Source organism: Conexibacter sp. S30A1 (assembly GCF_023330665.1).
GTDB lineage: Bacteria > Actinomycetota > Thermoleophilia > Solirubrobacterales > Solirubrobacteraceae > Palsa-465.
In genome coordinates this window covers 3,003,796-3,231,982 of the sequence record NZ_CP097127.1, presented here as the reverse complement: position 1 = coordinate 3,231,982, position 228,187 = coordinate 3,003,796, and the positions used below count along the sequence as shown (strand labels likewise).

Here is a 228,187-nt window from a genome sequence, read left to right as displayed (position 1 = left end):
GCGACGCTGCCCCAGAACGTGAGCGTCACCGCGCTGCTCGCCCACGCCGTGCCGGACGGCCACACGGCCGCTGGCTGGATGGACGAGGTGGAGGGGATGCTCGCAAGCGTCCGGTCGGACACCGCCGCCAGCGCGCTTGACATCTTCGTGGAGTCGGTCGCGTTCTCAAACGCCGACCTCTCGCGGATGGGTCAGCTGGCCCGCGAGCACGGCATGACGCTGCGCGCGCACGTCGAGCAGCTCTCCTCGCAGGGCTCTGTGCCGGTCGCCCTGGCGGCCGGGGCGCGCTCGGTGGATCACCTCTCGCACATGCCGGCCCGGGACATCCCGGTACTGGTGGGCGCCGACTGCGCCGCCGTGCTTTTGCCCGGCGCCGAATTCCTTGGCAACGAGCACACCGCCCCGGGGCGTGAGCTGGCGGACGCAGGCGCTGTCTGCGTACTGGCCACCGACCTGAACCCTGGCACCTCACCGGTCGTCTCGCTGCCGCTCGTCGCGGGGCTGGCGGTGCGCCGCTACGGCTGGTCGATCCGCGAGGCGCTGCTGGCGATGACGCTCAACGCCGCCTGGGTGCTCGGACGCTCGCACGAGCTCGGCGCGCTCAGCGTCGGGCGCCGCGCCGACATCCTGCTGCTCGACGTACCAGCCGAGCACATCGCCTACCGCCTGGGGCACAACCCGGTGGCGGCGGTGATCATCGCCGGTGTGCCGGTTTGGGTGCGCGAGGATCATCGCTGGCGCTTTGCGCAGGTGAGCCGGTGAGCGATTCAGCTCACCTGTCGGGTCCGCTGATCCCGGCGATGGCAAACGTCCACTCGCACGCCTTCCAGCGCGACATGCGCGGCGCCGCCGAGCGGATCAGCGCCCGCAGCGCGAGCGATGACTTCTGGAGCTGGCGCCAGGCGATGTTTGCGGCGGTGGCGGCGCTTGACCCCGAACAGATGCACACGGTCGCGCTGGCCACCTACACCGAGATGGCGGCCGCCGGCTACGGCACCGTCGGCGAGTTTCACTACGTCCACCACCAGCCCGACGGGCGCCCGTATGAGGACCCCAACGCGATGGCCAAGGCACTCGCGCAGGCGGCACTGGAGGCAGGGCTCCAGATCGTGCTGCTGCCCGCCGCCTACCACCGCGGCGGCTTCAGCGACGGCGCCGACCTGGCGCCCGGCCCGGGACAGCTGCGCTTCTGCGACCCCGACGTGGAGGTGTTCCTTGAGCGTGTGGATCAGCTGCGCGCCTGGGCCGACTCGCAGGCGGGGGTGCAAGTCGGGATCGCCGCCCACTCGGTCAGGGCCGTGCCGGCCAGCTGGCTTGCGCCGATCGCTCAGTACGCGCAAGCCCACAGCCTGGTGGCGCACGTCCACGCGCAGGAGCAGCCACGCGAGCTTGCGGAGTGCCGCGCCGAGCACGGCTGCACGCCGATCGAGCTGCTGGAGCGCAGCGGCTTCCTGGGACCGCGCACCACGGTCGTGCACGCGATTCACGTCAGCGACGCTGACGTGAATCGCCTCGCCCGCTCCCGTACGATCGTTGCCGCCTGCCCCACCACCGAGGCCAACCTCGGCGACGGCTTCTTCCCCGCGATCCGCTACCGCGACGCCGGCGTGCGGATCGCGATCGGCTCGGACTCAAACGTCCGCATCGACCCGTTCGAGGAAACCCGCGAGCTCGAGACCCTCGCACGGCGCCTGAGCGTCTCACGCAACGGGCTGCTGGCAGCCAGCGGCGATCTGTGGGGCGAGCTTGCGGCAAACGGCGCCGCCAGCCTCGGGTTGGGCGCGGCACCAGGCCGGGAGCTGCGCATCGACATGAGCCACCCGTCGATCAGGGGGATCGCCGAGGCGGACCTGCCCTACGCGCTTGCCACCTGCGCGCAGCCCGGCATCATCGCCACGCCCAGCCCCGCCGGCGGGCCGCACCGTCACGAGCACTGAGACCCCGCATCGGGACGCCACCCGCAACCGGCACGCCGCGTCCGGCGGCGGACCGCTGAGGTTTCAGCGGATCCTCTGTGCGAGCTGCCAGACGATCTCGTCGGGCCCTGCGAGGCGGCTTACGTCAACCACCTCTGGCCCCCAAATCAGCGTCCAAACCTGAGCTTTGTGCATTTCGCGCACTCCAGTCGCCCCAGATGCACAAAGCTCCCCGAACCGAGGAGATTTGGGGGCGAAAGGCTGTTCATCGGGGGCGCGGTTGGCCTGAGGCGGTCAGGCTGGCGACTCATCCTGCGCCAGGCGCGTGACCCGCGCGAACCGCCCCGCCGTCGCCCGGCGCTCGGCGCAGGTGGCGACCAGGCCGACGCGCTCGAGCCTGTGGCGCGCCTCCTCGATCCGCGCCGCCGGCACGTTGCGGCCAAAGAGCGCCGCCTGCTCGGTCAGCGTAAGCCCCGCCGGGCCTGCCGCCCGCAGACCCGCCAACAGCCGCCGGCTGACCCCGTCACCGGGTTGGTCGCCGAAGATCCGCACCGCGCAGGCGCGCGTGTAGCGCCACAGCGCAAGCGCCGACTCGATGTGCCTGGGCCCCACCTGGGCGGCGCCGTCGGCGAGCGCATAGATCAGCGACATGCGCAGCACGTGCCGGGCACTGCGGGCCAGGGCGATGCCGAGCAGCCCGTCGGGGTCATCCTCGGCCAGCTCCTCGTAGGCGGCGCGCCACAGGCGCTCGGCGGTCGGCGTGCGCTGCAGCTGCCCGCTCGCGCGGGCGGCGACGGCCGCCCGCGCGAGCACTCGGCCGTATCGCAGATGCAGCTCGGGCGGAACGTTGCCCTCATCCGGGACGCTGCGCTGCCGGTGCACGACCGCGTAGACGAAGCGGTTGACGAAGCTCGCCGAGGCGTCGGTCATCGTCAGCTGCGGGCGCAGCTGATCCATCGTGGCGTGGCCGATCAGGCCGACGTGGTGGCGCTCTACCACCAGCCGCCGCGCCTGCCCCGGCAACTCGATCGCCGAGCCGTCCCAGGCGTTGCGCAGCAGCCAGGTGAGCGGGGAGCTCGGGCGCGAAGCGAGCGCGAGCGCGCGCGCCACACCCGGCTCGAACACCAGCAGGCGCTCATCCGCAAACGCTCCGCGACGCGGCGTCAGCGCCTCGAGCAGCGGGCGGCCCGTGCCGAGCCCCATCAGCACCCGCGCATGCACAAGGTGTGGGTCGATCACCTCCAGCAAATCGCGTGTCAGCGTCCACGACAGGCCGCGGTTTGACTTGGGGCTCTCGGCGACGAGCATCACGAACAGGCGCGCATTCTGGGGCCGGCTGCCGGCCATCATGTAACGCGCAGACCCGGCCGCGACACCAAAGCCGACGAGCGCGCTCAGCATCAGCGCCGCGGGATCGGCCTCGGTGTGGGCACCGACCTCCTGTACCCACGCACCCAGTGGCCCGCTGAGCGCGGCGCCCAGCTCGCTGTCCGGGTCGCTCAGAACCGCCCACCGCCGAGGCCGATGACCATCGCTGTGCCGGCGATCAGCAGCACCCCGCAGACCAGGGCGATCCCGTCGGCCAGGCCGAGCGCGACCGTTCGGTAGGTGGTGCGCTGCCTGGTCACGCCGAGCGCGCGCGAGTCGGCCACCAGCGCCATCTGACGACAGCCGCGCAGCGAGCCGACGAGGATCGGCACGGTCAAAAGCGGCAGCGCCTGCAGCATGCGCCTCGCGTAGTTGACGGCCGCGCGCGGGCGCCACCAGCGCTCCGGGCGCGAGAAGTCGTAGCCGCGCACCTCGGCGGCGCGCATCACCATGTTCAGGCGCTCAAAGAGGTTGGGGAGGAAGCGCACGCCGACCGAGAGCGCCAGCCCGAGCCGCTGCGCGACGAGCAGCCGGGTGGTGGCCCACACCACATCGGAGGGTTGCGTGGTGAACACGAAGATCAGCGCGGCGGAGGCGGTGACCAGCACCCTCGCAGCCTCATGTGCGCCGTAGACGAGCCCAGCGGTGGAGAGCCCGGCCGTCCCCGCCCACGCCATCGTGATCGGGTAGGCGAAGATCAGGTGGTCCTTGGGCGTCGTGTAGTAGAGGCCCTGGGACCAGATCGAGAGCAGGGCCGGCGCGACGACGATCACGGCGAGGATGCGCACGCGCACCAGCGACGGACGCAGGAGTGCCCAGGGGATCAGCGTCAGGCCGAAGAGCACATACACCCAGCGCCAGGAGAGCAGCACCGAGAGCACCCCGATCAGTGCCGGGTAGAGCAGCTTCAGGCGCGGGTCCAGGCGGTGGATGACCGAGTGCGATGGCTCGTAGGTCAGCACGTTGCGCAGGCCCCTGATGCCGACGAAGCGGATGAAAAGGGCCGGGCCGATCAACGGCACCAGGAAGCTGATCGCCCAGGCGATAGCCGTGCGGCCGACCAGCGTGTGCAGCATCAGGTGGTCAACGAAGTGCGGCATGCATGGTCCTTTCGCGGGTCGTTGCGAGCAGATTCGAGAGCTCGTGGGCACCCACGGCGACCTCCTCGGCTTCGGGGTCAAGGCGACCGTGCAGCGCGGCGATCGCCGGCGGTCGCACGCCACAGCTCTCAAGCAGCGCGGCCTGCGCGAACGCCCGCCGCGGCGTGGTGTCGAGCACGATCTCGCCGGCGCGCAGGGCGACCACACGGTCGGCGAAGCGCGCCACGAGCCGCATGTCGTGCGTGATCAGCACGCAGGTGAGCGAGCCGAGCGCGGTGCGCACACGCGCGAGCAGGTCAAAGAGCGCCTCCGCGTGCAGCTCGTCAAGGCCCGTGGTCGGCTCGTCGAGGATCAGCGCGCGCGGCGCGCGGGTCAGCAGCGCGCCCAGCGCGAGCCGCTGGCGCTCGCCGCCGCTCAGGTTGTAGGGGTGGGCGGCACCCCGGTCGGCGAGCCCGATCAGCGCCGCGACCTCCGCCGCGCTGGGCGCATCATGGCCCGCCGGCACACCGTGCCTGGCGGTGAACTCGAGCTCCGCCGCCACACTCGCGCCGAACAGCATGTCGTCGACGTTCTGGAACAGGTAGCCGACACGGTCGGCCTGCTTGGCGATCCGCCCGAACCTGACCGGCTCGCCGAAGCAACTGGCCCTGCCCGCGTCCGGCGTGAGAAAGCCCATCAGGGTGGCGCCGAGCGTGGTCTTGCCCGAGCCGTTGGCGCCGATCAGCGCAAGCCACTCACCCTGCGCCACGCGCAGGCTGAGGTCGGCGAGCGCCACCTTGCCCTTGTAGGAGACGCGCAGACCGTGGGCCTCAAAGGCGGGCGGGCCGGACGGCGTCGCGCGCGCAGCCGGCGCGGGTGACACCGTCTCGACCTGAGCGCCAAGCGCATCGGTGAGAACGAGGCGCGCGTCGGCCAGCGCCGCGGCGGCCGCCTCTACGCTCAGCGGCGCCCCAGCCGTGAACGGCCCGGGCACGAGCTCGGCGAGCGTGACCAGCTCGGGCGGCCGTACCCCCGCCGCGTGCCAGCGGGCGGTCGGCAGAAAGGCGCGGCGCGGATGCTCGTCGATGAGCACACGGCCGCCGTCGACCAGGATCACCCGGTCGGCGTAGCGGACGACCTCGTCGAGCTTGTGCTCGACGAGCACCACCCCATGCCCCCGCGTGTGGCTCAGCTCGTGCAGGATCTCCATCACCTGCTGGGTGCCGACCGGATCGAGGTCCGAGGTCGGCTCATCCAGGACGAGCAGCGGTGGGGCCATCGCCAGCGCCGCCGCGATCGCGACCCGCTGCTTCTGCCCGCCGGACAGGCTGCTGATCGCCTCCTGCGCCAGGTCATCCGCGCGCACCGCCGCAAGCGCGCCATGGACGCGCGCGACCACCTCCTCGTGCGGTAGCCCGAGGTTCTCCGGCCCGAAGGCGACCTCCGCCGCCACCTGGTACTGGATCAGCTGGTACTCAGGGTTTTGGAATGTGATGCCAACGTGCTGTGCGGCCTCGTGCAGCGGCAGGCTCGTCAAATCGAGCGCGACGCCGGTGCCGCTGTGAAGCGTCACCTGGCCATCCAGGCAGCCACCCACCCTGCCGGGCACCAGACCGGCGAGCGCGAGCGCCAGCGTGGACTTGCCGCTGCCCGATGGCCCGGCGATCACGACCATCTCACCCGGGCCGAAGCTGAGCTCGACACCCGTCAGTACGGCAGGGCCCTGCTCGTGATAGCGGAACGAGCTGATCGCCGCACGCAGCTCAAACCGTCCGGATTTGCGCCCGTGCAGCGCCGGCGCGCCCGGGCCAGCGCCCGGGCGCGCCACGTCGCTCTGCCGTCGCCGGCTCATGCCTGTCCGCGGCCGGAGTCGCCCTGGGTGCGACGCGCTCGGCGGCCCATCACGACCCACGCCGCCACGACCACCAGCTCAAACAGCACGCCGATGATGATCAGCGACGTCCCGGAGTTGCGCGTCTTTGCAAACGAGCCGCCGAGCACCGGGAACACCGGCGTGGCATCGGAGCTGAGACCGCCTGTGGCAGCCAGGATGATGCCGTCGGCCAGCACCGCCGTGGCGAGCACCGCGGCGAAGATCAGGAACCGCCGCAGCGGCCGCGTGTTCGTCATCGCCGCTCACCTCCGTGATCAGGCTCGCTGCCTGAGGACGGGCCGGCCGACCCGCCGGACCCGCGCGGACCACCCCGTCCCGAGCTGCCGTCACTGGCTGAGCTGCTGCTCGAGCGCAGGGCGGTGCCGAACCCGCCGGCGACCGCCGGGCCCGCCGCGACGGCGCCGAAGCCCGCGACCGCCGGGATGCCGGAGTCCGGCACAAGCTGACCCGGTCTGGCGCCACCGATCGTCGTGCCGGCGGCCATGCCAACCGCCCGCGCCACCGACACCGCCAGCGGCGCCGTGACGGCGGCCTCGATGCCGTTGCCGATCGCGTTGCCGAAGAAGCCGCCCGAGCCGGCGATGTTGGTGCCGATGAAGCTCGCCCAGGTGTGGATCTGGCCGTTCAGGAACGGGTCGAGCACGGCGTCGCCGACCAGCACGTTGGGACCGCCGCGCAGCACACCGATCATGAAGCCGTCGATCAGCATCGCCCGCGGACTCGAGAACAGGCCGGCGCCCCGGCTCATGATGAAGAGGTCGGTGAGGATCCCCTCGTCCAGCGCGTCGGGCCAGTTGGGGATGTTGAGGCCGTGGGTTGAGAACATGATCTCGCCGAGCACACGCTTTACGAAGATCAGCGAGGTGACGGTGCCCGGTTTGCGGATCGTCGCGACCGCGACCATCACGATGAACATGTAGGGCAGGTCCGGCAGCTGGATCCAGTTGAGGAAGTTGCCGGCCACCGGGATGCTCGAGACCAGCGGACCGAACAGCTGGTCGTTGAGAAACGTGTCCCAGGCCAGCAGCAGCACCGCCAGGATGGCGAGCACGAACACGTCCTCGGTGCTCCAGCGGTTGGCGCGGTTGCGCCGGGGCGCGATCACGAACAGGAAGATGACCCCAGCCAGCATCGCCAGCCAGGTGGCGACGTAGAGCAGCGCCTTGATCGCGTTGGGGGGGTCGAAGGTGCCGTACAGCCATCCATGCAGGGTGGCGGCGGCGGTTAGCAGCATCTGTTGCTCCTTTGTGGTTGGCGGCGTGGGCTCAGAGCACGCCGACGGCCGACGGTTGTTCGATGCCGACCAGGCGCAGCACCGCGTCGAGACCGCGGCGCTGGCCGGGACGGGCCTTGGGCAGCACGAGGCTGGTGCAGCCGGCGGCGACCGCGCCGCTGTCGGCGTAGCCGTTGTTGCCGACCATCACCGTCTGGGCGGGGTCCACCGCCAGCTGCGCACAGGCGATCGCAAAGATCTCCGCCTCCGGCTTGGCGATCCCGTGCTCGAAGGAGAGCACCCATGTGTCGATGTAGGTGTCAAGACCCGCCCGCTCGTAGCCCTCGCGGATGTTCCAGCCGGTGTTTGAGACGATGCCCACGCTGATGCCGGCCTCGCGCAGGGCGGCCAGCGTCGGCGCTGTGTCCGGGTAGGGGATCATCGACACAGGGCTCGTCTTGAACTGCTCGTAGAAGCTCTCCGCCAGCCCGGGGACGAGCTCGTCAAGCGGGGCATAGCACTCGCTGTAGTAGCGGCGGTGACCGTCGCTCGAGCGGTTGCGCCCGAAGATGAGCGGCTCGTCGCTGATCGCGTGCTTGTGCGCCTTGACCTCGAGCCAGGCTTCCCGTGCGCGCTCGAGGTCGAGCTGGCAGCCGAGCTGGGACGCCAGCTCGACGGTGGCAGGCGCGCGGTCTGCCTTGTGAAACAGCGTGTCGCCGTTGTCGAAGAGGACCGCTTGAAACCAAGTCACATGAACTCCTCTGGTTTGTTGGCCAGTGCCGCTGACAGCCGCGGCCACGGTGTTGGACAGTCAGCCCGTCCACAGGAGCAAGCTCAGCACCGGCCCGGGCGGTGGATGTCAACGACTTGAGAACCTGGGGCTACAGCCACAAGAAATCCACGCCATATGGGCCACCGCGCACGAAAGAAACGAAAGAAACGCGCGCGCCGCCGCCTCGCTCCGAGGCCACGACCAAAGCCCCGCTGCACAAGGTCCGTACAAGTTTCGTATAGACTTCTGTCACCGTGCAAGCCCTCAGGATCGGAGAGTTCGCCCGCCGCGTAGGCGTACCCGCCAGCTCGCTGCGTGCCTGGGAGCAGCGCTACGGGCTACTTGACCCAGCCCGCTCCGCCGGCGGCTTCCGCCTCTACGGCGAAAGCGACGCCCAGCGCGTGGCGGTGATGCTGCGCGGGCTGAAGCAGGGCCTGTCGGCCGCCGAAGCGGCCGCCGCAGCCCTGAAGACAGCCCCCGTCGGCACCGTCCGGACACAGACAGGCGACCTGCCGCGCGCACGCCAACAGCTGATCGAGGCGTTCAACACCTACGACGAGGGGACCGTCCACGCGGTCATCGACGCGGTGCTGGCGGCCTACGGGCTTGAGACCTGCCTGACGGAGCTCGTGCTGCCCGCGCTCACGGCTGTCGGCAGCGGCTGGGAACGCGGGGAGCCGTCGATCGGCCAGGAGCACTTTGCAAGCAACCTGATCCGCGCCCGCCTGCTCGCCCTGGCCCGCCTGTGGGGTCGCGGCGGCGGGCCGCTGGCGCTGCTGGCCTGCGTTCCGCGCGAGCAGCACGACATCAGCCTGATCGCCTTCGGGCTGGTGCTGCGCACCTACGGCTGGCGCATCGTCTTTCTCGGCACCGACACGCCTATCAGCACCGTGGCGCAGGCGGTCGCCGTCACCGGACCGACCGTTTGCGTGCTGTCGGCCTTCGCGCCCGCGCTGTTTGAGCAACAGGGCCCGGCGCTGCGCCGGCTCGCGCGCGAGGCCCCCGTGCTGCTCAGCGGCCCGGGTGCAGACGCAGAGATCGCGCAGCGCCTGCACCTGCCGCGGCTCGGCGGTGACCTGGTCACGGCTGCGCGCGAGCTCGACGAATCCTTCGGTCCGCGTCCGCGAGCCGCCTGACGCACACCGGCGCAGCGCCATCCGCTACCAGCCGGCCGTACCGGGACCGCCCTTGAACGGCCCCACCAGATCGCTCGAGATCCAGCCGCCATAGAAGTCTCCCGGCTGGGCCAGGACCAGCTCGTCGTCTAACCAGGCCGCCTCCAGGCGTCCGGGATAGAGGGCGATCGCGCCGGCCAGCGCGCCGTAGCCGGGGGCCGGGTCGTCGTAGCGCCAGCCGATCGCCGCAAAGCGCCGGCCGTCGATCACCGCGTCCAGGTAGCTGGCGCGCCCCTTGAACTCACACCAGCTCGACGCCTGCGCGCTCGGCTCGAGCAGGTCGGTGCGCACGTCGGCCGGTGGGATGTAGATCGTCGGGGGGTGGCTCGTCTCGAGCACGCGCAGCGCCCGCGTGCTGTCGGCCAGCAGCACCCCGGCGAGCACCGCCCGCACGCGCCGCGGCTGGGGCTCGACCGCCGGTGGGCGCGGGTAATCCCAGACGCTCTCGGGCATCGCCTCTAGCCGCGCGCGCGGCCAGCGGGCCGCGCGCGCGAGAGCTCAGGGTCGGCGGCGACGGCGCGGCGCAGCGCCTCGTCAAAACCGATCGTCGCGATCCCGAACTCGCGCATCGGCTCCGCGTCGGTGACGACGGTGGGCGAGGCGAGTCCCTCGATCAACGGGCGCGCCACCCCGGCGTCAACGGGCGTGACCAGTCCGATCCACAGCGACGAGAGCCAGGGGGTGATCAGCGGCACCGGCAGACGCGGACGCCGCGGGATCCCGAGGATCACGGCCATACGGTCGAGCATCTCGCCGTAGGAGAGCACATCAGGGCCGCCGATCTGGATCTCCCGACCGGTCGAGGACTCAAGCGCAAGGCTGGCCACCAGGAACGCGAGCGTGTCGTCGACGTGGATCGGCTGGGTCTTGTTGCGCAACCAGGCGGGCGCGATCATCGCGGGCAGCCGCTGCACCAGGTAGCGCAGCGTGCGGTAGGACTCGCTCTCGGGACCCACGACCATGCCCGCCCGGAAGTAGGTGAGCGCCGGGCCGTGCTCGCGCAGCACAAGCGCGGTCTCGTGGCGCGAGCGCAGGTGGCGCGAGTGGCCCTCGCCGAGTCCGCCGAGATAGATCACGCGCTCAATCCCCTCGGCCCGGGCCATCTGCGCAAAGGCGATCGCGCCCGCCCGCTCGCGCGCAGCGAACTCGCCTGGGTTGCCCCGCCCCATCGAGTGGATCAGGTAATAGGCCGCATCGATCCCCGTGCCGGCACCGCGCAGACTGCCCGGGTCAAGCACATCGCCCTGGTGCAGGCTGAAGCCCTCGCGCTCGAGTGCCCGCGCGCCGTCACCTGAGCGGCTGCGCACCAGGCAGCGCACCTCGGCGCCCTCCGCGGCCAGCTCGCGCGCCAGCCTGCCGCCGACGAACCCGGTCGCGCCGGTGACCAGGACGCGCTGACTCACGGCTCGGCCGACGACCCCGGCTCGACCAACGACCCCGGCTCAAGGAGCGGCCCGTCCGCCTGCGCGAGCTTGCGCCGCAGCCCCGCCAGCGCGTTGTCACCAACCGGCTTGAAGGCCCGGGCCAGCAGCGGGTCGCCGATGCGCAGAATGCCCTTCATGCTCAGCTGCGCATCGTAGGTGACGCGCGCTCCCGCCGCAGCGCCGAGCCCCTCCACCTCGATCGTGTCCAGCGACACCACCGTGGCGTTCTCACCGCGCAGCGTGATCAGCCGCGGCGGCTCGTAGCGGACCACGGTGTAGACGATCTCCGCCCGCCGCCCACGGAAGCTCGCGACCAGCCGGAAGCGAGAGCCGAGCTTGACCTCCGGGTCAAGCCGCTGTGCTTCGAGCACGCCCGGGTCCCACTCGGCGGTGGTGGAAAAGTCGCTCAGGTAGGCGAAGACCTCCTCGGCGTCTCTCGTGGTCTCAACTGTGGCTCGGTAACGTGCCATCGCTCGTCTCCCATGGTCGCTTCAGTGGTCTGTCGCTCAGGCCGGCCAGCTCCACGCAGGCCGACCAGAGCCGCTCGCGGTCCGCTTCGCCCTCGCGGGCGTAGCCGGCCACGTGTGTCGGGCGGATCCGGCGGTCGTGCCAGAAGCGGCCGCTGCTAGCGGCCGGCTCCGCGGCGGCGCCGAGCCAGACGATCGTGTCGGCGCCCTGCTCGGCGGTGCGCAGCAGGGGCCCCACCAGCCGGTGAAAGCCCGGTAGCGAGGCCCTCAGACCGGGGGTGTCCGCCCACCCTGGGTGCATCGCGTGCACGGCCACCGAGGCGGGGTCGAGCCGCTGCGCAAACAGCTCGGTGAGCACGACCTCGGCGCGCTTGGTGCGCGCGTAGGCGGCGGCACCGTCGAAGTGGCCGCGCTCGCTCTGCAGATCGTCCACCCGCAACCTCTGCAGGTACATGCCGCCGGAGGCGACGTTGATGATTCGCGCGGGCGCGCTGGAGATCATGCGCGGCAGCAGCAGGTTGGTGAGCAGAAACGGCGCCACCACGTTGACCGCGAAGGTCAGCTCAATCCCGTTCTTGGAGAGCTCTCGCGTCCGGGTCAGGACACCCGCGTTGTTCACCAACACATCAAGGCGCGCCCCACTCGCCTGAAACCCGGCCGCGAAGCGCCTGACCGAACCCAGGTCGCTGAGGTCACAGACCCCGACCTGCAGGCCCGTTCCCAGGCCGCGCCCGCGCAGAGCGCCGAGCGCCTCCTCGCCACGCGCCTGTGAGCGGACCACCAGCCAGACGCTGGCGCCCAGCTTTGCGAAACCGGCCGCGGCTGCAAGCCCGAGCCCCGATGCGGCGCCCGTGATCATCACGACCTTGCCCGCCATCGGCTGAAGCGCCGCCGCCGGCCAGGACCGCTGTCTGAGCCTGTAGCCGAGGCTCGTGTAACCGCCGAGCACGGTGCGGTCGAGCAGGTCGTCGATGATGGTGTCGAGCACGGTTGCGGGTTGCCCCAAAAGATTCTACAGAAACTGTACAGAGTCTACACAACTACAGCGACGCCGCCGGCGGCTCACGCCAGCGGAAGGCGTATGGTCCCTGAGGTCACAAGCAGCTGGCGGCAACAAGGACAACGAGGAGGAGAGCGGATGCCTGATCTGGCGACGAGCGAAGGGTGGCGGCGATGAGCTCGACGGCTTTGGAAGACGACTCGGTGCCCGGCCAAGCAGCGGCGCGGCCGGGCGGAAGGACGGCCGGAGAGGCGCGCTTTGACGACGTGCCGCTCGGCGAGGAGTGGCACTCGCCGCTGTACGCCATGGCATGCCGCCAGTTCGCGCGGGCCGCGGACGTGCTCGCGCTGGAGGACGAGCTGCGCACCCGGCTGCTCGAGCCGCGGCGCTCGCTGGTCTGCAACTTCCCGGCGCGGATGGACAACGGCGAGGTGATCAACTACACCGGCTACCGCGTGCAGCACACACTGGCGATGGGGCCGACCAAGGGCGGCCTGCGCTTCGCGCCCGACCTCGGCTTCGGCGAGTGCGCGGCACTGGCGATGTGGATGACCTGGAAGTGCTCGCTGGCGGGGCTGCCGTTCGGTGGCGCCAAGGGCGGCGTGCGCTGCGACCCCCACGCGCTATCGGCCGGCGAGATGGAGCGGATCACGCGGCGCTACACCGCCGAGCTGTTGCCGATCGTGGGACCGGACATGGACATCCCCGCACCGGACATGGGCACCAGCGAGCGCGAGATGGCCTGGTTCTACGACACCTACTCGCAGTCGGTCGGCTACTCCGTGCCGGCGGTTGTGACCGGCAAGCCGGTGGCGCTCGGCGGCACCATCGGGCGCCACGACGCGACCGGCCTGGGGGTCGTCTTCTCGATCGAGAGCGCCTTTGAGGAGCTCGGCTGGTCGCTGCCTGAGTCGAGCTTCGTCGTTCAGGGCTTCGGCAACGTCGGCTCCGTGGCGGCGCGCGAGCTGCACGCCCGCGGGGGCAAGGTGGTCGCGGTCTCAGACATCCGCGGCGCGATCGCCAACCCGCACGGGCTTGACATACCGGCGGTGCTGCGCTGGGTGGATGAGCACTACTACCTCGAGGGCTTCCCGGACGCCGAGCCGGTCAGCGGCGAGGCGATGCTCGAGCTCGACTGCGACGTGCTGGTGCCCGCTGCGCGCGAGGAGCAGATCACCGAGCGCAACGCCGACCGGCTGAAGTGCAAGCTGGTGGTGGAGGGCGCAAACGGCCCGACCACGCCGGCCGCCGACCGCATCCTGAGCGACCGGGGGATCAGCGTCGTGCCGGACATCCTGGCCAACTCGGGCGGTGTGATAGTCAGCTACTTCGAGTGGGTGCAGAGCCACCAGAAGTACAGCTGGCAGGCGCTCGAGGTGCAGGAGCGGCTGCGCACGCAGATGCGCTCCGCCTACGACCGTGTGCGGGGCGCCGCCGTCGAGCTGGGGGTCGACAACCGCACCGCCGCACTGGCGAGCGCGATCACGCATGTCTCGGAGGCCGCGAAGCTGCGGGCGATCTACCCATGAGCGCGTCCATCAGTGGGGCGGGCTCACCCCCGCGCTGCCGCGGCTGGCAGCAGGAGGCGGCGCTGGCGATGCTCGAGAACAACCTGCACCCCGACGTCGCGGAGAACCCGGCGGAGCTGATCGTCTACGGCGGCATCGGCAAGGCGGCGCGCAACCAGGAGTGCCTTGAGGCGATCAAGCGCGAGCTGACGGTGCTCGCCGACGACCAGACGCTGCTTGTGCAATCCGGCAAGCCGGTGGCTGTGTTTGAGACCCACGAGCGCGCGCCGCGCGTGCTGATCGCCAACTCAAACCTGGTTGGTGAGTGGGCCAACTGGGAGACCTTCCGCGAGCTCGACGCCGCCGGGCTGATGATGTACGGGCAGATGACCGCGGGCTCGTGGATCTACATCGGCTCCCAGGGGATCCTGCAGGGCACGTATGAGACCTTCGCGGCGGCGGCGCGCAAGCGCTTCGGCGGAGACCTGACAGGACGCCTGGTGGTGACGGCCGGGCTGGGCGGCATGGGCGGCGCCCAGCCGCTTGCGATCACGATGTGCGGCGGCACGGCGCTCTGCATCGAGACCGACCTGCAGCGCATCGAGCGGCGCATCCAGACCGGCTACCTGGACGAGCGCGCCGCCGACCTGGACGACGCGCTTGACCGGCTGGCGGCGGCGGCGCGTGAGCGCCGTGCGCTATCGATCGGGCTGCTGGGCAACGCCGCCGAGGTGCTGCCCGAGCTGGTGCGCCGGGCGGTTCCGGTTGACGTGGTGACCGACCAGACCTCCGCGCACGACCCCCTGAACGGCTACATCCCGGCGGGGCTGACGATGGAGCAGGCCGAGGTGCTGCGTGGGTCAGACCCGGACGAGTACCTGAAGCGCGTGGGTGAGTCGGTGCTCGCGCACGTCGGCGCGATCCGCGCGCTGCAGGCCGCCGGGGCGGAGGCCTTCGATTACGGCAACGCGCTGCGCGGGCTCGCCTTCGAGCACGGTGACCGCGACGCGTTCTCCTACCCCGGGTTTGTGCCCGCCTACATCCGGCCGCTGTTCTGCGAGGGCAAGGGGCCGTTTCGCTGGGTGGCGCTCTCCGGCGACCCGGCCGACATCCACGCCACCGACGAGGCGATCCTCGAGCTCTTCGGCGAGCAGGAGCACATCGCCCGCTGGATCCGCCTGGCGCGCGAGAAGGTGCATTTTCAGGGCCTGCCGGCGCGGATCTGCTGGCTTGGCTACGGCGAGCGCCACCTGGCGGGCCTGCGCTTCAACGAGATGGTCGCCTCCGGTGAGCTGCACGGCCCGATCGTGATCGGGCGCGACCACCTGGACACCGGTTCGGTCGCCTCCCCGCAGCGCGAGACCGAGTCGATGCTCGACGGCTCAGACGCCGTCGCGGACTGGCCGATCCTCAACGCGCTGCTCAACACCGCCTGCGGCGCCAGCTGGGTGTCGGTGCACCAGGGTGGCGGGGTGGGCATGGGCAAGTCGATCCACGCCGGACAGGTTGTGGTTGCCGACGGCAGCCCGCTGGCTGCCGATCGGCTCCGGCGCGTACTGCTCGCCGACCCCGGTCTGGGGGTGGTCCGCCACGCCGACGCGGGCTATGAGCGCGCCGCCGAGGTGGCCCGGGCGGGCGCGATCAGGATGCCGATGCTGGGCGGCGAGCCGGCGTAGGCGGCGCGCGACCTCAGTCGAGTGAGACAACCTGACGTGCGGCGGCGCTGCGCCGCGCGGCCTCGATCACGATCAACGCCGCGACCGCGTCATGCGGGTCGACCGGAACCGGCCCCTGGCCGTCCAGCGCCAGCGCGAGTTGCTCGTAGAAGCGCTGCCAGGCACCCCGCTCGGGCGTCAGCGGCACGCTGCGCTCGCCTGCTATCAGCCGCGGGTGCGCGTGCGCGGGCTCGACGCCCCAGTCGGCTGCGGTGTCCGGTCGCTGTCCCGCGCGCAGACGGTCCTCCTGCGAGTCGAGCTCGCGCACGATCAGTGCCGCGTCGCTACCGAGCACCCGCAGGCGCGGCCCGGGCGCGGCCGTCACAGCGGAGGCACGCAGGTGGCTGATCGTTCCTGAGCGATGCGTCAGGGCGAGGAAAAGATCGTCGTCGGCGGGTGTGCCACGCACGTTTGCGATCTCCGCATACACCTCTGAAACCGGACCAAAGTGCTGTAGCGCCTGGTCCACCAGGTGGCTGCCGAGATCCAACAGCAGCCCGCCGCCCTGAGCAGGCGCGCTGCGCTCGCGCCAGGCTTCGAGACGGGCCTGCGGCCGCCAGCGTTCAAAGCGAGACTCGTAGCGCAGAACCCGGCCGAGCGCACCGTCGGCCAGCAGCCGCGCCAGGGTCAGCTGGTCTGAGTCCCAGCGGCGGTTCTGAAAGACGGTGAGCAGAACCCCGCGCGCCTGCGCGTGCGCCACCAGCGCTCGCGCCTCGCCGGCGCTGGGCGCAAGCGGCTTGTCCACGACCGTGGCCAGCCCAAGGTCGATCGCGCGCATCGCCAGCTCCACGTGCGAGTCATTGGCGCTGGCGATGACCACGCCGTCAAGCTCCTCAGCTATCCCCCATAGCGCGTCGCTGCTCGCAAGCAGCCGCGCCTCGGGATGGTCGCGACGGGCCTGAGCCTGGCGCTGCGCGTTGGAGGTCACGATCGCCGCGACGCCGAGCCCCGGGGTAGCCGTGATCAGCGGTGCGTGGAAGACGCTGCCCGCCAGTCCGTAGCCGATGATCGCAACCCGCCGCTCAGGCACAGCCCGAGCTTACCTGGCGTGAAAGTCGGCTTCAGCGGCTCTGGGTCGCCAGCGCGTAGGCGTAGGGATGGTGAAAGACCTCAAGCGGCGACTGGTCGCGCCTGACGGGAACCGAGAACGCCTCGCCAGTGCGCCTGTCTTCCACGCGCACGAAGACCAGGTCGTCGGCCTCGCACCACAAAAGCGCCACGTCCAGTCCGTCCACCGAGCGGGTGTGCAGCTCCCGCACCGGGCGCTCGCTTGGTGGCCGTGGCCTGCGGGTCTCTGGTGCTGTGGTGTTCATCGCTCGGGCTCGTCGCTTGCGGGTGGCTTGGGGCTATATCTGTATGGATCGGCAGCGAGGCCGGGGGTGATGAGTCCTCCGAGGACCGGCCGACGCACAAACGGCGAGGGCCGTATGTGGCCCCTGTAGGCTGGCGTGCGATGTCGCGCCTGAACGATCCGGCCGCGGTCACCCGCGAGTACGCAACCGAAGTGGGGCTCGCGACCCGGCGATCGCTCTACGAGGGCCTCGAGGGCGAGGACATGAAGGAGCTGCTGGCGCAGGCGGTTCTCGCTCTGAGGCCCAGCTCGGTGCTCGAGATCGGGCCCGGCCGTGGCGAGCTCGGGCAGCGTCTCGTCGAGGCAGGCGTCTCAGACTACCGGGCGGTCGATATCTCACCCCGGATGGTGCAGCTCGTCCGCGCCCGCGGCCTGAGCGCGCAGGTTGCCGACGTGCAGGCGCTGCCATACGGCGACGGGGTGATCGCCTGCGTTGTGGCGGCCTGGATGCTCTACCACGTTCCTGATCTCGACCGCGCCCTGGCGGAGATCGCACGGGTCCTCGAGCCTGGCGGGTCACTGGTCGCGGTCACCAACAGCGAGCAGCACCTGCGCGAGCTCTGGTCGCTTGTCGGTGCAGATCGCTTCGAGCTTCCTTTCTCTGCCGAGAACGGAGAGGCCACGTTGCTCCGACACTTCGCCGCGGTCAGCGCCAGGCCCGTGGAGGCGTGGCTGACGCTGCCCGACACAGACGCCGCGCGCCGCTACATCAGCGCCTCGCCGTCACGCGCGCACCTGACCACAGCGCTCCCAGACCTGCCCGGCCCGCTGCGGGTCGGCTCACGCACCTGCCTGTTTATCGCGACCCGGCCTCAGCGCGCCGAGAGCGCCGGCTCGCTCGGGCATATCGGTTAGGCGAGTGCTCAGGACGGCAGCTTGAGGATCGACTCCATATCCGAAAGCTGGCGGCGAATACCGCCGCAAACCTGGTCACAGAGGTCGAACACGCTGTCATCGGTGATCGCATACACGACGCTCGTGCCACGCTTGGAGCGCGTCACCATCCCCGCGCCATGCAGAATCCCGAGGTGCTTTGAGACGTTCTGCTGAGAGGCGCCGAGCGACTGCTGGAGCTCGCCGACAGTGGCCTCCCCCTCGCGCAGCAGATCGAGCAGCCGGATGCGCATCGGCTCGCCGAGCACACGAAAGCGCTGGGCGACGAGGTCGACCAGCGGCTCGGACAGCGGGGTGGGCGGAAGCGTTCGGGCTGCAGTCACGCCTCACACGCTAGCACAAGCACTCGGTTGTGAATGTGAGCCAGCTGTCCGATGGCAGCGACCACTGGCCTCGCCAGCCGCCCACGCCGGCTACCACTACAACGTTGTATAGTTCACGGCGGTCGGCCCTGCGGCCGCCCGCATCCCACGACAAGGAGCAACAGATGTGTCGAGCAGTTACCTGCAAGCAGTGCGGCAAGACAACCTGGGCTGGCTGCGGCCAACACGTCGAGCAGGTCAGGCGTTCAGTGCCGGCATCACAGTGGTGCCCGGGTCACCCCAAGCAGCCCTCCTCCCGCAGCGGCCTCTTCGGTCGTATGTTCGGAGCCGCCGGCAAGGCTTCAAACTGACACAGCGGTGCTGTGCCAGTCCCACAGGCTCGCGCCCAAACGAGCGCGGTGGGACTGGCACAGACGAGCGGTGAGCAAGTCGCGCCGCTCACGCGAGCGGCGCCAGCCGGGGATTATCCGAGCGCTCCGACGCGTCGAGGACCGGTCGTTGGACGGCTAGTCGTGATGCCCCATTGCGCGATGCCCGCGCCTGATGATGTCGATCATCTTCAGGTTGATGACCGCAAAGCGCCAGATCTGCAAGGGCAGAAACGTGCGTTGAAAGACGGTGAAGCGTGTGGGCTTGGGCGCGTAACGAGCCTGATCATCCATCTCTTTACTCCGGTATACGGTGCCAGCCGGGCAGGAGCCTGGCCTTGTAGAGGAACATGTGGTGCAGCAGTATCTTGATCCAGTGTCCCGCCAGACCGATCTCACCGAAGGTGAGATCCATGTCGCGCCCATACTCCGGGTAGCGCTCGTGGTCAGGAACGATCGGGTAGACGATCATCGACGCGGCGGTCCCGGTGAAGGGATTGGCGCCGGCCGATGCGACACAGGCGGCCCCCATCTCGGCGATGGACGCCTCGTTGGTGGGCGCCGGGGCACCGCCGATCATGTCCACGATCGAGCGAGCCACGACCTTGCCGATTGTCGCCGACGGCTGACCGGTGCGCGGCGGGGCCGGCGTGATGACGGTGCCGTTCGGGCTGGTGCGTGGCACGGAGATCTGGTGCGGCGGCGCAAACGCGATACCGGCAGCGAAGATGTTGGGGTAGGCGGGAGACTGATAGGTCCGCGGCCAGTCAGCGGCCTTCCACTCCGTGTAAGGCTTCTGGCTGTAGTCCGCGTCGACACGCATGAACTCGCTGGGCAGGAATAGGCGGTCAGTTATGTCTGCGCCGTCCCGCCCGTAGGCCTTGAGCCCGACCCCGCTGAAGGGCGGTAGCAGCATCGCGAAATCAAACTCGCGCTCGGCGCTGACACCGTCGAGGGTCTCGTAATGGAGGCGGTCCTCCTCCACCTTCTGGACGTGGGCACGCGTGATCCAGTCGATCCCCCGCTCCGCGAAGAGCGAGCCGTTGAAGGTGCTGGACGGGATCACATAGCCCTTGTGGCGGATGTGCATGCCGCCCATCCCAAAGTCGCCGAGCTCGTATTCGTTGGTCAGCCAGGTGATGTCGGCACGATCACGCACACCGTGACGGCGCAGCTCGAACTCGAGGTTGACTATGTATTCAAAGGCCGCGCCTTCGCAGGTGCAGGTTCCATGGCCGGCGCCAACGATGAACTTCCGCCGCTCGCCGCGGCGCATGCGCTCGATCTCCTCGTTGAAGCTCTGGGCGGCAAGGCTGGCGTGATCGGGCGTGCAGACCGACATGCTGTGGCCGTCCTCCGGCCCCAGACCCTCCGTCTTGTCAAACCGCAGGGCCGGACCGGTGGCGTTTATCAGAAACTCGTAGGGCACCTTGTGAACCTTGCCGTCCGCGGCGACCGCGGTCACATACGGCGTCTGCGACTGCGCGTCGCCCTCCGGGTGGATCGACTGCGCGGCGGCCAGCACGAACTCAATGCCGGCGCGCTCATAGATGGGTGCAAGCGGAACCACCACCTTGGACGGCTTCATCAAGCCGACACCAACCCAGATGTTTGACGGGACCCAGTTGTAGTCGGGTCGCGGCGAGATCACCGTGACGGTGTCCCCCTTGCCGAGCCAGCGTCGCGCGAAGGCGGCTGCGGTATGGCCGGACACGCCGGCGCCGAGCACCACGACGCGACTCACGACATCCGCCCGATCGGTTCAGTTGCGGCTCCTGTGTTCATCTTGCCTCGCACTCCCGGTTGATCCTGCTCACTCATCCAGTACGTCGTTGGCCGGGTCGCGGCCTGCTGGCCACGCCGATCGCTGAACGTAGCGTATCGCACAATATCACCTCTTGTTAGTTGTGTGCTTGTAAGTGGGCCCTCTTCGTGGCTTGCAAATGGCCGGACTTGCACGCCGATACCCCATGGGGTATGCTCACCACCATGACCCATGCACAAGCACACAGTAGTAAAAGCGTTGATGCAGCCGAGGCGCCCCTTGGCCCCAACCGGATCGTCGTCGTGGGCGGCACCGCGGCCGGCATGAGTGCCGCTGCACGGGCACGTCGCCACAGCGAAAAAGCTGAAATCATCGTCCTCGAGCGCCAGCGCCACGTGTCGTCAGCAAGCTGCGCGCTTCCCTACTACGTGGGGGGCGAGATCGAGGACCCAGACGAGCTGACCGTGCACACGCCAGAGACGCTGCGCGCGTCACTGAACCTCGACATCCGCACGGAGCACGAGGTCACGGCCCTTGACGCCGAGCGGCGTGTCGTTGAGGTGATCACACCCAATGGCGCCGAGGAGATCGGCTACGACGAGTTGATCGTCGCGGTCGGCACCGAGACCGCTCGGCCACCCATCCCGGGCCTCGAGCACCCCCGCGTACAGACTCTGCGTACCGTTGACGACGCGCTGAGGGTCTACGAAACGCTGGCTGACGGCCACACCTCCGAGGGCCTTCCCAGGCACTGGCGCCCGCTGGTGCTGGGCGCGGGCTTCATCGGCGTTGAGATCGCCGAGGCCTTTGCGCTGCGCGACCTGCCGGTCACCCTGGTCGAGGCCGCGTCGCACGTGCTGCCGCCGCTCGACGAGGAGACGGCCGCCGTCGCCGCCGACGCGCTGCGCGGGCTCGGCGTCGACCTGCGGGTCGGGCTCACCGCCGAACGCATCGAGCACGGCGAAGACGACAGCGTGATCGAGTTCTCCGACGGGTCCGCGCTCAGCACCGATCTGATCATCCTCGCCACCGGCGTGCGGCCGGCCACCTCGCTGTTTGTCGCGGCCGGCATCGCCGACCAGCGTGGATCGCTGATCACCGACGAGCGCGGTCGCACAAATCTGCCCCACGTCTGGGCGGTCGGCGACGCCGTGCTGGCATCCGACGCGACCAGCGGGGAGCGTCGGATGGTCGCGCTCGCGGGGCCCGCAAACCGCGCCGGCCGGATGGTCGCCGACAACATCTTCGGCTTCCAGACGCGGCCACTGCCGCCGGCGGTCGGAACTGCGATCGCGCGCATCGGCGAGCTCACCGTGGCCAGCACCGGCGCCAACCGCCGGACCCTGCAGGCCGCCGAGATCCCCTATGTGACAGCGCACCTGCACCCCAGACATCACGCCTCCTACTTCCCGGGCGCGGAGGTCATGCACATGCTGCTGCACTTCCACCGCGAGAGCGGGCAGCTGCTCGGCGCCCAGGTGGTGGGCAGGGCCGGCGTCGACAAGCGCACCGATGTGCTCGCCACCGCAATCCGGGCCGGGATGACCGCGATTGACCTGGTGGAGCTCGACCTGGCCTACTCACCGCCGTACGGGTCGGCGAAGGATCCCGTGAACCTCGCGGGCATGGTCGGAGCCAACCTGCTCGACGGGACCCTGGCCCCGACCTACGCTCAGGACCTCCGCGAGGGCGACGATGGTCGCTTCCTGCTCGATGTGCGCTCGCGTGGGGAGTTCGCCTCCGGCCACCTGCCGGGCGCGGTGAACATCCCCCACACCGAGCTGCGCGAGCACATCAACGAGGTGCGCGAAATGGCGGGCGACAGGGCCGTCGTCGTCATCTGCGCGTCCGGCCTGCGCTCCTACTTCGCCCACCGCGTTCTGCGCATCGCCGGCCTTGACGCCACCAGCCTGTCCGGTGGCCTGACGACATACCGGCATGTGCACGGCTCGTTGAGCGCGCACGAAGCAAGCCCGCGGAGGCTCGCGGCATGACACCCTTGCCGGTCTCGGACAGCACGCCACAGAGCCAGACCCTCGCGCGCCACCATCAGATCGTCAACCGCCTGCGCCGCGCCCAAGGTCAGCTTGACGCCGTCATCCGCGCCGTCGAGGCCAACGAGCCCTGCGACGAGGTGGTCACGCAGCTGTCGGCCGTGCTGCACGCTATCGAACGGGCCGGCTTCAAGGTGGTCGCCGAAGCCATGCACGAGTGTGTGCGCAGCGGCTCCGGCGACGGCCCCGATCTTGACGAGCTGGAACGCCTGTTCCTCCGGCTCGCGTAGACAAACCCACAACCAAACCACACGACAGAAACGAGAGAACCATGTGTCAGGCAGTCAGGTGCAACGTTTGCGGCAAGATCACCTGGGCCGGCTGCGGCCAGCACGTCGACGAGGTGATGCGCAACGTCCCCGCGTCGCAGCGCTGCCAAGGCCACAGCGCCAGGGAACACGCCGCCGCGTCCGCCGCTCGTCGCTGAACGGGGGACCAAGTGCTGGGCCGGTGAGGCCAGAGTGGGCCTGCACCGGCTCAGCGCCCGGGGGGTCGAGGCACCGCGGAGTGAGCAGCTGAAGGCGTTGCCGACATCGAAGGCGTCACCCGGCCCGGTGGCGCGCCATGACCACCACGGTGTCAATGAGCCGCACACCGCCCAGAAGTTGGTCACCATGAGCACCCGGTCCTCGGAACCGCCACAAACACCTGTTACACCACTTCTACCGCCTCGACGGCAGCAACTCCGCCACGGCCACGCCAGCCGGCTGGCCCTGCGGCCGCGCCTGTCTGCGGCGGCGCATTGCGTGGCGACGCCTGCTCGGGCCACGGCCATGGCGAATACTCAAAGCACTCGCCTGCAAAGCAACCCTGTTGGAACACAGGCCAGCCGCAGTGCTGAAGGCCGCGACCGCGCGGCAGGATAGCCCAACCGTGGCGAACCGCTCGCGACACATACCTCTGGCGTGGGGAGTGCTTTTCGATCGTTGCGATATTGCCCGGGACGGCTGGGCGACGGATACGCTTAGCGCGGGATGTCAGACACGGTCATCGTCCGGGCCTGCGCCAAGCGGTGCCGGACGAACCTATCGGCGGGGATAGAGAAGCTGAGTCGGCCGCCGTCGTCCCAGGAGACGAAGTGAGTCGCGGCACTCGCGTCTGCGTGCGAGACATCACTACGCCGACGCCCGACGAGATCGAAGCTCTTGCAGAAATCTTCGATCGGTACCGCTTTCACTACGGCGAAGCTTCTGATGTCTCACGGTCACGGGACTGGCTGGAGCAGAACATCAACGCGCGACGCTTACGCGCATTCGTGGCAGAGGACGGGAGGAGCTTCGTCGGATTTGCGATGACCATGGAAGTTCCCGCGTCGTTGCGGCTTGCGCACTTCTGGCAAATCAGAGACCTGTTCGTCCTCTCGCGGCACCGGCGCCTCGGAGTTGGCCGTGCCCTCCTCGCTGCCGTCCGAGCGGCCGCGACGGCGTCGGGCGCTCTGCGGCTTGTATTGCAGACCGAGGAAGACAACGAGGCTGCTCTGCGGCTCTACGCTGACAGCGGCTACACGCTGAATAAAGGCTATGCCTCGCTGATGTTGACGCTCGGCGAGGCAGGCGAGTTGTAGCCGGACTGCCGAGCCCGGCAACCTCACGGAGGCGCACGACGGCTCTCAGGCCGGAACGGCGACTGTTCGAAGGGGTCAAAAGCACTCGTGCGCCGGCCCGACGATTCAGTTAGCGCATTGCCACGATTCCGCAACCGGCGCGGAAGACAGCACCGGCGCTTGCCGGTCAGCCGCCGCGCTGCGCTTGTCTGCTGATCCGCTTGAGCTTCCTGTCGAGTGTGAGAAGGTCCGCGTCGCTGACGAGCGCAGTGGCGAGTGACATCGCGTCGGGCAGGCGCAGCGACGCGTGCTCGGCACGGAGTTCCGCGGCTCGGCGAGCGACCGCCCGGTCCGCGATGACGAGCCGAACACCAGCCGCGTCAAGGAAACCATCCACCGTCGCGGCGCTTCCTTGCTGCAGAGGTCGAACAATCACCTCGGCGTAGACCGTCGCGCCGATCAGTAACTCGGCGCCGGCGGTCAGTCGCGGGCGGAGCTCTTCCACGGCGCGCGCGTGCTGTGCGTCCCCGGACTCCAGAAACGCGATCAGCAGATCAGCATCGAGCGCTACGCGCGCCACTGGTCCCGAAGCTGGTCCAGGTAGCCGGGCGGGTAGGTCCCGGCCGGCAGGCTCCCGGCGTACCGCTCGATTACGTCTTCGGCGCGCTCGACCTCGATGCGACCACGGCCGACGACGCGGATCACGACCTCATCACCGGCCTCAAGGCCCGCATCTTCGAGCACCCGGACAGGCAGCGTCACCTGATGCTTGCTGGACACCTTGCTCATCCTTTACCAGTCTACCAATCAGTAAAGCGGCGGCGCGGGTCCTGCTCTGCCACTCCCGCACGCATCGTGAACACGCGCTGCTGAGTTGCGCTCTGCGCGGCAAGCAGGCCACTCGCTGACTATCGCTCTTGTGATCGCGCGCCCGCAACAGCGACTTGTGCCTTGGCGACCAGGCACGCGTCCGGTTTTGGCGAATACGGGGGCTCTCGTGAGACGGCGGACGAGACGTGCTTTCGTGTTGGCACCGGCAGCGCTCGGCACAGCGTCCCGGCCGGATCAGGGAAGCGAGGTGGCCTTTGGGTTAGAGCGGTCCGACGGCCGACAGCGGAAGACCGGCACCGACGGCTCAAGCTGGTGGGTGGCTGCGCGACGCGACGCGACCCAATTAGGCAGCGGTCAGCGCGTGGGCTCGTGCTGCCTCATAGAGCGGCTCCGGCGCCCAGTCCAACTCGTCCGCCGGCCAGTACAGGGCTCCGTCGAGCACGGTGACGGCTGCGAACCGGGCGGGATCCTTCAGCGGCGCGAACACGCCGTCCCAGGGATCGTCTTGGAACGACACGTCGCCGACGGTGCCGTCCTCGAACAGCAACCGCAGCTTGTGATCGCCGATCACGGCGACGCCCTTGATCAACCAGGCTGGACATGTGTTGGGCATGCTTTGAATGCTAGGTCAAGGGGTCGATCTGATCCAATGGCTGGCGGGCACGCGCCAGCTCCCAGTTGCGTTCGAGTTCGGCTTGGTGAAGCAGCGTCCACTCGAGAACGAACCGCGCTGATCGGGCCGGCAGAGCACCTTCGATGAGTGTGCCGTCAAACGCGACCGACGCCTCAGCGTCACCGTACCGGGCGTGGAAGTGCGGAACCTGGTGAGCACCTTCGTTCCAATACATAGAGATCACGATCCCGAAGAACGAGCAGATGCGTAGCATCCACCAATACTCACGGCGCTGTCGGTCGGATTCGGGAAGGCCTCCTGACCAGCGCGAGCCGTGTTGAGGCGGACCGCAACACCAAACACGGTCGTCGAGCCAGCGGCGTCTGCGATCGCGCCGCGCAGCTGGTAGGTGCCGCACGGTTCGTCGCGCGGGTTGCGCGTTCGTGGCAAAGCACCATTCTCGATTCGGTTCGCTCTCTGCTTCTGCGTCGGCTTGTAGAGTCGACGGCATGAGACGTTCCGGTGGAGTAATCCGCGCGGGAGGATGGCTTGCGGCAACGGCGGCCGCCGCGTTGACATCCGGGTTAGCAGGAGCGCACACGAAGGGCACGGCTGGCTGGTGTCGGGCGAAACAGCTGTCCCTTCTCGGTGCCACCGGTCCGCGAAGCGTGCAGGTCCAAGCCGGTGGGGCGGTGCTCTGGTTCCTGCAGACGGCACCACGGCGCGCCCTCGTGCATGGTTGAGAGCCGGTTGACCTTGCTCAGCGACCGTGCCGCAAGCGGGGCGTCAGTAAAGCTGCATAGCTACCACAGCGCCGTCTTCGAAGGTGGAACGCAGCCCCTCGTGTTGCGTGAATCTCAGCGCGCCTTTGTGGAACTCTGGTACGCATCGCCTGCGACTCTGAACGGTGGCCGAGGTTGCCACGACAACGTCGTGCTCACGTTCGGTCTATCGGATGGACGGGGGACGCTCTCCGTTCGGCCACCCGACAGCATCGCCCAGTGTCCAGGCTCGCTGGGGATCTCCCGGACCATCAGCTCAGCAAGGTTCGTTCAGTTCATTCAGAAGTAGAACCCGCGGGAAGCCGCAGGCGCAATCGCATGGCGATGATCGTCGGCTTAGAGTGCTGCCTTGCCACGCAAAGGCAACTCGAGCCGTACCCGCTCTTCTGTCTCGACGGGCATCTCGCCGCGCGCGGCGGCCGACCTGCAACGCGCGGCCAGCAGGGAGCATGCGCGGTCGCTCAGGAGTCGGCTGGGAGGATCGTGAAGGCGCCGCCGTCAAGTGGGGTGACGGCGCGGAAGTGGCGTTCGTCGAAGGTTAGGATCCGGCGTGTTCGGTGACGGGCGGCGAGGATCACCGCTGAGCTGTCCACCAGTCCGAGCCCCAGATCGGCGTATCTGCGGTCAAGATCAAGCGCGATCGTGTAGTCGCCAAGTTCGAGACAGGCGACCGTGAAGCGCCCTGACGCCAGGTCTGTGAGAAATGCCTCACGGGCGCCGTGCCCGAAACGTGAGCTGAGCAGGTAGTCGATCTCGGCGGTCGCCGGTGCTGGAAGGATCAGCGGGCCCTCCTCGTCACGCAACGCAGCCAGCACCGCATCGCGTTGTGGTTCGCCTGGGTCCGCCAGCGAGACCAGTGGCGTGGTGTCGAGGATCAGGGTCACTCGCCGAAACCGGCGAGCAGCTCGCTGTCAGGGATCTGCGAAATTGGCCGGGGATCGCGGTCGACGCGCGAGAACCCTGCGGCGAGTGCGAAGTCTCGGTCGTTAGCGATCAGCGGGGCGTACGCGTCAACCGCTGCCCGTAGAACGTCTGCTTGCGAGCGACCCTCTATCTCGGCGATGCGAGCGAGCCTTGCCGCCCTGACTTCATCAAGATAGACGCTGGTCTTGCGCATGCCACTAGTGTAGGGCAGATATAGGGCACGTCAATCCCTGGCCTTACACCCGCATCCGTGTCGAGACCACTGCCACCCAACAGATGGCGATCGACGTGCTTTGCGCGGCAAGCGCGCGCGAGGGTGCGGGACGCGAACGACACCGAAGCGATGGTGCATCCGCTAACGGGCACACTTATGACGTGACCAGTCGACATCGCCGCATCCAGGTTCCGTGCGATCCAGAGCTCGACCGCGCGATCGCCCGCGCGCGCCGCGTGTTCAAGCCGGACGCCGCTTCGTCGGAGATCGTGCACGCCCTGGCTGTCCGCGGAGCCCAGGCGTTGGAGCAGGACCGCGAAGCCGAAGAGCACGCTCGCGCGTTCCTGATCAGCGTCGCTGAAGGTGCGTCGGGGCTCGACCTCGAGCGCCTTCGCGACGTTCGTGATCGTGCGTGGTGATGTGGGGCGGCGGGCCGTGGCTTGCGGACACCTCCGCCTGGGCGCGGGTGGCGCATCCGGCGGTTGCCGAGAACTGGAAGGCCGCGGCGAGGACGGGCGAGCTGATCGGCTGTCCGATCGTGACCCTTGAGCTGTTCTACGACGCTCCAGACCGCGAGCGCGTCGAGATCGTTGCAAGTGCGCTCGCCGGTCTGCGCCAAGCGCAGATTACAAGGACCGTGACCGACGCGGCGATCTCTGCAGTCCGCGAACTGGCCGCGGCTGGCGCGGGTGGCGCGCACCGGGTACGCGTCCCGGACGCGCTGATCGCCGCCGCCGCTGCGGAGCGTGGCTTGTCGGTTCTGCATTACGACCACCACTTCGACCAACTCGCGACGGTGCTCGGCTTCAGAAGCCAATGGGTCGCGGCGCCGGGCAGCATTCCATAGCTCGGCTCGGGCGCGGCGGCAGCAGCTACTCCACGTGACCTGCATTCTTGCCGCGACGCGGACCGCGACCGCGACCGCGACCGCGACCGCGACCGCGCCGACAGAGTCCCGCAACGCGCGGTATCCCAGTGAAGACGTTCATGAGGACAGCACGATCTCAAGCTCTGCGCGATCCGTTGGCGTGCCGTGCGCGGGGAGCACAACCTGGACCGGCAGATCAAGTAGCGGGCGGAGCCTTTCGACGACATCGTCACGCGTGACGTGCTTGCGGCCACCAAGCTGAATGTCGAGCCCCTCCCCGAAGTCCGAGAGTGAGTCGCCGGTGACGATCGCGTTGATCCACGGCAGCCACAAGACGAGATCGTTGTCTTCACGGCCCACATACGCACTGATGCCGAACGGCCACGACCCGGGGCCATGGAAATGCCCCTCACCTTCACCGGCTCGCAACCATCCCAGGTCGTCGCTCTCCATACCGCGCACACGGTCAGGATCGACGCCAAACTTCTCAACCCAATCCAACCAGGTATCTGCAGGCGGCGTGTAAACCGGGAGACCAAGCTGACGAGCATCCCGCTCGTGATACGGAGCGGTCAGAACGACCGCGGTCGCGCGCTCGCGCAACTCATCCGGCACGCAGAGCGGGTCGAACAACAGGAAGTCGTCGCCGATCTCGATCGCGTAAGACGAAACGAGCTCGGGCCACCACTGCTCCTCATCCCAATCGGGATGAGGAGCTCGCCAGTGCCACACACCGGGACGCAGCTCACGCACAGCGCGATCCTAAACGAGATGACCTTGACCTCAGGCGGAACGAGTCCTGCCATCACGCCGGCACACGCATCTCGCCCCGTCGAAGGAAAGACGCGGTTTGCGCGGAACGCGTGTACGCCGTCGGGCTGCGCTACCTCTGTGCGAAGAGAGCAGCCACTGACGCCAGGAGGAGCACGGCCGCGCTCGTGGCTGGAATCGTTCAGACGCGGCCACCTCGGTGAGTGCCGCCGCGGCCGACCGCTTCCATCATCCCGGCATCGCCGAGCACCGATCGCGATCGGAGCCGACCACGCCGACGATACGACCGAGATGATCGCTGTCCAGGAAACGGCTCTTGGCTGACGGACTCTCTGGAAATCGCCGTCACCCGGATCACAAGCCGCCTCGACAAAACGGTGACAACCATGACCAGATTGCCGATAGACGGCAATCATTAACTTCGCGACTGGCAGGGACTTTGAACGGGAGCGACGGGACTCGAACCCGCGACCTCCGGCGTGACAGGTCACACCGGGATCGGTGATGGAGGACGACTCACGGCGCGTATCGCCTTGAATCGCGGCACTTTGCAGGCGGTGGACGCGGCTATCGACAAGGTCCGTGAGAGTCAGTCCCTGCGGCGTTTCGGCCAAGATTGGGCCACGGCGCCGTTGGTGGTCGCACGGTTTTTAGCCCTGGCTCCGGGGCCGCTGCGCGGTCAGTGGACGGTGACGCGCATGCCTTTTGGCCCCCTGGCGAGGGCCTGGATGCTGGTGGCGCTGTGGGCGCTCGCAGTCACGATGCGGTGCCTGTCGCCGGTGGCGACGTGGCGGTCGCGGATGCTCCAGCGCCGCGTCGTGGGCGGGGTTGACGGAGGTGGTTGGTGCGGAGAACGTCTCAGAGCACCTAGATCGTTCTGTGGCCTGGCCCTCGTCAGGGGATCTGCTGCTGCACTATCTGTACCGGTGTATGCGATCCGTCGAGGGCGACCTCTTGACGGGCCCGCGGACGCTTTGGGGCATCGGCCCTGGACGGCTCCGGTTCGGCTGCGGCGGCGATCGCTTGCAGCGCAGCCAGGTGCCCGTGCAAGGCCGCGCGCCCCGGCTTGGTGAGCGCGACCTGCCGCCGGGAACGTGAATTCGCTCGCACGCGGGACACCTCCACGTACCCGGCTGCGGCGAGCGCTGAGAGGTGCTTGCTCAGAACCGAATCTGAGATCTCCAGGCTGTCGCGTAGGTCGGAGAACGGCAACGACCGTACCGGTGAGAGCATCGCGCATATTTGTAGACGCAGGGGCGCGTGAATCAACTCGTCGAACGCTGCTTCGCTCACCGCTGCCACGCCCGAGAGGCACGACGCCGATAGGAAGCCTGTGCGGCGAACAGGCAGGCTGCGACGATCACGCTCACGGCGCCACCGAGCACCCAGCTCGCAAGCGCCGTATTGCTGTGGGTGGCGAGCATATGGGGACCGACCACGCCGCCAACCAGCACCGCAACACAGATGAGCGTCACCTCGGTGATGTCCCACTTGGGCTTCGGGATCGAACCAAGCGGACGCCACCCATTACGAGCCGACATTCTCAGAAGCTCAGCGAGGAACCACACGACCGCGACGATCGACACCACATCTCCCGGCCCTTTGAACTTGGGCGTGATCGTTTGCGCTCCGCAGAAGACGCTCAACGCGAGGATGAACCCCGCTGGGAGCATCGCACGACGAGCCGATGCGTCGTGTGCCTGGCGAGCGGCCCGTAGCTGCGCTCGGGCCGAGGCGGGCGGGGCCGGACCCGACGACTGATTTTCCATACCGGAAAGCTAGCATATGACTTGCCGCTACGGAAAGTCAGGCGGGCTGGCGCTCCGCTCTGGCATGTGGGGGACGGATCGCGCTGGAAGGGGGCGATGTCCAGTGAACGTCGCAACCGTTCAAGGGTCCACCACTGGTCTGGGTCGAGACCCGTGCTTTGGCTCCGATGGCATGAACGGACTCGGTTGCCGAACTGCGGTACGATCCCGATTGCACCGGGTGTTCCGGTGCGGCGTTGAGCGCAGCGAAGTCCGGTTTGAGTCCGGCGCTGTCCCGCAACGGTGAAGCCTCCGGTATCCGGAGGACAAGCCCGGTCGCCTACCTCAGCGTCTCGATACCGGTCCTCGGCAGAAGGGCGGTTCGAGCGCGCATGGCGCAAGACCTCCTTGGCTCTCCGGCGAAGGAGGGCACGCACCACAACTCAAACGCAACGCCACCACCGCATGACTCGCGGTCGCAGAGCCTGCGCACGAGCCTGCCACTGCTGTTGTTGATCTGCACTGCGTTCCTGGCAGTGGCGATCACCGCCGGCGTCTGGCTGGGGTCAGTCGGACTCTCGCCCGGGAGCGTGTGGGCGGTCATCTGGCAGCACCTCACCGGTCGCGTGCACAACACCGTTACCAACGCGCTCGTCTGGGACCTCAGACTCCCGCGGGTACTGCTGGCGGCGGTGGTCGGCGCAGCACTGACAACCGCCGGGGGCGTCATACAGGTCCTTGTCCGCAATGCGCTCGCGGACCCCTTCCTGCTCGGCGTCTCGTCGGGAGCGAGCGTCGGCGCGACCGCTGTGCTGCTGTTCGGAGCGCTGACAGCACTCGGCCTGTGGGCCCTTGAGACCGGCGCGATCCTCGGTGCACTGGGGGCGATGATCATCGTCTTCGTCTTGGCGCGCCAGGGCGGCCAGCTCGCGCCCCTGCAGCTGACGCTCTCCGGCGTCGTGATGGCCGGACTGTTTGGGGCGATCACCAGCTTCATGATTTTCAAGGCCAACCCGCAGGCGACCCAGTCGGTGTTGTTCTGGCTCCTCGGCTCGTTCGGCAACGCCGCTTGGGCGCAGCTGCCCGAGCCGACGATCGCGCTGCTAGTCGCGATCGTCTATCTGATGGCTCAGGCACGGTCGCTGAACGCGCTGGCGATGGGGGCCGAGGTCGCGACCTCGCTGGGGGTCGACGTCAGCACGCTGCGACGCGACCTGTTTCTTGTGACCTCGCTGATCGCAGGCCTCTCGGTAGCTGTCAGCGGTGTGATCGGCTTCGTCGGGCTGGTCGTGCCACACATAGTGCGCCTGGTGGTTGGCTCCGACCATCGCCGCACGCTGCCGGTCGGCGTGCTGGTCGGAGCGTCCTTCATGGTCCTTTCGGACTTGCTGGCACGAACAATCGTGTCACCAGCGGAGATGCCAATCGGCGTGATCACAGCGATCATCGGAGCACCCGTCCTGCTCGTACTGATTCGCAGGCGCACCTACATGTACGGGGGCGCAGCGTCGTGACCCGAGGCGATCGATGAGCCTCGAACTACAGGACCTCAGCGTTGAGCTCGATGGGCGCCTCATCGTATCCGGGGTCAGCTTGACCGTCGCAGACGGCGAGTTCGCCGGGCTGCTCGGGCCGAACGGCAGTGGCAAGTCGACGATCCTCAAGGCGATCTACCGGGTCAACAAGCTGACCGCGGGACGGGTGCTGCTAGACGGCCATGATCTTCTCGCACAACCGCTGCGCAACGCGGCTCGTCGTGTCGCCGTAGTAGCCCAGGAGAGCGCGGTGGAGTTCGCGCTGACGGCGTGGGAGATGGTCATGCTCGGCCGCGTCCCCCACAGGCGCAGCTTCGATCGCGACCGCGGCGAGGACCGTGAGATCGTGGCCGACGCAATGCAGCGTGTTGGTGCCGCCGGACTGGCCAACCGGAGTTTCCACAGCCTCTCTGGCGGCGAGAAACAGCGTGTGCTGATCGCGAGGGCGATCGCACAACAGGCGGACCACCTGCTGCTTGACGAGCCGACCAACCACCTTGACGTGCGCTACCAGGTCGAGGTGCTCGAGTTGGTCCGCAGCCTTGGCGTAACAGTGCTCGCCGCCCTGCACGACCTGAACCTCGCCTCTCTCTTTTGCGATTCCGTTCATCTGCTGGCCAGCGGGCATCTCGACCAGCACGGCGCGCCCAACGACGTACTCACTGCCGCATCTGTGGAGCGCGTTTACGGCGCGGCGGTGGTCATCGTGACTCATCCCGACACCGGTGCTGTGCAGCCACTGCCACGCCGTCGGCAGACAGTAACACCAGAAAGGCCCATATAGATGTCCAAGCGTTGGCTCTCACCCCTGCCTGCCCTCGCTGCATGCACCACCGCGGCCCTGTCGGTCGCCGTCTTCGCCACCACAGGCGCGTCCGCCGCGGCCACCCATTACCCTCTGACAATCAGCAACTGCGGGACCAAGGTGACCTTCGCTGCGGCACCAACTCGGGCCGTTTCCAACGACATCAATTCGACCGAGGACATGCTCGCGCTCGGATTGCAGCACGCGATGGTGGGCGACTTCGGCGTTGACGGTGACGGGCCTGTCGGACACCCAGTACCGGCCCAGTACCTCCACGCGTTCCATCAGGTCCGCGACGTGTCGGCGCACTATTTCACGCTCGAGCAGCTAATCGCACTCAGGCCAGACTTCCTCTTTGCCGGCTGGAACTATGGTCTGCAGGCCGGAACCAGGCTGACCCCGGCGGGGCTTGCCCAGTTCGGCATCAAGACGCTCGCACTGAGCGAGTCGTGCGCGCACGTGCAGAGCGGCAGGCGTCCGCTGCTGTCACTCGTTGACACCTACAAGGACATCACCAACCTGGGCAAGATCTTCAATGTTCAAGCTCGTGCCACCAAGCTCGTTGACACGATGAGGGCAGAGGTTTCCTATGTGCAAAGGCACGTGTCCGGCAGGCGGCTCGTGCGCGTGTTCGACTACGACAGCGGCACCGCCGCACCCTTCAGTGGTGAAGGACTGGCAACCGTCAACGCGATCATCCATCTGGCAGGCGGCAGAAACATCTTCGGCCGGCAACTGACCTCCTGGGAGGACGTGTCATGGGAACAGGTCGTCAAGGCGCAACCGCAGTGCATCATAATCAACAACTACGGGACGCCGACCGCCACGCAGAAGCTGCACTTTCTGGAGACCAACCCGGCGACCGAGCGACTGCCGGCCATCAAGCACCACTGCGTGATCACGCTCGCCTATGACGAGGTTACGCCCGGGCCACGGAATGCCGAGGCAGTACTCGCGCTCGCCAAGACACTGCATCCAACCGCGTTTCGCAGGTAGCCCCGGGTATTCTGAGCGGATCCGTGAGAGTTGTCCGTAAGCGAGTGTCGCGGGATATGACAATGTCGTCTGCCAAACAGGATCACTGTCCCGGTGTGCTCCGACTGCACGATGCGGCCGACGGGCTGCTGGCACGGGTGCGCCTCCCCGGTGGCCGCCTGAGCGCGTCCGCGCTTGCCGCGGTCGCGGCAGCGGCCGAGCTGGGAAACGGCATCATCGAACTGACCTCGCGCGCCAGCCTGCAGCTGCGCGGCCTCAGAGACCCCGCACTCGCGACCGAGATCCTCGCAGATGCCGGTCTGCTGCCGACGCGCAGCCATGAGCGAGCGCGAAACATTCTCGCCAGCCCGCTCGCGGGTCGGCATCCGCTGTCGCAGCTTAACCCGGACACGGTCGTCGACGCGCTCGACCAGGCCCTGTGCAGCGATGATTCTCTGGTGGATCTATCCGGTCGGTTCCTGTTTGGCGTCGATGACGGCTCAGGCATGCTCGCCCATCCGGTTGACGTGCTGATCGGCCCGGGAGGGTCTGTCGAGGCAGCCCTGAAGGCGGCACGGCGCGGAGCGACCGGATTCATAACTGGAGCGCTGCCGACTCCCGGCCCGGCGCTGCCACTCGGACCGCTCGTGCAGTCCGACCGTCTGGTCGCGTTGACGTTCATGCCACCTCTGGCACGCCTGGACCCTACCGGCGCGCGAGCACTGGCCGGGCTGGCCTCCGGCTTCAGGCTCTCGGTCAGACGGACCCTGACGGTGCTGGACATCGACCCATCCCAGGTCCCGAGCCTCACCAGGCAGTTGAACGCGCTTGGCTTGGTCACGGACCCACGGTCTGGGTGGGTCGGCCTGACGGCCTGCGCCGGGCTCGGCGCGTGCCGGCGCGCGCAGTTCGACGTGCGGATCGCCGCAGCCCGGCGAGCCGAGCAGCGAGATGCCGCTGCCGGCGCGGAACATTGGGCCGCCTGTGAGCGCAACTGTGGCCTGATTCCCGGCGCCAGGCTGATGGGCACCAGATGAGCTACATACGCGACGGCGCGGAGATTTACAGGCGATCGTTCGCGCTGATCCGCGCAGAAGCCGATCTGGCTCGCTTCAGTCCCCGAATGGAGCTGGTCGCAGTGCGGATGATCCACTCCTGCGGAATGGTGGACCTCGCGGCCGACATCGACGCATCGGACGACCTGGCCGAGCGGGCGGAACTGGCCCTGCGGTCGGGCGCCCCGATCTTCTGCGACACGCAGATGGTCGCCTCTGGCGTGACTCGCTCACGCCTGCCGGCCGATAACCGGGTGATCTGCACTCTGTCGGACCCTCGGGTTGCCGGGCTGGCCGCGGACATGGACAACACCCGCACCGCGGCCGCCCTGGAGCTGTGGCGTGAGGACCTGGAGGGATCGGTGGTTGTGATCGGCAACGCGCCGACAGCGCTGTTCCACCTGCTGGACATGCTCGACGGCGGAGCACCGCGGCCGGCGGCGGTGATCGGCGTGCCGGTGGGTTTCATCGGTGCGGCGGAGTCGAAGCGAGCGCTCGCCGAGCGCGCGCCGGCACTCAGGGTCGAGCATCTCGTGGTTTGCGGTCGCCGCGGCGGGTCAGCCATGGCTGCGGCAGCCATAAACGCGCTCGCAAGCGAGGTCGAATGACCGCCAGCACCACGAAACAGACCTTCGGCCGACTCTACGGAGTTGGGGTCGGCCCCGGCGACCCGGAGCTGCTCACCTTCAAGGCGGCGCGCGTCATCGCCGCGGCTGCCGTGGTGGCGTATCCGGGTGCGGAGCACGGCCGCAGCGTCGCCCGTAAGATCGCCGCTGCCCACATTCGCAGCGACCAGACCGAAATCCAGCTGCGATACCCGCTGACCACAGGCACGACTGACCACCCCGGCGGTTACGAGGGCGCGATCAGCGACTTCTACGACGAGTGTGCCGAACAGCTGGCCGAACACCTTGACGGTGGACGTGACGTCGCGGTGCTGTGTGAGGGCGACCCGTTCCTCTACGGCTCCTACATGTACCTGCATGATCGGCTCTCCGGCCGCTACGTCACCGAGGTGATTCCCGGGATCGCGTCGTTCAGCGCGGCGGCAGCCGCCGCTGGAACACCGCTGGTGCGGCGCGACGACGTGCTCACAATCCTGCCGGGCACGCTTTCGACCGACGTCCTAGCCGCTCGCTTGGCCAGCAGCGACGCGGCCGTGGTGATGAAGCTCGGACGGACGTTCCCGTCCGTGCGCGCCGCCGTGCAGCGAGCCGAACTTGTCGAGCGAGGGATCTATGTGGAGCGCGCGAGCTCCGAGCACGAACGGGTGGCGCCGCTGGGCGAGGTCGACGGCAAGGTCCCGTACATGTCGCTGCTGCTGATACCGGCGCGCAACACGGACGCACACGACCCATCGGCCGCTGGGCGCGGACGAGTGGCCGTGGTTGGCCTGGGACCAGGCGGACCGCAGTGGCTCACCCCGGAGGCCGACGCCGAGCTCGCGGCTGCCGAGGTGCTGATCGGCTACGAGACGTACCTGGCACGGGTCCCTGCGCGGCGCGGCCAGACCCGGCATGCAACGGATAACCGGGTCGAGTCCGAGCGGGCCGCACACGCGCTCACACTCGCCGCCCAGGGCCGGCGCGTAGCAGTCGTCTCCTCCGGTGATCCGGGCATTTTCGCGATGGCGACGGCGGTACTCGAGGTGGCCGACGGCGACGAGCGCTTCGCCGACGTGGAGCTGCGTGTGGTTCCAGGACTGTCGGCGATGCAGGCCGCTGCCGCGCGGGTCGGTGCGCCGCTCGGTCACGACTTCTGTGTCATCTCGCTCTCTGACCAGCTCAAGCCATGGGGAGTGATCGAGCGGCGTCTGGAGGCGGCCGCCGCAGCCGACCTGGTGCTCGCGCTCTACAACCCGGCGTCCACAGCACGGCGCGAGGGGCTGAAACGCACGGTCGAGCTCCTGCGCGAGCACCGATCGCCGCAAACGCCTGTGGTGGTGGCGCGCGCGATCGGCTCGAACGATGAGGCCGTGCACGTGACGAGCCTGGCCGATCTCGACCAGGACTCGGTCGACATGCGCACGCTGCTGATCATCGGCTCCTCGATGACACGCATCAGCGGCGGCGTGAACCCTCGCGTATACACACCGCGTCGCTACCCGGCATGAAAGCGCGCCCAGTCAAGCGCCGCCGCAACCGTGGCAACGCGTTGGGCTTCGGGACGCGCCGGTCTACGCACGATCACCACCGGCAGCCCGCGCTGCCGCGCCGCGTCGAGCTTGGCGACGGTGTGCTCGCCGCCACTGTCCTTGGTGACCACCAGGTCGATCCTGTGAGCGTCGATCAGCCCGAGCTCTCCCGCGAGCGTGTACGGCCCGCGGTCGAGCAGCAGCTCATGCCGTGGCGGCAGCGGTGGCTCAGGCCGGTCGACGCAGCGAATCAAAAACCAGGTCTGGTCCAGGCCGGCAAATGCCGCAAGCCCCTGCCGGCCGGTGGTGAGCAGCACGCGACTGCCGAGGGCGGGGATCGCCTCAGCCGCGGCGGCCGGCTCACCGACCCAAAACCAGCGATCACCAGGACGCTCACTCCAGCCCGGTCGTATGAGCGCGAGCAGCGGCGTCCCGGTCCGTGCGCAGGCAGCCGCCGCGTGCTCAGAGATCCGCGCCGCAAATGGGTGTGTCGCGTCAACGACACATTTGACATCGTGGACGCGCATCCACTCCACGAGGCCCGTGGCGCCGCCGAAGCCACCGATCCGCACCTCCCCTCGCGGCAGCCTCGGGTTTGTGACGCGCCCTGCAAGCGAGCTTGTGACAGCGATGCCGTTGGCAACCAGAGCGTCGGCGAGTTGACGTGCCTCCGCCGTGCCACCCAGGACCAGGATCACCGAGGCCGGCCCATATGAGACGCATCCTCGCGGTGGGTGTCGGCACAGGTGATCCCGAGCAGATCACCATCGCGGCGATCCGGGCGCTCAACGAGGTCGACGTGATCTTCGAGCTGGAGCGGGCGACGACCGAGCTCAATAGGGCGCGCGTTGCGCTGCTTGAGCGCTTTGTGGAGCGTCAGCCGGGACCGCGACGTGTACGCGTGGATGAGCCGGCACGCGACAGAGGCGCAACCGCCTACGCGCAGGCGGTCCGGGACTGGCGCACGGGCCGGGCGGACGCATGGAGGCGGGCGATCACCACCGATCTGGCGGACGGTGAGTCCGGTGCGTTTTTGGTCTGGGGCGATCCGTCGCTGTATGACTCCACGATCGCGGTCCTGGATGAGCTCCTCGCACAGGGCGACTTGAGCTTTGAGTACGCGGTCATCCCTGGCATCAGCAGTGTGCAGGCGCTGACCGCCGCACACCGGATTCCGCTCAACCGTGTGGCCGGTGCGGTTCAGATCACCACGGGCCGGCTGCTGAGTGCCACCGGCTGGCCGGCGGGAGCGACGGACGTCGTGGTGATGCTCGACGGCAAAGGTGCGTACCGTGCCGTACTCGACGACCCTCTCGATGTCTACTGGGGCGCGTATCTCGGCACCCCAGATGAGCTGTTGGTCGCCGGTCGGCTGATCGACGTGGCCGACGAGATTGACCGGCTGCGTGAGGCTGCGCGTGAACGCAAGGGCTGGATCATGGACACCTATCTGCTGCGCTCGCGTGCGGCCGAATAGAGGTGACTGTCTCGAAAGCCCGAAGCCGTGAGCGCCGGCCCGACGATGATGATGGCACTCCGTTTGATTCCGGTGGCGTGCGTTTGGGCGGCGATTGTGTCGAGCGTGCCGCGGATAAGCTGCTCGTCTGAGTGACTCACCCGCACCGCGACAGCGGCGGGGCAGGCGGAGCCGTAGTGCTCTGCAAGTGTGCTGGCGATCTGGTCAATAGCCTGCGCTCCCAGATGGATCACGAGCGTCGTGCCATGGCTCGCCAGCAGGTCAAGTTCCTCGCCCGGTGGAAGCGCCGAGGCGCGCGCGCCATGGCGCGTGAGAATCACGGTCTGAGCGACCTCCGGCACGGTCAGCTCACGCGCAAGCGCCGCCGCGGCGGCGGCAAAGGCGGGCACGCCCGGGGTCATATCCCAGGGGATGCCGCGCTCGTCGAGCCTGCGGGTCTGCTCAGCAACCGCACTGTAGATCGATAGGTCTCCGGAGTGGAGCCTCGCGACATCTTCACCGCGGGCGTGCGCAAACTCGAACTCGGAAAGAATCTGGTCGAGGTTGAGACCTTGGCTGTCGATGAGTCTCGCGCCCGCCGGACAGTGACCGAGCACCTCGGGCGAGACGAGCGCTCCGGCGTAGACGCAGACTGGCGAGGAGGCGATCAGGCGTTGGGCGCGGAGCGTGATCAGATCGCCTGCCCCCGGTCCAGCTCCGATGAAGTGGATCGTCATGCGGGCTTCCGGGTTGACCACTGAACGATCGGCAGCGCCGGCCGCCAGGCACTGAAACGGCCGAGCGGCTCGAGCTGAGAGACCGATAACTTGACAAGCTCGCCTCGGTGGCGGCCGGCGGCTCCCAGCAGCAGCTGCTCCCCCTCGGCGGTGACGGCGTTGGCGACGAGACGGCCACCGGCGCGAAGAGCATCCCAGGCCGTGTCGATCACCTCATCGGTGAGACCGCCACCGACGAAGACCGCGTCTGGCGCCGCGAGGTCAGTGAGCGCCTGCGGAGCCTCGCCAGTGACCAGGCGGAGCTGGGGCACTCCCAGCGCGGCTGCGTTACGGGCGATCCGCTCGGAGCGATCGGCGCGAGACTCAATCGCGCAGGCGTGGGCGGTTGGCTCGCAGCGCAGCCATTCGATACCGATCGAGCCGCTTCCGGCACCGACATCCCAGAGCAGCGCTCCGGGCGTTGGCGCCAGCGCGGCGAGCGTGGCGGCGCGGACATGGCGTTTGGTGAGCGCGCCGTCGTGCTCATAGGCGGCATCCGGTAGGCCCGGTATCACCGGCAGCAGTGGCGTGTCCGCCGCGGCCACGCAGCGGATCGCCACGGCCACGAGCGGACCGCTCTCGCGGGTTCCCCAGGCGGCGGCGGTGCTCCGGTACACCAGTTCGTCGGGTCCACCAAGCTGTTCCAGGACGATGAAGTCGCTGGGGCCAAAGCCGCTGTCTGTGACCGTTCGTGCCAGCTCCGCGGCACCGTCCTGGCCGTGCACGTAGACGATGAGCCGTCGACCTGGCTGGAGCGCACGGTTGACCGCGCTGAGCGGTGTCGTGACCGTCGAGACGACGGTCACGTCTGCCTCTGGCCAGCCGAGCCGTGCACATGCCAGCGCCAGGGCCGAGGGGTGGCTGAGCACAGCAAGGCGACCTGCGTCGAAGGCGTCCTCACCCAGCCGGCGCGCGATGCTTGCGCCGATGCCGTGAAGCATCGGATCGCCGCTGGCCAGGATGCACAGCCTACGTTCGTCCGCAGCGTTGAGCCCGTCAAGAAACGGCCCGAGTGGCGATGGGAGGACACGCTGTGTCGGTCCTTCGGACGGCAGCATCGCGAGCTGGCGCGCTGATCCGATCACCTCGTCGGCTTGGAGGATCGCCGCGCGCGCGGTGTCGCTGAGTCCGACCCAACCGTCGGCTCCGATCCCAACCACGGTGATGCTCATAGGGCGTCTCCGAGCGCCAGCACAAGCTCCCGGTTGGTCTCAGCGTCGCGTGCGGTCAGCCTGATGTGGTTGGGCGTGAAGCCCGGGAAGGTGCCGGCGGATCTGACGGCGATCCTCCGTGCCCGCAGCGCATCGACCAGCCTGGGCCCGTTGGGAACTTCGATCAGCACGAAATTTGTAGCCGATGGCCAGACGCGAACGGGAAGCGCCTCGAGGCGGGCTTGGAGATCCTCCCGCTCAGCGGCCGCGCGACGGGCGAGCTCAGCCATCTCGGCTGGGTGCGAGGCGGCCGCCTGGAGCGCTGCGAGGGCGAGCGCGTTGACCGACCAGGGCGGCCGCACCGCACGTATGGCGTTAGCAAGCGGCACCGGCGCCAGCGCGTATCCGGCTCGCAGGCCAGGCACGGATAGCAGCTTGGTGAGGCTGCGGACCACGATCACTCCCTTGAGGCGCTCTCTGACCAGTGACCCGGGTTCGCCGGGGACCATGGACATGAACGCCTCGTCGACAACGAGGATCGTGTCGTGTCCCTGCAGCGCGAGGACCTCAGCCATTGTGCGCAGTCGGCCGTCGGGCGAGGTGGGGTTGGTGACCACCACCAGGTCAGCGGTCACCGTGCGGCCATCTGGTTCGAATATGCGCTCGAGCTGGATTCCGTGCATGCGCAGAGCTGCCTCGGTCTCGGTGAATCCTGGCTGGATCAGCGCCACATGACGCGGCCTCAGTGCGGGGCCGAGCAGCCAGAGCGCCTCGGCCGCGCCGTTTGTGATCACGACCTCGGCAGGCTCACGATCGTGCATGGCTGCGATGGCGGCGGTCGCCGCCTCCTCGTCGGGATAGCGGCTCGAGGCAGAGTTCAGCGCATCGAGCAACACCGCCCGCAGCCAGTCGGGCGGACCACCGGCCAGGACGTTTACGGCGTGATCCGTGTCGCCGGGCCGGACATCGCGGTCACCGTGATGACGCAGGTCGGGCTGGTCAGCCACGGTCGTTGGCGACGGGGCGTGTCGGCTGGGTGGCGGTAGCGTCAGTGGGCGGCCGGCGACGACGTAGACGACGCGATCAGCGGCGGCTGATAGGAGCTGAACCGCCTCGCCGAGCGCGTCCAGCCAGGCACGGGCGAGATGATCAGTCGGCAGTAACCCCTCCCCCGCCTGCTCCGCAACCACGATCACCTCGGCCACCGCGCTCGCCGCGATCAACTTTGCGATCGCCGGCGGGGCCGACTCGAACCGGCCACCCGCAAGCCAGGTGCCAAGGCCGTCGATCAGCGTCACACCGTCGCTGATCACGGTTGCAGCGAGGTCATCCTGCGCGAGTACCGTCTCCCACTCTGGCGGACGTCGGCTGACATGGGCCGCGATCCGGCTCGCCATGGTGACATCGGCCGGATCGGCGGTGGCGACATACCGCACCGGCCGGCTCGTATCGGTCGCGAGCGCCTCGGCGTGCGCACTCTTGCCGGAGCGGGTTCCGCCGAGCACGAGCGTCAGGCTCACGCTGAGACCGTCCGTGAAGCGCGTGCCGCCGCCACCACGAAGGCGGCGGGAATCTGAGGGTATGCGGCCCAGTGGACGTGCAGGTAGCCGGCCTGCACGCCGCCGGCGACAGCACCGTCAAGACGGGTCTTGCCACGAGCGCTGACCCTCCAGGCATGAGTCGGGGCCTGACCGGTTGCCGGTTCGACCTTTGTGTAGTGGAACTCATGCCCTCTGAGCGTCGTGTTCGCAGCCAGCCATGGTGTCGCTGTCGCAGCGGTGGCCTCGCGGTAGCCGAGGGTCAGCCGCTCCGTCATCCGCGCTGTGAGCGGCAGCACGCCGCACATCGGGTTCTCGTCGAGCTCGCGCACCAGGTAGAGCAGGCCGCCACATTCGGCGAGGATCGGAGCGCCGGCGGCGGCGAGCTCCGCCACCTCGGCGCGCAGCGAGCTGTTCGCAGCAAGCTCCGCCCCGTAGACCTCCGGGAAGCCGCCGGCCAGAATCAGGCCGCCGGTGCCTTCAGGCAGAGTCTCGTCGACCGTCGGGTCAAACGGAATGAGCTCGGCTCCGGCCGCCGTGAGCAGCTCGAGGTTCTCCTCATAGTGAAAGGAGAAGGCTGGGCCGTGCGCGATCGCGATGCGTGCCGCCACCTGCGTTTCCTGTTCGGGAGACCAGCGCTCGCCAGGGAGTTCGGGTGCGGAACGCGCCAGCGCCAGGACAGCGTCGAGGTCAACCTGAGCGGCGACCGCGGCGCTCAGCGACGCAAGGGACTCGCGAGCACGGGGCACACGCTCAACGACCGGTGTCAGGCCCAGATGGCGTTCGGGTGCTGAGAGCCGGGGGTCGCGACGCAGCACGCCGAGCACCTGCAGTGCCTCCCCGGGGACTGCGGCTGCAGCCTCGCGCAGCAGCTGCTCGTGGGTGTCAGACCCGACGCGGTTGAAGATCACCCCGGCTACGTTCAGCCGCGGGTCGAAGCTGCGGAACCCGTGGATCAATGCGGCCGCAGACCGGGCCATCGCGGAGCCGTCGACGACCAGCACGACCGGAGCCTCGAGCAGTTTGGCGACGTGCGCCGTGGAGGCCAGCTCGCCTCTGCCGGAGGCGCCGTCGAAAAGGCCCATGACGCCCTCGATCACCGCGAGCTCTGCCCCCTGTGAGCCGTGGCGGAAGAGCGGTGCGATCAGGTCGGGGCCACTGAGGAAGGCATCCAGGTTGCGTCCCGGACGGCTTGAGGCGAGCGCATGGTAGCTCGGGTCGATGTAGTCGGGGCCGACCTTGAAGCCCTGCACCACGCTGCCCCGTGCGCGCAGCGCCCCGATCAGTCCGGAGGCCACAGTCGTCTTGCCGGCACCCGATGTGGCGGCGGCGATAACCAGTCGAGGGATCATCGGGGCACCATCGTCGCGCTCCAGGTCACGGTCGGCACCGGCCCGGCAACGTGCATCCCGGTGGCGGGGTCACAGCCGTGGTCGGGGCACACCTTGAGGCTGCCACCGGCAGCGGCCACCGCTTCGTACAGCGGTCCGATCAGCTCGCGGTCAGCCGCTTCGATCGTCGCGATCTTGGCTGCGCGGTCGCGGTCGTGGGAAGCCTCATCCGGCCCTCCGACGTGGACGACGACGTGGCTCACGCCGTCTGCGATCGCCGCCTCGGCCGCGACTCGCTTGGCGCTCAGGTCGCTATCCGGGCGACCGGTCGCCCCTGGCGGTATCACGACCTTGGCCCCCATCAGTCCCCCGAGTCCGGTTGCGGCGCCGACCGCGCCGATTACCACGGTGGACTCGTCCAGGATCTTCGGCGGAATCGCCCCCTGCGGCCAGATGTGAACCGGCACCTCTCCGCCAATCCGGGGCTCCTCGTTGGCGACGATCACGAGCTTGTGACGATGCGGCCTGCTCCCCACGTCGACACGCCAGGCATGTTCGCCGGGCGCCAGAAGCATTCCACGGGCTGCGGCCTCAACCGCGCCGCGGTCAACCGGACCGTCCGGGATCCAGCCGAGCAAAGCCGCGATCGCGGTCTCTGAGCCGACCGGCACTTCAGGCGGGAGCAGCGCAATCCAGTCGTAGCTACCGCTGGCCCTCAGGGCGTCCAGTGCGGGTGTGCGAGCCTCCTCGAGCGTCGGCTTCGGCGCGTCGCAGGCCTCGGACGCACCGTCAAGGATCACAAGAACATCTACCACTCGATGCCCTGCTGCGCACGGATCCCGGCGTCCATCGGATGCTTGACCTTGGTCACCTCGCTGACGAGGTCGGCGAGCTCAACGATCTGCGCAGCAGCGTCGCGCCCCGTGATCACGACGTGCTGAAAGCCGGGCCGGTCGCGAAGCGTGGCGACCACATCATCGGGGTCGATCCAGCCCCACTTGATGGGATAGGTGATCTCGTCGAGCAGCAGAAACTCGTAGCGTTCCTCGGCGATCGCCTGCTTGACGTAGGCCCAGCCCTCACGTGCGAGGTCCGCTGACTCCTCGAGGTCCTTGGAGAGCCACGACCAGCCGTCGCCCATCTTCTCCCAGTCGATTCCGCCCAGAGCTTCGGCGGCCTTGGCCTCGCCGACCTTCCACTTGCCCGACTTGACGAACTGGAAGACCCCGCAGCGATAGCCGCGCGCCCAAGAGCGCATGAGCATCCCAAAGGCCGAGGTGGACTTTCCCTTGCCGTGCCCGGTCAGCACGATGACGAGCGCGCGATCCCGGGGCTTGCGGCGCCTTGTCTCGGCGCTGCCCGCATCCTCGCTCTCGGGGGCGATATCTCGGCCAGCCGGGTCGGCGGCACCTGCCGGCACAGGTTCGCCTGATCGATCGCTCATGCGGCTCTCCATCGGTTCGGTGTCGTTTCGGTAAGGCGGTGGACGCCCCCACCGGCGGCCAGCGCGATCCGTGCGGCCAACCCGAGCCGCACGCTCCCTTCCTCGGTGTCGACCACCGACACCCGGTCAGCGGCCTTGCCAAGCGCCTTCGCGGCTCGGGCGATGGCACCGTGTGGATCTGCGGCGCGTCCGTCGGTCAGCAGCACCGCCACGACGCGCCGGTCCGGCTCGCGCATGCGCTCTCCTCGGATCAGCGCCACAGCCGTGGACAGCCCCTCCGCGAGCGGCGTACGACCACCGGTCGGCATGGCTCGGATCGCGGCCGCAGCTCGTTCGAGCGGCGCACCCGCGGGCAGCACCACCTCGGCTGCGGCGTCCCGAAACGCAACGATCGCAACGCGATCCCGTCGCGCGTAGGCATCACGCAGAAGCTCAAGCATCGCGCCCTTCACGCGTGCGACCCGTCTGCGTGCTCCCATCGAGCCGCTGATGTCAACGATCAGGCAGAGCGTGGTGGACTCGCGACCGGCACGGACGTGCTCGCGCAGCGAGCCTTCGGGAGCTCCCAGCAGACGCGCACGCAGACTCGCGACCACCGCCAGATCCTCTGAGTCCGGGGGCGCTTCGCGACTGTCGATCGCCCCGCTCTGTGGACCCGCGCTCAGTGCTGTGCGACCGAGTGGTCCGCGGCCGCGGCTGTCAAGCGTGATCGCCTGGCGCGGCATCCGCGAGGGCAGCGGCGCCGAGACCCGCTCGGACGCCATCCCACCGCCCGAGGGTCCGTTGTGCGCCTGCGCCGGACCACCGTCCGGCGGGCCGCCGTCGGGGCCAGATGGTTGTGACCCGCCGCCGTCGGGCGGCCCATCGTCATCAGGCTGATCCCCGTGCTCGCGCAGCGCGCGCTCGAGCTCTCCGGGATCCGGGGCGTGACTCTCGAGCGGGTCCCGGCGGCGGCGATGCGTGAGCGCCAGAGCCGCTGCGCGCAGAACGTGATCCTCGTTGACCTCATCGAGACCCTCGAGCGCGGCCAGTGCTCGCGCGGCGCTGGCGGTGACGATGTCGCCACGAATGCCATCGACACCGAGCTGGGCGCAGGCACCGGTGATCCGCATCAGCTCGCGCTCCGGCAGCACCACCCGCGCGACCCGCATGCGTGCCTCTTCGATGCGGGCCGAGAGTGCAAGCTCATCCTCGGCGTAGCGCTCCACAAACCTCTCGGGATCCCGCTCAAAGGCAAGCCGACGCCGGACGATCTCCGCCCTCACCGCGGGGTCGGTCGGCGTCACGACCTCGACGCCCAGCCCGAAGCGGTCAAGCAGCTGCGGCCGCAGCTCGCCCTCCTCGGGGTTCATCGTTCCAACGAGCAGAAACCGAGCCGAGCTCACCTGTGAGATCGCCTCGCGCTCGACGCGGACCACACCGGTCGCCGCAGCGTCAAGCAGCGCGTCGACCAGGTGGTCAGCGAGCAGGTTGACCTCGTCTACGTAGAGGATCCCGCCGTCGGCCTTGGCGAGCAGGCCCGTCTCGGCGACCTGTTCTCCAGCCAGGGCTCTCCCAAGGTCCAGTGAGCCGACGAGCCTGTCGAGGGTGGCGCCGAGCGGCAGCTCCACCAGTGGTGCGGGGGCAAGCAGCGAAGCCAGTCCGCGCACTGCTGTTGTCTTGGCGGTGCCGCGATCACCTCGAACCAGGACGCCTCCCGCCTCGGGAGACACAGTGTTAATCAGCAGCGCCTCTAGCAGCTGCTCCTGGCCGACGATCGCCGAGAGCGGGAACGGCGGTGTCGTGCTCACGCGCCAGCCTCCTCGAGCTCGCCTTCGAGCGCCAGGAAGCGGTCGCGGATCGCGCCGAGGGTGGTTTCGCTCGGTTCCGACCAGAGGCCACGGTCCGCCGCCTCCAGCAAGCGCTCGGCGATCGACCGGGCAGCCCACGGGTTTGACCGTGACATGAACTCAGCCACGGAACCGTCGAGCAGGTAGCGCTCCGCCACCTGCTCATACATCCAGTCGTCCGCGACCCCGGCCATGGCGTCGTAGCCAAACAGGTAGTCGACGGTGGCGGCGAGCTCGCTGGCGCCCTTGTAGCCGTGCCGGATCATCGACGCGATCCAACGTGGATTGGCGACACGTGCCCTAAACACGCGACGCGTCTCCTCGCTCAGCGTGCGTGTGCGAACACGCTCGGGGTCGGAGCTGTCACCCAGATAGGCGGCCGGTTCCTGTCCGGTCAGCGCGCGCACCGTGGCGACCATGCCGCCGTGGTACTGGTAGTAGTCATCTGAATCCAGGATGTCGTGCTCACGGCTGTCGACGTTCTTGACCGCAAGCTCGATGCGCGCGTAGGCATCCCGCATCGCGTCACCGGCTGGCGCGCCTTGCAGGCCGCGGCCATAGGCGTAGCCGCCCCACGCCTCGTACACGGCGGCGAGGTCCTGGTCATCACGCCAGTCGCGCGTATCGAGCAGCTGAAGCAGCCCGGCTCCGTAGGTGCCGGGCTTTGAGCCAAAGACCCTCGTGCTCGCGCGCCGCTGCGCCGCGTCGAGGCCGAGCGATTGCACCAGTTGCCGAGCGTCGGCACGGACGTGCGCGGCCACATAGTTCTGCTCGTCGCTCTCATCCAGCCCGGCGACCGTGACAACCGCGTCGTCGATCAGGTTGACGAGCTGCGGGAAGGCGTCGCGGAAAAAGCCGCTGATGCGCACGGTCACGTCGATCCTCGGACGTCCAAGCTCTTCCAGTGAAATCACCTCAATGCCGGTCACCCGCTTTGACTGCCGGTTCCAGACGGGGCGCACCCCCAGAAGCGCGAGAATCTCGGCTATGTCGTCACCGCCCGTTCGCATCGCAGCGGTTCCCCAGGCCACCAGTCCGACCATCCTCGGCAGCTCGCCGGTCTCCTTCATGTGGCGCTCGAGGAGCGCGTCCGCGAGCCTTAGCCCAACCTCCCAGGAGAGCTCAGAGGGCAGCGCGCGAGGATCGACGGAGTAGAAGTTGCGGCCGGTTGGCAACACGTCGTGACGTCCACGGGTCGGCGCTCCCGACGGGCCGGCGAGGACGTACCGCCCGTTCAGCGCAGCCACGATCGCACTCAGCTCATTCGGAGTGCTACGGATGTTGGGCACCAGCTCGTTGGCGGCCAAGTGCAGCTTGGCCGCCAGCTTGGGATCCGCGCTCGTGGCGTGGGCCGGGTCCCAGTCATGGGCTGCCAGTTGGGCCAACGCCGCGTCCTCGTCTCGCTCGAGCCCGAGGATGGCGCCGACCAGCCCGGTGAGTTGCTCGCCAGCGGGCGAGCAACCAAGGATGTGCAGTCCGTCCTTGATCTGGATGTCCTTGACCTCACACAGGTAGCCGTCGATGTGCTCGACCAGCTTGCCGAGATCCTCGGGCCGCTCGTGCACGTCGAGGTCGGCCTGGAGGTTGGCGGCCTCGATCGCGGACCAGATGCGCGCCGCCAGCGCCGGCAGCTTGCTGGGGTCGAGGACTTCGAGGCGGGCGTACTCGTCGAGCAGTGACTCGAGCTCGGCCAGCTCGTCGTAGCTCTCGGCGCGCATCATCGGTGGCACGAGATGATCGACGATCAGCGCGTGAGCGCGGCGTTTGGCCTGCACTCCCTCCCCGGGGTCATTGACCACGAACGGGTAGATCAGCGGGATGTCGCCGAGTGCGGCGTCCGGAGCACAGGCGGGCGAAAGGGCGAGCATCTTGCCTGGCAGCCACTCCAGCGTGCCGTGCTTGCCGAGGTGAACGATCGCGTCGGCGCCCCACGCCTGGTCGATGAAGCGGTAGCAGGCCAGGTAATGGTGAGTCGGCGGGAGTTCGGGGTCGTGGTAGATCGCGACCGGGTCCGCACCGTAGCCGCGCGGTGGCTGAATCGCGACGAGCACGTTGCCAAGCTCCAGTCCGGCGATCACGAAGTCCTCACCGTCTACATACTGGTCCCCAGGCGGCGGTCCCCACCTGCGCTCGATCGATTCACGCAGCTGCTCGGGGAGCTCTGCATACCAGCGCAAGTAGTCGGCAACCGGCAAACGCAGCGGCGCGGCGGCGAGCTGGGCGTCCGTGAGAAATTCGGGGTCGTGACCACCGGCGGCGATCAGGGCGTGCATCAGCTGATCCCCGTGCGTGAAACCGTGATCTACAAGCATGCCGTCGGTGCGGAGCGCGTCGAACAGCTTCAGCGCGCTGGCGGGTGTGTCGAGCCCGACGGCCATCCCGATCCGCGCGTGCTTGGTCGGGAATGCGGTCAGCAGCACGGCGACCCTTCGTTGGGCTGCCGGGATGTGCCGGAGTCTGGCGTGTCGCACCGCCAGGTTCGCCACCCGGGCGCAGCGCTCGCGGTCGGCGACATAGCGAGGCACCGGGACCCCTACGGGCGAGTCGTGCGCGTCGCGTTCCTTGAAGGAGATCAAGCCCGCCAGCAAGCGCCCGTCGAACTCTGGGATCGCGACCTGGGTGGCGGCGTCGAGCGGCTGCAACCCGGAGTGTGATTCGAGCCAGGCCGACCGGGGCTGGGTGGAGGTGACAGCCTGAAGAACTGGTACGTCCAGCGCCGCGAGCGCGGACGCGTCCCATTGCTCCGCCTCAGCCGCGCCCGAGCCGCCGGTGGCGAGCATCGAGACGACCAGCGCGTCGACTTCGCCGGCGAGCAGATCGAGGACCGCGACACGGCCCTCCGGGTCGGCGCGCAGCGAGTAGCTCCAGACGGCGAAGACGCCTGCTCCGGCATCGTTGACGGCGTCACAGAAGGCGTCGACGAACTGCGTGTTGCCGGTCAGGAAGTGCGACCGGTAGAAGCAGAAGCCAACGGTGGGCCGACCCGGGACTTTTGCATCGCGGCGGTAAACGCCCAGGTCGTCCACCTCTGCTGGCGGCTCGAAGCCATAGCCCTCGAGCAGGAACGTGTCGGCCATAAAGCGCAGCAGTTGCTCGATGTTGTCGACGTCACCGTGGCGCAGGTATTCGCCCGCCTGCGCCACCGCGCCCGCTGGCGCGGTGGCGAGCGCGGTCATCTCCGCGTCGGGCTCGGCTTCTCCGCCCAGGGCCAGCAGCGTGATGTTGCGTTCGCGGCAGCGCTCGACGAGCAGGTCGATACCGTCCTGCCAGCCTCTGCGGCCGCCGAGAACTCTGCAGAGGACGACGCGAGCGCCGTCCAGCAGGTCGTCGATGAGCTCGGCGCTGCGTTCGGCGCCGAGGCCCGACGGGTTCGCGCAGCGGACCTCCGGAAACCCGTCTGGCAGGCGGCGCACCGCTGCGGCGGTGGCCAGGATCTCTGTGTCAGCCGTGGTCAGGAAGCGCAGCAAGTTGCCTCTTCTCGGTGGTGATGGTCGGGAGTTGTGTGCCGAGGCCCTGGTCGATCAGCCTGCTGAGAGCAGCGGTGTCCAGGTGCTGCTCGATCAGCTCGCCGAGGACATCCAGGCGCTTGGCGCGCACGTCGGCGAATGGTTGGGTCCCGGGGATGAAGCGCCGCCCGCTGCGCGCAGCGACCCAAGCCAGAAGTGCGCGACGGAAAGCGTCGTGCTCCAGCACGCCGTGCCATGAGGTGCCGAGCACGGCATCGCTGACGGCACCATCTGGTTCGCCGTCGTCGGCGATCAGCAGAGCCGGCAGGTTGGTGCCGCCGTTGAGCCGTGGTTGGCCGTGGCGGATCTCATAGCCACCCGCTGTGCAGTTCAGCCAGGGTGAGCTGCCGGAACGCAGGCGACGCAGCTTCTGCGCCGCGAAGTTGGTGGTAACGGGCAGCAGCCCGAGTCCAGGTACGCTGCCGCGGCGGGATTCGACCTCGTCGTGGATGTGCTCGCCGAGGATCTGGTAGCCGCCGCAGATCCCGAGGATTGGCTTGCCGAGCGCGGCCCTGGCGACCAGGGCCGTGTCCAGCCCGGCGTTGCGCAGCAGCTCCAGATCCTCAACGGTTGCCTTGGTACCAGGGAGAATGACAAGGTCGGCGCGTTCGATGTCGGCCGCCGATCTGGTAAAGCGGACGCGTACACCGGGCTCGCCGCGCAGGGCGTCGGCGTCGGTGAAGTTCGAGATGTGCCGTAGGCGCACGACGGCGACATCAAGGGTGTCGCCGCCAGGCTGCGGCGCGGACTCGGGTGCGGCGCCGCCCGCATCCAGTGCGAGTGAGTCCTCGACGTCGAGCCAGAGGTCCTGGACAAACGGGAGCACACCTAGCGTTGGGCGGCCACTCAGCTGCTGCAGCTGGTCGAGACCCGGAGCGAGGATCCTCTGGTCGCCCCTAAATTTGTTGATCACAAATCCGGCGACGTGGGCCTGGTCGTCGGGTTCTAGCAGCGCGAGCGTGCCGAACAGCGATGCGAAGACACCGCCGCGATCGATGTCGGCGACGATCAGCGTCGGCAGCTGGGCCTCGCGCGCGAGCCACATGTTGGTGAGGTCGCTCGCGCGCAGGTTGATCTCGGCGGGGCTGCCGGCACCCTCGCAGACGACGACGTCGTAGCGCGATCTGAGGTCTGCGAGTGCGCTAGCGACGATCGGCCGCAGCTCATCCTTGAGCGTCCTGTAGCTTCGGGCGTCCGCGTCGGTGTAAGGCTCGCCCATCACGATCACCTGGCTGTGACGCTCGCCGGAGGGCTTGATCAGTATCGGGTTCATCGCCGCCTCAAGCTCGGCTCCGGCGGCGGCGGCCTGCATCGCCTGTGCGCGTCCCACCTCCGCACCGCCCGCTGTCACAACCGAATTGAGCGCCATGTTCTGTGCCTTAAACGGAGCGACTCGCACTCCCTGGCGGTGCAGCCAGCGGCAGATGCCCGCGGTCACGACCGACTTGCCGGCATCCGAGTGCGTCCCTGCGACAAGTAGCGCGCCCTTCATGTGCGCGCCTGTGCAAGCGCCGCGCTGAGCAGCGCGGCGAGCGTGGCGACGGCGAACGAGAGCCGTGCCGCGCGCTCGATGTCCTGGGGCGTTGCCGGTTGGCCGCAGCCAAGGACCGGTCGCGCATCGGCTTCACCGCCATAGGCCAGCGGCCCGCCCAACTGGACATGGAGCGCACCAGCGAACGCCGACTCGGCGACGCCGGCGTTCGGGCTCGGGTGGGCCCGACCGTCGCGCAGGACGGTCCGCAGCGTCGCGTTGGGGGAACCGTCTACGAGCGGCGCGGCCAGGCACGTGAGCAGCGCGGAGGTCCGTGCAACGGGCCAGTTCATGAGGTCATCGAGCCGCGCGGCGGCCCAGCCGAACTGGCGGTAGCGGTCGTTCCTGTGTCCGAACATCGCGTCCAGCGTGTTGGCTGCCCGGTACGCGGCCACTCCAGCCGGACCGCCAGCGGCCGCCCAGAGCAGCGCGCCGACAACCGCATCGCTCGTGTTCTCCGCCAGCGACTCGACGACCGCGCGTGCGAGCCCCTGGGTATCGAGTTCGGCGGCGTCACGACCACAGAGGGACCGCAGGCGCTCGCGGGCGCCGGTCAGGTCCTCCCGCGCGATGTACGCATCAACGGCTCGCGCTTCAGCACGGAGCGAGCGCCCGCCGATAGATGCCCAGCCGACTAACGCCAGCGCGACACCGCGCGAGGTGCCACGCGCCAGCAACTGCGCCGCTCCGGCGGCACCGAGCACCAGCACCCCGGTGACGAGGGCACCGCGCAGGCGGCTGGGGGCGTAAGCCACGCGCTCGAGCTGGCCCGCCACCGATCCAAACCCGGCAACCGGATGCAGGCGTCGTGGATCTCCGAAGATCAGATCACCTCCGTAGGCACCGAGGAGCGCCAGGCCGCTCATCGTGCGCCCCGGTTCAGCGCCACCAGCTCCCAGTCGCCGTGGGTTGCCTGAAGCTCGGTGACGCCCAGCGGTTCAACCCTGATGCGCCACACAGCGGCGGCGTCGGCGCGCAGCGCGTGCGCGACCGCCGCCCTGATTACGCCGCCATGTGTGAACGCGATGACGCTGCGGTCAAGTGTGAGCTCCTCGTCAAGCCAGGCACCGACCCTGGCCATGAAGCTCCGCAGACTCTCGCCGCCGTGCGGTGAGCAGCCCGGGTCGGTCATCCACTGCTCGGTTGCCTGCGGTGACTCGCGATGGAGGTCTTCCAGCCGGCGGCCTGTCCAAGTACCGAAGTCGCACTCGGCAAGCCGTGGGTCGGTTGTTGCCTCGCGTCCGGCCGCGAGCGCGGTCTGGACTGCACGTCGCGCCGGACTGCTCAGCGTCAGGCAGTCGCGTGGAAGCTGGGTGGTCAGCTCGGCAGCCTGTGCGCGGGCCTCGTCGTCCAATGGCTCGTCCGCCGGGAACTCAGCGTCACGCGTGGCGCCGGTCGGTGCGTGCCTGACGAGCAACAACCGCTTCATACTGGCGCTGAACCTCCTGGGGATCGTGCGTCCCGTGGTCGGAAGGGGCGTGGCGGCGGAAGTTCTGGCTCCCGGAGCTGTCGCCCCGGTCACAGTGGCGCGACCGTCCCGGACTCGCACCGGGTTCCTCGCGCCGCCACGTAGGATGGAGCGGATCCTACAGCAGCTTTCCTGCGGAAGCGAACTGGGGCGACGTGGCACAGTGTTGTGTCCATGACTGGATTCGTTCGTCCCAGCACTCCGACTGGTTTTGATTCGTCGCGCGCGGCCGAGCGTGCCGCCGATCCGCAGGGATGGCGCTACGACCAGGAGCGGCTTCATGCGGTCTACGACGTGATCGCCGAGCGTCGGGACGTGCGGCGCTTCCGACCCGACCCGCTCGATGATGAACTGCTGCGCCGGATCCTGTCGGCAGCCCACCAGGCGCCGTCGGTCGGGTTGATGCAGCCGTGGCGCTTCATCGTCGTGCGCTCGGCGGATACACGGGTCGCGATCCGCGGCCTGGCACAGCGCGAGCGGCTGCGCCAGGCCGACCGCTTCGATGGGCGTGCGAGCCACTTCCTGGACCAGAAGCTCGAGGGCGTCGTCGAAGCGCCGGTCGGGGTGTGCGTCTGTTGCGACCATGGCGACCCCGAGGCTGAGATCCTTGGACGCGGAACGATTCCGGAGACCGACATCTACAGCACGGCGTGTGCAATCCAGAATCTCTGGCTCGCCGCGCGCGCCGAAGGCGTCGGGGTCGGTTGGGTCAGCTTCTATAAGCCCGCAGAACTCGCAGAGCTACTTGGGCTTCCCGATCGGGTCGAACCGGTGGCCTACCTGTGCCTCGGCTGGCCTGACGAGCGCCCCGTGCGACCGACACTCGAGACCGTCGGGTGGTCCAAACGGCTGCCGCTCGAAACCGTGGTGATGCAGGAGCGCTGGGACGCGCACCTGAATCCGAACCACAGCGACAGCGCCGGGGTTGATCGAGCCGCAGCGACCGCCGCACGGGACCGGCTCGACCAGTTGGTCAAGCCCGCGGGTAGCCTTGGGACGCTCGAGCTGCTGATCGAGCGTTGGGCTCAAATCACGGGCGCCGCCCCGCCGGAAGCCATCAGAGCCGGAGTCCTGATCTGCGCGGCCGACCACGGCCACGTCAATCACAACACGAGCCTGTTTGACAGTGCAGTCTCCAGCCAGGTCGCCGCCGCTGCCGCTCGCCGAGAAACGGCCGTCGGCGTGCTTTCCAGCCGCGGGGAGCACCAACTCGTGGTTGTCGACGTCGGCCTGGCCGGCCCCACACCAGCAGGAGTCCGCGACATGAAGGTCGCCAGCGGCTCCGCTGACATGACCCGCGGGCGCGCGCTCACCGATGCGCAAATCGATTCTGCGCTCGCCACTGGAGCCCGTCTGGCCAACGAGCTGGCGGACGCCCGCATCGACTGTCTCGTGCTGGGTGAAATCGGAATCGGGAACACAACCACAGCGGCGGCACTCGCGTGCACCATGCTCGGCGCCTCACCAGAGACGACGGTCGGTCGCGGAACCGGACTGGATGCGGCAGGCCTTGAACGCAAGCGCTCCGTCATCGCTGCGGCGCTGGAGCTCCACGGCAGTCGCTTGCACGCGCATGAGGCGCTGGCAGCCGTCGGCGGTCTCGAGTTCGCCGCCCTGGCAGGCGCGATCTGCGCGGCACGCCGACGCCGGCTGCCGGTCATCCTCGACGGTTACGCGGTCGGCGTGGCCGCTGTGCTGGCAAAACACCTTGATGCCCTGTCGGCGGAGGTGCTGATCGCCAGCCACCGCTCGGTCGAGCCGGGACACCACCTGGTGCTTCAGGAACTCGGGCTGGAACCGTTGTTGGATCTCCGGCTCCGGCTGGGAGAGGCGTCGGGAGCGATGCTCGTCCTTCCCCTGATCGAGGCGGCCGGGGCCCTGTACGCGCACATGGGCACCTTTGAGGAGGCCGGAGTTGGCCGCCCACACTGAGACGGCCTCTCGCAGGGACCGTCCCTGGCGGTCAGTCGCCGGTGGGTTCATTGACGCCTTCAGCTTTCTCACCATCTTGCCGCTGCCGCACGGTGCCGCGCAGCGCGATGACTTCAACCTGCGCGCTGCGGTGCCGTGGTTCCCGGTTGTGGGAGCACTGATCGGCGGTCTGGCCGGCGGTCTTCGCGTCGCGTTCGATCCCTTGGTTGGTCGTGGCCCGAGCACGGCAATCGCCATCCTGGGTCTCGTCGCTGTCACAGGCGGGCTGCACCAGGATGCTCTCGCCGATCTGGCCGACGGCCTCGGCGTCCGTGGCGACGCCGAACGCCGGTTGGAGGCGATACGCGATCCACGTATTGGCGCCTTCGGCGCGCTGGCGCTGATCCTCTGGGCGCTGCTGCTGTACACCTCGCTCGACCAACTCGACGCGGGGCGCGCACTCCTGACCTTGGTCGCCGCCGCAACAGCCGGGCGGGTAGCTGCACCACTTCAACGTTTGGTGGCGCCATCCAGCGGTAGCGGGGGCCTCGGCAGCAAGCTGAGTGCCAACGGGAGCACGACAGGCGCGGCGCTGCTTCTAGCGGCAGTGATCGCGCTCGCAACGCTCGGGCCTGCCCGCGGCGCAGTCAGCCTCGCCGCCTGCGTGACGATCGCGCTGTTGATGGGGCTCTTGGCACGTCGAGCGCTCGATGGCTCGACCGGCGACACGTTGGGAGCCGCCATCGCTGTCACAGAGGTGGGTGGTTGTCTGCTCATGGGAGGCATGTGGCGTCTTTAGACACCGCAGCCAAAACTTGCGCCCGGTGCTCAGGCCAGCCGAGGCCAGTGGGCGGTGGCGCGCGGTGCGCACACGTCACGCCTCCCGCGACGGGGGAGGCGCTGCTACACGCCGCATGAGCAGCAGTAAACAGCGCGACGGGTAGCTGAGCGGCTGGCGGAAGGAGAAGGGGCTGCCCGTGGATCCTCGACGATGCGCGAGCACTTGCGCAAGGGCCAGCGTGAGCTCGGATTGGCGACCGTGATGGATGAGGACCATGAGCGCTTGGCTCAGGCAATTCGCTTGCACGCGTCGCGCTCAATGCCAGCGGCGAGCCCGGGCGTTGCCGATCGGGCCATCGCGGACGGGGACCGTGTCCGCCCCGCAGCTAAGCCCGAAGTTCACCGCGGCACTCCGATCGGTAGCAATCTCGTTTCTCGCGCACTCCGCCGTTCATGTTCCTGGGCACCCGTCACATGCAGCCACTCAACGACTCCGGCCACGACTCCACCGTCGCCGACTCCATTGCCGCAGCCCAGTTGGCCCGTGCCCGCCATAACAGGCTCGCGACCGGGCTCCACTACACCGCAAGTGAGACCGGCGGTCCGAGTTGGCCCCACCGTCCGTCCGATGAGACAGGCCGGGCTGCGTTTGGTACCCACAGCTGGTACCCACGCCCTCAAGTGACCCTACGGAACGTCCAAGTACAACAAAAAGAACCGCCTGTGCAGGCGGTTCTTGAACGGGAGCGACGGGACTCGAACCCGCGACCTCCGGCGTGACAGTTAGGAAGCCAGTTTCTAACCTCAGCAAATGAGTTGCACCTGCATCCGATGAGCGCTGCTCATAGTGGCTTTATGCGGTAGCTTGGTTGCCTGTGGTGGCTGCCCGTAGTCGTAGTTGCCCGGGTTTCCTGGTTGCCCGCTCGACCGGTCCGTGCGGTAGTCTATGCCCCCATGCGAGAGACCATCGACGACCATAAAGTGCGATCTACGGCAAGACCGTTTGTGCGTCAGCGCGCCACCGGACTTTTCTGGTATGGCAAGTGGTATCGGTCAGGCAAGCCGGTGATCCGCGCGCTCGGGCGCGCCTGGGTTACTCTCGACGGGCACGGCAGCTTCAAGCCACGGCGCGGGCGACCAGTCGACGGTGCGCTGAGCGAAGCTCAGGCAGGCGAGAGGATGCTCGCCCTGATGCGCCAGCATGACGCGCAACAAACACGCCTTGAGCTGGATGCCGACACCCGCCGGCGAGAAGGGATCACTTTTCGGGAACTGGCCGCGGAATACCTGGCGTGGTTGGCGGAAGTCAAGGACGCGAAACCCTCCACGCTCGCGGGGCATCGCTACCTGCTCGCCGAGCCGGGGACACCTCATCGCCGCGGCGGCGGCAAAGCGGAGGGAGCGATCATGGCCGCGCTCGGCGACATGCCGGTACGAACGATCAGCACACGTGACATCGAAAGCCTGCTGCGCACGGTCGCCGGACCACGCAAGCGCTTGGTCACCGACGAGACTGGCAGGAAAGTTGCGGTCACTGTGCAGGTCGCGCCGCGGACCGTGAACGTGCATCGCCAGCTGATCTGCGCGATCTTCAACTATGGCATGCGACCAAGCACATACGGTCTGTCCTCCAATCCGGCAAGGTTTGCCGACCGCCGCCGCGAACCCGAGTACGGGCCGGTCGCCTTCTACAGCCCTGAACAGGTCGAGGCGCTCGCGCGGGCACTGGCCGCCGGCGCGCACCGCGACCCAAACTCGCCCAAGGTCGACGAGCCCGAGCGCACCGCCCGAGCGCGCGATGACGCCCGCGACGCGGAGCTGATCCGTGTGGCCGCCTACACCGGCCTGCGCCGCGGTGAACTGATCGCGCTGCGCTGGCGCGATGTCGACTTCAGCGCCCACAAGCTGACTGTCAGACGCACACTCTCCGGTGCCGTTGAGTCAAGCTCAACGAAGAGCCGCCGCGTGCGCGAAGTACCGCTTCCAGACCAGGCGGCGGCCGCGCTGGAGCGACTCCGCCAACGCCCCGAGTTCACCGCCCCGGACCAGTACGTGTTCCCCAACCGACTCGGCCGTCGCCTGGACCCAACCGCGCTTCGGCGGCGATACGAACGCGCCCGCGACGCAGCCGGCCTCCAACCACTGCGTTTCCACGACCTACGCCACACCTACGGATCACTGCTAGTCGCTGGCGGCATCGACCTGCAGAGCGTCAAAGCCGCGATGGGCCACTCACGAATTACCACCACCGAACGCTACCTACACGCACGGCCAGCGACCGAACAGGCCGCACGCTTTACCGTCGCCCTCGCACAACAACTACCCGCTGGCGGGGAACACGAGCAGGCCTCCTGAGCGTTCCGCCAACTGTCGCTCACGGCATCCGACTCGCCAGGATCCGCGGTGCGGCTCGCCCGCAACAGCCCACAGGGCATCCGCGCAGGCCAGTCGAAACCGATCCAACGAGTCTTGCCGCGCTTCCCCGTGTTCTAGCACAACCCGCGGAACACAGCCGCGGGAAACCTAAAGCGAACGTTCTTCGCGTGCCCGCTGATGAGCCAACTTGCCACTTGCCGCCTTTGGTGCAAGGCACCGCGCAACGTTGAAGCCCGGCCAGAGCCACACGGACGTGGGGCTTATGGCTATCATGGTGTGCCGTTCTCCTTACGGATAAGTCTAGTGGCCGCGCCGCCGTCTTGTTTTGCGTCTGACTTCGTGATAGAGGTCGGGTCGTTTTTCAACCTTAAGCTGGGTAGCTTTGGGGGCCTTGATCCAGGAGGTCCAGATGATGGAGAACGGCAAGCGCAAAGCTCGCCGGCAACTGTCGCCGGAGGAGAAGTGGGAGATCTTTTTGGAGGTCACCTCCCAGGAGATCTCGCAGGCGGACGCGGCCCGGAAGTATGGGGTGGATGTGTCGGTGATCATCCGGTTGCGAGCGCTTGCGAAGGATGCGGCGTTGGCGGCGTTTGCGTCGGCGAAGCCGGGTCGGGCAGCTTCACCGGAGCAGGTGGAGGTGGAGTTGTTGCGGGCGGAGAACGATCGTCTCTCGGAGGCGTTGAAAGAGTTGGCGGTGGAGCTCACACTCCACCGGGGAAGGCAGCGCTCGAGCTTTTCGGCCCGGTCCCCGCGCGGGTGAGCGCGGGGGTCAAGCTCGAGCTTCTGGGCCTGATCGATGATGCTGTCGGGCAGGGGTGGTCGCACGCCCGGGCGTGCCGGGTGCTGGATCTCGCCGATGTCAGGGCGCATCGCTGGCGTCAGCGACTCAGGGCGACCGGGAGCCTTGAGGATGGTGATCCGGGTGGTGGCGCGGTCCACAGCATCCTTGAGTGGGAGGAGCAGGCGATCCTTGATCTGATCGAGACCTGGGGGCCGGTTGACCGCTCGCACCGCAAGATCGCACACCGTGGCAGCTATACCGGGACGGTGTTCGTGAGCCCGTCCACGGTGTTGCGTGTGGCGCTCAAACACCAGGTCAGGTTGCCGGGTGAGCCGTTCCGGCCGAGGCCCGTTGCGATGCCGTTTCCCCAGATTCCATGGGAGAAAAACCGGATTTGGATCTGGGACGCGACCCACTTCACGCGTGCCAAGCGGGTTGCTTACGCGATCGTTGATGTCGTGACCCGCTACTGGATCGGCTACCTCTTGACCAGTGAGCAGACCTCAACCCAGGCGCAGTTGCTGTTCGCCCAGGCGCTCGAGGATCAGGACCTGTTGGACGCCGACGGGCTTGCCCCCAGCGTCGAGGATGGCGGGCTGCCGATCCTGATCGCTTGGTCAGATAACGGGACCGAGATGACCGCGATCGACACCCGCCAGTTCATGGCGATCATGGCAATCACCCAGCATCACGGCCGGCCCGGCACACCCACAGACCAGGCGCACATCGAGAGCTTCTTCAGCCACCTCAAGGGCGAACGGCCGCTGCTTGAAGCGATCAGCGACCCCGCTGTGCTTGACAGCGAGCTTGCCCGAGCCCGTGAGGAGTACAACAAGATCAGGTTGCACGCCTCGATCGGGTATGTCACCCCCGATGACGAGCACTCAGGCCGCGGGCCCGGCATCCGCCGCGCCCGCGCCGCAGGCCTCAGACGTGCACGTGAAGAACGGATCAAGCAGAATCGCAAGAACAGGCCACAGCGATGAGCGAGCACACCTCCAAAGCCAGCCCGGACGTACACAGGCCCGTGGGCACCAGCCAGCTCAACCACGCCCGCCAACGCCACGCCAACAGCCCCGGCACACACCCTCTTCCCAGCAAAAACCGGTCCCGCATTTCCACTCAGCGTTGGGTTGAAAAACGCGGCCGCTCTATCACAAAGTCAGATACACCGCAGTCTGACGCCGCGAGTAGGCCGACTGTGTCACGGTTGACCTGGGCGACGATGATCGCCCCGACCTCGTGGGAGACGGTCGTGTAGATGCCGAGCGCCTTCATCCGTTCGCACTGGGCGGCGTTGTCGTCGGTGGGTGCGACGTAGTGCACCGAGCCGGCGTTGTAGCGGCGCAGCAGGTAGAGGTGGGTGAGGGTCTGCAGGCGCTTGCGGCGCAGCGTCTGGTCGAATGTGTTCTGGTCCCGGACCGAGAGGATGGTCTCGCCTCTGCGGTCGCGGATCGGGGCGAAGACCACGTTTGCGAGCTTGATGTGCTCGCCGTCGAGCACCTCGAGCTCGAGCACGTCGGTCCCTTCGCGGCTGGGACGCAGGCGCACCTGCGGCGCCGTGCCAAGGTCGTTGGCCTGCGCCCAGGCCGCGAGCCAGTCCTCGAGCACCTTCTTCGGCAGCTCGGTGGCCTTGAGGTGCTGCACCTGGGTTGAGCCCTTGCCCATCGCCTTGGTGGTCGCCGTGCGCGCCGTGCAGGCTGCCAGCGCGGCGTCAAGCCGTGGCCCGCCGACATGGGTTTGCGGGGTGCGGTACGGGGATTCCAACAGACGCAGGCGTCGCTGCACCTGGGCGAGCGCGAGCATGCCGTCGTGCTGCAGCGCGGTTGCGAACTCCTCCGCGGCGACACCGTCGATCTGGTGCCCGCCGTAGGTGATGAAGTTGAACACGAACCCGGACTCGCCAAGCAGCCTCGGGAACTCGCGCATCTCCTCCTCCGACATGCCGGTCGAGTCCCAGTTGAACGACGGTGAGAGGTTGTAGGCGAGCATCTGCTGCGGAAACTGCGCGTGGATCGCCTGCGCGAACTCGCGCGCCTCGCCGATGTCGGCGCTGGCGGTCTCCATCCAGACCAGATCGGCGTAGGGTGCCACCGCCAGCGACCGCCTGATCGCAAGCTCGAGCCCGCCACGGACCTGGTAGAAGCCCTCCGGGGTGCGCGCCAGCTCCGCGTCCCAGTAGAAGCCGATGCCGAGCTCACGGGCCTTCTGACGCACGGCCCAGAACGATGCGGACTTTGCAAAAGTTCGCCAGTTTCCAGGGCTGATTGGCAGATCGGCGCCGTCCTCCTCCAGCATCTGCAGAGTCGCCAGCGCAGCCTCACCGATCGTCATCAGGCCCGCGTCCGCCTCCCAGCGCTCGACCATCGCCCCGAGGATGCGGTCGTAAGCCTCTTCCACACGCGGCTCCGGCTCACCGCTGACGGCGGCCGCGGCCTCCTCGGCGGCGCGGCGCAGGCCGGTGGAGCGCAGCCACGCCTGCGCCGCGGCGTACTCCTGCTCGCTGATCGCATAGAGCCTGAAGCCGTCAAAGGTCTCGTGTCCGGAGTCGTAGAAGACACGCATCAGCGCGAGCGTCGCGAGCTTGTAGGAGGGCACCCCGCGGGCGGTGGCGCCGAGGATGAACGGGTGGTCGCGCTCGTCGGCGCTTGAGTCCAGCAGGTTTGCGGCCTCCGCATCGGTGCGCGCGACGATGATCCCGGGCACACCCATGACGTCGAGCTGGAAGCGGGCGGCGCTCAGGCGCTTGATCTGCTCGTCGACACCAACCAGCACCTTGCCGCCCTGGTGGCCGCACTTCTTGGTTCCGGGACGCTGATCCTCAATGTGATAGCCGGTCACGCCGGCCTCCGCAAAGCGCCTGATCAGGTTGCGCACATGCGCGTCGCCGCCGTGACCGGTGTCGGCGTCGGCGATGATGAACGGCCGGTAGTCGATCGGCGCGGGCGCTGCCGCGAGCTGGGCGGCGGTCATGCGCGAGCGCATGTAGGTCTGGTTGCGGTCGGCGGTGAGCAGCGCACGCACGATCGCCGCCGCCTCCTCTGGCACCTGCGAGAGCGGGTAGCTTGCAAGGTCCGCGCCCGGATCCTCGCTGGTTGAGCCCTTGGCTGATGTCGCCCAGCCACCGAGGTAGATCCCCTCGATCCCCATCCGCTTGATCGTCACCGCCTGGCTCGGCGAGTAAGGGCCGAAGGTGGTGATCGCCAGACGCTGGGCAAAGAGCTCGCGCAGACGCTCATAGAAGGCTTGCGCGTTCTCGCGCGCAACCGTGTGGTCTGAGGCGATCGTGCCGCGCTGCTCGGCCACCTGCCGTGGCGAGTAAAGCCGGGTGGTGGCGGTGAAACGCTCGGAGTCCATGAACTGCTTGGCTGCGGCGAGGTTCTGGTCAAAGGTGGTCATCTGTGTGCCTATCTCGCGGTTCTCTCAAAGGTTGGTGTCAAGGTCGGGGTTATGGGTGATGCGCGTGCCATCACGCGCGAAGCTGTCGAGGTAGTCACGGATCCGCGTCTGGGCGGTCGCGAGGTCCGGTACGTCCAGGGTGAGGTTGAGCAGGTCGATGTACCAGGGCGCCTTGACCGGCTCGAGCACGTAGGCAGCGACGATTGCACGGGCGATCGGCAGCGTCGTCTGCTTTGAGTCCTCGTGCACATCCTGGCCACTGGCCAAAAGCAGCTTCTGGTACTCCTCCTCAAGCAGCGCCACAAACAGCTCACGCGTGAACACCTCGCCGGCGCGCACACCGCTTGACGGGTCATCGGCGCTCATCGCAGCCGACTTGTGCAGCCACTCCCACAGCACCGACAGGCGGATCTCGCCGGTCGCGGCGTCCTCCATCAGATAAAGCACGTCATCGTCACCGAAGAAGTCGGCGGGCTTGAGCGCCGCCGCCTGATAGCCGCGACCAAACGCGTTGCCGTACTGCAGACCGACGCTGATCAGGTCCCTCGCGCCACGCACCGTGCGCGGCCCATCCTCCAAAAGCCTGAGCGCCTGCGCATCCTCAGCGCTGTAGGTGAGCGGCACAAACTCGCGCCCCAACTGGTTATCGCGCCCCGCCTGCTCCCACACCGGCCGCACGATGTGAACCATCTTCCAGTGCGCAACCCACTTGCCTGAGGCGCCCTCACGCTCCTCGCGCCTGGCACCCTCAAGCGCCTTCTCCATCGCCGCCTTCACACCGGCCGCGCTGCCGACCGGGATGTTCGGCTCCATACCACCCTGCCACAGCGCAAAGTTGCCGTTGCGGTCGGGCGTGTTCACCGCCCGGCGCACCCGGTCCTCGTAGGCGCGCATGTAGCCGTAGGTCATGGTGACCTGGTCGATGTTCGGGTTCACAAACCCCTCATCCCACGCGTAGGCGTCAGAGAGCGAGTTGATGTAGTCCCAGCGCCCGGTGTTGAAGCCGACGAAGTGACGCCCCAGCGCGGCGCGGATCTCCATCAGCTGAAAGCACGCCTCGACCTGCTCGACAAGCACATAACACAGGATCGAGCCGGCCGCCAAACCCAGATGCTCCTCGAGTGAGTCCAGCAAAAGCCCCCAGTAGGCGGCCTCCGCGGCGGTCTGGATCTTCGGCAGATACAACACCAGCGAACGCCCCTGCGCGCGCAGCGCCGCCTGGTTGCCGACCACATACAAAACCAGGTCGGCGAGCGACGCTGAGAACCCACGCCCGTCCGCGTGCGCGAGGTGACGGTCATCCAGATGCAGCCCACGCACCCGGAAGATCCGGGTGGTGAACGACAGCTGCTTTTGCCAATCGTCGATGATCTCCCGGCCCAGAAAGCCCTTCGCCCAGGCGTTCATCTCCCCTGCGACCTGCTCGGCCACCGACAGAAACAGTCGATCGCCGCCGGTCATCAGCTTCAGGTTGCGCTGCGCGTCAAGCGCCATCGTCTGCACCTGGCCAAGCGCGTCCTCGCCATCGAACATCCAGCCATCAGCACCCGACAAAAGCGCGTAGGCCACGTTGCGCAAACCCTGCGCGGTCTGCGCCCGTGGCCTGGTCGCAGGACCCGTGCCCTGGATCCACTGCCGGCGCAGATCATCCGGGATCCGCGCGCCCACAAAATCCCCGGCCCGTGCCTGCGCCACCGTGATCCCGGTCCCCTCGATCACCCCGTCCTCAGGCAGAAACCCGATCGCCCGCCGCTCACGCGCACGCCCGGCCCGACGCGCCATCCGCGCGGCCATCAACTCGCCACGACGCGCGTCAAGACCGCTCAACGCCTCAAGCGCCTCCAGCACCTCGGGCGTGTAGAGGTCCGGGTAACGCTCACGCGCCTGCCGCGAAACCGCGATCGCCCGGCCCTTGACCGTAGCCCCTCGCGCGCACAGGTCAGCCACGGCCACGCACTCCCGCCCGGTCGAGCGTGACTACCGACACTTTGCCCTCGTCGCGGATATCGATGCTCCCGCAGCACATGCCGTTCGCTGGCCTCAGTCTCGTTCCAGGAGCATGGCGATTCCCTGCCCACCACCGATGCAAAGGGTGACCAACCCGAGCGAGAGATCGCGGTCTTCCATGTCGTAGAGGATCTTGGTTGTGATCGCTGCTCCGGTCGCTGCGATTGGATGACCGAGCGCGATCGCACCGCCGTTAGGATTGACCTTCGCAGGATCCAGCCCTAGGTCATCGATCACGGCAAGCGCCTGGGCCGCGAATGCTTCGTTCAGCTCGACCACGTCTACCTCATCCAGCGACCGTCCGGCGCGCTCGAGCACGCGTCGCACGGCCGGTACCGGGCCAATACCCATGATCGCCGGGTCAACACCGCAGGACGCGTAGCCGAGAATCCGCGCCCGCGGCTTCACGCCGAGTTCGCGCGCGCGCTCTTCGCTCATCAGCAGGACCGCGGCTCCGGCGTCATTCATGCCTGAGGCGTTTCCCGCGGTCACGGTACCGGCTTCCTTGAACACGGGCTTGAGCCGTGCCAGCGACTCGATCGACGCATCTTCACGAATGTGCTCGTCACGTGAGAACTCTGTGACACCGCGCTTCGCCAGAATGCGAACCGGCACGATTTGGCGATCAAAGCGGCCTTCGGCTCTGGCAATCGTCGCTCGGCGATGTGACTCGACCGCAAACTCATCCTGGCGCTCGCGCGAGATCGCTCCACGCTCCGCCAGGTTCTCGGCGGTGACGCCCATCAGCACGGCGCTGAATGGATCGGTCAGCGCACCGATCACGGGATCGACCATGTTGACCTCCCCCATACGAGCGCCCCATCGTGCTGAGGGCATCCAGTAGGGGCCACGGCTCATCGACTCGGCACCACCGGCGAGCACGACTGTCGCTTCACCCGTCTGGATGGCTTGGGCACCCGAAACGATTGCTTGGACGCCGGTCCCGCACAGCCGGTTGACCGTGTACGCGGGCGTCTCCTTCGGCACTCCAGCCTTCATCCCGACGACGCGCGCCATGTACACGTCGCCTGGCTCAGTGGCGATTACGTTGCCGAACACAACGTGATCAACGTCTCCAGGGCTCACGCCGGCACGTTCGATCGCCGCGCCCGAAGCCACCGCGCCGAGGTCTGAGGGCGGTACGCCGACCAACGCCTTGCCGTATGACCCAATAGCTGTACGAGCTGCAGAGGCAACGACTACGTTGGTCATCTGGGTCCCTTGGTTGGTCGGTGCGGGAGTGTCATCGGGCCAAGTGCTTCGCGATCACCACGCGCTGGATCTCGTTCGTACCCTCATAAATCTGCGTGATCTTTGCGTCACGCATCATCCGCTCGACCGGGTAGTCACGGACGTAGCCGTAACCGCCAAGCACCTGTACAGCTTGAATCGTTACCCTCATGGCGTTGTCCGAAGCAAAGACCTTGGCCATCGATGTCCACATGCCTAGGTCTTTCGGTGCTGGGTCTTGGTCAGCGAGGGTGCAGGCGCGATAAAGCAGCTCTCTGGCCGCCGCGGTCCCGGTCTGCATATCGGCCAGCTTGAACTGGATTCCCTGCATTTCGATGATCGGCCTCCCGAATGCGATGCGCTCCTGCGCGTATGCCACGGCGAAGTCGGTCGCACCCTGAGCGATGCCGACGGCCTGCGCGGCAGCACCGAGTCGTGTTCGCTCAAGCGTGCCGAGCGCTACCCGCATTCCGTGTCCGACGTCCCCGACGACATTCTCGGCGGGCACACGTACGTTGTCCAAGACTGGTGAACCTGTCGGTGAGCCCTTGATACCAAGCTTGTGCTCGTAGCCACCGATTGAGAACCCCGGACGATCAGCTTCAACCACGAACGCGGTCACTCGACCGGCGTCCCGGTCGGTGACGGCGAACACGATGTAGAAGTCGGCGACGCCGGCATTGCTGATCCACGTCTTCTCACCGTTGATCACCCACTCGTCACCGTCCTGAACTGCGCTGGTTCGCATCGCCGCGACATTTGAGCCTGCCTCGGCCTCCGACAGGGCGAACGCGGCGGTCCACTCACCCGTCGCGCACCTGGGCAGGAACCGCGCCTTGAGCTCATCCGAGCCAAATCGTGCGATCGGTAGTGTCCCTAGCTCCTGCAGCATGAGGATCAGTGCACAGGAGGCGTCCGCCTTCGCTATCTCCTCGACCGCGATCTGCAGCATGAGCGTGCCCGTACCGGTGCCGCCGTACTCCGCGGCAAATGGCAGCCCGAGAATGTCGCTATGGGCCAGCAGTTCCCTGATGTCCCGTGGATATTCGGCCTTCTCATCGATCTCGCGGGCACGCGGCGCGATCCTCTCCTGAGCGATCTGACGCACCATCGCGCGAAGGTCCTCGAACTCCTGGGGGATGTGGTAGCCCTGCGCAGGCGGCCGAGCACTCATAGCGAAGCCCCGACCGCCGCTAGCTCTTGGGCGTACTCATAAAAGCCACCGCCGCTCTTGCGGCCAAGGCGACCGGACGCCACCATGCGCTTCAGCAGCGGCGGCGCGGCGTACTCAGGAGAGTTGAACTCCCCTACGAGTGACTCGCAGACGGCCTGCAGGACGTCCAGGCCGATGAAGTCACAGAGTGTGAGCGGTCCCATCGGATGCCCGCAACCGAGCTGCATGCCCACATCGATGTCCTCGCGCGACGCGAAGCCCTGCTCATACATGCGCACCGCGGCCATCAAATACGGGACCAAGAGCATGTTTACGACGAAGCCGGCCCGGTCCTTCGTGCGGATGGCCGTTTTCCCGAGCGCATGGGCGAAGGCCTCCGCAGCTGAGACCGCGTCGCGGCTCGTGTCCAAGCCAACAACGACTTCTACCAACCGCATCACAGGTACGGGAGAGAAGAAGTGCAGTCCAAGCACTCGGTCGGGGCGCTTGGTATGGGCGGCTAGCTCCGCGATTGGCACAGAAGACGTATTTGAGGCGATGACAGCTGCGTGAGGCAGCAACTCATCCAACTCGCGGAAAATACCTTGCTTGATTCGTAGGTCCTCCGGCGCTGCTTCGATTGCGATCTCGACGTCGTGCAGATCCTCGACGTTGCTCGTGTACCGAACCGCTCCGAGCAAAGCATCGATGTCATCAGCGTTTGCCCGGCCGCGTCTAACCGCCTGTTCGCCAGACTCCTCGAGCCGCCGGCGCGATCGCTCGAGGGCTCTGCCATCCGGCTCGTACACGCGCACTGACAACCCAGCGGCAGCAGCAGCCTGTGCGATGCCGGACCCCATGAACCCAGCTCCCACGATGCCCACGGTCGATAAGGCAGCCGAGACGGCTTGAGAGGCATTGTCTTCACCCATGCTTGTCAGAGCTCCTGAGTAAGTGTCCCGTCGTGGCTAGTCGCATATCCGAACATGATTTCGTAATCGCGATCGAGCATACCACGTGCGAGCCTTACGTGCACGCTGCCGTTAGCGGCCGCCAGGCCGGTAACGGCAGTCTGGATGCGCCGGATGAAACCAAGATTCTCTGGGACAGCGAGCGTGCAGGCAGCAGCACACGGCCAAGCGCACGCCCCCGCGTCAGACGGTTCGCGCAAGCTCCAGGTGGCAACGCGACGGCGCGACCGTCACTCGCTGGTGCCAGCCGTCGAGCACAAATGCAAGCGCGTTAGAAAAGACGCCGCCCGGGTTGGAGAGTCGGAAGGCCTCCGCGCGTCAGCGTGCCCACAAACCATCAGCTAGCCGGAAGTTTTCGTAGGTTCTGAGCCGGATCGCCTGTTGTTGCGGGGCGATCCGGTTTCTTTGATCTGGTTGATGTAGCCAAAGAATTGTTGACTTTGCCTGGATGAAGCGGTAGGCTGTGCTTATGCCGCGACGGTCTGAGGGAGCTATTCATGTAGCCAGGATCAAGTCCAGGTACAAGGATCGGGAGTACGAGTCGCACATTCTGCGCCGCTCCTACCGTGAGGGCGGGAAGGTCAAGCACGAGAATCTGGGGAACGTCTCGCATCTGCCACCTGCCGCGCTTGAGGCGTTGCGGCGTGCGCTGGCCGGCGAGACGCTCGTCTCTGCGCAGGATCGCTTCCGGGTTGAGCGCTCACTGCCGCACGGGCATGTGCGGGCGGTGCTTGGCGTGTTGCGCTCACTGGATCTGGAGCGGCTTTTGTCACGCGAGCGCTGTCGGGAGCGGGATTTGTGTGTGGCGATGATCTGTCAGCGGCTGATCGCGGCGGGGTCGAAGCTGTCGCTCACCCGGCTGGTTTCCCAGACGACGCTCGCCACAGAGCTTGATCTCGGGACGGTGTCAGAGGCGGAGCTGCTCTCGGCGATGGACTGGCTGTCAGAGCGCCAAGACCGGGTTGAGCGCACGCTCGCGCGCCGGCACTTGGCGGCGGACGGGTTTGTGCTCTATGACCTGTCCTCAAGCTATCTGGAGGGCCGTCACTGCGAGCTTGAGGCGATCGGCTACTCCCGTGACGGTGTGCGTGGCAAACACCAGATCGTCTATGGGCTGTGCTGCTCACCCGAGGGTCGGCCGGTGTCGGTGCGGGTGTTTGAGGGCAACACCGCCGATCCCGCCACGCTCAAGGACGCCGTCTTGCGTGTCAAGCACCAGTTCGGGGTCGAGCATGTCGTGTTTATCGGCGATCGCGGGATGATCACCCACGCCCGGACAGTCGAGCTAAAGAAGCTCGGGGTTGGGTTTGTGACCGCGTTGCGCGCAACCCAGATCCAGAAGCTGACCGTCGCAGCGGGCTATCAGCTCTCGCTGCTTGACGAGATGGGGCTGTGTGAGATCGAGTCACCGGAGTTCCCGGGAGAGCGATTGGTCGTGTGCCGCAACCCGGCTGTCGCGGCTGAGCGTGCCCGCAAACGCCAGGCGCTGCTTGAGGGCACCGAGACCGAGCTTGCGAAAGTCAAGAACATGGTTCAGAGCCCGACCGGCCGGCTGCACGGTGCGGACGCGGGGAAGATCGGCCAGCGTGCCGGACGGGTTATCAACCAGAAGAAGATGGCCAAGCACTTCACCCTCAAGATCGCAGACGGCCAGTTCAGCTACGCCCGCGACCAGGAACAGATCGACCAGGAGGCCGCCCTGGACGGCATCTACATACTGCGTACCGACCAGCCCGCCAAGCGGCTCAGCGCCCCCGCTGTCGTGCGCGCCTACAAGCAGCTCAAAGTCAACGAGCGGTCGTTTGAGCAGATGAAGTCAACGCTCGAGATCCGCCCGGTCCACCACCGCCTCGCCGATCGTGTGCGTGCGCACGTGTTCCTCTGCATGCTCGCCCGCCATGTCCAGTTCGAGCTCGAGCAGCGCCTCGCGCCGATGCTGTTCACCGACCCCGCCCCACACGCGCCCGCTGACCCGACCCGCCCCGCACAGCGCTCCCACGCCGCGAGCATCAAAGCCGGCCACGCCGGCGCCGCCAGCCCCGAGGAGCATCCCGCGCACACCCTCCCCGACCTGCTCTCAAACCTCGCCACAATCTGCCAGACCACCATCCGGATCGGCAACACCAACACCACGATCATCAAGCACACCGAGCCGACCGATCTGCAAACCAAGGCGCTCGAACTGCTCGGCCTCACCAACAAGTAGCCAAGCAAAACCCCGCCCGGAACCGCGCAAACCCAGCGACTCCGGGCGGATCCGCGTTTCAACAGCGAAAACTTCCGGCTAGCGCCTGCCCGGGGCAGGCCACGGAACCCGCAAGTTCACGTCAAGCCGGCCCCGTCATTCAGCCACCCCCAAAACCGCCCGCTTGGCCAGCTCGACCACCCCTAGGTCCGGACAGGGGGGCCCTCCGGCGTGGCGTGCTCGCCGACAGCAACCACAACCGTCGCTCCAGCCCAAACCACGCTCATCTCCAGGATATCCGGCGTTCTCCGTTCTCGGCCGCACGGTCGTTGATCCCTCGGTTCTCTCACCTGCTGACTGCTCGGGCAGATCCGAGCCGAACGTATGACGCGCCTGCCGCGATCAGTGAGAGCACGATGGATGTGCTCAGAGCAACGACGAGGCCTGTGTGGAACGGCGCGGAAATCAGATGCGGGAAGTAGGTACGGCTGGTGAGGGTTGCTCTTGCCGAGGCTGTCAACAGCCCGAGCGCGTGGTATTCGCGGAGGAGATGTTCCAGCGGATTGACACCAAGAACTGCCGCGAACAGAGATGAAGCTGGTGGGAGGCCAGCGAGCCTGTGGGCGAGTGGATGCGCGAGTCCGGCTCGGGTTAACCCGCGGTAGAGAGTCGGGCGGAGGCTACCGGCGACGCCGGCGACGAGCGTCGTAAATACTACGGCGATTGAGACCGCGGTTGCGCTGTTTAGGAACGTCGACCGTGTGCCGGAGGCGACTCCGCGCTGCGACGCGGGAACGCTGCCCATGATCCACGAGGCGTTCGGTGACACGAACATGCCGGTTCCGACGCCGCCGAGGAGCAGGAGCGAGCCGAAGGCCATGAACGAGAAGTTGACCGGCAGCAGCATCAGACCCGCGAAGCTGAGCGCGAGCGTAAGAGCGCCGGCAGTCGCTATTCCTCGCGACCCCCAACGGTCGGACAGGGTTCCTGCGGTCGGCCCGGCGATCATGAATCCGAACGCTAACGGGAGCATGTATAGACCGGCGTAGAGTGGCGTTCGGGAGAAGGTGTATCCATGTAGAGGCAGCCAGATCCCTTGAAGCCAGATCACAACCATGAACTGCAGCCCGCCACGGGCCAGTGATGCCGAGAAGTTCGCTACGTTGCCGGCCGCGAAGGCGCGGATCCTGAATAGGCCTAGTTGGACCATAGGCTCTGAAACGCCTCGCTCGATGAAGCCGAACGCAATCAGCAGTGCGATCCCGCCGACGAGGCCCGCTAGGACCCACGGGTTCGTCCAGCCCGTCGTGCTGCCATCGAGCGGCTGTATGCCATACGTGCTGGCGATCAGTACCGCGCTCAGTCCCAAAGCGAAGGTGATGTTTCCCCACCAGTCGATCGTGCCGCCCGAGCGCTCGGCGACGTCTCGCAACCTCCAATACGCCCAGGCAGTGCCATAGATCCCAACCGGAACGTTGACCCAGAAAATCAGTCTCCAGTCGATCGCCGCGAGGATCCCGCCGGCAGCGAGACCGATGAACATTCCCGCCAGTCCGGCGATCTGGTTGGTACCGAGCGCGAAGCCACGCTGGCTGGCGGGGAACGCGTCGGTCAGGATCGCGATCGAGTTTGCCATAAGGATGGCCCCGCCGGCAGCCTGTGGCACGCGCCAAGCGATCAGCCAAAGCGCTCCGTCGGCCCCCCGGTAGGGGTCAACGGAAAGGACGATCGAGGCTACGGTAAAGATCGCGAAACCGACGTTGTAGAGCTTCACTCGACCGTAGATGTCGCCGAGACGTCCGGCTGCGACGACGAGCACGGACTGGACCAAACGGTAACCCATGACCATCCAGAGGAGGTAGCCGATGTTGCTTGGCGCCAGTGGGTCAAGGCCGATGCCCCTGAAGATAGCCGGCATCGCGATGAGCACGATCGATCCATCTAGCTGGGACATAAAGACCGATGCGGTGGTGTTCGCCAGCGCCACCCACTTGTAGTTGTCATCGACGTGCTTCACGCGGTGCTCGGTTGCGACCCCGGTCATCTCAGACAACCTGGGCAAGACGCTCTAGAAGCGGGGCCGCTGCAAGCAAGCGTTCGAGCTCTTCGGAGGAGAAGTTGACGGCCAATGCTTCTGCCAGTAGGGCGTTGCGCGCCTCCGCTCTCGCCTGGATCGCGGCTCGACCCGCCGCCGTTGTTGACAGCATCACGCGCCGCCCGTCGCTGGGGTCGGCCGAGCGAACGATAAGTCCGCCGGACTCGAGGGAGGCTACCGTGACGCCCATCGCCTGAGGGCTGATCTGTTCGAGTTTGGCCAGCGCTGATGCTGTCGTGGGTCCGTTGCGCTCGATCTTTGCGAGCGCTGAACGTTGTGGCAGCGTCAACTCTCCCGCTGCAGGCGGCTGGCGGAGCCGCCTAGATAGGAGGCTCACGCCAACGGCCAACGCGCTGGCCACGATCTCTGGAGTAGTTGGAGCGCCCCTGGGAATCATCATCAATCTAGATTGCTCAATCCCGCTTTACAAGTCTCTTGCTCATGGATCCCGTATGCAACAGCCACTACGTGGCGATCGAGGTCGACCTCATAACCGCTGAGGCCTGATGTGGCAGCGGCATAGCACTCCATCACGAGCTGGTCATAGCCAGTGCTCACGCTTCGGATGTTCTCTCGTGACTTCTAGCTAACGGGAGGGGGTCGGGCCCCCCTCCCGGCCTCCCCCCGTGGAGGGCTGTGACGTTGTCGGGTGGGCAAGGCCCGCCCTTTGTGTTCATGCTGTGTGGATGGCTGGCGTGGCGAATATCAACGACGTGCTCGACGGGCACGTGGCACTCGAGATCGAGTGTGTGGACAGGCTTTATCTGAACGCTTATCTGCCGAACCTGCAGGTTGGTGGGCAGGTGGTGCGGTTCCTGTGCGGTCATCTCGGCAAGCCGATCGCCTCGGCGGCGCTGCTGTCGCCGATCGGGAACCGGTTTCGTGCCGAGGTCAAGCGCTACGCGGCCGAGCACGAGATCCCGATCCTCGAGCTCGCCAAGCGCGATCACGGCGACTGGGGGGATCGCAAGCTTGATCACGTCCGCCCGCACCTTGAGAGGGCTGAGCGGGAAGGCCGCTACGGGGTCGTCGCGATCGTGCAGGGTCAGGAGTATCAGTGGGTGTTCTCCGGCCGCAACCGGCGCAAGCAGCCAGGGGTCAGACCGAACTTCGAGTTCTTCAAAGAAGACCGTCGCGTCGGGGTCTACTACTTCTACATCCTCGACCCTGAGTTCGGGGCCGGGTTTATCAAGCTGTGCACCTACTGTCCGTGGCCGGGGAAGGTCTGGCTCAACGGGCATGAGTGGGTCAAGCGCCAGGCACTGCGCGAGGGGCTCGGCTTCACCGAGCTTGAAAACGGGTTTGCGGCCTGTGAGGACCCCGAGCGGCTGCAGGCTATCTGCGACAGCTTCTCACCCGAGCACGTGCAAGCGTTCTTCGATCGCTGGAGCACCACCATCCCGACGCCGCTCACCTCCCAGGACCGGTCCGCCGGCTACTGGTGGGATCTCTCGATGCGCCAAACAGAGGTCTCGCGCACGCTCGTGTTCAACGCCCCAAGCCACGCCCGCAGCTTCTTCGAAGCACTGGTCGCCGACAACATCGGTATCGGCCGCCCCGAAGAGATCTCACTCGCGTTCGCCCGCCGCGCCAGCAGCAAGACCGACCGGTTCGCCACCCGGGTCGTCTCCCATGGCACCGACGTGCGAATCGACTTCCGCTACAAGCACTCCCGTGTCAAGCAGTACCTCAAAGGCGGTCGTGCGCTGCGCGTCGAGACCGTGATCAACAAGCCCGCCGACCTCAGCGTCAAGGCCCGACTGTCTAACCTCCCAGAGCTGATCGACAAAGCCCGGCAGGTGAACCAGCGGCTGCTTATGATCGAACAGGTGTTGACGGACACTCAGGATGGTGATGATCGCGTCATCGGGGGTGATGATCTGGGTCATGAACGACCGAACGACCAAAGCCCCTTGCAGCGTTCTCCTGTGGCCCTGGGAACGGCGGCAAGGAAGAGAAACAGGGGGCACGGGGGCGGGTGGTGGTGCGTTGCGCGTTTGTGACCGCTTCGCTGTCGCTGTTGATCGCTCGGCAGGGGCGTAGCGCCAGGACGCGGGATGTTGTTCGGGGTGCGGGGCGTGTGCGGTCCGAGCGATGCGACCCACCGCGCGTGGCCACCAACACCCCGGGGTCTCAGAACCCTGGTGGGTCGCGTCCCGGCCCGTGCAACAGGCCCGTCAACACCACAGCAAGCTCCCACGCTGACGCTGTCAGCTTCAGCCGTGACCGGCATGCCCGGGTCGCACGACCGAGCGCGTCAACGGCCCCAACCAGCGGGGGGCCGGACACGATCTGCTGGTCGGCTGACGGGTCAAGCGCACGCTCCCACAGGCGGGCTGTCGTGGTGATCGGCCCGGCGCGGCGTGTGAAGGTCCGCAACCAGCCACGCACCGTCCCTGGTGGGCGCCCGAGCGCCGCTGCGATCGTGCGGTGCCCCTGACCGTTGGCTTTGGCCAAAAGCGCCCGGCCGATCACCCCCGTCCCGTCACGCCGCCTGGCGAGCGCCCAGGCCGGCAGCAGCACGTGTGTCCGCTCACAGCTCCGACAGCACGCTCGCCGTGGCCGCAGCAAGCGTGTCTCATCAAGCAGGCGCACGGTGCGCTCGCGCGCAAACCCCCACGGCGCAAGCGGCCCGTCACAAACCGGGCAGCACAGACGCCCAGCCACCAGATCAGCCTCCACCGCCTGCTCTGCGCTCATCGCCATCACGCACACACCACACCACGCTCCTCAGCTGGGCCAGGCTCTCAACGACCCTCGCGCGAGACCCCCGGGGGAACTCGTGTTGCAAGCAATATCAGACGCTGGTCGTACCGGCAAACGCCGCCACCAGCATGGTGATAAGCAGCATCACCGCTGGCGGCAGGGCAGCGGTCCACGCCCGCAAATTACGGACGAACACGGCGACCCAGCCGGTCATCACCACGATCCTGGCGTTGACCGCGATCAGCAGCCGATCACATCACCACGCTCAACGGCGTTTGAGGGCCCAACCATCACCACCCAGCGTGTCGCTCAACAAGCGCCGGGGGGTGCAACTCCCCCCGGCGACTCACCCAACACGCCAGTTCATGGCGATCATGGCAATCACCCAGCATCACGGCCGGCCCGGCACACCCACAGACCAGGCGCATATCGAGAGCTTCTTCAGCCACGTCAAAGGCGAGTGGCCGCTGCTTTTAGCGATCAGCGACCCCGCCGTGCTCGACCAGACACTCGCGCGTGTGTGGTTTGCGTCTGACTTCGCGATACAGGTGGGCCTGTTTTCTAACCGTATGCGGGGTAGTGTGCGGGGCCTTGATTTAGGAGGTCCAGATGATGGAGAACGGAAAGCGCAAAGCTCGCCGGCAGCTCTCGCCGGAGGAGAAGTGGGAGATCTTTTTGGAGGTCACTTCGCAGGAGCTCTCGCAGGCGGATGCGGCCCGGAAGTACGGGGTCGACGTGAGCGTGATCATCCGGCTCAGGCAGTTGGCGAAGGATGCGTCGTTGGCGGCGTTCGCGTCCGCGAAGCCGGGGCGGGTGCTGTCTGCGGAGGCTGTGGAGCTTGCGGAGTGCCGGTCGGAGAACGATCGTTTGTCGGAGGCGATCAAGGAGATGGCGATCGAGCTTTCCTTGTACAGGGGAAGGCAGCGCTCGGGCTTTTCGGCCCGGTCCCCGCGCGGGTGAGCGCGGGGGTCAAGCTCGAGCTGTTGGGGCTGATCGATGTGGCGGTCGGGCAGGGGTGGGCGCACGCGCGTGCGTGCCGGGTGCTGGATCTGGCGGATGTGCGTGCGTATCGCTGGCGGGCGCGCCTGAGAGAGACCGGGAGCTTGGAGGACCGCGATCCGGGTGGTGGCGCGGTCCATGGGATCTTGGGCTGGGAGGAGCAGGCGATCCTTGAGTTGATCGAGACCTGGGGGCCGGTTGATCGCTCCCATCGCAAGCTCGCGCACCGTGGCAGCTACACCGGCAAGGTGTTCGTGAGCCCATCCACGGTGTTGCGCGTGGCGCTCAAACATCAGGTCAGCCTGCCGGGCGAGCCGGTTCGCGCCCGGCCGCTAAAGCCCGTCTTTCCTCAGATTCCGTGGGAGAGAAACCGGATCTGGATCTGGGACGCAACCCACTTCACCCGCTGCAAGCGCATCGCTTACGCGATCGTTGATGTCGTTACCCGCTACTGGATCGGTTATCTGCTCTCAAGCGAGCAAACCTCAACCCAGGCGCAACTGCTGTTCGCCAAAGCGCTCGAGGACCAGGGGCTGCTCGGCCCCGACGGACGACCGCTTGCCAGCGTCGACGCGCCGCCGCCGGCCGTCATCGACGAGGCTGACGAGCTGCCGGTGCTGGTCGCCTGGTCTGATAACGGCACCGAGATGACCGCGATCGACACCCGCCAGTTCATGGCGATCATGGCGATCACCCAGCATCACGGCCGGCCCGGCACCCCCACAGACCAGGCGCATATCGAGAGCTTCTTCAGCCACGTCAAAGGCGAGTGGCCGCTGCTCTTAGCGATCAGCGACCCCGCTGTGCTTGACAGCGCCCTCGCCCGCGCCAGGGAGGAGTACAACAAGATCAGATTGCACGCCTCGATCGGGTATGTCACCCCCGATGATGAGCATCACGGCCGCGGGCCCGGCATCCGCCGCGCCCGCGCCGCAGGCATCAGGCGCGCGCGTGAAGAACGGATCAAGCAGAATCGTAAGAACAGGCCACAGTGTTGACGGACACTCAGGATGGTGATGATCGCGTCATCGGGGGTGATGATCTGGGTCATGAACGACCGAACGACCAAAGCCCCTTGCAGCGTTCTCCTGTGGCCCTGGGAACGGCGGCAAGGAAGAGAAACAGGGGGCACGGGGGCGGGTGGTGGTGCGTTGCGCGTTTGTGACCGCTTCGCTGTCGCTGTTGATCGCTCGGCAGGGGCGTAGCGCCAGGACGCGGGATGTTGTTCGGGGTGCGGGGCGTGTGCGGTCCGAGCGATGCGACCCACCGCGCGTGGCCACCAACACCCCGGGGTCTCAGAACCCTGGTGGGTCGCGTCCCGGCCCGTGCAACAGGCCCGTCAACACCACAGCAAGCTCCCACGCTGACGCTGTCAGCTTCAGCCGTAGCCGGCATGCCCGGGTCGCACGACCGAGCGCGTCCACCGCCTGCACCAGCGGTGAGCCGGACACGATCTGTTGGTCGGCTGACGGGTCAAGTGCACGCTCCCACAGGCGGGCGGTCGTGGTGATCGCCCCGGCGCGGCGCGTGAAGGTGCGCAACCAGCCACGCACCGTCCCTGGTGGGCGCCCGAGCGCCGCTGCGATCGTGCGATGCCCCTGACCGTTGGCCTTGGCCAAAAGCGCCCGGCCGATCACCTCCGTCCCGTCACGCCGCCTGGCGAGCGCCCAGGCTGGCAGCAGCACGTGCGTCTGCTCGCAGCGCCGACAGCACGCTCGCCGTGGCCGCAGCAAGCGTGTCTCATCAAGCAGGCGCACGGTGCGCTCGCGCGCAAACCCCCACGGCACAAGCGGCCCGTCACAAACCGGGCAGCACAAACGCCCAGCCACCAGATCAGCCTCCACCACCACCAGCTCTGCGCTCATCGCCATCACGCACACACCACACCACGCTCCTCAGCTGGGCCAGGCTCTCAACGACCCTCGCGCGAGACCCCCGGGGGAACTCGTGTTGCAAGCAATATCAGACGCTGGTCGTACCGGCAAACGCCGCCACCAGCATGGTGATAAGCAGCATCACCGCTGGCGGCAGGGCAGCGGTCCACGCCCGCAAATTACGGACGAACACGGCGACCCAGCCGGTCATCACCACGATCCTGGCGTTGACCGCGATCAGCAGCCGATCACATCACCACGCTCAACGGCGTTTGAGGGCCCAACCATCACCACCCAGCGTGTCGCTCAACAACAGGCCGGCCAGAGCTGTGCCATCGGCTCTGCGCTTTTTGAGCGCATCCACCAGCCCTACCAAGATGAGGGCCAGCGCGCCGGAGCCGTGCGCTTCGGCGACTCGCGCGTCATGGCTCTGGCCGGCGCGCTGTGCTGTCTCCTACCAGCCGTCACCGGCTTCACCAACAAAAGCCTTCGCGGGCTCGTCGCCGGACTCCTCGGCCCCGACTACAGCACCACCAAGATGAGCTACGACCTGCGCCGCCTGCGGCTGCACGGACTCATCACGCGCCTGCCCCACAGCAACACCTACGTCCTCACCAGCGAAGGGATCCGCGTCGCCGTGTTCTACACCAAGCTGCAGAACCGGCTCCTGCGCCCACTCCTGGACGCCGACAAACCGCCAGCCACGATTGAGGTTCGCCGCGCACTGAAAACCCTCGAATCCGCGGTCAGCGACTACATCGAGAACGCGAGGCTCGCCCCCACCACATAAAACTCGTCACAAGATCACGACTTTCAGAGACCAAGTCGAACTAGAACCGGGTCTCAGGCCCATGAATATCGGGCAGTAAATGATGGGCTCAAACGGCCGGTAGCGTGCGCAGCTCTCGCAGAGATGAACGGCGCTGGACGACGATTGCGGGGCTCCGAAGATGCGCTGGGGTGACTGTCGGCCGCAATTGAGAACGACGACTTCGCTTGGCCCCACCGTGACGGGGCGAGTTCCAGCCAACGTCGCAACAGTTGACAGATCAACCCTACCGGTTGGGGTGGCGGAGCGCTACAGACCGGGGTGCCGTAGCGGGGTGGGAGCGGGAGCCCCGGAGGGGCGATGGCTCTCACCCCGCTACGGGCGCGGCTGCCGGGCGGGGGCACGGGGTGTCCTGCAGACCCCGCCGGACGGGCGCTTGCTGCTGTGCACGGCCGTTGGTCGTGCGTGGGCATAGCGGGCGCCAGCGTGTAAGCGCGCGCTGGTGCGCTGATGCCCGGTCAGGCGTGTGGCGGGATGTTGCTGGCCGTGGCCGTCGCGGGCTCTGACCCCGCTGCGGGCGTGGCCGGCACCCGGGGGCATGGCATACCGGCAGCGTGGCCCACGGCGACGATCTGGGGACGTTGTTTGCCAGCACGCACGATGCTGCGCATGTCACGCCGCGGCCGCGCTGGCGGTGATCGCGGCTGGCGAACACGCCGTCAACACGCTATGGGCGGGTGAGGCGCTGCGCTCGATGTCTATGCGGCGAGCTGCTCAAGCTCCATGTCCAACAGCTGCGCTGGGGTGCGCCACCCCAGCGTTCTGCGTGGCCGGCCGTTTATCTCTGCTGCGACACGCTCAAGCTCATCCGGGCTGTGCTGGGAGAGGTCGCTGCCTTTCGGGAAGTAGTCCCGCAGAACACCGTTCATGTTCTCGTTAGACGCCCGCTGCCACGGGCTGTGAGCCTCGCAGAAGAACACGCTTGTGCCGGTGCTGGCAGTGACCTGCTCGTGGCCTGCCATCTCGGTTCCTTGATCCCAGGTCAGCGACCGGCGCAGCGCCGGCGGCAGCACGGCGAGCTTGTGCTCAAGCGCTGCGTTCAGCGCCTGGGCGCCTTGCCCGCCGTCCAGGTGCAGCAACACCACAAACCGGGTTTTGCGCTCAACCAGCGTCCCGATCGCACTGCGGTTGTACGCACCCTTGATCAGATCGCCCTCCCAATGCCCGGCAATGCTGCGGTCCAGCGCCTCCTGCGGGCGCTGGTCGATCATCCGCATGCTCTCAGGCCTTTGACGACGCTGATCAGGGCGCAAGCGCCGCTTACGCCGCCGCCTGCGGCACGGGCGCGTGATATCCACCAACGGGTCATAGATCGCCTGATACACCGACTCTGTGCACAACTGCCGAGCGCGCTCACCCGGAAACCTCGTGTGCAGCTCGTGGGAGACCTGCTCTGGGCTGAAACGCCTGCCAAGCAGCCCCGTTACGGCTTCGTGCAGCACCGTGTCGGTAGCGACCCGACGCTGCCGCACACGACCAAGCCGCCCGCCGGCGAGACGCTGCGCGCCGTGCGGGCGATACGAACCATCATCACCACCGTTACGCGACAGCTCCCGGCTGACCGTCGAGGCGCAGCGCCCGATCCGGCGGGCGATCTCACGCACACCCAGCCCCTCGCCACGCAGATCCGCGATCCTCACCCGCTCCTCCTCGCTCAAATACCGGTCGCTACGCGGCTTTGGCTCAATGATCATCACCGGCGGATAGTGGCGAGGGCGCCCGACAGCAGACCGGACCGTCCGCCCATAACGCCACCTCACACCGGTCTTACGATCAACACCAACCTGCCGGCACGCCTCGCTGTTGCTCACACCCTGCGCGATCAGCAAAGCCCATCGTGCCCGCTTCTCAGCCTGCGGCGCCGTTCCCGGTGACCGTCTCTCTCCTGACATCGCAACCCCCGAACCGTGGTGGTGTTGCGACGATCACTCGAATCCGCCCTCTCACCCCGCCACGGGCGCGGCCGGCACCCCCGGGGGCACGGCACACCGGCGGCCTGCCGCACAGCGACGGTCTGGGGACATCGTGCGCGAGCACGCACGATGCTGCGCATGTCAGGACCCGGCCGCACTGGCGGTGATCGCGGCTGGCGAACACGCCGTCAACACGCTATGGGCGGGCGAGATGCTGCGCCCGGCGTCTATGCGGCGAGCTGCTCAAGCTCCATGTCCAACAGCTGTGCTGGGGTGTGCCACCCCAGCGTTCTGCGTGGCCGAGCGTTTATCTCTGCTGCGACACGCTCAAGCTCCTGCGGGCCGTGCTGTGAGAGGTCGCTGCCCTTCGGGAAGTAGTCACGCAAAACACCGTTCATGTTCTCGTTGGATGCCCGCTGCCAAGGGCTGTGAGCCTCACAGAAGAACACGCTTGTGCCGGTGCTGGCGCTGAGCTGCTCATGGCCTGCCATCTCGGTTCCTTGATCCCAGGTCAGCGACCGGCGCAGCGCCTCAGGCAGCACGGCGAGCTTGTGCTCAAGCGCCGTGTTCAGCGCCTGGGCGCCCTGCCCGCCGTCCAGGTGCAACAACACCACAAACCTCGTTTTGCGCTCAACCAGCGTGCCGATCGCACTGCGGTTGTACGCGCCCTTGATCAGATCACCCTCCCAATGCCCGGCGACATCACGGCTTTCAACCTCGCTCGGACGTTCGGTGATCATCCGCATGCTCTCAGGCCTTTGACGACGCTGATCAGGGCGCAGGCGCCGCTTACGCCGCCGTCTACGGCACGGACGCGTGATATCCACCAACGGGTCATAGATCGCCTGATAGATCGACTCTGTGCACAACTGCCGAGCGCGCTCACCCGGAAACCTCGTGTGCAGCTCGTGGGAGACCTGCTCCGGACTGAAACGCCTGCCAAGCAGCCCCAGAACCGTGTCGTGCAGCACCGTATCGGTAGCGACGCGACGCTGCCGCGCACGACCAAGCCGCCCGCCGGCGAGACGTTGCGCGCCATGCGGGCGATAGGAACCATCCTCACCGCCATTACGGGACAGTTCACGGCTGACCGTCGAGGCGCAGCGCCCGATCCGGCGGGCGATCTCACGCACACCCAGCCCCTCACCACGCAAATCGGCGATCTGCACCCGCTCCTCCTCGCTCAAATACCGGTCGCTGCGCGCCTTTGGCTCAATGATCTTCACCGGCGGATAGTGCCGGACACGGCCGATGGCATCCCGCGCCGTGTCGCCGTTACGCCAGTGCCTACCCGAGCTGCGGTCAACCCCGACACGCCGGCACGCCTCCCTGTTGCTCACCCCCTGCGCGATCAGCACAGCCCACTGCGCCCGCTGCGCCGTCAGCGGCGGACGCCCTCGCGGCCTTCCCGTCCCAGCCATCGCAACCCCCAAACCGTGGTGGTGTTGCGACGATCACTCGAATCCGCCCTCCGAGAAGTGCGGAACGAGAGCAGTACGGCGGGATGAAGGCTCAGGACGCGAAGCGGTTGAAGGAGCTTGAGCGTGAGAACGTCACGTTGAAGCAGATCGTCGCTGACAAGGAGCTTGAGGTCCGGGCGTTGAAGGAGGTTGCCCGGGGAAACTGGTAGGCCCAGCCCGCAAGCGCCAGGCGGCCTGGATGTTGCGCGACCGCCTTGGTGTGAGCGAGCGCTGGGCATGCCGGGTCGTGGGCCAGCATCGCTCTACGGAGCGCTATGAGCCCAGGCGGGCTGATGATGACGCCGCGCTGCGGGCGGAGCTGCGGCAGTTCTCCAAGGACCGGCCGCGGTGGGGGTATCGCCGGGCGCATCATCACCTCCGCCAGCAGGGGTGGGATGTGAACCGCAAACGGGTGGGGCGTCTGTGGCGTGAGGAGGGGCTACGGGTCCCGCAACACAAGCGCAAACGCCGCCGGCTTGGGGAGTCAACCTCACCGGACCGCCGTCTGGTCGCTGAGCACCCCAACCACGTGTGGACGTTCGATTTCCAGGCCGATCAGACCGCAGACGGTCGTGTGCTGCGGTTCTGCAACATCGTGGATGAGTTCACCCGCGAAGCACTCGTGATGCACGTGGCGCGCAGCATCGACGCCGACACCGTCGTAGCCCTGCTTGAGGGCCTTGTGGCTGAGCGTGGCGCCCCCGAGCATTTGCGGATGGACAACGGCCCGGAGATGACCGCACACGCTCTGAAGGACTGGTGTGAGAGCGCCGGCACCCAGACCGTCTACATCGACCCCGGCTCCCCATGGCAGAACCCCTACGTCGAGAGCTTCCACTCCCGTGTCCGGGACGAGCTGCTCGATATCGAGGAGTTCTCGTGTCTGGCTGAGGCCCGGGTGTTGACCGAAGACTGGCGGGAGGATTACAACCACCGCAGACCCCACAGCTCGCTTCAGATGCTCACCCCCGCCGCGTTCGCTGCCGGGTATGGCATCACCCCGGCCGTGCTTGGGCCGCTCGCAGACCCCGAGCCTGCCGAGAAGCTCACGGCATGAGCAGCACCCCGACCACCAGGCCGGGACGGCGACGCGCCCGCAGCGAGTGCCGCTTCGGCGCTCGCTGCGCTCCCGCCTCAGCGACACTGGCCGCGGCAGCAACCCCAAGCTGTCCGTCCGCCGGTCACGCTAACTTCCCGGCCGTCACATCCACCCACACTCTCACTCGTGGTGGACCGACAAACGGGGGCTGTCCATCTCCACACCACCCTTGGCGATCGCTGTCAACTGCACTCAGTTGCGACGGTGAGCAGCGAGTTGTTGTGACGCATCCGTTCCACCCGTGGGTGGGGCGAGAGTTCGTGTTGGTCGGGATCCGGCAGGCGTGGGGTGAGGATCGCGTGTTCTTCTTCGACGAGGGCGGGGCTCAGTGCTCGTTGCCGACGGGGTGGACGGACGCTGCCGCGCCGGACGCGTTCGTCGCGGTCTCGGACGGGCGTAGCGCGCTACGGGTTGTGGACCTGGTGGTGCTCGGCGAGCTGATCGACAGTCTTCGCCGGGCGGAACCAGGCGACGAGGTGTAAGGCGAATTACGCCACAAGCGTAAGGGCAATTATGCCGCTAGCTGGGCGGAGGCACCCGGCCTCGTGTTCCCACGAGGACGAATAGGCTGTGTATCTCCGGGAGTTGAGTCGTCTTGTGGATAGCTTCGTCCGACAGTCGCGGCATAATGTGCCTAACACAATTTGAGGGAGGTTGCGGTGGTCAGTGAGGGTGAGGATCCGAAGGTTCAGGCGCTTAGAGCGGAACGGAGCTTGAACCCGCGGCCTGAGGCGGTTCGTGATGAGCGCTTCGCGGCCTCGGAGTTCCTTGACCCGCGGGATCTGGTGCAGGTGAAGTACGAGATGGTCCGCCGTGTGCGGGTCGACGGGGACACGGTCGCGCGCTCAGCCCAGGAGTTCGGGTTCTCACGCCCGTCGTTTTATGAGGCGGCAGCGGCGCTTGACGCGGGCGGGCTCGCGGGGCTGGTGCCGGCCCGCCCGGGACCCAGGCGCGCGCATAAGCTGACTGACGAGGTGGTGTCGTTCGCTCGGGAGCGGCTCGCCGGCGATCCTGGGTTGCGCTCGACCGGTCTTGTTGAGCTGATCGCGGAGCGGTTCGGCGTGCGGGTTCATCGCCGCTCGATCGAGCGGGCGCTCGCGCGCGCTGACCGTCCGCGAGAGGAGGGCGATCGATGAGGGAGCCCGCGGCCGTGGTGATGTCGACCGGTATGAGCAGTTGCGCGGCCAGGCGCTCGCGGGAGGACCAGGCAGCGCGCGGCTCGGGCTTGCGCTGCTTGAGCACCGCGGCGTCAGCGCCTGGACGCGCGTGTGGCAGAGCACCGCGCCCGCGCCGCCCGTCACGCCGCCGCTTGCCCCGAACGCCGCCGCGCCGGTGGCCGAAGGGGAGATCGTCAGCGTGCTGGCGAGCATGGCCTTGGCGTGCGCCGCTGCGGCATGACCGGCCACAAACGACCCGAGAGGAGACACAACGATGAGCGCGCTGGCTTCGAACACGGCAGCGAAGGTCACCGCCGAGCATCTGCAACGGACCGCGTTTCTGTATGTGCGGCAATCGACCTTGCGCCAAGTGATGCAGAACACGGAGTCCACTCAGCGCCAATACGCGCTGCGCAGGCGCGCGATCGCGCTCGGCTGGCCGGTGGAGCGGATCGTTGTGATCGACACTGATCAGGGGCAGTCCGGCGCCTCCGCGGCGGACCGTGAGGGGTTCCAGCGGCTCGTAGCCGAGGTCGGTCTCGGGAAGGCCGGGATCGTGCTCGGCCTGGAGGTCTCACGGCTCGCACGCAACAACGCCGACTGGCATCGTCTCTTGGAGATCTGCGGGCTGTCAGGCACGCTGATCTGCGATGAGGACGGGCTCTATGACCCCGCTGATTTCAACGACCGACTGCTGCTCGGTTTGAAGGGCACCATGTCGGAGGCGGAGCTGCATTTCATCCGCGCCCGGTTGCAGGGCGGAATCCTGTCCAAAGCCCGCCGCGGTGAGCTGCAGATGCCGCTGCCGGTCGGCCTTGTCTATGACCCGTCCGGAAAGGTCGTGCTTGATCCTGACCGCAGCGTGCAGAACGCGCTGCACCACGTGTTCGCAACGTTTGCGCGGACGGGGTCAGCTCGCGCGGTCGTCTACGAGTTCAAGCGCGAGGGGCTGCTGTTCCCAACCCGGATCCGTAAAGGGCACCTGGCCGGTGAGCTTGCGTGGGTCGAGCCCGCGCACTGGCGGGTGCTGCGCGCGTTGCACAACCCCCGCTATGCGGGCGCGTTCGCGTATGGCCGGCGCAAGAACCGAAAAACCCCGGACGGGAAGATGACCTCCCATCAGCTCCCGCGCGAGCAGTGGACAGCACTGATCCCCGACAGCCACCCGGGCTACCTCACCTTCGAGCAGTTCGAGCAGAACCTGCGCACGCTCGCCGAGAACGCCCGCGCTCACGGGCAGGACCGCGCCGGCGGCCCCGCCCGCGAAGGACCCGCGCTGCTGCAAGGCATCGTCATCTGCGGCCGCTGCGGAAACCGGATGAGCGTCCAATACCACCAACGCCGCGGCGAACTCGTCCCCGACTACCGCTGCATCCGCGCCAACATCCAGCACCACACCGGGCAGTGCCAGACGATCCCCGGCCAGCGTGTCGATGAGACGATCAGCCGGCTGCTGCTCGAGACCGTCACGCCGCTCGCTTTGGAGGTCGCGCTGAGCGTCCAGGCCGAGCTCGAGCAACGCGCCGACGAAGCCGACCAGTTGCGCAGAAGCCATGTGCAGCGCGCCCAACAGCATGCTGAGCTCGCCCGCCGCCGCTACCTCGCCGTGGACCCCTCAAACCGCCTCGTCGCCGACACCCTCGAAGCGGACTGGAACGACAAGCTCCGTCAACTCAACGACGCCCAGGACGACTACCAGCGCGGCACCGAGACCGCTCGCGCTCAGCTGACCGAGCAGCACAAGGCCAGGATCCGTCAGCTTGCCGCTGACTTCCCGGCGCTGTGGTCAGATCCCGCCACCCCCGCGCGTGAGCGCAAACGGATCGCCCGGCTTTTGATCGAGGACGTGACCCTGAACCGCACCGAGGAGATCCACGTGCACGTCCGCTTCCGTGGCGGGCAGACCACCAGCCTCACGCTACCGCTCCCAACCCCGATCGGTGAGCAGCGCAAAACCCCGGCCGAGGTGATCGCCCAGATCGACCGGCTGCTCGACGAGCACACCGAAAGTGAGATCGCCGCGATCCTCAACGCCCAGGACCTGCAGTCGTTCGATGGCAGCCCGTTCACCGGCTACATCGTGAAGTGCCTGGGCAAGAACCACAGGCTCGGCAGCCACCAAGCCCGCCTGCACGCCGCCGGAATGCTGACGCTCACCGAGATCACCGAGCAACTCGGCGTGCACCACCACACGATCAAGGCCTGGGCCCGCGCCGGGCTGCTCACATCCCACAAAGCCAACGACCGCAACGAGCAACTCTACGACCCACCCCAACCCGACGACCCGAGGCTCGTCAAACACCTCGGCCAACGCCTCGCAAACCGAGAACACATCAAAACAAGCCCAGGAGGTGCACTATGAAACAAACGCCTTCTCATGGGCGCCCTGGATACCCACCAGCGTGAACCACGACTCATACAGGTAGTGCGAGCGCAACGCAACAAACCGCTCGCTCTCAACCCGGTTGCGGCCCTTCAACGTCTTCTTCGCCGCAGACTTCAGATTGTCGTATCTGATCGTCGCAAACACGCCCGTGAACCAGTCCAGCGCATGCACATGCCCCTCCAAAAACGCCTGCTGGGACTGCGACTCAAACGCCATCACAAAACACGCCCCCGAAAAGCACGAGCGCATCAAAAACAAGCCGAGCACCGTCAGCGTGCCAGCCACACTGACGGTCGCCTCACCCCAATCAACCTCCGCCGTCTGACCCGGATCATGCACCTGCGGACAGAACGCCTCCGCCAGCAACCCAAGCTCCCGGCGGCGCTTACGAACGTGATCACGCACCGTCGACTCGGCCACAACCACACCGCGCTCCTCCACAAGCCGATCCCGGATCCGCTTGGCCGTGTGCCGCTGCTTACGCGGCGCGTCCCGATCCGCGACCAGAATCCCATCAATCCACTCCCTAAACGGTCCAAGCGCCGGCGCTGGACGGCCCTCCGGCTGCTTACGCTCCGGCGGCAACGCCGATTCCAACGCCTGGTTGACCGTCCGGCGATGCACCCCATACCGGCGCGCCAGCTCACGCTTGGACACGCCCGCGAACTCGTGATCCCTACGGATCTTCTCAAACAGCTCCACTCTTGACATCCCTTCTGCAACCTCCGATCCGTGCTCCAAGAAACACGGACCATCAAGTCACGCTCGGACGGAAGGTGGGGCCAAATCAAGCTCGGCGGATTCGAGTGATCGTCGCAACACCACCACGGTTCGGGGGTTGCGATGTCAGGAGAGAGACGGTCACCGGGAACGGCGCCGCAGGCTGAGAAGCGGGCACGATGGGCTTCGTTGATCGCGCAGGGTGTGAGCAACAGCGAGGCGTGCCGGCAGGTTGGTGTGCATCGTAAGACCGGCGTGAGGTGGCGTTATGGGCGGACGGTCCGGTCTGCTGTCGGGCGCTCTCGCCACTATCCGCCGGTGATGATCATTGAGCGAAAGCCGCGTAGCGACCGGTATTTGAGCGAGGAGGAGCGGGTGAGGATCGCGGATCTGCGTGGCGAGGGGCTGGGTGTGCGTGAGATCGCCCGCCGGATCGGGCGCTGCGCCTCGACGGTCAGCCGGGAGCTGTCGCGTAACGGTGCCGATGATGGTTCGTATCGCCCGCACGGCGCGCAGCGTCTCGCCGGCGGGCGGCTTGGTCGTGTGCGGCAGCGTCGGGTCGCTACCGACACGGTGCTGCACGAAGCCGTAACGGGGCTGCTTGGCAGGCGTTTCAGCCCAGAGCAGGTCTCCCACGAGCTGCACACGAGGTTTCCGGGTGAGCGCGCTCGGCAGTTGTGCACAGAGTCGGTGTATCAGGCGATCTATGACCCGTTGGTGGATATCACGCGCCCGTGCCGCAGGCGGCGGCGTAAGCGGCGCTTGCGCCCTGATCAGCGTCGTCAAAGGCCTGAGAGCATGCGGATGATCGACCAGCGCCCGCAGGAGGCGCTGGACCGCAGCATTGCCGGGCATTGGGAGGGCGATCTGATCAAGGGTGCGTACAACCGCAGTGCGATCGGGACGCTGGTTGAGCGCAAAACCCGGTTTGTGGTGTTGCTGCACCTGGACGGCGGGCAAGGCGCCCAGGCGCTGAACGCAGCGCTTGAGCACAAGCTCGCCGTGCTGCCGCCGGCGCTGCGCCGGTCGCTGACCTGGGATCAAGGAACCGAGATGGCAGGCCACGAGCAGGTCACTGCCAGCACCGGCACAAGCGTGTTCTTCTGCGAGGCTCACAGCCCGTGGCAGCGGGCGTCTAACGAGAACATGAACGGTGTTCTGCGGGACTACTTCCCGAAAGGCAGCGACCTCTCCCAGCACAGCCCGGATGAGCTTGAGCGTGTCGCAGCAGAGATAAACGGCCGGCCACGCAGAACGCTGGGGTGGCGCACCCCAGCGCAGCTGTTGGACATGGAGCTTGAGCAGCTCGCCGCATAGACATCGAGCGCAGCGCCTCACCCGCCCATAGCGTGTTGACGGCGTGTTCGCCAGCCGCGATCACCGCCAGCGCGGCCGCGGCGTGACATGCGCAGCATCGTGCGTGCTGGCAAACAACGTCCCCAGATCGTCGCCGTGGGCCACGCTGCCGGTATGCCATGCCCCCGGGTGCCGGCCACGCCCGCAGCGGGGTCAGAGCCCGCGACGGCCACGGCCAGCAACATCCCGCCACACGCCTGACCGGGCATCAGCGCACCAGCGCGCGCTTACACGCTGGCGCCCGCTATGCCCACGCACGACCAACGGCCGTGCACAGCAGCAAGCGCCCGTCCGGCGGGGTCTGCAGGACACCCCGTGCCCCCGCCCGGCAGCCGCGCCCGTAGCGGGGTGAGAGCCATCGCCCCTCCGGGGCTCCCGCTCCCACCCCGCTACGGCACCCCGGTCTGTAGCGCTCCGCCACCCCAACCGGTAGGGTTGATCTGTCAACTGTTGGTTGCGGTGGGGACGGCCGTTGCTGACCGCCCCCCGCGCAGATCCCAGCGTGCGGGACTACCGCACTGGGCTCCTGTCTTGGGTTCTGGCGGCGAATCGCTGTTCAGGCCAAGGATGCAAGATACGCGGGGCTGGTAGCCATCGGTCAGCCAAGACGTTCATTCGCGTCCAGTCGATCCGGTTGCGCTGACTACGTCGCCGCAGCGAGTGTCGCCAGTACCGGATGATCTGTTCGCGGAAGACGTGGAGCGCCTCGCTGTTGTTGGGCACCGCGTAGTAGTTGTAGTGCCCTTGAAGGACCGTGGCAAGCCACTGGCCCTGCGCCGGAATGGGCTGGTGCATACGCCACGCCATCTCCCGCTTGAGAGCGTGCAGCTTGACGCGCATCCGTTTCGAGTCGGTGGTCCGCAAGAGCTTGAACTGTCCCGTCTTCCTCGCCTTCCCGCACATGTGCGTGAAACCGAGAAACTGGAACGTCTCAGGCTTGCCGAGCCCTCGGGCTGCACGATCACGGGCGGCAAACCGCCCGAACTCGATCAGCCTGGTCTTCTCGGCGTTAAGCTCCAGCCCGAACTTCGCGAGTCTCTCGCGAAGCTCAACCCAGAACCGTTCCGCGTCCTGCCGGTGCTCAAAACCCACCACGAAGTCATCGGCGAAGCGCACGATCACAACATGACCGTGCGCGTGCCGACGTCTCCATTGGTCAGCCCACAGGTCAAGGACGTAGTGCGCGTAAACGTTCGCCAACAACGGAGAGGCCGAGGCCCCCTGGGGAACGCCGTCCGGCAATGCTGTCCACGACCCGGCCTCGATGACCCCCGCGGCCAGCCATTTCTGGATCAGCCGCAAGACCCTTTCATCCGCGATCCGGTGCTCTAAGAACTTGACCAGCCACTGATGGTCGAGCCTGGAAAAGTAGTCGCTGAAATCAGCGTCGAGCACCCAGTTCACCCTCCGACGGTTGATCCCGTATGCCAGTGCGTCCAGCGCGTCATGCGGTGAGCGCCCCGGACGGAAGCCGTAAGAGAAACCGAGAAAGTCCTGCTCATAGACAGCGTTCAGCACCTCGACCACCGCCCGCTGAAGGATCTTGTCCTCAAGCGCAGCGACGCCGAGCGGCCTAAGCCGCCCATCCGGCTTCGGAATGAACACCCGCCGAGACGGTCTCGCTCGATAGGCGCCCCTGTGAACACGAGCGTGGAGATCCGTGAGGCTGCCCTCCAGATCCTGCCCGTAGTCGTCCCACGTGACGCCATCCACCCCCGGTGCGGCCTTTGGCCGAAGCGCAAAGTACGCCGCCCGCAGGCGATCGACGTCAACATGGTGCAGTAGCGCGGTGAACCGCACGTCCTTGTCCTGCCTTGCGATCCGTCGCACACGGTCAAGCGCACTTGGCGCGTCATGCCCGGCACAGTGTCCGGGACGCGTTTTGCCTGCCGCGTTCCCCTTGACCGGCCCGCTTCCCTCCACCGCCTCCGCCGCCCCGTCTCGGGCGTTGTTCGACAGCTTCACAGGTACTATCAGGCCGTCCGACTGCTCACGGTCGTGCGTCACGGGATTACCGCCACCGGCGTTCCCCGCGCGACCCGCCCCGCCATCACGACAGGCGGATAACCGCAAGCCCTCCCGGTTCTCAGCATGGAGAGATCACGCACATGCACAGGTTCTCCGACCCCGCCGGGCCTCACGACGACTCGCGATAACGCCGCCGCAAGTATTGCCTTCCACCGACGTCGACCGTGTCGGCACCCAGACTGTTCAGCATTTCGGGGCTCAATAGCCGGCCTGCACGCACCCCGACACCAACGCTTCGCTGCGCCCTCACGGAACGCCAACGCATGGGCAGGGCCACCGCGGTTCGCTAAATCTTCGATGTAGGACTCTCTCATTCCCTTCTCTCATGCCGGTTGTCCGGCGCTTTCCGACGTTGGCTGGAACTCGCCCCGTCGCACTGGGGCCAAATCAGGCTGGCGGTCTCAGCAATCCGCCCCTGAGTGAGAACGCCCCGTAACGGTGCGGCCAAGCGAAGCCGTCGCCCTCACGGAGCGGGGGTCTCTTGCATCTAAGTGCTCTGGCTCAGAAGTTCGCCCACGTATTGAGTCAGGCGGCGTGGGCGGCGGGTAGGTCGAGGCGGTGCGCGAGGCGGTCGAGGTCGGCGCGGGTGAACTTCCACTCGAACGGCGCGGCGATGTGCTCGTAGCGGCGGCCGAACGTGAGTAGCTGCTGCTGGAGCGTGGCGAGGTCGGCGAAGTCGTTGGGTGTCAGGACCTTGCGCTGGACGATGGAGAAGTAGATCTCGGCCTGGTTGAGCCAGCTCGCGTGGACCGGTGTGTGGACCAGGATCAGGTTTTCGTATCGGCCTTGGAGTCGTCTGATCGATTTCTTGCCGCGGTGCGCGGAGCCGTTGTCCACGATCACGAACACGCGTCTCGCCTTGCTGTAGGGCTCGACGGTCATGAACTGCTCGACCAGCGCATCGAACGGCTCGATCCCGTCGGCCGGGGCGCAGCGGTCAAACAGCTTGGCGCGCTTGACGTCCCAGGCGGCGAAGTAACAGAGCGCGCCGTTGCGCTCGTATTCGTGCTCGACGCGCTGCCCGCGGCCGATGCCGGGCGCGGACGGGAGCGTCTGATGCTTGCGGCGTCTGGCTTGGATCGAGGGCTTCTCGTCGCAGCAGACGACGTAGTCGCCGGGATGCAGCAGCTCGCCCTCCCAGCGGCCGGCGTACAGGTCGAGGATCCGGCCGGCGTTGGCGGTGAACTCGGGGTCCCGTGGGAAGATCCACGAGCGGTACTGCCACGGCTTGATCGCATCCTCAGACAGCCAGCGCCAGACCGTCACCCCGGAGATCTGCTCGCAGATCCCGCGCGAGATCACCTCAGCGGCCAGCTCGCTGGAGGACCAGCGCGCCAGCGGCACCTCGCTGTCGACGGGTCGCTCGCACGCCAGGCGGATCACCTCAGCCCGCACCTGAGGGGGGAAAAGTCGGCGGTCTACCGCGCCGTGGCCGGTCCTCGAGGCCGCCCAGGCGCTGCTCGAAGAACCGCTTTCGCCACTGCGAGACCACCTCGCGCCGACAGCGAAGCTCGGCAGCGATCTGGTCGTTGCGCATCCCCTGGGCCGCCATCAGCACCATCTGAGCACGTATAACCTGCCAGTACGGCAACGTATATGAGCGCGCGACGTGCTCCAGGACCGCGTGTTCCTCGTCGCTCAACTCGATCCGATACGGGCTGTGCCTCGGCATCAACGTCACTTCATGAGAGGACAGGATGCCAGACACGCTACGGCGTGGGCCGGATGCTAATACGTTAGGTTATTTATGTAGCGGAGCACTAAGCACCCAGTGGAAACTGCGCGCACTCGCCACTGGGTGGCGCACCTTTCGCTCCCCCTCCCTGCTCGTCCGTCGGCCTGAGCCCATGCATCGCCCGAGCGCCCGGATGATCGCGCTTGTTGACGGACACGTTGGATGGTGATCGCGGCGTCGTCCGGGATTGGTGATTGCATGACGAACGACCTAACGACCGAAGGGTCTGAGGCTAGCTGCAACGGCTGCCATTGAGGACGTCCGGGTCAGGCACTGTGTGTCGGTGCGCCGGTGCAGAGTTCGGCGGGACCGCCGCCGGTGACGGTCTGGCTGCGATGGCCGCGGCCGGCGGCGGCGAGTGCTGCGAGTTCTTGCTCGACACGGTCGGAGGGGAGGTTGCGTTGGCAGGGGTCGCGGCTCGGGGTGCGGGTCAGGCCGCTGGTTGATCTGGTGGACGCGGTGGGATCCGCGCCGCGGTTCTACGGCGCGGCGTAGCGCAGTACACGTACCTCGTGGCACAGCACCGAGCGCAGATACTCATGCTCTCCGCCATGCCTCGCCGGGCTTGGTAGGGTGCCTGTATACGTGCGAGTACCTGTAATCCGAGTCCGCCGACCGCGGAAGTACACCCATCATCCGCCGCCACGAGTCGATTAGCACGTCTTCGAAGTCGTAGTCGAAGCTGTCGCCGAGTTGCGACTCCAATTCGTCAATTTCGCGCGCTGTGGCGGACCGGAGCCAGTCGACCGTTTGGGCGATTCCGGTAGCGGTGTCGAACCGTTCGCAGTATCCGAGTTCTTCCCTTATCGCGTCGCCCCGCGTTGCACGATGCTCAGGCCCTGACCGGTACAGAGGATGTGCTGGTGTGGCGATGTCGAAGGGCATGTCGACGAACTCGACCTCGACATCCATGTATTGCGCTATGAACTCGATCCGTTGCCGCACCGTGTAAATGTCGTTGTCGGTGACAACATAGGACTTACCGGCGGCCATCGACTGGTTGTCAATGGCCGCCAACGGTGCGAGGCCCACGTTGCGAACAAACGCCCGCGACTCGAGGCGGAGCCCGGCGTCGGGAACGATGATTTGGCGTCTGCCGTCAAGGATCCGGCGGACAATGGCCCACTCGGGCGAACCCGGTTGTCGTGGTCCGTAGAGCGTCGGATAGGCAATGTATGTGGCGTCGAACGCGCCGCTTTGGCCGGCAGCGAGGAATTGTTCTGCCGCTTCAGCAATGCGGTAGCCGAGTTTGCCGTCGGACTCGGTGGCGATCAGCGGCCGCTGATCTTCGCGTACGATGGCAGGTCGACCCATCGCGCCCCAACGTGGGTCGAACCGGGGTGCCAGTGGTGTCATTGCACCGCCGACGGCGACCATGTGTCCCGTGCGACCGTTGAAGTAGTTGGTTATGTGGCGCAGTCGGCCGTACTGCGCAATCACGACGTCGAACTCGCTGCCGCCAAGCGCTTTGGCGATCGTTTCGGGGAAATGCGGGTCGCCGTGGATGTGTCGTACCTCCTCGGGTAGTGGGACCTCGTGCGTCCCGCTATGGAAGATCGTCGTCTCGAATCCACGCTGTAACAGTCCCTCGACCAAGTCTGGGCCAGAGGGCCCGGTGCCACCAACCACGAGCGCAGTCCGCCCGGCGCAAGGAACGATCGACGGCAAAGGCGACTTCGGCATGCCGCTTACGGCTCCTAGTGGCTCCGGAGAAACTCGATTTGACCGCCTTCTCCTTGCAGCTCGAAAACATCGCCCGCGTTGATCAGAAGATCGACGTGACCCAGTACTTCTGAGATCGTCAGTTGCACCTGCCGTACGGCTTCGTCAGGCCATAATTCGCGGGCGAGCTCGAACGCCGTCCGCGGACGTGCTTCGATCAGCTCAAGCAAGCGCTCGCAGCGACGCCGGTGCATCTCAACACGGGTCTTGATCAGTTCCGCGTGTGCGTGTACTGGGTCGCCATGCCCAGAGTAGACCACGTCTATTGGCTCGGTCGCGGTCTTCCCGAGCGAGTCCAGGTAGGTGGCAAGTGCCTGTGGTCGTCGATGCTCCCGGCCGTCGAGCGGCCGCGTCAGCACGGGATTGGACGAGATGTGGCCAAGCAGGTGGTCACCACCGATCATGACACGTGCGTCGTAGTCACAGAACACCGTGTCGGATGGCGAGTGGCCGGGTCGGTGTAGAACCGTGAAGGTACGGGTGCCGAGGCGTAACTCTTGTCCGGGGACGAGCGGGATCGTAACGTTGACGGGGGCACCCCAGCCGCTGGAACGCCGATTCATCGCGTCGACCACCAAACAGATGTCCCTTGGGACGCCATGGGTTAGAAGCGTCTCGCGCATGTATCGGTGTTGCGCGCGGATCGATTGGTCGTAGGAGGCCAGCCACGGTTGCAGCTCTTGGAGGGCGGCAACCTCGGCGCCGGTCTTTTCTGCCAGCAAGCCGACCAGACCGATGTGATCCAGATGTTGGTGGGTGACGATGATGAGCTCGATCTCGTTGATCTTGTGGCCCAACGCTGCCACACCGTCCTCGAGCGCGACGAGGGTGGTGGCAGCGTTCGGCCCGGCGTCAACGAGCGTGAGCGGGTCGTCCTCGATCAGGTACGAGTTGACCGGCCCGACAGGAAATGACGTTGGAAGCTCAACCCGGTAGATGCCGGTCCCATCGCCTGGTTCAGGCGCCCTCATCTCCAACCCCAACTACGAATCGGCGGTGTCCACGAGCGCGAGCGATGAGCGGCCGTGATAGCCGTCTTTGACCTCGGTCCCAGTACCGGTGACTCCGCAGGCATCAAGGGCTTCGAGCTCACTCCTCTCGAGCAAAAGTCGTTCTGCAAGGACTTCGGCGGTGTGCTCACCCAGCCTCGGGACCTCGCTCTCCTCGGGCGCAGGCGAGTCGGAAAGGCGCAGCGGGCTGCCGAGCGTCCACCAGTCTCGATCCTCACGGGAGTGGTACCTCAGCATCCCGCGCTCAGCTACTTGTGGGTCGGTGATGACCTCTCTCAGGGATTTCACAGGAGCGCAGGCGATGCCGGCGTCGCTCAATACCATGATCACATCGTCGGTAGTTCGAGTCGACGTCCAAGCCTCGACGACCGCATCGACGCGGTCGATGGATGCGGCACGTGCACGTCCGGTCTTGAATGCCGGATCCTCGATCAGTTCGGGGCGCTCCATCGCTCTGCATAGCGATGCCCAGTGACGATCGTGCAGGCAGAGGATCGCGGCCCAACCATCCTGAGTCTTGTACGAGTTATACGGGGAAACCTCCAACCCGCCATGGCGGTTCCCGGTGCGCTCTGGGATCGCTCCGTCGTTGTCGAGGTACCCTCCGATGTTCGAAGCGAGAGATGGAAGGATCGCGTCATAAAGCGCAACCTCGACGTGTTGACCCTTGCCAGTCACCGAGCGCTGCACGAGAGCAGCGAGCACCGCCGCGGTGAGGTGGGCGCCACCCATGAAGTCGACCACCGACGGGCCCGTGCGCACCGGAATCCCGTCAGGAAACCCGGTGGTCGCCATGACGCCAGACATCGCTTGGACCGTCAGATCCATGGCACGCAGCGATCGGTAGGGGCCCGTGCTCCCGTAACCGCTACCCGAGGCGAGGATCAGCCGTGGATTAGCGTCCAGCACTGCATCGACACCAATGAGACGATCGAATGTGCCGGGCGCGAAGTTCTGGATAACCACGTCGGCGGTTGCGGCGAGCCGCAGAAACAGCTCCCGTCCCTCAGGGTTCTTGAGATCGAGGCTGACGCTGCGCTTGCCGGCATTGAGCAGACCGAACTGCATCATCTCGGTGCCCTTGCGAACAGTCGGCCGCCGGTATGGCTCTCCCTTCAGCGGCTCCACCTTGATCACGTCGGCGCCCAGCCGTTGCAGTAGTAGCGCGCAGTACGGGCCCATAAACGCTTGCCCTAGATCCAGCACCGTGATGCCGGTCAACGCGCCCTGGCCCAGAGTATCAGTAGCAAACACTTCCGTTACCCCCATCTTTAGGTGCTGTCGCGTCCAGCACGACCTAGGCTTGTTGACCGACTGCCGGCTCCCCGTTCAGCGATCGCATGTTCGCGCAGCGCGGGTTTGTCGACCTTCTCGGTTTGGTTCGTCGGCAGACGTTCGCGGCGCAGATACCAGACGCTCGGTATCGCAAATGACGCGAGCTGCCCCTTAAGCCGTTCGGTCAGAGTCTCGCTCGTGTGCGTTCCGTCCGTGACTACGAACGCGCAGACTTCTTCGCCATATTCCGGGTGTGGGATGCCGACCACTGCGGCTTCCGTCACGCCGGGGACGGCTATCAGTGCGCGTTCGACCGCTGCCGGTGCGATGTTCTCGCCACCGCGGATGATTAGATCCTTTGCGCGTCCGGTGATCCACAGCCGACCATCCTCGTCGAAGTGTCCCAAGTCGCCAGTGTGCAACCAGCCCTCGCTGTCGATCGGAGACTCGTCGAGTCCGATGTAGCGTGTCATCTGCGTCGCGGAGCGGATCAGGACTTCCGGGTCTGGCAGGTCCTGGTGCGGTTCGAACCCGATCTCGACCAGCGGCAGCGGCCGGCCGGCCGAGCCGGGATGATTAAGCGTGTCCCTGCCAGACGCTGCCGTGGCCTGCCCGCAGTTCTCGGTCAGTCCGTAGCCGGTGGGCACGCCCGTCCTCACCCCCGGGAACTCTTGGCGGACTCGCTCCAACATTTCAGGATGAATCGGAGCGCCACCGGTCGTCAGTGCTCGCAGGCTGCTCAGATCTCTCTTGTGAAGGTCCGGGTGGTCGAGCACACGCGTAACCATCGTCGGAACGGCAGCCCATCGAGCGATTTTGTGACGCTCGATCAAGGCAAGCACCTCTCCCGCGTCGAAGCGACCGGATGGCATGATCACGGTGTGGCCTACGACGACTGAGCGCAGCAGCATCTGGGGGCCACCGACGTGAAAGAGCGGCCCGGTGTGCAGCACGACCTCGCCGGAGTTCTCATCAACCTCGTGAGGCAGCCGATGGGTGACCTGCAGTAGCATCTGGAGGTTAGCCAGAAGCGATCTGTGGGAGAGTTCGACTGCTTTGGGCTTGCCTGCGGTGCCGGAGGTGAAGATGATGACGGCGGCATCAGATTCGTCGCCGTCGCTAGGCGCAGCAGTGGCGCCATTTCCGGATTGGGTCATGTCAAGTTCCCAGATGGCACGTTTGGCTTTAGGGGGTAGACTGGTCGCACAGCGGGGATCGGCCAAAGTTGTCTTAGGCTCGACCAGTGCGAGTGCATCTGCGACCTCGGCTTTGCTCCACCATGCGTTAGCCAGTGCGGGCACGGCGCGCAGGTATTGACAGGCCCAGAAGTTGATGACCCAGTCGGGACTGTTCCAGCCGTGCATCAGCACGCGGTCTCCGGCGCTGACCCCGCTCTCCGCAAGCGTTGTTGCCTTGCGAACGACGCTGCCGAGCAACGCGTCGAAGCTAACCTCTCGCTCGCCCTGGACGAGGTATGTGCGCTGCGCCCAGCTATGCGCGAGCTCAAGCACCTCGGTCAGCCGACGGGGTCGATGGGTGTACATCCGGAACGGCGCCCCGCGTACCTGCTCGATCCCGATCTGGTCACCCCAGTTAACACTGTTGACAATCGACCCGACCGACGCGGCGGTTGCGGGCATCCTGACTTCCTGGGAATCTTGAGCAGCAGACATCATCGTGCCCTCTTACAGCGGTCGTTTTCAGAGCTCTCGGGACGCCGACCTCAAGCCCCCTCAAGCGCTATCCGTAATTACGAATATGCGGTCGAGTTGCTGAACAGTGTAATCTTCCCCGGCCGCCACTGTCAAGGAGAGCGCGCGAAGGGCTAGGTACTCGCGCAGGCCTGGGTCGGCCTAGCGTGCCGCCACGGCTCGCCGAGTTCCCTCAGATCGCTTCGCGCGCTTGGACCGAGCGGTGCTGCCACGAGTCGACGCGCTTGAGCAGAACCTCGGCCAGCTCTGCTCCTCGAGGCTCCAACTGAGCTGTTGGCCCGACCAGCGTCACGGAGGCCACCGGGGCCCCGGACTGGCCGTACACGGTCGTTGCGATAGCGAACCGGCTGCCGCCCTGCCGAACGTTTCTCGCTATCCGGGTCTGCTGAATCTCCCGGAGCTCCTCCAAGAAGCCTCGCACGGATTCAGCTTCGGACGGGTCACGCCGGCGCAGGTAGGCTTCGCGCTCCATCTCCGGCCAAGCGGCCAGCAGCGCCTTGCCTCCTGCAGTCTCCAGCGGCCTACGGCGAATGTTCGAGCGAGCTTCGAAGCCTGCTACGGGATCGCTTCCGACTTGGGAGATGTAGATCAAATGATCTCCAGCGAGCGTGCCAAGAAATACGGCTGCATCCGTCTCTTCATGAAGAGCCTCGAGGTCTGCGTGCGAGACCGACCCCGCGCGTATGTGACCACTAGCGAGCGTGAGCGAGTAGACAGCCGGGCCGAGATAGAAACGGTGGTCGGTCTCGTAGAGCCAGCCCTGGGTCAGTAGACCGCCGACGAATCCATGCACCGAGCTCTTCGGGGCATCCACCGCTCGCGCGAGTTCCGCGAACGTCATTCCGGGCCTGTATACGACCTCTTCGAGGATCCGTGTGACGCGATCCACAGTCCGATGGTTCTGCGGCATGCGTCGAGAGACTACATCGCGTGCCTGCGGCTTCGCTTGCGACGTCATCGATATCACGTCCCCGTGAAGATGGGATCCCGCCGCGCAATAGACGCCGACACCCCCTCCGCAAAGTCTTTGGTCCCCAGCAACGCGGTCTGAGCGTCGGCCTCGAGGTCGAGGGCGGCGGAAACCTCGGCGACGAGTCGGCGCCGCATTGTTGCTCTGATTGCGACCAGCGAGAGAGGTGCCGAACCTGCGATCTCAGTTGCGAGTTCCAACGCAGCGTCACGGACGTCGCCCTCGGTGACTCGATCACAGAGCCCGAGTTCAGCAGCTTCGGTGCCCGCAACTGCGCGGCCCGTGTACAGGAGATTCTTGGCTGTCTGGCTGCCGACCACCCAAGGGAGCGTGACTGACAGGCCGAATCCTTGGTGGAAGCCGATGCGAGCGAAGTTCGCAGTGAACCGGCTGTCGGGACGCGCAACTCGGAAGTCTGCGGCTAGCGCAAGGCCGAGTCCCCCACCCACGGCGCTACCTTGAACTGCGGCTACGATCGGACGCCGTGCGGTGAACAGCGCAAAGGCATGCCTATACATGCGTCGGATGCTGTCGGCGGTCGCATCTCGTAGATCGGCGCCTGCGCAGAAGTGCCTGCCCTCCGAGCAGAGCACCACCGACCTGACGTCCGAGCGCTCATCCAGAGCCAGCACTGACTTGGCGATTTGGCCGAGCAACTCCTCGTCGAAGAAGTTGTTGGGACCGCGATGGATCTCGACGATGGCTACATTTCCGTCGACTTCGGTGCTCACATCTTCCGTCATCCGTACTCCTCGTTGCGATGCTGGCTGTGTTGAGCCGATGTCGGCTCCGGTCGCGACAGGCGCGACCGATGCGCTGCCTTCACCACGCGGCGCCTAACAGCGTCTCGACATTGTCGCGGGTAACGGTGCGCGGGATGCGGCTGATTGTCCAGTCTTCGAGTACGTGTCGTGCGATGTCAGCGAGCGCGTCACCGTCCACGCCAACATCACGCAGGCGTCGCGGCACTGCGGCTGCCTCAAGCACCCGCTCGACCCCTGCCACCGCTGCTTCCGTGCCGGAGTCCGCTTCGCCGCCCGCATAGCCGAGGGCGCTGGCGACCTTGTCGAGTCCGTGCTTGACGACCGGGGCGTTGTACTTGATCACGTGCGGAAGGAAAAGCGCCTCGACGACGCCGTTCGATGTGGTTGACCGCGGTCCGGTCGCGTGCGAGAGCGCTTGCGCGAGACCGCCGCCAACATAGTCGCTTCCTTGGCCCGAGAGCACCGAGGCGAGCATTAGTTGCAGCCGTGTCTGATCGTCTTCGGGCTGGCGCACGAGCCGCGGGATCGAATCTCCGAGCATCCGAAGGGCATGCATCAATAGCGCTTCTGTCAGGGGGTCGTCCAGCTTCGACTGTAAGCCCTCGACGGCCATCGCGAATGCGTTCAGTGCTGCGCCGAGCGTCACGGGTACGGGAGCGGTGAGCGCCAAGGTGGGGTCGAGGAAGATGGCTTGTGCCCGCAGCTTCGGATCAAACAACGCAAGCCTGTCGCCGGTGGCTTCGTCTCTGAGCGCGCAGCCGGCTTTCGCGTAGGCAGTGGTTGGCGTCGTCGGGACGATCCATTGCTGGAGCTTCGGAGCGGTCAGCCTCGGGCTGATGAACTTCCCATCTTCGTCGCGCCGCGTGCAGAACTCGCGGAGGTTCGATCCTTCAGCTACGACGATCGACGCGCCGCGCGCGGTCACAATTGAGGATCCGCCGCCGACCACGACGACGGTATCGGCCGACTGATCCTCGAGCACTCGGGCGGCATCGAGCACGGTCCGCACTGGACTGTGTGGTTCGACAGCGTCGAATCTCCCGACTAGACGCTCCCCCAACGCAGATTCGACGCGTTGCAGAGCTTCGGCGTGACGGCTAGCAATCGATGGATCGCAGACGATCACGGCGCGTCGGAGCTTGAGCCGGTCGAGTTGCCCAGGTAGTGCGGCGAGAGCGTCCTCTCCGCAGAATGTCCTGAACGCCGGCGTCGCGTGCTGGAACTTCAAGGGCGCGGGCCCGCGATCGCTTGGCGCATCCGTGGTCCCTGACACCTCGCCAGGGACCACGGACCGATCACGTGGCATCGCGCTGTGGCAAGGCGATTGTCGCGATCCCGGGCATCACGTTCTTGCCGCGCTGATTGTTTGCCCAGGTCTCCACGTGAACGACGTGATCGCCGTCGGCGTCGATCTCCTTGCCGGTCACGCGTCCACCGAGACGGATCACATCGGAGAGGTAGACGTGTGCCCGGTATTGCGAGTCAGCGGCCTTGAGCGTGCCGGCGTCGCCCATCCAGTTCGTGAGCGAGTGGATCTGCCAGCAGGTGCGCTGAATCCCCACGTCATAGGCCGCCTGCGCACCCTGAAGCCTGGCCGCGTAGTCGTTGTAGTGGACCGAGTAGACCGGCTCGAGTGCTTTGGTCTGCGGGTCGCGGTAGGCCCACTTCGGATGCTTGCGGTATCGTTTGAGCGCCACGCGGTGGGCGGAGATGCGCGGGATGGGGGCAGCGCCAGAGGCGACGTATGCGATGAAGTCGGTGATTCCGAGCGGCCCCTTGGTGATCAGGTCTAACTCATCGCCGACGTTGACGTCCTCCCAGTAGCGCGGGTCTGAGCCCCGTGGCGTCTCGGCCATAATGTCCGATTCGATCTGCTCGATCTCGGCGTCGGTCCAGGGGTGAGGAATCTCGACTTCGCGTTCCTTGGAGCGGGACTGGGCCTCCGTGCGTTCAAATCTGACACGCGAGCAGATGAACGTGGCTACCAGCTCACCATCCTGGTTGCGGTATTCTTGGCGTAGGTAGTCCTTGATCCGTCGTCCTGCGAAGTTGCTGTCTGTCGGTCCGTCGAATCCGTCGAATACGACGGTCGCGAGGATGCGGTCGCCTTCGCGGATCGGCTTGTGGAACGTGCATTTCGTCTCGGCATGGAATCCGCCGAGCCCGCGCCAGCCCACCTGAACCGAGCCGAGGCAGGCGAAGATGAAGCTTGGGGGCGCAACGATTCCGCCGTAGACGCTGCCTGCTGCGTACTCCGGATCGGTCCACAGGGGGTTGTCATCACCGATTCCTTCGGTGAAGCGCAGGATTGCGTGCCGGTCCGCGTATTCGTTGTTGACGGACAGCTCGGTGCGGAGTTCCGTGCCGATCAACGCCCGCATCTCGGCGAGCATTTCATCCGTGAAGCGGCCGCGTGCGAGTTCGCTTTCGATGACCCCAAGGTCATCCTTTGAAGCTGTCATCTGTCTCCTTCGTTCGCGATTCCGATCTAAGCCTCGCACATACGAACAGAATATGCGTGGCCCCAACCGCTGTCAAGGCGCCACCGCGCCGCTGACGACGCCCGCGAAGATCTCCATCAGGGCATCGGGATCGGTGACCATGATCTCGTGGCAGCCGTCGAGCGCGATGTAGTCGAATGTGGCTTCTTCGGCGGCGCGCGTGCGCTGTCTTTCAAGGTCGACCTCGGGCAGCCGCGATGGTCTGCACTCGATAGCTAGGCCCGGGTGAGACCATGCGCGGTCGACCGTTCCGATCTTGTCGGTGTAGGTCTTGATCGGCTGCGGTGTCGTCTTGGAGTTGACCCAGGCGATCTGCTCGGGGTCGGTTAGACCCCACCAGCTCGCGTCTGAGACTGGGACGAGCCAGCCTTCGCCATCGGTTTCGGACATCCCGATCATGCGCCGTGCTCGTTCCCCGCCGATCAGGTCGAAGATCGACTCGCCCTCTTTCGGCAGGTGGGCGTCGAGCCAGATCACCGAGCGCACACGGTCGGCGATGTGTTCCATCGCGCCGGCAGTGGGCATTCCTCCGTAACTGTGGGCGACGAGGATGGCGTCCTCGATGTCTTCGTACTTGAAGACGGCGGCGATGTCGTTGATGTGCGTATCGAGCCCGATCTCCCGGCTCACGAGGTGCGCACGTTCACCGAGCCCGGTGAGCGTCGGTGTGTACACCTCGTGACCCAGTCCGCGGAGACGGTGGGCGATTTCTCTCCACGCCCATCCGCCGTGTCGCCCTCCGTGGATCAGTACGAACGGGGGTTTGTCGGTGGACATCCTCGCCTACCGGACGTTGTAGCCGGACTCGGCCTGCTGGGCGTAGACGCGTGCCACGTCCTCCTCTGCGAGCTTGAACGGCGGCACGCCGGCACGCTCCTGCTGAAGCTGCAAGAAGGACTGGCTGTCGCGATCGCCCCAGCCGCGGTTCAGCGCCTCGGTCATCTCCATCGTCGTGAGGTTGCAGAGCCGCATGGGCACGCCCGCTTCGCGGCCGAGCTGCATCGCCAGCTGCGCATCCTTGTAGGCCAGGCGCAGTTGGAAGCTCGGTGTGTCGAGCTTGCCCTGCAGGAAGCGGCGGCCGATGTTGTCGAATGCTCGCTGCCGGCCGGCGCCGCCGTTGCGGATCGCCTCCCAGAGCGTGAGCGGATCCACGCCGGCCTTGACCCCCATGGTGAGCACCTCGGCAACGACGGCGTTGATCGCGAGGCTGGCCATGTTGTGGGTCAGCTTTGCGATGGTACCGGCGCCGATGTCGCCGATGTAGCGTGCGTCATCGGAGATCGTGGCGAGAATCTCGGTGTGGCTGTCGTAGACGTCACGGTCGCCGCCGATCCAGATCGCCAGCCGGCCGTTGGCCGCGCCCTTCGGGCCGCCGCTCACGGGAGCGTCCATCAAGTGGACGCCCTTCTCGGCGAGGATCGCGTGCACCTTGCGGATCATCTCGACCGAGTTGGTCGTGAGATCGAACCACACGCTGCCTTCGCGAAAGCCTGAGGCCAGACCGTTAGGGCCGAGCGCCACGGCTTCGAAATCCTGCGGTGTCGGGAGCGAGGTGAACACCAGCTCGACCTGGGAGGCGAGCTCCTGTGGCGTGTCGGCCCAGGTCGCCCCGTTCTCGATGTAGGTTGCCGCAGCTTCTCGCCGTAGGTCGTTGACCACTAGGTCGTGGCCGGAGCTCTGGAGGTTGGCGGCGATCCCGCGTCCCATGGCTCCGAGCCCGATGAATCCGATCTTCATCGCTTCTTCCTTCCAATCCTTGGTGGTTCAGTAGCTGTGGACGTGCCTAGCTCGCGAGCCCGCGCTCACGCATGAGCTCGTCGGCGATCCGGAATCCGTCGCTTGCCGCGGGCAGCCCGCAGTAGACCGCGGTCTGCAGCAGGATCTCTTTGATCTCTTCAACCGAGCAACCGTTGTTGAGGGCACCCTCAAGGTGGTGGCGTAGCTGGTTGGGCCGGTTCAGCGCGACGAGCATCGCGATGTTGATCACGCTGCGCAGCTTGCGATCCAGTCCGTCGCGTGACCAGACGCGGCCGAAGCAGACCTCAGCCGAGTAGTCCTGCAGCACATCGTTGAAGCTGTCGCGCTGTGCTGCGCGCTTGGGCAGGTAGTCCTCGCCCATCAGCTCGCTCATTATGCCTTCGCCGATTTCAATGGTTGACATGGTTCTCTCCTCCGCGTTCTGGTTCGGTTTGCTCTCCGGCGAGTCGCGCGCTAAGCGCTGGCAGCGCCGTCGAAGATTCGTAGTAGTTCGTCGACGTCGTCGATGTTCTCGAGGCCTTGGCACAGGCTGACGAGCGTGTCTACGTCGAGGGTGGGCAGAGCGTCACGCCATTTGCCGGCCAGGTCCTGCCAGGTTGTGCCGCCTCGGGCGCTGTGACCCCTTGGCCAGTCGACGCGGTGAACGACCGCGGCGCCGTCGCGTGTGACGATTTGGACTCTGGCGCCACGGCCGTTTGGCAGCTCGGCGTCGAGCTCTGCGTCCGGCGCCACGACGATCACAGCGCGGATCCTCTGATACAGGTCGTCTTCGAGGATCTTCGGGAACGGGCTGGTGCGCAGCGATAGGCCGCCTTGCGCGAGCGCGGCGCCGAGCATGTCCTGAACGCAGATGTTGTGCATCTTGCGGCTGTCGACCACGCGCATGGCGTTGGTCGGCATCCCCACTTCGACGCCTCGGATGTCCTGGGGATCGATCGAATGCTCAGCGACGAGCGTCATGGCCGCTTCGACCACAGCATGGATCGGATAGCCGGCGTTTGTGAATTTGAAGTTGGCTCCCATCACCGCAAAGTCGGCGCCCAGCCCTTCCATGAGAATGTCGCGCGCGTCCTGCAGACCCCATGCCTCGAGTGCCCCGTCGGCCGCGCCAATCACGTCCTCGCAACCTTCGAACCCTGCCGCCGCGAGAAGTGCGGCGCTGATGCCGGCGGAGGCGTACTGGCCGTTGCAGAACGATTTGCTGATGTGCCGCCGCTCCTGGAACAGCGAGCAGAGACCGTTGGCCTGGAAGGTGGCAAGCGCCATGGCGTGACTGAGTCTTTCCGCGTCGAGTCCCAAGACGCGACTTACAGCGCTTGCGGCTCCAATGGCGTGCAAAAAGTCCGCGTGAAGATGAAGACGCGACTTGACGCCGAAGACGCCGCCGCAGGCGCGGATGAGCCGGTTGCCGATCTCGTAACCGAGGACGACCCCGTTCAGCAGATCCGCACCGGTCGCTCTTCGGTGCTCGCTTGCCGCCGCCACGGCTTGCACGATCGTGGCGCCCGGATGTCCGCCGACAACATGGGCGCCGTCAACCTCGTCGGCGTGACCGGCGGTGCCGTTGGCCAGCGCCGCGTACGGGGCCGTTGTCCGGACCGCGGTTCCTAGAACGCGACACGGTCCGGGGCCACCGATGCTGGCGACATACTGCGTGGCGAGTTGCCCCGCAGGACGCGTTTGACCGAATGCGGCACAGGCCAGTTCGTCCATCACGATCTGGCGGCCGCGTTCCCGGACCTCTTCGGGCATGTCCTCGACGGTCGTGGCGGAGGCATAGTCGGCCAGCGCGAGCGTCAGGTTCTTACGTGCGGCGTTGGTCATCTCGCAGCCTGCTGCTAGTCGGACGCGAACGTGCTTGCGTCGATGACGAAGCGATAGCGAACGTCGCTTGCGACGAGCCGGTCGAACGCCTGGTCGATGTAGCCAGCTTCGATGATCTCGACCTCCGCACCGATGTGATGCTCGGCGCAGAAGTCGACCATCTCTTGGGTCTCGGGCATGCCACCGCTCATGGAGCCGGCTAGTGATCGGCGGTGTGTCAGCAGCGAATAGGGCTCGATGCTGAGTGGCTTTTCGGGCACACCGAGGTTGACGAAGACACCGTCCTGATCGAGCAGGTTCAGATGAGCATTCATGTCGTAGCTGGCCGGCACGGTGGAGACGATCAGGTCGAGCGAGCCGGCAAGCTCGCTGTACGTGCGCGCGTCGGACGTGATGCGAAAGTCGGCGGCGCCCATTCGGCGGGCGTCGTCGGCCTGCTCTTCGGTCTTGTTGATCACGGTGACGTGCGCGCCGAGTGCGTGAGCGATCTGCACGCCGATATGACCGAGCCCGCCGAACCCGATGATCCCGACGCGCTTGCCTGACGCCGCTCCCCAGTGCCGCAGCGGTTGATACATCGTGATTCCGGCGCACATAAGCGGTGCGGTCTGATGCAACGGCATCGCTGACGGGATCAGGACAGCGAAGCGCTCGTCGACGACGATGCGTTCGCTGTAGCCGCCGAGCGTCACTCCGCCGTCGCGCCCGATCCCGTTGTAGGTCAGGACCTTGCCGGTGCGACAGTAGGACTCCTGGCCGGCCTTGCACTCTTTGCATTCTCGGCAGGAGTCGACGAGGCAGCCAATGCCTGCCGCGTCGCCAACCGTGAACTTGGCCACGTCGCTCCCGATCGCTGAGATGGTCCCTGCGATCTCGTGGCCGGGGACGATCGGGTAGTGGGTGTGTCCGAATTCCGCGCGCGCGTGGTGCACGTCGGTGTGGCAGATCCCGACGTAGGCAATTTCGATGAGCACGTCGTGGGGGCCGAGTTCGCGCCGTTCTATCTCGATCGTCTCGAAGCTCGCCGTGGCGCTCGTCATTGCCCGGGCGTAGGCGGTAATCGCCTGCTTGCGGGCGATCGCGGCGGTGTCTGCGTGCGACGGGCTCATCCGATCACGGATTTGTATTCAAGGAACTCTTCGATTCCGTAGCGCCCCATCTCGCGCCCGATGCCAGACAGCTTGAAGCCGCCGTGCGGGGCCTTCATGTTGATTGGTGTGCCGTTGATGCGGATGCGCCCTGTACGCAGCCGGGCGGCAACGGCGCGCGCATGTTCCGGGTCGCCGCTCCAGACTGCGCCAGCGAGACCATAGGAAGAATCGTTTGCGATCCCAATCGCGTCGGCTTCGCTGTCGAAGGGAATGATGATGTTGACGGGTCCAAAGATCTCCTCCTGGGCGAGTCGGTCGTGGTTGTCGCCGGAGAAGACGGTCGCCTTGATGTAGTAGCCGCAGTCGAAGCCTTCGGGTTGTTCCGCTCCGCCGACCAGCATGCGCACGCCGTCGGTCTGAGCTGAGCGGATGTAGTCGCGGATCCGTTCGCGCTGGCGCTCGGTGATCACGGGCCCCAGCGTTGTGCTGGGGTCCAGCGGATCGCCCATCAGGAAGCTCTCGGCTTTCGCGACAGCGATCTGCTCAGCTTCGGCCAAGCGGCTTCTGGGAACGAGCGTGCGCGACAGACCACCGCAAACCTGACCTGCATTGCGGAAAGCGTCGTCCAAACCGACGTTGATTGCCTGCTCGAGGTCTGCGTCCTCGAGGATGACGTTGGCGGACTTTCCCCCGAGTTCGAGTGCCATTCGTTTGATCGAGCGGGAGCCGAGCTCCATCACGCGGCTTCCGGCCCGAACTGAGCCGGTCAGTGAGACGACGTCGATCAGCGGGTGGGAGGCGATCGCCTCGCCGACGACGGGACCCTCTCCGCTGACGAGGTTGAAGACGCCTGCGGGGATCCCCGCCTCGTTCACGAGGTTCGCGAAGACGTAGGCGCTGAGCGGGGCGATCTCGCTCGGCTTGACAACGACGGTGCATCCGGCAGCGAGCGCCGCTCCCGCCTTCAGGGCTACTGAGCGCAGCGGTCCGTTCCATGCTGCGATGGCACCGACGACGCCGGCAGGTTCACGACGGACCATGAAGTCCTCGACTAGTTCGACCCACGCGACATCGTTGATTGCGTCGGCGAAGTGTCTGAGGTCGCTGACGGCGACGTCAGTCTGGGATCCGACTGCGAACGTAATGGGCTGTCCAACCTCGCTGACGATCAGCTTCGTGAGTTCGTCGCCACGGACCTCGAGCAGATCTGCAAGCCGGTGAATCGCGGCGGCACGCTCGCCGTTCGGCGTCTGTGACCAGCCGTCGAATGCGGCGGCGGCCGCCTTGGCGGCGAGATCTACGTCCTCGGCGGTGCCGCGAGCCACCTCGCCGATCGTTTCCTCGGTTGCCGGGTTGATGACCGCGATCGTCTCGGTGGCGGATGACTTGCGCCATTCACCGCCAACGAAGATGTCTGTCGCGGTCGTGTACTGAGCCGTGCGCTGCTCTTCGGAAACCGTGGTCATTTGGGTCGTTCTCCTCGTTCTGAAAATGAATGGGCGTGGTTGCACTCGGGCGCTAACCAACAGCTTGATACTCGAGAAACTCTTCAATCCCGAAGCGGCCCCATTCCCGGCCGATGCCGGAGAGCTTGAAGCCCCCATGCGGCGCGCGGCGGTTCACCGCTGATCCGTTGATGCGCACGCGCCCCACACGCAGCTTGGAAGCGAGCAGTCTTGCGTGTTCGTCCTCTCCGCACCAGATTCCGGCGGCGAGACCGTAGGGCGAGTCGTTGGCAATACGGATAGCGTCCGCTTCGTCGGCGAAAGGGATGATCACAACGACGGGTCCGAAGATCTCTTCGCGGGCCACACGCATCGTGTTGTCTCCTGTGAAGACGGTCGGCTTCACGTAGAACCCGTAGTCGAGCCCGACAGGCGCCTCCGGTCCGCCGGTCAGGAGTGCTGCTCCTTCCGCGATGCCCGTGTTGATATAGCCACGGATGCGGTCGCGCTGGCCCTCCGTCGCCACGGGTCCGATCGTCGACGCCGGGTCGAACGGGTCGCCCACGACGAAACCCTGTGCCGTCGCTACAGCCAGCTCGGCCGCCTGCGCCAGCCGTCGCTCGGGGACCAGAACGCGGGTCAATCCACCGCAAGCTTGTCCGGCGTTCCGAAACGCATCGGCAATTCCGTCAGCGACCGCTCTGTCGAAGTCGGCGTCCTCAAAGATGATGTTCGCCGACTTCCCGCCAAGCTCGAGCCCCACTCGCTTGACTGATTGGGCTGCGAGCTCCATTACGCGCCGACCGGCCCTCACAGAACCGGTGAGAGAGACCATGTCGACGAGTGGGTGCGAGACCAGTGCCTCGCCGACCTCTGGCCCGGTGCCGCTGACGAGGTTCAGGACCCCGTCCGGCACTCCTGCCTCCTGTGCGATCTCGGCAAAGATGAATGAGCTCAAGGGCGCGATCTCACTGCCCTTCAAGACCACCGGGCATCCGGCGGATAGCGCCGCGCCGACCTTCATGCAGATCATCAGGAGCGGAACGTTCCAGGGGGTGATCGCACCGACTACCCCCACCGGGAGCCGCTGGACACTCGTCTTCGCGATCTGCTCGCTCCAGACGACCTCCTCGATACTCGAGGCGATGATGCGCAGGTTCTCCGCGGGCGAGGCTGTCTGTAGCGCCGCTGCCAGACGCTCGGGCTGGCCCATCTCACTGACGATCGTTCGCGTGATGTCACTTGCGCGCTCGTCGATCAGGTCGGCCATCCTGTTGAGGACCGCCGCGCGCTCGTCGTGCGACGATGCTCCCCAGCTCTCGAGCGCGCCTGCAGCCGCCGTCACGGCGGCTTCGACATCCTGAGACGTGCCCTTCGGGACGACCGCGAGCGTCTCTTCGGTCGCAGGGTTGATGACGGCGATGACCTCGTCGCTTGTTGACTGCTGCCAGCTGCCGTTGACGAAGATCTTGTCGCGCTCGATCACGGTGTGGAGTCCGTCGTCCACGCCGACGGCTGCGCCTGTCGCGTTTCCTGCCTGTTTCACTTTCTCACTCAAACCTGTTCGGATTTGCGAATTAGCGATCCTAAATCGGAACGAACCACGTTACTCCGCGTGAGCCACCTCGTCAAGCCACCAGCGACGACGCGCGTTTGCTTTCCTCTCCCAGCGTCCGGATCGTGGAGGTGTCGAGCACAAACCGAAAGCGTACGTCTCCCGCGCGCACGCGCCCGTAGGCTCTTTCAACCTCGTCGGCCGAGATCACCTCGACCTCGGCACCGATTTGGTGGGCGGCGCAGAAGTCGAGCATCTGCTGGGTCTCCTTGAGATTGCCGATCCGCGACCCTGCCAACGCGCGTTGATTGATGATCAATGAGAACGCGTCGATCGTCAGGGCCTTACTCGGGACGCCAATGACGACGAACTTGCCGTCTACGTCCAGCATCGCGAGATAGGTGTTGAGGTCGAGGTTCGCAGGGACCGTGCAGATCATGAGATCCAGAGAGCTGGCCAGCGCCTCGAGAGATGCCGAGTCCGTGGCTGTTATGTAAGCATCGGCGCCGAGCCGGAGAGCGTCGTCACGTTTTGCCGGGTCGAGGTCGAAGACGGTCGTTCGTGCTCCAAGCGCGCGCGCGATCTGGAGTGCGACGTGGCCGAGGCCGCCGAGGCCGAGTACGCCGACTCGGGTTCCGGGGCCTGCGCCCCAGCGAGTCAGCGGCGAGTAGACGGTGATGCCGGCGCACAGCAGTGGTGCGGCCGTCTCGAGCGAGAGGGTCTCAGGGATTCGTACGACGAAGTCCTCCGTCACAACGATCTGTTCGCTGTAGCCACCGTCTGTGGCGCGTCCGTCTCGATCACGCGAGCTGTAGGTCGACGTACGCTGTCCCTGACAGTGGTTCTCGTGCCCAGCCAGACAGTTGTGGCACTCGCCGCATGTGTCGACGAGACACCCAACACCCACGCGATCGCCGGGAGAGAATCGGGTGACGTCACTGCCGACCGCCGACACGACACCGGCAATCTCGTGGCCCGGCACCAGCGGGAAGATGGTCCGGCCCCATTCGTTGTCGACGTAGGAGACGTCGGAGTGGCATATGCCGCAATAGGCGATGTCAATCAGCACGTCGAGCCGTCCGACATCGCGTCGTTCGATTCGTGTGCGCCGGAAACCCTGCTTGGGTCCTTTCGTGACTAGTGCGTTCGTTTTGAACATGCCGGCTCCTCTTGTCGTTAGAGCCCGAAATACGCGCTCTCGAGTGCCTGAGCGTCGGCGAACTGTGACGGCGGGCCCGACGTCACCACGTGCCCATCGTCGAGCAGCGTGACGTGGTCGGCGATCGCGATCGCCTTGTCGGCGAGCTGCTCGACCAACAGGATGCTCAGCCCGTCGTCGGCGAGGCTCCGAAGCCGACCGAAGAGCTCGTCAACGATCGCGGGCGCGAGACCGGCGGATGGTTCGTCGAGAAGGAGGATACTTGGCCTAGAGGCGAGCGCCTGCGCGATGGCGAGCATCTGCTGCTGACCGCCGGACAGCCCATCGGCCCGCTCGCTGAGCCGGCCCAGAAGCGCCGGGAACCCGGCCAATACCTGTTGGCAGAGCGCTTCGCGGTCTCTCCGGTTCAGTTTCTGGGTGTAGGTACCAAGCATCACGTTCTGCCAGACGGTGCGCTGACGGAAGATCCGCTTGCCCTCTTGCACCAGAACGATGCCTGCTGCTGCTCGGCGGTACGGCGCAAGGCGGTGTACGGGCCGGCCACCCAGAGTGATCGACCCCGTCCATGTTGGCAGCAACCCAGCAAGCGCTGAGAGAAGCGTCGTCTTGCCGACCCCGTTTCGGCCCAAGATGACCTCGATGCTGCCGGGCGCGACCGACAGCGAGAGGCCGCGCAGGACGCGCAGGTCTCCGTAACCGGACTCCAACGACTCAACAACGAGCAGCGGCTCAGCCGATGTGGCCGTCGCGACGACAGACTGCTCGGTCCGCTCGTGCCGGTCAGCCGATCCCGACTTCCCATGAGCTTCGCCTAGGTAACTCTCGATCACTTGACGGTCCTCGGCGATCTCCTCAGCGGTCCCAGTCGCGATCAGGCGCCCAAGATGCAGGACGTTGATGGAATGCGAGATGCTGCGTATGAACCGGAAGTTATGCTCGATTACGATTACCGCCGCGCCCGCCTGAGCCATCATCCCGACGAGCGCCGCCAGTCGTGTCGCTTCTTCTTCGTTGAGTCCGGAGGCGGGCTCGTCCAGCAAGATCAGGCCCGGGCCGGCGCAGAGTGCACGCACCACCTCAACCAGCCGGCGTGTTCCCAACGGCAGACTTGCGGCCTCTTGCGCGGCGATACCCGCGAGACCGACGCGATCGAGCAGCGCCATCGCCTCGCGGCGGTCAGCGCGTTGCGCTCGCCAGTACCGTGGCACGCGGAAAATCGATGCTAGGAAGCCCAGGTGATCCTTCGCGTAACGACCTGAGGCCACAACGTCACGAACGGATACACCGCGGGGGATTGCCGGGGTCTGGAACGTCCGTCCGATCCCCAGGCGCGCGATCTGGTGGGGCTTCTTCCGCAAGAGGTCCTGTCCGTCAAGCGTAACCGACCCGGACTGAGGCTTCGCGTACCCGCAAATGACGTTGAGCAGTGTCGTCTTGCCGGAGCCGTTGGAGCCGATCAAAGCGGTAACGCGACCTGGCTCTGCGCTCAATGTAACGTCCTGCAGTGCTCGAACGCCTCCGAAAGACATGTTGATGCCGGTAACGTCCAGACGCTGCCCCATGAGCTTCACGAGCCCCGACCCCGTTCGGGACTCATGGGCCGGGCGATGGCCGTGATGCGTCAGCCGGTCAAAGCCGCTGTCAACGCCCGGGTTAGCGTCCAAGATGGTCTCTGAGGCTAGACTTGGATCGAGCCATAGCGCAACCTTGTGAAGCCCGACCTTGCCGAGGCTGGCAACACCTCCTCGCAGCAACACAGCCGCAAGGATCAGGAATCCCCCATACACGACCGGCGAGTAGTTGGAAAACACCGCCGACTTCTCCGGGCCTAGCTGGAGGACTGCCGCGCCGAACAACACCCCGTACACGCTCTCGGTGCCGCCGAAGAGGCTTGCGGCGACCGTCCCGATCCCAAGGTTGAAGCCGAAGTCCGTGGGCTCAAGCACCAGCGTGAGGAATCCGTAGAGGCAGCCGGCGACTCCGGCCGGCAGGGCGCCCAGCGTATACACGCTGGTCTTGAGTCGGAATGTCGAGAAGCCCAGTGACTGCGTCAGGACCGGTGATTCGCGCAGCACACGAAACACAACCCCGTAGCGGGATGTCACTAGGTTACGGTAACAAGCAAACCACAGTACCGTCACCACCGCCGTAACCTCGAACAACCCTGTCTCACCTAGAGGAATTCCGAACAGCGATGGATTCGGGATGTTCGTAAGCCCGTTGAGCCCGCCCGTGTCGCTCTGAAAGATGCTCGTCAGGTCCGGAATCGTGATCACTAAGAAGAACGACGCCATCGCTAGTGCCCAACCGCCGATCCGCATGGCCGGCACCGCGACGAACACTCCGGAGACCGTCGCAACGAGGGCACCAACGACCATGAGCACGATGACGTCCGTGGTAACCCCTTGAGTGGCGAGCACCATCGGGATGTAGGCACCAATGGCGAACATGAAGACCTGCCCGAGCTGCAATTCGCCGGCAAACCCGAAACTGAGGTTTACTCCGCTCACCACCAGCGCAAAGCACAGGATGAGTGGAATCTCAAGCATCCAGTAGTTGCTTCCCGACCAAAACGGGAAGAGAATCACGGCGAGCGCCAGAACCATCGGCAAGGCAAATGGCAACCTCTCGCCAAGGAGCCATCGCGCCCAGTAGCGGCGCCATGCTGCGGCCTCCGAGCGCTGCTCGGGACCTTGATTCACGCTTTTGGCCTTGTCCGCGCTCCGCTTAGACAATCCGGGCATGAGCACCGCCCTTTCCAAGCCCCTGCGGCCGTAGCCCCAAGGTGACGAGCAGCAGCACCAGCACGGCAAGGTCGCTGTAGTTGGCTCCTAGGTAAGTGGATGCGAACGTCGCGACTATGCCAACCACGAAGCCGCCGGCGAGTCCGCCAGCGAAGCTGCCCTGCCCTCCAAATGCCGCGGCCACGAACCCGTAGAGCGCCAATGTGGCACCGAGTGATGCATCCGCATAGGTAGTCGGGCCGATGATAAAACCCGCGAGACCGCCGAATGCTCCGGCTGCGGAGAAAGCCGCGATTGAAAGCGTGCTGACGTTGACGCCTCGGAGCATCGCGGGGTCGCGGTCTTCGGCGACGGCCAGGCAAGCCTGGCCGCGCCGAGTGAAGCGAAAGAGCGCTTCGAACCCAAGTGCAGCAGCAATCGCAGACCCGACCGTGATGATCTGGATCGGCGTTGTTACGGCACCGAGTAAGTGAAGAAAGCCGCTCGGTCCGTGAAACGGCACGAGTAACGGAACGTATCCCCAATTTGCGCCCACCAGCCCGATGATCGCGGTCGACGCGCCCACAGTCGTGACCATGGCGTTGTCGACCGAACCACGGGCCCATCTGAGGGGTCGGACAGTCAATACCTCGCACAGAAGCCCCGCTCCCGCGCCTATCAACGTCGTCAGGGCAAGTGTCCAGCCAGTGGCGACGCCCGAAACCGACAGGAACTGATAGGTGAAGAAGGTACCCGCCACCACGATTGCCCCTTGAGCGAAGTTGAAGACGCCCGTCGGGACCATTGCGATGGTGAACCCAGTTGCCACAAGTGCGTAGACCGAACCTAGCACTAGCCCGGTCCAAATGATGTTGGCCATGAGACCCCTCAGACTCCCTGTCTGTACCCTAGGACTTGCGCGGATACAGCCTGCTGTTCTTCAGATTGCCAAGCGGCACGATGTCGTAGAAGCCGGCATCTTGGCAGGTGTCCTCATGGTTGCTGCGCGTCCAGCAGGCCGTCGGGCTGCTCACAAGACCCTTCGTTATCTTCAGCGTCGATGTCGCCTTGATGAGCGCGCTCGCGGAGAGCGATTTCGCTTTGGCGGCGGCGTCGGCGAGCATCACGATGGCCTGCCAACCGTCGCCAGCGATCGTGCACTCGATGTCTCCAGCGGGTGCGCTCGGTGCGTTCGCCTTCATCAAGTTCCAGTTGATTCCCTTGGCCTTGATGTTCTCGCAGTACTGCTCAGTCTCCCAGACTTTTGCCAGGCTCGTGCCCTTGGGCACGAGCGAGGCCAGGTTGACGGTCGAGCCGGCGACATCGAAATGGACGGGCACTGACCAGCCGAGAGCCGCCCTCGCGGCGAGAACGTAGCCGCCCGCCGGGCCGAGCGTCATTGCGAAGACCGCCTTCACGTTGTCGTTCTTCAACGTCTGCATCTCAGGCGTCAGGCTGACCGCCGTCGGCGGGAACGTCACGACCGTGTACTTGATGCCAGCCCTTCTCAGGTCGGGAAGCATATATGTCGCCTCAGATTGATCGTAAGTCCCCTGTTCCTGGATGATTCCGATCTTCTTGAAGCCATCCTTTTTGAGGGCAGCCGTGTCGGCGGCTTCGCCCGCTGAAAGGTCGCCGGCTTGAAGGAAGATGTTCGGGCAGTTGGACCCCTTCTGGCACTGGCCGTTGCCATCGTTTACAGCAGTCGTGTAGACGTGGTACTTCTTTACGATCGGGATGATCGCAGCACTCGTGGTACCTTCTTGGCCGGCCCAGACCATCGTATACTTGCTCGCGCCGCCTCCGCTCAGGTACTGAGAGGCGTCACTGGCGGCAGTGGCTGGGTCGCTGTTGTCGTTGACGATGTCGATCTTGATCTTGTGGCCGAGAATGCCTCCGCGCTTGTTGTAGTAGTTGGCGGCCGCCTGCATGCCCAGCGTCTCCTGCGTTCCGAAGATCGCAGTCGCGCCGCTGGTGCCGGTGATATCAAGAATCTGGATTGGCCCTGACGCGGCCCGGCCCTGATGCGCAGTCGCTGATGTGGCGGCAACCCCTGCAATGGCGGCAACTCCAGCAATGGCTGCGGTGCCTCCGGCCGCGTAAGCTGCGGCTCGAATCCTGAGACGTGTGATCCTCATTAAAGTGTTCTCCTCACCGTCTTGTTGTTTGCACGCTGTCGGTCGCACATGACGGAACCGACAGTCGTCTGAAGTGACCTAACCGATGGAGGCGCCTAGAGCGCCCCCTGCACCAAAAACATGCGGCCGGTCACGTAGCAAGTGAAATGTGCGTGCGACCCGCCAGCGCGAGCGGCACAAGCGGAATCAATTGCTTTTCCGTTGCCCTTCCTCCCTCTTTATATCCGCAATTGCGAACGCATAATCGGATGAGCGAACGATACATACCCGCGCGCCCGCTGTCAAGAATGCCCCTACGGCCTCGGGACTTGACTAGCGTCTAGCCGCCGCCCTTCTGAGCCCTGCGGCTGGCCATACGTGGTGGAGCTGCGTGACTACTGCTGGCGGAGGATCTGACCTGGGCTTTGCAGGTCTTGTGCGTGGCGACGATTGTGCGCCCCAGCTTGGCGGGCATGTTGCCGCTTGAGGGGTTGGTCTTTGGCTGGTCCCATCGGATGCGCAGCCAGTCGATCCCGGCAGACCTGGCAAAGGCTCCCACGACCTTCAGGGCCGCTGCCGCATGTCCGCGATGGTCGTCTTGGATGACGGCGGTGGATGGGCGCTGGAGGGGGCCGTTCCACTTCGGGACCCCTTCCGGCGTCCACACTCAGGCGCTGTTCGCCCCGGCGTTCCCTGGTCTGCAGCTGTCCGCCACCAGCACCTCCCCGTCCCTTTCCAGGTACGCCAGCAGCAGATGATGGCCGCAACCGCCCTTGAGCCTACCGTGGGCCTGCTCCTGCTCCGAGTGCACGCTGGTCAGCGAGCCGTCAACATCAATGACCGTCCGGTCCAGACGGTTATGCCGTGTGGACACCGCGCGCTCCGGTCTTGCCCCGCTCCTCCACGCCTCCGCCCGTCCTGCCGCGGCCGTCTCACGCAGACGGCCAAGCGTGTGCTCGTCGGCCGAGTCAGTCACCCGAGACGCGTTCGCGTCAGAGCCGAGGTTCCCGAACAGGTCAGGCCGCTCACGCTGGACGCGAAGATCGGTCAAGCTGTCACCGCCATCGGCTGGCAACACCGCCAGATCGCGCAAAGCGACCCCCTGGTCACGTGCCGTGGCGTGCTGGCGTGTCGAGACCATCGGCAGAGACAGCGCCCGTGTAGCCCAACCCGGTCGGCGACCCCAGCCAGCAGCGTGGTGTCCACATGCCCGGCCAGAGCGCTGCCGTCCGCACGAACATCCACCTTTACCAACAGCCCTTCATGCTGCACCACATGCGTGAGCCCCTGAGGCGCCAGCATGCGTGCAGCAACCCGTATTTTCGCTGTTCATACTCACGTTTTATAAGGGTTCAGGCGCCGGTCGTGCCGCGCGGCGAGTGGCATTGCGATCGATGGCACCTCGGGCTCGCTGCGTCCGACCCGTTCGGCGAGCCGTTCCAGGGGTTGCAGCTCGCTGTCTTGGAGGATTTCGTGGTTGACGTGGATGTCGGTTTGTTGCCGGGCGCGGGTGAGCGCGACATATGTTCCTTCGGCGGTGGTGTGCTCGGCGACGATGAGGTGGGTGGTGTCGGTGGTGAGGCCTTGTGCGGGGACGGGGTGCTGTACGTAAGCGAGGCGCAGGTCGGCTTGCTGGGCTTGCGCGCGGGTCATTTGGATGATCTGCCCGTCGGTGAGTTTGATCGTCAGCCCGGCCGCGGGTTTGATCGCGGTGATGGTGGCGGTGGTGCCGTTTCTGATCGGGCTGTCGGGGAGGGTGATGGTGTGACGGATTTGGATTTCATCCCCGGCCCGCAGCCGGTATGGCCGCCCCGGGATTTTCAGGGTGTTGTGACCGAGCTGCCGGTCACGGACCCGCAACGCCTGCGCGTGCGCGTTCAGCTCATCGAGGTGCTCGTTTGAGGTTTGGGTGATCACCAACGTGCGCTTGCCGGCGCTGCGGTCTTGGTGTGCTGCCTCAAGTGCTGCGTGTTCGGCGCTGGTTTGGTCGGCTGAGATGTGCAGGCGTCCACGTGAGCTGTAGCCTGCGAGTGCCTGGTGGTGCTTGCCGTCCCGGAACAGTGCTTGGTCGCGCTGGTCATCGGGATCGTGGGCGCGGAGGTTGATGCTCAGCTCCACGCGCGAGTGCTGGGTCTGGGCGAGGTGTTCGAGGCGTGACCACAGGCCGGCGGCCCCAACGGGTTTTGATTGCTGTGGGTCACCAACGATGATCAGCCGGGCGTAGCGCTGCTCGATGGTGTCGAGGAGTTGTTGTTGCTCGCGCGTGGAGGCGAGCGCCGCCTCATCATGAATCACCGTCGTCTGCGCGTCGACCTGGACCTGGCTGGTGTCGATCGCGTGCTTGAGCGCGATGGTGGAGTAGGCGGGGGCGCTGACCCCGACCTCCGCAAGATCGCGCGCGAGGCGTTCGGCCGCGGCGGCGGCGGTGCTTGTGACGATCACCTGCCGCCCATCGGCGTGGTGGGCGAGCGCAACAGCCTGCAGCAGGGTGCTTTTGCCGGTGCCGGCCTGGCCTTGGATGATCACGACCTGCCGGTCCCCGCACGCAAGCTCAAGGGCCTGCTGTTGCTCGTTGGAGAGCCGGGCGCCGTGTTTTGCCAGCCGCCGGTTGATCGTTGCGGCCGCCTGCTCCACAAGTCCTCCTGGGATGGTGTGGGAGCGTTCTCGCACGAGGTCTTTGAAGATCCCGACGGTCAGGTTCTCAAGCGCCCGGTGCCAGGCGGTGGTGCTGCTCCCATCCGCCAGCCTGAGGACCGCCCGTTCCTCGCGTGCCTGTGAGAGCACCGCGAGCGCCTGGTTGATCGGGGTTCCGGCGGCCTGCTCGAGCGTGACCGCCCTGGCGTCCCGGTCGGTGAACGTCGCATCAAACTCCGTAAGCCCAGCCAACAGCTCCCGCAACCCCGGGGGCTCAAGACCGGGTCTGTGCATGTCACGCAGCGCCTCCACGCGCTCCGTACTGAACCCCGCGCTTGACGCGGCCTTCTGCCACTGGTGGTCAAGCTCAGCATTGGTGGCGGGCTGTTTGCACTGACGCGTGGTGAGCGCGGCACGCCGCTCCCCGGCAGCACTGATCCGCTTATCACCGGTCCGCTCAAGCGTTTGGCGGATCTGGTCCTGCACCTGGTGATGGCGTGTTGACCAGGTGTCGATCAAATCCTGTGGCACACCCTGGATCTCAAAATACCGTGCGTCACGCCCGGTGCCACGCGTGATCTCAAACCCCAGTGCGCTCAGCTCGTGGGCGAGCTCGGTGCGGTAGGCGGCCCCGAGCTCACGGCGATGCACAAACCAGGAGCGCGAATCGATCGCAACCACCTTCCCATCCCCACGCACAGCGGCGTGCAACAACACATGGGAGTGCAGCTGCGGGTCCGGGACGCGCTCACCCACGGCTCGGGCGGTCGTGTGCCGCCAACTGGTCGCAACAACCCCCGTGGCCTTGGTGTGCACAACCGTGTCGCGGTCTGGGCGGTGACGAACCATCGCCACCTGTCCGACCGCGTAGCCGATCGCCCGGTCGATCGCCAGCTCGTGTACCGCCTCAATGCTGGCACGGAGCTCGTTGTCGGCCAAAGCCCAGATCGCGCTCACAGACTTAGGTGCTGAGAACGTCGCATCGATCGCCGCCACAGCCTCACCACTCGAGCCGGTGCGCCGCAACTGCTGTCCGGTCACGGGATGACGGACAGCCATCAGCTCCCGCAGCACGTCCCCACCAACCGGTTGCTGCGGATCACAACCGACCTGCTCGGCACCGGTGATCCAGCGGCCTGGTGCCTCGACCCGCTCCCCGTTCTTGAGGTAGTAGTCCCCAAGCACCGTCGGGGTGGTCTTGCCCTCCAAATACTGCGCGTACCCGGCAGCCATGCGGCCGGTGACCTTCGCGACCGTCAACATCCCGCCGCCCCCGGATCCGGGGTGGCCCGCCAGGCAGGGCTGGCGCCCGCTGACCCAACCGTCGTGCACACGACCTGACCCCCAGCCCCACTTGCCGGCGTTGCAGACCAGCTGCCGGCGGGAACCGGTCCGCAGCCGGTCGTAGCCGCAAAGAAGATCGCCGCGGCCCACCCACGCGGACACCGTCGCGGTGCGCTGCCTGCCCGGGCCTGCATGCCTGCCAGGGCTGGATGTCTCTTGAGCCGTTCGGGCTCTCTGTCCGAGGGGGCCACACTGTACGCACAGGGTGTGCTTGCCCCTAGACGTCCCAAGTCGTCCCGACGTATGCGGGGGATGAGTTTCCGCATGGAAGGGGTGGAGTGGTGGTGGGCTGCTGGGTTAGCGGCCGGCGGGGGTGAGCGTCAACAGCTGCCAGGAGACGCCGTCGAGGTGCAGCGCTTTGCCGGCAGGGATGTTTGCGATCTCACCGGCAGACAGCACCCGGGTGCGCTGGGTTGAGATCGTCTCAGCACGCTGCAACCACGCTTTCTCCGGTACCCGCATCCGGGTTTCTGAGACGACCTGGCGGTCATATTCACCCAACGTGACCGAGATCGTCTCAAGCGTCCGCTGATCAGCAACCCCGGGGAGGATCAGCTTGTCCCCGAACAGGGTCAAGAACCCGTCGGTGACGGTCCCCCACCGTCCACGCGCCTGGCTTAGGTCTTGTAGGACGGCGAGCAGGAGGAGGCCTTGGCTTCCGCCTTCTGAGGCGATCTGCGGTAGCTCAGGGATCGGGGCGATGTTCGCAACCTCATCCAGGGCGAACAGCACAGGCCGGTCAAGCACCCCGGCGCTATGTGCCTGATATGTCCCGCGACGGATCTCCGCCAAAAGACCGCACACCAGGGGGGCGGCGAGGTGCTGATGCTCAGCGGGGGCGTTGATGTAGATCGTGTCGTTGGATCTCACAAACCGTCCGGCATAAAAGTTCGGTTGCTCGGTCGCCTCAAGGGCTGCCTGGGAGCTGTAGGCGTCAAGCGCCCCCGCCGCGGTTGAGAAGATCGCAGAACGCTCCCTGTCCTCCACCGCAGCGATCCCGTCAAGCGCCTGTGAGGCAAGCGGGGTGCTCCCGTGAGCCGCAAGCAGTCCGGCCGGCAGATCAAGCTCATGACCTGACACCCAGCCAACCAGCGTGCTCATCGACTCCCCGCCGGTGGCGGCGGCATGCAACAGCCCGGCCAGCAGAGCCTGGGAGCGTCTTGCCCAATGATCACCATCCGTGACGCCGGCACCCACGGTGGCGGCCTGGACCATCGCGCGGGCCATCAACAATGCCCCATCCCAATCAAGCGAACAGGTGAGCGGTGACCAGCGCAACCGTTCAGCACCCGCCACCAGTGGGGCCTGGCCGGTCGGGTCAAACTGCCACACCGTCCCTGAGGCCTCTCGCCTATTCCTGGTTGCAGCAAGCACATCCGGTTTGGTGGAGGTCACAACCACCGGCCCACGATGAGCAGACACCGTCGGGATGATCACCCCGCTCGTCTTCCCGGAGCGTGGCGGGCCGATCACAAGCACCGCCCGCTGCGCCCTGGACCAACAGCCTGTCCCGCGCTCGTCGCGTCCAAGCCACACCCCCGCCTGCTTCCCGTCCGCACCCGCCGGCGGGACGGTAGCCGCTGCCGGGACCGGCTTGTTTTTGCCGGCGTACGGGTCACGGCTGTCGATCCAGCTCACAAACCGCCATGTAACCCCGCCGACGATCACCAACCCGACGATGTCTGGGATATGGCCATAGACCCATGCGAGCACCACAACCCCCACCAGCACCATCGTGACCCGGCCTGGTTGCGGCAGCTTCGGTTTCTGATGTGACGGCCCCCAGCTCACCACCCACCATCCTCAAGCAACCGCTCCAAGGCCGGGCGCAAAAAACGGTAGGCGCGCCCCAAACGACTGGCCGGCAACCGGCCCTGCCGCGCAAGGTAATACACCGTTGAGACCGGCAACGCCAACAGCTCAGCAACCTCCGTGGCGGTCATCACCTGATCCCGCGTCAACCCCACCCCACCGACCGGCACAGGCCGTCCCGGCACCGTCGCAGGTGCATGCCCTGCCGCCAGGCTGGCGGTCTGTCCGGCGATGAGCCCTCCGGCCTGCCCGGCCACGCGCGTGGGCGCGGGCGCCTGTGCTGGCGCCAGCGCCGATGTCCGTCCTGCCGTGCGTGCCGGCGCCCGTCTTGGCGCCAGCCCGGATGTCCGTCCTGCCGTCGGCGCCGGCCGTGCCGGCGTGTGTGCTGCTGTCTGTCCTGCAGCCCGGCTCGCGCTGACGCGGGCGGGGCGTCTGATGTGTGTTTGAGAAACGCTCATGCCAGCAACGATCCATGATCTGCTGGGACGTCTCTACCACGACTTGGGACGACTTCAAAGACGTCCTGGGACGAGTTGGGACGACTCGGGACGAGTTGGGACGACTTACACTCAAAGCGCCCACCATCACCCGAGATTCTAAAAACACGCGCAATGGCAAACAAGCAGCTCCGTGACGCGATCCAAAACACCGGGATCGACATCCAGGAGCTCGCCGACCAAGTGCGTGTCGACCCGAAAACGATCGAGCGATGGGTCGCAGGCCGCACCCCCTACCCCCGGTATCGGAGCCGGCTGGCCAAGGCGCTCGGCACCACCCAACAGCAACTATGGCCACACCTCACCCCCGAAACAGAACCCGGTGTGCCTGGCACCCGCCAACAACAGGCGGGCCGCACAAACGACAACAACATGGGGGGCGGCAGCGCCGGCGAGGATGACGACGCCGACCATGACGACGACGCCGACTACGAGGACGACGAATACGACACCAATTACGGTGAGGATGAGCAGCTCGTCCCGGTCTACCCGACGGTGGGCGACCTGGCTGTCCCGGGCTGGCGGCAGCTGGTCAAAGAAGCGAGCGTGCAGATCGATCTGCTTGATCTCACGCTCCACCACGTTCTCACCGAACCACAGGACGTTGAGCTGCTGGCCGGCAAAGCCCAAGAGGGTGTCCTGGTTCGGGTGCTGGTCTCTCACCCCGAGTCGGCGCACCTGACGATCACAGAAGCTGAAGCAGAGGGCACGCATAAGCTCGCAGCCCGCTCCACCCTCGCAGACCAAGCCGTCCAAACACTCCAGCTGCTCAACACGGAAGCAGCCCGTGGGATCGAGGTTCGGGTGTTCGTGGCGGCCGGCTACCACAGCATCATCCGTGCCGACAACCAGCAGCTCATATCCCCACACCTCTACGCCACCCCCGCTGACCAGAGCCCGGTGATCTGGCTGCGCGCCGACCGCCAGCCGGTGCTGTTCAAACAGTTCGAAGACCACTACCAGCACATCTGGCAGCACGCCCAACCCGTCCAGCCCACCTCGAGCTAGAGGATCACGGACTGAAGACGAACCATGCTCGCCAACCCAAGGCCCTGGACGAGCTCCTTGACCGCAGCACCGGTGCTCTGCCTCTCAACATGAACGATCGCCTCAACGAACCGTGGATCGGAGCCGTAGCTCATAAGCACGCGGCGCAACAGCGCAAGGTCCGGGATGCCTAGAAGCAGGTGCACCGCCACCCACCCGCGGTCGGTCGCGACCAGCACATCCGGCCCCTGCACCATCCCCGGCCTGGCTGCAAGCTCCCTGCGCGAGCTGACCGAAACAACCGGTTCACCAAGCCGGCCGATACGCGCCATGAGCCACAGCCACACCACCGCAAGCTCTCCACGCAACCCCACCAGGTCAACGACCGGTACCGGCAGACTCGACCCGACCTCGGCGAGCCCCTCACTGGTCACGCGGTAGAACGGCTGACCGGCCGGCAGCAACCTGGCCCGCAACAACAACCCCCAGTCAACAAGACCATCAAGCACCGGTTCAGCCGTGTCCTGATCGCAGCCGAGCAGCACCCCCACCTGATCGGCCACAAACACCGACCAGGCCGATGCAAGATCCAGAACCTGCCGGTCATGCTCACCCAACACCCGACCATCATCCTCCCACAGGACCGCTCCAGGCCGCCAGCCCGGTTATGGGAGTGCAAGAGCGACCGCAACCCCGCTGGAACCCTCCGCGGGTGTCGGGCACGCAGGAGCCGACCGGATCGTCCACGACACGACACCAGCATCGTCAACAGGCTGCTCCGCGCCACCGATCACCACGCGTCTGGCCCCGACGAGCAGCACCGCGACAACCCGACCGCGGCCGACCAGCGAACCCGACGACCAGCCAACCAGACGACGACCACCCACTCGCGAGTCCCGCATCTCTCGGTGGCCACGGCGCAGGGACGCCGATTCAGACGGACGGCCTGATCTCGGACGGAGCGGCCACAAGGAGACCCAAGCAGCCAGCGCTACCGAACGACGAGAACCGTCGTGCTCACGGGCGTGGACGGCAACATCGGCAGCCGCGGGGAGCAGCCACGCGAAGCTGCCGTCCACGGTCACCCAGTCCGTTCCATCACCGAAGACATCACCAGACCCCGAGACCCACGTCATGTGCCTTCCGTAGCTGATCGCTTCGTCGCCAAAGCTGAAGCGGTGCCGAACGGGTCCTGATCGTGAAAGCGCTCGTCTTGGATTCCGCGCGGAGCAGGGCGGTTGTGATTCGCGGCGAGGGCCTCGTCGCTTCACGAATGCAGGGCGCTTGTGCGTGAGGTCAGGCGTTGCCGTTCTCGGGGCGCGGTTGCGGGTCTGCTGCGCGGTTACCCGCGCCCGGCGCCGTCGGTGGCCGGATGCTCGCCGGGCAGCTGGTCCGGGGTTGCGGCCCAGCTGGCGAGGAGATTGAGGGCCTCTTCGGAGCGGGTGCCGGGCTCGGCGGTGAAGACCGCGAGGCGGAGGTCGGTGTCCGCGGCGAGTTCCATGACCTCGTAGCTGAGCTCGAGCTCCCCAACCACGGGGTGATGCAGGCGTTTGGTGCCGGTCTGGTGGTAGCGGACGTTGTGCGCGGCCCACCAGACGCGGAACGCGTCGCTGCGGGTCGATAGCTCGCCGACCAGGTCTGACAGCGCGCGGTCGTACGGGTTGCGGCCAGCCATCTGGCGCAGGGCGGCGACGAGGTCCTTCGCGGCCTTCTCCCATTCGATGAAGAATTCCTGGGCGGCGGGGTCGAGGAAGGTGAAGCGGGCGCTGTTGGGCGGTCGTTCGCGGCTGTCGAACAAGGGGGCGTAGAGGGCGCGGCCGAGCACGTTGGCGGCGAGGTAGTCACAGCGCATATTGCTCACGGTCGCGGGCGCGTCGATGCTCTCGAGGATCCGGTGCACGGCGGGCCGGATCGGCTGCGAAGCCGATCCTGTCCGTCGGCGCTGTGGGGTGATCGCGCTGGCCGCGCGCGCAAGGTCGAAGAGGTGCGCGCGTTCGGCATCGTCGAGGCGCAGCGCGTCGGCTATCGCGGCGAGCACCTGATCGGAGGCGCCGGTGGCATTCCCGCGCTCCAGGCGTTTGTAGTACTCGACGCTCACGCCCGCGAGGGAGGCGACCTCTTCGCGGCGCAGGCCGGGCACGCGTCGCTGCCCGTAGCTCGGTAGGCCGGCCTGCTCGGGCGTGACCTTCGCTCGCCGGGAGGTCAGGAACTGCGACAGCTCGCTTGCTGGCTCCATTGACCGGACTCTACGCCCGCGCGAGCCGGCGTAGGGGTGCCCTGGCAGTACCCCTCTGACAGGGCCTCTCACATCTCGGCGGACGGTGCGAGAGTGACACCGGGCCTCATGACTTCCACGCGAAAGAGGACACGACTATGAGCACTCAGGACACCACGGGCCGGGTCGCGGTCATCACCGGTGCGTCGTCGGGGATCGGCGAGGCGACCGCCCGCGCGCTGACCGACGACGGCTATCGAGTCGCGCTGCTGGCCCGGCGTCTTGGTCGCATCGAGACGCTTGCCGACGAGCTCGGTAGCAGCGCGGTCGCGATCGAGGCCGACGTCACCGAGCGCGACTCGATCCTCGCCGCTTCCCGGCGCGTCCAGGATGAGCTGGGCCGCGTCGATGTTCTGGTCAACAGCGCCGGGGTGATGCTGCTCGGCCCGTTCTCCGCCGAGCTTTTCGGCGACTATCGGCGGATGATCGAGACCAACCTGCTCGGGGCGATCACGACGACCGAGGTGTTCCTCGATCAGCTCATCGCCGACGGCGGTGGTGACCTGATCAACCTCTCCTCGGTCGCCGGCCGGACCGCCCGGCCTGGCAATGCGGTCTACGCGGCGACGAAATGGGGCATGAACGGGTGGTCGGAGTCGCTGCGCCAGCAGTTGCAGCCAGACGTGCGGGTGATCGTGATCGAGCCCGGCGCGGTCGCGACAGAACTCACCGACCACATCACCCACACAGAGACCAAGGCCGCGGCCGAACGGATGTATGAGCAGACGTCGATCGCGGCACAGGACATCGCCGAGATCATCGCGTTCGCGGTTTCCCGCCCGCGCGGCGTGTCCCTGAACGAGATCCTCGTGCGCCCGACCGGCCAGGCCGGCTGAACGCGCCAACCCCGACTTTACGACGAAAGAGATCAATTCGACCATGACCGCCATCAGCACACCTCTCCTGGCCCTCAACAACGGCGTCGAGATCCCCGCCCTCGGACTCGGGGTCTTCCAGACGCCTCCCGAGGAAACCCGCGACGCCGTCCGCGCCGCGCTCGACGCCGGATACCGCCACATCGACACCGCCGCGGCCTACGGCAACGAACGCGAGGTCGGCGAGGCTATCCATGGCTCCGCCATTGACCGCTCGGAGGTCTTCGTGGAGACGAAGATCTGGATCAGCGACTACGGCTACGACGAGACCCTGCACGCGTTCGAGAAGAGCGCCCGCAAGCTCGATGTCGAGCAGATCGACCTGCTCATCCTCCACCAGCCGCTTCCGTCGGCGTTTGACCGGACGCTCGAGGCCTACCGCGCGCTTGAGACACTGCTCGCCGACGGCAAGGTCCGCGCGATCGGTGTCAGCAATTTCATGGTCGAACACCTCACCGAGCTGCTTGCGCAGGCCACAGTCGTGCCGGCGGTCAACCAAATCGAGTGCCACCCCTACTTCCAGCAGCCAGACGTCCAGAGCCTCGATGCCAAGCACGGGATCCTCACGCAGGCATGGTCACCGATCGGCGGGATCACCTTCTACCGCGACGGCGACCACGGCAGCACCCTCGATGATTCAGTCATCGGAGCCACTGCCAAATTCCATGGTAGGAGTCCGGCCCAGGTGATGCTGCGTTGGGGGCTGCAGCACGGCCGCTCGGTCATCCCCAAGTCAACCAAGCCAAGCCGGATCGCCGAGAACATCGCCGTGTTTGACTTCGAGCTTTCCGACGAGCAGATGACCGCGATCGACGCCTTGGACACCGGCCGGCGCGGCGGGCCGGAGCCCGACGCGATCACCCTCGGAGCCTTCGGCCGCGAGATCCCCGAAGCCTGAGAGAAGGAGACCGATCATGGAATATCGCCCGCTCGGACGGACCGGAGTGCAGGTCTCAAAGCTGTGCCTCGGCACGATGATGTTCGGCGCCTGGGGCAACAGCGACCACGACGACTCGATCCGCATCATCCACGCCGCACTGGACGCCGGGATCAACTTCGTTGACACCGCTGACGTGTACTCGAATGGTGAGTCTGAGGAGATCGTCGGCAAGGCACTGAAGGGACGCCGCGACGACGTCGTGCTGGCCACCAAGTTCTGGGGAGCGATGGGCGACGATCCCAACCGACGCGGGGTCTCGCGCCGCTGGATTATCACCGAGGTCGAGAACTCCCTGCGGCGCCTGGGCACAGACTGGATTGACCTCTACCAGATGCACCGCCCCGACCACGAAACTGACATCCACGAGACGCTCAGTGCCCTTACCGACCTAGTCCAGCAGGGCAAAGTCCGATACATCGGCTCCTCGTCATTCTCGGCCGGCGAGATCGTCGAGGCACAGTGGATAGCCTGCGATCGCCACCATGAGCGGTTCCGGACCGAGCAGCCGCCGTACTCGCTCCTGGTACGCGGTATCGAGCTCGACGTGCTCCCCACCGCCCAGAGGCACGGAATGGGGATCCTCACCTACAGCCCACTCGCCGGCGGCTGGCTCTCAGGCAGCTGGAGCGCCGACAGCTCACCAACCTCCCCGGCCCGGCAGCGTCTCGCCGCCCGTTTTGACATGACCCTCCCCGAGAACCAGCGCAAACTCGAAGCAGTCGAAAAGCTTGCCGAGGTCGCCGACCAAGCCAGTATCTCCATGATCGAACTCGCGATCGCGTTCGTCGCCAACCACCCGGCCGTTACCTCGGCGATCATCGGACCACGCACAATGGAACAGCTCGACAGCCAGCTCCCGGCAGCTGGAGTCGCGCTGGACCCGGCGATCCTCGACCGCATCGACGAGGTCGTCAAGCCCGGCGTCAACCTCAACCCCGCCGACACCAGCTACGGCGAACAGGTCCTCAAGCCGTCTCTTCGCAGGCGATAGACAACAGCCCCAAAACCACGACAGCAGCGGCCATCAGATGCCGCCCAAAGACTCGCAGGAAATAGCCGTGGGCCCGAGCAAACCGACTCGCACCGAGCGGCAAGGCGACGGCCCATTTTCACCCTCCCGCGACCGGCTGCTAGGCCAGCACAACTGTCCGGCGGTGCTCGTCGGTACGGGTTGAGCCGTCCACGCGCGAAGCGCACCCTTGCTCTGCGGCACCTTTCGGCGAGTTCCGCAGCCCTGGTGCAGGCGTCCATGCCCATGACCGACAGGGAATAGCCCCGGCACCGAATCGATTGCCACCCCCGGCGCGCCGCTCGGAAGCGTTGCCCTCTACAGCCCCCAAGGGCCGTCCGCAGCGACGAGATGCTAGATCCTCGGTATCCGACATCGTTCGCCAAATCGATGTCACGAGATCCTCGCCCACAACCTCCGGCAAAACGAAACCAAAATGGTCCTGAGCCGAATCCCGCGGTTGCCCGCCGCGGTTGCCCGTGAGTCACACCGGCGAGCAACGCGGGCTACGCGAGGATTAAAGTAGCGATTATCCAGGTACTTCTTTGACGGGAGCGACGGGACTCGAACCCGCGACCTCCGGCGTGACAGGCCGGCGCTCTAACCAACTGAGCTACGCCCCCTTGAGGGATCATCAGTATGACAAGCGATGAGCGGATGCGCCTGAAGCCCTCAACACTCGAGATGCGAGCAGAAAGCGAGCCGGCGATTCAGGCATCAGCGCAGGCGCCAAGCACTTCACAGGCCGACGATCCCGAAGCTTCCTAGAGCTCCCGAGAACCTCGACCGTGTTCGGGCGGCACCCAGCCCCCGAACACCGCCTCGAGTTCCAGCGCGACCGCGATGCTCAGATGATCAGCCCCGGGCGCGGCCGCCACCTGCACGCCGACCGGCAGCCCAGCTCGCGATACTCCCAGCGGAACCTCCGTGACCGGTACCCCGGCCAGGTTGAAGACGGCGGCCGGGGTCAGCAACCACGGCCGTCCGTAGGTGCTTCCAAGCCGGGGGGCCGGAGTCCGATGCGCCGGGTGCAGCAGCACGCCGTCACCGATCGTCTCAACCAGCTCGCGCCCGAGTTCCTGAGCCCGGTCCAAAACGCGCCGACGTTCGGCGGTACTGAGCGGCAGCAGCTCAGCGAAAAGCGTCAGCCTGGTTGGCAGGGTGTGATCATCACCGATACCCAGCAGCTGACCGATCCTGCCCAGCCGCCCATCAGCATCCCCCAGCAAGGAGGAGACTCGCGGCGCCTGCGCATCGTCACCCTTCTCGGGTTTCGCACTTTTGTGGGTTGAGCGGCGGCGTGTTGGCGGCGGCGGGGTGGCTGCGGGCTTGATGGCCTGAGCAGCTCGGGGCGGGAGAGGAAGGAGCATCGGCGGCTGCTGCGAAAGCGGTTGCTGTCAAGGAAACCTGTCCGTCGCAGCCAGGGGAGGCGCGCTGCGCGGCTGACCCCTGGAGGTCGCCGCCGATGCTCTGCGTCCCATCTTCGCTGAACGAGCTGCTTGTCCTGTTTGAGTCGTGTTTCACCCAGCCGACGTTCAACACGTTTCGCGCCCTGGTGGTTGGTCAGGTCTCCCAGACCCGTTTGCGGTGCGTGACCGGGATGCTGACAGGCGCCAGGCTGTCGGGGATCTGGCATCACGCTCGCTGCCACCGGTTCTTCGCCAACGCGCGTTGGTCCGTGGACGAGCTGGGGTTGGCGCTCGCGTGCCTGATCGTTGAGCGGTTCACAGACCCCGGCGGGCCGGTGCTGGTCGCGGTCGATGACACGCTTTTGAAACGTCGCGGACGCCGGATCCACGGCACGTTTTGGCATCATGACGCGACCGCTAACAGCCGCTCCGGGTCGGTCGCGTGGGGCAATGACTGGGTTGTGGCCGGGATCTGCATCCGTCTGGCGTTTCTGGAGCGGACGGTGTGCCTGCCGGTCCTCTTCAGGCTCTGGCAGCCCAGACGCAAACAGTATGTGAGCGCGTCAAAGCCCGATCCCGGACGGCCCGGCAAAGTGAAGCTCGCAAACGACATGATCTGTCTGCTTGCCGCCCGGCTTCACGATCGGCAGATCGATGTTGTCGGCGACAGCGCGTATATCAGCGGCGCGTGGCGTGAGCGGCCCAAGCGGGTGACGATCACATCCAGGTTGCGTACCAACGCGGTGCTCTACGCCCCCGCGCCACCACGCACCGGCAAACGCGGCCGACCCCGCAAATGGGGGGACCGGCTCCCGGCCCTCAACAACATCGCACTGGACCCGGCGACCGAATGGGTGGCTCACACCGTCTGTCGCTACGGCAAGCCCGTGACGCTCAAGCTCGCCGAGATCTGCTGCCTATGGGAGCCGCTGGGACCCGACAGCCCGGTACGGGTGATCCTCGTCAAAGACGACACCAGGCCGTGCGGCTACCAGATCGCGCTGATCAGCACCGACCTGCAGGCCACACCCACCCAGATCGTTGAGCGCTACGCCGACCGCTGGCCGATCGAGGTCGCGTTCCTCGAGGGCAAAGAGATCTTCGGGGTCGGCGAGGCCCGCAACCGTACCCCCAACGCTGTCGCGCGAACGGTCCCGTTCCAGTTCCTGGTCATGGACCTCACGATCGTCTGGTACGCCCTTTACGGCCACCACCCCGACATCGTCACCGAGCATCGCGCTCGTGCGCCCTGGTACCTCACGAAAAGCACCCCGTCCTTCACCGACATGCTCGTCAAGCTACGACGAACGATCATCGCCAACCAATTTCAACCCGAACAAGCCCGAACCCCCACAACCCGGGAAATCAGCGCCGTCCAGCAAGCATGGGCCGACGCCAACCTATGAACTGCGAAACCCGAGACCCTTCAAGACCGTCAGAAATGGCAACAACGCCCGCTTCCAACCGGGGCGGCTAACGAACCGGATGCGCGCCCCCGCGGCCGCCAAGGCGCCGGCCGTCCGTTCACGTGCGTCGCGCAGCTCGCGCGCCATCGGCCGTAGCGCACTGTCCTCCACGAGCGTGACGGTCAGCCCATCCAGCGAGGCCTGAGCCGGGTCGCCAAGCGCCATTGGAGCCACCCCATGATCGAACCCGTCAGGACCTGCCATGGTCTTGATCAACGGCAGCAGGTCCTCGGCGCGGCGAGCCAGAACCCCAAGCGACAGCAGCTTCGCGGCAGCGTCGGTCGGTGGCGGCCAATGACCGGTGCTCGGCAGGAGTCCTGCGGTGGGCTTGTGACCGAAGACTCCACAGAAAAGGGCGGGCACACGAATCGACCCGCCGATATCAGCGGCCACCCCGAAGGGCGAGCCGCCGGATGCCACCACGGCCGCTTCACCGCCAGACGAACCACCCGGGGTCCGCGCGGGGTCGTATGGGTTGACGGTACGCCCGTACAGCGGATTGTCGGACTCAATCCAGAGACCAAGTTCCGAGACGTTGGTCACACCGATCGGGATCGCGCCCGCGTCGACGAGACGCTGCACGACGGTCGCGCTGCGCGTTGCCAGCTGACCGCGCCTCGCAGGCACCCCAGCGGTGTGAGGCATGCCCTTGAGCGCGACTGACTCCTTCACCGTGAAGGGCACGCCGGTCAGCGGCGGCAGCTCGGTCAGCGCGCGTCCCCGCAACGCCGAGCCGCCAATCTGGCGGTCTATTTCGCGCGCGCGATCACGGGCCGCGGCAAAATTGTCGGCAACCAGTGCGTTCAAGCGCCGACGATCGCGCTCCAGCACCTCGATGTGGGCTTCCAGCACCTCCGTGGCGGTCACCTCGCGCCGGCGGATTGCCTCGGCCAGCGATATCGCGGAGCGCTCAGTCAAGGAGGCGGTGCGAGCGCTTGACCCAGTCTGATCTCTCAGTGACATCGGCCGCGCTCAGGCTAGCGGCTGCGACTCACGCCGCGGAGCACATTCGGGCTTTTCTCGGTCATGCGCACAGAACGCACCGCTCGTAACTGAAGCCGAGTCGCTGCAGGGCGTCAAGGCTAGCGTCGTTGTTGTGCCAGGAGCGGTTCAGGTGCCTGGCAAACGCGACCGCCGCCACGCAGCGCGCGCCGGCAGCCAGAAGTGCGCCGGCGGCGCTCTGGGCGCTTGCGCCGCTCGTCCACATGTCGTCGACCACGAGCACCGACTCACCCGCGAGCCTGCGCGTGGGGGCGTAACGGGCCGGATCGTAGACCCGCGGGATCGCCACCGAGTCCGATCTCACGAGCAGCCGTTCATAGCGCCCCCTGGTGACTTCGGAGAGCTCACCCACGATCCGCCGCAGCGGATGATGCAGATCCCTCATCGGGTCTGCGGACGGGACGGTCGTGATCCGGTCAAAGCCCTGAGCCAACCCGACTGCGGAAGCGATGCAACGCTCGTGGCCGGCGAGAAAGCGTTCACAGAGCTGAGCGAGCGCGGCGAGCGCCTGGGGGACCGAAGTGTCAGCCGCGCGCTTGTAGGTGATTATCAACCGGTGTAGATCCTCGCCGCCGACGCTGTAGGAGATCGGGACGACCACGGCGAGCCGCTGCTCGCCGTGGCGGCAGGCCCAACACAAACCCTCGCCGTCGGTCAGGTTCAGACAGCAGCGACACACCCCCGGGCCATGGCGAGGTGCGATGAGAACGCGCTCGGCGAGCAACCGCGGACCAGTCGGCTGCGGCCGCTCAGCGTCCGAAGAGATCGAGCACATCGCCGGGTTCACTGGCAACCACGACACCCGGTAGCTCCGCGAGGCTGCGCGCCCAGGCAGAGTTGAGGACCGGGCGCATGAGCACCACCAGACGACCTTGTGCCAGGGCCTGACGGGCCTGTATGCGCGTACCGCTGTGCTCGGACGCCTCGATGATGACGCTGCCCAACGACATACCGGACATCACCGCGTTGCGGGCCGGAAAGCTGCGGGCCGTGGGGGGCGAGCCGGGCCAGAACTGCGAGACAATCGCCCCGTGACGGGCAACCTGGGCCTGGAGCTCGGCGTGCTCCGGTGGGTAGACCCGGTCAAGTCCGGTGCCAAGCACCGCAATCGTCCGTGCCGCGACCGAGCGGGAGCGACGCGAGAACCCTCCGGATGGCTCAGGCTGCGAGGCGCGCAACGCCAGCACCGCGCGATGTGCTTCGGCGTCAACGCCGGCCGCCAACCCGGATATGACCGTGAAACCGGCGCTCGCAAGCGCCTCGGACACAGCACGGGCCGTCGCGAGCCCAGCGTCGCTTGCCTGTCTGCTACCGATCACCGCAACCGCGCGCTGGTCGCTGTTCAGCAGCTCCCCCATCACAAAGAGCAGCGGCGGCCGGTCGCCGGTGACACGCAGGTTCTCCGGATAGCCCGCTCCGGTGAACGTCAGGACCCGGTAGCCGGTCTCGCGCCAGGCGTGAAGATCCGACTCGGCGCGGCTGAGCGCGGCGTAGGACAGCAGGCCGAGCTCGCGCTCGAGCACCGCGGGCGCGGACACCGCTCCTGGCCCGTGCTTGCGTACCTCAAGGACATAGCGCGTCCACGCACGCCCGCCCTCGCGCAGAAGCGCGACCAGCGCCGCGGTCTGGTCTGACTCCGCGGTCAGTCCGCGTACTCGGCCGGATCCAAGTCGACCGGCGCGACCTTCGTCACGGCAGCGGAACTCGGCATCTGCGCCGTCGCGTACTGGGAAGGTACGTAGCTCGCCGCCTGGGGCTCGCCCACGGTGATGTCGCGCTCGAACGTCGGCGGAGCCTGTGCCGCGAGGACCGTCGGCGCCGCGGCAGTGGGGCCGGCAGCCGCGGCGGCCGGACCATCCAACGCGTCGTTGAACATGCCTCGCGCCTCGTCCTGCACGCCCTGCAGACCGTGGCGGAAGTCCCGCAGGCCACGACCCAGCGAACGTCCCACCTCGGGCAGACGCTTCGGTCCAAGGACCAGCAAAGCGACCACGAGGATCAGCAGCAGGTGCGTTGGCTGAATGATGTCTCCGAGCATGTCTACCCAGCATAACGGCGGCCGTGCGGATTTGGATCACTTTGCTGACAATCAGCCGACGTGACGCGTTAGGGTTCTGCTGTGCGCGCCCAGGAACGGCCACCCCGGATTCAGCCGCGGCAGCACCACCAGCCACAACCTGTAGGTCAACCCGCGGGTGTCTGCCGGGAGCACGAACGAGAAGCGGTAGGAGCCGCGCAAATCCGTGCGGACGGTTCCCAGCTGCTGGCTTCCGGGATATCCAACGATCTTGCCCTCGACGGTTACGTTCAGGCCGCGCGCGGGCACATGCCCGCCGAGCACGCGACCGCTCAGCGTCAGCCGCTGCCCGGCAGCAGCCTGAGTAGCGTTCAGAGTTACCCCGCCGGTGAAGCGCTCCGTGATCCGAGCTACCGCGGCGCGCAGCCTTCTCGTGCCGGCATAGGTCACGTAGACACTGCGACTCGCCCCAGCGCCAATGCTGACGCGATACGCGCCGGTAGCGCTGGTCGTGGTGGTGCCGAGCAGGACCGGCGAATGCCCTACCACCTGGCCCCAGACGTCGATCGGTGCGTGCGGGATTGGCCGACCCCCTGCCCTGATGTTGCGCAGCGCACCTGTCAGCGTCAGGCTTCGCCCGTAAGCGACCGCGACCGCGTGCGGCGCAACGGCGTCACGCGAGCAAGGTCTGGCTCGGCCACCTCGATTCCGTTCGCGACCGGCTGCATCGTTGGGACTGCAGCGCCGGCGAACAAGCTTCCCGGCCGACGCGGACAGAGCCTGCGGCGACCAGGCCAGGAGGTCATGTGCGGGCGCCAAGGGCACCGGCGTAAGGAGTTCGACATGAGCTGTCCTCACCATCCCGTGCAACGCCCGTCGCGGCAAGCCGCGCGGCTTGGCCTCTGTATGGCCGACCGGGCCGAGCACCGGGCTCGTCCCGACCAGCGCGCTGCTTGTGTTCGGCACGTAGGGCTGCAGGGGCGCCGGTACCGCCGGCACCCCTGCACCATGGACTCCCCCCGCCATCAGGGTCAGTTCCGTTGTGGCCCGCAGTGGCAGCTGCCACACGGTCTTCGTCCCCTGCGGCCCAGCGGTGATCTCCGCGGTGTTACCCGCCACATCACCAACCTGCGCGCTGAACTCATAGCTGCCGGCAGGCACATCGGCGTCGTCGAGGTTCACCTCATAGACATCCGTGCCGCCGGCGGCGAGCCGCGCGAGACCGAGGTCGTAGACGCTTCCGGTGACAGTGTTGGTCGCGTACACACGCACGTAGGCGACCCCCGAGGCCAACGCGCCGCCCGGATCGTAGACGCTGAGCTCGATGTCGTCCGGCGCGCTCGCTGAGATGTTGTCGAACTGACCAGCGGGCGGCGTGGCATCCTCCTCGAACTGGTAGGAGCCAAGCTGGTACACGTTGCCGGCAGCGTCCGTGGCACTGCAGGTGAGCTCGCCACCCGGCGGCGGGACCGTGACCGTGACCTGCTCCCCGCCCGCCGCATCGCGGTTGAGATTGTTGAGCGGCCAGCTTCCCGTCAGCGGGCCCGTGCAGGCGATCGACGCGACCGGCGCCTGCCCGGACGGCAGGTTGGCGGTGATCGTGATCGGTTGGGCGGTGCGCGACCAGGTCGACTCAGACGGGCCGTTGGAGTACGGGTCCCCACCGCCGTCAATCAGCGGCGAGCTACCCCACTGCGTGGTCCCGCAGCCCGTACCGCCGCACGCCGACGCCGGGTCCTGAACGTCGACGGTCTCAACGAACGGCTCACCGACCGTTCCGGCGCCGGTTGTCGCCACGCAGCTGATCTTGTTGGGGCCATTCCGGGTCAGCTCAAACGACGTCACGTAGCTCGCACTGAGGGCCGGCAGAGAGACCGGCGAGCCGTTGTCGGTGCATGCGATGCCCGCGATCCCCGAGAGGATCTGCGGCTGCCCGGTCGCGGTGTTGAGCTCGCCAGCGCTGACCACGACCGTGGGCGTTCCGGCTATCCAAGTTCCGTTGGCGGGCGCCCCGCTGTAGGTGACCGTCGGCGTGTTGGTGTCGATCGCGACGTCGAAAGTCGCAGGGTCAGAGGCACCAGACACCCCGGTGTTGGAGATCGCATAACAGCTCAACACGTGTGGGGTCTCGACGCCTGGGCTGTTGCCTGCGACAGTGATCTGGTCGTCCCCACCAACGGGCACCGGCTTACCGTCGACGAGGCAGCTCACCGAACGGAGCCCGCTGGGGCCAACATCGGGAACAACCGTCACTGTCTGCGCCAGGTCGGTCCAGCTGCCGGGGCTGTAGCCCTGATCCACGTAAGAGATCGTCGGCACCGTCGCGTCAACATCGAACGTGCCGGAGGTCGAGCCGCTGAGCGCGCCGTTGGCGTCGCCGTTGGCCGCCGTGCAGTTGACCGCGTTCACGCCGTTGGTAGTCGTTGGGACGGCCCAGACCGTAGTGCCAGCCCCACCGGTGCTGCCGCTCTGTAGCCGCGGCGTGACCGCGTCGCCGTTGTCGCTGCAGGTCAGCGACGCCAGGCCTGAGGGCCCCGTCGTGACGTTCAGCGACTCGCTGGTCTCGGCGGTCCAGCTGCTGGGGCTGGTCGCCCAGGACAGCGCAGGCGCCGTGTCGTCGATGTGAACAGCCCCGGTGCTCGCAACCGCTGGCGAGCCGTTGGGGCTGAACCCCTGCGCCTCGTAATTTCCTGGGTTTGACGCGAGCACCGACGCTGCGTAGGAACCGGACGGCAGGTTCGCGGGCAGGGTCCAGGTGCCGGTCTCCGTCTGGCCCGTCCAGCACGGATCGAGGCCGTTTGCAAACTCCTCACCAACCGGCGGGCCCGGGTCTGTGATCGCGGGGTTGGCATTGCCAAGGCTGCCGCTGCTCACGCTGGCAGCCCCCTGCAGCGCCACCGCGAGCGAGCAGACGCCCGCCGGGTCGTAGGCGGAGTAGTTGACGCCGAGCGCGCCGGTCTGAGTCTGGTACCACGCGCTGCCGTTGACCGACGCGCTCCAACTCGCGCCACCGCTGGGCTGGTTGTACGAGTCCTGGAAGTTTCCCGAAAGGTTCGTGACCGAGTAGTTGGCCGCGTCCCCGCTGCTGCAGTCGCCGTCTCGCGCACACCAGATCCAGAGCTTCAGCGTCTGATAATCGCTCTGTGGGTTGGAGGAAGGGTCAGTGGACTCCGCCTCGGCGTTGACGTAGTTCCAGCCCGAGGTGTTTCCGGTGGTGTTGCAGGTACCGGGCGCAACCCCGCCCGGGCCGGTGCTGTCGCGGGCAACCGGCGCGCCGTTGGCTATCCAGACGCGCGGCGCCGACTCGCTGACCGAGCAGTCCCTGGTCCACGGGAAGTTCAGATCGGTCGGCGCGCTCCCACCAGACCCGGTGAAACCCGAGGACAGGCCGCCCGTGTCGTCCTCGTTGGCGACGTTGAAGCTGGCTGAGGTGTAGGCGAAGCCGCCGAACTGGACGCCGCTTGGAGCGGTCCAGGGCACGCTAGCCACCGAGCTGTTGGCCGGGTACACACTGCCTGACGCCGATCCCTGAATGGTGCCCGCGTTCAGCATGCCGTTGTACGGATTGGCTTGCGCGGCCGCGGGAGCAAACACACCCACGAGCCCGACCAGGATCACAACCGCGACGCACTGCTTCAGAGCTCGTGCACGCTCCGAGCCGCTGACGCAGCGTGAACTGCCCCTGGGGGGTCCGCCAACCGCCGGCTCTCTGAGCAACCGGGGCTCAACAGGTGACCGAGAAGGCAAAGTCACTGCTTGTCGCATAGTCGGTGGTTGTCGTAAGTCGGACCGTAAAGCCGAGAAGATGCGCGCCCGGCGAGTTCGCGTCGTCGAACTCCGCGACGTAGGCGGTCGGCTCGCCCGTGGGACTCGAGCCGCTCGCCGGGGCGGCGTACGGGTCGGTGTTTGGCGTGACCAAGATCACCGGCTCGGTCGGAGTCGGCGCCGTGCAGTCATCGACCTCCACCGAAACACTCCCCGTACCTCCACTGACGACCGAGACACCAGTCCCGTAGGCGAGCTCTGGACCTGACGCGCCGTACACCACCTCTCCGTAGGCGTTCGGCCCCGTGCTCGCTCCCGCAGGCCCCGCCGGGCCGGTGGCGCCCGCCGGTCCGGCTGCCCCAGCAGGGCCTGCAGGGCCGGCCGGTCCCTGAGGCAAAGTCAGATGCAGGGTGTCCACCCCGCGGCGGCCCCGTGTTAGCGACGCGCGTGCGCCGTCCAGCGCGCTGGTCGTGGTGACATCGACCCTCGGGTTGAGCCGCACGGACGTGCCGTTGCGTCCGGCCGGCCCCCGCACGGCCCAGACAACCGGCCGTGAGCCACGCGGACAGCGAGCGTTGAGCGTCAGCACATGCGGCCAGGCGATGCCCTCGCAGGCGTGGATCTCCGTGCTGCGCGATGCGGCGAAGGCGTAGCCACCGCCGGCAAGGACAACACCGGCGAGGAGGCCGATCATGATCTGTAGGGGTCTCGGTCTGCTGCTCATGGTCGCCTTTCGCTCGTTCGCTTCCTGTCGCTCAGAGACTGCACGCACCGCCGTTGGTCACACTCGGCGCGCATCCGGATGCTCGGCGCGATGGCGCAACCTCGGTCGCTGCCCGCACCGGCGCGGTGACGGGCACCGTCTGCCCAGGCGCAGCGGGGCGGCTCGAGGCCACCGCTGCGGGGGGTTCGCCAGCGCCTGATGCCGCTGGGACGCCGGTGTGAGCGTCCCGCACTACCCGATCGCTCCGAGTCCCGTGGCTCGCTGCCCACTGGCGCCGGGAGCTCGCCGGCCTATGAGCCGGCCGCCCGGAGCGCTCGGCGGTGCTGCTCGTGACCGTCCGCACAACCAACTCGCGGACGGGGATCGTCTGCGTGACGGTGAGCTGGCGCGTATGCGCCGCAACCCTACGGGTGCTCCGCGACGGTGCCAGGCCCGCGCCCAACATGATGGCCGCGGCCGTACCTGCAGCCAGCGCCACAACCGCAAGGACAACCGTCTCCAGTCTACGCAGCCGCCCCGAGGACGCGGCCCTGGCAAGCGGCGCGGACGCGGCTGTGGCACCGACCACGGAGTCTGCGGCTACGTCGATCCACGCCTGGATGTGGTCGTCATCCTCTGACGCCCCAGCCACGGTCCGCTGCCCGCGTTGGCGCTCGCGCAGAGAACCCGGGTCTGGTCTAACACCCGGCTGGCGCGCGGGGCGATCAACCGGCGAAAGCTCGCTGACTCGCTCAAGTGTGGCGCTGTCACCGCCCCAAAAGTCCATTGCGTGGGTGAGCACCGCTGGCGGCTCGTCTCGCTCCGAGGGCTCCGTGCCGATCGGCACCAGCTCCGCTGGCGAGCCGTACCAGGGCCGCGGCAGCGGAACCACGTTGGTGACCGCTGCCCCACCCCCGCCCTGCTGGTCGCTTTCGAAATCCTGACCCGACACCTGATCCTCCCGGTCCGAACTTCCGTCCGGACGCGATGACATCATCTCAGTTCTTATTAGGCTCAGTTAGCTTCAATTACAAATATCGCATCCAACCCGTAGAATCAATGACTATGTTGGAAAACGAATTCGAGGAGTCGTTCCTGACCGTCGCGGAGGTCGCGGAACTCCTGCGACTCAACCAACAGACGGTCCGCAACTGGATCGACGCGGGCACACTGCCGGCCGTGCGTGTGGGTAGGCGCGTCAGGATCAAGCGCTCGGACCTCAACCGGATCGTGGAAGCTGGCTATCAGGGCTCACAGGCGCCAGCCTCTCCGATTTCGAGCCCGAGTGCAACTGACTTCTGGAGCGGCGAGGCGGTCGGGGTCGTGGAGCATCCGGACGTCGGGGGGTCGAGATGAGCGACACAGGCGCAACGAGCTTCGGCGATGACCTCGAAGCCGAACGTGAGCGCGTCAAACGACTGGTGGCGCACGCGAGCGCGAGCTGGGCGGAGGCGATCCGTGCCCACCGCTTCGCGCCGCCGGATCAGGGCTTCGCGGCCCGCCTGCTCCGGCTCTCAGAGGCCGCAACCGCAGAGCAGCTCGCCTGGCAGCAGGCGCACGACGCGGGGATGCAGTGGCGCCCGGTTCCCGGAGCCGCCGAGGCGGAGCCACCCTACGAGCTGCGACCCGGCACCGGCAGACGTGGCCCTGAGGATCTGTGGCAGCGCTTCGACACGGCCGTGGCCGAGATGAACCGCGCGATCGGCGGCTCGGACGCCGCGGCGGTGGCGGCGGCCTTCGGCGGCATGGCGGACGCGGCGGGGCAGCTCGCACGCGCAGTCTCCGACGAGGATGCGATCACAAGGGCGGCGCGGGAGCTGGCGCGCAGTCGCTCGGCCGCCTGACGCAGGCGCGACGCTGGGCCGCCTGACACACCGCGCCACAGGCTGAACACGCGAGGGGCGGCCGCGCCGCCTCAGCGCGACTGCGCAAGCGTGGTCACGACCGCCTCGTAGACACCCGCGCCGCAGCGCTCGGCGCTGACTCTCACGTTCCCCCACGCCGCCGCCGCGCCGCGCAGGTCCGGGTCGGTCTCGACCGCGTTTGCGACCAGCCAGAACGACCCGACGGAGCGGGCCATCTCAAGGTCCTCGTGCGAGTCGCCGCAGGCGATGCACTCCTCCGGCGCGTAGCCGCGTATGCGCATGTGCGCCGCGACAGCCCGGGCCTTCGACGCGACCGACGGGATCAGGTGATAGGCGTGCACACGCTCGCCCGGAATCCCCCAGCCGGCCGCCGGACCGACCGGCCCGTGCGCCGCCAGCAGGCCGTTGTCAACCAGCCTCAACCAGCCGAGGCCCGCCTCGCCGAGCAGCGCGTCGGCCTCCTGCACCGAGACGTTGCCACGAAAGAGGTGTGAGACCTCGCGGTCCTGCGACCACGGCGTGTGGTACTCGAGTCGCCCCGCAAAGGCGTCAAGCAACAGCTCCGGCGCACCGCTTGCGGCGATCTGGTCGTGGATCGAGCCGTGCTCGGGCGACGGCACACGGTCACCGGTCAACCAGTGAAGCTCGCCGTCCAGCACGAGGCCGCAGCCGAGCTCGAAGATGTAGGAGCGTTGGCCGATCAAACGCATCACCTCCCAGACGCCGCCCTGGCGGCGGCCCGTGACGATCACGACCTCCACGCCCGCGCGTGCACACGCCTCAAGCGCCCGGGCACCAAGCATCGTGAAACCGCCGCCGTGGCCTGAAAACAGCGAGCCGCCCCGGCCCACCAGGGTGCCGTCCAGGTCCACGTAGAGCGCGCGCAGCATCGGCCGCGACGCTAGCAGCGCCCCGCCATACTGACCTTGTGGCCACCACCAGAGCGAGCCGGAACGCCGAGCGCACGGGCGCCGGACACACGGGCGCCGGACGCACGGGCGCCGGACACACGGGCGCAGAGCCCTGGGAGAGCCTCCTCCAAGCAGGGCGCGAGAACTCCCGCCTGGTGCATGACCAGCGCACCCTGAGCCAGCAGGCCCACACGGCTCCGATCCCCGACGAACTCGACCCCCGGGTCCACGATGCCCTGGCCCGCGCCCGTATCAGCTCCCTGTACCTGCACCAGCGCGACGCGCTCACGAGCGCCTTCGCGCAGACGACGATCGTCACCACCGGCACCGCCTCCGGCAAGTCGCTGTGCTTCCAGCTGCCGACGCTCGAGACACTGATCACCGACCCGCTCGCGCGCGCGCTCTACCTCTACCCGACCAAGGCCCTCGCCCACGACCAGGCCCGTTCTCTGCACGCCTTCGGCCTGCCGCAGCTGCGCCCTGCGATCTATGACGGCGACACCCCGTCAGCGGAGCGCACCCAGGTCCGCCGCCGCTCGAACCTGGTGATGACCAACCCCGACATGCTCCATGTCGGCATCCTGCCCCACCACGCGAAATGGGCAGACTTTCTTGGCAACCTCGCGTTCGTGGTCATCGACGAGGCGCACGTCTACCGCGGCGTCTTTGGCTCCCACGTCGCCAACACGCTGCGCCGCCTGCGCCGCGCCGCCGCCCTGCACGGCTCAGAGCCGCGCTTCCTGCTGGCCAGCGCGACAATCGCCAACCCCGCCCAGCACGCCGCCGCGCTGACGGGCCTCACCGACGTCAGGCTGATCGACAACGACTCAGCGCCGCTGCCGCAGCGGCGCACCGTCGTCTGGAACCCGCCGCTCATCGACGAGCGCCTCGGCACCCGCGCCTCCGCGCTCGCCGAGGCCGCCGAGCTGCTCGCACAGCTGACAAGCGCAGGCGCGCGCACGATCTGCTTCATGAAGTCCCGCAAGGGCGTCGAGCTGATCCTGCGCATGACTCAAGATCGACTGGCGCCCGAGCTCGCACAGCGCATCACCCCCTACCGGGCCGGCTACACCCCCCAGCAGCGCCACGAGATCGAGGCGCGCCTGGTCTCCGGCGAGCTGCTCGGCGTCGTCTCCACCGACGCGCTCGAGCTCGGGATCGACATCGGCAAGCTCGACGCCGCCATCTGCGTGACGTTCCCCGGCACGGTCGCGAGCCTGCGCCAGATGTGGGGCCGCGCCGGGCGCCGTGGCCGTGGGCTGGCGGTCTACGTCGCCGGCGAGGACGCGCTTGACCAGTTCTTCGCCCGCCATCCGCAGGAGTTCCTCGCCCGACCCGTGGAGACGGCGATCATCGACCCACAGAGCCCCGAGATTCTCGGCCAGCACCTGCTCTGTGCCGCCTACGAGCAGCCGCTCACCGAGGCTGACACGCCCTACTTCGGCGAGGAGCTCATCGCGCGCGCACGCGAACTTGCCAACGCGCGTCTGCTGCGCGAGCGCGCCACCGGCTTCGTCCCCGCCCACCCCGACGAGTACCCGGCCGGACAGGTGGCGCTGCGCTCCGCAAGCTCAGACAACTTCGCGCTGATCGACGCCTCCACGGGCGAGATCATCGGCACGATCGAGTCGGTGCGCGCCTACTCAACCGTCCACGACGGCGCGATCTACCTGCACCTTGGGCGCTCCTACCTGGTCTCGGAGCTCGACCTGGACGCCCGCCGCGCGATCCTCACCCCTGACAACGGCAACTACTTCACCCAGGCCAAGCGCGAGAGCATGACCTACATCGAGCGCCTGCGCGAGACACGCTCAAGCCACGGCGTGCGCCTCTCCTACGGTGAGGTCGTCTACTCCGAGACGGTCCTCGGCTACCAGCGCAAGCTGCTTGCGGACCAGAGCGTCGTCGACTTCCAGTCGCTTGACATGCCAACCACCGAGTTCGCCACGCGCGCCCTCTGGTTTGAGCTGGATGAGCTCCTTGGCGGCCCCGGGGCGGGCGGCCCGCTGGCCGCCCACCCCGCCGAAGCGTTCCCGGCCGACCTCCTGCTCGGCAGCCTGCACGCGCTCGAGCACGCCCAGATCGCGGTCCTGCCGCTGATCGCGATGTGTGACCGCTGGGACATCGGCGGCCTGTCGACGGGCATGCACCCGCAGACCGGTGGGCCGACGATCTTCATCTACGACGGGCACCCCGGCGGCATCGGGATCTCCCGCCGCGGCTATGAGGCCTTTGACCAGCTGGTCTCAGACGCGCAGCGGCTGATCGCCGAATGCCCCTGCGCGGCCGGCTGCCCCTCGTGCGTGCAGTCGCCCAAGTGCGGCAACCTCAACGAGCCGCTCTCCAAGCGCGGCGCGCTCGAGCTGCTTGCGCGCATGCGCGCGGCCTGACTGCCACCCCGGTAGATTGCCCGGCGTGGTCCGCCTCGGCCTGAACCTCCCGACGTTTGACCCGCTGCGCGTCGGTGGCCCGCCCCGCTTCGTCCAGGCGGCCCAGGCCGCGGAGCGCACCGGCTTTGACGCGGTCTGGGTGGGCGACCACCTGAGCAGCCCCGCGCCGGTGTATGAGGCGAGCGTCGCGTTGGCCGCGGTCGCGGCCGTGACAGCGCGCGTGAACCTCGGTTTTGGCGTGATGCTGCTCGGCCTGCGCCAGCCCGCCTGGGTCGCCAAGCAGCTGGCCACGCTGGACGCCCTGGCCCCCGGGCGCTTGCTCTTCGGTGTAGGGGTCGGCGGCGAGTTTCCGGAGGAGTTCAGCGCCCTGGGCCTCGAGGTGGGGCGCCGTGGCCGCCTGCTCGACGACGCCCTCACCGCCCTGCCCAACTGGCTCTGCGGCCGCTCCACACCGGCGCTTTCACCGACGATCAGCCACATGCCGCCGATCTGGGTGGGCGGGCGCAGCGACGCGGCGCTCGAGCGCGCCGCGCGCACCGGCGACGGCTGGCTTGCGACCTGGACGAGCCCCGCGCGCCTGGGCGAGCGCGGCGAGCAGCTCGCCGCGCTCGCCCAGGCGCGCGCACGCCCCCGGCCGGCGCTCGGCCTCGCGATCAGCGTGCTGATCGACGCCAACGAGGGCCGCGCCCGCGAACAGGCGGAGGATTACATCCAAGCGATGTACGGGATGCCGTTTGAGCGCGTGGAGCGCTACACGCCGGTCGGCAGCCTCGAACGGGTCGCCGAGAGGTTGCGCGCCTACATCGACGTCGGCGTCACCGAACTGGTGCTCACACCGCTATCACCGGAACCGCTGGCCCAGGTTGGGCGCCTGGCGGAGCTGCGCGAGCTAATCTCGCGCCCATGATCCTCGTCGGGGAGTCGCGATGCGCCTGCTGGTGACCGGCACGCAGGGCCCACTCGAGGGCGAGGTCGCAATCCCGCCGTCCAAGTACCACGCCCACCGGGCGCTGATGCTGGCCGCGCTCGCACCGGGCCAGAGCACGATCGCGGACCGGACCGAAGCCCGCCACGTCCAGTTCACGGTGCAGGCGCTGCGCGAGCTCGGTGTCGGCGTCACGAGCAGCGGCCGCCAGTGGCGGGTCAGTGGCGCCACCGGCTTCTCGCCGAGGACCGACCAGGTTTCGGTCGGCAGCTCCGGCACAACCCTCTACTTTCTGATCGGCCTGGCGGCGCTGAGCGACTGGCCGGTGACGATAGTCGGCCAGCGCTACTTCCGCCGCCGCCCGATCGGCCCGCTGTTGCGGGCGCTGCAACGGCTCGGCGTGAGGCTCGAATACGAAGAGCAGACACTGCCTGTCACCGTCCACCCGGGGCGCCCGCGCGGCGGTCACGTGCGCATCGACGGCACGCTCTCGCAGTGGATCTCGGGCCTGCTGATGCTGGCTCCGTTCGCCACCGAGCAGGAGACCACGATCGAGGTCGTCGGCGAGCTCAACGAGCGCCCCTACCTGGAACTGACGGTGGAGATGATGCGCGACTTCGGCCTCGAGGTGGCGGTCGGCGAAGACTGGCGCCACTTCACCGTTGCGCCCAACCAGACACCGAAGCCGCGCCTGGATTACCTGCTGCCGCCTGACATCGGCTCGGCCGCCTTCGGCCTGGCCGCCTGTGCGCTTCACCCCTCGAAGGTCACCTTCACAAGCCGCGTGCCGATCCACGGCCATCCCGAGGCGTCGGTCCTGACCGAGCTGCAGGGCGTCGGCGTGCCGATGCGCTTTGCGCCCGACGGCCTCTCGATCACGATCGACCACGACGGCACCCCGCCGGTCGCCGGCCACCTTGACTGCCGCGACATTCCCGACATGGTCCCGATCCTCTCGACGCTCGCAAGCCGCGCCCGCGGTCACACCGTGCTCTCGCACGTCTCGCACGTGCGCCTCAAGGAGTCAGATCGGGTCGCCTCGATGCTGCAGCTGCGGCGCATGGGCGCGCACGTCGAGTTCGACGGCAACGACCTCGAGTTCCATGGCGTCGAGCGCCTGCACGGGGCGTCCTTGTCCTCCTTCAATGACCACCGCGTGCTGATGGCGCTGGCCGTAGCCGGCTCGGCCGCCGAAGGGATCACCGAGCTCTCCTACCCGCACGCCTACCGGATCTCCTACCCCGAGTTTGCCGCGCACATGAACGCGATCGGCATTCCGGTCAGCGTCGGGCGCGAGCTGACGCCCACGCCGTGAGCGGCTCGATCACCTCAAGCCTCGCCCGTCACGCGCGCGGGCGTGCAGACACGCCCGCCGTGATCGAGGTCGGGCCCGGTGGTACGAGGCGCTCGCTGACGTTCGCGGAGCTCGACACCGCCTCAAGGCGCTGGGCCGCAACGCTGGCACGGTTGGGTGTCGGCACCGGCGAGCCAGTCGCCTACCAGCTGCCCAACGTGCTCGACTTCGTGGCGATCTCGCTCGGCACAATGATGCTCGGCGCCGTCTGCGAGCCGCTGATGCCAATCTTCCGCGAACGCGAGCTCGAGTTCATGCTGGGCGCGAGCGCCACCCGGGTGCTGATCGTCCCGGGCACGTTTCGCGGTCACGATCACCTCGCGATGGCGCGCGGACTGCACGCCCAGCTGCCGGACCTCCGGCATGTCGTCTGCCTCGATGACGCGCCGGCCGAGGCGCCCAGCGCCCCACCGCCTAGCGACCCGCGGCCGGAGCTGACCGCGCAGCTGCTGTTCACCTCTGGCTCGACAGGCGAGCCCAAGGGCGTGCTGCAGACACACCGCGCGCTGCAGCAGGCCGCGCTGATCCACACCCGCCACTTTCGCCTGACCGCCAAGGACGTCATCTACGTCCCCTCGCCGCTCGCGCACCAGACCGGCTTTCTCTACGGGATGTGGATCGCGCTCGCGCTCGGCGCCACACAGGTGATCCAGACGACCTGGGAGCCGGAGATCGCCTTTGACGCGATGGCGCAGACGGGGGTCAGTTTCGTGCAGGCCGCAACGCCGTTTCTGGCCGACCTGGTGCGCGTCGCCCAGACGCGCGAGCGGACGCTGCCGGCGCTGAAGACGTTCGTTGCCACCGGCGCGGCGATCCCGCGTGAGCTCGCACGCGAGGCGCGCGCCGCGCTCGGCGCCGAGGTCGGCGGCGCGTTCGGCACCACCGAGAGCTGCCTGGGCGCGGCGTTCGTGCCCGGCGAGGACCCCGAGCGCGCCTGGTCAACCGACGGCCGCGCGCTGGAGGACATCACCCTGCGGGTAACAGACGACGACGGCAACACGCTTCCGGCCGGCGCGGAGGGCAACTTCGAGGTGCTCACCCCGACGCTCTTTGAGGGCTATCTGAACCGCCCGGAGCTGACCGCGCAGGCGCTCACCCCCGACGGTTACTACCGCACCGGGGACCTCGCCCGGATCGACGCGGACGGCTACCTGCACATCACCGGGCGCGTCAAGGACGTGATCAACCGCGGCGGCGAGAAGGTGCCGGTGGTGGAGGTCGAGCAGGTCCTCTACGCGCACCCATCGGTGCGGGAGGTGGCGATCGTGGCGATGGCGGATGAGCGCCTGGGCGAGCGGGCGTGCGCCTTTGTGGTGCTCGAGCCCGACGGCGAACTCGACTTCGAGGCGATGCAGCGCCACCTGGACGCCCAGCACGTCGCGAAGCCCTACTGGCCCGAGCGGCTCGAGCTCGTGGACGAGCTGCCGCACACCCCATCCGGCAAGATCCAGAAGTTCCTGTTGCGCGAGGCGCTCGCGCTGGAGAGAAAGGCGATAGCAAAATGACCACAGCCGCAGCGCTCGACGCCGCGCCGACACCGGTTGACGAGGACGAGTTCCGGGCCCTGAAGGCCGAGGTGCGCGCCTACGTCGATCACGAGGGCGAGGCCTGGACCGAGTTGATCGAGGCAGAGCACCGCGTCCCCAGCGAGCTCTGGGACGAGCTGCGCGCCCGCGGCTACCTCAGCCTCGCCGCCCCGCGCTCGCTCGGCGGACGCGGCCTGCCGTTTGCCCGCTATCTGGAGCTGATTGAGCTCTTCTCCCGCCCGCACGCCTCACTGCGAATGATCGTGCACGTCTCAAACGGGCTCTGGCGGGCGATGCTGCCGCACGCAAACGCCGAGCAGGTCGAGCGTTTTGTGCGCCCCCAGGTGAGCGGCGAGCTGCGGGTCGCCTTCACGCTCACCGAGCCCAACGCGGGCACCGGCGCCGACATCAAGTCCTCGGTGGTGCGTGAGGGCGATACCTACTACCTGAGCGGGCAGAAGCACATGATCACGTTCGGCCACAGCGCCGACTACCTGCTCTTGGCAGCGCGCCTTGAGGGTTCGCGCGGCGGCGAGGGCACGGTCGCGCTGATGGTCCCCGCCCACGGAGAGGGCGTCGATAACCGGCTGATGGCCGACACGATGGGCGTCACCGGCACCGACCACGCGCACCTGATCTTCGACCGCGCGCCGGTGCCGGTGGCTAACCGCCTGGGCGCGGAGGGCGACGGCCTGGAGGTCGCAGTCGGCGGCTTCCTGGTGCCGAGCCGCATCTCGGTGGCGATGACCTGCGTGGGGCTTGCGGGCAGGGCGCTCGACCTCGCGGTCGAGCGCGCCAAGCAGCGTGAGACCTTCGGCAAGCCGATCGCCGCGCGCCAGGCGATCTCGTTCCGCCTGGCGGAGATGGCCGCGGACCTGGAGGCGGCGCGGCAGCTGACGCTGTACGCGGCGCAGACCTGGGAGCGCGACCCGGCCACCGGGGCCAAGGAGTCCTCGATGGCGAAGCTGGTCGGCTCCGAGATGCTGCAGCGCGTGACCGACGGGGCGCTGCAGGTCTTCGGCGGTATGGGGTTCTTCAAGAGCCCGATCGAGCGGGTCTACCGCGACGCGCGCGCGCAGCGCTTCGAGGAGGGCACGGTCGAGGTGCAGAAGCAGACGATCGCGCGCGAGCTGCTGCGTTAGCCGGGCGTGCACGAGCACGTCTTCAGGCCCGGCCGGATCGGCCCGCTGGAGCTGCCCCACCGGCTGGTGATTGGGGCGATGCACCTGGGCATCGAGCGCGAGGACGACTCAGGGCGCGCACTCGCCGCCTTCTACGCCGAGCGCGCGCGGGGCGGCGCCGGCCTGATCGTGACCGGCGGCTCGGCGGTCAGCCGGGTCGGCGCCGGCGGTGCCAGCTACAGCCTGATCAACGAGGACGCCGACGCCGCGCGCCTGGCGGCCATCCCGCAGGCGGTGCACGCCGCCGGCGGGCGCGTGCTGCTGCAGCTCTTCCACGCCGGACGCTACGCGTCCAGGGACGTATTCGGGCTCGACCCGGTGGCGCCGTCGGCGGTGTACTCGCGCTACTCGCGTTGCGAGCCGCGGGCACTGAGCGAAGAGGAGATCCTCGCCACGATCGAGGACTTCGCGCGCGGCGCCGCCCGCGCCCGCGAGCTCGGCTTCGACGGGGTTGAGATCATGGGCTCGGAGGGCTACCTCCTGAGCCAGTTCATGGCGCCGGCGACCAACCTGCGCGAGGACCGCTGGGGCGGCGAGCTGGAGGGCCGGATGCGCTTCCCGCTGGCGGTGGCGGCCGCTGTGCGCAGCGCACTGGGCACGGGAGGGGCGCTCGTCTACCGGCTGTCGGGCGCCGACCTGGTGCCGGGCGGCGCGAGCATCGAGGATGTGCGCGAGCTCGGTAGTCGGCTGGCCAGCGGGCCAGCCGACGCACTGAATGTCGGGATCGGCTGGCACGAGTCCCGCGTGCCGACGGTGCAGGCGGTGGTGCCCCCGGGTGCCTGGGCGCCGTGGGCGCGTGCGGTGCGGGAGGCGGTGAGCGTTCCGGTGATCGCCTCAAACCGGGTCAACACTGCCGCCCTGGCCGACACGCTGGTGGGCGCCGGGATGTGTGACTTCGTGTCGCTGGCGCGGCCGTTTCTGGCCGACCCGCTGTTTGTCGAGCGCAGCCGCAGGCGTCAACGCGTGAACGTCTGCATCGCCTGCAACCAGTGCATCGACGCCTCGATCTTCGACCGGCGGGTCTCGTGCGCGGTCAACCCTCGGGCGGGGTTCGAGACCGCCACGCGGCTTGACGGCGAGGGCGCGCGCGTGGCGGTCGCGGGTGGCGGGCCGGCGGGCATGGAGGCGGCCAGGGCGCTTGCTGCGAGCGGCTTCGCGGTGACGCTGTGGGAGGCGGGCGAGGAGCTCGGCGGGCAGTTCCGGATGGCCCGCCGGATCCCCGGTAAGGAGGACTTCGGGCTCACCGGGAGCTACTTCGCCGGGGAGCTTGAGCGGCTCGGGGTGAATGTGCGCCTGGGGGCGCGGGCCTCGCTTGAGTCGGTTGCGGGCTTTGATCTGGTCGTCGTGGCGACCGGCGTGGTGCCACGGGCGGTGGCGCTGCCGGGCGTGGAGCTCCCGCACGTGCTCACCTACGCGCAGCTTCTGGGCGCGAGCGACCCGCGCGCATTGGTCGGGGAGCGGGTGGCGATCATCGGCGCCGGGGGGATCGGCGTGGATGTCGCGCACCTGTTGTCACTTGACCCCGCGGAGAGCTTCTACGGGCGCTACGGCCTCGATGGCGACCCCTGTGTCGCCGACCACCATCGACGGTGGTCGGCGACACAAAGGTCGGCGCAGGCTTCGCGGCGGGTGACGGTGATGCGCCGCAGCGGGCGGATCGGGGATGGTATCGGTGCCTCGACCCGCTGGGTCGTGGTCGAGGAGCTACGCCACGCGGGTGTCGAGCTGCTCGCCGGCGTCACCTACGAGCGGATCGAACCGGAAGCGGTCGTGGTCCGTACCGAGGACGGCACGCAGCGGCGGATCGGCGCCGACAGCGTGATCCTCGCCGCCGGCCAGGAGCCGGAGCGCTCCCTGGCGGACGCGCTCGCCGCCGCCGGACGCCCGCACATCGTGGTGGGTGGCGCCCGCGACGCCTCAGGACTCGACGCGGGACGTGCGTTCCGCGAGGGGTTCGAGGCGCCGGCCGCCGTGCTGCGCGCGCTCGGGTCTGCCCCGGCCTGACGGCTCGGGCCATTCGTGCGAGCTCGCCACCTGCCGGCCGAGCGGGCGCGGCCCGGCGTCGGTCCCGAGCGCCTGTGCGGGCGCCAGCCACCCCAGCGGCAGCCGGTGTAACAGGCCCTCACGCTCGGCCGCCGTGACGGCCTCGTCCAGCGATGCCTGACTCCAGTGGTCAACCCCGCAACGCCGGGCGATCTCCGTCTGCGGCGCCGGGCAGCCAAGGTGCCCGAGCTCGTGTGCCAGGCGATGACCGGCGCTCACGATCATGCTTCGATGACGCTCCGCGAGCGTCATCGAGAATTGGGTGTCGTGCTCGCGCGCGCCACGCAAGTCCGCCCCTTTCTGATCATTCCAGCGGTGCTCCTGCTCCATGCTCTCTGGCTACCCACGCCAACCCGCGCTTGCACAGCCCTTGTCACATTCCGGACAGCCCCATGGTCGAACCCCGGGCCACACCGGGACCGCCGGGGGTGCAGACCCTTCGCTAGCATCGGTGCCCTAGGCGGGATAGCTCAGCTGGTAGAGCACACGACTGAAAATCGTGGTGTCCCCGGTTCAAGTCCGGGTCTCGCCATACGACGAAACCCCTGCTAGTTGGCATCTTTTGCGGGTGAACTCAACCGGGCTCGAAGCCTCTAATTGGGCCAGTAAATGCCGGAATCGGCTTTTACTGGCCCAATTGACCAGACAACCGGGCGCATTCTGGACGCTGACTCGGGGTCCGGAGACGCTCATAGCGCTGGCTCCAGACGTCTGTGCAGCCGCGCACGAGCCGCCGCGCTCGCGGCCAGCTCGCCCGGTCGGGCCTCGGCCAGATAGGCGTCGAGCAGCTCGCGGATCTCGGGGTCGACGCTGCGATGGCTCTGCTGCGTGTAGATCTCGAGCGTCGTCTTCCAGTCGGCGTGCCCGACCTGGCTTTGCACGAACACGAGGTCCTTGCCGGCCTGGAAGGAGAGCGTCACGAAGGTTCGGCGGAACGTGTGCGGCGTTATCCGCTTGGGCAGGGGCGCGAGTCCATGTTCGCTGCGTAGATCGTTGGCGATGGCGACGATGTGCCGCAGCCGCCGACCGAGGTTGTGCCGGTCGCCGTGCCCGCCACCACGGACAGGGAAGACGGGATCATCGACCAGCGGTGCCTGCGCGAGCGATTCGCGGTACAGGCTCACTTCCTCACGGACGAACGGTGACATCTGGATCTCTCGCACGCCGGCCGGAGTCTTCGCGTCATCAAGAATGATCCGCCCGTGCGTCTGATCGACCCCGGTCCAAGCGAGCTCGGTGTGTTCACCGGCGCGCGTGCCCGTCAGTGACAGCAGCACGATCATCGCTCGGCGCCGGCGCGGCGCATCGCGCTTGGGCTTGATCCGCGAGCGGTAGATCGCGGTCGCCTCCGAGCAGCCCATCGCCTCGCCGACCTGCGCCCAGGTCTTGCCCTGCGCGCGCAGCTCGCGAGCGGTCCGCGCGTGTCTGAGGCTCGTTGGCGTTACGCCTTGGTCGACGAGATCGGCCGCTTGGATGAGGCTCAACACCTCGTCGGCTTCGAGGTGGTTGCGCGGTGGCCGGGGCGGCGTCTTCATGCGCAGCCCTGAGCGCCCCTTGGCGGGGTTGCGGTCGATCAGATAGTGCTCGCTCTCAACCGCGCGATCGAGGATCTGTCCGAGCAGGCGCACTGACTGGTTGATCGTTTGCGGGCCGAACGGACGTTTTGGTCGGCCTTGGCGGTCGATGAGTTTGAGGTTGTTGGCCTGGGCGAGCTTGAGCTGCTCGGACTCGGCGCGCAAGCGGTCGCGCCATTGCCTGACCGTCTCGTACGTGATCTCACTGAGACGGTGGTCTTTGAAGGTGGGCAGGATGTAGCGGCTGAGCACGTGGCCGTAGCCCGCGCGTGTGCTGTCGTCGAGGTCCGCCCCGTGCTGCTCCAGCCAGACGGTCGCGAACTCGTGAAAGATCGGGTCGTGTTCCTCAGCGTCGAGCTCCGGAGCCGGCGGCTGCCAGGTGCCGGCACTGATCGCTGCGACTGTCTCAGCCAGCTTCAGGTCGGCGAGCGCTCGGTTCCAGCCCTCGAGCTCGCTGCCGAGCCTGACGCTGATCCGCTCGCCGCGCCAGCGAACCCGCAGCGAGTAGGTGACGATCCCCGACTTCGCCTGGTGCTCACGGACCTGGCCGGTCTGCTGTGGCCCCCGTCCCGGGGTCTTCGTGACTTGTCGGGAGCGGCTAGCCATCGTAGACCGGGTGTAGGTGCTTGCGGCGCGTGCGCCGAGGCATTGCTTGAAGGGCGGCGGTGGTGGCGAGATCAGGCCGGCCCAGCGGGCTCATTGCAGCGGCCACGCGCTTTGCTTCAAACCGCAGCGGTGCGCGCTGGCTGGGGCCGAGCTTCACCCCACCGAGCCTCGCGGCGTTCTCGTACACCCAGGCCCGACTGACCTGAAACGTGGCGCAGACGTCCTCGACCGTCAGCATCGCCGGTGTGGCGGGCTTGACGTGCGCCAGCTTCAGCGCCAGCAGGTCGGCGAGCCGGTCCAGCTGCTCGTCGCTCAGCGTCAGAGCATCGTCGGCGTTCATCGCAGGATCTCCTTCCCGAGGCGTGGGTGGTCGAGCAGCAGGTCGGTGAGGTCGTAGCCGTCGCGGCGGTCCGGTGCGATGTCCAACACTCGTGCGGCCGCAAGTCCGTGGAGGTCCTGGGCGATGCGTTCTGCGGCGCGGCGTCCTTCCGGGTCGCAGTCCATGATGATCGTAACCTCGCGTCCGGTGAAGAGGGGCGCCCATTCGGGTCGCCACGTTTCCGCGCCGGGGACGGCGATCGCGGGTATGTCGCGGGAGCGGGCGGCGATCATGTCGGGTTCGCCCTCGACGAGCAGTATCTCCGTGGAGGGCTCGGCGGCGGGGTGTGGGAGCAACGCGCGGCGTGACCCGGGGGCGGCCAGCATTTTCGCTTGCCCGTGCTTCGGCCAGGGCTGGTAGCGCAGCAGTCCCACGAGCCGGCGGTCACGGTCACGAACGGGGATCGTGACGCGCCCGGCGTCGCAGCCGAGTCCGAGCTCGTGCATGGTGCTGTACAGCCAGCCGCGACCGCGGGTGAGTTTGGCGATCAGCTGCGTCTGCTCGGTGAGCGCTGCCTGCCAGTGCCGCACGTCGAGTTCGGTGATGGCGAGCCTCGGTCGGTGCGCTCGCTGCTCAGCCGGATTCGCGCGTCGGGCGGGTGACCTTCCCGCCGCGGCGCGAGCGTTCAGGGGCTTGGCACGCCGCTCGATCAGGCCGTGGCTGACCATCAGGTCGATCGCGGCCCGTGCGGTGTAGCCGCGGGCTGTGGCTGCGTCGTAGGCACCGCCGGCCGCGCCGCAGCCGTGACAGTGCCAGGCGCCGTGTTGGAGGTTGATGCTGCAGGAGGGGTCACGGTCGCCGTGATGGTGGGCGTCGGGGTCGGCAAAACAGCTGACCGACGCGTTGGTGCCCGCCCACACCGGGATGCTGATCCCGAGCGCGTGGTAGTAGCCGCGGATGTCAGCGCCGGCAAGCGTCTGGGTCATCGCACACCCCGGTTGGTGATGGTGAGCGTCGGCGCGGTGCGCTTGTAGAGATGGCAGGCGTTGACCCAGCGGCGGAAATGGAAGTGGCCGAACTCGGACGGGAACCCGGGTCCTGAATGCCTGAGATCCCAGAAGTGCGCGGCCCAGCGGATCGCGGCCTCCTCGCCCGGGGACCACCAGCGCTGCGGCTGGTCCAGTTCGTCGACGGCCGCCTGCAGCGAGCGTTCGGCCAGCACGCAGCCGCCGAGCTGCAACCAGACCGGCTCGCAGCCGGTGAGCAGGTAGACGCCGGCCTGCCACTCACCCATCTCATCCGGATGGAGCGTCGAGGCCTCGGCGAAGCTCAGATCACAGGCACGGAGCTGGTCAAGCCAGACGCTGAACCGCCGCGCCTGGGCGCTGGCCTGCACGGTGTGTACGTGAACCGGGTGGTCCTCATGCGGCGGCACGGTGCTCACGCCTTTCAGAGAGGTGGATGACGTTGTCGCCCTGGCACTGGGAGGGCTCGGCCCACTCGGGTGTGCGCATCACGATCCAGGCGAACTCGCCGCCGAGCCGCGGGACCTGGCCTGGTCGCCGCGAGCTCCATTCCGTCAGCTGCGAGAGGCTGAGCTGTCCGGCCCACATCGCCTCGATCCGCTCCGGGACGCTCATCGCCCACAGCGCCGCGATCTCCGCCGGGTCTTCGCGGACCGTCAGCTCAAGCGGCAGCTCGGCCTCGGTCCGGCGGCTCGGGCAGGCCGCATGCTGGACGTCGATGGTGGTAGTTGTGTGCTGTTGCATGTCGCTCTCCTGGTTGAGGGTGGCCGTCTGGCGGGACGCCCCGGCACGGGCGTCCCGCCCAGCCGCCGCGGTTACGCGGCCGCCTGCGCCGGCTCCTGGTCGCCCTCGACGTCGGCGTGGCGGTCCTGCGGCTTTGAGCCGTACTCGAGGTCAACGCCGTGCACCTCGAGCGTGACGCCGGGCTCGCCGTTGTTGCGCTTGTAGGACCGGATCTCCGGCCGGCCGCTGAACGCGACCGCCTGGCCCTTGACCAGGTATTTCAGGGTCTTGTGACGTTTTCGTGGGTTATTTGACCCGGTCTGGGAGTGGTGGGCAGAGCCCGGATAGTGTGAGCATCGCGAGCGCGATCAGCGCGTCGGCTGAGTGAAAGCCGAACGCTCGTCTGGTGATCAGCCTGATCTGGGTGTTGATCTGTTCCACGCGGGCGTTGGAGAGCCCGAGGCGGATGGCAGCGAGGATCCCGTCGCGTTGGGCTGTGATCGTTCTGGCGAGCTTCGTGAACGCCGGCAGCCGGCAGCGTCTGGCCCAGGCCAGCCATGCGTCCAGCAGCGCCTCGGCTTCCTCGTAGGTTGCGGACCGGTAGATCTGGCGCAGCTGTTCCTTGAGCAGGTAGGCGCGGTACAGCGGCCCGTTGAGCTTTCCGATCACCGCGAGCTTCTGGGCTTGGCGGTCGGTGAGATTCTCCGGGTTCTTCCACACACAGAACCGGGCGCCCTTGAGGTCCTTGGCGAGCGTCAGGTTCTTCTCGCGTCTGGCTTCGCGCCACAGCTCACGGCGGACCTCGTCAAGCGCGTCGGTTGCTAACCCGATCACGTGGAACGGGTCCACGCAACGCTGCGCGTCAGGGACCGCTTCAGCGACCGCGGAGCTGATCCATGAGGCCATGTCACAGGACACAGATTCGATCTCTTTGCAGCGCTCTTGGCCGAGCGCATCAAAGAACGAGAGCACCGTCTGGCGGTCGCGGCCAGGGGCGGCCCACACCAGCCGGCCGCTGTGATGATCAACGACGACGGTGAGGTATCTCTGACCGCGTCTGTAGCTGATCTCGTCGATCCCGATGCTCGTAAGCCCCGACAGCAGATCGACCTTCAAGCGGGCTTCGCCACAGACCCGCTCAAGGATGCTCCCAACAGTCCGCCAGGAGCAACGCATCAGCTCAGCGACAGCCTTCTTGGAGCAGTTCACCGCCAGCCAGCAGCACTGATCCTCAAACGCACGGGTGAACCTGGAGTCGTGCCTGGCCCACGGCACCCGGGCGACCACCACCCCGTGCTTGCTACAGCACACCCGCGGGGCGTCAGCCTCGATCCAGCACAGCGACGTGCCGAGGTCCAGCGCCCGCCAACGCCGTCGCCCGCCGCCACGATCAAAGCGCCCCGCACGCCGGCCACAGATCCCACAACGACCCCGCTCCCGCCAGCCCGGCCGGACCGCCACAACAACCTCCGTCCCCTCCCCAGCGTCGTTGACGTTGACCTCCTCGATCACCGTCCCGCGCAGCCCAAGCAGCCGCGCCCATACTCTGATGCTGCGCACGTCTCGTTCGCCTCCTAAGGAATCCAGCACTGAAGAAGCCGGAAACCCTAGAGCCAACGGGGCGTGCGCCCCGTTCTCAGCCGGTCACTACACCCACGAAAACGTCACAAGCGCCGTATTTCACGGCCGCCTCAGCCTGCGCCTCCCAGAGGACCAGGTCCACATACGCCGGGCCGTCGTCTGTCTTGCGTTGCTGGCAGGCGACCGACACGGTCGTAGCCGCCTTGCCTGAGGTGGTGTTACGCAGCTCGGGCGCGCGGGTGATGTTGCCGTTGCCGTTGATTGTGAGCATCTGGCCCCTCCTTGTGGGGGTCGGTGGTTGATGTAGCTCGGTCAGCGCCGGCCATAGAGCCGAGCGGAACCGAACGTGGTGAGGGGAAGGGAACGCGTGACCTTGAAGCGACCGGGGCGTTGCCGGCGCAAAATCCGTGGCGAAAGCAACCACCGGCACCCACAAGCGGCTCGTGTCCACACACGAGAACCAAGCGGCGCCGATCGAGCAAGCCGCGGGGTGTGCTGCCGATCGGGCTGGCGGGAGCCGATCCCGCGCAGCCAGCCTGAGCTTGAGATGTACGTGATCGTTGACAGCACCGGCAACCTCGTCGAGTCCTTCGACGACGAGCGGGAGGCCCGCGCGACGCTTGAGCAGATCGTCGGTGAGGCGCCGCAGGCGGCAGAGCACCTCGCGCTGGTGACCTACGACGAGCACGGCGAACCCGTCGGCGACGCGATCACGTTCAGCGCGCACGCCGCCACCCACTGAGCTGCCCGCCCGCAAGCGGGAGACGAGCCGCCGCCAGTCGTGCCGGTGTGTGTCTGCCGGCCGCATGGTGCGGGGTGCACCACGTCTCGAGGCCCGCGGCGCCGACCAGCAGCACTGCCGTGCTCGCGCCAATGACCGCGAGCTCGCGCACTGACGCCTGGCCGTGCCGGGCGGCCAGCCACGCGCTGGTAGCGACGGTCAGTGCAGCCCATTCCAGCGGGAGCTGCGGCAGGTACGGCACAAGCCGCTCCTGCCAGCGGCCGAGCGCGATCCCGACAGGGATCGTGCTGGCGGCGACCATGCCGGTGATGATCGCGTCGCCGCTGCGGCGCCCAAGGCGGCTTGCGGGGAACCGCAGTCCCGCCAGCAGAAACGGGACCGCGAGGACCCGCAGGTTGTGTTGAAGGATCCAGAGCGCGTCGGCGACGCTGCCGGCAAGTGCCGCGTGCGGCGCTGTGTCTCCAGCGAGCGTCGGGTCGATGAGCGCCATGAGCACACCCAGCACGGTGAGTCCGAGGACGGCGGTTGAGGCCAAGGCGATCCGGTGGCTCGCGGTCATGTGCGTGGCTCCCACTCTGAGACGACCCATCCGCCCGGGGTGTGGGTGAGTTGTGCGTAGGTGACGTGCAGCTGCGCAGGGAGCCCCTGGTAGTCACCCTGTCCGGTTGTCTTCTCGCTGGTGACGACCACCCACACCCCGGCCGCGGGGCCCTGGCCGGGCGCGATCGAGACAACCTGGCCGCTGTTGGCCACCTGGCTTCGCGCCAATGTCGCGTCGTGCTGGTAGCTCGCGGCCGCCTGCAGCGCCTGTGCGCGGGCGCCGGCGAGCGAGATCCCGGCAAGCCGCAGCTGGGTTTGTGCGACAGTGCCCGCACGCCAGTTGATGTAGATCCGCGCGTAGTGCTCGAGCGCCAGCCGCGGTGTCGGCTGGCCGGCACCCGCCGCGAGCGCCTTCCCGGCTCGTGCCGAAAGCCGGGGGATCGTGCCGCCACGCTCAGGGGTCGGGTCCGCGTCAGTGAAGGTTGTGGCGCTCGTGCTGCTTGTTCTCGCCGGTCGTGTGCGAGCCGGCGCGGCGGCACTGGTGCTGGCGTATGGGTTGGTGATCCCGCAGCCGGCGAGCGTCCCGGCGCTCAGAAGGGCAATCGCGAGCCGGTAGGCCGGGCGACGCATCAGAGGCCCTCTGGGTGGCGTTGCACGAACCCGCCGTTGCCGGCGGTCTGATCGCCGGCGTACTGCGCGGTGATGATCGAGGCTGGCTGCCACCGCGGGCCGCTGCCGGCCGGCGTGGTCGGCGCATAGTGCGCGGTGTCCATCACGACCCCGGCGACATCGATGAACGCGTGCGCACTGTTGGCGTAAACGGTGATCCACGCCCCTGGCCCCGGCCGACCGTATGTCTCCAGCTGCGTTGAGTCCTGTGGCCAGTCGCTAAACACACCCGCGCCATACAGGATGTAACTGGTGCTGCTTGAGCAGTCGTAGCTGTCGGCCAGGGTGGCCAGTGGCTGGCCGTGCCCACCCCCGTACAGGTAGGGCTTGTCGATCAGCTGGTTGCCGGCGGCGATCGCGTCCTTCACGGCGGCTGGAGCGTCCGCCGGGGCGGTCGCCTGACCGTCGGGGAGGATCTGTGCGCTCTGGCCCGCTGTCAGCGTCAGCTGCACGGTGTTGCTGGCGCACCCGCCACCCTGATTTGCGCTGGCCGGGGTCGGGAGCTGGTGGAGTGTCGCGGCGGTCCCGGAGGCTGGCGCCAGCTCGATCTCAACCGGGGTCTTCGTTATTCCGAGTTTTTCGGCGGCCGTGTGCCAGACGTCGATGCGGTAGGGGATCGTCTGGCCGGGTCCCTGGCCGTAGCCGACGTCACGCTTCACCAGCACCTGCTCGCGGACGCCGTTTGCGACACGGATCGAGGTGCCGTAAGGCAGGTTGCCCAGCGCGTTGGCGTCAGCGAACGTGAAAGCACCCGTGTTTGCCGGGTTGCTGTCAAGCAGCGAGAGCTCCGCGAAGCTGTCGGGGTAGGCGGGCAGATAGACGCCGCTCGCCGCGTACTCACCAGAGCCCGGATCGGACGGCCCGCCGTACTCGGTCGCACCGACCCGATACCAGCGGTCAGGCTGTAGCTCGAGTGGCTGGGCGAACATGCCGCCACCCGCGGTCGCGGCCGGCGTGGTGACCGTGTCGGGGCTGACGACCTGGCAGGGCGGGTTGCCGACGCCGGCCACTAGCACGACCGGCGCCAGCACGACCATGAACAGACCCGCGCCGGCGGCCGCCACCCAGCGGCCCGCGTGCCTGCGACGGCCGCTCATCGTGCCCCTCGGCTGGTCGTGTGGCGTTGGGTGTGCCAGTCGGGGTCGCAGAGCAGCGTGAGCGCCGCCCATGGATCCCCACCGCTGTCGCGCAGCGCGGCGTGGCGGGCAGGCTGGTCTGAGTCCGGGCTCGAGCTCGCGATCCAGTACTCCGGGTCGCTTGGCGCGACCCTGACCGCGCCACGGCCGCGCTTTGAGATCATGTACAGCGTCGAGTACGCGCCCTGCTGGCTCGGCAGCGCGAGGATCTCGCTGATGTCGGTGTCGGTCAGGCTGAGCGTGTCGCGCGCGGACTCGAGGTCCCGCAGCTCGTTTGGCAGACACAGCGCAACCGCATAGTTGCCCAAAAGCGCGCGGCCCTGTTCGCTGCGGAAGTCCGTGAAGAACTGGGTGATGAACGTCAGCCACAGGTCGTAGTGGCGGGCACGGCGCGCGTACTCGTTCAGCCACGCACCCGCAGCGGGGGAGGACAGCGGCTTCCAGCCCTCCTCGATGATCAGCTCCGCGCGCCCGGCCCACGGGCCGTGATCGGCAAGCTCACCGGCCACCTTGCACCGCCGCAGACGATGAACATGCCATTCGACGTAATCGGCGACAGCCAAAGTCAGCGCCGGCGCCAGGCGGTCAGACAGGCCGGTGAAATCAAACAGCACCAGTGGTGCGTCCTCCGCCACAGAGGTTTCGCGGTCGGCGATGTGCGCGAGCGTCCCGCCGCTCCCGTACGGGCCAAGGCGCAGCAGCAGCGATTGCAGCTTGTCGGCGTTTGCGCCGACAAGCTCACCGCTCGCGTGGCGCTTGCTGAGCGCGTCGATCAGCAGCTGCTCGCGTGGCCGCTGCCCGCTATCAGCGCAGCGCCGGTACACGGTGTTGATGGCCTCGCGGAGCATCGCTTCTTCGTCGGCGTCGAGTGTGCGGACCTGTCCTTCGGGGTCGTGCGCGTCGCCGATCAGCAGCGCGTGCATCGCCAGCAGAAACTCGATCTTCTGATCCGGGACGCTTGACAGATCGGGCACGTCCCACGGGCAGATCACATCACCGTGCGCGGTCCCGAGCTGCACCCGCCGCCCGCCCGGGATCAGCGACAGCAGCGTGTCGTAATGACCGCTCCCGCCGGTATTACCGCAATCGTCAGGGGTGGAGCTGCGGTCGGTGACATAAACCCGGCCGCCCTGAGCGATGAACCGAGCGGCCAGCAGGATGCTCGTGACCGTCTTGCCTCCCCCGCCCTTGCCGACGATCAACGTCAGCGTCGTCTGAAACTGCGGGTCATACGGGTCCAGGCGCTCGAGCGTGCCACCGGGGTCAGCGGTCCCGAGAATCAGCCCACCGGGGCAGCCGCACCGGCTCGAGGTCAAAGCGACACAGTGCGCGATGTTCCGTTGCGCGTAGCGCCGCCGTGCGCGAAGGGTGTCAACACCGAGCGGCAGCGTCGAGGTGAAGCCCTCAAGCGCAAGATGCCGTCCACGCACGACCCGGGCGTTGGTGAGCGCGTGAAAGTCCGCGCAGGTCTGCCGCACCGTCCGTCCGAACATCTCGGGGTCACCGCGAGGGTCACGGATCGCGCAGTAAATGCCGACCTGGTACACGGTCGCGCCGACCTCGGCGGCAAGCTCCGCGTCAACGATCGCGGCCTCCTCGAGTGCCTCTTCCTCATCGGAGCCGACCAGCCTTTCGTGACGGTCCTTGTAACGCACGGCGGCCCGCAGCCGCCGCCAGCGGCGGCGCTGGCGGTGCTTCTCGCGAGCCCGGACACCCACCTGAATGTGAACCGCCAATGTCGCCGGCAGCGGACATGTGAGCAGATGCGCAAGCCATGACGGATCGGTCGCAAGCGGCGGGGTTGCCAGATGGATGGTTTCCTCAAGCGTCCCATCGCTGTGTCGCAACCATGAGGGGTTCTCGCCGTAGTCAAGCTCCGCCCCGTCGGTGATCGCCTCGAGGATCCGGTGGCGGTCCTCCGCGGCCTCGGCCAGAGTGGTCGCGTCCGCAACCCGACACACCTGGGCGAGTCGGTTGAGTAGCTGCTCGTGATCTTCGACCTCGGCGGCGGGGTGCAGGCGCTCCCACAGCAGCGCCAGCGTCTCGGTGCCGCTGAGCGCCCAGGTCTCGATCCCGGCCCCGCGCAACCCCGCATCCACCTGATTGCGCAGCCGTAGGCTCTCCTGCGCCGCCTCGCGGTGCGTGTCCCACAACGTCTTACCGCGCGCCCCGGCGAGGATCGCTCGCAGCTGAACGCGAGCGTCATCGACCACGGGACGGTAAGGGACCGCGACCCACCATCTGGCGGCGACCGCCGGCTGCTCGGCCCCCGCGGCGGCGATCACCGTCTGCTGGGTCGCCGCCAAAAGCCGCTCGCGCGCGGACGCAAGCTCAGGGTGGCCGCTGGCGCGATCCTGGCCGGCGGCGACACGGGTGGCGTGCTCGTCCGAGGCCAGGGCTTCGTGAATCGGGACCGGGTCGGTTTGCGCGAGGATTATCAGGCTCTGGCGATCGGGGATGATGCGGCAGAGCGCCGCGTACGCCGCCTCGATCCGCGAGAGCCCGGAGGGTTCGGCGGTGATCGTGTTCGGCACCCGCTCGCACAGGATCAGCCGCACATAGCTGCCGTCGGTGGTGATGACCAAACCGTCCGGCTCGACCAGCGACACGGGCAAAAGCGCCGCGATCGACCCGATGCGAGACTCGCGCTTGATCACGCCAACACCTCCCCGAACCCCTCGAGCCCGCCTGGCGGGTCAGACTCCGGAGGCCGGCGGTCGAGGACCAGGCCACGCTTGTCCGGTACGTCCGGCAGCCGGTAGCGCCTCGCCGCACAGTGGTAGCGGACGATCGCTGCCAGTTGCCGGCCCGGGGAGAGCGCCTGCCCGGACACGCCGGCGATCACCATCCCACTGAACGCAAGGATCAGCACAACGAGCGTGATCGTCGCCCTGACACCCAGCGGAGAGACCCTGACCGCCCCGTAAAGCATCCCGGCAGCGATCCCAACGGCGATCCACGCGGGCCAGGTGAGACCCCAGTACCGCTCGCGATCGTTGAGCCTGCGCAAAGTCGGGGTCATCGCTTGCGCCGCTTCGGAAGCCTTAGGGAGCGGGGTGTCTTCGGCGCCGGTGTGGCGGGCCGTCGGCCAGCCACAGGCTTGCTCTCAGGCGGCGGGGCCGGGACCCTGGGAGGCGGGCTCACCGGACTCTGTGGAGCTGGCGGGCGACCCGAACCCGGGGGCGTTGACGGCCGCAACGCAGGATGAGCCGGAGTCTTTGGCGCGGCGGGCCGCGCTGCACTTCCGCTGGACCCAGGTAAGCGAGACGGGTTGTCGCCCTGCCGGGCCGGCCGTCGGCGTGACCGATCCCGGGTGCTTGTAGACGCCTGACCATCACCGGACAGGGCGCGGCCCCGCGAAGCTCCCTGCGGCGTGTCCGGGCCGGGCGCTGGCCGGGTGTGGTTCCCGCCAGGCGCGTTACCACGGCCTTTACCGGTGGCGGTCTGCTGTCGAGGTGAGCCGTTGGTGCCTGCGGCCGTCGTCCGGCGGGGCGTCGCGGTCCAGCTCGCAGTCCCCGCACGGGCCATCCTGACCGCGACCGCCCCGGCGCGAGAGCGACCCACCCGCACGCCCACGGACCCGGCCGCGCGCTGAGCGCCGGCGCGTGCGCCCGCCCCAGCGGTCCCGACCAGGCCGCGACGCCCAACATAGCCCGCGGCCCGGCCAGCGCTCACAAGCGCCCCGCCACCCGGCACGGCCGCGGCGAGCTCGCCGCCAGCGGCGGTGCTCGCCCGCGCTAGCCTTGACCCGTAGTCGCGTAGCGACTGCCCGGTCGTTCTCCCACGCACGGCTGCGCCACCGGCGCGAGTGGTGTTGTGAGAGTGCCCGAGCGTGAGCAGCCCCGCGAGCTGCAGCCGTAGCAGCGAGCCCGCTTCCCGCGCCAGCTTGAGACAGAACCACAGGCTCGCGAGCCCCGCCAGCGCAAGCATCAAGCCGCCCATCAGCGCCCCGAACGTGCTGTTGCCCGCGATCAGCGGTCCCGCGGTGCCTGCGTCACCGATCAGCAGCGCGCCCACAGCGAACACGGTCGCCCACCCAATCCCGAGCGCGAACAGCGCCACCACAGCACTCGACCACGCTCTCGCCAGCGCACCGCCAGCCCTGGTCGGGACCAGACCGATCATCAAAGGCCCCGTCGCGTACAACAGCGCGCCGAGCAGGATCAGCACGACCTTCAAGAAGATCAGGCCGAGCAGCTCCACCCCGATCGCCGCCATCAGCCCGAGGTCAATCAGCTGCCAGCCACCGAGCGCGACCCCGTCAACCGCGTACTCCATCAGCTTGTACAGCCCGCGGCTGACGTCCGGCAAAGTCAGGATCGCGCCTGTGATCTGGTCACACAGCGCCGCCGCCTGCGACCACCAGTACGGGTAGGACGCAACCACCGCGGCGACCGTCACGACCCGCACCACCGGGACGACGACCGGCTCTGACTCGCCGATCATCGCGCGAGAGGTCGCATACGTAATCGACAGCGGCGCGACCGCGACCCCGAGCCACATGAACAGATCACGCAGCGCGTTGATCCCACCGAACCCGAACTCCTGCCCGCCCCCCGGCGCCGCGACCGTCCCCGCGTAGTTCGGGACCGCGACGATCCACTCCATGATCTGAAGACCGTTACTGACCCAGGAGCGCGGGATCAGCAGCCTCACCAACGCGCCGATCGTCGTCAGCACGAACTTCGACGCGAGCCCGATCGTCCACGAGAACGCACCCAGAACCACGTGCCCGATCGTCCCGAAGATCGAACCAAAGATGCCCGCGCTGACCATCGGCAGATGCAAGCCCGCCGCCCAGGCCGGAGGCGGCGCGGCGAGCAGCACAGCAAACACGAGCAGGAACGCTTTGCGGGAGATGATCACAGCCGCGTCAAGACCGCTCAGGCAAGAACCGCGGGGATCACGATCAGGATCAGCATGATCCCCGCGATCACACGGAACAGATGATCAGGCGCGCGCTGGGAGCCGAACATCATCAAACCCGCGATCAGCATCAACACCAACCCGACCCCGGTCCCGATCAGCCACTCCCAATTGCTGGTCAGCGTCGCGACCAGCTGCACGATCACCGCCGCGCCCTTGGGCGCAACCCCCGTCAATCCCGCCGCCTTCAACGCAGCTAGACACCCCGCACTTGCGGCGCTGAACAACACCAAGCCAAACAGCCCGCCACCAGCCCGTCGCAACAACATCACTCCGGCTCCCTTCATCGCGTGTGAACAGCACAAACCAGAAGATATGATCTAGCGCTAGATTTGTCAAGCGCTATGAGCTTGGCTTTGGGTGCTACGTAACGCCTTCGAGTGGCCGGCCCGGCGGGACCCCGGGCCGCCGTCTCAGCGCCGGCGCGCCGCCGTCCCTCGATCAGAGTTCCGGCTCGCGGCCGGGCGGAGCTTGACCGCCCGGGTCCTCAGGCGTATGACTAACGCTGCAGGGAGCGAGTTCGCTGTGGGGCTGGCAGCTGCCTGGGTTGCCTGCGCGCGGTGAAACTGAAGAACGGGTTGACGGATCGATTGGAGGGGACAGGCATGTCCAGTCAGAAGCGCACACGACGCGAGGCTCTGCGAAGGTTCGGCTCAGCAGGGCTCCTGGCGACGGCTGGCGCGGGCGTATCGTCGCTCTTTGGGTCAGCGCCGGCGCGCGCCGACACCCCACCGCTCACGCAGCTGCCGGTGACGATGGTCCTAAACGCGATCCCTGCCGGTGCGCCCGCGGGCCTGCGCGAGGCGATCGAGGCGGGGTGCTGCATCACCTATACGCGCGATGAGCACAACTGCGGGCCGGATAGCTGCCCAAGCGGTGAGTGCTGCTACCACATCCAGAGCACCGACTGCGGCATCGACTACGTCACATGCCTGGCGGTCAGCTGCGCGGAGGGGAACTTCAGCACCGGCTGCTGAGCCCCCGGGACACACAACCCTACGGATAGTCCCTTGGTCTACCTGCTGTTAGCCGCCCGGTGGATCCTCGCGGTCGTGTTCACAGCCGCAGGGGTGGCGAAGCTCAACGCTACCGGTGGACCCGACGAGACCGAGCGGGCGATCACACGCTACCGGGCGCTACCGCACCGACTGGTGGGTCCGGCGGCGAGGGTACTGCCCTGGCTCGAGGTCACGCTCGCGGTGCTGCTCGCCGCCGGCGTGGCACTGAAACCGACCGCGGTCGTGGCAGCGACGCTCCTGGCCGCGTTCGCGCTTGCGATTGTGTGGCATGTCGCCCACGGCCGGCGGTTTGGTTGCGGTTGCGGGTCCGCCAAGCAGATCAGCGGGCCGCTGGCCGCCCGCGACATCCTGCTGGCCGGGCTGGCCGCCACGGTCGCGGCCGGCCCAAGCGGCGCCCTGGCCGCCTGGCCTACCTGGGGCAATGATCCGGCCTCGCCGTCGTGGCGGGCGCTGCTTGCGGTCCCGCTGACCGTGATCCTCGCGACGATAGGTCTGCGGCTCTACAACACAAGCCGCCCGACACGCGCGCCAAACACCACCCGACAGCACCCAACCGGGAGCGTGTGATGCCTCTTTCCTGGATCGTGCTGCTCGTCGCGCTCTGGACCGCCGTCATCGGTCTCTCAATGCTCGTGCTCGGCCTCAACTCCCGGATGACCGACCTCGAACGCCGCCTACCACACACACACCAGTTACCGACAACACTCACGGGCGGGCCGGCACCAGGCGCACCACCGCCACGCGTCACGGGCCACGAGCTGCTTGCCAGCCTGCCCAAGCGTCAGGCCGGCCGGGTCGTGCTTTTCCTGAGCTCGACCTGCGGGCCATGCCAGAAGCTCGCCGCCGAGCTAGCCGCAGCCCAGGACGGCCCACAGGTTGCGTCGCACACGCTCTCGAGGTTCGAGCTGATCGTGGTCTGCGACGCAGCCGGTGCCAGCGCGTTTGGCGCCCTCGTTGTCTCCATGCTGATCACGCAGAGAGCCAACGAGCTGACGTGTGCCTGGCGTGTTCCCGGCACACCATTTGCCGTCGCGGTCGACCACACCGGCCTGGTGCGTGCCGCCCGCCTCGTAAGCAACCTCGAGCAGCTGCGCGATCTGGCAGCTATCCTCAACGGCAGCCCGTTTCACGCAGTCGACCGAGCGGTCTCGGGCGCTGTGAGCTAACCGAACCGTCTGAACACCGGCCCCGGAAAAAGTTTTCTGCCTGTCCGGGAACCCGCGCGGGTCCGGTGGCGTTAATAGGGGTTGTGATCGTGGAGCGTCCCGAGATCGGTCCCCATGTTGCGGGTAGGCGTCTGTCCCAGGATGAGGAGTTCCGGCGGTTTGCCGCTGAGGCTCTGCCTGGCTTGTTGAAGGGCGCCTATCTGCTGGTTGGGGATGTGGATCTTGCCGAGGACGCGGTCCAGGGGACGCTGCTGCGCGTCTTCAAGAACTGGCATCACGCACGTGAGGCACCAAGGCCGTATAGCCGTGCGGTGTTGGTGAGCGTCTGCCGCGACCACTGGCGCCACAAGCGTCGGCGGCCCAGGGAGATCCTCACCGGCGGGGCTGTCAACGAGCCTCACGCCACGGCGTTCAGCGACGCGTTTGATCAGCGTGACGCGCTCGCGCAGGCTTTGCGGGAGCTCCCGCGCGTGCAGCGCGAGATCCTGGTGCTGCGCTTCTACCTCGACCTACCGGTCACAGACACCGCACGGCTGCTCGAGCTGCCGGAGGGGACCGTGAAATCAAACACCTCTCGTGGCCTTGAGCGGCTGCGCGCGCTCCTGTCCACACCAGCCAGCGAGGAGAACGCATGTTGAGCGAAGACCAGCTCGCCAAGGCGCTCACCGAACGCCTCGAGGATCTCGTCGCTGCGATCGATCCGACCGCGGCACTGCGCGAGCGGGTCCAGCAGATCCCCGGCCCGCCCCGTGGCCGGCTTGCTCGCCTGGCTGCGCGCACACACCGGCGGTTTCTGGCGATCTCGATCCCAGTTACCGCCGCCGCGGCCGCTGTGGTCGCGCTGCTTCTGGCGGCCGCAGCGCCGCCGTCGTTTGCTGTCACCCAGAGCACCGGCGGTGTGATCGTGGTCACGATCCGCCAGATCACCGGCCTGACCGGCGCACAGGCGAAGCTCCGGTCGCTGCACGCACCGGTGGCGATCGTGCCGATCACCAAAACCTGCCAAAGCCACCTGGCGCTCAGCTACATGGCGGTCGGTGCTGTATCGGCGGGCGCGACGATCCGGATCACACCCTCACAGATCCCCGCGAACACGACACTGGTGCTCGCCGCCAAGCAGATCCCCGACAGCCGGATTGAGATCGCGGTCGGGCGCGTCAGCGGCCCGCCACCCACCTGCGCAGCCCCCGGACAGACCGGCCCCGGGCTCACCAACACCACACCCACCCCCGCCACGACGCCCTCGACACCCACGACCGCGTCAACGCCAAACATCTCCGCAACCCCCGCCAGCCAGCAGACGCCATGACGATCACCCAGCGACCCGCACAAGCAAGCAGAAACCCGCCAGACGCCGGCCAACACTCTGGTGTGGTGCCGGCAGCCGCAGACACACGCGATGCTCTCACAGAGCGCCAAGCGGCCCGGGAGAGGACCACGCCCGTTGCATGGCTCGGCCACGCCAAACTGACAGCTGCGGAATGGCAGGCATGCGGCAGGCGACTCACCATCGTCGCAAACGCCACCAACTGGTGGCTCGGGGACTGGATCCGGTTCGGCAAACGCCACTACAACGACCACCACTACCAGCTCGCCGCCCACATCACCGGCCACGACCAACAGACGCTCGCGAACTACGCCTACGTCGCCGGCCGATACGAAACCTCCCGACGTCGGGAAAATCTCACCTGGAGCCACCACGCCCAACTAGCCGCCCTCACCATCGAAGACCAAGACCACTGGCTCGACCAAGCCATCACACTCAAACTCAGCGTAAGACAGTTACGCGACGCCGTGTGTAAAAAAAGTGCGAGGAAGACGCCGCGCTCGCTCGACGGCGCCAGGGTTGCACCCCAAATCACATTCACAGAGAGCGCCATACTCGTCGCATGCCATCACTGCGGGGGGGTGACTGAGTTCCCGCTTAGCCACCTGCCTAACGATCTTCCGCGACTATCGTATCGCCGGTGACCACCCGCCTCCAACGCGCAGCCCAACAGCGCATATCCGATACCTAGAAGGGCGCTGAGGAAGTGACTTTTCGCACGGCGCGGATCCTCGATAGGTGTCGCGCGGCAGGCTGGCGTCGGTGCTTGTCGCGTGCTCGTCGGCAGCCCGTTCGGACTGTCGAGCGCTGAGGCTCGGGCTCGGGCGCCGTTCTCGGCCGGTGGAGACGTTCCTGTGGCTCCTCACCACGGTCACCCACCCGCCAGCGCGAGTCGCTGACCGATCGGGTTGCGGTTCACCAACGCAGCAGCCCAACTGGCCTGCAACGTCGCCTTCTTGGTGCCGATGTACCTGCCTTTGCGAGCGCCCTAGCAGACCGTGAGCAGACCGAGCAATCGTTCGATCCTCGGACGGGTGTGTCGTAAATGCTTCGCGGTTTCGGCATCGGCGAGCGCATCGCGGGCGGCGACGATCAACTCTTCATGCTCACCGATCTGGATTTGGCGGCTCTCCCGCCCGGGGCAGCACCGCTCTTTCAGCGGGCAGGACCGGCACGCAGCCCGGGAGATCCTCGCGGTCCGTGCTGCATCTCCGGGTCGATCGTGGAGATGATCCGCCCCGGCCTGGTCCCGCGATGCAACCTCGGGACATCGTCATCATCGACATCGAAGTCCTGGCCGATCAACTCGCCACGTAGATCGTACGCCGCTTTCGCCGTCTCATCGCCCAGCAGCCCGTCAGCCTGCTCGACCGCCGAGAGCGCGCGCTGCGCGTCCTGCGCGACCCGGGTCAGCATCCGCTCCCGCTCGCTCTTCAGTCGCCATTGGCAATCCGGCTTGACCCCCGGCTGCGCGTCATCGAACTCCTGGGTGAGTCGCCGGGGGGAGTTGCACCCCCCCGGCGACTCACCCACAGGCAGGCCGGGGTTGACGGAGTGAAGGACGACGCTTCTATACGAGGCTTGTCGGGTGCTTGTGACGTTCGCGTCGGTGTAGTGACGGGCTGAGATGGAGGCGTACGCCCCGGTGTCTCTGGGGTTTCTGGCGTCTTGAATGCTGGAATCCTTAGGAGGCGAATGAGACGTGCGCCGGCGCCGGACACTCCACCAGATCCAGACGCAACTGCACCACCATCATGTTCGCCGACCCCATCATCGCGCCCGGCCAGGACAGCACCACTCGCGAGCACCCCGCGCCCGCCCCGCCGCAACGCAGCACCCCGTCCAGCACCCGCCGCAGCACCGCCAGCCCTCAGGTTCTGTCCGACGTTCTGTGTGAGGTCTGGGTCTGAGTAGCGGCTTGTGGCGGCCGCGGTTCGGTGAGGAGCCCCGAGGGGCGACGAGCCGGTCCGTGGCGGGCGCGGCCCGGAAAGGACCCCACATGACCAAGACAATGAAAAGTTCGTCCGTCACGATTGATCGGGTGCATAGCGCCCCTGAGCCTGATGAGCATGCGCTGGATCGGCTGGCTGGCCTGTTGCCCGCTGATGCGCTCGGGCGGGCGGTGAAGGGCCTGACTGCGGATGAGATCACCGGCTCGGGCGGGCTGCTCACGCAGCTGGCGGGCCGGGTGATCGACGCGGCGCTGGCCGGTGAGCTGACCGACCATCTGGGCTATGAGCCCGGGCAGGCGCCGCGTGGCGGCACCAGGAACATGCGCAACGGCTCGACCCCGAAAACTCTTGCGACCGATCTCGGGCCGGTCGAGGTGAACACCCCCAGGGACCGCAACGGCAGCTTCGAGCCGCAGCTGGTGGCCAAGCGCCAGACCCGTTTGGCAGGCTTGGACGCGAAGATCATCGACCTGTATGCCGGCGGCATGTCGGTGCGGGACATCCAGTCGCATCTGGAGCGCCTCTACGGCACCACGAGCATCGGGCGGGACACGATCAGCCGGATCATCGACGCCGTGATGGAGGTTGTCAAGGAGTGGCGCCACCGGCCGCTGGAGTCGGTCTACCCGATCGTCTACCTCGACGCCTTGGTGGTGAAGGTCCGCCAGGACCGCTCCGTCCAGAAACGCGTCTGTTATCTCGCGATGGGGGTCACCGTGGACGGAGACCGGGACGTGCTCGGCCTGTGGTGGCAGGAGAACGAGGGCGCGAAGTTCTGGCTGGCCGTGCTCAACGACCTACACCACCGCGGCGTCGCCGATGTGCTGATCGCGTGTGTCGACGCGCTGGCCGGGTTCCCCGAGGCGATCGAGGCCGTGTTCCCGAAAGCCTGGGTGCAGACATGTGTCGTTCACCAGATCCGCTCAAGCATGCGCTGCGTCGCCTACCAGGACCGCAAGCGCGTGGCCGCCGACCTGCGGCCCATCTACACCGCCCCCAACGCCGAGGCGGCCGAGGACGCGCTCGACGCGTTCGATGCGTTCGATGCCAAGTGGGGTGAGAAGTATCCGATGATCGCCGAGTCCTGGCGAGCCCGGTGGGACTACATCATCCCGTTCCTGTCACTACCAGCCGACCTCAGAAAGGCGGTTTACACAACGAACTCGATCGAAGGGCTCAACCGCCAGGTCCGCAAGGCGATCAAGACCCGTGGACACTTCCCCGACGAGGACGCCGCCACCAAGCTGATCTACCTCGCGATCATGCGCGCCGAGAGCAAATGGCGCAAGGCCTACAACTCGACAGGCGCGCTCCGCGGCCTCAAAATCCACTTCGGAGACCGACTCCCCGACTAACCACAATCAACAAGCAGCCCAGGCCTCACACACAGAAGCCCGGACAGTCTCGTCTTCCGGAGGATCACATGCTCTCGCACTCTCTCTTTCGTCCGGCTAGGCTTGCCGTAATCGCCGGGGTGTCAGTCGCGGTGGCTGCCGGCGCTGGCGTGACCCCGGTGTTTGCCGCCTCCAGGGCGAGGTCCGCTGCCGGTTACGCCGCTCCTAGCACTTCTGCGCCCCGAGTTGCGTTGGCCAAGGGGACCGGCAAAGGCGGGCACCAGACGCCGTCACCCTCGCCTGGTGTGGTGCCAGTGGGTGGCGGTGGCGGCTGTGGTTCGACGCTCACCGCCAACGAGGAGCTGATCAGCGGCGCTGAGTTGTGCTCCCCCGACGGCAGCTAAACGCTCGACATGCAGACCGACGGCAACCTAGTCGAGTACAACGCCTCCGGGCAGGCGCTGTGGGCAACCGACACCTCCGGCCACTCCGGCGCCGATCTGGTGATGCAAACCGACGGCAACCTCGTTGTGTACTCGTCCTCTGGCCAGGCGGTGTGGGCGAGTGGCACCTACGGGATCGGGGGCGGCACGACCTACCTGAGCATCCAGAACGACTCAAACGTCGTGCTCTATGACAGCTCCGGGGCGGTGTGGGCGGTCCGGGACTTCTCGCCGCAGACCTACGCGCAGGAGATCATGTTCCACTTCGGCTGGAGCCAAGCGCAATGGACTTACCTCGACGAGCTGTGGCAGCGTGAAAGTGGCTGGCAGTGGAATGTCTGCAACGGCGGTGGCACCTACCCAACCTGCGACTACACGGGTGTCGCTTACGGTATTCCTCAGGCCAACCCCGGCTCAAAGATGGGTTCCGTTTGGCCAGACTGGCCCACCGACCCGTTCACGCAGATCACTTGGGGGGAGCAATATATAGCCGGAACCTATGGCAACCCGGAAAATGCCTGGAATCACGAAGTCAACTACGGCTGGTATGCCGTCACAGCTTCAGCCCGTTCGTAGCAGGTCGGGCATCGCACTGACCAACGAAAGACGACTATGTCCGCGCATCAGATACGTTTACTCTCGCCCTCTCGGCTGGCAGCACGCATTCTCGGCATCGTCAGCGTGTTAGTCATAGCTGGCGTATCGGTAACGCCAAGCTATAGCCGGTCTCTGCACAGACGCCAGCTTCAGCTCGCACCTATGAGCAGGCCCGTCACTGCAGTCAACTGGATGACAGTTCATCTTCCTGGTGCCTCAGAAGTCGTGCCTGGCACACGACGTGCGTGCGACATGGCTCCTTACGTGGATAACCACAGCCATCGCGCAGCCGCCTACTATTTCGTCAGCCACAAGCAGGATTACGCGGTGGTCCCGGCTGCCTGCCGATCCTTAAATCAGGCACAAGTCAACTTCTTCCTCTTCTCCATGCGACCTGATAGGAAGCCGCAGTTGCGCGAGGTGATCTTCCAATCCGACGGCGCAGCATCGGGCCTTTTGACGCGCGCGGTTCCCACCGCGGCCGTAGCGGCTAGTCACCCGCACAGCTGGTCCGGGTGGTTCCAGTGGGCTGGGCCGAATGAAGTAGGCACGAAGGCGATCCCGGCGCGCACGGTCGGCGTCCAGATCAAAGGCTTTGAGCTGTCAATTCGCGGCCTAGTGATCCCGGTGGGTGGGCAGCCGCCGAGTCCGACCTACACCGACCACGGCACTGTCCTGGCCAGCTACATATTCGGCTGGCATGACGGTCTGTTTGACTTCGTCCGCGCGACGGCTGGGGTGGCGCCGGCCAAGGCATAAGGCGGCCAACTTCGCGAGTCCTTGCCGGCGCACCGCCGCGCTTCGATGTTTCCGCGTCACGGCGTTACGCCAGCTGCGGCCCCGCACCAGCCAGAGCCGTTACTCGATCATCTGGCGGATCAACCACGCCAAGCGCCCTGACACGCGCGCACGGCGCATCGCCAAGTACCTCGACATGATCCGGCGCGGGCAAGCAATCAGATAGCGCTGCCAGCGACGTGCTTCCACACTCCGGATGTGCGCCGCCACAGCGCGTACGCCGTTCTCACAAAGATCGATCGCTGAGCAAGCGAGAACTCGCCTGGAATCTGCCGATCGATCCTGGCGGGGGTCGCGGCGGTCCAGACACGCCCGCCGTCGGTCGTCTTCCAGAGCACATCGCTGCCGGGCATGATCAGCCACGCGGCCGCTCGCGTGGGGGCGGCTAGGTCTCCCGTCGTGCCCGTTTCGGGCAGATCGCCTGCGGCCGGTATGTCGTTTGAGCGGGCATGCACGCCCGGCGTGCTGGCGGAAACGAGCTTCCATGTGCGCGCGGAGCTGGAGGAGCGCCACACGAGCTTCGCCTGTGTGCCCGCTGATGGTTTGGCGCCACAGAACAACCACAAGGAGGTTGGTGAAGCCGCCTGAAGACGCTGCGTGAAGCCGAAGCTGCGTGCCCCGCGGTTTCGCTCGCACGGGTCGCTGCGCCTAATCCAGGTTGCTCCACCGTCGGTTGTCTCGACTATCCCCGCATCCGCGGCTTGCTCGGTGCCGAAGCCCTTCACCAGCGCGAAGCCCACGTTCGCGCTGGGGCGCGCAAGGTCAGCCTCCCACCCACGCAGAGCGGGCAGTGTAGAGCGATAGGTCCAGCTGCGCCCGCCGTTGGTTGAGTCGTAGAGCCACATCACCGCCACCGCGTTGACCGCTGACGGCGGCGACTGGGGTCCTGCCGCGAGCGCCCAGATGTCGCTGCCTCGCTGCGCGGCCGCAACCACAGCCTGGCCGAGGTACGCACGCCACCAACGCTTGCCCGCATCGGTGGTCACGACGATGCTCGAGCCTCCGCCGCTACCGCCATAGGCGTAGGCCTCGCTTGCACTCCTCACCGCCAGGTCGCCAACAGCGCTGGCGCCGTCGGCGACCGGCAGAAAGAGGGCCGGCCCGTCGATAAACCATCTACGGCCACCGTCGGTGGTCTTCAACGGGAACTCCGATCCCTGCGGGCCACCGAGCGCGTAGCCAACACGACCGGTCGCAAACGCGATGTTGTTCACCTCGCTGAGCGCGACAGTGGTTCCGGCCCGCGGCTCATTCGTTCTCGGCGCATACGAGACCACGCTCGCCCTTACCGTCGACGGGACGACCACGCCCGCATCGGCGCATCCGGCGGGACTCGCGCCAGCAGTAAGGAGCAGCCCGACGAGCAGACCACCGCGGAACGCACCGATCTTGAGTGGCTCCTCCACGTTGGGGGTGGGTCAGGCGATGTGTGGTTCCCCCCGGATCGTGGAGGGTTGATCTATCGGGCTAGCGCCTCGAAGTTGACGGGGCTCATCTGCAGGATATGGCTGTGACGTCGGATGTGGTTATAGAACCCGTAGCACCATTCTTGGACGACGGCTTGGGCGTGCTCGAGGCCGCGGAACTCGGCGTCACGGAGGACCTCCCATTCCAGTGAGGAGAAGAACGCCTCGGCGGCGGCGTTGTCAAAGCACGAGCCGACACGGCCCATCGACTGTTGGATCTCGAGCTGCCGGCACAGGCTGGTGAACCGCTGCGCCGTGTATGTGGCTCCTTGGTCGGTGTGGAAAATGACGTTGCGGACAGCACCAGGCCCGCCACGGGCCGCGACCGCGGTCTGGATCGCTGAGCGAGCCAGGGTTGCGTTCGCGCTCATGCTCGTGCACGCGGCCAGGCAACGCCTTGAGTACAGGCAGGTGACGGTCGCCAGGTAGAACTTGCCGTGTCCTTCGACGGGGATCTCGGTCATGTCCCCGACCCAGCGGAGGTTCGGGCCACGGGCGGTGAAGTCACGCCTGAGGAGATCAGGGAACGGCTTTCTGGTCTTGTCGGGCCTGGTCGTGTTCCGCCGCCGCCGGATCCGGCGGGCGATGAGGCCTTGGCGGCGCATCGAGGCGGCCACTGTCTTCTCCGATACGGTCCAGCCGGCATCCCTGAGGTCGGCGACCAGCCGCGGGGAGCCGTGCTTGCCCTTGGCCGCGTCGAACGCCACACTGACCGCCTCATCCAGCGCCTGGCGGCGGGTCTCAGAGACGCTCCGCTCGCCGCTGCCGGCACGGCCAGCCCACTTGTAGAACCACGACTCCGACACGTTCAGCAGCCGGCAGCACGCGGCGTGTGGCACACGGAAGCGGGTCCTCTGATCAAGCGATGAAACGAGCCACCGTCATTTCGTCGCCTCCCGCGCCCAGAGGACCACGGATCGCTCAGAGGACATCACGCCCCGATCCGCAATGTCGCGACCTTGCGCCCGGAGCTGCTTTCGCTCCTCACGCTCATCCGGTCTTGAGGCCGCCCGGGTCAGCTGCGGCCCTCGCTTTCGCGACCCAGTTACCCAGGGTGCCCTCATGCACACCCAGATCACGGGCTATCTGAGCGATCGGCTTGCCGGACTCCTGAACAATCCGGACCGCGCTCGCTTTGAACTCCTGACCTGACTTCTTCCTGCTCTCTGACATGGGGACTCCTTATAGCTGGAGCCTCCACGGTCTTGGGGGAACCTCAGCACGCGACTTCGGCGGATCCGACGACGGCGGCTGCGAACTGTTCCGCGAGTCCCGATTGTCCCGCCGCTCCAGCTCCTCGATCCGCGCGTCCTGCTCAACGACACGCTTCCGCAGCGCCGCGTTCTCCTCGACCAACAGCGCGTTCTGCGCCCTCAGCTCACCAAACTCAACATCGCCGGCCACGCTCCATAACTACGCCCACACCGGCGAAAACCCTGCTCAGACCCCCTGAACACGCCCGTACCCTCCCGCAGGCCAACGACTTGGTCGCTGTCATTCCGCCGCCGCCCGGGAGCGTTTCGTCTTCACATCGCACCGCCGCTCACTACCGGAGATCTGAGACTACCCCGTGAGGCGCCGGATCTTCGCAGTTCGATCGCATGCTGGTACCGTCCACAATCACTTGACCGTACTTGGCCAGTGTGTTATACACGTTACATAGTCAAAGCCACTTAGGCGAGCCAGTGCCTCGCTGATCACTTCGAGCATCTACAGGGTGCTAGGCAATCGCCGGTTTCCGTAAGACCGGAGGTCAAAATGAAGATGCGCGTTGTCACCATTCTAGCTGCCCTCGCATCGAGCGCAGCAATCGCTGCGGTTTGGCTCGTGCCAGCCGCGTCGGCTTACTCGTACTGCGATTCTGGGAACAACAACCCGTGCGTCTGGCGCGATCCTGGCTACGCCGGCGACAACTCGCCAAACCTCATCATGGTGGGTAGCGGTAACTTTAGCGCCTACCAACCCGGCCCAGGGACAATCGACTTGCAAGGTTGGGCCTATCTCTACGGGAGTTGGCATAGCGACGGCACGTGGCCGATATCGGGTGGGGAGACGCATTACTTGTACCCAAGTCTCGCTACCAACGTCACAGTTCATGCTGAGGATATGAATGACATCGGCGCCTCAAACGTGACGCTTTACTTCCCATACTGAATGCAGCGACTGCACATTCCCGCGAGATAGTGGACTGACAGAGGCACCGTGGTCGTGAGTCCCCTGGTCGCTCGGGTCTGTGGGCTGCGCGACTACTCCCTGCTGGGTCTTATGCGTGTGCGGAGTCGCGCGGAAGCGTCGCTGGGGAGCCGGCGAGGGATCACTAGGCTGTGGTCAGTCGCGCTGTGCATAGTGTTGGCTACCGGTGTCGTCGCCTGCGGTGCGTCGGCTAACTCGGCGCACCCGGGGGGCGACACTTCGAAGCGACTCGCAGTTCGGTCTCAGGCGGTGCGCGTGGCGAGCGCTGAGTTTGGTCCGGATGTGCTTGACGTCATGTTTCCGAGGGACGGCCAGGATTTGGCGCAGCAGGTGCCGATCGATGCGTTCGCGCTCGGTGTCGACCAGAAGCAGGAGGCGGCCTGTCTTGCGGCGGTGGGCTTTCCCGCTCCGGGGGTCACTCTCGATCAGGAATCTCTGGCAACCGCGGCGTATGGGAGCGCTACGATGCCGAATCTGCCGTTGATGGTGCGGACCGGTACGGTCGGAAACCTGACCAGCTACCGTGTGCCGCCAGGGCCTGAGGCGTCGATGCCGCAAGCCGAGCGCAGTGCCTATGTTGCGATGCTCGGGAGGTGTAGCCGGCGCGCGTTCTCGTTGGGCGAACTTATGACGAGCAAGTCGAATCTCGCGCTGGTGTACGAATGGGATAACGCGATCTCGGCGGTGCAAGCGTCCGCGGCTGTGCGTGCGCTAAACGCACGGGCCGCAGCGTGTACCCGGCACACGGCGTTCTCAGCAGGGTCTGTGGAGGCGATGTACGGCGCGGTGATCTTGGCGGGCAACCGTCACCTTGATAACCCTTCGGCGGACGCTGCGGCGCAGGCTGCGGGCGTGCGGGTGATGGCTCGCTGCTTCGGCGCCGATATCGCCTACCAGGCGCGCGTGCTGACGGCGAAGCGGGCTGCTTTCTTCGCCGCGAACGCCTCGGCGATCCACGCGATTCTCAGCCAGGTCAACAGCGATGTGGCGCGGCTTGAACGTGCTGGTGACGCGCCGCGATCGGTGTTGACGGTCGGGCCGTGAGCTGGCGGTGGCACAACGCTAGCCCGCGGCCACGAGGTGGCGTCACCGGAGTCTCTGCGCGAGTGTGGGTCATGCGTGGCCGAGGGATGGCGTGAGACCGTCCGGGCCGCGCACGATCGGCGTGCTGATCGTGCTGTCGCTGGTGCTGGCCGGGGTGGCGTTCGTGGTCGGCTACAACGTCCGCAGCCCGGCGCAGGTACAGGCCCGCACGAAGGCACCGGCGCCGTCATTGGTGACGGCGCCGGTGCGTGTGACCCGCGCGGCTATCAAGCTCGTGCTGCGCGGCACCGTCACGATCGCTGGGACCGAGGTCATAGAGCCACCGTCAAGCGTTAGTGGTGATCTGCCGGTCGTGACCGCCTCCCCTTATGCGTACGGTTCACAGGTCGGGGCCGGTGATGCGGTGGTCGCGGTCGCGAACCATCCCGTGATCGTGATGCCTGGCAACATTCCGGCCTACCGCACGCTCGCCTACGGCGACAGCGGACCTGATGTCGCGGAATTGCAGGCGGCACTCGGCTTAGTCGGGCTGTCCGTCGGCAACGATCAGTCGGGGAGCTACGGTCTGGGGACAGCTGCTGCGGTCGCGGCCCTTTTCCGCCGGGCGGGTTACGCGCCGTCGCTGGTGTCGGCGATGGTTCGTGCGGCCACTGGAAAGCCCCGTGTCGAGCGGCTGGCGTCCGTGCCGTTGGGGGAGGTTGTGTTCGTCGCGCATCTACCTGGGCGCGTGCTCGCGGCTGCACGTGTCGGGTCGATATTGAGGGCGGGCAAGCCGGCGGCCGTACTCGGGACCGGGGTGGCGCTCATCCCGATCACGGTCAACGCCAACGAGGCATCGCTGATACGGCGCGGCGACAGCGCCTTCGCGTCGCAGGATGTGAGCGGCAGGGCGCTGCCGGGACGGATCAGCGCGGTCACACGCTCGCGGAATGCGACCAGCACCGGCGCGCCGCGCTACGTGGTCACGTTCGTTCCAGACAACGAGGCGGCGGCGGGGTCGCTGGCCGGCAAGAACCTCGCAGTGACGGTCCGGCTTCGGGCGAACAGCACAGATACGACCACCGTGCCGGACGCGGCTGTGGTCACCAACGCCAGCGGCCGCTCATACGTCATCGTTCTGTCGCACGGTAAGCAGAGGCCAGTGCGGGTGCGGGTCCGCCTCAGCTACCAGGGAGTTGACGTCGTCAGCCCGGTTGGCGGTGCGCTGCGCAACGGCGAGACGGTGGTGTTAGGCAGTGGCGCCTGACTGCTCCGGAGCGCGCCGGCACCCGCTTCGTAACCGCGCGCGCAACCAGGCACGGTAGAGAGCATGGCCACGCTTGGACACGAGACTGTGCTGCTTGAGCTCAACGGGGTAACACGCACGTATGCCGGCCCGCCTCGGCTGGACGCGCTAAAGGGGGTGTCTCTCACCATCGCGTCGGGCGAGATCGTCGCCATCGTGGGTCGTTCCGGCTCGGGCAAGTCGACGCTTCTGAACGTGCTCGGATTACTTGACCGGCCCAGTGACGGCGAATACCTGGTTGGTGGGGTCCGGGTCGCGGGCTGTGGGGACCGAGAGCTGACCCGGTTGCGATCCGAGTTCTTCGGGTTTGTCTTCCAGCAGTCGTTTCTGCTGGCCCGCCACACCGCGCAGGAAAACGTCGAGCTCGCCGTCAGGCCACAGAGAACCTCCGCGCGCGAGCGCCGCGAGCGAGCTGCCGCGGCGCTTGAACGGGTCGGGCTCTCGCACCGCCGTGCGGCACTTCCGGGGAGCATGTCCGGAGGAGAGTGCCAGCGGACGGCGATCGCGCGGGCGCTTGCGCAACACCCACAGGCGATCCTGTGCGATGAGCCTACCGGCAACCTCGACGAGCGCACAGCGGCTGAGATAACCGATCTGCTGGTCGGCCTCGCGGCCGGTGGAGCGGCGGTTGTCATGGTCACGCACGATCTCACGATCGCCGCCGCGCTGCCAAGGGTGCTGAGCCTGCGCGACGGCAGGCTGCGCGAGGGGCTGGACCCCGAGCTACTGGCGGCAGGGCACTTGCGATGAGCGGATCTCCCGCTCACCCGGCCCGCAGAGTCTTCCGCATCACCGGACGCGGTATGCCATGGGTGGCGCTGGCGGGCGAGGCCGCGATCAGCCTCGGCCGGCATCCTCTGCGGACCATCATGAGCGCGCTTGGGACCGTCCTTGCGGTCGGCGGGTTCGTGGCGCTCAGCGGGCTCACACAGTCCGCCAGAAACGCCGTCGCGTCGTCCTTCAACGAGCTGAACGCGACTACCGTCCAGTTTCAAAGCGGCCTGACGGGCGCACAGGTACTGACCGCGGGCGGCGTGGCGCGCCTCGCAAAGCTTCACGGGGTGCTCAGCACCGGCCTACTCTGGGCGCTGGACAACCAGACGCCACAGACCGTGAGCACCACCCCACCGAGCGACAGCGGCTACGGAACCAGCACGACACTGCCGTTCACGGCCGCAACGCCATCGACGTTTCAGGCGATCGGAGCACGCCTGCGATCGGGCCGCTTCTACGACGCCGGCGCGGATCGCTACCACGAGATGGTTGCCGTTCTCGGGTCGGCTGCCGCCTCACAGCTTGGGATCTCCTCGGTGGCAGGCTCGCCAGCGATCTTCGTTGACGGAACGGCCCTCACGATCACCGGCATCCTCAGCAGCACAACCCTGCAGTCACAGGTCGAATTGGGCGTCATCGTGCCGCCGTACGTCGCCACCGTGATCTCAAACAACGCGGGCGAGCGGACCGTGATCACCAGGACCGCTCCGGGCGCCGCGCAACTCATCGGCAAACAGGGGCCGGAGGCGCTCGCCCCCTACCACACCGCCGACATCACCGCTGAGATCCCGCCGCAGCCAACGACGCTGCGAGCCCAGGTCCAGGCATCGCTGTCGCAGCTGCTCTCGATCGTTGAGATCATCGGACTTACCGTCGGCATCATCTCGATCGGCACGGTCACCCTACTGTCGGTCACGCAGCGCCGGCAGGAGATCGGATTGCGCCGCGCGATCGGCTACGGCAGAGCTGACATAGCCAAGCTGATACTGACCGAAGCCGTCGGCACGGGCGCCCTTGGCAGCATCCTCGGGATCTCGGTCGGAGTCATCGCCGTGGCGGCCGTCGCCGCGTCAAACGGATGGGTCCCGATCCTCGCCCCGGGCGTCCTCGTCAGAGCCCCGGTCGCAGGCATAGCGATCGGAATATTCGCAGGCGCAGCACCGGCGATCCGCGCCGCCACGCTCACGCCGATGTCAGCCCTCCGCACCTAATCAGGCCCGCACCGACTCAGGCGCTGCTGAGCTTGAGGCGTACGGCAGCCAGGGCCACGACCGGACAGCTGGGCGGCGCTCACGGGGCGCCACCGTGTCGGTGATCGAGCCGTCCGGGAGCTGCGCTGCAAACGCGACCGTCACAGTCTGGGCTCACCGATTGACGTGGGTGACTCCGTCCCAGGCCGACGCTTACATATCACCCTGATCAGGGCTTTGTCAGGCTCTATGCAGGACCACAAGCCCTGTCAGGTGGTCGCTTGAACGGTGCACGAGGGCCCGGATGTTCCTGCTGGCCCGGCCAGCCTCGATTCCGTTAGGGTCGTCTTGGACGAGCGGTAGTTGATCAGCAACGCCGGGTTGCCGCTGACAGCGACGCTCGCGCACCGGCTCGGGCTTGCGGAGTTGGTCGATGAGTCGGTGTCACTGGGCGAGCTGCCGGGCGTTGCGTGGTCGAGCCGTAAGACGATGAGCCTGGTGCATCGGATGAATCCGCGGTGCGGACCCGCAGCGATGAGATCAACGACCTACTCGCCAGATCCACGCAGCCGATTCTCGGCCACCGTGTGATGGCAGCCTCCGACCTGGACGCGTCTTTGCGGGCATTCAGCTTCGGACATGTCCGCAGTCGCCGAACAACGCATCCCACCCAGCGGCCTGACCCTGGAGAGCGACAACGACTCCGCGGTATACACGAGCGCGACGAAGCTGGTGCTCTCAGGGCCGGGGATCGCACACCGGCGTGGCGGCTGCCGCGATCCCGAGTCCCGAGCGTTCACCGAACCCCGGTTGCGGTACTTCAAGGAACGCTGCATGTGGCACAACCAGTTCGAAACCCTCGACCGGGCCCGGGCGGTGATCGGTGCCTACATCGACCACTACCACGACTGGCCCGACAGGCGGCTGGCCCACCGAACACCAGCGAAGTCACACAAACTTGGGACGACGCAACCTGACAACTACCAAACAAGCGGGGAGCCACAAGCGGCCTAACCTGTCAACGCCAAGAGGGAGCGCTCCACGTGCCCGGATACCAAGGACGCGAGGTCCGGGGATCGTCACAGGAACTGTGTAGGCATCAGCGAAGGAGATCGCATGCCTACCACGACGAAGACCATGAGCAGTGATGTGTTGTTGGCCCAGCCCCCGTTCGGGGTGATGTCTCCCGCGCCTGGGTTGGGCGGGGAGGAGCGAAGCGACGAGCCGCCCAACCCAGGCGCGGCGCGGCCGGTGCCGGGGCTCGAGGAGGCGGTCGAGCGCGCGATCGCGCGTCGGCGGGTCCGTTGCGCGGTTGGGGGCGTTGAGGAGTCCTTGATCTCCGACGAGGTGATCGACGAGCTGCTGGCTGGCGCCAGGACCGAGGAGGAGATCCTTGGGTCAGGCGGGGTTCTTGGCCGGCTGACTAAACGGCTGGTGGAGCGTGCGATGAACGCGGAGCTGACCTGCCATGTCGGCTATGAGCCCCACCAGGAGCCCGCTGGCGGCGCGGCCAACCAGCGCAACGGGACGAGCGTAAAGACGCTCGTGAGCGATCACGGCAAGATCGTGATCGACGCGCCCAGGGACCGGGCAGGCACGTTTGAGCCGCAGATCGTCAAGAAGCGTCAGCGGCGCCTTGCCGGGATCGATCAGAAGATCCTCGCGCTCTACAGCCGTGGCCTGTCGACCCGTGACATCGAGGGCTACATGCAAGAGCTCTACGGCACGGGTGTGAGCCGTGAGCTGATAAGCCGCGTGACCGACCAGGTCGCAGACGACGTGCGTGAGTGGGCCAAACGGCCGCTTGAGACGATCTACCCCGTCGTGTTTTTGGACTGCATGGTGCTCAAGATCCGTGATGGTGGCAGCGTCGGGCACAAAGCGCTCTACATAGCGCTCGGGATCACCCTGGACGGCGACCGGGACGTGCTCGGCATGTGGTTTCAGGAGACGGAGGGCGCGAAGTTCTGGATGCAGGCGCTCAACGACCTGAAGACCCGTGGTGTGCGCGACATCCTGATCTGCTGTGTCGACGGGCTCACAGGGTTCCCTGAGGCGATCGAGGCGATCTTCCCGAAGACCACGGTCCAGACATGCATCGTGCACATGATCCGCTCAAGTCTCAAATACGTGCCCAGACGCGACCGTGAGCAAGTCGCCCGCGACCTCAAACCGATCTACACCGCGATCAACGCCGAGCAGGCATGGGCCGCACTGGAGGCCTTCGATGAGAAGTGGGGAGCGCGCTTCCCGATCATCACCCGGCAGTGGACCGCCGCCTGGGAGCACATCACACCGTTCCTCGCCTTCCCCGCCGAGGTCCGCCGGATCATCTACACCACCAACGCGATCGAGGCGCTCAACCGGCAGCTACGCAAAGCCATCAAAACCAAGGGCAGCTTCCCCAACGAGGACTCAGCCCGCAAGCTCGTCTACCTCTGCCTCCAGAACGCCGTCCCGCAATGGACCCGCTGCCGGAACTGGACAGCCGCGCTGCTAGCGCTCAAGATCCACTTCGGTGACCGGATCCCGGACGCAAGCTGACCACCACCCATTGACACGACGAGAGTAACTGTTAACCTGAAGAAACCACGCTTACACAGTTAACGTGACGCCCTCGAGGTCCGGTCCGCTAAGTGATCGCGCGCGTCATGGTGTTGCTGTGCCCTGTGAGGTATGCCCATCCGGTTTGGGTGTTGATGATGGCTCGCCATTGGAAGGTGTAGCCGGCGTCGGCGGGGAGGATCGGCATGTGTACCTGGAAGCTGCCGCGACGGTTGGTGTGGGTGGTGCCCCAGTTGGTCCAGCCGCGGAAGCCTTTGACGCCGTATTGGATCATGATGAGCGCGCCGTCGGTGGGGATGTAGCCGCCGTCGAGGTGGCCTTTCAGTAGGAGGTCGTGGCCGGGTTTGAGGGTGCCGGTGATCTGGATGGTCGCTTTGCCTTTGACGTGTTCTGCGATGTTGGTTTGCGCGCCGCGGGTGAGCGTGCTGCCGTTGTAGATCGCCAGGATGGTGCGGCTCGCGCCGGCGGGCACGTGGAAGCGGTAGCGGCCGTCGCGGCTTGTGCGGGTCACGCCGAGCCGGGTGATGGCGTGGCGGCCGAGGACGTGCTGGTCGATGGTGATCAGCGCCCCCGCGATCGGCTGGTCGTGGTTCTTGGCGTCCAGGAGCCGGCCGGTGAGGGTCGCGGCCTGCCCGTAGGCGAGCGTCAGAAACGCCGTCCTGCCCGCCTTGGCGCCCGGGCGGCCGCCGGTGCACTTGCTGTCTCTGCGCCCGTCTGCGCGTGCGGGTTTGCACGACGCCGCAACCGCCGAGGTTCGGCGGCCGTGGTGCGTATGCCGGCCGGTGGTGGCGCTGGCGATGTTCGCGGCGGGGTTGATGGCTTGCTGTTGGCTACCGTTGGCGGTCTCACCGGCGGCGGTGAGCGTCGCCTGGAGGGAGCTCATCGCGCGTAGCGGCAATGTGAGCGTTTCGGTGCCGCCAGCCTGGTTTGTGGTGATCTGGCCGCTGTTACCGGCGGCGTCGGTGGGGTAGGCGATGAACGTGTAGGTGCCTTTGGGCATGGTGCTGTCGTTGAACTGCGCATCCCATGTGTCCGGTTCTGCGGAGTTGCGGGTTGCCATCACCTTGTAGACCGGTCCGCCGTTCTGCTGCGCGCTGACCTGCACGGTCGCGGTTCCTGATCCTTGTGGCCCGTCTGTGATGTGCAGCTGAACGACGTCTGGTGCGGGCCAGGATGAGCGGGGGGCGAAGTACCCGGTCGGGGCTTGGTTGTCGATCTCAAACTCGTAGCTGCCGAGCGGGTAGGTGTTGCCGGCGATGTCTTTGGCGGCGCACGCGAGGTTCCCGCCGGGTGGCTGGACGGTCACGGTGATCTGCTCGCCACCGTTCCCGTAGGCGTTCTGGGTGTTTGCGGGGTAGGTTCCCCCGCCGGCGGCTTGTGAGGCGCCGGTGCAGGTGATCTGGCTGATCGCCGCCCCACCGGCGGTGTTGATCGCGGTGATCGTGACGCTCTGCGCGGTCTGATACCACGTTGTTTGCGAGGGCCCGTCGCTGTAGGGGTCAGCGCCGTTGTCGATCTCCGGGGAGCTTCCATAGCGCGTCAGGTCCGCGGCCGCGGGCGTGAGCGCCGCGTTATCGACGTTGACGGTCTCGCTGGCCGCCTCCCCCGTCGTTCCGGCCGCATCGCTCGCCTGGCAGGCGACCACATCCGCGCCGTTTGTGGTCAGCGCAAACGAGCTTGTGTACCCGTCAGCGGAGTCGACGCTCAACACGATCGAGGGGCCGGCGTTTACGGTGCACGCGATCTTCGTGACGCCGGACAGCACGCCGCCCTGCTCACCGCCGGTCACGACCACCGTCGGGGTTCCTGAGAGCCAGACGGGTGCGGGCTCGGCACCGCTGAAGCTGACGGTCGGCTGACGGGCATCGACCCACACCGCGTAGGTTGCCTGTCCGGTGACGTTCGTGTTCGACGTCGCTACGCACTTCAACGCGTGCTGGCCGTCGCCTGAGACAAGGAGTTGGTCGGCGCCGGCGCCCTGGAGCGGCACCTCGACGCCGTCCAGATAGCAGGTCACCGAATCGATGCCGCTGGGGCCGCCGGTCGCGGTGACCGTCACCGTCTGCGGCGCGTTGACCCAGGTGCCTGGCGTGTAGCCGGAGTCGGTGAAGCTGACGGTCGGGACGGTCGTATCGACGTTGTAGGTGGCATCCGAGGGTCCGCTCGTGAGCTCGCCGTTTACATCGCCGTTGCTGGCACTGCAGCTGAGCGTGTTCGCGCCCTGGGCGGTGGTCGGCACCGAGTAGGTGCCGGCACCAATGCGGGTCGCGGCGACCGGCGTGCCGTTATCGGTACAGGCCAAGGCACCGATCCCGGACGGGCCGGCGGTCACGGTCAGCTGCTGGCTGGTCGCCGCCGTCCACGCGCTGCTGGTGTTCGTCCAGCTGATCGTCGGGATCGTGTCATCGATGTTGATCGTGTTGGCGTAGCTTGCGACCGTCGGGGCGTTGCTGAGCCCCGCCCCGGCCTGCCAGTTCCCTGGGTTTGACGCGAGGACCGACAGGCTGTATGTGCCGCTCGCGAGGTTCGCGGGCAGCTGTGCGCTGCTGTTGACGGTCGCGCCGCCGGATCCGGGGCAGGGGGTGATCGAATCGAACTCGTTGCCGATCGGCGAGCCGGGGTTCTCCATCCCCGGCGAGCTGTCCATAACCTGCAGGTAGCTGCTCGCGGGCCCGGTCAGCCACACCCCGGTCGCGCAAACCCCCGCCGGGTCTGACGCATCCACGTTGATCGTCGGGGCGTTGCGGTCTGTCTGATACCACGAGCTGCCGTTGTTCGCGGTCCAGTACGCGCTGGCGGACGGCTGGTTGTTTGGGTCATCGACGGTCGCCGATAGGTTCGTAACGGTCGCGCCCGCTGATCCCCACTCGCGGCCGCTGTCATACGGGCAGGAGCCAGACTGGCAGAACACCGTCAGCCACAGGGTGCTGTACTCGCTCTGCGGGTTGGTTGCGGGCGAGGTGTTCTCGATCTCGGCGTTGGTGTAGTTCCAGCCGCTCGTGTTCCCGGCTGTGGAGCACGTCTGCTGACCGCTTGTGCCAGCAACCCGCATGTCGTCTGTCCAGTAGTGCCCGCTGTTTGTGATCGAGCAGTCATCCGTCCACGGAAACAGGATCGATGGCTGGTTGGCTGACCCGCCGGCACCAAACCCCGCCGAGACACCACCGACACTGCTGTCGCTCACCGAGCTGAAGGTCGCAGCGGTGTACGCGAACCCGCGAAACGCCGTGCCCGACGGCGCGCTCCACGACAGATCCCCATAGACGAACCCCGCCGACGCCGATGAGGTCCCAGACCCGACCGACACCGTCCCGGAAGCGAGCATCCCCGTATAGTCGTTGCCCAGCGCCACGGCGGGCGTCAGCAGACCGACCGCGACCGTCGCTACCAGCCCTGCGGCAAGCTGCGCGACCCGCCCGGCACGGACCCGCCGCCGTCCGGCGGCAACCCTGTGCGGCCGTTCACCAGTGTCGGGCCGATAGCCCGTCAGGCGTCCGGGGTAGCTGCGTTCGGAACCCATCAGCACGACACCGAGATCGAGAAGTCCGAGAGCACCGCGGCGCCGTTCACGGGGTTTGTGGTCGCGACGTCGACGACCAGGATGTTGGTGTCCGGCTCGGTTGACCAGCCGGTCACATACGCGGAGGCGACATTGGCGGTGTTGTTGGCGCCCTGCAGGTTGTCGTTGGGGTCCTTGTCGGCGGTCACCTGCACCACCGGGTTGGCGAGCCCCGCCGTCGAGCAGCCCTGAACATCCACCGCCCCGCCACCGACCCCGTTGCTGCCCTCCCCGACGATGTTCTGGCTTGGGCCCGGCGCGAGCTGCGCGGTGCTCTTGCCCATCCAGATCTCCCCGTAGGCGGTCGTGCCGGTGCTTGTGCCATTCGCGCCGGTCGCGCCGGTTGCGCCGGTTGCGCCCTGCGGGATCGTGAAGTCAAGGATCGCGCTCGAGCTGCTGCCGGTGTTGGTCACGCTCGCCTGGCTGCCTGGAGCGCCGGTGCTGACCGACCCGACCGCCACCGACCCAGCGGCACCAGCCGGCCCCGCCACCCCGCGCACGCCACGGAACCCGCGTGGTCCCCGTGGGCCCGCTGGCCCGCGGGTATCCCACACCAGCGGGCTCTGCGCCCGGTCGCAGCGCACGGCGACGGTCAGCACCCTCGTGCGCTTGTTCACGCACCCGTGGATCGTCGTGGTCCTGGACGCCGCGAGCGCGTACCCGCCACCGGCGATAAGCGCCCCGGCCATCACCGCGAAGATAATCTGGGCTGGCTTTAGGTTCATCGGCTCCTCCTCACACCACCCCGGCATCCTGGGGCTTTGATCGACGTTCAAGATCAAACGACCACACACGCGCCGGCGCTGCCGACAGCTCGCGGGACGCGTGGGCTTCTGCTCCCGGGCTCATAGCGCCGGCTTGCCGCAAGTCGTCGGTGCAAGCACCCCAGCGCCACCGCAGGAGCTGTCCGCCGCCGCCCCGCTGGGCGGCGGCGTACCGGCACCGCTGCTGGTACGCGAAGCGTCTGTTGAGGAAACCCGCGGCCGTGTCTGCACCGTGCCCGCGGATCCGTGTGCGTTGCTGGTCACGACCGTTCCGCCGCCGGCCGTGTTTCCGGGCACGCTGGAGCGCTGACGCGCGCCAACTCCGGGACGGGTGACGCTACGCCGCCCCGTCCCGGACGGCCCGCTGGCGTGGCCGCGACGAGCGGTGGTGCGTGCCGGCGGCGTGTCGTGAGCGCTCGTCTGCCGGGCCGCAGGCTTGTGCTCTACCCGGTGGCCGGCGCGAGCATCCGTGCTCACGCCCGCTGCACTCCCGCGATCGGCGAGCTGGGCGGCTGACCTGGCCGCGGGCTGCACGCCGAGCGAGATTGCGCTCACCGCCACCACCACCCCGGCAACAACCGCGACCGCGGCGCTTGTGAGCAGCCGACGGCGCGGGACACCGACCCCAAACCCACGCGGCAAACCGGCGTGCTTGCGTGCCGCCGCTCGAGCGTCCGCCTGCGACCGGGGCGCCACCCTCCTGGGGTGGCGCTTCGGGTGGCGGGCACGCGGCGGCGGGGCAGCGAGGTCCGCTGACCCGCGCGGCTGCCGCGGTGTCTCGCGCGCCTGTGCGCGCAGATGCCCGGCGGAGATCGCGGCGAGGATGCTGTCGGGCGTCGCCGGCGCGCCATCGCGCTGGCCGGCGCCCTCACTCACACCGATATGCGGCCGCTCAGCTTCGCGACGCTCACCGCCCTCGTCCGCGGTTTTATGCCCGGGCGTGTCGGGCGTGTCTGCCTGTAGGCGCGCGAGGTGCTCATCCGCGCTCAGCGGGCCCTGCTCGCCGGGCAAACTTACATCCGAGGCGAGATCGAGCGTGAACTAATACCCCGTCGGGTCCCCTGGCTCACCCTCGCGATCCCGCAAGCGACCAGGAGGGTTGCGTGCGGGTGGGTGGCGGCGGGCGCGGAAGCGGGCGTCATCAAGGCGCGTGACGTTGCTGTCAGGGCCGGTTCGTTGCTCTGGCTTGTCGCTCACACCAACCACCCCAACCACTCTAGCGCTAGATTCCTCAGCCCGCTAGGTTTCTGTGGTGTGTAGCGTTAGAATCACGGCGATGAGCGAAGACCGTGAGCTGACCGTCGCCGAGATCGCAACAACGCTCGGGCTGAACATCTCAACCCCGCGCGCGTGGGTCAGCACCGGACGGCTTGCCGCGCACCGCGACCAAGCCAACCCACGCCGCTGGCTCGTATACCAGCACGACCTCGACCGGTTCCTGGACAGCGCGCCGCGTGCGGACATCGGACGCCCAAAAGCCCGCGGCATGGTGATCGAGCCGACCGGCCGGGAGGACTGGAGCGACGCGCCGGAGCAGGCCACGCTGGATCTCGCGACCTCGCTGGAGCTGCCCGGGGGGCGTAGGTGAGCGACGAGCCGCTTGTGTCCGCTGCCGCGGCGCTTGAGCAGATCCGCAAAGCCGACCAGCGGTGGGAGACCGCGATCCGCGGCTTTGACGAGTACCCGACCCGGCTTCGGACACTCGCTGACGCCGCGCGTGCACGCAGCCGCGCGCTGCTGCTCGGCGATCTGGCGAACATCAAACAGAACCCAAGGCCTGGCGCGAGCTCGATCCGTGCGCTCGCCCCCGAGCTCGCGCCCACAGCCAGCCGGCCGGGACCCAAGGCGCTGTGGCAGCGCTTTGACACCGCCGTCAAACAGATCGGCGTTGCGCTCGAGGACGGCGAGATCGTAACGATCGCGCAAGCGTTCGCTGAGCTCTCCACCACCGCCGGCGAGCTCGCCGACGCCTGTGCGGACAGGAGCCAAACCCCCGCGCGCGCCAAACGCAGCGCCTAACACCCCCACAGCCGCCCGGGCGACCGGACGCGAACCGGCACGCGCGCCGCCGTGACGATCTTCACGCGGCGGTGGATGCGAGATCTGGCACGGCCCGCGAGCTTGGGCGTGAGGTCCCGGGGGGATGGGCGCGCGGCGTGACGCGATCGTGCTCCAGCCAGTCGTGGATGCAGCTCGCAGCGCCATGTGCCCCGCCGGTCAATAGTCGTTGATGAGACACCGGAAACCGTAGCGTGAACACGACCCTGCTGCCAACCCCCGACCGTCACGCTCCGGGCGCAAACAGTCGCAGCGGTCGCGTGCCGGCCGCCAGCGCGACTGTCTGGCCCAAGCGTGCGGCCGCGCAAACGCGACCGACCGCCCGCCACGGGCTGCTCGCCTTATCAAAGGACGGTGCGTAGCATCGGGATCTCGTCGTGTGCTCTGGCCTGATCAAGGTAGTCGGCGATCAGTGCTTGGAGCGCCTTGTAGCCGTCGTGCTGCATTTCGCGTTCGATCAGGACCGCGCGGCCCTCGGTGCCGGCGGGGTGGTCGCTGACCCTGACCCTTTCTGCCGGGTTGTTGGTGTCGTTGGGTGTCGGCGTAGAGCAGCTCAGCGCTGTCGCGCCGTTGTCTTTCTGGTGGTGCTCTGGCTGTTGTGGTTGCCGCGTCCGGTCTTGTGGAGCGAAGGCCCGGAGGGCCGAGCGCAGCAAGTCCGGACGCGGGCGCGTGCTGAGCGGGGGGTCGGGCGTGGCGGTCGCGCTCGGCCGCTTCGTTCGTTCTGGGTGGGTGTCCGCGGGTTGTGGTGTTGTGGTCGTTGGTGCTCGGCTCGTTTCAGCGACAGCGTGTTGATTTGCCTTCAGGGGTGAGCTACTGGTCAGTGGTTGACGAGCGGTTCGATCTCGTCCCGGTGTTCGATCGGTTCCTGTTTGAGGAGCGCGCCGCGCGTGGGCGGTCTGAGAAGACGACGGCGCAGTACGCGTCGGGCTTGGTCGAGTTCGCGGGCTGGGCTGGTGAGCGGGCGCTGCTCGGTGATCTGGTGTTGAGCGCCGTTGATTTTCGGGACGGTGATGCTTTTGTTCGGCGGCATCGGGGGGTGGGGTACGAAAGAAGAAGTAAGTCCGGGGTGGGGTCCCGGGCTGACGGCTGATCGGCTCGCAATGAAGGGCGGTCAGGGTCGTGGGCTTGCGGTTGCTTGTCGCGCGTTTGTGACCGCTTCGCTTTCGCTTTTGATCGCTCGCCATGAGGTGCTCAGGTTTCTGAGTGACCGGTCTGGTGGCGCGGCCGGGTGCTCGGCGAGCGATTCGACCCACTCGCGCGTGGCGGTAGGCAGCCGGCCGGTTATGTCCCGCTGCTGCTGGCGGCCCAGAGCTGGGCGGGTCGTCCGCCGGTCGGGATCTGGGTGCTGTGGACGCGGTGGGCGGCGTGCAGGGCTTGGAGGGCGTGGTCGATCTGCCCGGCGGGCTGGTTGTGGTTGAGGGTCTGGCTGATTTGGCTGCGGGTCAGTCCGCCGGGATGGTTTGTGAGGATGGTGTGGATCTGTTCGGCGAGTGGCTGACCGGTCGCACCGGTGAGCGCCCATGCTGCGGACCGGGTGGCGTAGTCCTGGAGCGCGAGTGCGGCGCTCAGGTGCGGGCTGCCGATCTGGGTTTTGCCGTCAGCGAGGGCGTAGAGAAGCGCGAGGCGGATGACGTGCGCTTCGGCGCGGGCGGTGATCTGGCCGATAATCCCGGCCTGTGGCTGGGCGAGTGTGCGGTAGGCGTGATGCCACATCTCCCGGGCGTCGGGATCAAGCTTGATCTGGCCGGCTGTGCGTGCTTGGCGTAGCGCCGTGGCGAGCAGGCGATCAAGGCCGGTGCCGGCGAGGGGGTCAGGTTCGCCGCCTTCTGGGAGCAGGCGCTGGCGGCGGCAGCAGACGATCAGGATCCGGTTCAGATACCCGTTGGAGAGCTCTGCCTGGGTTATGTGGCGGCGCAACTCGTGTTGGGTGATGTGACCGATTAGCGTGATGTGCGCGGTGCTGGCGCGCGCCGGCGCGGTGCGGGTCAGGATCGCCAGTGGCCGTCCATCCCACGCTGAGCGCAGAGTTGGTGAGAGTGTCGAGATCTCACGGCTTGCGGCCTTCAATACTGACGCGAATTCTGGTTCGATCACCAGCAGCCGCTGATCAGGGTGACCGGGATCCTGGCCGGCTGGGTCACGGACCGCCCAGATCAACCCCTCGCCACTGGATAGGCCGGTGAGAATCCGTGAGTCGATCGACGTGTCGACACTGACCAGAAGCCGACGGACATGATCCCAAGATGACCCCTTTCTCGCCTTCGCGCTGTCACCGACCAGCAGCATGAACTCGTTGGTGTGATGGCGGGTCGCTTCGACTTGGAACCACGCGCCACGACCGATGGCGGTACCGAACCCGACCAGCAGCTGGGTGAGGATCGCGACCGGGTCAGCCTCGGTGTGCGGGGCGACGCGGCCCACGATCTCGCCGAGCAGCTCGTGGTAGACGGCGGGTGCTGGTGCTTGCGGCCAGCCTGGCGGTGCTGGCAGCAGCCCGCTGTTTGTAGGCTGATCCTCCGGTGGCGGGTCAAGCAGCGACAGGGTGGCGGTCATTCGGCTGAGACCTCTGTGACGGCGACCCGTGCCGAGCTCTCATCCACGATCGCCTTGTTTGCCGCGAACGCGGCAACCAGCGCCGCGACAGCGAGGTTGTTGATCAACCTCGGCAGACCACGGGACGTGGTGTGGATCAGGCTGATCGCATCATCGGAGAACAGGGTGTCCGAGCGGCCCGCGAGCGCCAAATGATGCTGCACATAGCTTCGGGTCTCTTTCAGGTCGAGGCCGTTGATCGTGTAACGCACCGCGATCCTCTGGTCCAGCGCGGTGAACGTGCCGTTGCGCAGCCGACGCCGAAGTGTGGGTTGGCCGAGCAAAAGCAAACAGAACGGGGCGGTCTGGTCCATCCCCATGTTTGACAAACACCGGATCCCCTCCAGGCTCTCCGCGTCAAGCAAATGGGCTTCATCAATGATGATCACGACATGCTTGCCACGCTCCGCGCTCTCGGCGGCGAGCATCTCTTGGGCTTGGGGGATCAGAGCGGCGTGATGGAACCTAGGGGTGGCGCCCAGGGTGTTGATGATCAGCCCGTAGATACCGCGCAACCCGACGCCGGGGGTTCCGAGATAAAGCACCGTGTGCCTTGAGGCATCAAGGCTCGCCACAGCGGCGCGGGCAGCAACAGTTTTGCCGGCGCCGCACTCCCCGCTGATCACACCGATCGCCTGCTCACTGATGCACCACGCCATCCGGGCGACCGCCTCAGCATGCGAGCCATGGGCATGCAACATTCCCGGTGCCAGATCCTTCCCGAACGGCATGCGTGTGAACCCGTAATGGGCGCGCAACCTGTCAATACTCACTGCTCATCCCTCCTGCTTTTGGTTGATGTCACGATCCTTCTCGCCGTCGCCGTCGCCGTTGTTTGTGAGGCTGGCGTAGTCGATCCGCTGACCACCCAGCTCAGCGTCGCGCTGCTCAGCCAGCAGCTTCAGGTAGTCGATCCCTGTGCCGGCCGGTGGTGGCGGCAGCTCCCGCTGGGCTTGTGGGTGGGTGCGGCGGCCGATCACCAAAGGTGTGGCGGTCCCCATCGGGCGATGCTGGTAGCGAACCTCGATCATCGTGAGATCGAACGGGTCGAACACCAACTCGACCTTGCAGCCGGCGAGCGCGGCGTTGACCTCGTATTGGTTGGCGTAAAGCGACACGGTCGCGGTCTTCGTGACCGTCCGTTCCTGACTCCACAGAAACGCTTCGCGCAACAGCGCCGGGGTCGGCAACTGGGGTGCGCCCGCCGCATCAAACCGGGCCAGCGGGGCTTGCTTGGTCTCTGAGTGCACCCGGCGGTGATAAACGACCTCCACCCACGCGGAGAACCGACGGTTCAGCTCCGCCAGCTCGATGCCATCATCGATCTCCACCAGGAACTGGTCGCGCACGGTCCGGAAGAAGCGTTCGATTTTCCCTTTCGTTGTCGCCGCCCTCGGGCTTGCGTGAATCAGCCTCACACCAAGCACCGCACACGCACGAAATAGCTGTGAGGACACGAACGCCGAGCCGCGGTCAACCAAAATCTGGCCGGGCACCCCACGGCTCATCAACCCGGCACGGAGCGCGGCCTCGAGGCGGAACACATCCTCACCGGTCCCCCACCGCCACCCGGTCAGCAGGCGAGAGTGATCGTCGATAAACGCGACGAGCACCGCCCGCGCGGCGGTGCCGGCGAGCCTGGGGCCATGTAACCCGTCCCCAGTCCACAGCTCATTCCGGGCAGCGGCTTCGAACCGGCCATAAACCTTCCCTGCAGTGTGACCATCACCCCTGACGTTCAACCCGGCACGAGCCAGATGCGTCTGCAATGTCCGCAACCCCGGCACGTCCTCACCGTCCTTGACGCTGGCGAGCATGATCTGCCTGACCTGCGCGGCGGTTCGCTCCGGCCGCTCACGTTTCAAAGCGAACGCCAGCTCCAATGTCTCGGCCGGTGTCCTGACCGGGACGACCCGCCGCCGGGGAAGCAAAGCCTCGAACCCGCCGCGGCGATAAGCACGAATCCACTCATCCAGAGTGCCGCGCGCGACCCTGACGAGCTGCCCATCAGGCCCGACATGCTCACGCCCAGCCAGTGACCGAACGAGCCGGCCACGCTCAGCTTTCGACAACCCCTCATCGGCGGCGTCACGAATCAGGGTGTAACGAAACAGGCCGATCTCCCGGCGACGATCCTCATTCACCTCGTTGCTCTCCCGCGCTCTCGTTCATCCGAAGCGCAGGAGCGTCTCAGCTCACGCCGCCCACGGGAAGGCGGGAGCTCGTGTTGCCAACAGCACCCCGCCAGACAACCTGGACACAACCGGCCACGGATCCACCGGACCGAACCTCAAAACCCACGCCCTGGCCGTGACTGCGATCGCTTCCAACGCGTCCGCGACCACGCTCCCAGCCGGCATGATCGGCCCGAGCTCCGGGTCCAGCACGATCGCGCACCGCGTGAAATGCTCCCGAATCACATCCGCCCGCGCAGCGAACCGGCTCAACCAGCCCCGGACCGTGTCCGCCGGCAACCCCAACCACCCAGCGATCCGGCGATACCCCTGCCCAGCAACGCTCGCCTCAACCGCCGCGCCGATCACAGCCACCTCGTCCCGACGACGCAACAACCCGATATCAGGCAACAGCACATGGGTCCCCAGACACCCCCGGCACCTGGCCCGCCTGGGCACCAGCCGCCGGTCAGCACCCCGACAGCGCAACACCCGCTCCCGGCCATGACCCCACGGCCCCAACACCGCCCGGCATAACGGACACAACAACCCGCCAGCCAACAACTCAGCCTCGACCACGGCAGGCTCTGCACATACGATCAACATCGGGGTGCCACCTCCGGCATCCAAGAGAGCCCTCCCGGCAACCGCCAAGCTGACGGGAGGGCTCTCGCGCGTTCACAAACGCGCCAAGCCTGCCACCATCGCAGCAAACATGCCGCCGATGAACGGCGCCACCCACACCGCGCGTGCCGGATTCAAACGGCGCTCAACAATCTGGTCGCGTGCGCACGGAATCTCGGGATGTTTCAGTTGCATTTGCGCACGACGCCGATCACCCGTCCCGGCCGCGGCTGCGGGGCTGCTCGCAGCAACGACAGGGTCGCGGACGTGATGAGCTGTGTTCGTAGCTTCTACCGGTTCCAGGTTCGCGACGGGAGCGTTCCGGGCTCGGTCAACGAGTTGTTCTATGACGTGGTGGAGCCGGTGGGCGGGTCGATGCCGTGGCTTGAGCAGCTGCCGGCGATCGTCGCGAGGCCGCTGCACACGTTGCCGAGGTCGGGTGAGAGCGAGCCGCGGACGGCGAGCTTGGAGGAGTACGTCGCGATGATGGCCGCGCCGGGCTCTCTGCGCGACAAGTTGTTGATCTCGCTTTTGGCGCTGGCGGGGTTGCGGATCGGGCAGGCGCTCGGGCTGCGGCGAAGCGACTTGCACCTGATGGAGAACTCGCGGGCGGTCGGGTGCGAGGTCCGGGGCCCGCACTTGCATGTCGTGCGGCGTGAGGACAACGAGAACCGGGCGTTGAGCAAGCGTCGTCGCGAGCTGGTCGTGCCGGCCCATCCGGCGGTGATCGGTGTTTACGCCGCTTACTGTGATCAGCGCGACCGGATCCCGGCGGCGGCCCGGTCGGATTTCGTGTTCGTGAACATCGCCGGTGGTGAGCTTGGGCGGGCGATGACGGATGGTCGTGCGCGCGAGGTCGTAGCTGCGCTCGGTAGGCGTGCTGGGATCGACCGCGTTGTCACGCCGCACCAGTTCCGTCACGGGCTCGGGACCGAGCTCATCGAATCGGGCCGCACCCTTGACGAGGTGCAGATGATCCTCGGTCATGCCCGAGTTGAGACGACCCGCCGCTACGTGCGCACGTCACGTGAGCGGTTACGGGCCGCGGTCGAGAGCGTCGCACTGCCGGACGTGTCACCGGAGATGGTGCGATGAGGTCCGCGGCGCTGTCGGTGCCGTCGACCGCGCGGGTCGATGTCTCGCAGTTGGCGGCGAGGTTGGATCTGGCCGCGTTGATCGCACGAGGCTGGAATCCTGAGACCCGTGTGTTCGCGCCGGCCGCGGATGACCCGTTGTTCGGGTATCACTCGTGCGAGCGGGACGGCTGCCCGCGGGCGGGACAGTCAGATCGCGCACGGGCACTGGGGCTCTGTGACGCGTGCGCGCATAACTATCTGCAGCGCCGCGGCGGCAAGCGTGGCGCACCGATGACACTCGCGCAGTTCAAGGCGTTCCCGGCACGCCGGGTCGCTCAGTCCGATCGGGAGGAGCGACTGTGTCTGGTCTGCTGCACGCCCGGGCACGAGCGCGCATCCCGCAATCACGGGCTGTGCTCGGAATGCAGCCGGCAGCGCCATGACCGCCGGCAGACTGTCGAGGCGTTCATCGCCGGCGATGAACGCTGGCCGCCGGCAGTGCCGCGTCGTTCGTTCGGCCGCTGTGCCGTGGATCGCTGTCGACGCTGGGCGGTCACCGACGAGCAGTTCTGCGCGCCGTGCCGCAAGCGGTGGCAGCGGTCCCCCGGCGAGACGCGCCCGACGCGGATCGAGTTCGTTGCGATGGGTCCGTGGCAACCGTCCTTTGATGGCAAACGTGCCGTCATGCCTGAGGTGCCGGAGGTCGTCGAGTGGGAGCTGCTCGGCGGCCTGGAGCTGCTGATCGGGCAGTACGCGGCCCAGACCCCTTTGGACTTCCTGGGATCAGCTTGGGCGCATGTCGCTCGCGCCGATGTCGACTCCGTCATGGACCTGCGTGAGCTGCCGGGCACCTATCAAGCCCGCCGAGCGGTCGAGGCATCGATCGTTGCCGCCAAGCGTTGGAGGACATCACCGGAGCAGGAGCGGACCCGCGATGTTTGGGATCTTGGCGTGTTCGGGATCCATGAGCACCGCGAGATGAGCTTCACCCACATCCACCAGTGGTGGCTGCGGGAGGCGGCGAAGGGCTACACGATTGAGCGGCTCTCAAGCCGACGCCCGCTCACGGCGCTGCGGGAGCTGCGATGGCTGGGGTATCTATCGGACTATCTTCACGGACGCAACGACGGCGGAGAGGACCCGAGCGTCCTGACACGGGCGGACATGACCGGGTTCCTGTCATGGCTCGCGACAAGGGTGCCGGCAGCCAACCGCCGCCACATCGTCGTCAGCGCGACCCGTCGTCATGTGCAGTTCGCGCGCCGGCATCTTGCCGGACCTGGTCAGCCGGCCGCCGGGATCGGCGGCGGGTTTCAGCTCTACCAAGAGGACTATCCCGAGAGGACCCAGCGCGACCCTGACGAGCCCGGCCGAGCGCTCCCGCGCGTCGTGCTCGCGCAACTGCTGGACCATGATCTCCTGGCTCCGCTCGCTGACAGCTATCTCGAGTATCGCGTCGCGTTTGAGCTGATCGCGCACACCGGCCGCCGTCCAGGAGAGATCTGCGGGCTGACGGCAGACTGCCTGCACTATGAAGAGGAACCCGCTCCGGACGGCGGCAAGCAACGCCGACCGGTGCTGCGCTACCGCCGTGAGAAGCCACCCAGCAAATGGGTCAGCCTGCCGGTCAACCAGGACGCAGCCGTGCTGATCGAGAACCAGCGGCACCGTGTCCAGGAGCGGTTCCCGAACACGCCGCTGTCGAAGCTGCCGCTACTTCCGCGCCGCAGGACCAACCCAACGGGCCGACTGGTGATGTGCGCGCCGACGCTCAGCAACCGCATCACGAAGTGGGTCAAAACGATCCCGCCGCTGCTCGACGAGGACGGCAGCGTATTCGCGAAAGAGCACGTCTACCTGTACGCGCTGCGACACAGCTACGCGCAGCGTCACGCCGACGCCGGGGTGCCGATCGACACCCTGCAAAAGCTGATGGACCACCGGACCACAGCGACCACCCAGATCTACTACCGGGTCACCTGGTCACGAAAACGCGAAGCGATCGAGCTCGTCTCGCCGCTCACGATCGACAACAACGGTCGTCGGGTCGGCTTTCACGCCGTGCTGGTTGAGACCGAGCGGCTGCGTGAGGAGATCGGCCGGATCCCCGTTCCGCTGGGTTACTGCACCGAGCAGCACAACGTCAGGGCGTTGGGCGCGCACTGCCCGTTCAGTCACCAGTGTCTCGGCTGTCAGCACTTCCGCACCGACCCCTCGCACCTGCCCGACCTCTACGCCTACCTCGAGCGGCTGCTCGAAACCCGCGAGCGGCTCGCAGCCGCGGTGCCGCAGCTAACGGAGTGGGCGCGAGCGAAGGCGATCCCCGCCGACGCCGAGATCCGCGCCGTCCGCACGCTGATCGATGCGAGCGAGACAGCACTCGCCGAACTTGACGATTCCGAACGAGCAAAGCTGCTGGAGCTGTTCAGGGTGCTGCGCTCAACACGAGCGCGAATGGACGGCAGCATCGCGGTCGAGCAGATCGCCGCGACCCGCAACCCCGAACCGACGTTCCTGCCGCCCGCGTTCACGCCACTGCCATCAGTGCGCGCTGCGACCGAGAACCCGAGCGCGGCATGACCGATCGAGTCAGCGCGATGACAGGCGCCAAGCGCGCGATCAACGCGGAGAAATACGAGCGGGTCCGGGCCGTGATCGCACAGATCAAAGACCAAGGTCGAGACCGGGACCTCAAGGCCACGGTGATCGCCCGCCGCGCCGACGTGCACCGCTCGTTCGTAAGCAACCACTTCGCCGCAGAGATCACTCATGCGAAGGCCGAGATCCAGTCCCGGTTCATGACCGGGCTCGCCGGCCAGACGGCGCTCAGCGCCGCGTCCCTACGAGTCGAGCTCGAAACAGCCAAGCACCAAGCCAGGGCCGGGCAACAGGAGATCCGGGCACTGAAGGACCGCCTAGCCAGAACGCTTGGGGAGGAGATCGCCGCCGAGCACCCCGAGCACGGAGTCGCCGCCGCGACCGTGAGCAGCCTACGCGCGGAGATCGAGCAACTCACAGACACGCAGAACGAACTGCGTCGCCAACTGCGCGACACCGAAGAAGAGCTCCAGGCCGCCCGGCGTGTGAACCGAACGCTGATCCGTGAACGGAACGCAGGCACATCAGATGCCTGACCGCGTCAGGCGTCGGAGAGGACGTCGTGGCTGCCGACGCGCCACCAGATCACGGGCGGCGCGCCGGGGATCGCTTCGTCGCCGTACGCGACGTCGCGCAGGCGTCTGTCGCAACCGCGATCTCCCAGACATCACCGGTCCCGTGGACCCACGTCACGCGCGGCAGTTCCCAGCAGCAGCGGGCGGTTGTCGCTTCCCTGGTTATGGCGAATTGCGTGTTTCTCGTGGATCTCGCGCTCGAGACGTGCTTTCGCGTTCGCGCGCGCATCAGCCGCGTCCGCATCCTCGTTCAGACGTTTGCGAACCAATGAGCCGCGGGGAGGGGTCGGCCGTGCGACTCTCAGCTCTGGGCTTGCGAATGGAAACTTCGCGACGGATTTGGTGCTTGCGAGCGACATACACGGTATGACGACCATTGAGACGGATGCTGAGCTGCTGCGCCGCTCAGCCTCGGAGCCCGCGGCATTCGGCGAGCTATACAAGCGGCATGGAGTGGCGCTGCGGCGATATGTCGTGAGCCGGGTTGGCGTCGGAAGTGGCGAGGACCTGGCTGCCGAGGTGTTCGTCCGCGCCTTTCGCGCCCGTGAGAAGTGCCGTGCTGAGCACGACAGCGTCCGGCCGTGGCTGTTCGGTGTGGCAAATCATGTGATCAGCGATCACCGCCGGCTCGAGCGCCGCCGACTCGCCACGTTGGAGCGTCTGCTGGTGGAGGAGCGTGACCTGGCCGGAAATCCCGACGTCGGTCTGACGCTCGAGACGATCCACGCGCTGCGCCGTCTGCCAGCCACCGAAAGAGACACCTTGCTGCTCCTCGTATGGGGAGAGCTTTCGCGGGACGAGGTTGCAGCCGCCCTCGGAGTGCCTGTTGGCACCGTCAATTCCCGCATCGCCGCTGCGCGCAAGCGCCTGGCATCCGATCTAGCGCCGCTACGGCGGGTGGCGCGACCAGAGCTACGACTGAACGGAGAGAGCGATGGCTGATCTAAACGACACCCTGCTCGCAGTGAGATACGCAGGAATCCCGAATCTACCCGACACGGGCGACGCTGGTGACCGCCATGCGCAGCAGGCGCTTGAGCGCGAGATGACCGGCAGCGGGTCGTGGCGCCCGGCTTGGACGACACGACGGATACGGGTAGGTGCCTTTGCCGTAGCCCCGGTCGCCGCGCTGGCGGTAGCCGCGACCGCTGCAGCGGCCGCCACCGTGGCGGTCGCGATCAGCGCCACGAGTCTGTTTCAACAGAACCCGGCGGCGATCCCCGGCGGCCCGCCACAAACGGTCCTCCCGGCGACAGTGAGACAGGTCGACAGCGTCACGATTCCGGACTACGGCACGGTCGTCGCTTGGGGAGCGACGACGCAGCAGGGCGGACTCTGCCTGGCGCTGAAGCTGCCAGACGGTACATGGGCCGGCCTGCCGCCAGGAACAGCGACCGTCAGCGGCCCGGTCCCTGGCTGCTTCACGACCCGTCAGCAGATGGTCGTCAACCACGAGGCTGTCGCACCGGGCCAGCAACCAACTGGGTTGGCTCCCATGCCGTTGGAGCTGTGGCACGAGACGGTGGTCAACAGCACCGGGCAGCACTGGGACATCTACGTCGGATATGTCGAAGCGCAAGGCACCGCCGCCACCGTCCGCAGCCCCATCACGGGCGTAAGCGCGCCGGTGACGAGCGACGGCTATTACATGCTCGCTGAGCCCACCGCGCACGACGGTCAGATCCCAGGGATGGCTCCGCCTAAGAACGCACCGGCTCCGCCTAAGAACGCACCCCAAGGCGAGTACAACCCCAACACCCTCTGCGAAGGGTGCGATGGCGGTTACCTCCAGGTACTGAACGCCGCCGGACAGCCGCTCCAGCCCGACTACACATTCGGCAAGCTCTTACCCGGCTATTCATGGGGACCGACCAGCGGACCAAGCTCGTCAAACCCGTAGTCTCAAAGTCGTCGGGCGGAGCACGACGCGCCGCCCGACGACCAGTTCGCGTGCTCAGTCGAGCACGGCACGGAGAACCGGCTGGACTGCCAACTACCTCACCTGTCCGGACCCGCTTTGACTTCCGGACACGTGTTGTTCCGAGCTCTCGCATGAGCCTTGCATCGCGCGGATAGGGGGTGAGAGAACCCTTTGAGGATCAACGCTTTTAGCAGCCGAGACACGACCGAATCGTTGCCTCGTATTGAAGCTGCTCCAGGAACAGGTCGTACGGGGCGGGGTTGGTGCCACGTGGCTCGATCCGGTCCAACGCGTAGGCATAACGGCTGAGCGGGAGATCAGCGACGGGGATCCGGTTGCGCGTTCGTGCCTGCATCAGGTAGTCGCGAACGAGGGCCTGCATGTGCGCGTTGGCGCCAGCGCCGTGCTCCTCAAGGCCACGCTCAACGAGGTAGGCACGGCCTCCTGGCGTCAGAGGAACGTCGGTGACCCTCACCACTCCGAGCACTCGCTGCCCATACAAGATCCGTTCGCCGGTACTGGTCGAATAGCGACCCAGCTCCACGCGCTGGCCGGTCTGACCCCGCTGGCGTGTCGAACCCGCCGGCCCGATCGGATCACCGTCGCGATTGAGTTGATCCCCGCCGCCAGCCGGGTGCGCCCGCCCGTCGACAGCCGCCGCAGGACGACAGTTGTCGTCCTCGCTGCCGCCACATAGGCCGTCGAGAACGACAGGTTGCTCCGGCTGAAAACGCACCACGCCAGCTACACGCTGGCCGTAGATGATCCGGTCGCCTGTGGTGATCCGGTAGCGGGCAAGCTCGACCCGCTCGCCGACACCCGCCGGCTGCGCGGTGAGGGTGCTCATCGTGTGTGCCTCCACGTCGCGGCTGACCCGTACCCGTCGACTTCGCTGGCCTGGACGGCGGTGGCATAGCTGAGCGGCGGGTCGCCGTGAAGCTCACGCGCCTGGTTCTCTGCCTGGAGCTCCGCGAACGTGAAGCCGGTGTCGGCGATCTGCTTTAGCCGGTGGATCTCACGGCTTGCCTGCGCGCGGGTGTGCGGGTAGGTGAACGTCCCGCCGGTCCGTTTGGCGAGCGTGCGCAGGTAGGAGAGCTGCCGGCCGGTCGGCGGTATGTCGGTGGTGGGCGTCATGTTGTGGCTCCTTGGTGTCTGGGGGTTGGGCATGCCCGCGGCTGAACGCCGCCCAGACGCCGGGGCGGAACCACGGCGCGTGAGCGCCAGCGGGGAAGGGAGCCGCAGGCGACCTTGAAGCCCACGGCGTGGCGGTGGTAGAAGCAAGCGGCAAAGCCCAACCCCCAGACACCACGGTGCCGGCCGGCCACCACAGGCCATCACCGACCACAACCGGCGTGCGTACGCCCGCCTGTTTGCCGCCAAGCCCGCTGGTGCTCACCGCACGGCCGGCGAGCGCGCGCACGCGCCGGGCGGTGCTCTCCCGCAACGACCGCTGCCGGTCGCCGGGCTCGACGGTCGCGTTGACGGCAGCTGGCCTGAACCCCCAGCGCGTTGCCCGGCAGCGGACCGCCCGTACACCTGCTGGACAGTCGCCTCAGCACGCCGCTGGTCTGGTACTCACCCGCGCGGGCACGGGGGATTGGCGTGACCGTCGGCGCCGGGGCCTGCGCTGCACAGACCCCGGCAGCCGTGGCTCAGACCGCGGTGATCAGCTCGAGCGCACGGGTCTTTGTGCTGCTGTCGTCGATCGCCCGCCCGAAGCGTTGGGACCCTTCGTTTAGCGGGCGGATCCAGTCGGCGTGTTCGACGATCGCGTTGACCGCCGCCCACTTGCTGCCAGGGGCGTTGCCCTGGGTGTCGCCGAGCGCGAAGATCTCGACGATCCGCTGCTTGGTCTGCTCGCGGGAGCGCCGCGCCCGGTGACCGACATCAGCGGTCCCTGACGGGTAGAGCTCGTCGAGCACGTGGCGCAGCTGCGTCTCGCTGCAGCGCTCGCTGGCGAGCCGGTCACCTACCGTCTTGAACTGCTCGTAGTAGTTCACAGACAGCTCGAGCACGCGCCGAGCCTGCAGGACATGCTCGCGCACGCGTTCGGTGTGGCGGATCGAGTATTTCTGTCGCGCCCGACTGAGACCCCAGTTCAGTGTGTTCTGACAGACCACGCGCACGGGGGTCAGCGCGGCAATCACGGCTGTTGAGCCGTCGTGGCTGTTCATCAACAGGACGTACGGTCTTACGGGGTCGCCGCCGACCTCGATGTGCTCGGGCAGGGTCGCGAGCACCCAGACACGACGGCCACCATTCAGGCTGCCGGCGGTCTCGAAGTTGATCGCGCTGCCGAGCAGCTGGTCGACGAACTCGAACGCCTCCTGGTTCTGGACCAGGCGGTAGCGCTCTCCCACGATCCCGAGCACCTCCCCGCTGTCCTGGCGGACGTTGGCGTAGTAGCCGGGGATCTGCACGCAGCGTGGCTCCCACCAGTCCGCTGCGGTCGCGCTGTCGCCACGGTCGATCCCGATCGGTTCGCGCTTGACCTGCCAGCCCAGGCCGGAGCGCTCGATCGCCTCCGCGATCGTGGCTGGTGGCGAGTCGAGCACGGCACCGAGGCCGTGCCACGGCTCCTGGCGGACGGAGAACATCGAGTCGGTTACTGTCAGTCCTGCGGGCATCAGCGCCCTCCCTTACTGGGTTGTGGCCTCGCCGGATGCGAGCGCCGTTCCCCGACCCCGACGCGCCCCGCAAGGGGTGCGAACATCGGGAGGGGACGGGCTCGCACCCGGCGTGATGGCGACGCCTCCAGGTCCTCGACCTCGTCGATCCGCTCACCGTCGTGCTCGTCGGCCTGCGACCCATCCACCCGGCTGCCCGTGAAGTGGCCGTTGCCCTCGCCGGCCTGTGGCGGCTGCTCGGCCGCGGCCGGCCGTTCTGCTGGATCGCAGCGAGCCCCTTGTCATAGTCGGCGTTGGCCTTGAAGATCGCGTTCTCAAGCTGCTTGAGCGACACCGGCAGGTGCGACCCGGCGAGCTTGGCAAGCGCCTTGGCGACCTGGTCGTTGTGGGAGAACCAGCTGAGTGGACGCTGCTGCTGGCTTGACGGCACGACAAGCCGGCTTGCGTACCGTTAGGCGGCGATCACGACCAGTGCGCGTCCGTACAGCCCTGCTGCGCTGCGCGCCCCTTCAATGAACCTCCAACATCCACGCGATCGCGTCGTCAGTCGCCGTAGTCGACCCTTGACGCTCCGCGACACCCGTCCGCCCCGGTCTTGGTGACGTCGATGCGGAACGCTTCGATGACCAGGCCGATGGCGCTCACGGCGAGCTGCTTGGCCTTCTCGCCCGCGGTCCCGTACCCGCCGTGGTAGTCGCCGCCGAGCGCGGCGGCGACGAAGAAGCGGGCCACGAGCATGTCCTGCGGATCGACGGTTGCCAGCCCGATGCGCAGCGCCCACCCGAGGTCGAGCTTGACCCCCTGCGCCTTGCACGGCAAGCTGCCGCAGCTCGCGTCCGTGCTCGCGCTTGAGCTTCGCTGCGCGACCTGCCGGCCCGTCATCAGCACCAGCACCGCCGGCGGGCCGTGGTTTGGTCTTGCGCTGCTGGGTGAGTCGTTCGGCCTGCTGGCGCAGCTCCTCTACCGTGCGTGCGAGCGCCTGCTTGGCGAGCTCGCGGTACAGCGAACGGTCGACGATCACCAGCGCACGCTCGCTCTCGATCAACACCCCGGCCGCGCGGGGCTGGTTGACATCCAGCTCGTTGAAGCGGATCGGCGGCCGGCTGTAGGTGGGGCGGTTGACCGTCTTGTGCACCTGCTCGATCTCCGCGAGTTGCTCGCTGGCGTTCTTGCCGAGCGTCAGCTCTCCCACCTCGCTCTTGTTCAGGTGCGTGAGGCAGGCGGAAAACGCCTTGGCGCCCGACTTCCTCAGCACCCGGCCGATCACCCAGCCGACCTCGCTCTGCAGCCGACCGACGATCCACGCGCCACCGCCGGCGATGTGGGCGAGAACCTCCGCGAGGATCTCCGGGCTGGCTTTCCCGAGCTCGCGCAGCGTCTTCGCGCACGAGAGCGGGATCACGCCGTCGCCGATCAGCTTCTGCGCGCCAGCCTGAAGCTCAAGCAGCTTGATCCGGGCGCTGACCCGGGCCTTCGGTCAGCCGAGCGCCTGCACGGCACCGTCCTCGGTCAGGCCGCGCGCAGCCATCGCCTGCAACGCGAGCGGCTCCTCGTACGCGTTCAGTTGCTTGCGCGTCACGTTGTCGATCGCTCGCGCTGAGGCGACCTCGGCGCCTTCGCTGTGGTGGTCGCGCTCCAGCACGACCGCGTCGATCGCCGTGTGCTGCAGCTTCAAGACAGCGGCGTAGCGGTGAAAGCCGGGGACGAGCTCGTACTGAAAGCCCTGGCCCGCGATCTCGCCCTGAGCGACCGTGATCAGGACCGGCACCAACACGGCCGGCAGCGCGATCAACCCGGCGAGCGCGTCGAGGTGACCTGGGCCGAGGTCGCGCACGTTCACCGGAACGTAGACCCTGTCAAGCGGCACCGCGACCATCGTGGCCGGTGTGGTTGGAAATGTGCTGGCCATCTGGCCCTCCCTTGCGGGGTTGTGGCCCCACCGTGTGCGAGACCGTCCCCGACCCCCAGCGCCCACAGGGCACCACAATCGGGAAAGGGATGGTCCCGCGCACGGCGGTGAGCGCCGCCCGCGCCTCTCACACCGGCGCGCCGGCGGTATGCGTCAGGCGGTAGCCGACACCCCACACATTGATCAGGTAGCTCGCGCCATCGACGGAGAGCTTGCGCCGCAGCCGCGCGACATGCGAGTCAAGCGTGCGGGTGCGCGCCCAGTCGCCGAGATCCCAAACACTGGACAGCAGCTCGTTGCGGGTGAACACCCGATCGGGCTCGGACGCGAGCACCACAAGCAGCTCGAACTCGCGGTTGGTCACCTCGATCTCGGTCTCGGCGATCCAAACGCGGCGCGCACCGATATCGACGCGCAGCGCCCCGGCGCGCAGCACTTGGCGTGCGCGTCCCGCATTGGCGCGGCGCAGCAGCGCCGCCAACCGGGCCCGGACCTCGACATACAGCCACGGCTCGTAGATCACATCATCAGCGCCACGGTCAAGCAGCAGCAGCGGGGAAAACAGATCCTCGCTCGCGGACCCAGCCAGAATCGGCAGCCACGCGTCGATCGTGGGGTGACCGTCACCGCGCACAATGTCAACCAGCCTGGCCGTATCAGAGCCGAGGTCCACGATCAACGCGTCGACACGGTCCACAAGAAGGCTGCGCGCGTGCCCCAGACAGCTCGCAGCCAGCGGCCTGTAGCCGTCCGCCTCCAGATTCTCGGTAAGCGCCGTCCGTGCCGCGTCGTCCTGCACCGCGACCATCACACGCTGAGGTTCGGTCAGCATCACATGCCTCCTGGGCCTGTGGCCCCACCCGGGTGGCGGGGCCGGTTACCCGACCCACAAGGCGCCCGACAGGGCGCAAAAATCAGGGTCTTGTGACGTTTTCGTGGGTTATTTGACCCGGTCTGGGAGTGGTGGGCAGAGCCCGGATAGTGTGAGCATCGCGAGCGCGATCAGCGCGTCGGCTGAGTGAAAGCCGAACGCTCGTCTGGTGATCAGCCTGATCTGGGTGTTGATCTGTTCCACGCGGGCGTTGGAGAGCCCGAGGCGGATGGCAGCGAGGATCCCGTCGCGTTGGGCTGTGATCGTTCTGGCGAGCTTCGTGAACGCCGGCAGCCGGCAGCGTCTGGCCCAGGCCAGCCATGCGTCCAGCAGCGCCTCGGCTTCCTCGTAGGTTGCGGACCGGTAGATCTGGCGCAGCTGTTCCTTGAGCAGGTAGGCGCGGTACAGCGGCCCGTTGAGCTTTCCGATCACCGCGAGCTTCTGGGCTTGGCGGTCGGTGAGATTCTCCGGGTTCTTCCACACACAGAACCGGGCGCCCTTGAGGTCCTTGGCGAGCGTCAGGTTCTTCTCGCGTCTGGCTTCGCGCCACAGCTCACGGCGGACCTCGTCAAGCGCGTCGGTTGCTAACCCGATCACGTGGAACGGGTCCACGCAACGCTGCGCGTCAGGGACCGCTTCAGCGACCGCGGAGCTGATCCATGAGGCCATGTCACAGGACACAGATTCGATCTCTTTGCAGCGCTCTTGGCCGAGCGCATCAAAGAACGAGAGCACCGTCTGGCGGTCGCGGCCAGGGGCGGCCCACACCAGCCGGCCGCTGTGATGATCAACGACGACGGTGAGGTATCTCTGACCGCGTCTGTAGCTGATCTCGTCGATCCCGATGCTCGTAAGCCCCGACAGCAGATCGACCTTCAAGCGGGCTTCGCCACAGACCCGCTCAAGGATGCTCCCAACAGTCCGCCAGGAGCAACGCATCAGCTCAGCGACAGCCTTCTTGGAGCAGTTCACCGCCAGCCAGCAGCACTGATCCTCAAACGCACGGGTGAACCTGGAGTCGTGCCTGGCCCACGGCACCCGGGCGACCACCACCCCGTGCTTGCTACAGCACACCCGCGGGGCGTCAGCCTCGATCCAGCACAGCGACGTGCCGAGGTCCAGCGCCCGCCAACGCCGTCGCCCGCCGCCACGATCAAAGCGCCCCGCACGCCGGCCACAGATCCCACAACGACCCCGCTCCCGCCAGCCCGGCCGGACCGCCACAACAACCTCCGTCCCCTCCCCAGCGTCGTTGACGTTGACCTCCTCGATCACCGTCCCGCGCAGCCCAAGCAGCCGCGCCCATACTCTGATGCTGCGCACGTCTCGTTCGCCTCCTAAGGAATCCAGCACTGAAGAAGCCGGAAACCCTAGAGCCAACGGGGCGTGCGCCCCGTTCTCAGCCGGTCACTACACCCACGAAAACGTCACAAGCGCCAAAAATCAGGGGAGGGCCCGGCCCCACCAGCCGGAACCAGGCTGCTGCCTCCCGCATGTGGGCGCTGTTCCGGCTGCTACCCGAGGCCAGCGGTAGCCGCCGAGCGCTGGCGCTAGGCTCTCACGTTCCTCGCTCACCGGCGATTTCAGCGCGTTCGGCCGAATGACGTTTTGTCGCCTAAGCGCAAGCGGTGCAAGAGGCATCCAAAGGGCGAAAGCGATCACCGACTGGAAAGGTGATCCCGTGCGCTTCGCGGCTGTGCGATCGTTTCAGCGGCGCTGGGTTACGGGTGCGGGCGATTCTCGGAACCAACGTTGCTCCATCCTCCGCCGGCGTTGTATTGGGCAACCGCCCATAGGCGGCGATCCGGTTTGTCGCCGGTTCCGTAGTCAAGCCAGAAGCGAAACAGCTGGCCGGCGGGGACGCGGGCGTCAGCGGCGATGGTGCTCACGACGAGCTCGACTGGTCGCGTCGAGCCTGGCGCGATAGCGGTCGGCGGTTTTACCGTGATCGGGGCGGACCCAGCGGGGTCTGCTCCGGCACCAAGGATGTAGGCCACGGCGGTGCCGACGTTCTCGACCTCGACGATTGCCGCCTGGGACCAGATGACTTGTGGCGGTGGTGTCACTTGGTGGGGATCGTTGAGCCGATGCTGAGATGGGGGAGCGAGCACGAGGACCGGCTCAGTGATTGCCTGCGGGACGGTTGAGGTCCGATCGGTGGCTGCCGGCGGCTCCTCGGATGGGACCACCGACCTCAACACGGGCTCACCTGTTCGTGGCGTCGTGTCGGATCGCAGCTCCTTGGAGAGCGCTCGAGTTATCCGTTCGACTACGTGCGGGATGCCCATGTCGGTAGAGACGCCGATCCGGGTGGCTAGCATCGGGGCCTTCTGGGCCAGATAGTGCTCGTCAATCCCGTGCCATACGGGCAAGATCACCTTCGCGCCCGAGGTCGACTCCTTCGCAGCGAGCGCCTCGAGTTCCTGTTGGGTCCAGTACTTCGCGAACGCGAAGAAGCTCTCGCTGAGGATGACGACGCCGCAGCGGCTTTGGGCGAGACCGTCGTTGATGCGTTGCAACAGACTGTCGCCAAGGGTCAGCTCGTACTCGTCGAGCCAGACCTTCCACCCCGCTGCCTCGAGCGCCTCGGCGATCGGGCGTGCGACATTAGCCTTGTCCTCGCTCGCATGAGAGATAAACACCGTGAGCTGCTCCCCGTCGGGCGCGGCCACCACTGCGGGCGCGCTGAGTGGCTGCTCCGCTGCGGGCCAGTGCCATGTGGGGCTGCGGTGCAACTCATCGGCCCGGATCCGGAGGTAGTCGTCGATCGTTTCGGCCTCCCAGTAGTTCACGACGGAAGTGCTGACTTCCCGGACCCAAACCTCACTGGAGCTCTGAGGGGTGCTATTGCCGAGGAAGGGCGCCTCACGCTCCACGATCTCGGCGAGCGCCGACGGATGGACATTTACCCGCGCCGCAAGCTCCACGATGTCGTCTCTTGTAAGGCTTGGGTGATCGTCCGCCGCGAACCGTTCCCGGGCGCGGGACAGGGCCTCGTAGAACCCGGCGAGAAACGACTGGCCACCCTCGACCAGCCTGAGACCGAACAGTGAGAGGACCGCACGTTCAGGGTGGCCTGTCCGGAACCGCAGCGGTTGCGGCATGTCGAACACGATCGCCTCGACCGGGGTTGGCTTCCCGAGCCTGACGAACGCTCGCGTCAGATCGGTGAGCAGCGGCCAGGCACCGTCGCTGGCGAGCGCCGCGACGATCCGGTCGAGAAGCTCACGGTGCTCGTCAGCCCATGCAACGAACTGCGCTGGCATGAAGTCGAGCGTCTCGTCGGGCACGAGCGGATGGTACGTGCGCCCACGGCGCGCCCCGAACCGCGTGAGAGCCAACGCCGATGCGGTGCTTCGTGCTTGACGACCGGAAGAAACATCGGTTCGAGTCCGATCGTCATCTCGTCGCCAATGCAATCGTCGCGATGGGGCTATCTCAGTTTCGGAAGCGATCGTCAGGGCTGATCGAGTGCCGGGCCGGCCGTGGAGCAGGTAGAGCAGGATCGAGTAGTGGCCAGTCTGCCGACTCCGCCGAAGATCATCTCGGATGTGTTCGCGGCGGGCGGCGCCGTCAGCGAATCCCGCTCCGGGGAAGCGGTCCGGGGAGGCGGCGCCCGCACTTGACTGGACGTCGGCGAGGGCTGCTCGATTTACTTGCCGTTGCGCTCTCGGTGAGCGCAGCCGGGCCAACAGCAAGGTCGGCGCTTTCCATCTTCGAGCTCTTCTTGAGTTCGTCGGATGCGCCGCTCGCGGGTCGTCGACTGCTTCGCGTCTTCAACCCAGCAGATGAACTCGTTGCGAGCCAACGACGTGATGTCGTTCCAAGCCTCCAGCGCCGTCGCGTTACTGACAAGCGCGGCGCGCAGGTCGGCCGGAAGCTCATGAACTACGCCACCGGGCACCGGTACAGCGGCCATGCGCCGATCTTACCGAGGAGAAACGGGATCACGGTCGAGTCGGCGACCCGCGGCAGTTATGCCCAGTCGTCGCCTATGCGTTCACGTCGCTCGTGGCCTCTGGGACGGCGAAGCAATAGCGGTGGTCGCTGCCAGCGACAACGTGACGGGACCGTCCGCGAGCGAGCTCGCCGCTCAGGCCGTCAGGACGATCGGCGCCCGATCAGTGATCACGATCGTGTGCTCGAAGTGAGCGGCGCAGGATCCATCGCGAGTCTTGAGAGTCCAGCCATCGCCGGCGTCGTGTACCTCGCCGCTGCCGGCGGCGATGATCGGCTCGATCGTGATCACCAGGCCCTCGGTGAGTCGCTGGTCAAGCCGCGGGTGTTGGAAGCTGGGGATGTTCGGCGGCTCGTGGATCCGGCGGCCGATCCCGTGACCGGTGAGATCCCGACACACCGAGTATCCATAGCTGGCGACTGTGGTCTCGACCGCACGGCCGATCTCGTTGATCGGGACACCAGCGCGAGCGGCTCGCATGCCGCTGTGGAGCGCCCGCCGGCTCGCATCAGCGAGTCGCGCATACGAGGCGGATGTCTGCCCGACCTGAACTGACACGCACGCGTCGGCGTAATAACCGTTGAGCTCTGCGGTCACATCGAGCTTGACAAGATCACCGTCCTTGAGTCGTCGGCCGCCCGGGATGCCGTGCACGGCCTCGTCGTTGACACTAATGCAGTTGGTTCCGGGGAAGCCGTAATCCAGCTGCGGCCCGGAGCGTGCGCCCGCCCGAGCGAACACACGAGCACCGGTCTCGTCAAGCTCCCGCGTGCTGACCCCCGCCCGAACCTCGGCCCGCATCGCACGGATCGCGTCAGCCACTACACGACCAGCGGCTCTAAGCGCCTCAAGCTGCTCCTGGGTCTCGATCGACATGCCCCAAGCCTACGACGCAGCCACACCGAACCTCGCCGTCGGGATCGTGCGGATAGTTTCGTTCGCCCACGTGGGTGCGATCGTCAGAAACGCTCGCGAGGATGCTGGCTGCGTCGGCTCTGAACTTGCGCCGTATCGTTCGCGGTTGATGCCGCATATTTTGTTGATCTCCGGGAGCTTGCGAGCGGGCTCTACGAACACCGCGACGATCCGTACGGCGCAGCAGTTGGCACCTGTCGGTGTAACCGTAGAGGTGTACGAGGCTATGGGATCGTTGCCGCACTTCAACCCCGATGATGACCGGGAGGGCGAGGTCGTTGACGCCGCTGTTGCGGACCTACGCGCACACATCACCGCCGCTGATGGGGTAATGATCTGTACGCCCGAGTACGCGGGCGCGCTCCCCGGCTCGTTGAAGAACCTACTTGAGTGGACCGTTGGAGATGGCGGCACCTATGGAAAGCCAGTGGCGTGGATCAACCTGTCCGGACCGGCGGCGCCAACCGGCGGCGCCGATGCCCACGACTCGCTGCGCAAGGTGCTCGGATACGTCCACGCCAACATCGTCGAGTCAGCATGTTTGCGTCTGCCGCTAACGCGCGATGCGGTAGCCGACGACGGAACGATCAATGATCCAGCATCCCGCCGCGAGATCTCCACGGCGCTCTCGCTCCTCATAGAAGCGGCCACGGACTGAGGCGCCACGGCACAGGATCTCCGCGGCCCTCGCCAGCCCGGTCAGATTTCTACTTGGTCGCCATTGCGCTAGCGCGCCACAAACGCTCAGGAGGCGAAAGGGATAGTTCGCGCGCTTCGCCGCGGGCGACCTATGGGCCGGTCACCCGGCCTAAGTCGCTCCGTCCGGCAAACGATGTGGGCGCGACTGCACTGAGCCGTCTACTCGGTGTGGTGTGATCCCGACGATGCCAAAGATGCATCAGCCAGACAGCTTTGATCGTGCAGTTGCTCTCGTGGTCAGGCGCTCTGACAGAACCCCGACGGCAGACGCAGCGAAGAGCCTCTTGTTCGGGATTGGAAGCCTACGCACGGCGGGCGTGATGTTCCGAGCCGCCAACTACCAAGTGGCATACAACGCACAGCCGTTGGAGACGCTGCAGGCGCTCATCACCAGCGCCGAGTCTGTGTATCAGCACACACATTCTCTATCCGAAGGCGTGGCACACCTGATAGCGACAACCGCGAATCCGCCCCTCCCCACGGGCGGTCTCCAAGTCGTGGTCGAGACAGCCGAGAAAACCAATCACCCAATCGCACCCGCCCTACGCGCACGCCGCCGCGAGCTGCAGCTACTCAAGTGGCTTGGAACCGTCAGGAACAAGGCGATACAGCACCGCGCAGAGAACGGATACATCGACAACAACGCGATGGTCGCTCGAGACGTGTTTGTTTTGTTCCGCAAGCCGACCGAGCCGCCACTGGCTCTTGCCAAGAAGACACGCTCGTGCCTGACGGGCCTCATCAAGACGTTCTCCATACCGCTCGACCCAGGAACGGGGTCACGCGAGTCGGTGGCTTACCTTGACGCCGTGTCCCACGGCTTGCTTCAGGCGCATCCAAACAGAGCGGATCCCGCGCGCAGGATCGTTGAGGAGGCCGCCCAACATGACGTCCTGATGTCGGCGGCGGCACTCGACAACATCGGCTGGGCGCTCGCAAGTTTGATCGAGGTAGTTCCCGAACACCCGTAGGCCCTTGGCACAGTTGTGCCGTGACGCTCGACCCGTCGCCGAAGCACTCGCCGGCTCAGGCTCGTCGCTGAGGTGAAAGCGATTGTCTGCTCCCGATCAGCGCTCAGGTTCGGTTGAGCGCCTGCTCGTATTCGTTGAGGGCCTCCTTGTAGCTCAGCGCTTCCCACGGCCAGAAGCCTATGTGCCCGGTCTGCATCTGTGCGAGGGTGGGCGGTTTCGCGCCTTCGACATCGTGGGTGATCTGCCCGCCCTGCGACTCGGTCATGTGCGTGAACCGGCCGTGCGATGGATCGCTCAAGAGGATGTATGCGGAGACCGGCATGTCGCCGCCTGACCCGCATGACGGGATACACGTCTGAATGTCGCTTTGACCAACGCCGAGCGCCTGCGTCTTGCCCCAAGCCTTCCACCGCAAGTCTGTGACTACGTTTCCGCCATCTGCGCTGAACCCGATCAGGCTCGGCTCGCGACCTGTCCATCTGCCGATCCGAAGAACCGGAGTGCCTCGTCCGGCCGGTGGGCTCGCGGGTGGTTTGGGAGGGACGTAATTCACCGAGTTGTCGGCGGGCAACTCGACCCACTGGCCAGTGGAGAGCAAGCCTTCGCAAGATGCCTGACCAGCACTGCCGGCGGTTGATGAGGCATCGAGCACGGTCGCGTACTCCCAGCCGTTGTGGCCGCGTAGCCGGCACACCTGAACATCATCTCCGTACGCGCTGAAGTCCGTTGGTGTCTGCGTTGTCCAGAGGCTGCCGTTCTTGGCGGATTGCACGACCCATGCGTTGCACGTGGCGGCGACCGGATAGCCGTCGCCTTGGAACGTGACCAGCGCGCTACCACCCGTCAACCAAACAGTGCATTGGCTCGGCTGACCCGTGTGCGGCACCTTGAGCACGACAGGCTTCGAGTGATGCTGTACCTGCACTACCGTCACCGTCTTCGGCTCGGCCGAGCCGCACGCCGAGACGAGCAGAGCCACAAACACAGACCCTGCGGCTCCGCCCCACCATCCTCGTGATCGCGCGCGTCGACCAACCATCCGTGCGCGCAGAATAGTGCACCACAGCCGACCCGGGGGGCCACCCGGTCGTCTCGGGCGCGGGCTCTGCGTCGCCGAAGCGATCACTTCGGCGTAAAGCTGTCAGGCGTCAAAGCAGTAGCCTCGTCTCGGCGATCGGATCGCCGAGTGCAACTTTCAGGTACCAGGTCGAACTAGGACGGCTGGACAGCGTCCAGTCCGCGCCACGTCAGAGCGCTGGGTCCAACGTAGAGGTTCCAGACATCGCGGGGCCATGAGGTCTCGAGTGCTCGCTCCTGCTGGCGCCACCAGTCACCATCATCGAAGACGACGAGCCCCGCGACCCGGCAGCGCTTAGCGTGGATGTTGTTTCCGAGCTTGGCGACGTCAGCGGGAATCGACTCTAGGCGCGTCTTGTGTTCCCTCGCGCCGTCGGACCATCCCTTTACGCACCACTTGATCTCGAAGAAGGCCTCGTGGGTGCGTTCTCCAAATCTGATGGCGGCGTCCGGTCCCTCCACGAACTCGGCCAAGTCCAGCACAGCAACGTCAACACGCTGGATTGCCTCACCTTCGGCTAGGTCAGAACGAGTCCACTTTGCGATCGGGAACTCCTGATGCACTCCGCCAGGCCATTCCTTCTCAAGCTCAAGGCAAAGCTTCAGGCCGCAGTCGCGCTCAGACCAGACAGCAGGCCCAGAGTAATTGGATTTGTCTCGGTAACCACCCCACCCCCGGTAGCGGTATCCGCCCCAGCTCGCGTAACCGACCAGAAGTCGCTCGTAAGCGTTCATGACCTTGTCGCGAATCCCGCCTAACGTCTTCGGCGAAGGCGAAAGGTGAGCGCCCGCAATAACCAGCGAACGAATCCGCTCGAGCAGCGCGCCAACATAGCGCATGTCCGGGCCACCACTCTCTTGCCCGCCGTGGTGATCCCACCGCTGCTCAGCGAACAACGCCGTCCTCAGCATCGTCAGTCCATCCGGGACCGACCCGTCCTGGGCGAAGCGGTCCCGTGATGCCCGCAAGAAGTCCTGGAGCAACGCCGTGTTGACGGACACTCAGGATGGTGATGATCGCGTCATCGGGGGTGATGATCTGGGTTATGAACGACCGAACGACCAAAGCCCCTTGCAGCGTGCTCCCTGGCCCTGGGAACGGCGGCAGGGAAGAGAAACAGGGGGCACGGGGGCGGGTGGTGGTGCGTTGCGCGTCTGTGACCGCTTCGCTTTCGCTGTTGATCGCTCGGCAGGGGCGTAGCGCCAGGACGCGGGATGTTGTCGGGGTGCGGGGCGTGTGCGGCCCGAGCGATGCGACCCACCGCGCGTGGGCACCAACACCCCGGGGTCTCAGAGCCCTGGTGGGCGGCGTCCCGGCCCGTGCAACAGGCCCGTCAACACCACAGCAAGCTCCCACGCTGACGCTGTCAGCTTCAGCCGTGACCGGCATGCCCTGGCCGCTCGACCGAGCGCGTCAACGGCCCCAACCAGCGGCGGGCCGGACACGAGCTGCTGGTCGGCTGACGGGTCAAGCACACGCTCCCACAGGCGAGCGGTCGTGGTGATCGCCCCGGCGCGGCGCGTGAAGGTCCGCAACCAGCCACGCACCGTCCCTGGTGGGCGCCCGAGCGCCGCTGCGATCGTGCGGTGTCCCTGACCGTTGGCCTTGGCCAAAAGCGCCCGGCCGATCACCTCCGTCCCGTCACGCCGCCTGGCGAGCGCCCAGGCCGGCAGCAGCACGTGTGTCCGCTCACAGCGCCGACAGCACGCTCGCCGTGGCCGCAGCAAGCGTGTCTCATCAAGCAGGCGCACGGTGCGCTCGCGCGCAAACCCCCACGGCACAAGCGGCCCGTCACAAACCGGGCAACACAAACGCCCAGCCACCAGATCAGCCTCCACCACCACCTGCTCTGCGCTCATCGCCATCACACCCACACAACACCACGCTCCTCACCAGGCCAACGCTCCCAACGGCCCCTCCCACCAGACCCCCGGGGGAACTCGTGTTGAAAGGCATATCAGACCCCGGCCGCACCGGCAAACGCCGCCACCAGCATGGTGATAAGCAGCATCACCGCTGACGGCACGGCAGCGGCCAGCACCCGCAAATTACGGACGAACACGGCGACCCAGCCGGTCATCACCACGATCCTGTTTTGCGTCTGACTTCGTGATAGAGGTCGGGTCGTTTTTCAACCTTAAGCTGGGTAGCTTTGGGGGCCTTGATCCAGGAGGTCCAGATGATGGAGAACGGCAAGCGCAAAGCTCGCCGGCAACTGTCGCCGGAGGAGAAGTGGGAGATCTTTTTGGAGGTCACCTCCCAGGAGATCTCGCAGGCGGACGCGGCCCGGAAGTATGGGGTGGATGTGTCGGTGATCATCCGGTTGCGAGCGCTTGCGAAGGATGCGGCGTTGGCGGCGTTTGCGTCGGCGAAGCCGGGTCGGGCAGCTTCACCGGAGCAGGTGGAGGTGGAGTTGTTGCGGGCGGAGAACGATCGTCTCTCGGAGGCGTTGAAAGAGTTGGCGGTGGAGCTCACACTCCACCGGGGAAGGCAGCGCTCGAGCTTTTCGGCCCGGTCCCCGCGCGGGTGAGCGCGGGGGTCAAGCTCGAGCTTCTGGGCCTGATCGATGATGCTGTCGGGCAGGGGTGGTCGCACGCCCGGGCGTGCCGGGTGCTGGATCTCGCCGATGTCAGGGCGCATCGCTGGCGTCAGCGACTCAGGGCGACCGGGAGCCTTGAGGATGGTGATCCGGGTGGTGGCGCGGTCCACAGCATCCTTGAGTGGGAGGAGCAGGCGATCCTTGATCTGATCGAGACCTGGGGGCCGGTTGACCGCTCGCACCGCAAGATCGCACACCGTGGCAGCTATACCGGGACGGTGTTCGTGAGCCCGTCCACGGTGTTGCGTGTGGCGCTCAAACACCAGGTCAGGTTGCCGGGTGAGCCGTTCCGGCCGAGGCCCGTTGCGATGCCGTTTCCCCAGATTCCATGGGAGAAAAACCGGATTTGGATCTGGGACGCGACCCACTTCACGCGTGCCAAGCGGGTTGCTTACGCGATCGTTGATGTCGTGACCCGCTACTGGATCGGCTACCTCTTGACCAGTGAGCAGACCTCAACCCAGGCGCAGTTGCTGTTCGCCCAGGCGCTCGAGGATCAGGACCTGTTGGACGCCGACGGGCTTGCCCCCAGCGTCGAGGATGGCGGGCTGCCGATCCTGATCGCTTGGTCAGATAACGGGACCGAGATGACCGCGATCGACACCCGCCAGTTCATGGCGATCATGGCAATCACCCAGCATCACGGCCGGCCCGGCACACCCACAGACCAGGCGCACATCGAGAGCTTCTTCAGCCACCTCAAGGGCGAACGGCCGCTGCTTGAAGCGATCAGCGACCCCGCTGTGCTTGACAGCGAGCTTGCCCGAGCCCGTGAGGAGTACAACAAGATCAGGTTGCACGCCTCGATCGGGTATGTCACCCCCGATGACGAGCACTCAGGCCGCGGGCCCGGCATCCGCCGCGCCCGCGCCGCAGGCCTCAGACGTGCACGTGAAGAACGGATCAAGCAGAATCGCAAGAACAGGCCACAGCGATGAGCGAGCACACCTCCAAAGCCAGCCCGGACGTACACAGGCCCGTGGGCACCAGCCAGCTCAACCACGCCCGCCAACGCCACGCCAACAGCCCCGGCACACACCCTCTTCCCAGCAAAAACCGGTCCCGCATTTCCACTCAGCGTTGGGTTGAAAAACGCGGCCGCTCTATCACAAAGTCAGATACACCGCAATCCTGGCGTTGACCGCGATCAGCAGCCGATCACATCACCACGCTCAACGACGTTTGAGGGCCCAACCATCACCACCCAGCGTGTCGCTCAACACGCCGAGCCAGGACAAACAACGTGACCGTCAAAGCTCCCGGCAAAATGCACCGCCTCGGCCCAAGAAGCATTAGGCGCGGGTACGTCACGGACCGTGAGGCCGTAGTGAGGGATCCAACGATGCGCGGCCGATTCCGACAAATCCGCTCCTCTCCTCTGCCTGGCCAACAGACCCGAAGGGTTCTACCACATCCGGGCACCCCGACGGCAACGCGGTCTCGCCGCTGAGAAGCGCCTCATCGTCGCCAACGCAATAGCGTCGACCGCAAGTTCCCTGCCGTGAAAGCGATGCTCCGCGAGGTGCGCGAGTCCCGCCCATCGGACAGAAGGTAGTGCCGCAGCCGAGAGGCACGTAGCGGCACTAACACGACCGGCGAGCGTCGGAGAATCTCGTTATGCCTCAGCGCGGTCCAGTCGTCATCAACCTTCCCACGGGACCTAACACCGAGTGGTTTGGACCAGCTCTCACGCAGATATTCCAGTTCTCCACGCAGACGCACGGCAATGCCGTAGCCGTGGATCTGCAAGAGGGGTCCGGTTCGGTCACGAACTACATCAGTGCGACGCGCCTGTGTAGAGCGGGCGAGCTGCTACCCGACTCGACATGGGATCCGTTGCGAGCGCTTCAGCCCGTTGATCACGACCCGGCAACGGTGCAGCGGCTACGAAAGTGGATCCGAGACTTCCGGGCCGAAACTCGGCTTGAGGACAAAGATCAGTTCTGGCGAGAGATGCGCCCGTTCGCCGCTGACGTGTTCGTGTCTGGCCGAGACCTTCCGAACTACTTGGCTCAATGGATGCCTGGGTTCTTCGCCGAGCGGACGGAAGCATCTCTGTGGTTGATCACGGTTGATGATCTGCTGAGGAGCCGGATGACATTCCTGCGCGCGCAGCTCGCTCTGACGCTCACACCGGATGTGCCACTGACCCCGGGGCAATTCAATGGCTTCGGATTGCTCGCAGCTCATAGCTTGACGCGCGGCGGGACGGACTTCTCCAGCGCAATCACGCTCCCACTTGTGATGTTCGCTCCCGGTGTCATCGGCCTGCAGTTGAACTGGGCGCCTCACACTCTTGTGCTCCTCTTTGGGGAAGCGGCGAATCTGCACCTGCCCGATGCCTCAACTCCAAGCAGGGCATTGCGGCCGCGCGCGATGACGCGACCCGAGGGTTGGTTTGACTCGCATTACTGGGACAACCTCACCCCTGCCGAGATGGAGCCGCTGATTCCATGGTGGGTCGATCGCTTGAACGTCCTCTACAGCCATGCGGCCGACCCCACCCAGTTCGCGAACGCAGTTGGTCATCACGACGTCAGCGCTCAGGCTGCCTGGTTTCTCACCATGGAGCGCATGCTTGTGGACACCTTGCTCTTGGCTAGCGACCCATTAGCTCCTGATCTTGTCCGCGCGCAACTCGCCTTCGACATCCTCGACAAAGCCGAGGGGCTGCTGGACTACACCGAAAGCGGTGCCGGCTTCAAGGACTTGCTGCGCCGCTCAAAGACACTCCCGCGTCTGGGCCAGGCTTGGGAACAACTCCCGCCTAGCGTCCCCGCAACGGTGGTGCAGCGGCTGAAACGACACGGCAAGGCTGTGTTCGACGACCTCTACAGGGATGTTCGCGACCACGTCACGATCCCGAGCCGGCTCACGCCCAGAGGAATCAAGATCGCTACCACCGATCCAGCCACGCTACAGGCGGTCTCTATGGACGACTACGTCGGCGCCCTGTTGCGCGAGACCCGCAACACGGCCCACGGTCTCAAGCGCATCCTCCGTGAGGATCGCACTAGGTTCATCGTTACTTCGCACACGGGCGACATCCCACGCCAGGTCACGCACCTGGCCACGCTCATCACCCTCGCCCTCGTTGCCGACGCCGAGAGACTCTGCGCTGGCGAATGGTGGTGACGACCGTGCGGGAACGGGAGCAGGAATGCGACCGCGCACTAACTTGCGCCCTCCTCGCCAGCCGGGTGTCCGAGTTGCTCGGCGTCTCGTCGCCAAACCTATAGCCAGTGGCCAACGGTCCAAACGCTGAAAGCGATTGTGATCGCGGTGCCTCCCTTCCGCGCGTTGGAGAGAAGTTGACGGCGTGCGCGGGATGCCCGTGCCATTCGCAGGGTCGGTCTCAGTGGATGGCGATCACGCTGCTGGTGTACGCCTGTTGCAGCCACCGGGGTGCAGTGTCCGCTTCGCATCGAGACGGGCATTGCGAGCGAGGTTGCTGCTGGCGCGGTGAAGCAGAGCTGGCGGCGTGGCTGTCGTCAGTCAGCTACGACCGCGTAGAGAAAGCACTGTGGCGCCAATGTGCGCACGTGTAGCGTCGTGACGTCAGGCTGTTCGAGCAGAAGCTCGATGATTGGCTGGAGATCGGCCTGGTCGGTGACGACCGTGTTGTGTTGGTAGTTCATGGTGCCGTCGGCGCGATAGGCGCGCAGGACACGTGGGCCGGTGCGCAACTGCTCGGGCAGCCCGCCGGTCGGTGTATACCCCTCGCATCGCGCTGCGTGAATGTAGACGGGCCCAACCTCCCGCCACACCGACCGATGTTCAAACGGGGAGTAGGAGATCAAAGTGATCTGCTCGCCGGCCTGAGCGTAGCGAAGGCAACAACGCAGCGGCTCACCTTCGCCAGTGGCGGCGAACGGACATAGTTGGTTGCCGTGACCGTCTACGCCCGTCGTGCGGACGACTGCGAGGTGGGCCGGATCGATCGCGCGCACGAGCAAGCGACCTGTCTTGTGGATGAACATGGTGTCCCTGCTTTCATTCGGGATGGGTGTTTCTTTCAAGACACCCAGAAGAACGCTCAGGCGACGGTGGTTGTGAGGTTGGGCTGTCGCCCGTCTATCACTGTTCTGCGCCAGCTCCGCGGCGCGAGATGTCGCACGCTTGGAAAGTCTCGACCCCGAGCACCTCCTGTGCGAGGGACGGAAGGGGAAGGAGTGTTTCGGGGTCTTCCGGCATTGATGTGGGTACGGTGACCGCCGGATTCAGGGTTTGAGCAGGCGTTTGGCTGTCTGAGGCAGTTCGCGCAGGTTGCGCACGGCTGGGCGACACGCCCGCTGCCCTCGTGGCAGGCTGCTGGCTGTTAGAGGTCAAGCGGCTTGCAAGGAGGGACAGCGTGCGTGTCACGACAGCATTTTCCAGGCTTCTGCGGCTTTCGGGCGTGTGGGTCCGTGACGTCCAGTTCGAGCCTGACCGGGTGGTCGTGGAGGTGGCGCTCTGCCGCCGGCGGCTGATCTGTCCGGAGTGCGGGTATGCGACCGTGGCGCGCAAGGACACGCGGCCGCAGCACTCGGTCTGGCGGCACTTGGATCTCGGGGTCTGGCGTTTGGAGGTCCATTGCCGGCGTCGGCGGCTGTGGTGCCCGGTGCATGGGGCGCGGACCGAGCAGGTGCCGTTCGCGCGTGCGGGGTCGCAGTTCACGCGCGACTTCGAGGGTCTGGTCGCGTGGCTTGCCACAAGGACCGACAAGAGCACGATCAGGCGGATGCTCAGGATCGACTGGGACACGGTCGGGCGGATCATCGAGCGTGTCTGCGAACAGGAGCTTGACGGCGACCGTCTGGAGGATCTCTATGACATCGGGGTGGATGAGGTCAGCTGGAAGCGCCAGCACAACTACCTCACCTTGGTCGCCTGTCATCAGCGCCGCCAGGTCGTGTGGGGGTGCGAGGGCAAGGGGCAGGCCGCCGCCGATGCCTTCTTCGATGCGCTCGATCCACCGCTCGAGGACCCACGACTCGAGCACACCGACCGGCCGTCGTGGGAGCCGCCGCCAGCGATCATGGTGCCATTCGGCCCGTGCCCGACAGTGCCTGCCGGTCATGGCATCCACGGCGCCTGGCTAAAGCCCGGCGTGGAGATCGATCCGGTCGTCTTCTCGCGCGCGTCCAGGCTGCGGGCCGTGTCGATGGACATGACCGGCGGATACGCCAAGAGCGTCCGCACCAACGCCCCGCAGGCGACGATCTGCATCGACCCCTATCACGTGGTGGCGCTCGCTAACCAGGCGCTCGATGAGGTCCGCCGCTCATACTGGAACGAGCTGCGCTCCCTCGGCGACCAGAATGCCGCTAAGCGCTTCAAGGACGCCCGCTGGTCGCTCTTGAAGAAGCCTGAGAAGCTCACCGACACCCAAGCCGCGACCCTCTCCCGGCTCAAAGCCGCCGGCGGGGAGGTATGGCGCGCCTACGAGCTCAAAGAAGCCGTCCGTGGCATCTTCCAGGCAGGACTGGACCTCGACGACGTCACCGTGCTGATCGACCGGCTCCTGTCGCGTCTGTCCCGCAGCCGGCTTACGCCATTCGTCAAGCTCGGCAAAACGATCCGCAAACACCGCGACGGGATCCTCGCCGCGATCCGCCTCGGGATCAACCAAGGCCGCACCGAAGCGCTCAACAACAAGGTCCGGCTCATCACCAGACGCGCCTACGGCTTCCACAGCGCCAAAGCCGTGCTCGCGCTCGTGCTGCTCACCTGCGGCCCGATCACCCTTCACCTACCACACGAACTACACGCACACGAGACCGGGTGACAGTTGACCACATTCATGCCGAGAGAGCCGTGTTTCGTGCTGGCTCAGCCGCTGCGTCTCGTTCGGAGGCCGAGCGGCCTGACGTCCGGTGGGCGCCGCCGGCGGGCATACCCGCGCGAGCACGAAGGCAGATGTCAGGCGCGCTCTTCATGAGCGACCCGCTCCTCGTCTCAGTGAGAACCTGGATTGAGTCGAGTCGCGCTTGGTCGCCAATACGATCACGTTGATCCGCCGGCGCGAACGATAAAAGGAATAGCCGGAGCATGACTGCTTGCCGCGCGAAGAATGGCCAGCTTCTCGAGGGTCGAGATGCGCGTCTGCGCCCCAAAGCGGGCCGTTGAGGACCGGGGTCCTCGCGCTTGTCTCAATACGGCTTGGGTGTGCCGGCGACGAGCGTCCACCCATCGGCTGAGTGCTTCCAGAGAGCGTTCTGCGTCTTCACGAAGATTGATTGCTGGGCCAGGGAGAACTCCTGCGGGAATTGCGCCTCGATCTTGGAGGGGGCTGCGGCGGTCCAGGTGTGTCCACCGTCGGTCGTTTTCCAGAACATGCTGTTGCCGATGAGGATGAGCCAGGCGTCTGATGGAGAGGTGACCGAGAGGTATCCCGTCGTGCCCGTGTCGGGCAGCGTGCCGATGGCGGATATGTCGTTCGAGCGTACGTGTTCGCCAGGAGCGTTGGAGGCGATGAGCGTCCATGTTTGCCCGGAGTTCGAGGAGCGCTCCACCAGCTTCGCCTGAGCGCCGGTTGATGGCTGGGTGCCGCAAAACAGCCACAGCGACGTCGGCGAGGTTGCCTGGAGGCGTTCGGTGAAGCCGAAGCCGCGTCGCGCGAGCTGCTGCTCGCACGGATCGCTACGTTTTATCCAGGTCTCGCCGCCATTGGTCGTCTGCACTATCCCTGCCTCAGAGGCTCTCTCGAGGCCGAAGCCTTTGATCAGCGCGAAAGCTGTGTTCGCACTGGGCCGCACGAGATCAGCCTCCCATCCACGCACGTCGGGCAGCGTTGACCGATAGGTCCGGCTGCGCCCGCCGTCGGAGGAGTCGTAGAGCCACATCGGCGCTACCGCAGCTACCCCCGATGACGGTGTCTCAGGACCGGCAGCGAGCGCCCAGATGTCACTACCGTGCTGAGAGACCGCGACGACAGCTTGACCCAAGTACGTGCGCCACCAACGCTTGCCCGCATCGGTTGTCATGACAATGCTCGAACCGCCCTGGCCGCCGTAGGCGTAGGCCTCAGTTGCGCTCGTAGCGGCCATGTCGCTCACCGAAGCGGCCCCGTCGGCGACCGGCAGAAAGAACGCTGGTCCATCAATGAACCATCTGTGACCACCGTCGGTTGTCTTCAGCGGAAATGTCGATCCCTGTGGGCCGCCAAGCGCGTAGCCCACCTGCTCGGTCGCGAACTCAATGCTGTCCACCTGACTCAGCCGAACTGCCGTTCCGACTGGTGGTTCGCGTGTTCCCGCTCCAGGCCGGACTAGCGTCGCCCGAACCGTTTGCGGAACCGGCTCGGCCGCACCCGCACGCACGGCAGGACTCGCGGCGGCGGCAAGGAGCGCCGCGGTAAGCACACACGCGCAGATCCGGCTCCGGCCGCCGTTCAATCTAAAAGCCATCAACGACAGATCATTGCTCGATCAGGACATTATGTGACACGCAGCCAGGCGCACACCGAGGCGCTACGTCGAAGCTCCTCACGCGCCCTGTCCGCCGCGCAAACCACAACCGCCGGCGTCGAACGCGAGATGGGTGCCAGTACAGAAGAGCGGGTCTGTCAGGGAAGACGACCTGAGGTATTGAGCGCCGTTCGGCTTGCGATCATCTCGCCATGACCGCTGCGGGAATCGAAGATCTTGGAGGCCTGCGCGCCGAGCTCGGTCGCCTGCTTGGCTGGTCCGCTCGACCGGCAGTTGAGCCGCACGAGGTGCACGCGGGCGAGCGGCGTTTGGATGGGTATCGCGAACAACTGATCAGCTACAAGAATGTGGAGGGCGAAGCCGTCGGCGCGTTTCTGTTGCGTCCGGAGGGCGAGGCGCCGTTCCCCGCCGCCGTCGTCTACCACCAACACAACGGCGAACGACATCTAGGCAAGAGCGAAATCGCCGGGCGCGCGGGAGATCCGCTCCAGGCCATCGGGCCTGTGCTTGCACGTGCCGGGTTCGTCGTCCTCGCGCCCGACGCGATCTGTTTCGAGGACCGACGGCGTAACGCGAACGGGACCACGCCGCATGCGGGCGATGACGCCCAGCACTACAACGAGATGGCTTACCGCTTGGTCGGAGGCGACCTACTGATGCGTGTGGTGCTGGCCGACGCCGCCCAGGCCGTTTCGGTGCTGTCCGGGGTTGAAGGTGTCGATCAGCGGGCGATCGGTGCCGTCGGTCATTCGATGGGCGGGCACACCACACTGTTCAGTGCCGCGCTCGATCAGCGCGTGCGATTCGTGTGCATCAGCGGCGCGCTGGGCAGCTACCAGAGCCGCGTCGCGGCGGGCACAGGGATCGAGTTGGGACAGGTTATCCCGGGGATCCGCAAGCTCACGGACTTTGACGGGCTGCTGCGTCTGATCGCCCCGCGACCAGCGCTCGTGGTCTCGGCATCTGAGGATCCGTACTCTCAGGACGCAACAGATCTGATCGCGCGCGCCCAACCGACCTACCGCAGCCACAATTCTGAATCATCGCTCTGTCACCAGCACTGGTCCGGCGGTCACGCTCTCACCGAAGAGCGAATCGAAGCGATGACCGACTGGCTCATCTCGGCGGCGGGCACAATACGCCGCGCTGAGTAGGCCGAAACGCACGGGCCTCCGCATCAGCGCAAAGCGCGGACGTCGACCCTGCCCGCCGGTAGGCGCGTGGTGAGGTCAAAGCGGGGGCGCTCGGTGGACGACGCTGTGTCTGGAAAGGGTGGCTACGGTGTCGCGTTTCGCCAGATCTTGAGTTCGTTGTCGGGCAGGCGAACCGCGAACGCTCCGTTGGGTGATGCGTCGGCGAGGAGCCGACGAAGGTCGCGCTCAAATTGCGATAGTCGCTCGCCGAAGAGGTGCGGGGCGCTGGCCGACAGTGAGAACGTTTCGGCGACGAGGTCGTCGGCTGATCTGATGATGGTGCGCCCGTCGGGGACGACGACGAGTTCTGGGCCGGCGAACCCGGCGGCACGGAAGACCGCTGCCTCATCGCCGGGCGAGGAGTTACGGATGCCCTGGCCAGCCCGTCGGTTCTCACCCAGATACGAACGGCGCAACTCGGCAATACGCTCGGTCGGCGCCGGCGGGAGATCGTCGGCTGGAGCGAGGCCGTCTTGGTGGCGATTATCGACGTGCACGACAGCGCCGTCAGGACGTTCGAGCATCTCTCGGACGATCCCGGCGACGAGCGGACGGTTCATCCAGTGAAACGATGCCGCGAACGTGATCACGTTGAATCTCCCGAGATCAGCGGGCAGCTCTTCGGCCCGGCGGTGAACCCAGCTGGCGTTCATCACGCCGCGCTTCGCCGCCAGTCGTCGCGCCTCACGGATCATTTCAGTGTCGGCGTCAACGCCAACAACCTCCCTGAACAGGCCGGCAAGCGGCAGCGTCACGGTACCCGGCCCGGAGCCGACATCCAAAAGACGGCCTTGACCGTCAAGCCCAAACGTGTCGTTGAACGCCGCGGCGAGCCCCGGTGCGTTCGGCAGGCGTCCACGATCGTAGAAGGCGGCAGCCCCGGCAAACAGGGTCTCGTCCCACTCCCACTCAAACCACTCGCCGGGCACCAGACCAGCGTAACCACGCGTTGCGCGCGTCCGCTCGCCGAGGTCAGCGCCCAGCGTCCTGCTGGCCGCGCAAGGCGGGTGAGTTGCCGACATTGGCGGGATGCGCGCCGCAGCTTGACAGCTGGTCTTTGCGTTAGACGGGAAGGTGGCCGGCCGGGGCGCCGCCGTTGCTGTAGAGCCGCTGGCCGTTGATCCACGCGCCTTGCTCGGGTCGAGGCGGCAGAAGTGGTGTAGCGGGCGCCTGGGGGCTGGAGTGGTTCCGACCCAGGTGCGCGACTCTCGGGTTCGTAGTTGGTCAGGCCCTGTCAAGTCGATTGCATCCGCGATGATCAATGGGCTACAGGGAGCGTGTGTATCGGCTACTGCCTCCTAGGTGTATGCTGTTGCTATGGGTCCAGCGACGATCAAGCGCACCAACATCAATCTTGAGACTGATCTTGTGCAGGCCGCTGCCGACGTTCTCGGCACCAAGCGAACCACGGACACCGTTCATGCAGCGCTGCGCTCGGTTGTTGACCGTGACGCTCGTGAGCGCCTAGCCCGCCGAGACTTCCCGGCTCTCACACCAGACGTCCTGGATGAGCTTCGCGCGCCACGACGGGTCGTGTAGTTGAAGCTCGCTGACACGAGCACGTGGGTCTGGACCCGCGCGGTCGGCGGCAAGCTGCGCACACAGTTCGACGAGGCCGTGGTTTTAGGGGAGATCGCGACGTGCGCGATGGTCAAGCTCGAGCTGCTCTACAGCGCCCGCAACCCGCAGGAGTTCCAGGCAATGCGCACGGAACTCGACGCGCTGCCGGATTGCCCGGTTGCGGCCACCGGTTGGGATCGTGCGCTGGAGGTTTACGGACAGCTTGCAGACCGTGGTGGTCTACATCAGCGTTCCGTCCGGCATCCGGACCTTCTGATCGCAGCCGCCGCTGAGGCCGCTGGGATTGCCGTGCTCCATTACGACGAGGACTACGACCGGATCGCGGCCATCACCGGGCAGCCAACCGAATGGCTCGCCCCACGCGGAACGCTCAGCGCGTAGCTGATCGTCGCGACCCGGGTCGGTATCGCTTCCACACCCGAGACGACGCTTACCGCACGTTCCCTATGGCGACTTACCGCGTCTGGGACGGAGCTCCCGGTGCCGGCGCCACGGCCGATCGCGGCGGCGTTCCTGAGGCCATGCATAGGCATCGTGCTGGCGGACACGAAATCTCCCGTGCCCTGGTGTTGGCGAAACCCAGGGCCGCTGCGCTCCTCTGATGACCTCGGCGTCTTCCCTC

218 protein-coding genes, 2 tRNA genes, 1 pseudogene and 2 riboswitches (1 of these 223 cut by a window edge) are annotated in these 228,187 nt (G+C 66.9%); of the genes and pseudogenes, 87 read left to right on the top strand and 134 right to left on the bottom strand.

What is annotated here, in order from left to right; genetic code table 11:
* Together hutI and M3M54_RS15460 are read left to right on the top strand one after the other, a co-directional pair.
* Positions 1–762 carry the 3' portion of an imidazolonepropionase gene (gene hutI / locus M3M54_RS15465; RefSeq protein WP_249019919.1) on the top strand. The gene continues 489 nt to the left of window position 1, outside the view, so only the last 762 of its 1,251 coding nucleotides appear in the window; the start codon falls outside the window, past its left edge; it ends in the stop codon at positions 760–762.
* Complete coding sequence (locus tag M3M54_RS15460; RefSeq protein ID WP_249019918.1) at positions 759–1,937, top strand: formimidoylglutamate deiminase; 1,179 nt, start codon at positions 759–761, stop codon at positions 1,935–1,937. Before hutI ends, M3M54_RS15460 begins: the two co-directional genes overlap by 4 nt.
* A 273-nt stretch (positions 1,938–2,210) precedes the next feature.
* On the opposite strand, the gene M3M54_RS15455 is transcribed toward M3M54_RS15460, so the two are convergent.
* From M3M54_RS15455 to M3M54_RS15430, 6 genes are all read right to left on the bottom strand, one after another.
* Positions 2,211–3,317 (bottom strand): YfjI family protein, encoded by a 1,107-nt coding sequence (locus M3M54_RS15455; protein ID WP_249019917.1) that lies wholly within the window; start codon positions 3,315–3,317, stop codon positions 2,211–2,213.
* Positions 3,318–3,415: 98 nt separating this feature from the next.
* On the bottom strand, positions 3,416–4,384 hold the full coding sequence (locus tag M3M54_RS15450) for an energy-coupling factor transporter transmembrane protein EcfT (RefSeq protein WP_249019916.1): 969 nt from the start codon (positions 4,382–4,384) through the stop codon (positions 3,416–3,418).
* Entirely contained in the window at positions 4,368–6,191 is a 1,824-nt protein-coding gene (locus M3M54_RS15445) for an ABC transporter ATP-binding protein (protein ID WP_249019915.1), read from the bottom strand. Before M3M54_RS15445 ends, M3M54_RS15450 begins: the two co-directional genes overlap by 17 nt.
* A 20-nt stretch (positions 6,192–6,211) precedes the next feature.
* Positions 6,212–6,493: a hypothetical protein gene (locus tag M3M54_RS15440; protein WP_249019914.1), complete on the bottom strand. Its 282-nt coding sequence runs from the start codon at positions 6,491–6,493 to the stop codon at positions 6,212–6,214.
* Positions 6,490–7,491 (bottom strand): hypothetical protein, encoded by a 1,002-nt coding sequence (locus M3M54_RS15435; protein ID WP_249019913.1) that lies wholly within the window; start codon positions 7,489–7,491, stop codon positions 6,490–6,492. Before M3M54_RS15435 ends, M3M54_RS15440 begins: the two co-directional genes overlap by 4 nt.
* A gap of 31 nt (positions 7,492–7,522) precedes the next feature.
* Positions 7,523–8,221, bottom strand: coding sequence for an HAD family hydrolase (locus M3M54_RS15430; protein ID WP_249019912.1), 699 nt, complete (start codon positions 8,219–8,221; stop codon positions 7,523–7,525).
* 275 nt (positions 8,222–8,496) lie between these two features.
* On the opposite strand from M3M54_RS15430, the gene M3M54_RS15425 reads away from it, so the two are divergent.
* Entirely contained in the window at positions 8,497–9,378 is an 882-nt protein-coding gene (locus tag M3M54_RS15425; RefSeq protein WP_249019911.1) for a MerR family transcriptional regulator, read from the top strand.
* A 24-nt stretch (positions 9,379–9,402) separates the two neighbouring features.
* Here the strand turns inward: M3M54_RS15425 and M3M54_RS15420 are convergent, their stop codons facing one another.
* Genes M3M54_RS15420 through M3M54_RS15405 form a run of 4 tightly spaced genes read right to left on the bottom strand, consistent with a single transcriptional unit; the run spans position 9,403 to position 12,314 of the window.
* Positions 9,403–9,870 carry a DUF427 domain-containing protein gene (locus M3M54_RS15420; RefSeq protein WP_249019910.1) on the bottom strand — a complete coding sequence of 156 codons (468 nt, stop codon included), beginning with the start codon at positions 9,868–9,870 and terminating at the stop codon, positions 9,403–9,405.
* Between the two features lie 5 nt (positions 9,871–9,875).
* Entirely contained in the window at positions 9,876–10,820 is a 945-nt protein-coding gene (locus tag M3M54_RS15415) for an NAD-dependent epimerase/dehydratase family protein (protein ID WP_249019909.1), read from the bottom strand.
* On the bottom strand, positions 10,817–11,311 hold the full coding sequence (locus M3M54_RS15410) for an SRPBCC family protein (RefSeq protein WP_249019908.1): 495 nt from the start codon (positions 11,309–11,311) through the stop codon (positions 10,817–10,819). The genes M3M54_RS15415 and M3M54_RS15410 overlap by 4 nt, the downstream gene beginning before the upstream one ends.
* Positions 11,286–12,314 carry an SDR family NAD(P)-dependent oxidoreductase gene (locus tag M3M54_RS15405; protein ID WP_249019907.1) on the bottom strand — a complete coding sequence of 343 codons (1,029 nt, stop codon included), beginning with the start codon at positions 12,312–12,314 and terminating at the stop codon, positions 11,286–11,288. Before M3M54_RS15405 ends, M3M54_RS15410 begins: the two co-directional genes overlap by 26 nt.
* A 167-nt stretch (positions 12,315–12,481) precedes the next feature.
* Here M3M54_RS15405 and M3M54_RS15400 point away from each other — a divergent pair, with 167 nt between their 5' ends.
* Together M3M54_RS15400 and hutU are read left to right on the top strand one after the other, a co-directional pair.
* A complete protein-coding gene (locus M3M54_RS15400) occupies positions 12,482–13,837 on the top strand; it encodes a Glu/Leu/Phe/Val dehydrogenase (RefSeq protein ID WP_249019906.1) in 1,356 nt (451 codons plus the stop codon).
* Complete coding sequence (gene hutU / locus M3M54_RS15395; protein WP_249019905.1) at positions 13,834–15,492, top strand: urocanate hydratase; 1,659 nt, start codon at positions 13,834–13,836, stop codon at positions 15,490–15,492. The genes M3M54_RS15400 and hutU overlap by 4 nt, the downstream gene beginning before the upstream one ends.
* Before the next feature lie 13 nt (positions 15,493–15,505).
* Here hutU and M3M54_RS15390 read toward each other — a convergent pair whose 3' ends face one another.
* Together M3M54_RS15390 and M3M54_RS15385 are read right to left on the bottom strand one after the other, a co-directional pair.
* Complete coding sequence (locus tag M3M54_RS15390) at positions 15,506–16,561, bottom strand: Gfo/Idh/MocA family oxidoreductase (protein WP_249019904.1); 1,056 nt, start codon at positions 16,559–16,561, stop codon at positions 15,506–15,508.
* Positions 16,562–16,592: 31 nt separating this feature from the next.
* Complete coding sequence (locus tag M3M54_RS15385) at positions 16,593–16,844, bottom strand: hypothetical protein (RefSeq protein WP_249019903.1); 252 nt, start codon at positions 16,842–16,844, stop codon at positions 16,593–16,595.
* 140 nt (positions 16,845–16,984) lie between these two features.
* On the opposite strand from M3M54_RS15385, the gene M3M54_RS15380 reads away from it, so the two are divergent.
* Positions 16,985–17,737 carry a class I SAM-dependent methyltransferase gene (locus tag M3M54_RS15380; RefSeq protein WP_249019902.1) on the top strand — a complete coding sequence of 251 codons (753 nt, stop codon included), beginning with the start codon at positions 16,985–16,987 and terminating at the stop codon, positions 17,735–17,737.
* A gap of 8 nt (positions 17,738–17,745) precedes the next feature.
* On the opposite strand, the gene M3M54_RS15375 is transcribed toward M3M54_RS15380, so the two are convergent.
* The gene (locus M3M54_RS15375) at positions 17,746–18,099 is read right to left on the bottom strand and encodes a helix-turn-helix transcriptional regulator (protein ID WP_249019901.1); all 354 of its coding nucleotides are present in this window, start codon (positions 18,097–18,099) and stop codon (positions 17,746–17,748) included.
* A 164-nt stretch (positions 18,100–18,263) separates the two neighbouring features.
* Between M3M54_RS15375 and M3M54_RS17095 the strand changes: the two genes are divergently transcribed.
* Positions 18,264–18,449, top strand: a complete 186-nt coding sequence (locus M3M54_RS17095) for a hypothetical protein (RefSeq protein WP_371878603.1) — start codon at positions 18,264–18,266, stop codon at positions 18,447–18,449.
* Positions 18,450–18,605: 156 nt separating this feature from the next.
* Here the strand turns inward: M3M54_RS17095 and M3M54_RS15370 are convergent, their stop codons facing one another.
* Both M3M54_RS15370 and M3M54_RS15365 read right to left on the bottom strand, forming a co-directional pair.
* Positions 18,606–18,761, bottom strand: a complete 156-nt coding sequence (locus tag M3M54_RS15370) for a hypothetical protein (protein ID WP_249019900.1) — start codon at positions 18,759–18,761, stop codon at positions 18,606–18,608.
* A gap of 4 nt (positions 18,762–18,765) precedes the next feature.
* Positions 18,766–20,211: an NAD(P)/FAD-dependent oxidoreductase gene (locus tag M3M54_RS15365; protein ID WP_249019899.1), complete on the bottom strand. Its 1,446-nt coding sequence runs from the start codon at positions 20,209–20,211 to the stop codon at positions 18,766–18,768.
* 245 nt (positions 20,212–20,456) lie between these two features.
* On the opposite strand from M3M54_RS15365, the gene M3M54_RS15360 reads away from it, so the two are divergent.
* The 3 genes from M3M54_RS15360 to M3M54_RS15350 all read left to right on the top strand — a co-directional run bounded on the left by M3M54_RS15360 (position 20,457) and on the right by M3M54_RS15350 (position 23,850).
* Complete coding sequence (locus M3M54_RS15360) at positions 20,457–22,226, top strand: FAD-dependent oxidoreductase (protein WP_249019898.1); 1,770 nt, start codon at positions 20,457–20,459, stop codon at positions 22,224–22,226.
* A gap of 5 nt (positions 22,227–22,231) precedes the next feature.
* The gene (locus M3M54_RS15355) at positions 22,232–22,516 is read left to right on the top strand and encodes a metal-sensitive transcriptional regulator (RefSeq protein ID WP_249019897.1); all 285 of its coding nucleotides are present in this window, start codon (positions 22,232–22,234) and stop codon (positions 22,514–22,516) included.
* 872 nt (positions 22,517–23,388) lie between these two features.
* The gene (locus M3M54_RS15350; protein WP_249019896.1) at positions 23,389–23,850 is read left to right on the top strand and encodes a GNAT family N-acetyltransferase; all 462 of its coding nucleotides are present in this window, start codon (positions 23,389–23,391) and stop codon (positions 23,848–23,850) included.
* A 166-nt stretch (positions 23,851–24,016) separates the two neighbouring features.
* Here the strand turns inward: M3M54_RS15350 and M3M54_RS15345 are convergent, their stop codons facing one another.
* The 6 genes from M3M54_RS15345 to M3M54_RS15320 form a co-directional block, all read right to left on the bottom strand.
* Positions 24,017–24,409, bottom strand: a complete 393-nt coding sequence (locus tag M3M54_RS15345) for a PIN domain-containing protein (RefSeq protein ID WP_249019895.1) — start codon at positions 24,407–24,409, stop codon at positions 24,017–24,019.
* A complete protein-coding gene (locus tag M3M54_RS15340; RefSeq protein ID WP_249019894.1) occupies positions 24,397–24,618 on the bottom strand; it encodes an AbrB/MazE/SpoVT family DNA-binding domain-containing protein in 222 nt (73 codons plus the stop codon). The genes M3M54_RS15345 and M3M54_RS15340 overlap by 13 nt, the downstream gene beginning before the upstream one ends.
* Before the next feature lie 385 nt (positions 24,619–25,003).
* Positions 25,004–25,273, bottom strand: coding sequence for a DUF2442 domain-containing protein (locus tag M3M54_RS15335; RefSeq protein WP_249019893.1), 270 nt, complete (start codon positions 25,271–25,273; stop codon positions 25,004–25,006).
* 10 nt (positions 25,274–25,283) lie between these two features.
* On the bottom strand, positions 25,284–25,547 hold the full coding sequence (locus tag M3M54_RS15330; RefSeq protein WP_249019892.1) for a DUF4160 domain-containing protein: 264 nt from the start codon (positions 25,545–25,547) through the stop codon (positions 25,284–25,286).
* Between the two features lie 969 nt (positions 25,548–26,516).
* Positions 26,517–26,939, bottom strand: a complete 423-nt coding sequence (locus M3M54_RS15325) for a type II toxin-antitoxin system VapC family toxin (RefSeq protein WP_249019891.1) — start codon at positions 26,937–26,939, stop codon at positions 26,517–26,519.
* The gene (locus M3M54_RS15320; protein ID WP_249019890.1) at positions 26,936–27,172 is read right to left on the bottom strand and encodes a ribbon-helix-helix protein, CopG family; all 237 of its coding nucleotides are present in this window, start codon (positions 27,170–27,172) and stop codon (positions 26,936–26,938) included. Before M3M54_RS15320 ends, M3M54_RS15325 begins: the two co-directional genes overlap by 4 nt.
* A 182-nt stretch (positions 27,173–27,354) precedes the next feature.
* Here M3M54_RS15320 and M3M54_RS15315 point away from each other — a divergent pair, with 182 nt between their 5' ends.
* Together M3M54_RS15315 and M3M54_RS15310 are read left to right on the top strand one after the other, a co-directional pair.
* Positions 27,355–27,612, top strand: coding sequence for a hypothetical protein (locus M3M54_RS15315; RefSeq protein WP_249019889.1), 258 nt, complete (start codon positions 27,355–27,357; stop codon positions 27,610–27,612).
* The gene (locus M3M54_RS15310; RefSeq protein WP_249019888.1) at positions 27,612–28,040 is read left to right on the top strand and encodes a PIN domain-containing protein; all 429 of its coding nucleotides are present in this window, start codon (positions 27,612–27,614) and stop codon (positions 28,038–28,040) included. Before M3M54_RS15315 ends, M3M54_RS15310 begins: the two co-directional genes overlap by 1 nt.
* 138 nt (positions 28,041–28,178) lie before the next feature.
* On the opposite strand, the gene M3M54_RS15305 is transcribed toward M3M54_RS15310, so the two are convergent.
* From M3M54_RS15305 to M3M54_RS15295, 3 genes are all read right to left on the bottom strand, one after another.
* Complete coding sequence (locus M3M54_RS15305; protein ID WP_249019887.1) at positions 28,179–28,814, bottom strand: MBL fold metallo-hydrolase; 636 nt, start codon at positions 28,812–28,814, stop codon at positions 28,179–28,181.
* Between the two features lie 912 nt (positions 28,815–29,726).
* Positions 29,727–30,125, bottom strand: coding sequence for a transcriptional regulator (locus tag M3M54_RS15300; protein WP_249019886.1), 399 nt, complete (start codon positions 30,123–30,125; stop codon positions 29,727–29,729).
* Complete coding sequence (locus M3M54_RS15295) at positions 30,122–30,505, bottom strand: hypothetical protein (protein WP_249019885.1); 384 nt, start codon at positions 30,503–30,505, stop codon at positions 30,122–30,124. Before M3M54_RS15295 ends, M3M54_RS15300 begins: the two co-directional genes overlap by 4 nt.
* Before the next feature lie 297 nt (positions 30,506–30,802).
* Positions 30,803–30,931, top strand: a riboswitch (cobalamin riboswitch).
* A gap of 41 nt (positions 30,932–30,972) precedes the next feature.
* Between M3M54_RS15295 and M3M54_RS15290 the strand changes: the two genes are divergently transcribed.
* The 6 genes from M3M54_RS15290 to cobJ all read left to right on the top strand — a co-directional run bounded on the left by M3M54_RS15290 (position 30,973) and on the right by cobJ (position 37,063).
* Positions 30,973–32,094, top strand: coding sequence for an iron ABC transporter permease (locus M3M54_RS15290; protein ID WP_249019884.1), 1,122 nt, complete (start codon positions 30,973–30,975; stop codon positions 32,092–32,094).
* 13 nt (positions 32,095–32,107) lie between these two features.
* The gene (locus M3M54_RS15285; protein WP_249019883.1) at positions 32,108–32,899 is read left to right on the top strand and encodes an ABC transporter ATP-binding protein; all 792 of its coding nucleotides are present in this window, start codon (positions 32,108–32,110) and stop codon (positions 32,897–32,899) included.
* Positions 32,900–33,040: 141 nt separating this feature from the next.
* Positions 33,041–33,916 carry an ABC transporter substrate-binding protein gene (locus M3M54_RS15280; RefSeq protein WP_249019882.1) on the top strand — a complete coding sequence of 292 codons (876 nt, stop codon included), beginning with the start codon at positions 33,041–33,043 and terminating at the stop codon, positions 33,914–33,916.
* A gap of 95 nt (positions 33,917–34,011) precedes the next feature.
* Positions 34,012–34,932: a hypothetical protein gene (locus M3M54_RS15275; protein ID WP_249019881.1), complete on the top strand. Its 921-nt coding sequence runs from the start codon at positions 34,012–34,014 to the stop codon at positions 34,930–34,932.
* Positions 34,929–35,558 carry a precorrin-8X methylmutase gene (locus M3M54_RS15270; RefSeq protein ID WP_249019880.1) on the top strand — a complete coding sequence of 210 codons (630 nt, stop codon included), beginning with the start codon at positions 34,929–34,931 and terminating at the stop codon, positions 35,556–35,558. The genes M3M54_RS15275 and M3M54_RS15270 overlap by 4 nt, the downstream gene beginning before the upstream one ends.
* A complete protein-coding gene (gene cobJ, locus M3M54_RS15265) occupies positions 35,555–37,063 on the top strand; it encodes a precorrin-3B C(17)-methyltransferase (RefSeq protein WP_249019879.1) in 1,509 nt (502 codons plus the stop codon). Before M3M54_RS15270 ends, cobJ begins: the two co-directional genes overlap by 4 nt.
* On the opposite strand, the gene M3M54_RS15260 is transcribed toward cobJ, so the two are convergent.
* Positions 37,051–37,779, bottom strand: coding sequence for a cobalt-precorrin-6A reductase (locus tag M3M54_RS15260; RefSeq protein WP_371878685.1), 729 nt, complete (start codon positions 37,777–37,779; stop codon positions 37,051–37,053). The two genes, cobJ and M3M54_RS15260, sit on opposite strands and share 13 nt — an antisense overlap.
* A 17-nt stretch (positions 37,780–37,796) precedes the next feature.
* Between M3M54_RS15260 and cobF the strand changes: the two genes are divergently transcribed.
* Positions 37,797–38,561 (top strand): precorrin-6A synthase (deacetylating), encoded by a 765-nt coding sequence (gene cobF / locus M3M54_RS15255; protein WP_249019877.1) that lies wholly within the window; start codon positions 37,797–37,799, stop codon positions 38,559–38,561.
* Here cobF and cobM read toward each other — a convergent pair.
* Genes cobM through M3M54_RS15200 form a run of 11 tightly spaced genes read right to left on the bottom strand, consistent with a single transcriptional unit; the run spans position 38,531 to position 53,075 of the window.
* Positions 38,531–39,277 (bottom strand): precorrin-4 C(11)-methyltransferase, encoded by a 747-nt coding sequence (gene cobM / locus M3M54_RS15250; RefSeq protein WP_371878684.1) that lies wholly within the window; start codon positions 39,275–39,277, stop codon positions 38,531–38,533. The two genes, cobF and cobM, sit on opposite strands and share 31 nt — an antisense overlap.
* Positions 39,274–40,488, bottom strand: coding sequence for a precorrin-6y C5,15-methyltransferase (decarboxylating) subunit CbiE (cbiE, locus tag M3M54_RS15245; protein WP_249019875.1), 1,215 nt, complete (start codon positions 40,486–40,488; stop codon positions 39,274–39,276). The genes cobM and cbiE overlap by 4 nt, the downstream gene beginning before the upstream one ends.
* Positions 40,485–41,987, bottom strand: a complete 1,503-nt coding sequence (locus M3M54_RS15240) for a bifunctional adenosylcobinamide kinase/adenosylcobinamide-phosphate guanylyltransferase (RefSeq protein WP_249019874.1) — start codon at positions 41,985–41,987, stop codon at positions 40,485–40,487. Before M3M54_RS15240 ends, cbiE begins: the two co-directional genes overlap by 4 nt.
* Positions 41,984–43,357, bottom strand: a complete 1,374-nt coding sequence (locus M3M54_RS15235; RefSeq protein WP_249019873.1) for a cobyrinate a,c-diamide synthase — start codon at positions 43,355–43,357, stop codon at positions 41,984–41,986. The genes M3M54_RS15240 and M3M54_RS15235 overlap by 4 nt, the downstream gene beginning before the upstream one ends.
* On the bottom strand, positions 43,354–44,136 hold the full coding sequence (locus tag M3M54_RS15230; RefSeq protein WP_249019872.1) for a hypothetical protein: 783 nt from the start codon (positions 44,134–44,136) through the stop codon (positions 43,354–43,356). The genes M3M54_RS15235 and M3M54_RS15230 overlap by 4 nt, the downstream gene beginning before the upstream one ends.
* 8 nt (positions 44,137–44,144) lie before the next feature.
* A complete protein-coding gene (gene cobO / locus M3M54_RS15225; RefSeq protein ID WP_371878683.1) occupies positions 44,145–44,756 on the bottom strand; it encodes a cob(I)yrinic acid a,c-diamide adenosyltransferase in 612 nt (203 codons plus the stop codon).
* Between the two features lie 20 nt (positions 44,757–44,776).
* Positions 44,777–46,570, bottom strand: a complete 1,794-nt coding sequence (locus M3M54_RS15220) for a VWA domain-containing protein (RefSeq protein ID WP_249019870.1) — start codon at positions 46,568–46,570, stop codon at positions 44,777–44,779.
* Positions 46,567–50,076, bottom strand: coding sequence for a cobaltochelatase subunit CobN (locus M3M54_RS15215; RefSeq protein WP_249019869.1), 3,510 nt, complete (start codon positions 50,074–50,076; stop codon positions 46,567–46,569). The genes M3M54_RS15220 and M3M54_RS15215 overlap by 4 nt, the downstream gene beginning before the upstream one ends.
* Positions 50,051–51,607 (bottom strand): cobyric acid synthase, encoded by a 1,557-nt coding sequence (locus M3M54_RS15210; protein WP_249019868.1) that lies wholly within the window; start codon positions 51,605–51,607, stop codon positions 50,051–50,053. Before M3M54_RS15210 ends, M3M54_RS15215 begins: the two co-directional genes overlap by 26 nt.
* Positions 51,604–52,512: an adenosylcobinamide-phosphate synthase CbiB gene (gene cbiB, locus M3M54_RS15205; RefSeq protein ID WP_249019867.1), complete on the bottom strand. Its 909-nt coding sequence runs from the start codon at positions 52,510–52,512 to the stop codon at positions 51,604–51,606. The genes M3M54_RS15210 and cbiB overlap by 4 nt, the downstream gene beginning before the upstream one ends.
* On the bottom strand, positions 52,509–53,075 hold the full coding sequence (locus tag M3M54_RS15200) for a histidine phosphatase family protein (RefSeq protein ID WP_249019866.1): 567 nt from the start codon (positions 53,073–53,075) through the stop codon (positions 52,509–52,511). Before M3M54_RS15200 ends, cbiB begins: the two co-directional genes overlap by 4 nt.
* Positions 53,076–53,136: 61 nt before the next feature.
* Positions 53,137–53,203, bottom strand: a riboswitch (cobalamin riboswitch).
* 85 nt (positions 53,204–53,288) lie between these two features.
* Here M3M54_RS15200 and cobT point away from each other — a divergent pair.
* The 5 genes from cobT to M3M54_RS15175 all read left to right on the top strand — a co-directional run bounded on the left by cobT (position 53,289) and on the right by M3M54_RS15175 (position 59,948).
* A complete protein-coding gene (gene cobT, locus M3M54_RS15195; RefSeq protein ID WP_249019865.1) occupies positions 53,289–55,046 on the top strand; it encodes a nicotinate-nucleotide--dimethylbenzimidazole phosphoribosyltransferase in 1,758 nt (585 codons plus the stop codon).
* Positions 55,030–55,824 (top strand): adenosylcobinamide-GDP ribazoletransferase, encoded by a 795-nt coding sequence (gene cobS / locus M3M54_RS15190; protein ID WP_249019864.1) that lies wholly within the window; start codon positions 55,030–55,032, stop codon positions 55,822–55,824. The genes cobT and cobS overlap by 17 nt, the downstream gene beginning before the upstream one ends.
* 935 nt (positions 55,825–56,759) lie before the next feature.
* The gene (locus M3M54_RS15185; RefSeq protein WP_249019863.1) at positions 56,760–58,160 is read left to right on the top strand and encodes a site-specific integrase; all 1,401 of its coding nucleotides are present in this window, start codon (positions 56,760–56,762) and stop codon (positions 58,158–58,160) included.
* A gap of 403 nt (positions 58,161–58,563) precedes the next feature.
* On the top strand, positions 58,564–58,941 hold the full coding sequence (locus M3M54_RS15180) for a transposase (RefSeq protein WP_249019734.1): 378 nt from the start codon (positions 58,564–58,566) through the stop codon (positions 58,939–58,941).
* A complete protein-coding gene (locus M3M54_RS15175) occupies positions 58,938–59,948 on the top strand; it encodes an integrase core domain-containing protein (RefSeq protein ID WP_249019733.1) in 1,011 nt (336 codons plus the stop codon). The genes M3M54_RS15180 and M3M54_RS15175 overlap by 4 nt, the downstream gene beginning before the upstream one ends.
* A 136-nt stretch (positions 59,949–60,084) precedes the next feature.
* Here M3M54_RS15175 and aceA read toward each other — a convergent pair whose 3' ends face one another.
* From aceA to M3M54_RS15150, 5 genes are all read right to left on the bottom strand, one after another.
* Positions 60,085–62,361 (bottom strand): isocitrate lyase ICL2, encoded by a 2,277-nt coding sequence (gene aceA, locus M3M54_RS15170; RefSeq protein ID WP_305883088.1) that lies wholly within the window; start codon positions 62,359–62,361, stop codon positions 60,085–60,087.
* Positions 62,362–62,385: 24 nt separating this feature from the next.
* Positions 62,386–64,308, bottom strand: a complete 1,923-nt coding sequence (locus M3M54_RS15165; protein ID WP_249019862.1) for a hypothetical protein — start codon at positions 64,306–64,308, stop codon at positions 62,386–62,388.
* Positions 64,309–64,401: 93 nt separating this feature from the next.
* Entirely contained in the window at positions 64,402–65,580 is a 1,179-nt protein-coding gene (bktB, locus tag M3M54_RS15160; protein WP_249019861.1) for a beta-ketothiolase BktB, read from the bottom strand.
* 31 nt (positions 65,581–65,611) lie between these two features.
* Positions 65,612–66,772 carry an acyl-CoA dehydrogenase family protein gene (locus M3M54_RS15155; RefSeq protein WP_256465791.1) on the bottom strand — a complete coding sequence of 387 codons (1,161 nt, stop codon included), beginning with the start codon at positions 66,770–66,772 and terminating at the stop codon, positions 65,612–65,614.
* Complete coding sequence (locus M3M54_RS15150; protein ID WP_249019859.1) at positions 66,769–67,683, bottom strand: 3-hydroxybutyryl-CoA dehydrogenase; 915 nt, start codon at positions 67,681–67,683, stop codon at positions 66,769–66,771. Before M3M54_RS15150 ends, M3M54_RS15155 begins: the two co-directional genes overlap by 4 nt.
* Before the next feature lie 508 nt (positions 67,684–68,191).
* On the opposite strand from M3M54_RS15150, the gene M3M54_RS15145 reads away from it, so the two are divergent.
* Complete coding sequence (locus tag M3M54_RS15145; protein ID WP_249019858.1) at positions 68,192–69,928, top strand: IS1634 family transposase; 1,737 nt, start codon at positions 68,192–68,194, stop codon at positions 69,926–69,928.
* A 325-nt stretch (positions 69,929–70,253) separates the two neighbouring features.
* On the opposite strand, the gene M3M54_RS15140 is transcribed toward M3M54_RS15145, so the two are convergent.
* Positions 70,254–71,951 (bottom strand): MFS transporter, encoded by a 1,698-nt coding sequence (locus M3M54_RS15140; RefSeq protein ID WP_371878602.1) that lies wholly within the window; start codon positions 71,949–71,951, stop codon positions 70,254–70,256.
* A 1-nt stretch (position 71,952) separates the two neighbouring features.
* Positions 71,953–72,399 (bottom strand): MarR family winged helix-turn-helix transcriptional regulator, encoded by a 447-nt coding sequence (locus tag M3M54_RS15135; RefSeq protein WP_249021789.1) that lies wholly within the window; start codon positions 72,397–72,399, stop codon positions 71,953–71,955.
* 289 nt (positions 72,400–72,688) lie between these two features.
* Here M3M54_RS15135 and M3M54_RS15130 point away from each other — a divergent pair, with 289 nt between their 5' ends.
* Positions 72,689–74,005: a hypothetical protein gene (locus M3M54_RS15130; RefSeq protein WP_249019856.1), complete on the top strand. Its 1,317-nt coding sequence runs from the start codon at positions 72,689–72,691 to the stop codon at positions 74,003–74,005.
* 130 nt (positions 74,006–74,135) lie between these two features.
* Here the strand turns inward: M3M54_RS15130 and M3M54_RS15125 are convergent, their stop codons facing one another.
* Positions 74,136–74,702, bottom strand: coding sequence for a helix-turn-helix domain-containing protein (locus tag M3M54_RS15125; RefSeq protein ID WP_249019855.1), 567 nt, complete (start codon positions 74,700–74,702; stop codon positions 74,136–74,138).
* A 97-nt stretch (positions 74,703–74,799) separates the two neighbouring features.
* The gene (locus M3M54_RS16765; RefSeq protein WP_256465790.1) at positions 74,800–74,922 is read right to left on the bottom strand and encodes a hypothetical protein; all 123 of its coding nucleotides are present in this window, start codon (positions 74,920–74,922) and stop codon (positions 74,800–74,802) included.
* Positions 74,923–75,320: 398 nt separating this feature from the next.
* On the opposite strand from M3M54_RS16765, the gene M3M54_RS15120 reads away from it, so the two are divergent.
* Complete coding sequence (locus M3M54_RS15120) at positions 75,321–75,668, top strand: transposase (protein WP_249019854.1); 348 nt, start codon at positions 75,321–75,323, stop codon at positions 75,666–75,668.
* Positions 75,665–76,705, top strand: coding sequence for an integrase core domain-containing protein (locus M3M54_RS15115; RefSeq protein ID WP_249019853.1), 1,041 nt, complete (start codon positions 75,665–75,667; stop codon positions 76,703–76,705). Before M3M54_RS15120 ends, M3M54_RS15115 begins: the two co-directional genes overlap by 4 nt.
* Before the next feature lie 297 nt (positions 76,706–77,002).
* On the opposite strand, the gene M3M54_RS15110 is transcribed toward M3M54_RS15115, so the two are convergent.
* A complete protein-coding gene (locus M3M54_RS15110) occupies positions 77,003–77,572 on the bottom strand; it encodes a helix-turn-helix domain-containing protein (protein ID WP_249019852.1) in 570 nt (189 codons plus the stop codon).
* Positions 77,573–77,669: 97 nt separating this feature from the next.
* On the bottom strand, positions 77,670–77,792 hold the full coding sequence (locus M3M54_RS16760) for a hypothetical protein (protein WP_256465790.1): 123 nt from the start codon (positions 77,790–77,792) through the stop codon (positions 77,670–77,672).
* A 213-nt stretch (positions 77,793–78,005) separates the two neighbouring features.
* Between M3M54_RS16760 and M3M54_RS15105 the strand changes: the two genes are divergently transcribed.
* Positions 78,006–78,371, top strand: coding sequence for a hypothetical protein (locus tag M3M54_RS15105; protein ID WP_249019851.1), 366 nt, complete (start codon positions 78,006–78,008; stop codon positions 78,369–78,371).
* Between the two features lie 737 nt (positions 78,372–79,108).
* Here the strand turns inward: M3M54_RS15105 and M3M54_RS15100 are convergent.
* Both M3M54_RS15100 and M3M54_RS15095 read right to left on the bottom strand, forming a co-directional pair.
* The gene (locus M3M54_RS15100) at positions 79,109–80,302 is read right to left on the bottom strand and encodes an IS30 family transposase (RefSeq protein ID WP_371878601.1); all 1,194 of its coding nucleotides are present in this window, start codon (positions 80,300–80,302) and stop codon (positions 79,109–79,111) included.
* A gap of 248 nt (positions 80,303–80,550) precedes the next feature.
* On the bottom strand, positions 80,551–81,744 hold the full coding sequence (locus tag M3M54_RS15095; protein WP_249019639.1) for an IS30 family transposase: 1,194 nt from the start codon (positions 81,742–81,744) through the stop codon (positions 80,551–80,553).
* An 83-nt stretch (positions 81,745–81,827) separates the two neighbouring features.
* Here M3M54_RS15095 and M3M54_RS16755 point away from each other — a divergent pair, with 83 nt between their 5' ends.
* The 6 genes from M3M54_RS16755 (at position 81,828) to M3M54_RS15070 (ending at position 86,401) form a co-directional block, all read left to right on the top strand.
* Positions 81,828–81,953: a hypothetical protein gene (locus M3M54_RS16755; protein ID WP_256465789.1), complete on the top strand. Its 126-nt coding sequence runs from the start codon at positions 81,828–81,830 to the stop codon at positions 81,951–81,953.
* The gene (locus M3M54_RS15090; protein ID WP_256465856.1) at positions 81,947–82,840 is read left to right on the top strand and encodes an IS3 family transposase; all 894 of its coding nucleotides are present in this window, start codon (positions 81,947–81,949) and stop codon (positions 82,838–82,840) included. Before M3M54_RS16755 ends, M3M54_RS15090 begins: the two co-directional genes overlap by 7 nt.
* 263 nt (positions 82,841–83,103) lie before the next feature.
* Positions 83,104–83,364, top strand: coding sequence for a DUF5372 family protein (locus tag M3M54_RS15085; protein ID WP_249019848.1), 261 nt, complete (start codon positions 83,104–83,106; stop codon positions 83,362–83,364).
* Positions 83,365–83,595: 231 nt separating this feature from the next.
* Entirely contained in the window at positions 83,596–84,018 is a 423-nt protein-coding gene (locus tag M3M54_RS15080; RefSeq protein WP_249019847.1) for a helix-turn-helix domain-containing protein, read from the top strand.
* A 40-nt stretch (positions 84,019–84,058) separates the two neighbouring features.
* Complete coding sequence (locus tag M3M54_RS15075; protein ID WP_249019846.1) at positions 84,059–84,280, top strand: hypothetical protein; 222 nt, start codon at positions 84,059–84,061, stop codon at positions 84,278–84,280.
* 33 nt (positions 84,281–84,313) lie between these two features.
* On the top strand, positions 84,314–86,401 hold the full coding sequence (locus M3M54_RS15070; protein ID WP_249019845.1) for a recombinase family protein: 2,088 nt from the start codon (positions 84,314–84,316) through the stop codon (positions 86,399–86,401).
* On the opposite strand, the gene istA is transcribed toward M3M54_RS15070, so the two are convergent.
* The gene (gene istA / locus M3M54_RS15065) at positions 86,396–87,136 is read right to left on the bottom strand and encodes an IS21 family transposase (RefSeq protein WP_249019844.1); all 741 of its coding nucleotides are present in this window, start codon (positions 87,134–87,136) and stop codon (positions 86,396–86,398) included. The two genes, M3M54_RS15070 and istA, sit on opposite strands and share 6 nt — an antisense overlap.
* 330 nt (positions 87,137–87,466) lie before the next feature.
* Here istA and M3M54_RS15060 point away from each other — a divergent pair, with 330 nt between their 5' ends.
* Positions 87,467–88,462 carry an IS30 family transposase gene (locus M3M54_RS15060; protein ID WP_249019843.1) on the top strand — a complete coding sequence of 332 codons (996 nt, stop codon included), beginning with the start codon at positions 87,467–87,469 and terminating at the stop codon, positions 88,460–88,462.
* A gap of 549 nt (positions 88,463–89,011) precedes the next feature.
* Here the strand turns inward: M3M54_RS15060 and ltrA are convergent.
* From ltrA to M3M54_RS14930, 26 genes and pseudogenes are all read right to left on the bottom strand, one after another.
* Positions 89,012–90,508 (bottom strand): group II intron reverse transcriptase/maturase, encoded by a 1,497-nt coding sequence (gene ltrA, locus M3M54_RS15055; RefSeq protein ID WP_371878587.1) that lies wholly within the window; start codon positions 90,506–90,508, stop codon positions 89,012–89,014.
* Between the two features lie 546 nt (positions 90,509–91,054).
* Complete coding sequence (locus M3M54_RS15050; protein ID WP_256465855.1) at positions 91,055–92,047, bottom strand: IS630 family transposase; 993 nt, start codon at positions 92,045–92,047, stop codon at positions 91,055–91,057.
* Positions 92,001–92,201 (bottom strand): annotated as a pseudogene (locus M3M54_RS16750) (helix-turn-helix domain-containing protein); the annotation flags it as partial. The gene M3M54_RS15050 and the pseudogene M3M54_RS16750, both read right to left, overlap by 47 nt.
* Positions 92,202–92,801: 600 nt before the next feature.
* Entirely contained in the window at positions 92,802–93,860 is a 1,059-nt protein-coding gene (locus tag M3M54_RS15040; protein ID WP_249019842.1) for a hypothetical protein, read from the bottom strand.
* A 101-nt stretch (positions 93,861–93,961) separates the two neighbouring features.
* Positions 93,962–94,957, bottom strand: coding sequence for an MBL fold metallo-hydrolase (locus tag M3M54_RS15035; RefSeq protein WP_249019841.1), 996 nt, complete (start codon positions 94,955–94,957; stop codon positions 93,962–93,964).
* Between the two features lie 12 nt (positions 94,958–94,969).
* Positions 94,970–96,250: a CaiB/BaiF CoA-transferase family protein gene (locus M3M54_RS15030; protein ID WP_249019840.1), complete on the bottom strand. Its 1,281-nt coding sequence runs from the start codon at positions 96,248–96,250 to the stop codon at positions 94,970–94,972.
* A 17-nt stretch (positions 96,251–96,267) separates the two neighbouring features.
* Positions 96,268–97,944, bottom strand: a complete 1,677-nt coding sequence (locus M3M54_RS15025; RefSeq protein WP_249019839.1) for a class I adenylate-forming enzyme family protein — start codon at positions 97,942–97,944, stop codon at positions 96,268–96,270.
* 211 nt (positions 97,945–98,155) lie between these two features.
* On the bottom strand, positions 98,156–98,872 hold the full coding sequence (locus M3M54_RS15020; RefSeq protein WP_249019838.1) for an IclR family transcriptional regulator: 717 nt from the start codon (positions 98,870–98,872) through the stop codon (positions 98,156–98,158).
* A 74-nt stretch (positions 98,873–98,946) separates the two neighbouring features.
* A complete protein-coding gene (locus M3M54_RS15015) occupies positions 98,947–99,696 on the bottom strand; it encodes an enoyl-CoA hydratase/isomerase family protein (RefSeq protein WP_249019837.1) in 750 nt (249 codons plus the stop codon).
* Positions 99,697–99,775: 79 nt separating this feature from the next.
* Positions 99,776–100,990: an iron-containing alcohol dehydrogenase family protein gene (locus tag M3M54_RS15010; protein ID WP_371878682.1), complete on the bottom strand. Its 1,215-nt coding sequence runs from the start codon at positions 100,988–100,990 to the stop codon at positions 99,776–99,778.
* A 22-nt stretch (positions 100,991–101,012) separates the two neighbouring features.
* Positions 101,013–102,179, bottom strand: coding sequence for a MaoC family dehydratase N-terminal domain-containing protein (locus M3M54_RS15005; protein WP_249019835.1), 1,167 nt, complete (start codon positions 102,177–102,179; stop codon positions 101,013–101,015).
* A gap of 72 nt (positions 102,180–102,251) precedes the next feature.
* Complete coding sequence (locus M3M54_RS15000; RefSeq protein ID WP_249019834.1) at positions 102,252–102,995, bottom strand: alpha/beta fold hydrolase; 744 nt, start codon at positions 102,993–102,995, stop codon at positions 102,252–102,254.
* 6 nt (positions 102,996–103,001) lie between these two features.
* Positions 103,002–103,955: an NAD(P)-dependent oxidoreductase gene (locus M3M54_RS14995; RefSeq protein WP_249019833.1), complete on the bottom strand. Its 954-nt coding sequence runs from the start codon at positions 103,953–103,955 to the stop codon at positions 103,002–103,004.
* A 46-nt stretch (positions 103,956–104,001) separates the two neighbouring features.
* Positions 104,002–104,379, bottom strand: coding sequence for a carboxymuconolactone decarboxylase family protein (locus M3M54_RS14990; protein ID WP_249019832.1), 378 nt, complete (start codon positions 104,377–104,379; stop codon positions 104,002–104,004).
* Positions 104,380–104,429: 50 nt separating this feature from the next.
* Positions 104,430–105,800: an MmgE/PrpD family protein gene (locus tag M3M54_RS14985; RefSeq protein WP_249019831.1), complete on the bottom strand. Its 1,371-nt coding sequence runs from the start codon at positions 105,798–105,800 to the stop codon at positions 104,430–104,432.
* A gap of 14 nt (positions 105,801–105,814) precedes the next feature.
* Positions 105,815–106,909 (bottom strand): NAD(P)-dependent alcohol dehydrogenase, encoded by a 1,095-nt coding sequence (locus tag M3M54_RS14980; protein WP_249019830.1) that lies wholly within the window; start codon positions 106,907–106,909, stop codon positions 105,815–105,817.
* Positions 106,906–108,357 carry an aldehyde dehydrogenase family protein gene (locus tag M3M54_RS14975; RefSeq protein ID WP_249019829.1) on the bottom strand — a complete coding sequence of 484 codons (1,452 nt, stop codon included), beginning with the start codon at positions 108,355–108,357 and terminating at the stop codon, positions 106,906–106,908. The genes M3M54_RS14980 and M3M54_RS14975 overlap by 4 nt, the downstream gene beginning before the upstream one ends.
* Positions 108,358–108,409: 52 nt before the next feature.
* Positions 108,410–109,882 carry an aldehyde dehydrogenase family protein gene (locus M3M54_RS14970; protein WP_249019828.1) on the bottom strand — a complete coding sequence of 491 codons (1,473 nt, stop codon included), beginning with the start codon at positions 109,880–109,882 and terminating at the stop codon, positions 108,410–108,412.
* Between the two features lie 82 nt (positions 109,883–109,964).
* Positions 109,965–111,050: an NAD(P)-dependent alcohol dehydrogenase gene (locus tag M3M54_RS14965; protein WP_249019827.1), complete on the bottom strand. Its 1,086-nt coding sequence runs from the start codon at positions 111,048–111,050 to the stop codon at positions 109,965–109,967.
* A 17-nt stretch (positions 111,051–111,067) separates the two neighbouring features.
* On the bottom strand, positions 111,068–113,812 hold the full coding sequence (locus M3M54_RS14960) for a branched-chain amino acid ABC transporter ATP-binding protein/permease (protein ID WP_249019826.1): 2,745 nt from the start codon (positions 113,810–113,812) through the stop codon (positions 111,068–111,070).
* Positions 113,778–114,653 (bottom strand): branched-chain amino acid ABC transporter permease, encoded by an 876-nt coding sequence (locus tag M3M54_RS14955; RefSeq protein ID WP_249019825.1) that lies wholly within the window; start codon positions 114,651–114,653, stop codon positions 113,778–113,780. Before M3M54_RS14955 ends, M3M54_RS14960 begins: the two co-directional genes overlap by 35 nt.
* A 28-nt stretch (positions 114,654–114,681) precedes the next feature.
* The gene (locus M3M54_RS14950) at positions 114,682–115,911 is read right to left on the bottom strand and encodes an ABC transporter substrate-binding protein (protein WP_249019824.1); all 1,230 of its coding nucleotides are present in this window, start codon (positions 115,909–115,911) and stop codon (positions 114,682–114,684) included.
* Positions 115,912–116,557: 646 nt separating this feature from the next.
* Complete coding sequence (locus M3M54_RS14945; RefSeq protein WP_249019823.1) at positions 116,558–117,031, bottom strand: hypothetical protein; 474 nt, start codon at positions 117,029–117,031, stop codon at positions 116,558–116,560.
* Between the two features lie 194 nt (positions 117,032–117,225).
* Entirely contained in the window at positions 117,226–119,787 is a 2,562-nt protein-coding gene (mobF, locus tag M3M54_RS14940; protein WP_249019822.1) for a MobF family relaxase, read from the bottom strand.
* 378 nt (positions 119,788–120,165) lie between these two features.
* Positions 120,166–121,659: a type IV secretory system conjugative DNA transfer family protein gene (locus tag M3M54_RS14935; RefSeq protein ID WP_249019821.1), complete on the bottom strand. Its 1,494-nt coding sequence runs from the start codon at positions 121,657–121,659 to the stop codon at positions 120,166–120,168.
* Entirely contained in the window at positions 121,656–122,138 is a 483-nt protein-coding gene (locus M3M54_RS14930) for a helix-turn-helix domain-containing protein (RefSeq protein ID WP_249019820.1), read from the bottom strand. The genes M3M54_RS14935 and M3M54_RS14930 overlap by 4 nt, the downstream gene beginning before the upstream one ends.
* Positions 122,139–122,291: 153 nt before the next feature.
* Between M3M54_RS14930 and M3M54_RS14925 the strand changes: the two genes are divergently transcribed.
* Entirely contained in the window at positions 122,292–123,185 is an 894-nt protein-coding gene (locus M3M54_RS14925; protein ID WP_249019819.1) for a helix-turn-helix transcriptional regulator, read from the top strand.
* Here M3M54_RS14925 and M3M54_RS14920 read toward each other — a convergent pair.
* Positions 123,182–123,781, bottom strand: a complete 600-nt coding sequence (locus tag M3M54_RS14920; RefSeq protein WP_249019818.1) for a hypothetical protein — start codon at positions 123,779–123,781, stop codon at positions 123,182–123,184. The genes M3M54_RS14925 and M3M54_RS14920 overlap by 4 nt on opposite strands.
* Positions 123,782–124,506: 725 nt before the next feature.
* Positions 124,507–125,400: a helix-turn-helix transcriptional regulator gene (locus M3M54_RS14915; RefSeq protein WP_249019817.1), complete on the bottom strand. Its 894-nt coding sequence runs from the start codon at positions 125,398–125,400 to the stop codon at positions 124,507–124,509.
* Between the two features lie 137 nt (positions 125,401–125,537).
* Here M3M54_RS14915 and M3M54_RS14910 point away from each other — a divergent pair, with 137 nt between their 5' ends.
* From M3M54_RS14910 to M3M54_RS14900, 3 genes are read left to right on the top strand one after another with little or no spacing between them, the layout of a single operon-like run.
* Complete coding sequence (locus M3M54_RS14910; protein ID WP_249019816.1) at positions 125,538–126,275, top strand: SDR family oxidoreductase; 738 nt, start codon at positions 125,538–125,540, stop codon at positions 126,273–126,275.
* 43 nt (positions 126,276–126,318) lie between these two features.
* Positions 126,319–127,212, top strand: coding sequence for an aldo/keto reductase (locus M3M54_RS14905; protein ID WP_249019815.1), 894 nt, complete (start codon positions 126,319–126,321; stop codon positions 127,210–127,212).
* A gap of 16 nt (positions 127,213–127,228) precedes the next feature.
* Positions 127,229–128,245: an aldo/keto reductase gene (locus M3M54_RS14900; RefSeq protein WP_249019814.1), complete on the top strand. Its 1,017-nt coding sequence runs from the start codon at positions 127,229–127,231 to the stop codon at positions 128,243–128,245.
* 567 nt (positions 128,246–128,812) lie between these two features.
* Here M3M54_RS14900 and M3M54_RS14895 read toward each other — a convergent pair.
* Positions 128,813–128,886: transfer RNA gene (locus M3M54_RS14895), tRNA-Asp, on the bottom strand.
* A gap of 141 nt (positions 128,887–129,027) precedes the next feature.
* The gene (locus M3M54_RS14890; protein ID WP_249019813.1) at positions 129,028–129,303 is read right to left on the bottom strand and encodes an amidase family protein; all 276 of its coding nucleotides are present in this window, start codon (positions 129,301–129,303) and stop codon (positions 129,028–129,030) included.
* On the opposite strand from M3M54_RS14890, the gene M3M54_RS14885 reads away from it, so the two are divergent.
* On the top strand, positions 129,292–129,555 hold the full coding sequence (locus M3M54_RS14885) for a hypothetical protein (RefSeq protein ID WP_249019812.1): 264 nt from the start codon (positions 129,292–129,294) through the stop codon (positions 129,553–129,555). The genes M3M54_RS14890 and M3M54_RS14885 overlap by 12 nt on opposite strands.
* 173 nt (positions 129,556–129,728) lie before the next feature.
* Complete coding sequence (locus M3M54_RS14880; protein WP_249019222.1) at positions 129,729–131,078, top strand: transposase; 1,350 nt, start codon at positions 129,729–129,731, stop codon at positions 131,076–131,078.
* Here M3M54_RS14880 and M3M54_RS14875 read toward each other — a convergent pair.
* The 6 genes from M3M54_RS14875 to M3M54_RS14850 form a co-directional block, all read right to left on the bottom strand.
* Entirely contained in the window at positions 131,073–132,101 is a 1,029-nt protein-coding gene (locus M3M54_RS14875; protein WP_249019811.1) for an amidase, read from the bottom strand. The two genes, M3M54_RS14880 and M3M54_RS14875, sit on opposite strands and share 6 nt — an antisense overlap.
* A 61-nt stretch (positions 132,102–132,162) precedes the next feature.
* Positions 132,163–132,864 (bottom strand): hypothetical protein, encoded by a 702-nt coding sequence (locus tag M3M54_RS14870; RefSeq protein ID WP_249019810.1) that lies wholly within the window; start codon positions 132,862–132,864, stop codon positions 132,163–132,165.
* A gap of 25 nt (positions 132,865–132,889) precedes the next feature.
* On the bottom strand, positions 132,890–133,678 hold the full coding sequence (locus tag M3M54_RS14865; RefSeq protein ID WP_249019809.1) for a DNA-processing protein DprA: 789 nt from the start codon (positions 133,676–133,678) through the stop codon (positions 132,890–132,892).
* A gap of 104 nt (positions 133,679–133,782) precedes the next feature.
* The gene (tatA, locus tag M3M54_RS14860) at positions 133,783–134,178 is read right to left on the bottom strand and encodes a twin-arginine translocase TatA/TatE family subunit (protein ID WP_249019808.1); all 396 of its coding nucleotides are present in this window, start codon (positions 134,176–134,178) and stop codon (positions 133,783–133,785) included.
* 51 nt (positions 134,179–134,229) lie between these two features.
* Entirely contained in the window at positions 134,230–137,775 is a 3,546-nt protein-coding gene (locus M3M54_RS14855) for a hypothetical protein (RefSeq protein ID WP_249019807.1), read from the bottom strand.
* A 106-nt stretch (positions 137,776–137,881) separates the two neighbouring features.
* Positions 137,882–138,646: a hypothetical protein gene (locus tag M3M54_RS14850; RefSeq protein WP_249019806.1), complete on the bottom strand. Its 765-nt coding sequence runs from the start codon at positions 138,644–138,646 to the stop codon at positions 137,882–137,884.
* 1,044 nt (positions 138,647–139,690) lie between these two features.
* Between M3M54_RS14850 and M3M54_RS14845 the strand changes: the two genes are divergently transcribed.
* Complete coding sequence (locus M3M54_RS14845; RefSeq protein ID WP_249019805.1) at positions 139,691–139,981, top strand: helix-turn-helix domain-containing protein; 291 nt, start codon at positions 139,691–139,693, stop codon at positions 139,979–139,981.
* Positions 139,978–140,469, top strand: a complete 492-nt coding sequence (locus M3M54_RS14840; protein ID WP_249019804.1) for a hypothetical protein — start codon at positions 139,978–139,980, stop codon at positions 140,467–140,469. The genes M3M54_RS14845 and M3M54_RS14840 overlap by 4 nt, the downstream gene beginning before the upstream one ends.
* Positions 140,470–140,540: 71 nt before the next feature.
* Here M3M54_RS14840 and M3M54_RS14835 read toward each other — a convergent pair whose 3' ends face one another.
* The gene (locus M3M54_RS14835) at positions 140,541–141,380 is read right to left on the bottom strand and encodes an HAD family hydrolase (RefSeq protein WP_249019803.1); all 840 of its coding nucleotides are present in this window, start codon (positions 141,378–141,380) and stop codon (positions 140,541–140,543) included.
* A gap of 38 nt (positions 141,381–141,418) precedes the next feature.
* Between M3M54_RS14835 and M3M54_RS14830 the strand changes: the two genes are divergently transcribed.
* Genes M3M54_RS14830 through M3M54_RS14800 form a run of 6 tightly spaced genes read left to right on the top strand, consistent with a single transcriptional unit; the run spans position 141,419 to position 150,781 of the window.
* On the top strand, positions 141,419–143,791 hold the full coding sequence (locus tag M3M54_RS14830; RefSeq protein WP_249019802.1) for a DEAD/DEAH box helicase: 2,373 nt from the start codon (positions 141,419–141,421) through the stop codon (positions 143,789–143,791).
* A gap of 25 nt (positions 143,792–143,816) precedes the next feature.
* A complete protein-coding gene (locus M3M54_RS14825) occupies positions 143,817–144,698 on the top strand; it encodes an LLM class flavin-dependent oxidoreductase (RefSeq protein WP_249019801.1) in 882 nt (293 codons plus the stop codon).
* Positions 144,699–144,717: 19 nt separating this feature from the next.
* Positions 144,718–146,031 (top strand): 3-phosphoshikimate 1-carboxyvinyltransferase, encoded by a 1,314-nt coding sequence (gene aroA, locus M3M54_RS14820; RefSeq protein WP_249019800.1) that lies wholly within the window; start codon positions 144,718–144,720, stop codon positions 146,029–146,031.
* Positions 146,028–147,575 carry an AMP-binding protein gene (locus tag M3M54_RS14815; protein WP_249019799.1) on the top strand — a complete coding sequence of 516 codons (1,548 nt, stop codon included), beginning with the start codon at positions 146,028–146,030 and terminating at the stop codon, positions 147,573–147,575. Before aroA ends, M3M54_RS14815 begins: the two co-directional genes overlap by 4 nt.
* Positions 147,572–148,738: an acyl-CoA dehydrogenase family protein gene (locus M3M54_RS16825; RefSeq protein ID WP_305883087.1), complete on the top strand. Its 1,167-nt coding sequence runs from the start codon at positions 147,572–147,574 to the stop codon at positions 148,736–148,738. Before M3M54_RS14815 ends, M3M54_RS16825 begins: the two co-directional genes overlap by 4 nt.
* A 6-nt stretch (positions 148,739–148,744) precedes the next feature.
* Positions 148,745–150,781, top strand: a complete 2,037-nt coding sequence (locus M3M54_RS14800) for an FAD-dependent oxidoreductase (RefSeq protein ID WP_249019798.1) — start codon at positions 148,745–148,747, stop codon at positions 150,779–150,781.
* Here M3M54_RS14800 and M3M54_RS14795 read toward each other — a convergent pair.
* Positions 150,695–151,150 carry a hypothetical protein gene (locus tag M3M54_RS14795; RefSeq protein ID WP_249019797.1) on the bottom strand — a complete coding sequence of 152 codons (456 nt, stop codon included), beginning with the start codon at positions 151,148–151,150 and terminating at the stop codon, positions 150,695–150,697. The two genes, M3M54_RS14800 and M3M54_RS14795, sit on opposite strands and share 87 nt — an antisense overlap.
* Before the next feature lie 129 nt (positions 151,151–151,279).
* Here M3M54_RS14795 and M3M54_RS14790 point away from each other — a divergent pair.
* A tRNA-Phe gene (locus tag M3M54_RS14790) sits at positions 151,280–151,352 on the top strand.
* 157 nt (positions 151,353–151,509) lie between these two features.
* Here M3M54_RS14790 and M3M54_RS14785 read toward each other — a convergent pair.
* From M3M54_RS14785 to M3M54_RS14755, 7 genes are all read right to left on the bottom strand, one after another.
* A complete protein-coding gene (locus M3M54_RS14785) occupies positions 151,510–153,000 on the bottom strand; it encodes a site-specific integrase (protein ID WP_249019796.1) in 1,491 nt (496 codons plus the stop codon).
* Complete coding sequence (locus tag M3M54_RS14780; protein ID WP_249019795.1) at positions 152,993–153,340, bottom strand: hypothetical protein; 348 nt, start codon at positions 153,338–153,340, stop codon at positions 152,993–152,995. The genes M3M54_RS14785 and M3M54_RS14780 overlap by 8 nt, the downstream gene beginning before the upstream one ends.
* The gene (locus M3M54_RS14775) at positions 153,337–154,305 is read right to left on the bottom strand and encodes a hypothetical protein (RefSeq protein ID WP_249019794.1); all 969 of its coding nucleotides are present in this window, start codon (positions 154,303–154,305) and stop codon (positions 153,337–153,339) included. The genes M3M54_RS14780 and M3M54_RS14775 overlap by 4 nt, the downstream gene beginning before the upstream one ends.
* On the bottom strand, positions 154,302–154,754 hold the full coding sequence (locus tag M3M54_RS14770; RefSeq protein ID WP_249019793.1) for a hypothetical protein: 453 nt from the start codon (positions 154,752–154,754) through the stop codon (positions 154,302–154,304). The genes M3M54_RS14775 and M3M54_RS14770 overlap by 4 nt, the downstream gene beginning before the upstream one ends.
* Positions 154,741–155,088, bottom strand: coding sequence for a hypothetical protein (locus M3M54_RS14765; protein ID WP_249019792.1), 348 nt, complete (start codon positions 155,086–155,088; stop codon positions 154,741–154,743). Before M3M54_RS14765 ends, M3M54_RS14770 begins: the two co-directional genes overlap by 14 nt.
* A gap of 285 nt (positions 155,089–155,373) precedes the next feature.
* A complete protein-coding gene (locus M3M54_RS14760) occupies positions 155,374–156,627 on the bottom strand; it encodes an ISL3 family transposase (RefSeq protein ID WP_249019742.1) in 1,254 nt (417 codons plus the stop codon).
* A 76-nt stretch (positions 156,628–156,703) separates the two neighbouring features.
* Positions 156,704–156,919: a single-stranded DNA-binding protein gene (locus M3M54_RS14755; protein ID WP_249019791.1), complete on the bottom strand. Its 216-nt coding sequence runs from the start codon at positions 156,917–156,919 to the stop codon at positions 156,704–156,706.
* 276 nt (positions 156,920–157,195) lie between these two features.
* On the opposite strand from M3M54_RS14755, the gene M3M54_RS14750 reads away from it, so the two are divergent.
* Complete coding sequence (locus M3M54_RS14750; protein WP_249019790.1) at positions 157,196–157,390, top strand: hypothetical protein; 195 nt, start codon at positions 157,196–157,198, stop codon at positions 157,388–157,390.
* On the opposite strand, the gene M3M54_RS14745 is transcribed toward M3M54_RS14750, so the two are convergent.
* From M3M54_RS14745 to M3M54_RS14715, 7 genes are read right to left on the bottom strand one after another with little or no spacing between them, the layout of a single operon-like run.
* Positions 157,365–157,949 carry a hypothetical protein gene (locus tag M3M54_RS14745; RefSeq protein ID WP_249019789.1) on the bottom strand — a complete coding sequence of 195 codons (585 nt, stop codon included), beginning with the start codon at positions 157,947–157,949 and terminating at the stop codon, positions 157,365–157,367. The two genes, M3M54_RS14750 and M3M54_RS14745, sit on opposite strands and share 26 nt — an antisense overlap.
* Positions 157,946–158,560, bottom strand: a complete 615-nt coding sequence (locus M3M54_RS14740) for a hypothetical protein (protein ID WP_249019788.1) — start codon at positions 158,558–158,560, stop codon at positions 157,946–157,948. The genes M3M54_RS14745 and M3M54_RS14740 overlap by 4 nt, the downstream gene beginning before the upstream one ends.
* Positions 158,560–159,696 (bottom strand): hypothetical protein, encoded by a 1,137-nt coding sequence (locus tag M3M54_RS14735; protein WP_249019787.1) that lies wholly within the window; start codon positions 159,694–159,696, stop codon positions 158,560–158,562. Before M3M54_RS14735 ends, M3M54_RS14740 begins: the two co-directional genes overlap by 1 nt.
* Positions 159,693–162,392: a VirB4 family type IV secretion system protein gene (locus M3M54_RS14730; RefSeq protein ID WP_249019786.1), complete on the bottom strand. Its 2,700-nt coding sequence runs from the start codon at positions 162,390–162,392 to the stop codon at positions 159,693–159,695. The genes M3M54_RS14735 and M3M54_RS14730 overlap by 4 nt, the downstream gene beginning before the upstream one ends.
* Positions 162,389–162,757 carry a hypothetical protein gene (locus M3M54_RS14725; RefSeq protein ID WP_249019785.1) on the bottom strand — a complete coding sequence of 123 codons (369 nt, stop codon included), beginning with the start codon at positions 162,755–162,757 and terminating at the stop codon, positions 162,389–162,391. Before M3M54_RS14725 ends, M3M54_RS14730 begins: the two co-directional genes overlap by 4 nt.
* Positions 162,754–164,601 (bottom strand): hypothetical protein, encoded by a 1,848-nt coding sequence (locus tag M3M54_RS14720; RefSeq protein WP_249019784.1) that lies wholly within the window; start codon positions 164,599–164,601, stop codon positions 162,754–162,756. The genes M3M54_RS14725 and M3M54_RS14720 overlap by 4 nt, the downstream gene beginning before the upstream one ends.
* Positions 164,602–164,618: 17 nt before the next feature.
* Positions 164,619–164,930, bottom strand: a complete 312-nt coding sequence (locus M3M54_RS14715) for a hypothetical protein (RefSeq protein WP_249019783.1) — start codon at positions 164,928–164,930, stop codon at positions 164,619–164,621.
* Between the two features lie 336 nt (positions 164,931–165,266).
* Here M3M54_RS14715 and M3M54_RS14710 point away from each other — a divergent pair, with 336 nt between their 5' ends.
* The 6 genes from M3M54_RS14710 to M3M54_RS14685 all read left to right on the top strand — a co-directional run bounded on the left by M3M54_RS14710 (position 165,267) and on the right by M3M54_RS14685 (position 168,817).
* Positions 165,267–165,638 carry a hypothetical protein gene (locus M3M54_RS14710; protein WP_249019782.1) on the top strand — a complete coding sequence of 124 codons (372 nt, stop codon included), beginning with the start codon at positions 165,267–165,269 and terminating at the stop codon, positions 165,636–165,638.
* 33 nt (positions 165,639–165,671) lie between these two features.
* Positions 165,672–166,247, top strand: a complete 576-nt coding sequence (locus tag M3M54_RS14705; protein WP_249019781.1) for a MauE/DoxX family redox-associated membrane protein — start codon at positions 165,672–165,674, stop codon at positions 166,245–166,247.
* Entirely contained in the window at positions 166,247–166,846 is a 600-nt protein-coding gene (locus M3M54_RS14700; protein WP_249019780.1) for a hypothetical protein, read from the top strand. Before M3M54_RS14705 ends, M3M54_RS14700 begins: the two co-directional genes overlap by 1 nt.
* An 89-nt stretch (positions 166,847–166,935) precedes the next feature.
* Positions 166,936–167,484 (top strand): SigE family RNA polymerase sigma factor, encoded by a 549-nt coding sequence (locus M3M54_RS14695; RefSeq protein ID WP_249019779.1) that lies wholly within the window; start codon positions 166,936–166,938, stop codon positions 167,482–167,484.
* Positions 167,478–168,155, top strand: a complete 678-nt coding sequence (locus M3M54_RS14690; RefSeq protein ID WP_249019778.1) for a hypothetical protein — start codon at positions 167,478–167,480, stop codon at positions 168,153–168,155. Before M3M54_RS14695 ends, M3M54_RS14690 begins: the two co-directional genes overlap by 7 nt.
* Positions 168,152–168,817, top strand: coding sequence for a hypothetical protein (locus tag M3M54_RS14685; RefSeq protein ID WP_249019777.1), 666 nt, complete (start codon positions 168,152–168,154; stop codon positions 168,815–168,817). The genes M3M54_RS14690 and M3M54_RS14685 overlap by 4 nt, the downstream gene beginning before the upstream one ends.
* 344 nt (positions 168,818–169,161) lie before the next feature.
* Here M3M54_RS14685 and M3M54_RS14680 read toward each other — a convergent pair whose 3' ends face one another.
* Together M3M54_RS14680 and M3M54_RS14675 are read right to left on the bottom strand one after the other, a co-directional pair.
* Positions 169,162–169,332, bottom strand: a complete 171-nt coding sequence (locus M3M54_RS14680) for a hypothetical protein (RefSeq protein WP_249021786.1) — start codon at positions 169,330–169,332, stop codon at positions 169,162–169,164.
* Complete coding sequence (locus M3M54_RS14675) at positions 169,329–169,589, bottom strand: hypothetical protein (protein WP_249019776.1); 261 nt, start codon at positions 169,587–169,589, stop codon at positions 169,329–169,331. The genes M3M54_RS14680 and M3M54_RS14675 overlap by 4 nt, the downstream gene beginning before the upstream one ends.
* A gap of 583 nt (positions 169,590–170,172) precedes the next feature.
* Between M3M54_RS14675 and M3M54_RS14670 the strand changes: the two genes are divergently transcribed.
* From M3M54_RS14670 to M3M54_RS17090, 4 genes are all read left to right on the top strand, one after another.
* A complete protein-coding gene (locus tag M3M54_RS14670; protein WP_249019775.1) occupies positions 170,173–171,480 on the top strand; it encodes an IS256 family transposase in 1,308 nt (435 codons plus the stop codon).
* A 392-nt stretch (positions 171,481–171,872) separates the two neighbouring features.
* A complete protein-coding gene (locus M3M54_RS14665; protein ID WP_249019774.1) occupies positions 171,873–172,478 on the top strand; it encodes a hypothetical protein in 606 nt (201 codons plus the stop codon).
* 273 nt (positions 172,479–172,751) lie between these two features.
* The gene (locus M3M54_RS14660) at positions 172,752–173,258 is read left to right on the top strand and encodes a hypothetical protein (RefSeq protein WP_249019773.1); all 507 of its coding nucleotides are present in this window, start codon (positions 172,752–172,754) and stop codon (positions 173,256–173,258) included.
* Positions 173,200–173,463 carry a YdeI/OmpD-associated family protein gene (locus tag M3M54_RS17090; RefSeq protein ID WP_371878600.1) on the top strand — a complete coding sequence of 88 codons (264 nt, stop codon included), beginning with the start codon at positions 173,200–173,202 and terminating at the stop codon, positions 173,461–173,463. Before M3M54_RS14660 ends, M3M54_RS17090 begins: the two co-directional genes overlap by 59 nt.
* On the opposite strand, the gene M3M54_RS14655 is transcribed toward M3M54_RS17090, so the two are convergent.
* The 4 genes from M3M54_RS14655 to M3M54_RS17085 form a co-directional block, all read right to left on the bottom strand.
* Positions 173,456–174,703 (bottom strand): hypothetical protein, encoded by a 1,248-nt coding sequence (locus M3M54_RS14655; RefSeq protein ID WP_249019772.1) that lies wholly within the window; start codon positions 174,701–174,703, stop codon positions 173,456–173,458. The genes M3M54_RS17090 and M3M54_RS14655 overlap by 8 nt on opposite strands.
* Before the next feature lie 53 nt (positions 174,704–174,756).
* On the bottom strand, positions 174,757–175,602 hold the full coding sequence (locus M3M54_RS14650) for an IS3 family transposase (protein WP_249019771.1): 846 nt from the start codon (positions 175,600–175,602) through the stop codon (positions 174,757–174,759).
* Between the two features lie 151 nt (positions 175,603–175,753).
* Positions 175,754–175,936 carry a transposase gene (locus tag M3M54_RS14645; RefSeq protein WP_249019770.1) on the bottom strand — a complete coding sequence of 61 codons (183 nt, stop codon included), beginning with the start codon at positions 175,934–175,936 and terminating at the stop codon, positions 175,754–175,756.
* Positions 175,937–175,945: 9 nt separating this feature from the next.
* The gene (locus M3M54_RS17085) at positions 175,946–176,167 is read right to left on the bottom strand and encodes a DUF6444 domain-containing protein (RefSeq protein WP_371878599.1); all 222 of its coding nucleotides are present in this window, start codon (positions 176,165–176,167) and stop codon (positions 175,946–175,948) included.
* A gap of 1,044 nt (positions 176,168–177,211) precedes the next feature.
* On the opposite strand from M3M54_RS17085, the gene M3M54_RS14640 reads away from it, so the two are divergent.
* The 6 genes from M3M54_RS14640 to M3M54_RS14615 all read left to right on the top strand — a co-directional run bounded on the left by M3M54_RS14640 (position 177,212) and on the right by M3M54_RS14615 (position 183,793).
* On the top strand, positions 177,212–178,000 hold the full coding sequence (locus M3M54_RS14640) for a hypothetical protein (protein WP_249019769.1): 789 nt from the start codon (positions 177,212–177,214) through the stop codon (positions 177,998–178,000).
* A 91-nt stretch (positions 178,001–178,091) separates the two neighbouring features.
* Complete coding sequence (locus M3M54_RS14635) at positions 178,092–179,246, top strand: hypothetical protein (RefSeq protein ID WP_249019768.1); 1,155 nt, start codon at positions 178,092–178,094, stop codon at positions 179,244–179,246.
* Positions 179,247–179,309: 63 nt separating this feature from the next.
* A complete protein-coding gene (locus M3M54_RS14630; RefSeq protein ID WP_249019767.1) occupies positions 179,310–180,035 on the top strand; it encodes an ABC transporter ATP-binding protein in 726 nt (241 codons plus the stop codon).
* Positions 180,032–181,270, top strand: a complete 1,239-nt coding sequence (locus M3M54_RS14625; RefSeq protein ID WP_249019766.1) for an ABC transporter permease — start codon at positions 180,032–180,034, stop codon at positions 181,268–181,270. Before M3M54_RS14630 ends, M3M54_RS14625 begins: the two co-directional genes overlap by 4 nt.
* A gap of 618 nt (positions 181,271–181,888) precedes the next feature.
* Positions 181,889–182,263, top strand: a complete 375-nt coding sequence (locus M3M54_RS14620; RefSeq protein WP_249019765.1) for a hypothetical protein — start codon at positions 181,889–181,891, stop codon at positions 182,261–182,263.
* 102 nt (positions 182,264–182,365) lie between these two features.
* On the top strand, positions 182,366–183,793 hold the full coding sequence (locus M3M54_RS14615) for an IS256 family transposase (RefSeq protein ID WP_249019252.1): 1,428 nt from the start codon (positions 182,366–182,368) through the stop codon (positions 183,791–183,793).
* A gap of 88 nt (positions 183,794–183,881) precedes the next feature.
* On the opposite strand, the gene M3M54_RS14610 is transcribed toward M3M54_RS14615, so the two are convergent.
* The 3 genes from M3M54_RS14610 to M3M54_RS14600 form a co-directional block, all read right to left on the bottom strand.
* Positions 183,882–187,334 (bottom strand): hypothetical protein, encoded by a 3,453-nt coding sequence (locus M3M54_RS14610; RefSeq protein ID WP_249019764.1) that lies wholly within the window; start codon positions 187,332–187,334, stop codon positions 183,882–183,884.
* Entirely contained in the window at positions 187,334–188,098 is a 765-nt protein-coding gene (locus tag M3M54_RS14605) for a hypothetical protein (RefSeq protein ID WP_249019763.1), read from the bottom strand. Before M3M54_RS14605 ends, M3M54_RS14610 begins: the two co-directional genes overlap by 1 nt.
* A 120-nt stretch (positions 188,099–188,218) precedes the next feature.
* Positions 188,219–189,148 (bottom strand): hypothetical protein, encoded by a 930-nt coding sequence (locus M3M54_RS14600; protein ID WP_249019762.1) that lies wholly within the window; start codon positions 189,146–189,148, stop codon positions 188,219–188,221.
* A 265-nt stretch (positions 189,149–189,413) separates the two neighbouring features.
* On the opposite strand from M3M54_RS14600, the gene M3M54_RS14595 reads away from it, so the two are divergent.
* Positions 189,414–189,725, top strand: coding sequence for a helix-turn-helix domain-containing protein (locus M3M54_RS14595; RefSeq protein WP_249019761.1), 312 nt, complete (start codon positions 189,414–189,416; stop codon positions 189,723–189,725).
* The gene (locus M3M54_RS14590; protein ID WP_249019760.1) at positions 189,722–190,156 is read left to right on the top strand and encodes a hypothetical protein; all 435 of its coding nucleotides are present in this window, start codon (positions 189,722–189,724) and stop codon (positions 190,154–190,156) included. Before M3M54_RS14595 ends, M3M54_RS14590 begins: the two co-directional genes overlap by 4 nt.
* A gap of 383 nt (positions 190,157–190,539) precedes the next feature.
* Here M3M54_RS14590 and M3M54_RS14585 read toward each other — a convergent pair whose 3' ends face one another.
* Positions 190,540–190,848: a hypothetical protein gene (locus M3M54_RS14585; RefSeq protein WP_249019759.1), complete on the bottom strand. Its 309-nt coding sequence runs from the start codon at positions 190,846–190,848 to the stop codon at positions 190,540–190,542.
* 152 nt (positions 190,849–191,000) lie between these two features.
* Between M3M54_RS14585 and M3M54_RS14580 the strand changes: the two genes are divergently transcribed.
* A complete protein-coding gene (locus M3M54_RS14580; protein ID WP_249019758.1) occupies positions 191,001–191,285 on the top strand; it encodes a hypothetical protein in 285 nt (94 codons plus the stop codon).
* A 191-nt stretch (positions 191,286–191,476) separates the two neighbouring features.
* Here M3M54_RS14580 and M3M54_RS14575 read toward each other — a convergent pair whose 3' ends face one another.
* From M3M54_RS14575 to M3M54_RS14555, 5 genes are all read right to left on the bottom strand, one after another.
* Positions 191,477–192,748, bottom strand: coding sequence for a YfjI family protein (locus tag M3M54_RS14575; protein ID WP_249019416.1), 1,272 nt, complete (start codon positions 192,746–192,748; stop codon positions 191,477–191,479).
* Positions 192,745–193,560 carry an ExeA family protein gene (locus M3M54_RS14570; protein ID WP_249019415.1) on the bottom strand — a complete coding sequence of 272 codons (816 nt, stop codon included), beginning with the start codon at positions 193,558–193,560 and terminating at the stop codon, positions 192,745–192,747. The genes M3M54_RS14575 and M3M54_RS14570 overlap by 4 nt, the downstream gene beginning before the upstream one ends.
* A gap of 3 nt (positions 193,561–193,563) precedes the next feature.
* On the bottom strand, positions 193,564–194,931 hold the full coding sequence (locus M3M54_RS14565; protein ID WP_249019757.1) for a DDE-type integrase/transposase/recombinase: 1,368 nt from the start codon (positions 194,929–194,931) through the stop codon (positions 193,564–193,566).
* Positions 194,932–194,982: 51 nt separating this feature from the next.
* Entirely contained in the window at positions 194,983–195,378 is a 396-nt protein-coding gene (locus M3M54_RS14560; RefSeq protein WP_371878586.1) for a helix-turn-helix domain-containing protein, read from the bottom strand.
* 261 nt (positions 195,379–195,639) lie between these two features.
* Positions 195,640–195,780, bottom strand: a complete 141-nt coding sequence (locus M3M54_RS14555) for a hypothetical protein (RefSeq protein WP_249019756.1) — start codon at positions 195,778–195,780, stop codon at positions 195,640–195,642.
* 75 nt (positions 195,781–195,855) lie between these two features.
* On the opposite strand from M3M54_RS14555, the gene M3M54_RS14550 reads away from it, so the two are divergent.
* The 6 genes from M3M54_RS14550 to M3M54_RS14525 all read left to right on the top strand — a co-directional run bounded on the left by M3M54_RS14550 (position 195,856) and on the right by M3M54_RS14525 (position 201,734).
* On the top strand, positions 195,856–196,680 hold the full coding sequence (locus tag M3M54_RS14550; RefSeq protein WP_249019755.1) for a DUF3435 domain-containing protein: 825 nt from the start codon (positions 195,856–195,858) through the stop codon (positions 196,678–196,680).
* The gene (locus M3M54_RS14545) at positions 196,677–199,241 is read left to right on the top strand and encodes a site-specific integrase (protein ID WP_249019754.1); all 2,565 of its coding nucleotides are present in this window, start codon (positions 196,677–196,679) and stop codon (positions 199,239–199,241) included. Before M3M54_RS14550 ends, M3M54_RS14545 begins: the two co-directional genes overlap by 4 nt.
* On the top strand, positions 199,238–199,795 hold the full coding sequence (locus tag M3M54_RS14540; protein ID WP_249019753.1) for a hypothetical protein: 558 nt from the start codon (positions 199,238–199,240) through the stop codon (positions 199,793–199,795). Before M3M54_RS14545 ends, M3M54_RS14540 begins: the two co-directional genes overlap by 4 nt.
* A 26-nt stretch (positions 199,796–199,821) precedes the next feature.
* Entirely contained in the window at positions 199,822–200,106 is a 285-nt protein-coding gene (locus M3M54_RS14535) for a hypothetical protein (RefSeq protein ID WP_249019752.1), read from the top strand.
* A gap of 94 nt (positions 200,107–200,200) precedes the next feature.
* A complete protein-coding gene (locus M3M54_RS14530; RefSeq protein ID WP_249019751.1) occupies positions 200,201–200,776 on the top strand; it encodes an RNA polymerase sigma factor in 576 nt (191 codons plus the stop codon).
* The gene (locus tag M3M54_RS14525) at positions 200,769–201,734 is read left to right on the top strand and encodes a hypothetical protein (RefSeq protein ID WP_249019750.1); all 966 of its coding nucleotides are present in this window, start codon (positions 200,769–200,771) and stop codon (positions 201,732–201,734) included. Before M3M54_RS14530 ends, M3M54_RS14525 begins: the two co-directional genes overlap by 8 nt.
* Positions 201,735–201,942: 208 nt before the next feature.
* On the opposite strand, the gene M3M54_RS14520 is transcribed toward M3M54_RS14525, so the two are convergent.
* The 4 genes from M3M54_RS14520 to M3M54_RS14505 all read right to left on the bottom strand — a co-directional run bounded on the left by M3M54_RS14520 (position 201,943) and on the right by M3M54_RS14505 (position 205,276).
* Positions 201,943–202,602: a hypothetical protein gene (locus tag M3M54_RS14520; RefSeq protein ID WP_249019749.1), complete on the bottom strand. Its 660-nt coding sequence runs from the start codon at positions 202,600–202,602 to the stop codon at positions 201,943–201,945.
* Complete coding sequence (locus M3M54_RS14515; protein ID WP_249019748.1) at positions 202,599–202,889, bottom strand: DUF3072 domain-containing protein; 291 nt, start codon at positions 202,887–202,889, stop codon at positions 202,599–202,601. The genes M3M54_RS14520 and M3M54_RS14515 overlap by 4 nt, the downstream gene beginning before the upstream one ends.
* A gap of 518 nt (positions 202,890–203,407) precedes the next feature.
* The gene (locus M3M54_RS14510; protein ID WP_249019747.1) at positions 203,408–204,382 is read right to left on the bottom strand and encodes a DUF932 domain-containing protein; all 975 of its coding nucleotides are present in this window, start codon (positions 204,380–204,382) and stop codon (positions 203,408–203,410) included.
* A 543-nt stretch (positions 204,383–204,925) separates the two neighbouring features.
* Complete coding sequence (locus M3M54_RS14505; protein ID WP_249019746.1) at positions 204,926–205,276, bottom strand: hypothetical protein; 351 nt, start codon at positions 205,274–205,276, stop codon at positions 204,926–204,928.
* Between the two features lie 317 nt (positions 205,277–205,593).
* On the opposite strand from M3M54_RS14505, the gene M3M54_RS14500 reads away from it, so the two are divergent.
* A complete protein-coding gene (locus M3M54_RS14500) occupies positions 205,594–205,818 on the top strand; it encodes a hypothetical protein (protein ID WP_249019745.1) in 225 nt (74 codons plus the stop codon).
* Between the two features lie 41 nt (positions 205,819–205,859).
* Here the strand turns inward: M3M54_RS14500 and M3M54_RS14495 are convergent, their stop codons facing one another.
* From M3M54_RS14495 to map, 6 genes are all read right to left on the bottom strand, one after another.
* The gene (locus tag M3M54_RS14495) at positions 205,860–206,291 is read right to left on the bottom strand and encodes a ParB N-terminal domain-containing protein (protein WP_249019744.1); all 432 of its coding nucleotides are present in this window, start codon (positions 206,289–206,291) and stop codon (positions 205,860–205,862) included.
* Between the two features lie 127 nt (positions 206,292–206,418).
* Entirely contained in the window at positions 206,419–207,123 is a 705-nt protein-coding gene (locus tag M3M54_RS14490; protein ID WP_249019743.1) for a response regulator transcription factor, read from the bottom strand.
* Positions 207,124–207,231: 108 nt separating this feature from the next.
* Positions 207,232–208,485 (bottom strand): ISL3 family transposase, encoded by a 1,254-nt coding sequence (locus M3M54_RS14485; protein WP_249019742.1) that lies wholly within the window; start codon positions 208,483–208,485, stop codon positions 207,232–207,234.
* A 398-nt stretch (positions 208,486–208,883) separates the two neighbouring features.
* Positions 208,884–210,452 (bottom strand): toll/interleukin-1 receptor domain-containing protein, encoded by a 1,569-nt coding sequence (locus tag M3M54_RS14480; protein WP_249019741.1) that lies wholly within the window; start codon positions 210,450–210,452, stop codon positions 208,884–208,886.
* 362 nt (positions 210,453–210,814) lie between these two features.
* On the bottom strand, positions 210,815–211,081 hold the full coding sequence (locus tag M3M54_RS14475) for a YdeI/OmpD-associated family protein (RefSeq protein WP_249019740.1): 267 nt from the start codon (positions 211,079–211,081) through the stop codon (positions 210,815–210,817).
* Positions 211,082–211,255: 174 nt separating this feature from the next.
* Entirely contained in the window at positions 211,256–211,996 is a 741-nt protein-coding gene (gene map / locus M3M54_RS14470; protein WP_249019739.1) for a type I methionyl aminopeptidase, read from the bottom strand.
* 148 nt (positions 211,997–212,144) lie between these two features.
* Between map and M3M54_RS14465 the strand changes: the two genes are divergently transcribed.
* Positions 212,145–212,693, top strand: a complete 549-nt coding sequence (locus tag M3M54_RS14465; RefSeq protein WP_249021785.1) for an NADPH-dependent FMN reductase — start codon at positions 212,145–212,147, stop codon at positions 212,691–212,693.
* Positions 212,694–212,928: 235 nt separating this feature from the next.
* On the top strand, positions 212,929–213,705 hold the full coding sequence (locus M3M54_RS14460; RefSeq protein ID WP_249019738.1) for a hypothetical protein: 777 nt from the start codon (positions 212,929–212,931) through the stop codon (positions 213,703–213,705).
* Positions 213,706–213,808: 103 nt separating this feature from the next.
* On the opposite strand, the gene M3M54_RS14455 is transcribed toward M3M54_RS14460, so the two are convergent.
* The 4 genes from M3M54_RS14455 to M3M54_RS16745 form a co-directional block, all read right to left on the bottom strand.
* Positions 213,809–214,684, bottom strand: coding sequence for a hypothetical protein (locus M3M54_RS14455; protein ID WP_249019737.1), 876 nt, complete (start codon positions 214,682–214,684; stop codon positions 213,809–213,811).
* Between the two features lie 233 nt (positions 214,685–214,917).
* On the bottom strand, positions 214,918–215,694 hold the full coding sequence (locus M3M54_RS14450; RefSeq protein ID WP_249019736.1) for a hypothetical protein: 777 nt from the start codon (positions 215,692–215,694) through the stop codon (positions 214,918–214,920).
* Positions 215,695–216,072: 378 nt separating this feature from the next.
* The gene (locus M3M54_RS14445; RefSeq protein ID WP_249019735.1) at positions 216,073–216,642 is read right to left on the bottom strand and encodes a helix-turn-helix domain-containing protein; all 570 of its coding nucleotides are present in this window, start codon (positions 216,640–216,642) and stop codon (positions 216,073–216,075) included.
* A 98-nt stretch (positions 216,643–216,740) separates the two neighbouring features.
* Positions 216,741–216,863, bottom strand: coding sequence for a hypothetical protein (locus M3M54_RS16745; RefSeq protein ID WP_256465788.1), 123 nt, complete (start codon positions 216,861–216,863; stop codon positions 216,741–216,743).
* 72 nt (positions 216,864–216,935) lie between these two features.
* Here M3M54_RS16745 and M3M54_RS14440 point away from each other — a divergent pair, with 72 nt between their 5' ends.
* The 3 genes from M3M54_RS14440 (at position 216,936) to M3M54_RS14430 (ending at position 220,517) form a co-directional block, all read left to right on the top strand.
* Positions 216,936–217,313 carry a transposase gene (locus tag M3M54_RS14440; protein WP_249019734.1) on the top strand — a complete coding sequence of 126 codons (378 nt, stop codon included), beginning with the start codon at positions 216,936–216,938 and terminating at the stop codon, positions 217,311–217,313.
* A complete protein-coding gene (locus M3M54_RS14435) occupies positions 217,310–218,320 on the top strand; it encodes an integrase core domain-containing protein (protein ID WP_249019733.1) in 1,011 nt (336 codons plus the stop codon). The genes M3M54_RS14440 and M3M54_RS14435 overlap by 4 nt, the downstream gene beginning before the upstream one ends.
* Before the next feature lie 799 nt (positions 218,321–219,119).
* Positions 219,120–220,517, top strand: a complete 1,398-nt coding sequence (locus M3M54_RS14430) for a hypothetical protein (protein ID WP_249019732.1) — start codon at positions 219,120–219,122, stop codon at positions 220,515–220,517.
* 356 nt (positions 220,518–220,873) lie between these two features.
* Here the strand turns inward: M3M54_RS14430 and M3M54_RS14425 are convergent, their stop codons facing one another.
* A complete protein-coding gene (locus M3M54_RS14425) occupies positions 220,874–221,401 on the bottom strand; it encodes a DUF1203 domain-containing protein (protein ID WP_249019731.1) in 528 nt (175 codons plus the stop codon).
* A 332-nt stretch (positions 221,402–221,733) separates the two neighbouring features.
* Here M3M54_RS14425 and M3M54_RS14420 point away from each other — a divergent pair, with 332 nt between their 5' ends.
* Complete coding sequence (locus M3M54_RS14420) at positions 221,734–223,149, top strand: transposase (RefSeq protein ID WP_249019717.1); 1,416 nt, start codon at positions 221,734–221,736, stop codon at positions 223,147–223,149.
* A 364-nt stretch (positions 223,150–223,513) separates the two neighbouring features.
* Here M3M54_RS14420 and M3M54_RS14415 read toward each other — a convergent pair whose 3' ends face one another.
* Positions 223,514–224,725 carry a hypothetical protein gene (locus M3M54_RS14415; RefSeq protein ID WP_249019730.1) on the bottom strand — a complete coding sequence of 404 codons (1,212 nt, stop codon included), beginning with the start codon at positions 224,723–224,725 and terminating at the stop codon, positions 223,514–223,516.
* A gap of 257 nt (positions 224,726–224,982) precedes the next feature.
* Here M3M54_RS14415 and M3M54_RS14410 point away from each other — a divergent pair, with 257 nt between their 5' ends.
* A complete protein-coding gene (locus M3M54_RS14410) occupies positions 224,983–225,945 on the top strand; it encodes an acetylxylan esterase (protein ID WP_249019729.1) in 963 nt (320 codons plus the stop codon).
* A 122-nt stretch (positions 225,946–226,067) separates the two neighbouring features.
* On the opposite strand, the gene M3M54_RS14405 is transcribed toward M3M54_RS14410, so the two are convergent.
* Entirely contained in the window at positions 226,068–226,916 is an 849-nt protein-coding gene (locus M3M54_RS14405; protein WP_371878681.1) for a class I SAM-dependent methyltransferase, read from the bottom strand.
* A gap of 385 nt (positions 226,917–227,301) precedes the next feature.
* Here M3M54_RS14405 and M3M54_RS14400 point away from each other — a divergent pair, with 385 nt between their 5' ends.
* Positions 227,302–227,523 (top strand): type II toxin-antitoxin system VapB family antitoxin, encoded by a 222-nt coding sequence (locus tag M3M54_RS14400; RefSeq protein ID WP_249019727.1) that lies wholly within the window; start codon positions 227,302–227,304, stop codon positions 227,521–227,523.
* On the top strand, positions 227,524–227,946 hold the full coding sequence (locus M3M54_RS14395; RefSeq protein ID WP_249019726.1) for a PIN domain-containing protein: 423 nt from the start codon (positions 227,524–227,526) through the stop codon (positions 227,944–227,946).
* Positions 227,947–228,187: the final 241 nt, after the last annotated feature.

What these genes read in the sequence shown, in the direction of transcription:
- M3M54_RS15455 (WP_249019917.1), bottom strand. Translation starts at nt 3,317, where the DNA reads ATGCTGAGCGCGCTCGTCGGCTTTGGTGTCGCGGCCGGGTCTGCGCGT.
- M3M54_RS15450 (WP_249019916.1), bottom strand. Translation starts at nt 4,384, where the DNA reads ATGCCGCACTTCGTTGACCACCTGATGCTGCACACGCTGGTCGGCCGC.
- M3M54_RS15440 (WP_249019914.1), bottom strand. Translation starts at nt 6,493, where the DNA reads ATGACGAACACGCGGCCGCTGCGGCGGTTCCTGATCTTCGCCGCGGTG.
- M3M54_RS15435 (WP_249019913.1), bottom strand. Translation starts at nt 7,491, where the DNA reads ATGCTGCTAACCGCCGCCGCCACCCTGCATGGATGGCTGTACGGCACC.
- M3M54_RS15420 (WP_249019910.1), bottom strand. Translation starts at nt 9,870, where the DNA reads ATGCCCGAGAGCGTCTGGGATTACCCGCGCCCACCGGCGGTCGAGCCC.
- M3M54_RS15410 (WP_249019908.1), bottom strand. Translation starts at nt 11,311, where the DNA reads ATGGCACGTTACCGAGCCACAGTTGAGACCACGAGAGACGCCGAGGAG.
- M3M54_RS15400 (WP_249019906.1), top strand. Translation starts at nt 12,482, where the DNA reads ATGAGCTCGACGGCTTTGGAAGACGACTCGGTGCCCGGCCAAGCAGCG.
- hutU (WP_249019905.1), top strand. Translation starts at nt 13,834, where the DNA reads ATGAGCGCGTCCATCAGTGGGGCGGGCTCACCCCCGCGCTGCCGCGGC.
- M3M54_RS15385 (WP_249019903.1), bottom strand. Translation starts at nt 16,844, where the DNA reads ATGAACACCACAGCACCAGAGACCCGCAGGCCACGGCCACCAAGCGAG.
- M3M54_RS15380 (WP_249019902.1), top strand. Translation starts at nt 16,985, where the DNA reads ATGTCGCGCCTGAACGATCCGGCCGCGGTCACCCGCGAGTACGCAACC.
- M3M54_RS17095 (WP_371878603.1), top strand. Translation starts at nt 18,264, where the DNA reads ATGTGTCGAGCAGTTACCTGCAAGCAGTGCGGCAAGACAACCTGGGCT.
- M3M54_RS15370 (WP_249019900.1), bottom strand. Translation starts at nt 18,761, where the DNA reads ATGGATGATCAGGCTCGTTACGCGCCCAAGCCCACACGCTTCACCGTC.
- M3M54_RS15360 (WP_249019898.1), top strand. Translation starts at nt 20,457, where the DNA reads ATGACCCATGCACAAGCACACAGTAGTAAAAGCGTTGATGCAGCCGAG.
- M3M54_RS15340 (WP_249019894.1), bottom strand. Translation starts at nt 24,618, where the DNA reads ATGAGCAAGGTGTCCAGCAAGCATCAGGTGACGCTGCCTGTCCGGGTG.
- M3M54_RS15335 (WP_249019893.1), bottom strand. Translation starts at nt 25,273, where the DNA reads ATGCCCAACACATGTCCAGCCTGGTTGATCAAGGGCGTCGCCGTGATC.
- M3M54_RS15330 (WP_249019892.1), bottom strand. Translation starts at nt 25,547, where the DNA reads ATGCTACGCATCTGCTCGTTCTTCGGGATCGTGATCTCTATGTATTGG.
- M3M54_RS15320 (WP_249019890.1), bottom strand. Translation starts at nt 27,172, where the DNA reads ATGCGCAAGACCAGCGTCTATCTTGATGAAGTCAGGGCGGCAAGGCTC.
- M3M54_RS15310 (WP_249019888.1), top strand. Translation starts at nt 27,612, where the DNA reads ATGTGGGGCGGCGGGCCGTGGCTTGCGGACACCTCCGCCTGGGCGCGG.
- M3M54_RS15295 (WP_249019885.1), bottom strand. Translation starts at nt 30,505, where the DNA reads ATGCTCCCAGCGGGGTTCATCCTCGCGTTGAGCGTCTTCTGCGGAGCG.
- M3M54_RS15290 (WP_249019884.1), top strand. Translation starts at nt 30,973, where the DNA reads ATGGCGCAAGACCTCCTTGGCTCTCCGGCGAAGGAGGGCACGCACCAC.
- M3M54_RS15285 (WP_249019883.1), top strand. Translation starts at nt 32,108, where the DNA reads ATGAGCCTCGAACTACAGGACCTCAGCGTTGAGCTCGATGGGCGCCTC.
- M3M54_RS15270 (WP_249019880.1), top strand. Translation starts at nt 34,929, where the DNA reads ATGAGCTACATACGCGACGGCGCGGAGATTTACAGGCGATCGTTCGCG.
- cobJ (WP_249019879.1), top strand. Translation starts at nt 35,555, where the DNA reads ATGACCGCCAGCACCACGAAACAGACCTTCGGCCGACTCTACGGAGTT.
- cobF (WP_249019877.1), top strand. Translation starts at nt 37,797, where the DNA reads ATGAGACGCATCCTCGCGGTGGGTGTCGGCACAGGTGATCCCGAGCAG.
- cobM (WP_371878684.1), bottom strand. Translation starts at nt 39,277, where the DNA reads ATGACGATCCACTTCATCGGAGCTGGACCGGGGGCAGGCGATCTGATC.
- cbiE (WP_249019875.1), bottom strand. Translation starts at nt 40,488, where the DNA reads ATGAGCATCACCGTGGTTGGGATCGGAGCCGACGGTTGGGTCGGACTC.
- M3M54_RS15235 (WP_249019873.1), bottom strand. Translation starts at nt 43,357, where the DNA reads ATGATCCCTCGACTGGTTATCGCCGCCGCCACATCGGGTGCCGGCAAG.
- M3M54_RS15210 (WP_249019868.1), bottom strand. Translation starts at nt 51,607, where the DNA reads ATGAAGGGCGCGCTACTTGTCGCAGGGACGCACTCGGATGCCGGCAAG.
- cbiB (WP_249019867.1), bottom strand. Translation starts at nt 52,512, where the DNA reads ATGAGCGGCCTGGCGCTCCTCGGTGCCTACGGAGGTGATCTGATCTTC.
- M3M54_RS15200 (WP_249019866.1), bottom strand. Translation starts at nt 53,075, where the DNA reads ATGAAGCGGTTGTTGCTCGTCAGGCACGCACCGACCGGCGCCACGCGT.
- cobT (WP_249019865.1), top strand. Translation starts at nt 53,289, where the DNA reads ATGACTGGATTCGTTCGTCCCAGCACTCCGACTGGTTTTGATTCGTCG.
- M3M54_RS15185 (WP_249019863.1), top strand. Translation starts at nt 56,760, where the DNA reads ATGCGAGAGACCATCGACGACCATAAAGTGCGATCTACGGCAAGACCG.
- aceA (WP_305883088.1), bottom strand. Translation starts at nt 62,361, where the DNA reads ATGACCACCTTTGACCAGAACCTCGCCGCAGCCAAGCAGTTCATGGAC.
- bktB (WP_249019861.1), bottom strand. Translation starts at nt 65,580, where the DNA reads ATGACCAACGTAGTCGTTGCCTCTGCAGCTCGTACAGCTATTGGGTCA.
- M3M54_RS15155 (WP_256465791.1), bottom strand. Translation starts at nt 66,772, where the DNA reads ATGAGTGCTCGGCCGCCTGCGCAGGGCTACCACATCCCCCAGGAGTTC.
- M3M54_RS15150 (WP_249019859.1), bottom strand. Translation starts at nt 67,683, where the DNA reads ATGGGTGAAGACAATGCCTCTCAAGCCGTCTCGGCTGCCTTATCGACC.
- M3M54_RS15145 (WP_249019858.1), top strand. Translation starts at nt 68,192, where the DNA reads ATGCCGCGACGGTCTGAGGGAGCTATTCATGTAGCCAGGATCAAGTCC.
- M3M54_RS15140 (WP_371878602.1), bottom strand. Translation starts at nt 71,951, where the DNA reads ATGACCGGGGTCGCAACCGAGCACCGCGTGAAGCACGTCGATGACAAC.
- M3M54_RS15135 (WP_249021789.1), bottom strand. Translation starts at nt 72,399, where the DNA reads ATGATTCCCAGGGGCGCTCCAACTACTCCAGAGATCGTGGCCAGCGCG.
- M3M54_RS15130 (WP_249019856.1), top strand. Translation starts at nt 72,689, where the DNA reads ATGGCTGGCGTGGCGAATATCAACGACGTGCTCGACGGGCACGTGGCA.
- M3M54_RS15125 (WP_249019855.1), bottom strand. Translation starts at nt 74,702, where the DNA reads ATGAGCGCAGAGCAGGCGGTGGAGGCTGATCTGGTGGCTGGGCGTCTG.
- M3M54_RS16765 (WP_256465790.1), bottom strand. Translation starts at nt 74,922, where the DNA reads ATGACCGGCTGGGTCGCCGTGTTCGTCCGTAATTTGCGGGCGTGGACC.
- M3M54_RS15120 (WP_249019854.1), top strand. Translation starts at nt 75,321, where the DNA reads ATGGAGAACGGAAAGCGCAAAGCTCGCCGGCAGCTCTCGCCGGAGGAG.
- M3M54_RS15110 (WP_249019852.1), bottom strand. Translation starts at nt 77,572, where the DNA reads ATGAGCGCAGAGCTGGTGGTGGTGGAGGCTGATCTGGTGGCTGGGCGT.
- M3M54_RS16760 (WP_256465790.1), bottom strand. Translation starts at nt 77,792, where the DNA reads ATGACCGGCTGGGTCGCCGTGTTCGTCCGTAATTTGCGGGCGTGGACC.
- M3M54_RS15105 (WP_249019851.1), top strand. Translation starts at nt 78,006, where the DNA reads ATGGCTCTGGCCGGCGCGCTGTGCTGTCTCCTACCAGCCGTCACCGGC.
- M3M54_RS15100 (WP_371878601.1), bottom strand. Translation starts at nt 80,302, where the DNA reads ATGTCAGGAGAGAGACGGTCACCGGGAACGGCGCCGCAGGCTGAGAAG.
- M3M54_RS15095 (WP_249019639.1), bottom strand. Translation starts at nt 81,744, where the DNA reads ATGGCTGGGACGGGAAGGCCGCGAGGGCGTCCGCCGCTGACGGCGCAG.
- M3M54_RS16755 (WP_256465789.1), top strand. Translation starts at nt 81,828, where the DNA reads ATGAAGGCTCAGGACGCGAAGCGGTTGAAGGAGCTTGAGCGTGAGAAC.
- M3M54_RS15070 (WP_249019845.1), top strand. Translation starts at nt 84,314, where the DNA reads ATGAGCGCGCTGGCTTCGAACACGGCAGCGAAGGTCACCGCCGAGCAT.
- istA (WP_249019844.1), bottom strand. Translation starts at nt 87,136, where the DNA reads ATGTCAAGAGTGGAGCTGTTTGAGAAGATCCGTAGGGATCACGAGTTC.
- M3M54_RS15060 (WP_249019843.1), top strand. Translation starts at nt 87,467, where the DNA reads ATGATCATTGAGCGAAAGCCGCGTAGCGACCGGTATTTGAGCGAGGAG.
- M3M54_RS15035 (WP_249019841.1), bottom strand. Translation starts at nt 94,957, where the DNA reads ATGAGGGCGCCTGAACCAGGCGATGGGACCGGCATCTACCGGGTTGAG.
- M3M54_RS15025 (WP_249019839.1), bottom strand. Translation starts at nt 97,944, where the DNA reads ATGTCTGCTGCTCAAGATTCCCAGGAAGTCAGGATGCCCGCAACCGCC.
- M3M54_RS15015 (WP_249019837.1), bottom strand. Translation starts at nt 99,696, where the DNA reads ATGACGGAAGATGTGAGCACCGAAGTCGACGGAAATGTAGCCATCGTC.
- M3M54_RS15005 (WP_249019835.1), bottom strand. Translation starts at nt 102,179, where the DNA reads ATGACAGCTTCAAAGGATGACCTTGGGGTCATCGAAAGCGAACTCGCA.
- M3M54_RS15000 (WP_249019834.1), bottom strand. Translation starts at nt 102,995, where the DNA reads ATGTCCACCGACAAACCCCCGTTCGTACTGATCCACGGAGGGCGACAC.
- M3M54_RS14995 (WP_249019833.1), bottom strand. Translation starts at nt 103,955, where the DNA reads ATGAAGATCGGATTCATCGGGCTCGGAGCCATGGGACGCGGGATCGCC.
- M3M54_RS14990 (WP_249019832.1), bottom strand. Translation starts at nt 104,379, where the DNA reads ATGTCAACCATTGAAATCGGCGAAGGCATAATGAGCGAGCTGATGGGC.
- M3M54_RS14985 (WP_249019831.1), bottom strand. Translation starts at nt 105,800, where the DNA reads ATGACCAACGCCGCACGTAAGAACCTGACGCTCGCGCTGGCCGACTAT.
- M3M54_RS14980 (WP_249019830.1), bottom strand. Translation starts at nt 106,909, where the DNA reads ATGAGCCCGTCGCACGCAGACACCGCCGCGATCGCCCGCAAGCAGGCG.
- M3M54_RS14975 (WP_249019829.1), bottom strand. Translation starts at nt 108,357, where the DNA reads ATGACCACGGTTTCCGAAGAGCAGCGCACGGCTCAGTACACGACCGCG.
- M3M54_RS14965 (WP_249019827.1), bottom strand. Translation starts at nt 111,050, where the DNA reads ATGTTCAAAACGAACGCACTAGTCACGAAAGGACCCAAGCAGGGTTTC.
- M3M54_RS14955 (WP_249019825.1), bottom strand. Translation starts at nt 114,653, where the DNA reads ATGGCCAACATCATTTGGACCGGGCTAGTGCTAGGTTCGGTCTACGCA.
- M3M54_RS14950 (WP_249019824.1), bottom strand. Translation starts at nt 115,911, where the DNA reads ATGAGGATCACACGTCTCAGGATTCGAGCCGCAGCTTACGCGGCCGGA.
- M3M54_RS14945 (WP_249019823.1), bottom strand. Translation starts at nt 117,031, where the DNA reads ATGGTCTCGACACGCCAGCACGCCACGGCACGTGACCAGGGGGTCGCT.
- mobF (WP_249019822.1), bottom strand. Translation starts at nt 119,787, where the DNA reads ATGTTGACGGTCGCGAAGGTCACCGGCCGCATGGCTGCCGGGTACGCG.
- M3M54_RS14930 (WP_249019820.1), bottom strand. Translation starts at nt 122,138, where the DNA reads ATGAGCGTTTCTCAAACACACATCAGACGCCCCGCCCGCGTCAGCGCG.
- M3M54_RS14925 (WP_249019819.1), top strand. Translation starts at nt 122,292, where the DNA reads ATGGCAAACAAGCAGCTCCGTGACGCGATCCAAAACACCGGGATCGAC.
- M3M54_RS14915 (WP_249019817.1), bottom strand. Translation starts at nt 125,400, where the DNA reads ATGGAGCCAGCAAGCGAGCTGTCGCAGTTCCTGACCTCCCGGCGAGCG.
- M3M54_RS14910 (WP_249019816.1), top strand. Translation starts at nt 125,538, where the DNA reads ATGAGCACTCAGGACACCACGGGCCGGGTCGCGGTCATCACCGGTGCG.
- M3M54_RS14905 (WP_249019815.1), top strand. Translation starts at nt 126,319, where the DNA reads ATGACCGCCATCAGCACACCTCTCCTGGCCCTCAACAACGGCGTCGAG.
- M3M54_RS14900 (WP_249019814.1), top strand. Translation starts at nt 127,229, where the DNA reads ATGGAATATCGCCCGCTCGGACGGACCGGAGTGCAGGTCTCAAAGCTG.
- M3M54_RS14880 (WP_249019222.1), top strand. Translation starts at nt 129,729, where the DNA reads ATGCTCTGCGTCCCATCTTCGCTGAACGAGCTGCTTGTCCTGTTTGAG.
- M3M54_RS14875 (WP_249019811.1), bottom strand. Translation starts at nt 132,101, where the DNA reads ATGTCACTGAGAGATCAGACTGGGTCAAGCGCTCGCACCGCCTCCTTG.
- tatA (WP_249019808.1), bottom strand. Translation starts at nt 134,178, where the DNA reads ATGCTCGGAGACATCATTCAGCCAACGCACCTGCTGCTGATCCTCGTG.
- M3M54_RS14850 (WP_249019806.1), bottom strand. Translation starts at nt 138,646, where the DNA reads ATGAGCAGCAGACCGAGACCCCTACAGATCATGATCGGCCTCCTCGCC.
- M3M54_RS14845 (WP_249019805.1), top strand. Translation starts at nt 139,691, where the DNA reads ATGTTGGAAAACGAATTCGAGGAGTCGTTCCTGACCGTCGCGGAGGTC.
- M3M54_RS14840 (WP_249019804.1), top strand. Translation starts at nt 139,978, where the DNA reads ATGAGCGACACAGGCGCAACGAGCTTCGGCGATGACCTCGAAGCCGAA.
- M3M54_RS14835 (WP_249019803.1), bottom strand. Translation starts at nt 141,380, where the DNA reads ATGCTGCGCGCGCTCTACGTGGACCTGGACGGCACCCTGGTGGGCCGG.
- aroA (WP_249019800.1), top strand. Translation starts at nt 144,718, where the DNA reads ATGCGCCTGCTGGTGACCGGCACGCAGGGCCCACTCGAGGGCGAGGTC.
- M3M54_RS16825 (WP_305883087.1), top strand. Translation starts at nt 147,572, where the DNA reads ATGACCACAGCCGCAGCGCTCGACGCCGCGCCGACACCGGTTGACGAG.
- M3M54_RS14795 (WP_249019797.1), bottom strand. Translation starts at nt 151,150, where the DNA reads ATGGAGCAGGAGCACCGCTGGAATGATCAGAAAGGGGCGGACTTGCGT.
- M3M54_RS14785 (WP_249019796.1), bottom strand. Translation starts at nt 153,000, where the DNA reads ATGGCTAGCCGCTCCCGACAAGTCACGAAGACCCCGGGACGGGGGCCA.
- M3M54_RS14780 (WP_249019795.1), bottom strand. Translation starts at nt 153,340, where the DNA reads ATGAACGCCGACGATGCTCTGACGCTGAGCGACGAGCAGCTGGACCGG.
- M3M54_RS14775 (WP_249019794.1), bottom strand. Translation starts at nt 154,305, where the DNA reads ATGACCCAGACGCTTGCCGGCGCTGACATCCGCGGCTACTACCACGCG.
- M3M54_RS14765 (WP_249019792.1), bottom strand. Translation starts at nt 155,088, where the DNA reads ATGCAACAGCACACAACTACCACCATCGACGTCCAGCATGCGGCCTGC.
- M3M54_RS14755 (WP_249019791.1), bottom strand. Translation starts at nt 156,919, where the DNA reads ATGCTCACAATCAACGGCAACGGCAACATCACCCGCGCGCCCGAGCTG.
- M3M54_RS14750 (WP_249019790.1), top strand. Translation starts at nt 157,196, where the DNA reads ATGTACGTGATCGTTGACAGCACCGGCAACCTCGTCGAGTCCTTCGAC.
- M3M54_RS14745 (WP_249019789.1), bottom strand. Translation starts at nt 157,949, where the DNA reads ATGACCGCGAGCCACCGGATCGCCTTGGCCTCAACCGCCGTCCTCGGA.
- M3M54_RS14740 (WP_249019788.1), bottom strand. Translation starts at nt 158,560, where the DNA reads ATGCGTCGCCCGGCCTACCGGCTCGCGATTGCCCTTCTGAGCGCCGGG.
- M3M54_RS14735 (WP_249019787.1), bottom strand. Translation starts at nt 159,696, where the DNA reads ATGAGCGGCCGTCGCAGGCACGCGGGCCGCTGGGTGGCGGCCGCCGGC.
- M3M54_RS14725 (WP_249019785.1), bottom strand. Translation starts at nt 162,757, where the DNA reads ATGACCCCGACTTTGCGCAGGCTCAACGATCGCGAGCGGTACTGGGGT.
- M3M54_RS14715 (WP_249019783.1), bottom strand. Translation starts at nt 164,930, where the DNA reads ATGTTGTTGCGACGGGCTGGTGGCGGGCTGTTTGGCTTGGTGTTGTTC.
- M3M54_RS14710 (WP_249019782.1), top strand. Translation starts at nt 165,267, where the DNA reads ATGTCCAGTCAGAAGCGCACACGACGCGAGGCTCTGCGAAGGTTCGGC.
- M3M54_RS14700 (WP_249019780.1), top strand. Translation starts at nt 166,247, where the DNA reads ATGCCTCTTTCCTGGATCGTGCTGCTCGTCGCGCTCTGGACCGCCGTC.
- M3M54_RS14690 (WP_249019778.1), top strand. Translation starts at nt 167,478, where the DNA reads ATGTTGAGCGAAGACCAGCTCGCCAAGGCGCTCACCGAACGCCTCGAG.
- M3M54_RS14685 (WP_249019777.1), top strand. Translation starts at nt 168,152, where the DNA reads ATGACGATCACCCAGCGACCCGCACAAGCAAGCAGAAACCCGCCAGAC.
- M3M54_RS14675 (WP_249019776.1), bottom strand. Translation starts at nt 169,589, where the DNA reads ATGCTGACCCGGGTCGCGCAGGACGCGCAGCGCGCGCTCTCGGCGGTC.
- M3M54_RS14670 (WP_249019775.1), top strand. Translation starts at nt 170,173, where the DNA reads ATGACCAAGACAATGAAAAGTTCGTCCGTCACGATTGATCGGGTGCAT.
- M3M54_RS14665 (WP_249019774.1), top strand. Translation starts at nt 171,873, where the DNA reads ATGCAGACCGACGGCAACCTAGTCGAGTACAACGCCTCCGGGCAGGCG.
- M3M54_RS14660 (WP_249019773.1), top strand. Translation starts at nt 172,752, where the DNA reads ATGGCTCCTTACGTGGATAACCACAGCCATCGCGCAGCCGCCTACTAT.
- M3M54_RS17090 (WP_371878600.1), top strand. Translation starts at nt 173,200, where the DNA reads ATGACGGTCTGTTTGACTTCGTCCGCGCGACGGCTGGGGTGGCGCCGG.
- M3M54_RS14645 (WP_249019770.1), bottom strand. Translation starts at nt 175,936, where the DNA reads ATGTCAGAGAGCAGGAAGAAGTCAGGTCAGGAGTTCAAAGCGAGCGCG.
- M3M54_RS14630 (WP_249019767.1), top strand. Translation starts at nt 179,310, where the DNA reads ATGGCCACGCTTGGACACGAGACTGTGCTGCTTGAGCTCAACGGGGTA.
- M3M54_RS14625 (WP_249019766.1), top strand. Translation starts at nt 180,032, where the DNA reads ATGAGCGGATCTCCCGCTCACCCGGCCCGCAGAGTCTTCCGCATCACC.
- M3M54_RS14620 (WP_249019765.1), top strand. Translation starts at nt 181,889, where the DNA reads ATGTCCGCAGTCGCCGAACAACGCATCCCACCCAGCGGCCTGACCCTG.
- M3M54_RS14615 (WP_249019252.1), top strand. Translation starts at nt 182,366, where the DNA reads ATGCCTACCACGACGAAGACCATGAGCAGTGATGTGTTGTTGGCCCAG.
- M3M54_RS14610 (WP_249019764.1), bottom strand. Translation starts at nt 187,334, where the DNA reads ATGGGTTCCGAACGCAGCTACCCCGGACGCCTGACGGGCTATCGGCCC.
- M3M54_RS14605 (WP_249019763.1), bottom strand. Translation starts at nt 188,098, where the DNA reads ATGAACCTAAAGCCAGCCCAGATTATCTTCGCGGTGATGGCCGGGGCG.
- M3M54_RS14595 (WP_249019761.1), top strand. Translation starts at nt 189,414, where the DNA reads ATGAGCGAAGACCGTGAGCTGACCGTCGCCGAGATCGCAACAACGCTC.
- M3M54_RS14575 (WP_249019416.1), bottom strand. Translation starts at nt 192,748, where the DNA reads ATGACCGCCACCCTGTCGCTGCTTGACCCGCCACCGGAGGATCAGCCT.
- M3M54_RS14555 (WP_249019756.1), bottom strand. Translation starts at nt 195,780, where the DNA reads ATGCAACTGAAACATCCCGAGATTCCGTGCGCACGCGACCAGATTGTT.
- M3M54_RS14550 (WP_249019755.1), top strand. Translation starts at nt 195,856, where the DNA reads ATGAGCTGTGTTCGTAGCTTCTACCGGTTCCAGGTTCGCGACGGGAGC.
- M3M54_RS14545 (WP_249019754.1), top strand. Translation starts at nt 196,677, where the DNA reads ATGAGGTCCGCGGCGCTGTCGGTGCCGTCGACCGCGCGGGTCGATGTC.
- M3M54_RS14540 (WP_249019753.1), top strand. Translation starts at nt 199,238, where the DNA reads ATGACCGATCGAGTCAGCGCGATGACAGGCGCCAAGCGCGCGATCAAC.
- M3M54_RS14530 (WP_249019751.1), top strand. Translation starts at nt 200,201, where the DNA reads ATGACGACCATTGAGACGGATGCTGAGCTGCTGCGCCGCTCAGCCTCG.
- M3M54_RS14525 (WP_249019750.1), top strand. Translation starts at nt 200,769, where the DNA reads ATGGCTGATCTAAACGACACCCTGCTCGCAGTGAGATACGCAGGAATC.
- M3M54_RS14520 (WP_249019749.1), bottom strand. Translation starts at nt 202,602, where the DNA reads ATGAGCACCCTCACCGCGCAGCCGGCGGGTGTCGGCGAGCGGGTCGAG.
- M3M54_RS14515 (WP_249019748.1), bottom strand. Translation starts at nt 202,889, where the DNA reads ATGACGCCCACCACCGACATACCGCCGACCGGCCGGCAGCTCTCCTAC.
- M3M54_RS14510 (WP_249019747.1), bottom strand. Translation starts at nt 204,382, where the DNA reads ATGCCCGCAGGACTGACAGTAACCGACTCGATGTTCTCCGTCCGCCAG.
- M3M54_RS14495 (WP_249019744.1), bottom strand. Translation starts at nt 206,291, where the DNA reads ATGGCCAGCACATTTCCAACCACACCGGCCACGATGGTCGCGGTGCCG.
- M3M54_RS14490 (WP_249019743.1), bottom strand. Translation starts at nt 207,123, where the DNA reads ATGCTGACCGAACCTCAGCGTGTGATGGTCGCGGTGCAGGACGACGCG.
- M3M54_RS14475 (WP_249019740.1), bottom strand. Translation starts at nt 211,081, where the DNA reads ATGGCCGCTGTACCGGTGCCCGGTGGCGTAGTTCATGAGCTTCCGGCC.
- map (WP_249019739.1), bottom strand. Translation starts at nt 211,996, where the DNA reads ATGTCGATCGAGACCCAGGAGCAGCTTGAGGCGCTTAGAGCCGCTGGT.
- M3M54_RS14465 (WP_249021785.1), top strand. Translation starts at nt 212,145, where the DNA reads ATGCCGCATATTTTGTTGATCTCCGGGAGCTTGCGAGCGGGCTCTACG.
- M3M54_RS14460 (WP_249019738.1), top strand. Translation starts at nt 212,929, where the DNA reads ATGCATCAGCCAGACAGCTTTGATCGTGCAGTTGCTCTCGTGGTCAGG.
- M3M54_RS14450 (WP_249019736.1), bottom strand. Translation starts at nt 215,694, where the DNA reads ATGCTGAGGACGGCGTTGTTCGCTGAGCAGCGGTGGGATCACCACGGC.
- M3M54_RS14445 (WP_249019735.1), bottom strand. Translation starts at nt 216,642, where the DNA reads ATGAGCGCAGAGCAGGTGGTGGTGGAGGCTGATCTGGTGGCTGGGCGT.
- M3M54_RS16745 (WP_256465788.1), bottom strand. Translation starts at nt 216,863, where the DNA reads ATGACCGGCTGGGTCGCCGTGTTCGTCCGTAATTTGCGGGTGCTGGCC.
- M3M54_RS14410 (WP_249019729.1), top strand. Translation starts at nt 224,983, where the DNA reads ATGACCGCTGCGGGAATCGAAGATCTTGGAGGCCTGCGCGCCGAGCTC.
- M3M54_RS14400 (WP_249019727.1), top strand. Translation starts at nt 227,302, where the DNA reads ATGGGTCCAGCGACGATCAAGCGCACCAACATCAATCTTGAGACTGAT.